The sequence below is a fragment of the Pseudomonas sp. UBA1879 genome, from assembly GCF_002338065.1.
Lineage (GTDB): Bacteria > Pseudomonadota > Gammaproteobacteria > Pseudomonadales > Pseudomonadaceae > Aquipseudomonas.
Genome location: NZ_DDHJ01000004.1, coordinates 259614 through 487912 on the forward strand (window position 1 = coordinate 259614; position 228299 = coordinate 487912).

Consider the following 228299-nt stretch of genomic DNA (forward strand, 5'->3'; position numbering starts at 1 on the left):
GTTTGCTGGGCGATCACCGGCAACGCATCTACCAAGACGGTCACGTTGACCTTCCAAGTTTAGTGCCTGCTGAATGGGCGACACCTGAATTGAAGATGAACCATCGCAGTCAGCGCCGAATTGTGACACTTATCAACAAAATATGGGGTGCGAAGCTTGAAGGGCGGACTCAGCCAGCAAATGGTGTAGAGCAGCAACATAGAAGTGAAAAGACTGGGGGGATCGTCCGGATTTTTGTTGGTGACACTTCGCGTTCTCCCGGAGATAAGGTGCTCGGAGAGAACTGGTGCGCAGAACGAATGCTGAAAGCCACTGGTGGGGAGGTTGCCTGGGGCCAAAACGGATATCAGATGCTTGCTTTGGAGCACAAGCTTGTCGCAACCCGGGGTTCGTTTTTGGATGTGTACGGTGCTATGGCTCTGCTGGATCCTAACGCAGCTGCGCCTACAGGAAGCGGCGAAAACAAAGGTCCTGCCGCCGTACAATTTCTATTCAATGAATTAGAGCAACTAGGCGCATGCATCGATGTTCATGGCGTAGTCGATGAATTTAAGGCCACTGAAGTTTTCCGGCGTTTTGGTCGACTTGACGAAATGCCCGAAAATTTCCAAGAGCGGGCAAGCCGAACAGACGAGATGTTGCAAGCTATTGAGAGTTTCGCCTCTATACGGGCTAACCCCTTGGCAACGATAGGGAACGTGCTTGAACCAGTACTGAGTGCGAATCTGTTTGACGTTGATCAGCGGCTCAAGGTGGCGCATGCGGACAAGTCGCCACCGCCTTCAGCCCCGGGCAGGGGGGAGGAAGAATCAAAGCATGATCGGATGCGTCGCGGCTGGTGTGCGCTGTTCGCTTGCCCCTGGAGTCAGCTGCAACAGTACAGTCACTATCTATCAGGGAACTCGTTGTTAGCTACTCACCAAGTCGTTAAAGGGTCTGAATTCTTGCACGTCATGGTGGTTATGGATGACAAGCTTGCTGGGAGTAACCAAATTTCATACGACAAGATTTTTGGTGGCATGGACCTCGGTAAGACTGATAGGGAAAACATAGAAAAAGGGAAGGAAACGACAATCGACCGTTCGCTACGCCTCCTTTACGTAACGTGTAGTCGAGCGCAGGAGTCACTGGCCTTGGTGCTTTGGTCCTCCGATCCTGATGCGGCTTTGGCCCGAATTGAGGCCAGCGGCTGGTTTGGGGAGGGGGAGTTTGAAGCGATTCAAATAAAGGCTAGCTGAAGACGCGACTGCCTTTGGGGTGAGTGCTTCAAAAAATAGGAGAGGAGCTGCTCTGACCACGCTTCAGATAGCTAGTCCTCTAGATGAATACTTTTACTGTAAATGCGAATAAGCCATTACACCTAAGGCAAGATAGAGCTGAGATGGCCGGATTTGCGGTCTTGAAGGTCCGCTTTCGACTGAAGATTCAACCGGTCGTCCCAAAGCCGGTGGCTCAACAATCACATCATGTCCTAGGCGCTATCTGGTAGATAGGGGGACAATAAAAGGGCCTTGGCAGGAAGAGGGAGGGAGTAATCTGCCAAGGCCGGAAACTTTGAGATGGGCTCAGCCCTTCGGGCAAAGCACCGACTCTATCTTGCTTATCGCAGGCATGAGTTCAGCGACGATTTCTTCAGCTCGGTCGGTCGGAACAATCCCCCATCGACACCGAGTGAATAGCGGATCTTCAAATTGACGACGAAGGCGCACGAGGGACGCGCTCACGGCGGGTTGACCGACCCGCAGCAACTTCGCTGTTCGTGAAACGTTGCGCTCTTGATAAAGCAGCATGAAGACCACGATCAGGTTCATATCGAAGTTGGCGAAGCGCTCTTCATTTATGCTCATGGCCCCCCCTTGCGAGCATGGATACTGCGTGGCTGGAGTGCTTGTTGAAGAAGCTATTGAACTCAATCCTTCGTACTGCTCGGCTGGCGAGCAGGTCCATGAATCGTCCCAGCGAGGGATCAGTGAAGTGCCTCTCCATCGCGGCGTATGTGGTCCAGTGGCTGGAGACCACCCACACGTCCAGATCGATCGTGCAGCGGGATACGAAATAGCTGACGCAGTCGGGATGGGCGCCAAAATCTTCGATAATGTTCTCAAGCCGCACGCCCAGCTCGTAATGGTGATCAGGCGCGGCCTGGATGTGGATCGTGCTAACCGCCTCTATAAACATGGGCGTGGTCCTCAGAATTATTTTTGGAATCGAACAGTCTTGATGCCGCTTAGCGCCTCTTCGGCGATGAAGGGCGTTCTCGTTCCTCGCGTAGATCACGCTGTTGTTCTCGCCGTGATGCCTGCTGCTTTTTGATTCTTCGGATGGCTCTGGTACGGGGCATAAAAAGCACTCCTGAATTTCAGCCGATCGCCGTCCCTGGCCAATCTGCCGAGAGCGGGTATTAGCGCTGAGAAGTCGTCACGCCGTTTTCCTTCCAGCCACCGCCAAGCGCCTTGTAAAGCTGCACTTGGCTATCGAGTTGCTGCAGACGATCGGTCAGCAATTGCTGGCGAGCCGAGAACAATTCACGCTGGGCGTCGAGCAACGTCAGGTAGTTGTCGACCCCTTCGTCATACCGTTGCTTGGCCATCTCGTAGTACTCCTGACTGGAGCGCACCAGATCACGCTGAGCCTGGAGCTGGCCGTCGTACGTGCCGAGCGCAGCCAGTCCATCCGCGACTTCTCTAAAGGCGGTCTGGATGCTTTTCTCGTACTTGGCGACACCGATATCTTTCTGGATTTCTGCGTAGTCCAGATTCGCGCGTAGCCGCCCCCCGTTGAAGATCGGAATGTTGATCTGCGGCGAAAAGCTCCAGCTACCTGATCCGCCTTTGAACAGCCCATCAAGTTCTGCACTTGTGGTTCCCGCTGTTGCAGTCAGGCTGATGCTCGGAAAGAACGCTGCTCGGGCTGCGCCGATGTTGGCATTGGCTGCCAGCAAGTCGTGCTCCGCTGCGCGGATGTCCGGCCGTTGTTGAAGAAGCGTGGCGGGCAAGCCTGCAGGGATATCGGCAAGGACGTCTCTGCCCAGCGGCGCATCAGTGCTGATCGAGGACGGGAGTTGGGCGCCCAACAGCAATTGCAAGGCGTTAGCGTCCTGGGCGACTTGGCGGGTGTACAAGAACATCTGTGCCCTTGCGCTATCCACAAGTGTTCGCGCCTGGCGGACGTCCAGTGCCGATGCCGTGCCGGCCAGATGGCTGGCATCAATCAGCGAGAGGCTGTTGCCATAGCTGTCTAGCGTGGCTTGCGTAACCTTCAGCAAAGCCTGATCTGTTCGCCAAGTGATGTAGGCCGTTGCGACGTCTGCAATCAAGCCAATCTGAACACTGCGCTGCGCCTCTTCTGTCGCCAGATAGTTTTCCAACGCACTGCGCTCAAGGCTGCGAACGCGGCCGAAGACATCCAGTTCATAAGAAGTAATCCCGACGTTCAGGCCATATTGGCTTTCGATGCCGGCCTTGCCAGTGGTGGAAAGGTCGGACGGTACGCGTTGCCGGGAGCTGTCAGCGTTCACATCCACCGAAGGGAACAACTCGGACCGCTGGATCCTGTACTGAGCACGGTAGGCCTGCACATTCAGTGCAGCCTGGCGCAAGTCCCTGTTGTTGATCAGCGCGGTCTCGATCAGTTGGCTCATTGCCGGGTCGCGAAAGAACTGCTTCCATCCCGGAACTCCGTTGATCTGCGCGGTGCTCCCCTTGGTCTGGTAAGCAGGACCTTGTGGCCATTGATCCTGTACAGGCGCCGCAGGTCGGATGTATTCAGGGATCAAAGAGCATCCCTGAAGCCCGAAGCCAACGATCAGCGCAAAGGTGAAGTGGTTCAGTCTCATGCTTGTTCTCCTTCAACCACTTCGCTTTTGCTCTTTTTGCTGAACAGCTTCATCACCACGACGTAGAACAGCGGGACAAAGAAGATGGCTAGGAAGGTTGCGGCCAGTGTGCCGCCAACGACGCCAGTACCGATCGAGTGCTGACTGCCGCTGCCGGGACCATGAGCTCGGGCCAGAGGCAGAACACCCATCACGAAAGCAATCGACGTCATGATGATCGGGCGCAACCGCAGGCGAGCAGCTTCGGTGGCGGCTTGAATCAGGGTGCGTCCTTGATGCTCGTAGAGGTCTTTGGCGAACTCGATGATGAGGATCGCGTTCTTGGCGGCGAGGCCCATGGTGGTGAGCATCCCCACCTGGAAAAACACGTCGTTTGATAGACCGCGCAACAGCGTTGCAGCGACTGCGCCGAGCACGCCCAGCGGTACGACCAACATCACCGAAACGGGGACCGTCCAACTCTCATAGAGAGCCGCCAGACACAGGAATACGATGAGCAGTGAGAGCACATACAGCGCAGGCGCCTGGGAGCCCGCCTGCCGCTCTTCGTAGGACAGCCCGGTGTAGGCCATGCCGACGCCTGCAGGCAGCTGAGCAGCAATACGCTCGACAGATCGCATTGCATCACCGGTGCTATAACCCGGCGCGGGTTGCCCAAGAATTTCGATCGATGGGATGCCGTTGTAGCGTTCGAGCTTGGGAGAACCGTAGATCCATCTGCCGGTCGCGAACGCCGAGAATGGAACCATCTTGCCCTTGGCGTTCCGCACGTACCATTTATCGAAGTCCTCAGGCGAGAGACGGGAGTCCTCGTTACCTTGAACGTAGACTTTTTTCACCCGGTCGCGATCGATGAAGTCGTTCACATAGGCAGAGCCCCACGCGACGGACATGGTTTGGTTGATGTCTGCGATCGACACTTCAAGGGCACGGGCCTTCTCGTTGTCGATGATGACCTGGTATTGGGCTTCATCATTCATGCCGTTAGGGCGGGTCATGGCAAGAACAGGGTCTTGTGCAGCGAGTTCGAGAAACTGGTTGCGCGCAGCCATGAGCGCGGTATGTCCAACCCCCGCGTTATCCTGCAGGAACATGTCGAAACCTGTGGCGTTACCCATCTCCAGAATGGCCGGCGGAACGACAGCAATGACGTTGCCTTCCTTGATGCTGGCGAATCGTTCCTGAGCACGTTTTGCGACGGCAAACACCGAGCGCTCAGGATCTCGACGCTCTTCGTACGGACGCATGTTGACGAAGACCAGGCCGGAGCTTTGTCCGCGTCCTGCGAAGTTGAAGCCATTGATGGTGAACGACGACGCAACGCTGTCCTTCTCATCCTTGGCCAGATAGTCACGAACCTCGGTCAGCACCTCTTCATTTCGCTCAGAGCTGGCGTTTGCCGGCAACTGAACCTGCACGACGAATACGCCTTGGTCTTCGTCCGGAAGGAACGAGCTCGGAACCTTGGTGAAGAGGAAGACCACCCCGCCAATCAAGACCAGATACACGACCATGAACAGCCCGCGCCGGCCAAGCATGGCGCCGACACCAGACTGATAACGCTGCGTGTTTCGCTCGAACGTGCGGTTGAACCAGCCAAAGAAACCCTTCTTCTCACCTGCACCCGCTTTGTGAGGCTTGAGCAGTGTTGCGCAGAGTGCCGGGGTAAAGATCAAGGCGATCAGTACCGAGAACCCCATCGCGGAGATGATTGTGATCGCGAACTGGCGGTAGATGATGCCGGCCGATCCACCAAAGAAGGCCATGGGTAGGAACACCGCGGAGATCACCAGCCCGATACCCACCAATGCGCCGGATATCTGATCCATTGACTTGCGCGTCGCCTCCTTGGGCGACAGATGCTCCTCAGCCATCAAGCGCTCAACGTTCTCCACCACAACGATCGCATCGTCCACCAGCAGACCGATCGCAAGCACCATGGCGAACATGGTCATCACGTTGATCGTGAAGCCACAGGCGAACAGAACCCCGAACGTCGCGAGCAAAACGACAGGGACTGCGAGCGCGGGAATCAAGGTGGCGCGAATGTTCTGCAGGAACAGGTACATCACCAGGAAGACCAGAATGATGGCTTCAAACAAGGTGTGAACCACAGATTCAATGGACGCTGCGACGACCGGCGAGGTGTCGTACGGATAGATGACCTCAACGCCTTTGGGCAGGTACGGCTTAATCCGGTCGACTGTCTCGTGAACACGATCAACAGTGTCCAGAAGGTTGGCGCCTGTTGCCAAACGCAGTGCAATGCCGGCCGATGGAGCCCCGTCGTACTTGTTGAAGATCGAGTAGTTTTCGCTACCGAGCGAGACTTCGGCGACATCCTGCAGGCGCACTTGGGAGCCGTCAGGATTCACCTTCACCAGGATCTGCTTGAACTCTTCGGCCGTACGCATGCGCACCTTGCCGATTACGGTCGCACTCAGTTGCACGCCTTTCTTGGCAGGCAAGCCGCCGATCAGGCCGGACGACACCTGGACGTTCTCCGAGCTCACGGCGTCGATGATGTCCTGCGGCACCAACTGGTAGCTGTTCAGCTTCGCTGGGTCGAGCCAGATGCGCATCGAGTTCTGCGCACCCAGCAACAGGAAGTCACCAACACCCTTGGTACGGGAAATGGGGTCTTGCAAGTTCGAGACGATCAGGTTGCCCAGATCGAAGCCGTTGAGGTGACCATCCGTGGAGACCAAACCCACGATCAACATGAAGTTGACCTGGTATTTCACCACCCGGATGCCTTGACGCTGGACTTCCTCAGGCAATGACGGCGTTGCCAATTGCAGCTTGTTTTGCACCTGTACCTGAGCGATATCGGGGTTTGTTCCCTGATCGAAGGTCACGATAATTTGCATGCTGCCGTCGGTGTTGCCGTTGGAGGTGATGTAACGCAGGCCCTCCATGCCGTTGAGCTGCTGCTCGATCACCTGAACAACGGTGTCTTGCACGGTCTGCGCAGACGCACCTGGGTAGGTGACGCTGATCTGCACCGCAGGTGGCGCGATGTTGGGGTATTGGTTGATCGGCAGTGAACGGATTGCCAGAGCACCGCCGAGCATGATCACGAGGGCTATTACCCACGCGAAGATCGGTCGATCAATGAAAAAGCGGGACATTCTGAAAGTATCCTTATTTGGCAGCGGTGCTGAAGGTTTCAACGAGGTTGGTGTTGCTCGCCTCGACCGCTTTCACCTTGCTGCCACTGCGCAGGCGCTGAATGCCTTTCGTTACAACCTTGTCCCCCGGTTCAATGCCATCGCTGACCAGCCATGTGTTACCCACCGTGCGGACGGTTTTCAGTTCGCGCAGTTCAACGCTGTCGTCCGGCTTGACGACCCAGACATTGGCCATGCCGCGACTGTCAAAAATCACGGCCGCTTGTGGCACCAGCTTCGCCTCTTGCTGAATGCCTTCTTTGAGCTGTGCATGCACAAACATGCCAGGCAACAGCTTGCGGTCAGGGTTAGGGAATTCCGCTCGCAACGTGACCGAGCCCGTGCCCTGGTCGACACTCACTTCCGAAAATTTGAGCGTTCCGGGGACGGCATAAGCGCTTCCGTCATCGAGGGTCAGGGTGACCTGTGCCTGATTCTTGCCCGCCATTTGCAGGCTGCCGGATTCCAATGCCCGCTGCAGGGCAAGGATTCGGGTGATGGGTTGGGTCACATCCACATAGATCGGATCAAGCTGGTTAACGGTTGCCAGCTCTTGGGACTGTCCGTTGGTGACCAGCGCGCCTTCAGTGACTGCGGATCTCCCAATCCGCCCCGTGATCGGCGAAAGCACCTTGGTGTATTGCACATCAATGCTTGCAACCTGAACGGCCGCCTCCGCCTGCTTCCAGGCGGCCAGTGCGTCGTCGTACTGCTGGCGACTCACGGCATTGGTTTTGGGCAGTCGGTCGTAGCGCTCGGCCAGATTCTGGGCGCTGGTCAGATTGGCCTCAGCCCGACCGAGCTCCGCTTTATAGGTCGCCGGATCGATCTGATAGAGCTGCTGCCCTTTCTTCACTTCGGTGCCTTCGCTAAACATACGTTGCTGCACGATCCCGCTGACCTGTGGGCGAACTTCTGCCACTCGGTACGCTGAAGTGCGACCTGGGAGGTCAGTGATGAGCGTCAGCGGCTGCGACTTGATGGTGTATACGCCGACCTCAGTGACCGGATTTTGCGCGACGGGTTGATCACTCTTTTGGCAGCCAGCGAGCAGCAACGCGGTGAGCGGAAGGATGTGTAAGGCACGTGTAGGCCAAAGGCAATTCACTCGTGTATCTCCTGAAAAGGATATTCAAAACAGAGACTTGGAATCCGTTCGAGAACCGTGCGAATTCAGGTCGACAGGCCAATGGCAGGCATTGACCAAACAGAGGATGAAGCGGAACAATGGATAGATCCTAACATCCTATGTTTACGTCGTCGATGAGAAAAGTTCTTAACTAGCCCTCCTCAAGGTGTGGTTATTTGCCGCATAGCTGTGGCGGGTGGGGCTTTGGAACCGGATATTTCGAAGAAAATTAAAGTGGGTAGATGATTGAAATGGCTAGAAAAAGTGCTGAGGACGCCGAGCTTACTCGCCAAAATCTGGTGGCTGCAGGGATTCAGTTTTTTGCGGAGCATGGCTACGCGGGGACTACCCTCGAAATGGTGTCACAGCGCGCAGGGGTGACGCGTGGCGCCGTGTATTGGCGCTTCAAGGGAAAGGACGCTTTGCTGCGCACGGTATTGGACGACTGCGTGTTACCGCTGGAGGATTTTCTCGACCAAGGCGCGAGCTTTGAGGAAGGAATGGCACAGTTGCGTGGAGCAATGAGCCGCACGCTTCATCATCAGCAATCTCGCCAGATCTGCGAGCTCATGCTTCAGAAGAGCGAGCGGGTCGACGATCTAAGTCCGATCGCGTTGAGGTTGCATGACGCCCAAGATCGCTTCCATGAGCAACTTAAGGCATTACTGGGGCGTGGCGTGAGCAGAGGGGAACTGGTCGCAAATCTGGATGTACGGGTTTCCAGCCAAATCCTGCAGGTCTGTTTCACCGGTTTGATCGTTGAGTGCCTGCGTCAGCCCTTGGAGAGCACACACCACCTGGAATCAACCCTGAACGCCCTATGTGTGATGTTCAAAGGGGCGTTCATTCCTACCTCTTGATTCTCAGGACCTCATCCACAGGCCGCTATTTATCTCCCTCTGTGCTAGTAGGCAAACGATGACTGCGGCTAAAAGCAGGATTACTTTCAAGCAAGAGTATGTTCCGCGCGTATCGGCGCATCTGTCCCGGATGTATCTTTAGTTTTCTAGGGCGCACACGAGAGAAGTTGGGATATGGACAGTGATCGGACGATTGAAAAATGGAATGCCCAATGGATGTTCGTCGCCGGGCGCGCTGTGTGCCGTGGGTGCTTGGAGAGCCAAGCGCTGGAGAATTGTGAGAGACCTTTTCCTCATGCCCTGCCATGCGAGCTTAGTGAGGGGAGCTCCGACCATCCGTGGGTTGCGCTGCATGACATCCTGGACCGCGCTCGGGGTTGAGTTGCCTGTAGTGCTTCGATGCGGATGCTCCTGAGACACTAGAGTGCTGGTTCGGTAGGCAGGCAACCCTTTACGAGTCGCTGCTATCAACCCTAAGCTGCCGGTCGCGACAGGCAGGATCGACTCGTGACTTTCGTTCGTTGGAGGGTTGCAACCGGCAGATCACTCCCTTGCGCAATCTCTGCAGTCAAATCGTCTGAATGTCCAGCGAAACACGCTATCATCCCTAACAATCGAGCTCATTCAGAAATGCCCCCACCCTGGATGTCTACATGACGCATCATTTTAAGTCTGAAGCTGTGAAATCTGCATGGAAGTACGTCTGCCAGCTTCGCTCGCAGTTTGCAAAGAATAAGGCAAGCCTGGTGTTAGGTGCTGGAGTATCACGTGATCTGAACCTTCCTATGTGGGAAGTTTTGGTCGGACGGATGAAGGCCTCCATGGCAAGTCGAGCTCCTGAGGTACATGGCGTCAACGACGCAGCTGGAAAGGCGGCGTTGGTGCTTTTTGAGATATTCAGCTCTTACAGAAAATACGACCTCACTCAAGAGGGGCGCTACACAAGCGATGCGCTTATTGAAAAGAAAATTCTTTCCGACTGGCGTGGGTTAATCCACAAAGCTTTATATCAAGATATCAATCCTGACGGACGACGCGCGACGATAGATACACACCCATATTTTAAAGAAATTATTGAATTTGCAAAGTGTTCAGAGTTGACCGTTACATACAATTTTGATGACTTTTTGGAATTTGGCCTGTCCTGCGCAGATTTGAATCCCACTAAGCATGAACGACCGTATCAAACTGTATGGTCACATCATACTCAGTTTACAAAAGACAAATGTGTGATATATCATCCGAATGGATTTTTGCCATTTGATCATAACAAGTTTCAAAGTGAAAATCTGATTTTTTCGGACGGGGCATTTGCGGATCAGTTGCTTGATGGCATAGGGGGAGGCTTATCTACACTTCTTCATGTTCTCACAAAGAAGACGAGCATTCTTGTTGGGCACTCGCTGACTGACTCCACCCTGCTTCATCTTCTGAGAAAAGCAGCTTCTATCAGTCCGGGAAATTATAATTACTTCATTAGATTCACAAGCGAAGAGCTTGATCCTCAGAATAAAACTGCAATATTTGAAGCAAATTTTAACAACTACAATCTTGTGACCTTGTTCTTCGATGGCGCCGATATTCAAGAATTTTTACGGGCCATCACTATGCCCGAGGTGGAGTTTCTCCAAGAGTCTGATTTTTTGGGTCTTCCAACTAAATATGTTTATTACATCGTAGGTTCCATTGGGATCGGGAAATCCACCGTGATTAGCCAATTTGGGAGCCTAGTTACGCTTGACGAATGGTTTGACGAACGGCCCCCGGAGATGGCCCGCTCTCCTGACGATCTTAGCACGAGCAAGACGATTACCATCGACGACTGGACTAACGAGCAGTTTGGAAAGAAGAATAACTACTTAGAAAGGAAAAAAGTTGGAGTTTTCCTAGTCGATAGATCTCCCCTTGATCCGTTGAGTTTCGTCGTCGGTGTACCTGAAAATGATCGCGCTAAATCAATGCTTGATCATGGAATTCGGCCAGGGTTATCAAAGAAGAAAATCGTCCCTGGCGAGATTATCCATATGGTTGGAGATGTCAATGAGATATGGTCGCGTTTAATTACAAAACGGAAAGAAAGCAGCTGGCCGCCTGCCAAAATTCATGCGCTGCAGGAAAAAAGTTTGACGATTTATGAAGGCTTGCGGCCTAAGAGAATACATTCAACTCAAAGAAAGGAGGTCGATGTTGTTCGTGACGTTGCAAAAGTAATATTTTCGTGCGGTTATTCTCCGTCAGATCTGGATCAGCGTATGAGTGATATCGCAAATGCTTAACAAACTTACAATTTACCTCGCTGCACCGCTTTTTAATGAAGCAGAGTTGGCATACAACAAATCGCTCAAAGCCAGACTTCAGTCTCACTTTGATATATTTCTGCCACAAGAGGATGGATTGCTGCTACGGGAGTTAGTCGCAAACGGTACATCGCCGGCGCTAGCCGAGAGGATGGTTTTCGACGCCGATATAGCTGCCATGAAGGACTCAAATCTTATCGTAGCTGTCCTAAACGGTGCTCACATTGATGAGGGGGTCGCATTCGAACTTGGTTTTTCTTTCGCACTCGGAAAACGATGCGTGGGGCTAAAGAGTGATATTCGACAATCATTGCCCACAGGTAATAATCCAATGATAAATCAAAGCTGCGAGAGAATCTTCAACTCTACAGATGCTCTTGTTTCCTGGCTTATCGGCACATACGCCAAGAAGCACAACTTTACCCATTTAAGTTAGCCCGGGTCTCTATGGGGTGATTCTGAAGGTAAAAACCAGTGGCATTATTATGAGGTCTGTTGTCGATATTCCGTCTCGATTAGCCGATATCTGATCCCGAAGCGTGAGCCCTTCGGGTAAGGCTTGATGCTGCGATAGCCCATGCCTTGTAGAAACACTGTGAGTGTCCGCTGCTGGCCGAAGCAGCCTTCCAGGGGTGCAGCTGACCATCACACCCGCTTCACTACCTTCGAATGAGGGTATGGTTCCGAGCGTATGAAAGCGGCTGTAGTGAATGTATCGTCAGCTCGTCAAAGCGCATGTGGAAGGAATCGGGATATGGAAAGCGAGCGAGGGATCGATAAATGGAATGCCAGGTGGATGATCGTTGCTGGGCGAGCGGTGTGCACTGGTTGCCTTGAAAGCCAAGCGCTGGAAGATTGCGAGAGCCCGTTTTCTCATACCCCTACATGCGAGGCTAGCGAACAAGCTCAGCATCCGTGGATTGCGTTGCACGACCTCATGGACTGCGCGAGAGGATGAGTTGCCTCTCAAGGCCCACGAGATCGGTCTTAATGTGGGGCCGGTCGGAGACAGGCACGTAAGGGCAGCTATCGACCCAAAGCGGACTCCCAGTTTCTGTGCAGGATTGCACCAGTCCTTGCAGCAGGAACGACAGGGGACTGGATAGGTAAGCAGTATCTTTTCTTGCTGTAGGCCTCACTCCTGCGCCCCATAATGGCGTGAACATTCCAGCGATTATCCTGGCGTCTAACAGGGCGTGGTGCGGCAGCACCGCCCCATCACTTATAGGCGAAAGTGTCGTAGCATCGGTTGGATAATTTCGGACGTTCCTGGGCCATCGTCCATTGTCGTAAGCGAGCTCGCAAAATAGCTCCCAATCGTAGATAGGGGCGTCTGTGATCACCTCAAGCTCTTCGTCGTAGGTTGCCAAGAACCGAAGGAGTGCCTTCCTGGCCTCGATTATCGGCATGGCGTACTCACCGCCCCAGAGCTGTGGCAGTACGATCTCTTTCACGAAATCACTGCAGTCGTCTGCTCGCCAACCATCGAGCAACTCAACGTACAATTCGCGACCGTTTTCAGAAACCAGTGCCAGCGATATCAGCTTCGCTGCAGGTGAGAGCTGGGTGAATTCGCAATCGAGAAAGAGCCTCATGCTGTTGAAACTCCGGAATGACTAGGGCCCGTCTAAATATGGCGCATGAAGGGCAACTGTGGGAGATGGCCCTCGAACATTTTGGCTCGGACGTACTGCTCCAGGGGGTTGTAGACATGAGTAGCCATCGCCTAGGCCAGTGGTGGCGCACCTGACGACCAAACAGGTGGGCCAGGATGTTCTGCCGGATGCTTCCCAAGCTTCTATCAGCTGCGGCCCCTACTCACTGATATTGTCGACATCCTGGCCTGCTTTGTCCCAGTGAAAATCCGCGATGGGGTGGCAATGCTCAATTGCGATCTCTGCCGTACGCTCAGGTGATGTCCAAAAATCTACCCACTTGTCACATGCTCATGTTGGGTGGGCCGCTTTTGCGGACGGCTGTCGTGAACCGAGCCTACGCGTTACCGCTGCGTCTCGGCCCTGCCGGGCTCCCATCCTCCCATCTACGGCCTGTCGGCCTGCGCGCTCCGCTTGCGTACGGCGAGGTCAGAGCACAGCCCCCGTCATCTGGGTTGCATTAACGAGCTGATGCAGCTTCCAATGACATCTTGGTTGTTTTGGACTTTGTCTAAATGTTCTTTGACGGCACTGGCCACAAACGTCGAGCCTTGAGCTTCGGCCCAAGCCGCGATCTCACCTAGGGCTCTAATGATCGCTGCTTGATTGCTGAGAATTGCATTGAGGAGAGTGGGGGTGACTTCAGATCGATCCATCGACTTCGCTCCTGCCAGGACGGCAAGCATAAAACTTGGCCAGATGGCTTCAGTTGGGCATGTCTCTGCATACCTAACGTTCTTATACAGAAGCCCGAAGCGCCGCCACAAGTGGAATTCGCCAAGCCTCTGTTGCCGAATGTTAGCTCTTAGATAGAGGTAGGCTTGAACACGCGTCTGGATGATCTAGCCTGTTCATTCAGATTGAATTCAGCAAGGAGTGCTGTGGTGATGCCTAATGGAGCGGTGAACGCGTGGACTGCCATGTGGAAATTGATCGAGCATGAAATTGTTTGTGTTGAATGCAAACGTCGCCAACACCTGGCCAAAAGTGAAGCCGAGTTTAAGCACTTCCCAGGATGTAACGCTGATTCGTTTGCTCGAAGCGATTCGGGTAGTCCAAGCCATGATGTGCGTTCAACTAGCCGAATGTAGTCTGCATACAGATAGCGAGCGCCTTGGCCGGGCCTCTACCTGAACGCCATTTCCAGTTTCAGTCTTTGTGGTCTGACGGTGAGGCAATGGGCTCAACTAATGCGGCCCCCGATTACGCACATTGCCCATATCTTTGCCCACCTTGTACCAACGAAATTCCGCAGTGGGGCCGGCAGTGCTCGATGGCGATCTTGTCGCACGCCCGGGTCACGTCTGAGAATCTGCCCATTGCCGCGTACTTTCGGGTGCAATCACCAAAGGCTTACATGCCCTGGTCGCTTGCTGCCGTGATGATGAAGAAGCCATTACGCACGTAGTGCTCAATGGTTGGTGTACCTCTGCCAGGCTAATGCTCGAACGGACATTTGACGACCATCAGTAATGCCTCTTCCACCAATTTGCGACAAACATAAGAGAGGCCAACCCGCTGATGCCGGGTTACTGTTTGGTTGGCCCCTTTCGCGGACGACTCTCGTAAACTGAGCCTACGTTTCCACCAGCCTTGACGCATGGTCAGCAGAGGGATGGTGAAGTGCTACTTTCGAACTCATAGGAGTTTCGCCATTAAGCTCTGGCAGCAGGCTTTAATCGAAAACTCACGCCCATGCGGTTGAAAGCGTTCATCGCAGCAATCGCTACTGTCAGGTCAACCAGATCCTTTTCCGCAAACACTGCCGAGGCGGCTGCGTACGCTTCGTCCGACACATGGGTCTCGCTTACCCGCGTGACCTCGTCTGCCCAAGCTAATGCCGAGCGCTCCTGATCCGAGAATAGGTGCTGTGCTTCATGCCATACCGGAACTAACACCAGCTTGTCCACCGACATGCCTTCTTTGATCAGATCTCGTGAATGCAGGTCAATACAGTGCGCGCAGCCGTTGATCTGCGACACCCTGAGAAACACCAGATGGATCAGTTGGGCTGGCAGATTGGTCGCAGTGGTCGCAAAGTGATGCAAACCTCCAAGCGACTTAGCCGCACCTGGTGAAGCTTCAAACCAATTGAGGCGATTCATGATTAACTCCTTTCTGTAGGGCGGTATTGAGGGTGGGACAGTGCGGTACGCCGCTGCCGAACCGGTCGAACGGATTTCCCGAAATCAAAAAGCTAGGCCCAGCTCCAGATATGGCTGGTGACCCTTGTACTTTGGCCACTTGGGACGCTGGCTTCAGGCAACTATTTCATGAGTTCTGGTTTCGACTTCCTCATGAAAGAACCGGTGCACATCGTCGTACCCAATTTTTTGCGCCGTTTTTAGCGCATCCGTCCCTTTTGCCGTGCCTTCGACGGTGAAGTAACGCACCTGATTGAGACCGATGGTTGTCAGCACTGCGGATAGGTAAGGGCGGAGGAAATCGGGTTGCCGTGCCCTCTCGCCGCTAATGTAGCCGCCGGTGGCGACGGCAACGTAGACGGGGCGCTCCAATAATGTTCCAACCTTGCCTTTGGATGTGCTCAGGAAAGTTTTTCCGACACGTACAACGTGGTCAATCCATGCCTTGAGCGGCGCTGGCACGCTGTAGTTATGCATGGGCGTAACAATTACCAGCACATCGCAGGCATTCAACTGGTTGATCAGTTGGTCGGAGCGACCTAATGCACCTTTCTCATCCACGGTTGCTATTTCGCTCGGATGGGCCAAGGCATGGGCATAAGGCGCATCGACTGGCGATAATTCGTTTAGGTCTATATCCGTCAGCTCAATCCCGCGTATGCCAGCGCGTCCTGTCAGCGCGTGCAGAATCCGCTGAGACAGTTTTAAGCTTTCAGAGGCATCACCGTTTGGGCTGGCAATCAGGCGAAGGATGCGCAAAGGAGCGAGGGGCTGCTGAGATGGGTTCATGATCTTGCCTCCTTTATGGGTGATGCGGTCATGGGGTATCGAACTGTTTTTGAAAACGCAGCGCGCCGGTATAAAGGCCTTCGCGGAAGTAGAAGCGTTGGGCCCGCGCGTTGGCCAAACCCGTGTCAAGCACCAGGCGCGCGCAACCGCTGGCACGCGCCAGTCGTTCCAGGGCTCGCAATAACCGTGAGCCCCACTGGCCCCCGCGCTGGGCTTCATCGGTGACAAGGTCATCGACATACAGGAATGGGCCATAAATCAGATTCTCCTGAAGGCGGTACCCTGCAAGCGCCACCAGTGCCCCTGACTCGAAGGCTCCAACCAGGCGATAGCCGCCAGCTCGCATTCGTTCAAGGCGAGTCAAGAAATCGGCCTCGCTTATCAGGTGGGGCCGCAACTGTTGCATCACCGGGAAAGCGATTTTCAGGTCTTGGCGGCTGTCTAGAGGACGCAGGGCGGTGTCGGCCAGGTCAAGCACGCTGGGCACGTATTCTTGAAGATTGAACGTCATGAGAGAGGCCTGGATGTGTTGTGATAGTCGTATCTTGAACTACCATTGCCGCACTTCACTGAACCAAGAAGTGAGATATGAACTAGGCCATGATGACTTCCTATTCGCACCCTTTCACCGCCCTGGATGGGCAACTGGGTTCCCCTCTGTACCGTCAGATATATGACCGAGTACTCGCCGCCATCGCCGCTGAAACGCTTTGCTCTGGTGACCGATTGCCCTCGGCCAGAGCCCTCGCCAAGGAGCTGGGTGTGGCTCGTGGCACCGTCGAGCTTGCCTATTCGCTGCTCACGAGCGAGGGCTACCTCTTGGCTCTGGGACAGAAAGGCACCGTGGTCAATCCCGAATTGCAGAAGCCACCGATGTCCGGCACCACTTTACCCGTCAGCAGCGAAGTGATTGAAAACTCACCTGACGCACTCTGGCGTCCACCGCACCTGTTGCCGTTTCAGATGGGGGTGCCTGCGCTGGATGAGTTTCCACGCAAGATCTGGGCGCGCTTAGGTGCCCGCTATTTGCGTGGCATGCGTTCAGGGGATCTGGACTATCCGTCTCCACACGGCCTGCCCGCATTACGCAGTGCCATCGCCTCGTATCTGCAAGTGTCACGAGGCATCGATTGCGGCGCCCATCAGGTGTTCATCACCAGCGGCTGGCGTAGTAGTCTGTCGCTGGTCGCACATACTTTGCTGCATGCAGGGGATCGAGCCTGGGTCGAAGATCCTGGCTACCCGACCACGCGTCAGGTACTTCGCCAGTTCGGTATGGCGCTTGAGGCCGTGCCAGTCGATGCCGAAGGTATGGATGTGGAGCAGGCCATTGCCTGGTCTCAGGGTGCACAGGTCGTCATGGTGACACCGGGGCACCAAAGCCCACTGTCTATGGCGCTGTCGTTGCCACGGCGACAATTGTTACTGGATTGGGCCGCGAGGAACGGTGCCTGGGTGGTCGAGGATGATTACGACGGCGAGTATCGCTATGTGAGTCGACCCTTGCCGGCGCTGGCCAGCCTGGATCGCAATGGACGTGTGCTGTACGCAGGGACTTTCAGCAAGGTGCTTTTTCCCGGTATCCGCCTTGCCTACCTGGTCGTGCCTCAGAGCCAAGTGGCAGCGTTTGAGCGGGTAGGCCGGGCGTTGTTTTCCGCAGGCTCGCCATCGATCACTCAAGCGCTGGTTGCAGAGTTCATTGCCGAGGGGCATTTCACTCGGCACATTCAGCGCATGCGACGGCTTTACAGCGAACGACGTGAGTTGACTATTGATGCCCTGGAGCGGAGCTTGCCCAAAGGAATGCGGGTTGAACGCTCGCCAGGTGGCATGCACCTGGTACTGCGTTTGCCGGAGGGAGTAAGCGACACAGCCCTGGCTGAACAGCTACTGACCCGAGGCATGGCCGTGCAACCCTTGTCGCGATGGAGCGTGTCGTCGCCGCGTCAATCCGGGCTGCTGCTGAGCTTCACCAACTGCGCCTCTGCTGCCCAAGGCGAGCAGCTTGGCGCGTTGATAAACCATGCGCTCAGTTGAGGTTGGCCTTGGTCAGGCCGAACACCTCATCCGACGAACCAGGGACTGCCTGAAAAGCCACATTAAGGCGATTCCAACCATTGATGGCGACGATCAGGAACGACAAGTCCGACAAATCCTGTTCTGAAAACTGCTCACGCACTTCCGCGTAGAGGCTTTCAGGAACACCATGGGATGGCAGGTGCGTTAGGGCTTCTGTCCAGGCGAGCGCCGCGCGCTCCACTGGCGAGAATAGCTGCGATTCACGCCAGACCGCAATGTGGTGGAGACGCAACTCGCGCTCGCCATGGATCTTGGCTTCCTTCACGTGCATATCCACGCAGAATGCACACCCATTGAGTTGAGATGCCCGCAGCATGATGAGGTGGGCAAGGTCAGCCAGCAGCGGCTTCTTGCTCAGCTGCATCGTCAGCTCCACCAGCTTATTGGAAGCCTGAGGGGACAGTTTGAAGTAATCAAGACGGTTGTTCATGGCGGTCACTCGCGGTGGGTTAGGTATGTTGGAGCCACTGTAGTCACGCGTGGTCTAGCCACACAGGGCCAAGAAAAGACCTTTCAACTAAGCCATGTAGTTCTGAGTCGCGATTAGCCGCTCGCCGATGTTGGCAAGCCGGTTGTCCGTGAACCTGCGGAATGCAACCCGAAGCCACTGTGCCCTATTCACGAGGAGGGATTGGAATTCCCTTTGAAGGAATTCGGTAAGGGTCGATTTTTATGCCCCGTGGGGCACTCGCAAATACCGCCACTACTGCGAGTCAAAAAAACTCTTTCCAGTCATTTTGACAAGAATTGTTTATGGTCAAATTGACTCCTGGTATCTTCAATAATCTGATTTAATTGATGTTTTAGGTTGGCATGAAATGTGTCAGTGATGGGTAGATCGTTTAATACCCAAGGAGCCGAAGCATGAAGAGTGAGTTTAACAATCGTGTGGCTGTGGTAACCGGCGCGAGTTCAGGCATCGGTCTGGCAGTCGTTCAACGGTTGCTCAGCCAGGAAGCGACAGTAGTGGCGATGTCCCGTAGCCGGGGAGGCCTGGCTGAACTCAAAGAGGTCCATGGTGATCGCCTTCATATTGTCAGGGGCGATGTAACGGTAAGTTCGGATCTTGAGCAGCTTGCACACTGCGCCTCCAGAATCGGGCCTGTGGATTTTCTCGTACCGAATGCTGGCGTCGCTGTGCTTGAAGACAGCCTGGAGAGTAAAGGATTCGAGCGAAACTGGGCCATCAACGGCGCTGGTGCGCTCAACACGCTTTCAGCTTTGCGAGCCCAATTGGCGAGACCCGCGTCAGTAGTCTTTGTGGGGACTTTCCTTTCTGCGTTAGCCTTTCCTGGTTTGGCCGGTTATATCGCGTCGAAAACAGCACTGACAGCGCATGCTCGAACTTTGGCCGTCGAACTGGCTGAGGCGGGAATTAGGGTGAACGTCGTATCGCCAGGGCCAACAGCTACGCCGATCTGGCGATCACTAGGTTTGGATAATGCGACGTTGTCCTCAGTCGCCGAAACCGTTAACCAGCGCTTGCTCGAGGGCAAGTTCCTTGAGCCGGAAGCGGTGGCAGATGTGATTCTTTTCCTGCTGTCCGAGCGAGCACGTAGCATTTACGGCCAGGATATTGTGGTAGATGGTGGGTATACCTTGCGATAGTCGCTAGAAACGCAGAGAGGTCGTGGAGACATGTATTGCGTGCGGATCGTGCACTCGGCCTCTCATTTGTTCTGCTCAGACGTTACGTCGATTGACGTGATCAACTCGGGCCCTTGATTTCGAACATTCCCCACATCCTTGCCCACCTTGTACCAGTGGAAATCTGCGACGGGACGGCAGTGCTCGACGGCAATCTCCGCCGCTCGCTCTGGTGAAGTCTCAGGGTCTACCCACTCCCTCGCATGCTCAGGTGCAAGCACCAGAGGCTTACGGTCATGGATATCGACCATGCCTTGGTCATTTGTTGCTGTGATGATGACGAAGCCATCGCGCTCGTCAGCTCACCGATATGCGAATTTGAGAGGAGGGATCCACTTTCCGATATTGACCACTGTTTGGTGGGCCGCGTTTGCGGACGGCTGTCGTGAACCGAGCCTTCGCGTACCGCTTTGTCTCGGCCCTGCCGGGCTTCCATCCTCCCACCTTCGGCCAAGGCCTGCGCGCTCCGCTTGCATTCGCCAATATCCCCAAATCGCCTGGTGGGTATTGGCACGGCTATTTCAACGTAGAGGTTGGAAATCTCTGGGGACTGATTTCAGGCGACTTTTTCCAGCTCTGTCCAGGGTGGGAATAGGTTGGGCTGAGGAGCGTGCTCATCGCGAGGTTGAGTGCTCCGCGTTTGGCATTTGCTCGTCCTGTGACGATGATTAGATAAAGGTTCATGCTGATTAGCGGGAGTTATGGATGTCCAGAGGCATGCGTTGGTGGCGCCAAGTCAAGGCAATTCCGAAGAATTGGCATCCGGTCAGCTAAGTGAAGGCGGTCGACGAAGGCATCAGCCCTTAGTTCAAGAGCGACGTCGCAGGCTCGTGGTGACCTTGGCTTGCTGGATAAAGTCGACCCAAAGCCCCACCTGGATCTGTCTATCGATAGCTGAGGGCTATCCACTCTATCCGCTCAACCTCGTCTCGGTTTGGCCGATAGCCTGTTACCAATCTCTCCGTAAATAAGTAGCGATGTCCCCCCATGCCTGAACACTTACCTTCCGTCGTTGGCTCTGGTCATAGACGCTCAAGCGTGAAGATCATTCGCACGTCACTGTTCAAATTCGTGGGCTTGCTGACGGGGGTATTTCTTCTTGCCGGTTATTTGATCCTTTATTTGGCTCACGACCTGGATCGCAACGAGGAAACCGAAAGCGCGTTCTATACAAACAAAGCCGTGCGGGCTTTAGAGAAGTCTATAAGCGTCACGGTCAAGGATTACGCATTTTGGGGCGATGCCTATAAGCACCTGCATGTGAAGGTAGACACCGATTGGGCGTACGTCCGGCAAAACGTTGGGCCAACGCTTTATAACGATTTTGGTTTCAAAGGTATATTTGTCGTCAACAGCGCCGATCAGACGGTGTATTCGGTAATCGAAGGTCAGTTGCAGCGGGTAGATGCTTCTACTTGGCTCAAGCAAGCGCTGCCGGATGTGTTGACCAAGGCTCGAGCCGGGGCCGATGCAGAAACACCTATCACCCACTTCGTAAATATCGGTGGGCGACCGGCGCTGGTCGGGGCTGCGGCGATTACCCCCGGTACAGACCCTACAGTGTCGCCGGACGACGGACTTCCCTCGGTCTTGATCTTCGTTGACATCCTCGACAACGTCAGGCTCGAGACACTTGGCAAAGATTACGGAGTAGATGCCTTGCGCATCGCCACCGCCGACGAACTTAATGGAGGTTCAGTCTTCGCCTTGGGTGAGAACGGTGTGGCCGGGAGCTTGCACTGGGAGCCACCGAAACCGGGTGAGCGCCTGCTTGGGTTGGGCTTGCCTTTGATCGGTTTCGCCGCGCTACTGGTGTGTCTAATGGCCTGGGCGATATTGCGTCGCACGACCGCCAGTGCTCAGGCACTTGATGCCAGTTACGACTCACTGCAGCTCAGCCAGACGGCGCTGGCCATCAGCGAGGCGCGCTTTCGGGACGTGGCCGAGGCGAGTTCCGATTGGATCTGGGAAATCGATAGCCAAGGGCGTTTTACCTATCTGTCTGAGCGATTTGAACGCGTCACGGGGCTGGCCAGACATGAATGGATCGGCGCGCGTATGGATCTGCTGCTATGCACCGAATTGGGAACAGTGAGCCAGTGGCTGAGTATTCCCAATCGTCGTCCGGATATCAGTGTCCAGTGCCGATATGTCGACCCCAAAGGCCATCAACACGTTACACGTCTGTCCGCCAGAGCCATCTCTGATCAAGGATTCAGGGGTACTGCGACAGACGTCACCGAGGAGGTCGAGTCGCGTCGACGGATCGAGTTTCTTTCCCAACATGATTCTCTGACTGGCTTGCCGAACCGCACCCGGCTCAGGGAGTTTCTTGATGGCAAACTCAAGGCGCAACCTACATCCGAGCGACCGCTGGTCATGCTTAGTCTCGACCTCGATCGATTCAAACCAGTCAATGATCTGTTGGGCCATGCCGCCGGTGATGCGGTATTGAACGAGATCTCCAGTCGTCTCGCCGATCGTGTTCGACATGGGGATCTGGTAGCGCGTATCGGCGGTGATGAGTTCGTCCTGATTCTGACTGACCTAAAAGGACAGGACGAAGTAGAAATGCTTTGCCAGCGCCTTATCGAATCGATTGAAAGGCCCATTCAGATCGGCGAGCAGGAGGTGTTCGTCAGTGCGAGCATCGGTATTGCGATGGCGCCCGCTGATGCCACCGAAGCCACTGAATTGCTTCGCTACGCAGATATCGCGCTGTATGAGGCCAAGTCGGGAGGGCGCAACACTTGGCGATTCTATGCGGGTGACATGAACTCGAAGATTGTGGAGCGCCGCCGCCTGGAAAGTGATCTGCGTTTTGCGATCAAGCATGGCGAACTCCGTTTGCATTTCCAGCCGCGCTTTCGCATCGCAGACGGCAAAATGGTGGGCGCTGAGGCGCTGGTACGCTGGCAGCACCCGGAGCGGGGGTTGATTTCCCCTGACACTTTCATTCCGATTGCTGAGGAGACGGGTCTGATCCTGGCGTTGAGCAATTGGGTCATGGAAACCGCTTTGCGCTACGCCGCCAGTTGGCCTGATCATCTGTTTGTATCCGTGAACCTTTCGCCGTCCGAGTTCAAGCGCGGCAATCTGGTTGAGCGTGTGCAGAGAGCGTTGCTCCAGTCGGGAGTCGAGCCCAGCAGGGTAGAGCTCGAGATTACGGAAAGTGTCATGCTGGAAGATGCGCCAGGGGCCCTGGAGATCATGCGAACGCTGAAACGCCTGGGGATCCGCATCGCCATGGATGATTTTGGTACCGGATATTCATCATTAAGCTACTTACGAACGTTTCCGTTCGATGGACTTAAGATTGACCGCAGCTTTCTCGATCGTTTGGGTGCTAATCACGAGGATCGATCGGTCATCGAAGCGATTATTGGCTTAGGTCACGCGCTATCGCTAACGGTAACCGCCGAGGGAATCGAATCACAGGAACACCTGGAGTTTTTGAGATCTGCGCTCTGTGATGAGGGCCAGGGTTACTTCCTTAGCCGTCCTTTGGATATAGATGGGTTCTGCGCTCTGCTTCGAGTGACTGTGAGTGCCGTTACGCCCGGCATCTCTTAACGAAAGATCCATCTGGGCCAGCCCGCAGCGATGACCACCTTTGCTATATGCATGGCTTACCTATGTCAGCTCTTGGCCGATAGCCGCCCTTCGTAATACTTAGCGCTGATTTCTGATATCTGAAATCAGTCCTACGGTTGCCTGCTCGGCTGCCTCGAATGAGGCCATTGCTGTGTACAACACATCAAATCCGCGAGAACGCTTCGCCATGTCTTCGGCGTTAGCCGCGCGCTCTTCGGCAGAGGGGACGATCGCGATCATGGCAGCGCACCGCCCGGGCAGAAGGTGGCGATGCTTCTTGAACCAGATGCCTCGCGTGCGAAAGTCCTCTGCGGTTTCGTTCAGCGCGTCTGGCTCGAATGCGACGACGAACGCGAGGTTGCTGTCCAGGAGGGCATCCATCTCTTTACCCCACTGTTCGGCATATCCGGGAGGACAGCGATCAGAGCGCAGTGCTACAAACGGAAATTCAGACACATCGTGCAGGTAGAAATCCATGATATCTCCCGAGGGGTATGCCCCTCGTAAAGTCGGCAGTGGATTGATCCTAACATCCTATCTTTGTCGAAGTAGATGAGATTTATTCTCAGTTGCTAGGTGGTCTCTTATTTCAGGTAGAAGCGCAGGAAAATGGCGACTGCCTGGTCCACGACCTTGTTGGTGTGAGCAACGCTCAGCTCCCGTGGATCGCCCATGATCCGGACCCACAGCACGGTCTCATCGATCATTCCCAGGAATTGCTGCGAGGCCAACTCCGGATCGTCGATGGCCAGCTTGCCACGACGACCGAGCTCCGCGATGTAGTTGCGCACTGCGCTGACCGCAGGTGTTTTACCGACTTCAAAAAAACGGCGGGTCAGCTCGGGAAATCGTGGGCCTTCAGCGATCACCATCCGCAAAAAAGCCACTGCCAGTGGTGGTGCCCAGAATGCTGCGACCCCTCGACCAATGGTCCGCAATCCTGCCTCGGGATTGGCCAATGCTTCCTCGTCGCTCGCAATGTCCATCACTGGGAACGCACGCCACATCCGTTCCGCAACCGCACCAAACAAAGCCTCCTTACCATCCGGGAAGCGGTTGTAGAGCGTTTGCCTGGCGACACCAGCCGCTTTGGCAATGAGCTCCATGCTGGTGCCTTCAAAGCCATGCTGGATGAAGACGCGACCTGCAGCTGCGAGGATCGCATCTTGTTTGGATGTGCTGTGCTCGGACGAAAGCATTTCATCGAACAGAGAGGGAGAAACGGCGGACATAGGCAAAAAGAATCTCTGAAAGAACTCGCTTGACTAGACTGGACAGTACAGTCTAGTTTTTAAAAACGCTCAATCAGAGGTTTTACTCATGTCTACTTCCAATGGCAACCCGTCCACTCTTCAGGCGCTGTATGCACAGGGAGCAGAGACCTTTGACTCATCCTTGAGTATCACCGCCGAACAGTTTGTGGCCAATGTCGAATCCCTCGCGCCAGGCTTTGGACGGCTGATCGTCGAGATGGAGTTCGGTGCGATCTATAACCGTCCCGGTCTGGATATCAAGACTCGCGAGCTGATCATCATCGCCTCCTGTGCAGCGTTGGGGGCTACAGGTCTGGGCGCGGTCAAAATGCATATCCCTGCTGCATTGCGTCATGGCGCAACGCGTGCGGAGATCGTTGAATCACTGGTTCAGGTGTCAATGGCTGCTGGCCTGCCAACCGCATTAGGGGCACTGCAAGCGGCCAGTGAAGTGTTTGCCGAGCTTGATGCCAACGCATCGTCCAACTGAGTCGGCGCATCATGTCCGCCTCGATCCCGATGAAAGACTGCCGTCCCGGCACATTGGCGATGCTGGCATTCGCCTGCGGGGTGATGGTTGCCAACATTTACCTGTGCCAGCCATTGCTCGCGGAGATAGCCCGCGCATTTGGCATTGCGGCAGATAGAGCGGCACTTGTGGCCGTAGCTACGCAGGTGGGCTATACGCTCGGAATTCTCTTTGTAGTTCCGCTCGCCGATGGTAGCGATCCGGTGAAGCTCATCCGGCGGATGATGGTACTGACCATCGTGGGGCTTATTGCGGCTGCACTGGCACCTGCACTGTCGGTGCTGTTGGTGGCCAGCGTCTCTATCGCGGCCACTTGCGTCGTCGCCCAGATCCTCATACCGCTGGCCACGACGCTGGCAGGCCCTGAGTTTCGTGGGCGAATCGTCAGCAAGCTCAGCACGGGGCTGATCCTGGGTATTCTTCTATCCCGGACGTTCTCGGGGTTGGCCGCTGAATATTTGGGATCGTGGCGGGCGCCGTTCCTGCTTGAAGCGTTGTTGGTCGCAGTACTTTTCTTCGTGCTGCCAAGGTTCTTGCCCGTCCGCAGCACTGCTGCGGGGATTGGTTACTGGAACCTCATCAAGTCGCTACCTCCATTATTGCGTCATCGCGAATTGCAGCTTTCCATGGCGTTGAGCCTGTGCTGCTTCGCAGGCTTTTCCGCGCTGTGGGCGACCCTTGCGTTTCACCTCTCCAGCGAAACATTCGGGCTAGGCCCGGCGGCCGCTGGCTTGTTCGGTTTATGGGGCGCGCCCGGTGCGCTGCTTGCGCCGATGGCAGGCAGGCTCGCCGATAGATGGGGGCCTGGGAGAGTCAATGCCTGCGCATTGGTCTCCATGGGGGCCTGTTTTCTCTTGGCCGCGACGCTGGGACAAACATCTGTTGTCGCATTGGTTGTCGCGATCAATCTTCTCGATTTCGGCATGCAGAGCGGCCAGGTAGCTAACCAGGCGCGGATCTTTGGGCTGAGTCCGGAGATACGCGGCCGTCTGAACACCCTGTACATGGGGGTCACATTCGGTGGGGGAGCGCTTGGCGCACTGGTTGGCGGGTGGGTCTGGTCTGTCGCTGGCTGGGTCGGGATCTGCTGGTTGGGGGGCTGGCTGGTCGTCATGGCCGCGCTTGTACTGGGTTGCGCTTCTGTTTTTGCCTCCGCTACTTCAAAGACGCCAGTTCGTTAAGCCTGGCCTCATTCTCAATCAAAGGAGTTCACTCAATGGACAGCCTCGAAAATAAGGTTGCATTGGTCACGGGCGCTTCGCGTGGGATTGGCCGGGAAACGGCGCTGAGTCTTGCGCGTGCGGGGTGCGATGTTGCGGTCAACTGCGTTAAATCGATCGATGAAGCCAATCAGGTCGTTGCTGAAATAGCAGCGCTGGGGCGTCGGGCATGCGTTGTCCTGGCTGATGTCACCCAGGCTGATCAGGTCGCGCAAATGGTGGAGCAGGTCCAGGAGACGCTGGGGGCCATCAGCATTCTGGTCAACAACGCCGGCATGACCCGTATCCAGCCCCTCGATCAGATCACTGAGGCAGACTGGAATCAGGTCATGACGGCAAATCTGACCTCGACGTTCCTGGTCAGTCAGGCGGTCCTTCCTGCCATGCGAAAGGCCAAATGGGGGCGCCTGATCATGCTGTCCTCGGTCGCTGCCCAGTTGGGTGGCGTAATAGGCCCTCATTACGCTGCGAGCAAGGCAGGCATGATCGGGCTGGTCCACAGCTACGCCCATATGCTCGCCAAAGAAGGCGTGACAGCGAACGCCGTCGCGCCCGCGCTGATCGAGACGGACATGATTCGCGGCAACCCGAATATTCGACCTGATCTTTTACCTGTGGGGCGCTTCGGTCAGGCAGATGAAGTCGCTGAGACAGTCGTCCTCCTCGCACGCAACGGCTATATGACGGGGCAAACCGTAAACATTAACGGCGGTTGGTACATGAGCTGAGGTGAGCAACATGAAGTACAGATCTTTGGGTAACAGTGATTTGGTCGTGCCTGTCCTGGCACTGGGGACTGCGACCTTCGGAGGCGGCAACGACTTCTTCAAAAAGTGGGGGCACACCGACGCCAAGGAAGCTACCGAGCTCGTGAGCGTTGCGCTGGAGGCAGGGTGTAACCTGTTCGACACCGCTGATGCCTACTCCAGCGGCCTGTCCGAAGAGATCCTCGGCAAAGCGATTGCAGGGAGACGTGACGAGCTCTTGTTGGCCACTAAGACCGGCTTGCGAATGGGTACCGGTGATGGCGATGTCGGCACCTCCGGCGAGCGAATCATCCGGGCGTGTGAGGCAAGCTTGCGCAGGCTGGGCACCGAGCACATCGACCTTTATCAACTGCATGCCTTCGACGCTCAGACACCTGTAGAGGAAATGCTCTGGGCGCTGCAGCGGCTCATCAGCGATGGCAAGGTCGGACAATACGGGGTTTCCAACTTTTCAGGCTGGCATCTGATGAAAATGCTGGGCCTTGCGGATCAGCACAATGTGCCCAAGCCTGTCTCTCATCAGGTTTACTACTCACTGGTGGACAGGGAGCTTGAGTGGGAACTGATGCCCCTCGCGCTGGACCAGAATGTCAGCAACCTGATCTGGAGCCCGCTGGCAGGCGCGAAATTGACCGGCAAGCTCGGGCGCTACAAGGCCGCCCCAGATGGCAGTCGTGCCGCAACGGATGCCAGCATGACAACGGATCCTGAACGTCTTTACACCATCACTGATGAGCTGGAAATGCTGTCCCGGGAAACAGGGCATTCGATTGCCCAGCTTTCTCTCGCGTGGCTTCTTGCCCGACCATCCGTGGGTAGCGTGGTAGTGGGAGCTCGGAATGCCGACCAATTGCGCGATAACCTGCTTGCAAGCTCAATCCGACTTGAAGCTGAACAGATCGCCCGTCTCGACGCAGCCAGCGCTCGTCGCCCAATTTACCCTTACTGGCACCAGTCGGCGGTGTACAGCGAAAGAAACCCTGCACCGATCACCGTGGCCTTGAGCTACTGATCCCTCACGGCCGACGTAGCCGCAACGCTATTCGTCGGCCAAACCAAATATTCCACTATTCAAGAATACCTCTCATTGCCGACCTAAACATAGGATGTTAGGATCATCCTCAATTAAACTCGTTCTCGGTGATGACCATGCAAGCTCTTCTTGCCAGTCCAGCAAAAAATCGTCGATGGATCGCCTCCACCATTGATGTCATCCGTGGCCTGATCGCCAACCAGACTCTGCGCACCGGTGATCGGTTACCGGCCGAAGCCGAGCTGCTTGAGCAAATCGGTGGCAGCCGTCATACCGTCCGCCAAGCACTGCAGACACTCCTGAACTGGCAGTTCCTGGAGTTCCGTCCGGGCGAAGGCATGTATGTCAGCCAGGCCAGCAAATCTGTTGATGAATGGCGTCAGCACAATCGTGCCGGCATCCGTGACCATCTGGAGATGCACTACGTGCTTGAGGTGGAAGCTGCCCGCTTGGCTGCGCGCCGCCGGAATATCGATGACATCCGCCGCCTGCGCGAACGCCTGGCGGCGAGAGGTGAATACAGCGCAGATGATGATCTGAACGACTTCATTTCGCGCGATCGCGAGCTCCACATGGCGATCGCCATTGCCTCCCACAACCTTGCGCTACAGGCGATGTATCGCTCTTTCAGCGTGTCGATCAGGAGCCATGTCCTGGCCATATTTGCTGATGGCCAGTTGCTTGATCCGGACCTCGATGCACACGTAAGGGTGGTCGAGTCGATCATCTACGGCGATGAGCAGGCCTCGGTTGCGGCCGTGAAGGCAATGCTGCTGCCGACTATTGCGCAGCTCAATCAATTTTTGGGCAGCGACAGCTGCGACATCTCCGTGGCAGACCGCCTCGGCTTATTGTGGGTATGAACATGGCCAGAATGATCTTTTCCATCAACCAGTGCTCGCCCATCGAACTGCGCCTTCTCAAGGCTCTCAGGGCGTTGAACTGGGAAGGGAACTGGCCTGCCCAGGCTGGCTTTTTCCTTGAAGAAATCGGTCTGAGCTCGGCGCAGACATTCGTGTTTGCAGATCTTGTCTCAGCCATTATCAAGGCCGATCCTGAGTTCTACCTGCTCGGGCCGACGTCTCCGTTCGTCTCTCGAGATGAGCTGAATCTACTCGCAGCCCTGGGCAACGCGTCGCGCAAATCCAGCAATACCTCGGAGCGGACCGACCCTCAAATGGCGCCGGTACTCAAAAGCCTGGTGGACAGCTGCGGGACCGCTCTGTGCAAGGCGCGGATCGCGATGAAGACCCGCTCGCCGCTGCAGACCGGGAGAAAGGTGCCGGGGGCCGCGTCTCAAGTCGTGCCTTTTCAGGACGACAGGACAATGCGCAACGTCAGAGTCGTGTCGGTTCATAAGCCGACCCCTCAGGTGCGCCGGATCGTTCTCGGTGGGCACTCGCTCAAGACTTTCGAGACTGATCTGCCGGCGCAGTGGGTAAAGATTTTTCTGCCTGACGGGACTGCGCAGCCCGTAGGCCGAGCATTCACCATCCATACCTTTGACACGATCAATAAAGAGCTGACCTTCGATATCGCGTTGCATGAAGGCGGCCCTATGTCCGACTGGGCTTTGACTGCAAAACCGGGTGACGAATTACAACTGGCAGGTCCTCGAGGCGGTTTTAAAGGCGTGACCCCGCGATCCTGGCTGTTGATGGCTGCTGATGAAACAGGCTTGCCGGCGATTGCTGCCATCGTCCGTCAATTGCCGGCGGACCTTGAAGTCCATTTGTTTGCCGAAGTGGCAGATGAGTCCGAACGACAATTCCTTGAGATCCAGCCGAAGGTTCGGGTGCGCTGGATTTATCGAAATGGCTCTGCTACCCAAGAGCCAGAGACCCTCAGCGAAGTGTTGCGATACAGCCCGCTTCCAACAACCGGCGGCGACGCCTGGATTGCTGCAGAAGCTTCAGTGATTCGAAGCATCCGTACGCAGTTGTTGCGCGATCGCGGCTTTGAGCTGGGCAGAGTCCACGCCGCTGGTTACTGGAAGCGCGGCGAGCAGGATCATCGCGACCTGGCTGCCGGTTAACAAACACAACACCCACAACCGCTCGGAAAAAAGACATGGAAAACCGGTGCACATTCATCGGCGGGGTTTCGTTCGCTCTCGTTTTGGGATTGAGTCCACGCGTACTCCTGGCAGAGGAACCCGGCAAAGCTGCGGCGTCTCAGCCAGATTCGGGTGCGATGGTGCTCGACGACATCCAGATCGACGCGCCCCAAGTCACGCAAAACAATGAAATAGAGGGTGTAGTCGCGCGGCAATCCACAGCCGGCACAAAGACCGATGCTGATATCGCTGAAGTCCCTCAATCGATATCGGTGGTTGGGCGTACCCAGATGGATCAGCAAAAAGCGCAGACCGTGGCTGAGGCCCTTAAGTACACACCGGGCGTCTTTGCCGATAGCCGTGCAGACGGTTTGTTCGACGGCCTGTTCATACGAGGATTCGGCGGGTTCGGCGGTTTGGCTAATTTTTCAAAGCTGTTGGATGGCCTGCCGCTCCAGTCGGGCCAGTACCTCGCGACTCCCGCTGTCGACTCATACCTGCTCGATCGCATCGATGTCCTCAAGGGGCCTTCGTCCGTTCTCTATGGGCAGGCAAGTCCGGGGGGGGTCGTCAACATGGTCAGTAAGCGGCCAACCGATGCGCCATTACATGAAGTCGAGGTGCAGACTGGCAGTCGAGGTCGTGAGCAAATCGCGACGGATCATTCTGGCCCGATCGATGATCAAGGTGTCTGGAGCTATCGCATCACGGCCCTGACCAAGAGAGCCGACACTCAGATCGATCACACTGAGGAGCAGCGTGTTGCAGTGGCTCCGAGCCTGACGTGGCGGCCGAACGATGACACCTCCCTGACGCTGCTGGCGAGCTATCAGAAAGACCCTTCGAGTTATTACACCGGCTGGGTGCCTGCGCAGGGATCGGTATCAGGCAGCGCCACTGGCAAGATCTCACGGCATTTCAATCCGGGCGAACCATCGGTCGATGCCTATGATCGCGAACAGACGCTGTTCGGATATGAGTTCAGCCACCGCTTCAATGACACATGGTCGTTCAGGCAAAACACCCGCTACATGGATCTGAATTCGGAATACAAAGGGTTCATGGTCAATTACGTGAATCCCTATTCATCGACCACGCCGGGCGAGCTAAACCGGCTGGCGGACCACAGCATCGAGAAGCAGCAAACCTTCAGCGTGGATAACCAGCTGGAGGCGAACTTTGATACTGGACCGTTCCAGCACAAGGCGCTCATAGGCCTTGAGTATGATCGGGCCCAATCGAGCATGCGCTTCGGTCGCTCATACGATGTGGCGGGTATCAACTATGTGAACCCCGTGTATGCCCAATCGGTCGCGTTACCCGCTCTGACCAGCCACACGGTGCAAAAGCCCGAGCAAACGGGGCTTTATCTGAAGGACCAGATCAAATGGGATAAATGGACATTCCTTGCCGGCTTGCGTCAGGACTGGGCGAAAACGCGGACTGAGGACAAAGTTGCCGATACCCACAGCCACCAATCCGATCAGGCACTGACCGGGCGTATCGGAGTGGTGTATGCCTTCGATAATGGCATCTCCCCTTATGCCAGCTTTTCGAACTCGTTCGAGCCAGTGGTTGGCACCGATGCCCAAGGCCAGGCGTTCAAGCCGACCAAGGGCGAGCAATACGAAGTCGGCATCAAATACCAGCCAGTGGGTTGGGACAGCTTCATCACGTTGTCGGCCTTCCAGATCAAGCAGGAAAACGTTCGTACCACGGATCCGGATAACGCCTTCTACTACTTACAGACCGGTGAGGTGCGTGTACGCGGCGCAGAGCTCGAAGGTCGGGCCAACCTGACGGACCAGATCAGCCTGTTGGCGGGCTACTCCATCCTCGACCCTGAGGTCACCAAGGACACGACAAAGTCCAACGAGGGTAATCGTCCGGTCTCGGTGCCCCTGAGTCAGGCATCGGCCTGGGTGGACTACGCCTTCAGAGGCACCTTCGACGGGCTGACCTCCGGAATCGGATTGCGTCACATCGGTAAATCCTACGGCGACACCAGCAACGATCTTTCGGTAGACGCCTACACGCTGGTGGACGCGGCAGTGCGTTATGACCTGAACAAAGCGTCCCCCGCTTTGAAGGGCTGGTCGGTAGCAGTCAACGTCAACAACCTCAACGACAAACACTACGTCGCATCCTGCTTCTCGGCCGGAGGCTGCTTCTACGGGGCCGAACGCACAACGCTGGCCAGCCTGAAATATTCATGGTGATGACGAAATGAATGCCTTGAATCACCCCCAGTCAGACGCGCAAGCACAAGAGCCTCATCGGGCATTCAGATCGTTCTGGGTGCTGTTTGCGGTAGGCCTGCTTTACGTTTCTTTCGGCGTTTGTTTCGGCCTGCTCGAATACGGCGTGCCACCGATTCTGATGTTCCGAGGTGTCGATCTGGCGTCGATGGGGCGCTTTACGTTCCATTTGGTCTGACCTTTCTGTGGGCTCCGTTGATTGATGGGAAACCTTTGCCCTGGCTGAGCTATCGGATCGGCTGGATTGCCCTGTCCCAATGCATCAGTTCGGCGCTTTTGGTCGTTATTGCATTCGCAGATGGGTATCCGGCCCAGGTTCTGTTCGCATTGGGGCTGGCGGTGTGTTTTGCCGTGGCAACAATGGATCTGGCCCTGGATGCGTTGGCTGTGGACATCATCGGCCCCAACTACAGAGCGATTGCGGCGGGCCTGAAAGTAGCTGCCCTGGCATTTGGCGGTCTGATCGGCGGTGGAGTGCTGGTCGGTTCTTTTGACCGCCTTGGATGGTCGGGCACGTTCCTGCTAACAGCGGGCTTACCGATCCTGACACTGTTTCCTGTGCTAGCCCTGACCCGCGCCGATCACCCGCGTGCCATTACGCGTGCTCGGCCCAGCCTTTGGATCACATTCAGTCGGCCGGGCGCTCTACGACAGATCGTCCTGCTTTCGCTCATCACCACCGCCACTATCTCGCTGATCTTTTTCAGCGACCGATCTTAGTTGAGATGGGGGTTCCGCTCAGTGATATCGGCTGGGGGCTGGGGACACTAGCACCGATTGCCAACACCTTGGCGGCGCTCGTTGTCGCGCCGTTTCTGTCGCGAATGGCCCCGGTGAAATCACTGGCGCTGCTGGTCGCAATTTCGGCCTTGGCAGCGGCCGGAACGGTGTTCAGCATTGCTGACAAGTCCTCTTCGGCAGTCATGCACTGGGCGCTTTTGCAGGGAATGGCCAGCAGCGCCCTGTCGGTGATCATCTACGCCCTGATCCTCAAGTGGTCCAGCAAAGCTCAATCTGCGACCGACTACGCCGTGTTGTGCGGCAGCAGCCGCTTGCTGACAACGGTAACCCTGATGGCGGTGCCTCCGGCTCTGACGTATCTGAGCTGGTCGGTGTTCTACGCGCTGTGCGTCGGCGTTTTGTTGGTGCTGTCTTTCCTGATTCGTCGTGAAGTCGCGTCACTGGGCGAGGTCAGACCGTGACCGAATGATTTACCCCATTCTATTTCTATTGGTCGTTGACCGAGCTGAGAGGCTGAACCATGAAAATCAAACAAGACGTCCTGGCTTTTGATGACGTGCTGCTCGTACCAGGTTATTCGGAAATCCTCCCGAAGGATGCCAACCTGACCAGCCAGCTGACGCGTACGATCAGCCTGAATATCCCGCTGACTGCGGCCGCCATGGATACGGTGACAGAGTCGCGCCTTGCGATTGCTCTAGCCCAGGAAGGTGGCATCGGTTTCATTCACAAAAACATGAGCGTTGCACTACAGGCTCTGGAAGTCGCCAAGGTCAAACGCTACGAGTCTGGCGTTGTTCGCGATCCCTTGACCGTTACCGCTGAGCAGCCTATCCGGACAGTTATCGCGTTAGCGGCCGAGTACCAGATTTCGGGTTTCCCGGTAGTCGATCAGGATCATCAGCTGGTGGGTGTGGTGACCAACAGGGACCTGCGTTTTGCTTCCGAGATTGATGGTCCGGTGTCATCGATCATGACCCCGAAGAGCAGGCTTGTGACTGTGACCGATGGGACCAGTGTTGCGATCGCCAAGGCACTCATGCATCAACATCGTCTGGAGCGGGTTCTCGTCGTGGATGACAGCTACACGCTGACGGGGCTGATTACAGTGAAAGATATCTTGAAGTCCACTGAGCACCCGATGGCATGTCGAGACGCTTTTGGGCGTTTGCGCGTTGGCGCAGCTGTTGGAGTGGGGGCAGATACTGACGAGCGTGTCGATGCACTGATCAAGGCAGGCGCTGATGCCATCGTGGTCGACACGGCTCATGGTCATTCGAAAGGGGTAATTGATCGCGTACGCTGGATCAAGACTCACTATCCCGATGCACAGGTCATTGCGGGAAATATCGCTACACCAGAAGCCGCGCTCGCCCTGGTTGAGGCTGGAGCGGATGCTGTGAAGGTCGGAATTGGGCCTGGCTCCATCTGCACCACTCGCGTGGTCACTGGAGTGGGTGTTTTGCAGATTTCGGCAGTAGCCAACATCGCTGAAGCGTTGGTCGGCTCAGGTGTGCCTCTCATTGCTGACGGGGGCATTCGTTTCTCGGGTGATATAGCCAAAGCACTGGCCGCAGGTGCTCATACGGTAATGCTCGGTGGGTTGTTCGCCGGCACGGAAGAAGCGCCTGGGGAGACCGAGTTGTTCCAGGGCCGCAGCTACAAGAGCTATCGAGGCATGGGGTCGCTTGGCGCAATGCAGCAAGGCTCCAAGGATCGCTACTTCCAGGACAGCACCCAGAACGCGGACAAGCTCGTGCCCGAAGGTATCGAGGGCCGTGTGCCTTACAAGGGCGCATTGTCGGCCATCGTCCATCAGCTGCTGGGTGGGCTGCGTTCATCCATGGGTTACACCGGCTGCGCATCGATTGCCCAGTTACATGAGAAGGCCGAGTTCGTGCGTATCACCGGTGCCGGGCTGCAGGAATCGCACGTGCATGACGTGCAGATCACCAAGCAGGCACCGAACTGTCTCGGGTGATAAATCGGGTCTAGTTGCGCCCGAAAAGGTTGCGCTGGACCTGAATCAAGTGAGCTTCGATCAGTTCACGTGAGAGCTTTTCATCGCGGTCACGTAGGGCATCGACGATTGAGCGGTGCTGCTCTTCGTACTGACTGCGCCGTTCCGGGGTCAATGAGTTCTTTTTCAGGCGACCCCATTCGCCTTCTTCGCGAATCTGCGTAGTGAGCTCAAGGATTTTCAGGAAAAAACTGTTATGGGTTGCTTCTGCGAAAGCCTGATGGAGGGCGCCGTCCCAATGCTCGAACTCCTCGATAGTGGAGGCCGCTTCAGATCGCGTAATGCACTCGTCCATCTTTTCGAAGTCAGCGCCCGTGGCATAGCGAACGATCAGGCTCGGCATCTGAGTTTCGATCAGAAGGCGCGCCTCCATCAGCTCGGCCGGGCTCGTCTGGACGGTCGAGGAGCGGTGTTCAACGACAGGCACAACAAGGCGCACGTTATCGGCGACGAACGTACCACTGCCTACCGTTTGAGTGATCAGCCCCATTTCCTTGAGGTTGGAAAGCACGCGCCTGACGGAGCCCCTGGACGCCTGAAAGGATTCGCTCAGCTCTCTTTCGGCAGGCAGCTTCTGGCCCGCCGCGAGCCGGCCGCTTTCGATCTCTTCGACTAGGTATTTGGCCAAGCTCCGTGCGCCATCTGCACGAACGGACTTTTGAGCCACTGCTTCACTCACGCTGAAAGCCTTTCTGTTGGGAGGGTTATGGGTGTATGAGAGTGAAAGGTATACCAATTGGTCTAATGCTGCAAAAAAATGGTTGCATTGGTTCTTTTGTGGTCCTATATTCGGTTTCAGTTGAACCAAAAATAGACCGTAAGAGGACCAATAACAATGAAACTCGCAACCATTCAAAACGCTGCCGGCGAACTGTCTGTTGTAGTCGTGAACAGCGAAACCGAACGCTTCTGGCCTGTTTCCGACCTGATTTCCGGCTTCTCGGGCGACATGAACCAATTGGTACTACAGTGGGATCAGCTGAAGTCTGACCTGGTGCCAAGCGGTGAAGGCCAATCCCTGGAAGACGTCACCCTCAAGGCGCCGCTGCTGCCGCGCCGCAACATGTTCTGTGTCGGCAAAAACTATCACGAGCATGCTGCAGAGTTCAGCAAGTCCGGTTTCGACCACAGCGCCAAAGACGGCGAGATCGCCCCTGAATTCCCGGTCGTCTTCACCAAGACCCCAGACACCGTCATTGCCACCAATGACAAAATCCCGCGTCACGCTGATGTCACCGACCAGCTCGACTACGAAGCTGAATTTGCCGTGATCATCGGCAAAGGTGGTCGTGGCATCTCCAAGGTCGATGCCTACGCGCATGTGTTCGGCTACACCATCGTCAACGACATGACCGCCCGCGACCTGCAGAAAAACCACCGTCAATGGTTCCTCGGCAAATCGCTCGATGGCTTCGCACCGATGGGCCCATGGATTGCCACTGCTGACGAAATCAACGTTGCTGATGCCACCATCCAGTGCTGGGTCAATGGCGAACTGCGTCAGAACTCCAACATCGGCCAGCTGATTTTCGGGATCCCTCACCTGATCGAGACCATCTCCGCTGGCATCGAACTCAAGCCAGGCGACGTGATCGTGACCGGTACTCCTATGGGTGTCGGCATTGGTTTCACGCCTCCACGCTTCCTGCAGTCGGGTGATGTGGTTCGTATCGAAGTTGCCGGTATCGGCGCTCTAGAGAATGAGGTGGCAGAGTGACTACCCAACTCCTGAACGGCATTGCCGTCGAGGTTTCAGGGGAGGGCACCCCACTGCTGTGTATTCATGGCTTGGGCGGCTCCTCTAATACCTGGACCTCTGTTCTGCCGGCCTTTGAAGGTTTCAAGGTCATTCGTTTCGACCTGCCGGGCAGCGGTCGCTCTGCTCTGGGCAATACGGCGCTTTCCATCGAGCTGTACGTGCAGACTGCCGAGCAGGTTTTGGAAGCCCTGGGTGTCGACAAGGTTCATGTGGTCGCGCACTCCATGGGCACCATCGTCGCGGCACACTTTGCTGCTCGGCATCCACAACGGGTCAGCAGTCTGGCGCTGTTCGGTCCGTTGCTGGCTCCGCCGGATGCGGGCCGCCCGGGCATCCAGGCCCGTGCCGACCTAGCCCGCAGCGGCGGTGTTGAAGCGATGCAGGAAATTGCCGATGCGATCGTCAAAGGCGCTACGGCACAGCAAACCAAAGACGGTCAGCCTGCCGTGGTCGCTTTGGTACGCGAATGCATCATGCGTCAACCCGCAGAGGGCTACAGTCAGAGTTGTGAGGCACTGTCGAAAGCCCAGCCGGCGGCCGTCGAAAAAATCACAGCACCTGTCCTTCTGGTGACTGGGGATCAAGATGGCGTCGCGCCTGTTGCAGCCGTGAAAGCGTTCACTGAGCGCCTATCCAACGGCCGCATGGTGACGTTTGACGCGTGCGGGCACTGGACGACCTTTGAAAAGCCCGTGCAGTGCATGGTCGAGCTCAAACAGTTCTATTCATCGATAGCGTGATCTTCATGGCGGCTGGGCTTCGCCTGAGCCTGACCGCCATTATTTAAGCAGGAGAGTTTCTACAGCCGCCAATCGCTTCGGCCCTGTGTAACCCTGATAAAGATTTCGGAGAATTCAGATGCATAACAATAAGATTGCATTCACGAATGTCACCATTTTCGACGCAAGCGGTGACAAGCCTTACAAAGGCAGCGTGCTGGTTGAGGACAATCGCATCAAACGTATTGTCCGGGGCACTGCCAAGCTTCACGACCTCGATGCCAAAACCATCGATGGTAAGGGTGCGTTTTTGATGCCCGGCATGACCGAGGCTCACACCCACTTTTCCTGGAATGACCAACCTTCGCTGGCAGCCATTCAGATGATGCCGCCGGAAGAGCACATCCTCTGGTGTGTTGGTGTCGCCAAGCGCTATCTCGATATGGGATGGACGTCGTGCATTGGTGCGGCAGCCGCCAAGGCCCGTCTTGATGTTGTTCTGCGTAACGCCATCAATGCGGGTCAGTTTCCAGGGCCGCGTTACCTCGCCGGTAGTCAGGAGGTCTCCACTATTGGCGCATTGGGCGATAACACGCTCCCGCACTTGCCATTCCCTGAGCTGAACTTCGGTTCTCTGTGCTGCGGTCCCGAGGAGATCCGCAAGACAGTTCGTACCTTCATCAAGTACGGGGTCGACCACCTGAAGATCAACCTCTCCGGCGAGTACATTGCCGGTATCGCTGCGGAGACTTCGCCGTTTTCCGAGGAAGAGATTGCCATGCTGGTTTCCGAAGCCAAGCGCTTCGGTAAGCGCGTCGCTGCACACGCGCGTTCGGCGGAGTCGGTCAAGCAATGCGTGCGTTACGGCATCGACATGATCTACCACGCAAGCTTCGCGGACGAAGAAGCGTTGGACATGCTCGAAGCCAACAAGGAAAAGCACTTCGTTGCGCCAGGCCTGGCCTGGTTGATTCGCACCACCTACAACGCATCCGAGTATGGGATCACCCCAGCGATCGCAGAAAAAATGGGCTATAAGCGCGAGCTGGAAGCCGCCTGTGAAACCCTGCAAAAGATGCACAAGCGTGGTATTCGAGTGCTGCCCGGTGGTGACTATGGATTTGCCTGGATGCCTCACGGCACCAACGCCATGGACCTCGAATATTTCACCACCTATCTGGGCATGACCAACATGGAGGCCTTGATTGCCGCTACCCGTTACGGTGGCCAGATCATGATGCAAGGTGGTGAGCTGGGCCAGATCAAGGAAGGTTTCCTCGCAGACTTGATGCTGGTTACCGGTAATCCGCTGGCAGACATCCGGGTCCTGCAGAACCCTGAAAAAATTGCGTTGGTCATGAAGGACGGCGCGATCCACAAGAGCTCTTTCGAGATCCAGCCTCCGAGAGCTGTCATCCACCGCATGCCTGCCCAGAAAACCTCAAGGGCAGCTGCGCACTCCTGATACGGGGCGCCTTCGGGCGCCTTGATTCAATCCGTCAGTTAAACCGGCACTGATCCCACGATCAGGGTCTTGAAACCCCTTTGCCCAAAGCTCGCTGATCTCGTCTGCGTGCGGCGTAGCTGTGTGTCTCCATAAAAACAACAATCGAGATAGACCATGAAAAAAGTAATCATCCCTGCTGCAGTGCTGTGCGGTTTCCCCGTTTCTTCGTACGCGGCTGACTATCCTGAATTCAATTTCAACGTGCTCAGTGTCATGGCCACGGGCAATTCAAAGGCTGACCCCATTCTCGGTACCGGTACGTCGGACAAGAACCTGACGACTTACCAGTTTGAGCACTTCAGTACTTTCAAGTACGGCGATATCTATCTGGACGCAGAGGTGTACAAAGGCGATGACGTCGGGGGCGAAGGCGCTGCTTCTGGCGGTTCGGGGAAAAGCTCTCAGAACCTGCTGGTGGCGAACCCGAGGCTGAGCCTGGGCAAGATGACGGGCAAATCGTTTGCATACGGACCGGTGACGGATGTGTCGCTGATCGCGCGCTGGGAAGATGCCAGCTATGCCGATTTCCGTTCAAGAAACTACGGCCTTTCGCTCAACTTCGATGTGCCTGGTTTCGTGTATTTCGAATCCGGTCTGCTGCGGCGTACCACCAACTACAACGACCCCAACTGGCTCTGGCGCTCCTATCTAATTTCAAAGCCATGGGAGATTGCGGGGCAGCAGTTCAACTTCACCTTGCTGTCATTAATCAACGGCACGGACCACAACGGCACGGAGTATTTCACGCGGCCTGAAGTGCTCTGGCATGTCGACAAGGCCGGGTCGTTTCAGTTGGGCGTCAGGGTGGAGACTCACCATTACGACATCGGAGGGGATCGCTACGAGCGCATCTCCCCCAACATCATCTTCAAATGGTTTATGTGATGGTCACTTCCAAAAGGTAGCGCCGATTCGGTTCATCCACTTGGCATTCCCCGGACGGGTGCCCAGCAACTCGTCGAGCTTCTCAATCAAGGGCGCAAGCATGTTGCGGGCTGACGAGGCAGCAGCTTCTTCGTCACCCGCAACGATCGCATCAAGAATGGCATGGTGATCGGCGAGACTTGGCTCTGGAAGGTCCGCGTCCGAGAAGATGCTTTTGGTATGACTGTGAATGGAGGCGTTGAAGTAGGCGTACAACGCTTGCAGGGCATCGTTGTGCGAAGCGGTTGCGATCGCGACATGGAAGTCGCGGTCCAGATCCAGAAACTCGTCGAGAATGCTTTCGCTCGTGTACTCACCGCGAACATCAAGGGCGGCTTTCAGACGAGCTATGTCTTCAGGGGTACGACGCCTTGCCGCGAATCGGGCAGCCTCGGACTCCAGCAGGCATTGCAGTTCAATGTGATCCCGCAACCCTGAGCGGTTCAGCTTGCTGACGGTTTGCGCAGGGTCCAGCTCCCGACGTACATACGTGCCATCGCCTTGGCGAACCTCCAGCATGCCCGAGTGCGAAAGCACGCGGATCGCTTCACGCACGGTATTTCGACCGACAGCGAATTGCTCAGCGAGCTCCGCTTCTTTAGGAATGCACTCACCTATCTTCCACACGCGCTGATCGATCAGCGAGCGGATGGTTTCAATGGTGGACTCAACCAGCGAGAGACGCGGGACGGGGGTTTGACCTAGTTTTGCCATGGTTTGGTTCATTCTCGACTAAAGCAATAGATCCTGAGATCCCATCTTTTTTATTATACACAGGCCGGTTTGTCGATCGCCGCGAGGTCAGTGTCACTGAGACGGATTCGGTGAACCTCAGCGCTAGCAGGTGTTCGACCTTGATCTTGGCGTACACAATCGCCTGGAATTCCATGACCTTCCCGAGCAGCTCCTGAGCTAACCGCTCCAGCAAAGCGAATCGCTCGTTTTCCACGTGAGGCATTAGTGCGTCCACGACCTTCTGATAGTCGACAGCCGCATCGATATCATTGTTCTCCATCGCCTCGATGGCGTCGTACATGAGGGTCAGACTGATCCGCAAATCTTGCTTGTAGAGCATTTCGTCCTCAAGCACGCCGATGTAGCCGCGCATGCTCAAGTTGTTGATTTCGATTCTGGCCAACCCTGACGTTACGTCGCTCACGATGTCAGCTCCTGCGGATCAACTGAAGAAATTCCTGGCGTACAACATCTGAAGCCCGAAAAGAGCCCAGCATGACTGAGGTCTGCATCATCGAGTTCTGCTTCTGAACACCACGCATCATCATGCACATGTGCTGAGCCTCGATCACGACACCTACGCCGTCTGCATCCGTCACTTCACGAATCGCATCCGCGATCTGGCGAGTGAGGTTTTCCTGAATTTGAAGGCGCCTTGCGAACATATCTACGATGCGGGCGACCTTGGACAGCCCAAGCACTTTCCCGGTGGGGATGTACGCAACGTGCGCTTTGCCGATGAAGGGCAGCAGGTGGTGTTCGCAGAGCGAGTACAACTCGATGTCGCGAACAATGACCATCTCGTCGGTTGTGGCGTTGAATAGCGCACCGTTGACGATCTCGTCCAGGGTCTGTTCGTAGCCATGGCAGAGATAACGCATGGCTTTTGCCGCGCGTTCAGGTGTGTCGAGCAATCCCTCGCGTTCCGGGTTCTCACCGAGAGCTTCCAGTACTCCACGGTAATGTTGCTGCATTGACTCGTTCACGAAGGGACCTTGAGGTGTCGGTAGCTGCAATAGATCCTAACATCCTATGTATCGGCTTTTCAATGAGAGCTGTTCTCGGTTATCGGCTTTTTACTGCAGGCGTTTCTGCAGGAAATCGGCTAGAGCACGCACCCGCTCCGGGATGTATCGAGTTGGGGGAAACACCAGGAAGAATTCAAATTCATCCTCGGACTGCCAATCGTCGAAGATCGGTATCAGATCCCCGCGTCGCACCTCAGCGTTACCGTAATAGCTCGGCACCTGAATGATCCCCAACCCACTCTGTGCAGCCGCCACGAGCGCCAATCCGTTATCACTGCCGATTCGGCCCCCAGGTTGCAGGTGATGGACGTTTTTGCCTTTTCGATAGCTCCAGCGCCGGCCGAGTAATGAGAGGCAGAGCGCTGGGGGCAGCTCTCCGGGATGTTTGCAACCAGACACTGATGGCAATAGGGAGGGGGCAATCAGCGTGCGCAGGGGAAAATTGATGAGTCGTCTGGCTATTAGATTCGAGTCGGCCAGCGGGCCTAGCCGAACGCTGATGTCGACGCCTTCGCTGACCAGATCGACATTGCGCGCCGTGACGTTGATGAATAGCTGAATGCCGGGGTACTCCAGCGCAAACTCTGCCAATAGCGGGGGGAGCGTGGTTTCAGCGAAATGCCCCGCCAGGCTGATTTTGATGTGCCCCTTGAGTTGTGAGCGACCCAGGCGAACTTCATCGTGGGCCTCTTCGATCCCATCCATCAGTCCTCGGCATTGCTTGTAAAAGGCTTGCCCGGCTTCGGTCGGCACGCAGCCGCGCGCAGTGCGCTGCAGCAGCTGTTGACCCAGGCTGCGCTCCAGCGCGCCTACCTTGCGACTGAGGTTCGCGACTGAAGAGTCCAGAATCTTCGCCGCTGCGCTGAAGCTGCCTCCTTCAACCGTGGCAACCAACTCTGGTATTCCATCAAGTATGTTTGGCTTTCCCATAGTGCAAAGCTGCTTCTCTTTTCTGGATCTACCTAGTCATTTTTCGTAAGCATACGCTGAGTCCCAATTAACGCTTGAGCTTTTTTAGCGGACGCATATCGCGGCGCAAAAAAGCCATGAGAAATGGGAGAACCCTGTATGTCATTCGAAGGCAAAAAAGTAGTCATTCTCGGTGGTGGTTCCGGCATGGGCCTGGCACTGGCCAAGAAGGTGATTTCCTCTGGTGGGAAAGTCGTCATCGGCGGTCGTAATGCCGCCAAGCTCGGCAACGTTGCAGTCACACTGGGTGATTCTGCGAGTTACAAAGCATTTGATCTTGGTGATGAAGCGGCAGTCAGAAGCGCATTCGAGGCCATTGGACCGTTTGATCACTTGGTCACAACGGCTGCGGAGCTGACGTTCGCGCCTGTTGCGGATCTCTCGACTGAGCAAGTGCAATCGATGCTCGTCTCCAAGTTTTGGGGGCCGTTCTACGCCTCGAAATACGCCGCTCCTCATATCGCCAAAAATGGCTCAATCACGTTCTTTTCCGGCTTGGCAGCTTACCGACCTGCGCCTGGGGCATCGATTGTTGCGGCGCTGAACGCAGCGCTTGAAGGTTTCGCCATGACGTTGGCACTGGAGATCAAACCGGTGCGGGTCAACGTCGTCTCGCCAGGCGTCGTCGACACCCCAACGTGGGATTTCCTGAGCAACGACGACCGTCGAGGCCTTCTCGAAAGCGTCGCGGATAGTCTTCCCGTCGGCCGGGTCGGCCAAGCTGATGATCTTGCAGACGCTGCTCTGTCATTGATGGGAAATGGCTTCATCAACGGCACCGTGCTCCACGTCGATGGTGGTGGTCGCATTGCCTGACGCCAAGCCTTTCCAGATCACCATGAGGATTTCGATATGAACGATAAGCACGTTGCACTCGTTGTGGGTTCCAGCGGAATCATTGGCAGCGCATTGGTCGAAACTCTGTTCAGCGCACCTGACTGGACTGTACGGGCATTGCGTAAAACGAATTTGCCGGGCGTCGAGGCGATCGATTGTGACCTGAGCGATGCAGACGCAACCCGACAAGCGCTCGAAGCTGCATCCGATACCACCCATGTGTTCTACGCGGCGTTGCAGACCGATCCTGATTTGGCGCGCGAGTCCGAAATCAACACTGTGATGCTCCGCAACGTACTGGATGGACTCAAGGCCAACGGTGCTCCGTTGCAGCGGGTTGTGCATTACCAGGGCGCCAAAGTCTATGGCGTTCACCTGGGAGCCAGCGTCGCACCTTTCTATGAAGACGACCCACGGCATGTGGCTGCCAACTTCTACTACGCCCAAGAGGATTTGCTCAGAGAAAGGCAGATCAGCGACGGCCTGGACTGGAGCATTCTCAGGCCCGATGTGGTGGTGGGCGACATCGCCGGCAACCCGATGAACATCGCAATGGTCATCGGTGTCTTCGCAGCGCTGAGCAAACAGGCAGGTGTGCCACTGCGTTTCCCTGGCTCCATGCGCACGTACCGAGAAGTCGTCGCTCAACTCACCGACGCGCATTGGCTGGCACGCGCGAGCTTGTGGGCCGCGCTCGCACCAACAGCCCGTAACGAAGCCTTCAACCTGGTAGGCGAGCCGTTTCGCTGGGAACGCATCTGGATCAAGATCGCCGAAGCGCTAAATATGGAGGTCGCTACGCCTCAGCCATTTTCCCTCGCCAAGCACATGCCCGGAAAAGCCAATGACTGGGAGCGACTGGCAACTGAGCATGAGCTAAACACATTGCCTTATGAAAAGCTGGTGGGGTGGCCGTTCGGTGACTTCATCTTCAATACCGAATTCGACATGATTTCGGACATGAACAAGATCCGTCGCGCGGGCTTCACCGAGGTCGTGAACAACGAAGAGATCATGGTTGATGCGTTGAAGTGGTTGGCAGAGAAGGGATTTCTGCCGAGTCATTGAGTTGGTTGCGGTGGTAGAGCACAAGACGGGAGATGTCTGCGGAGCACCGCAGGGGTAGCCAGTCTAGACGTAAATGCCGTACTCAAGCTGCCTCAAAAGCGTATCCACATGTTCATACCCCGACTGCGTTGAAAGCATGCGGCATGGCACTCGGTAGTCTAAACCACGTGCTGGGGTGATGAGCCAATGCTCTGCAGACTCGCGAGTCCCGAGCACACGCGTGGCTGTCACCAAAATTTGCTCGTGCCGTCCCTCAAAGCACCGGTGGGCTAGGCTCCAGCACTTGAGGAGCGAGTTAGGGCAAAAAGCTACAATCTGGAGTTCGTTCATTAGGTATGCCTCAGAGACGCATATTGAGTCCACCAATGTAGCTTCTTGCCTGACTCAAATTCACGCTTAGACTGTTGTTTAGACAGATCTCCGCTTCGCGGCAGCAGTGTGACCACCGCGTTATACCAGGATGACATTTGGAGATGAGGCCGCGCTAAGGATGCCACTTAGCCTGCCAGTCTGCCAACAGGCTCAGCCTCTCTGCCGCATCGTAGGGCAATGTCTAGCAGTCTTCCTTGTCTATCCGACCGGCTCCGAAGCAGATCGCGTGCCTCGGCTTCAAATTGAAATTTTAAAAGCCACTTGTGGCTTGGTGCCTTCCGCCGACCCTTCATCGCATTTCCTCGCAGACCATCCCAGGACGTTCAAATCGGACTCGTATTGTTTGGCTACCGGGCAGCATAGCCTGCCACAGCGTATTAGATAGTGCGACTGAAGAGCCAGAAGGATTCGTCGTTGCCAGTCACTGCGAGGGGGCAGATGCCCAGCCGGGCCAGTAGTATTAGTAGTCGATGGGCTGATTTGGGGTGCTTGGAACCTACTCAATTCCAGGATCTGTCTGGAATGTTCACGTACAGCTCCTCAGCTCGCCGGGCCTTCGCTGAGCTCGCTACGAATACGTTCGACTACTGAGTCCAGCGTGGCTCCATCCTCCATCAAAAGGTAGCATTGCATCAGAATTGTCAACGGATGAACGTCCATGGTCGAGGCGAGAGCATGAACCATTTCCAGAGTAGGACCTTTCCCCCCACCTTCTAATTGGCTCAGATAGGTCTGACTGCTGTTGCCACCGAAGGCTTCCTGGGTGAGATGACGTGACTTCCTCATCTGCCTTATTGCCTTGCCAAACGCCTGTTTCAGCTCCATTTTTTTTCATTCCTGCAAAAGGAATGATGAAGCCGTCTTGAACGTCACACCTCCATTAACTATTGTTAATATTTCGAGGGTTTTTCGATGTTCAAAACATATAGTCATGCCGAATCGGGGTCAGCGGACGTTTTCCGTGAAGCGGGTGCCCACCGGTGGAAATTTGTTGAGCTGGAGATGCACCATCCGTGGTTCTACATCGAACTGGTGCGAGATTATGGGGATGAGATCGTGGGCAGCATGCTGATGGTCCCAACGGTTCCGATACTTCAACAGATGCTTTTGGAGCTGAACGAGCGCTCATGGCTCGGCCAAGCGCACCTAATGTCGCCCGGCCATCTCAGAGGAGAGGAGGGTTGGCTGATGGAACGGCTCGTCGAGGTCAGTATTGTTGAGGATGAAACCGGGACGATGGAGGATTACGTCTATAAGGTTGAAGGTGGAGCGTCTTATGGGGTTTCGCGCCTGGAGGATCACAACGGACTCAAGGTGACTGAGGTTATTTTCTCAGCAGAGCGAGATTTACGTGTGTGAATCGGCCGAGACTTGCGGAGGAATCCGCCTACCCAAGAGTCTTTTTGGACGGTAAGTCCACCACCTTACTGTCGCTAGCCTTGGCCTTGAGCACCCGAATCTCATCCAGTAAGACTTCGTTGATGGACGCTAATGCAGCGACTTTGGCCCGCAGTTCCTCTATTTCTTGACGGTGTTCTGCGGACTTTTTGCGCTCGGCGATCAAATCCTGATGCTTAACATCACGGGCGGCTCGACTTGAGCGCCCCTGAGCTTCGCGGACGGCCTCTGCAATCTTTGGGTAATGATTGTGGATCAGTGCCGTAGATATTCCTGCTTCGCGAGCTACCGCCGCAATAGTTACTTTGGTTTCACCGGTATGAGCACGTCCCTTCTGGATACGATAGAGAGCTAGCCTCAAATCCTTTTCACGGGCTTCAGCGGATTTGTAGTTCGCAACCTTGTCCTTGGACTTCATGCGATCAGGGCCTCCGAATCTATCCCCAGTTTGACGAGTACTTCGCGATAGCGATCCATATCGCGCTGAACCCGTTGGCGGCCTGCCTCACCGATGTCAGTGCAGTTCTTCAACCCTTTCTGATCATCATAAAGTCGCTGGTAGATAGGCAGATGGATGCGACCGATGACTGCGTTGCTGCAGTTGTCGCCGCAACGGGAGCGTTCAAGTGTATTACCGATGCAACCATTGTCGTCTGCGGTGCACCAAGCATGGCCGTTGCTGCGAATCGCAGTGCTTTCGGCAATGGACTTCAGCATCGCAGCATGGTCTTTAAAAAGATTCAGATTCTGTGGTTCCCGCTGCCAGTGCTTGAGCGCGCTCCCATAACCACCAGCCAGAGCCTCGTCGTTCAGCCATTCACCGACGACACCAATTTTTATATTTTCCAGCTCCATCTCGATGTCGTCGTACAGCTCAAGATCCAGGTGTTTTCCCCAGCTATCATCCATGGCGTAGCCAAGGCTCATGTCCAACGTCCAGTGCGCGAAATGTTCTTTGAGGTAACGCAAGTCACCGAAGCGGCTGTGGGCAGCGTAGTTTGCAAATTTTCGGCGAAATTGGTGACTGTTAAGATTCCAGGTCAGTCCACAGTTTATAGCGAAGGATTTGAGGTTTGCTGCCCAAGTGAAACCGGTTAGGGTACGCACTTTACTGCCAGTCCCGAGAAACAACGCGCGACGATGTTTTTGCGCTTCTGTGATCTGGGGATCGTGTGGGTTGGCCCGACGCCTCAGCTCGATCTCGGCAGTGATTTTGGCTTGGTATGGAGCGCTCCACCGCTCCATCATCCGTAGGACTCGAACGCCAAGCTCGGGTATCATCCAGTCATGTTTCCCTGTATCCGTCTTGTCCGATCTTGAGCGCATCCAATGGTATATGGTGCCATCCTCGTCCTCCGTACGTAGGTGTGCGCCCGATTGCACGTTAGCGAGCTCATGGTTGCGACAGCCTGAGGTACTAGCCAGAATGATATAGCAGGCGGTTCGCAGCTCTTTCAACGCCGAGGTGTATGCAATCAAACCAGCCTCCCAACCAAGGTCTTTGAGATCGCGCTGCTTCTTTCGACTAATAGCAGTTTTACCCAAGCCCTTGAGCTGCCCCGTTTTTGCATTTAGCGCGTCGCGAAGGTCGAGCAAGCTATTTCCCTGCTCTACCAGCTGACAGGCTCGTTCAAAAAGGGTACAGAAGATATCGTCGGGTATGAGCGGTGTTTTGCCCGCCTGCGTGCGAGGAGCCCCGTTACCGACAAGCCCCGCCATTGCCATAGAGGACGTCTCGATCCAAGGATGCTGTGGCATTGAATCGTGAGTGTATTGGCTCAGCTCATGAATAGCTTCGACAGCTGTAAAGCGGTCCTGAAGTCCGCGTCCAGATAACGGTTTTCCCTTAGAGCGATACGGTTGCCGATACGCCTTGCACACATCGACATATGTCGCGCAAACCATGGGGGTTACCGAGCTCAAGCGGTCCACTTTTAATGTTTCTAAGTGATTCAAAAACAGCGCAGCTTGATACAGGAATTTTAATGCCATTTGGCCTTTAGGGCGTCCCTTCCCTCTACGTCCACGCCGTAGGTACCTGTACATCATCTCCTTCATAATCAATCGAAAGGCTGGAGGTATGATCTCAAACTTCAGGAGCTTCCGGCTTGCGCCCGCGTTGGTTGAAAAACCGTCTGTATGCCAGATATTGTCTTTGAATCGGCTGAGGATGATCCAATGACCGTCGACCTGAGTAGCCGAAATTACCAGCGCGTCGCGTTCGGCTTCGGATAGTACACGCACGTCACCAGGATGGGAGGTAACGTCAGGTGCAGATAGGGCGGTAGTAGCGCTGATCATGCAAAAATCTCCAGGCTATCGATCAGATCAGCCGACCAAAACGGATGTGGGGCAGTGCGTGCACGCTCACGGGCGGCCTCTACGTCCGCAACCTTGAAGGCGCCACGGCGTAGACCTTCAGCAACAATGTAGCCATCGATTAAACGAGGGATATGGGCGTAGTCGCGCTCCCAGCGCCGCTTTCCTATACGCGAGCGTTCGGTGAACACTCGCCAGTAAAAGCTGAAAAGCTTGTACAAATCCTTAGCAGTTACCGCGTAGTGCTTACAGCGCACACAGTTGATGAAATTCATGCAAAGGGCGCCCTCGCGCTTTGGTGCATATTGGCCGTTCACGGGTTCAGTGCAAAGGCCGGTGGGCGTATCCCAGTAGGTTGCACCTATGGTTCGGGTCAACAACTCCTCGACCAGTATCTCGCCCATAAATTGCCAGTTTCGGCGGGCATTCTCGCCGGGAGCTAGATAATGTTGATCGGCTACATGCAGCGTATTGCCCAGCGCAGCCGCTGTGATAGCTAAATCCCCGCCAGTCAGCTCGAAAATTCTGTTAGCAAAGGTCTTACGCAGGCGTGAGACGTTGATACGTAGAGGTTTCCCGTTGGCATCGGCCAGTTGGTACTCAGTTACGAGACGATTTGTCGCTGTAAACAACTGCTGTTTGTCCAGCGCCGTTGCGCGACCAGTATTGCCGTCGCGGTATAACCATACTCGGCCCTTTAACTCCTCCGGGATTTCTGCGTCCAGTGACGCTGTCAGTGCCATTACTCGACGGATTAGGCGCTCTACATTAGCTCTCACAGTCGGTGTTGATTCGAGAAGCCTATCGTCATCCGATAAGGTACGTAGTGCCACCTTGCTGGAGTTATGACCGCGTCGCTTCCATAAAACCAAGAAGGTCAGATTGTCCTTAGGGTGCCTGCGTAGGCAGTCGCGGGACATTTCCAACAACGGTGTAGTATTGCGGCCCGTGTGCAGCGCCACTACCAGTAGCGCGAGAGCTAGCAATTCTCCGGTGACAGGTGCGTCGTCAACCCAGAGTGGCTCGATCGCCTTACGGAGCGCCACCGTGAAAACTTTCCTCTCTCCCTGAGATAATGCAGTCTCACCTTTCGTCTTGCGGTTGCTATTGGGGAACGGATTATTCGGGAAGGTTGCCGCGTCGCCCGAAGATATTAGGGGGAAGAGCCCACGTCGACCAAGTGCTAGCAGTACAGGTTTCGTATGCGTGTAGCGGGATTTTTGAGTGGTCGTTTCTCCTCCCAAATTTCCCAGGTAGCTAAGGTAACCGTCAATCAAGTCCCGGTTAATATCAGCCATAGTCAGTTCACGCGCGAAAGCTGTCGAGCGTAGTACGCAGTACTCAAGAAAATTGCGCATCCCGTTGGTGCAATAACTGGTCACTGTGCTGACCTCGACTTGGCTATCCTGGTCAACGAGGAAGCGCTCAACCTGTCGCTGGCAGGCATAGGTAATAGAGTCGATACCGGCGTTATACCATCGGGAAAACTCGAAGCTCCGAGTGGCGGAGGCGCTACGCGCGAACTTGACCGCCGTATCTATCGGGGGGATGACATCAGGGAGAATAACGACATTTCCTTCGGTGTCATGATAATGCTCGACTTGAGGGATGCTGATGTCTGTCTTCGTAAATATCTTTCGCTTACCCATCAGGCCGCCTCCACCAGCTCGGTTAGTTCATCGTCGAATGCCAACACCGCTTCATCAGCCATTTCGTTAACAAGATGCAGGTAAACCATTGTTGTTTGAATTGAGCTGTGTCCAAGCTGCCGCTGCAGAAATACCAAAGGTTCCACCCCGCTTTCTGTGTTGCGCTGAAGGCTTACGAGGGTATGGGTGGCATAGGTATGTCGGAGCATGTGAGTGTGGACAGCGATTCCTGCCCGCTTGCCAGCATCACTGATAATACGGTTGAGTCCTTTGCCGCTGTCACGGTAGGGCTCCCCTGCCTTATTAAGGAACAGCGCCTGTTGCGGAGTCTTGCTGAGCGACGCACGCTCGCCGCGTACTTTCGTCACATAGCGATGGAGATCCCCCATGAACCGACGGCTGATGTAAAGAGTTCGCGGCTTGCTGCCCTTTGTCGCCATTCCGCTGCCGTCGAGCGGGTTGAGTAGAACGCGAAGATTGCGCTCGGTTCGTCCTGCCTTATCTGGGTCAAAAATACAGGTAATGGGGAAGGAGGCAATTTCCTCGCGACGTAGACCGGTATGAAGCGCCAGACGCATCATCATTAGGTGATGTGGATTGTTTGCTTGCTCCAAAAGCAGCTTAATCTCAGCTTTGCGCAGAAACTTGGGGGGCGCCCTATGTGCTCGTGGCAGAGCATCATTTGCTAGAGCCTTCCCGCCACTGGCATCGATATGCGCAAGGAAGCTTGCTTTGCGCTTTACGACGCGTTCTTCATAGGCGAAAGGCAAACGTGACACCCAACCTTGGTCCAGTGCATAGCTGTAAAACGCGCAGATGTAGATCAACCGCTGGCGTGTCGTGTTCGGTGCCAGCTTGCAGTCGTCTAGGCAATAGCCTCGATAGGCCGCGATAAGACTCTTGGCCTCACCTCGATCCACATCGCGCCAGTCAAGCTCCTGAGCTTGGAGAAAACTGAAGAAGTCGTAAAGCGCACGTCCGGTGCTGGGCCAAGACCGTTTGGATCTGATATCCCCTCGAATCAGATAGCAACGAAAGAACTGGTTGACTGGGGTGCAACTCTTCATTGAGTCCCAAAGCAAAATGGGAAACCCTGCATACGGTCGTCTTGCAATCAAAAAGTCATGGTTAGCCCAGACTAGCTCCATCTCCCTTCCCCCTGCGCTGAACAGACACTCAAGCAATGTGCTAGACGTCGCTGGGAAAGACTGAACGTCGACCCTGAACGCCCTAGCTGCTAACTGTCTGCTTTTAATAGCACAGGAATCTAACGATCCGAAAGCGTCAGATCATAAGGCATTCCTGAGGGTTTGCAGGTAGGCAACCTGACGGGTGAATTCGGGGCTGGACAGACGCTCTTCCACGTGCGGGCGCAATGCCTGTCCGATCAAACGGGTGGGCTGTTGGGTCATCCGCGCCAGCCATTGCCATTGTTCGGTGACGGGCAACGTTTCAAAGCCCGGATGGCGTTGTCGTGCCCGGCGCAGGATGTCCTGCTGCAAGGCGCGCAGTAAGGCATGCTGGCCTTTGCGCCGCAAAAGGAAATCGGCGCTGGCACTCAGGTGTTCACCAAGCTGGCGCCTGTCTCGATTCGGTTCAGGCAGGAGCGGACCCTGTCGCATACCGCAATGCCACAGCCCGGCGCCGATGCACAACGCAAGCGCGAGCAGCGCCTGCGGAAAATACTTCCACAGCAGACCAAACAGGTCGTCGTGATCCGTGCGTAACAGCAGGGTGACGGCGCTGTCCTGACTCAAGTACCACAGCAGCCAGGCGTTGTCGTATTGGCCAATGGCGCGGGTTTTCCACACGTCGGCGTCGGTCAGGACAGTGATCAGGCCGCTCCCGTACACCATCTGCAGCATATGCGTGGCATCGGCACTGTTAGCCCACGATTGTGCATGGTCCTGCGGGTCGTCCAGATGAAAGGCCGGATCGAAGCTCATGTAGGCGGGATCGCTTTCATTCTGTACGTAAAGCCGGGTCAGTTCGGGCCATGGCGTGTCCGGGGCCTTGATCTCTGGGGTGGTGAGTGGAATCACGGGTTTGATCTGCTCACGTTCGCGTCGTCGATCCTGCTCACGCACGTCGCGAGTCATGAACTGACGAATCTGCAACTGATCGAGCAACAGGTCGCCACTGCGTCCTTTCTGTTCATCCCACAGTTGCTCGGCGACGAACAGCAGCCGGCCACCCGACCGTACCCAGCCCAGCAACCGGGTCACTTCGGAGGGCGTCATCTTTTCACGGGTGTCCAGCAACATCAGGGTCTGCGCCTGCCCTTTCGTGTCGGGCAGGGCGTTAAGCGCCTGGGTGACGTTGACCGAAAGCCCGCGTTGGCGCAGGAACGTTTCGGCGGCCAGGTAAGGGTTGGCCCGCACCTCAGGGGATGGCCCCTGATCGACCACCTCCTCGTAGCGTTCAAGTTGCTTGAGGAACGGCATACTCGCTAGCGTGAGACCGAGTACTGCCACGGCAATGATCAGGACCCATACGCGTCGACTCATGAGTCTACCCCTCGGGCAAAGAGTCGTCGCCAATCGTCACAGAGGTTCTGCTGCACAGCATCGCCAGGTAGCTGATGGCCATAGGCGAGGTTCTGCCAATGACGCATGAGTTCCTGGCTATAGGCGTGCAAGGGGGGCTGATTCAGTGCTGCGACGCGCTCCAGAACCTGGCCTTCGGTGTCGGCGTTCTTCAGCGGCAGTTGATAGTCGTTGAGCAAGCGATTGAGCAGGGCGCGGTACAACAGGCTCAGCGCCTCGCGAGGCGATTGCGGCCAGAGTTTTTCCGCCGCTGCTGCGATATCGTCCGGCAGACTGTCGGCACTCACTTGCAGGCCAAACAGTTGCTGCGGCGCATCCTGTCGATGAGGCGACTTGCGTCGACCAGGGTTAACGAAGGTGCCAAACCACGCCCGATAGCGCCATATGACCCAGACGACAATCAAAGCGATCAGGGTCCATAGCAGCACCTCGAACACTGTCGACAGCGTTTTGCCGATGTTCAGCAGGTTCACCACCAGCTTCGCCAGCCACTGCGGTGTGTCGCCGGTTTTTCCGACTTTTGCGCCTTGCTTCTGATCGGCCAGGCGCCAGCCTGAAACCGCCTTGGGGTTCTTGAAGGGGGGGCTGTCGAGCACCGCCCTGATCGCGTTTTGAGACGCCTCGCTGGTTAAAGGCTGATTGAGCAGTCGCGCGGTGCCAGGCGCCGCGACCTGTTCTTCGGTTTGTGGCAAGTCCAGCGGTGGAAGGGGACAACTGTAATTCGAATCATCGGTGCGCTCGTCAGCCATGACTGACGAAGGTGAAAAACTGAGGCCTAACGCGACACTCAGCAACAGTGCGTAGGCACTGCCCACCACGCGTTGACGCAAGCGGCGGAAGGCCAGTTCCACGTCCCAGGACTCCAGCGTGGTCCGGCGGTTGAGGTAAAGAGTGAACCCGCACGAGACGTAAATCGGCCCCCATAGCACCAGAACCAAGGCGTAGAAGCCATTGGTCAAATGCTCCAGCCAATTCCAGTGGCCCTCGACGTCCAGCAGGCTGCGCCACGACCAGTCCAGTTCGATCTGCGGCGGGATGAGCGCATAGAACAGCAGCATCAGGCCGATCCAGAAGCACATTTCCAAGGTGCTGCCTATTGACGTCAGGCAGCGCACGACGCGCAGGTTCTGCCCTCCCAGCACCGTGATGCGCTGCGCGCGCGGCAGCCCGTCCAGCCCTTCCAGCTGCATAACCGGCAGATTGAAACTGCGGCTGAGGCTGAATCGCCGCCAGGTCAGGCTGGCCAGCAGCTGCGGTTTGAGCGCGCGCGGCCAGGCCTTGAGCGCTTCTTTGAGCGTGGGAGGCGAGCCGAACAGTGCTTGGGAAAGAATCAGCAGGGGGAGTCGTTCGTACGCCGGTTTCAACCACCAGAACAGCAGGACGGCCACGGTCGGGTAATCCCACAGCACGACAGTCAAGAGCGCGAAGAGTGGCAACGTGACGATGGCCCAACTGGTCATCAATAGTCGCTGATGCTGGCGCGCCAACAGAACGCCGAGGTCGACGGCTTCCCATGGATTGCGCGGGCGAATCGCCACGCGGGCTTCAGTCAGGCGCATGGGTGGTGCGTCCGGCGAAGATGAGGTAGGCGGTGACGAGCGTCCAGAGCGCAGCGCCCACCCAATACTTGATCGTGGGCTGTGGCCAGGTCATGGACGACCAGTACGCTTCTATAAAGGCAGCGATGAGCAAAAACAGCATGACGCCGCCCATCAGGCGCACGCTGACTTTGGCCGCCATGTGCAGGGCTTCGCCTCGGCGTCGCGCGCCCGGTGCCAGCAGCGCCCAGCCAAGCTTCAGCCCTGCCGCGCCTGCGAGGGCGATGGCGGTCAGTTCGAAAGCGCCATGGCCTACGACGAAGGGCCAGAAGGTTTCGCCAAAGCCCGCATCGGTGAGATGACCGGCGACCGCGCCGATCATCAGGCCATTGAAAAACAGGAAAAACAGGCTGCCCAGGCCGAACAGCAAACCGCTGGCGAAGGTCTGAAACGCGATGCCGATGTTATGCATGATGTAGTAGCCGAACATCAGCCAATCCGTGCTTGATGCACGTTCCGTGGCCTGACCGATGCGCCGGGCAGCCGGGTCATACATGCTTTCCATGTCGCTGACCTGCGTCGGACTCACCACGCTGTAAACGAGGTCCGGGTAGGCGTAAACGAGCGTCCCCATGATGATCAGACTGCCGAAGAACAGCGCGCCCGCCAGCGCCACCAGCCTCCATTCCGAACGCACCAGACGAGGGAAATCGGCCAGGACGAAACTCAGCAGCTGTGCCGCGAACTGACTGCGATGGCGATACAGCTGCTGATGCCCGCGCATCGCCAGCTGTTGCAAAGGGTCGATCAGGTAGCTGCTGTAACCTCGCTCTTGCGCCAGCGCCAGTTGGTGGCAGATGTGCCGGTAAGCCTCTGCGAAACCGTCTCCGGCCGCGTTTTTTCGCCGGCTTCGTTCCAGCGCATCCAGACGCTCCGCGAAGCGTTGCCATTCATCCTGATGACGCCGCTCGAACTGGCTCTGCTTCATGCCGAGCCCGCCAGGCCGCGGGCGATCCCGTTCAAATGCTGCACGGCCTGTTCAGGCGATACGTGCGCGGGCATTAGCGCGGGAATGAGTATGTCGGCCAGTTCCTGAGCGCGGGAGGGAGAAAGCCCTTCTTGCCTTTCCGCGAAGGACAGTACAGCGCGCTGCTCCTCAAGGCTCAGCGCTAAAGGTGCCGTCACGATGGGCGCATCCGGCAATGCAGGTCGGGTGGTGGCGGTGTCTCGATAGATGACCAGCGTGCCCGCAGCCAGATCGCCGAGGCGTTTGAACAGTGGGTGTTGAAGGCAGGCAAAGGCCCCCACGCTGTAGCCGAAGGGCAACATGTCGACGAATCGCAACAGGTTGCGCAGCAGTGAGGCGGACCAGCCGACCGGCGTGCCGTCATCATGAACCACCCGCAGGCCCATGAGCTGCTTGCCCGGTGTACGCCCCTGGTGCAGCACTTCGAACAGCACCATGTACCACCAGTTGATGAGAAACAGCGCCAGCACGAACAGCCCGGTGCCGAACTCGCCCAAGGCGTCCAGCATAAAGAACAGGCCTGTCAGCAGAACGCCGCGGATCAGCAGGTCAAAGGTGAACGCCAGTGATCGCGATAACAGCCCTGCAGGTCGCAATACCAGGTCAATCCCTTCCGGGGTTTCCATGCGGATGCGGGTGTCCAGTGGCGCAGGCTGCGCAGCATTCCTTGGCCAAGCGTGCGAAGAGGACATTGTCGGGGGGATACGCCAGAAATAAAGCCTGATGCTAGCCAGCACGGGAATGCTAAGCAACCGGATGATTCGGATCCGTTGTGTGGGAAATGTCTTTAAACACTTCCGGCTGCGACACAGGCAGGCGGGGCGTAGAGGTCGATCTGGTAGACTGCGCCGGTCTTCTGCTCAGGATCAGCCCGTGACTTCCAGCATTTTCTGGTACGACTACGAAACCACCGGAATCAACCCACGAAACGATCGGCCCCTTCAGGTGGCGGGCATTCGCACGGACGATCAGCTCAATGAGATCGGCGATCCGATCAATCTTTATTGCCAGCCCAGCGATGACATTCTTCCGCACCCGGCCGCGTGTCTGGTGACCGGCATCACCCCGGCACGTCTGGCGGAAAAGGGCCTGTGCGAAGCCGATTTCATGACCCGTGTGCACGCTGAACTGTCGCTGCCCGGCACGTGCGGTGCGGGCTATAACACGTTGCGATTCGATGACGAGATGACGCGCTACAGTCTTTACCGCAACTTCTTCGACCCCTATGGCCGGGAGTGGCAGGGTGGCAACAGCCGCTGGGACCTGATCGACGTGGTGCGCACGGCCTATGCGCTGCGCCCCGAAGGCATCGTCTGGCCTGAAGAGGAGGGGCGTGTCACCCTCAAACTCGAGCGACTGACGGCGGCGAATGGTATTGACCACGGACACGCGCACGATGCGTTGTCCGACGTCCGTGCAACCATCGCGCTGGCGCGGCTCATTCGCGATAAACAGCCCAAACTCTACGACTATCTTTTTCAATTGCGCAGTAAACACAAGGTTCAGGACCAGGTACGCCTGCTGCAACCCTTGGTGCATATATCCGGGCGTTTTTCCGGAGCCCGTAGTTACCTCGGCGTTGTACTTCCTCTGGCGTGGCATCCGACGAACCGCAACGCGCTGATTGTCTGTGATCTGTTTCACGACCACAGCCCACTACTGGACGAAGATGCGCAGACCTTGCGTCAGCGCTTATATACCCGACGAGAAGATCTGCTAGACGGCCAATTGCCGGTTCCGCTCAAACTCCTGCATATAAATAAGTGCCCGGTAGTCGCGCCCCTGAGTGTGCTACGCGAAGAGGATCGGCATCGGCTGCAGTTGGACCTGACCGTGTACAAAGAACGGGTTCGGGTGTTGGGCGAAGGGCAGGGCATCTGGGAGGAAAAGTTGAAGAACGTTTATGCCGGCGAGGAGTTCGCTGTCAGCGAGGACCCTGAACAACAGTTGTATGACGGGTTTATTAATGACAGGGACCGCCGGCTTTGTGAACAGGTTCGCATGGCGGAACCGCAACAATTAGCGAGCGATACATGGCCGTTCGATGATCCGCGTCTTCCGGAATTGTTATTTCGCTACCGCGCTCGTAACTTTGCCGAAACGCTCAATGTCGCGGACCAACAGCGCTGGTTGGGTTTTTGTCGGGAACGTCTCAGCGATCCCCGGGCGGGCGCCCCCAATACCCTGAAAGCCTTCACCAAAGCGTTGATAGAGCTGTCGTTGAAAGCGACTCCGGAGCAGCTCAAAGTGCTCTATCAATGGCAGGATTACTCACTGCAGCTGAAGCAGCGATTGGGAATATGAACGCATCCGAGGTCGAGTACAGGTCATAAAAAACGCCAGCATTTGCTGGCGTTTTTTATGAGTCGCACATCACTGCACAACGTGGCAGAACTGTGTGAGCGTTAGCCCAGCAGAGTTGCCCAGCTTTCAACCTCGTCGCCGCCCCACTTGGCTTTCCACTCTTTCAGCGTCTTGTGGTTGCCACCTTTGGTTTCGATGATTTCGCCGTTATGCGGGTTCTTGTATTGCTTGACCTTACGTGCACGTTTGGTGCCGGTAGTTTTGACTGCAGCGCCGCCACGCGGGGCTTTCAGTTTGGAGTCTGGATCCAGCAGGGCAATGATGTCGCGCAGGGATTTTTGATATTCGCCCATCAGGGTGCGCAGTTTGCCTTCGAACTCAAGTTCCTTTTGCAGTTTGTCGTCCTGTTGCAGGTTTTGCAGACGCGCTTGCAGTTCTTTGATGGCTTCTTCTGTGGCGCGGTATTCGTTGATCAGGGACATGTGGGCTACCTGTGTTGTGATGGGCAGGGTGTAATGACGCAATAATAGTCACAGTATTTGCGCAAGTAAACATTTAAGAAATGTTTTATCTGACGCATTTTGAAATAGCCGCTAGTCCTACGCCGTTTCGTGAAAAAAGTGTCATGCGCGTCCCGCGTAAATACCTACGCTATTTAGTAGGTTTATTGACGCCCTGTTTCGTGGCAGGGAGCGCAGCGCGAGAACAGCGATGCATTACCGCTGATCGAGGTCGATTTCGATGGCACTGAAATCAGTTCGAACAGCCTACTGCACGGTCGCGTGGTAACCGCTAGAATAGCCGCCTTTGCGAAGTTCTGGAGTTTCCCCCCATGCGCACTTTTCGTCTGGTGATTGCTTGCCCGGACCGTGTCGGCATCGTTGCCAAAGTCAGTAACTTTCTGGCGACCTACAACGGCTGGATTACCGAAGCGAGTCATCATTCCGACAGCCTCAGTGGCTGGTTTTTCATGCGTCATGAAATCCGTGCCGATACCCTCCCGTTTGACCTGGATGGCTTCCGTGAAGCGTTCACGCCGATTGCCGAAGAATTCGGAATGGATTGGCGCATCACCGATTCGGATCAGAAGAAGCGCGTAGTGCTCATGGCCAGCCGCGAGTCTCATTGTCTGGCGGATTTGCTGCACCGCTGGCACAGCGATGAACTGGACTGCGAGATTGCCTGCGTCATCTCCAACCACCAAGATCTGCGCAGCATGGTCGAGTGGCACAACATTCCCTATTACCATGTGCCCGTTGACCCGAAAGACAAGGAACCGGCGTTTGCCGAAGTGTCGCGTCTGGTCAAGCAACATGAAGCCGATGTCGTGGTGCTGGCCCGGTACATGCAGATCCTGCCGCCACAGCTTTGCCGTGAGTACGCGCATCAGGTGATCAACATCCATCACAGCTTCCTGCCCTCGTTCGTAGGCGCCAAGCCGTATCATCAAGCCTCGTTGCGAGGCGTGAAGCTGATTGGCGCGACGTGTCATTACGTCACCGAAGAACTGGACGCGGGCCCGATCATCGAGCAGGACGTCGTGCGTGTCACTCACCGCGACAGCATCGAGAACATGGTGCGTTTCGGCCGTGACGTGGAAAAAATGGTGCTGGCGCGCGGTTTGCGCGCTCACCTTGAAGACCGTGTGCTGGTGCACGACAACAAGACGGTCGTGTTCGACTGAGTGTCTTCCCTCAAGCTTGCCGCTGCGGGCGTGAATGGCGCCCTCAGCGAATGGCTTTCCAGCAGCATTGATTCCAAGCAGAGGATGTTGCAGACATGACCAACCCCCTCGACAAAGCCACCTCCAAAGCTCCGCCTACACTGGGAGAAGGCTGCCTCAGCCGGTACGACCCGGATGCGTTATCGCCCGATGATGGCACCGACTTCGAGGGCGCTGCTCAATTGTGGGATGCGCTCAAGCCTGTGGACGAGGACGAATCAGGTCTTGATCCGCAATAGCTTGATCAGCAGCGGTTTGCCCACCATCAGCAGAAAGACCGGGCCGCCTGCAACCAGGTAGAAGTAATAGGTCACGATGCGCCAGATCAGAATCGCCGCTGCTGCGGTCGATTTCCCCACCATTGGCGCCAGTAAGGCCGCCGATGTCAATTCCGCTGCGCCGGCGCCGCCAGGTGACAGGCTGAACTGTCCCGCGCTCAACGACAGCATCTGTACCAGAAACGTCTAGGCCCAATCGATGTTCACCCCAAGCCCGATCAGCGCCAGGTAGAGCACGCTGTAGCGTAGCCCCCAATGGACGCACGTCAGTAGGAAGACTTTGAACAGCACCCGATGGGGCATCTTCCAGGTTTCCGCCAGCGCGTCACGAAAATGCAGGAGCTTGCGCGCCCAGCGAAGGCGAGTGGTGTTTTTGCGTTTCAGGCGTTTGAGCAGCCGGCCATTGAAGAGGATGATCCGCCGATGGAAACGGGCGAAACCCGCGCACGCGCACAGCCCTGCGCCGATCAGCAAGGCGCTGGCGATCAGCATCCACTCGAGGTTTTCACTGAGTTTGTGAAACACCGCGTAAATCAAAATGCCGATCAGGGCGAGCAGAAAAAACACCAGGTCATTGAGCTGGTCAGTCGCGAACGCCGCGGTGCTTTTGGCCGGGCCGATCCCGCAGCGTGACAGCAATGCCACCAGCGTCAGCGGCGCACCACTGCCACCGGGCGTCGCGCTGTAGGCGAATTCGGTTGCCATGACCACACCCAGACTCTTGCGCATCCCCAAACCATTGGCGCTGTCCCCCAATAGCAGACGCAGGCGCATGGTGTTCGCACACCACCCCACCAGCACCATGCCGAACATCGCCAGAAACAGCGGCAGCGGAAAGTTACGCAGGCGATGAAACATGTCCATGCCCCCCATGAACAGGGGAATGAGCAATGCGAGCACCAGCAGTGCCACCAGCCAGAACAGTCGCTTCACGCGCAGAACCTGCGACGTCGATGCGCGGGCGCCTTGCTACGTCGGACGAGTCGATGAGGACGCGACGGGGCGTCGATTCGAGCAGAGATGGGCATCTGGAGAGTGTCCTGCAAATTTGCGTCCTTGATTGACCGCCATCAGGGGCGGGTGTTCGGCGAGCGCCTTTGGCCTCGTGATCATCGCGCTGGGTGAACTAGAGTGAAGGGGCCGACTCGGGTTGGCAATCTTCGATGCAGAAGAAGCGTAAGCGTTATCTCGATCTTGCTGCGTAAAACCAATGTGATCTGTGGGTGAAGACATGCCGGATTCTCAAGACATTCTTATCGGCGCCGGGCCGGACGGTCAGCCGATCGGTCAGGCGCTACGTCTGGCCAATCGTCACGGCCTGGTGGCGGGCGCGACGGGCACGGGGAAAACCGTGACATTGCAACGCTTGGCGGAAGCTTTCAGTGATGCCGGCGTTGCGGTATTTGCGGCCGATATCAAAGGTGATCTCTGCGGATTGGGCGCGCCGGGCAATCCACAAGGCAAGGTCGCCGAGCGCATCGCCAGCATGCCTTGGTTGAACCACACACCTCAGGGATATCCCGTCACCTTGTGGGATGTGCAAGGCCAGTCTGGCCATCCATTGCGCACGACCTTGTCGGAAATGGGACCGTTGCTGCTCGGTAGCCTCCTCGAACTCACCGACAGTCAACAGTCGGCGTTGTACGCAGCGTTCAAGGTGGCCGATCGCGAAGGGTTGTTGTTGCTGGATATCAAAGACCTCAAGGCGCTGCTCAGTTACCTGCGCGATCAGCCCGACGTGCTGGGTGAGGACAGCGCGTTGATGACCACCGGGTCGAGCCAGGCGCTGTTACGTCGCCTGGCAGTGCTTGAACAGCAAGGTGCCGAGGCGCTGTTTGGCGAACCTGCCTTGCAGCTGGAAGACCTGCTGCAGTTGGCACCGGATGGGCGAGGGCGTATTCATCTACTCGATGCCAGCCGCCTGGTTCACGAAGCGCCCAAGGTCTACGCGACGTTTCTGTTGTGGCTGCTGGCTGAACTGTTCGAGCAACTGCCGGAACGCGGCGACGCCGACAAACCCTTGCTCGCTTTATTCTTCGACGAGGCGCACCTGTTGTTCGCTGATACGCCCAAAGCGTTGCAAGACCGACTCGAACAAGTGGTGCGCCTGATTCGTTCCAAAGGGGTAGGCGTGTATTTCGTCACGCAGTCCCCGGGGGATCTGCCAGACGCCATTCTGGCGCAGCTCGGTTTGCGAATTCAGCATGGCCTCCGAGCATTCACCAGCAAAGAGCAGAAATCCCTCAAGGCGGTGGCGGCGGGCTTTCGGCCGAATCCGGAATTTGATGCGCTGACGGTGTTGACGGAGCTGGGCATCGGCGAGGCGCTGGTTGGCACGTTGCAGGAAAAAGGCACACCGGAAATGGTCAGGCGGGTATTCGTGGCCCCGCCGCAGTCGAGAATTGGTCCGCTGAGCGAGGCTGAGCGGGCGGGATTGATCGCCCAGTCGCCACTGGCGGGGCGCTATGACAAACCGGTGGACCGGGAATCTGCCTACGAAATGTTACTGGCACGCAAAGGGCCGGTGGTTGATAAGGCACATCCGCCTGCACCGGAAGGAAAAGCTGAAGGCGGCTTCGCGGACATGGCGGGCGGTTTCTTGGGTGGCTTGGCCGGCCAGGCGGTCAAGAGTGCAATGCGCCAGGCTGCGAATCAGATTGGACGGGAGCTGGTGCGGGGGCTGATGGGCTCACTATTGGGTGGAAGCAAAAAGCGGCGCTGAGCGAAGGGGCATCCCAGAAACGAAAATGCCCACTCAAGCAGTGGGCATTTTTTGTCTCAGGCTATCGACGCAGTCACGCCAGTGCTTTCGACGCCAGCCAGAACAGACCCGCCGACAGCGCGACGGTGGCAGGCAGGGTCAGCACCCAAGCCAGCAGGATGTTGCGAACGGTGCCACCTTGGAGGCCACTTTTGTTGGCGACCATGGTCCCGGCCACGCCAGATGACAGGATGTGGGTGGTCGAAACGGGCAGGCTGAACACGTTCGCCAGGGCGATGGCGCTGGCGGTGGTGATCTGCGCCGACATGCCCTGCGCATAGGTCATGCCCTGTTTGCCGATCTTCTCGCCGATGGTGAGTACCACGCGCTTCCAGCCAACCATGGTGCCGATACCCAGCGCCAGTGCCACCGCCAGAATCACCCAGAAAGGGGCGTATTCGGTGGTGGTGGTCAGATCTTTGCGCAGTTTGTCGAGATCGGACTTTTCCCGGGCGTCGAGAGCGGGCAGCTTCCCGACCTTGCGCGCGGTGTCGTCAAGGCAGAGCAGGTAGCGGCGAACTTCGATGCGGTGTTCGGGGGCCAGGCTGTGGTAATCCGTCACGCCTTTGAGGTTGTTCAGCAGCGCGTCGATGGTGGGTTCGGTCTGCTCAGGGTTGCAACTGAAACGCTCAGGCAGGTCGCCCGATGTCGATTTGCCCAATGCCAGGTATTCACCCAGTGTCGCGCTGTTGCGCTGATAGAACTGACTGAGGTGCTGGGTCGCATCACGGGTGCGCTCGATTTGATAGGTAGTGGTGCTCAGGTCCAGCACGAACTGGGCCGGAACGATGCCGATCAGCACCAGCATGATCAGGCCGATGCCCTTCTGGCCGTCGTTGGAACCGTGGACGAAGCTGACCGCCATCGCCGAAATCACCAGGACCAGGCGATTCCAGAACGGCGGATGCTTCTTGTCGTCGATGCTGCGGCGCTGTTCCGGCGTCTTGTGCATCTTCGACAACGGGCGCCAGGTTTTCAGCCCGATCAGCACCAACCCCGCGACGATGAAACCGGCCAATGGGGAAAACACCAGCGAGGCACCGATATCGATCGCCTTCTGCCAGTTCACCCCTTCACCCAGCGGAATGTGGTTGATCAGCGCGTTGGCCAGGCCTACGCCCAGAATGGAGCCGATCAGGGTGTGTGAGCTGGAGGCCGGAATGCCGAAATACCAGGTGCCGAGGTTCCAGGTGATCGCCGCAGCCAGCAGCGAGAAGACCATTGCCAGGCCATGACCGGTGTTGACGTTGATCAGCAATTCGACCGGTAGCAGATGGACGATGGCATAGGCCACGCCGACGCCGCCCAACAGCACCCCGAGAAAATTGAACACACCCGAGAAGAACACGGCCAGATGAGGCGGCATGGCCTTGGTGTAAATGACTGTCGCCACCGCGTTGGCGGTGTCATGAAAGCCGTTGATGAACTCGAAGGTGAGGACAAACGCGAGGGCGAGCAGCAGGCTCACAATCACCCAAGCATCCAGTCCGCTGAATAAATCGATCATGGAAGGTTTTCTGACCCGGTATTAAGGGGGCGGGATTATGACAGAAAAAAAACTAACCGATAGGCAAGCCGCCGATTGGTAATGACTTGCGACGAAATTCTTTTGCGCTACAGAAGGCCCTTCCTTGGCTGACCGAGGAATTTCGGAACCTTCCTACAGCTCGGCGCCACCCAGTCTGAGTTATTCCCACAGTTCAGGTGCCGATTCCGATGAATACCAACATCCCGCTGACCGCGCATCGCCCGCTTCCAAATACCGCGGGTGTTCAACATACGACGGCCGTGGCCGCTGTTTCGCCGCAAGAGACCAACCGGATTGCCATCGCCCATCATCTACGGCATCAGGTGTTTCATAATTTGCCGGACCCGGGTCGTGAAGAGTTGGTGCGCACTCGATCTGAGCGCCTTGCAGCAAAGGGCAAAACGGCTGCGGACGTGATAGACGTGCTGGCCAAGGGCAAGCAGGCGGATGACTATTCCACCATGTTGGTAGGCGGCATCCGTTCTTTACCTTTCACGGCGGCAGGAGCGCTGCTTACGGCGCTGCCGGAGATCATGACGTTGAATGGCAAAGACTCGCGAGTAAATACGCAAAACGTGTTGAGCGCAGCGCTCTTCGTGGCGACCAACTCGATTGCCGGAGGGGTGCTGAAACGGTCGACGAGCGATACGCAGTGGTTGTCTGCTGAAGGGAAACAGCTTGAAGACGCTGTTGCGGCCCACGCGGAAAGCCATCAAGCCAGTAATTTCAAGAAAGGCGTTGCCAGTGCCGTGACGGTCCAGACCTTTACCGGCAAAAACATCGGTGCATCGCTGATGAGCGCCGCGGGTAAAGGTGTTGCGAGTTCGCTGGGCAACGAGGGCTACGCCAAGGTTGCCGGTACGGTGAAAGGGGCGATCTCGTCAGGAGGTTCCGCGGCGGCGGGCGCGATGATGTCGCTGCTGCAGCTCATCTGGGACAGGAAAAACGAACGGGCCGGCCCTGAATACTTGATGGGCAGCCGTGACTGGGAACAGCAGTTCGACAAACTTGAGGCCTATAACTTCAAGGAGAAGTCCAAGAGCGTATTCTCCCGCGCCGCGCATTTGCCGCTGGACATCGCGCAAGACGCCAGCAAATCCATCCAGTCGCTTTTCACGCCGACGGGTATCGTTTCCGACCTGATGATCCTTGGAGGCGGGATCGCGGCCAACGAACTTCTTCGCGCAAAAGGCAAGCAGCTCGCATTGGCCAGTGGCGCATCCGAGACGGCGGCAACGCTGGCAGGCGACCTGCTCGCATCAGGTGGCGAGGCGGCTTACTTTGGCGCATGGGCGATGACGGCCTCAGTGACTGCCGACGTTGCCGCCTATGCCAACAAGATGATCGACAAACTTCGTACTCGGGGTGCGCTCGAAGAAGGCGATCTTGCGGAAGGACAGCGCCTGCTGGAGGACCCGAATAACCGGGCTTCCGATGCAGGGCAACCCACCATGCATGATCAAATCGTTCAGCAGGCTCAAGCCCAGGCCAGCGGTACGGAAGCGGAAGCGAGTGGATCGCGGGCGCGCCCCCGCACGTCTCTGACGCGTACAGAGATGAACGTCTGACTCAACGGTCACGCCGGTTTTTGCAGCTTTGGAGCGGATGCGTCGCATGCTGCAGCGTCCCGAATGCCCCCTCAGCCCACAGCCATTTCGCCAGGGCTGACGGGGGTTGGAAGCGATTCTGGCATCTGCGCGCTTTGCTGCAGACCCGCGAACGAGTACCCCGAGCAGAATGATCAGGGTTCTTCGTTGAGCTCGCTTTCCATCTTCTGAAGTTCCTGCTTGAACGCTTGATCCAGCAGGCTGGCACGCTTGCGCCAAGGCTTGCGTTCTGGCTCGGGCTGAGCGGCGTAGGTGGTCACTTCACCGCCGTATACTTCCTTGTAACGTTGTTCCTGGCGCTCTAGTTCTGCGCGCAGTTCATCTTTGGTCACGTTATTACCTGAGAGTGTCAAGTTGGGCCCCGGTGTTATCGCTGTGTACCGGAAGTACGAAATGATTCAATGACTGACCGCTGGAGCGCGAGCGGTGGCGATACGTCTTTGATGAAACTTTTCAGCACTAATTCCACAAGCGGCTACGCACACCAGAACGACAAAACTGTCGTAGCTACATTCGATTAATAGGTTGCCAGTAGGCAAACGAATTGACTTGGCTTTTGGCCCGACTATCGCCAGCGCTGCACTTGGCTAGTGCATGCGGTGCGTTGATTGGATCCACAGTCGGTGGGGCTGCACACGTCAATCACGCCTTGGCGCTCTAGTACGTCAATGTCCGGTACTATCTCCAAGACGATGACGAGAGTCAACTGTAGAGCGCAGTTCACTTGAATAAGTGAGGACAAATACTCTTTTCGTGTACGAAGGTTCCGAAGTTCGTGCCGGCAAAATTATGACGAAACTTTGTTAGTCATAACAATTGGCTCATCAGACAGATTTCTGACGACGGAATTCCATTGCAAGTGGCGGATATCGATTGAGGCAGTTGTATGAGGATGATTACAAGCAAAAGTGGGCGGGCGGCGTTGGGAGTAAAACGGCCTCGCGATTAGCAAGGCCGTGCCTGGGACTTCTCAGTGGGTACCTGACCAGTATTTCCAAGAAGCCACATGGTGGCGTGTGAAAGGTATAAGCATCGACGCTACGGGTCAATTGCGATTATCGGTCAGTCGTTCGATAATCGCCCAAATCACGCTTGCCGATCCCTAAAAAAGAAGCGAGAGTGGCGCAACAGAAGGCCTGCGTGGCAACGACGAACGGTGTGCAAATGAACGATCAACTGCGTAACTCCTTTGCTTCGCTGGCCCCTCCGATCGTGGCATCGCCGGCCAAACGGATCCAGGCCTTCACCGGTGATCCCGACTTCATGACCTCTCTGGCCCGTGGCTTGGCGGTGATTCATGCCTTTCAGGAACGCAAGCGTCATCTGACCATCGCGCAAATCAGCCATCGCACCGAAATTCCCCGTGCGGCTGTCAGACGATGCCTGCATACGCTGATCAAGCTTGGCTACGCGACCACCGATGGCCGAACCTATTCGCTGCTGCCGAAGGTGCTCACCCTGGGCCATGCTTATTTGTCATCCACGCCCTTGGCAGTGTCGTCTCAGCCTTACCTCGACAAAATGAGCAGCCAGTTACACGAGGCTTGCAACATGGCGACCCTCGAAGGCGACGACATTCTTTATATTGCCCGCTCGGCCACGACCCAACGCCTTATCTCTGTCGACCTCGCGGTTGGCGGGCGTTTGCCGGCGTACTGCACCTCCATGGGCAGAATTCTGCTGGCGGCGCTGGATGACGTTTCGCTCAAGGAATACCTCGATCACGCGGACCTGCAGCCCAAGACCAGCCGGACCCTGCACACCGCCGAAGCGTTGCTTGAATGCCTGCAACAAGTGCGTCAGCAGGGCTGGTGCATTGTCGATCAGGAATTGGAGCAGGGCCTGCGGTCGATTGCCGTGCCAGTCTATGACGCTTCCGGGCAAGTGCTGGCGGCGCTCAATGTCAGCACCAGCGCTGGCCGGGTGACGCGCAACGAGCTGGAGCAGAAGTTTCTCCCCATCATGCTCGACGCCAGCCGGGACCTCAGCACTCAACTTTTCACCTGATACCGCCGGCGTTTTAACCGTTCGATTATCGAACGGTTAGTCGATTATCGAATTGCCCCCTTGCAACACGCAGGCATAACCTGACGGTCACTTGCGCGCGGTGGTGCGCGCCTACCCCAGATGCATAGGGAGAAGCATGATGCGTGACGTATTTATCTGCGACGCGGTTCGTACGCCAATCGGCCGTTTCGGAGGCGCGTTGGCGACGGTCCGCGCCGATGATCTGGCGGCGTTGCCGATCAAGGCCCTGATGGAACGTAACCCGTCGGTGGACTGGCAGGCGCTCGATGAGGTCTTTCTTGGCTGCGCGAACCAGGCAGGCGAAGACAACCGCAACGTCGCGCGCATGGCGGCGCTGTTGGCAGGCTTGCCGGTTTCGGTACCGGGCGTCACATTGAACCGGTTGTGCGCTTCGGGCCTGGATGCCGTGGGTTCGGCGTTCAGAGCCATTGCCTGCGGAGAGATGGAGCTGGCGATTGCAGGCGGCGTCGAATCGATGTCCCGCGCCCCATTCGTGATGGGCAAGGCGGAAACGGCATTTGGCCGTGGACAGAAGCTCGAAGACACGACCCTTGGGTGGCGTTTCGTCAACTCGCAGCTGAAAGAAGCGTATGGCGTGGAAACCATGCCGCAGACCGGTGACAACGTCGCCGAAGACTACAACGTTTCTCGCGAAGATCAGGACGCCTTTGCATTGCGCAGTCAGCAACGCGCCGCAACGGCGCAGGCGAGCGGGTTTTTTGCCGAAGAGATTGTCCCGGTGCGTATTGCGCACAAGAAGGGCGAGATCCTCGTCGACCAGGACGAACACCCGCGTGCCGACACCAACCTCGAGGCCTTGAGCAAGCTGAAGCCCGTCAACGGCCCCGGAAAAACCGTCACGGCGGGGAATGCCGCAGGCCTGAACGACGGCGCTGTGGCGATGATTCTCGCCTCGGCCGAAGCGGTCAAGACCCATGGACTCACGCCTCGGGCTCGTGTCTTGGGCATGGCCAGCGCGGGCGTGGAGCCTCGCGTCATGGGCATCGGGCCGGTACCAGCGGTGCGCAAACTGGTTGAGCGGCTGGGGCTTGCGGTATCGGATTTCGACGTCATCGAACTCAATGAGGCCTTCGCCAGCCAAGGCCTGGCCGTTATGCGCGAGTTGGGCATTGCCGACGATTCGGCCCTGGTTAATCCGAACGGCGGGGCGATCTCCCTTGGCCATCCGTTGGGCATGAGCGGTGCGCGTCTAGTGCTGACAGCGTTGCATCATCTTGAGAAAACCGGCGGCCGCAAAGGGCTGGCAACCATGTGCGTCGGCGTGGGCCAAGGCCTGGCTCTGGCAATCGAACGATAAGCGAGACCATGAGACCCATCACCCGAGCCGTCGCGGCCTTCACAAAAGGTCGCTGACCGCTTGGGTGATTGTCTTTGTGATGTCTGAATGTTACTGATTAAGTCTAACTGTTTCAGGTTATGTCGTAGACTCACGTTTTACGCGGGTCCATATAAAAATTGGGGAAACAATAATGACAACGACTCACTACACCGGAGAAGAGAGGCGCAAGCGGATTTTCGCGATCGTGGGTGCCTCTTCGGGCAACCTGGTGGAATGGTTCGACTTCTATGTCTACGCCTTCTGCGCCATCTACTTCGCACCGGCTTTCTTCCCGTCCGATGATCCCACCGTTCAACTGTTGAACACCGCTGGCGTGTTCGCCGCGGGCTTCCTGATGCGTCCAATCGGAGGCTGGCTGTTTGGCCGGGTCGCCGACAAACACGGCCGCAAAAACTCGATGATGATCTCGGTCTTGATGATGTGCGGTGGCTCGCTGGTCATCGCCTGTCTGCCGACGTATGCCGCCATCGGCGCGTGGGCACCTTTTCTGTTGCTTGTCGCACGCCTGTTTCAAGGCCTGTCGGTGGGGGGCGAATACGGCACCACGGCGACCTACATGAGTGAGGTCGCGCTGCGGGGGCAGCGGGGCTTCTTTGGCTCGTTCCAGTACGTGACCTTGATCGGCGGGCAATTGCTGGCGGTGCTGACGGTCGTGATCCTGCAGCAATTCCTCAACGCCGACGAGCTGAAAGCCTACGGCTGGCGGATTCCATTCGTCGTGGGTGCCATTGCGGCGGTGATCTCGCTGCTGCTGCGCCGCTCGCTCAAGGAAACCACGACTGCGGAAGTGCGTCAGGACAAAGACGCCGGCAGCATGGCCGCGTTGTTCCGTAACCACACCCGCGCGTTCATCACCGTATTGGGTTATACCGCGGGCGGCTCGCTGATTTTCTACACCTTCACCACGTACATGCAGAAGTACCTGGTGAACACCATGCACATGGACGCCAAAACTGCCAGTTACATCATGACCTGCGCGCTGTTCTTCTATATGTGCATGCAGCCTCTGTTCGGCATGCTGGCGGACAAGATCGGTCGTCGTGCGTCGATGATGTGGTTCGGCGCGCTGGGCACACTGTGCACCGTGCCGATTCTGATGACCCTCAAGACAACCACCAGCCCGGTCGTGGCCTTTTTGCTGATCACTCTCGCCTTGGCCATCGTCAGTTTCTACACCTCCATCAGTGGCCTGGTGAAAGCCGAGATGTTCCCCGTGCATGTCCGTGCCTTGGGGGTGGGTCTGGCGTACGCCGTCGCCAATGCGATCTTTGGCGGCTCGGCGGAATTCGTGGCGCTGAGTTTCAAGAACATGGGCTCGGAAAACATCTTCTATTGGTACGTGACAGGCATGATGGCGATTGCGTTCTTCTTCAGCCTGCGTTTGCCGAAAAAGCCGGATTATCTGCACGAAGACCATTGATCGGATTGCGCGCGCCTGTCACCGGGCGCGCGTGTCCATATCCCTCGACGACTTTCTTGCCAAGTGCTCGATTAAGGAGATGTGATGGCATTCGTACAACTTCAAAGCGGTCAACTGCATTACGAGATTCAGGGTCCCGACGACGCTCCGGTGCTTGTTCTGTCCAATTCGCTGGGTACCGATCTGCACATGTGGGATGCCCAAGTCCCTGAGCTCAGCAAGTTTTTCCGGGTGTTGCGGTACGACACGCGAGGCCATGGTCAATCGGTGGTGAGCCACGGCCCCTACGCCATCGAGCAATTGGCTCGCGACGTGCTGGATTTGCTCGATGCTTTGAAGATAAAGCGCGCACATTTCTGTGGCCTCTCGATGGGCGGGTTGATTGGCCAGTGGTTGGGTATTCATGCCAGCGATCGGCTGCTTAAGTTGGTGTTGTGCAACACGGCTGCGAAGATTGGCGGTCCGGACACGTGGGGCCCCCGGATCGACACGGTGGAGAAGGGCGGCGAGCAAGCGATGAAAGACTTGCAGCCTGGCACCGTGCAGCGCTGGTTCACGCCGGATTTTGCCCGTGATCATGCGGACAGGGTAACGGCAGCGATAGACGTGCTCGCGGCGACTTCGCCGGTGGGCTATGCGGCGTGCTGTGCAGCGGTCCGCGATGCGGATTTCCGTAAAGAACTGGGATCGATCACGGTCAATACGCTGATCATCTGCGGCAGCCATGACCCGGTCACGACAGTGGCTGATGGGCATTTTCTGCAGAACCACATCAAGGGTTCACAGCTGTCGGACTACTATGCGGCGCATCTCTCCAACGTTGAATTGGGCGAAACGTTCACCTTGCGCGTGAAGGAATTTCTGCTGAGTTGAGCAGGTCGGCGAATCAAGGCCTGGGCTCAATGATGTTTTCTGTCGAAGATTCTATGTTGGCTGGCAAACTGCAATCGCCACCAAAGCCGCCTCCACGATGAAGACAGCGTCCAACCGTCAGATACGTTAAGCGTCAGCGCCTGCATGACAGGCCATAAAAAACCCACCGTACGGTGGGTTTTTTATGGGTGGGTGAATCAGAACATGCGCATTTGCGGCACATCGCCCGAGGTCGGCTTTTTCTGGCCGGTCGGGGTCTGTTCGTACCAGCCGCCACCCAGTGCGCGGTACAGATTGACTTCGCTGTTCAACTGCGCAAGACGATCGGTGATCAGCGACTGCTGCGCGCTGAACAACTGACGCTGAGCGTCGAGGAAGGTCAGGTTGCTGTCGATGCCGATACGGTAACGACGCTCTGCCAGGCGGTAGTAGTCCTGGTTAGCGTTCACGAAATCGTTCTGCGCCTTGAGTTGATCGGTGAAGGTCTTGCGTGCTGCCAAGCCGTCGGACACCTCCTGGAAGCCTGTCTGAATCGCCTTCTCGTAGTTGGCGACGCCGATGTCCTTCTGAATCTTCGAGTAGTCCAGGCTTGCCCGCAGGCTGCCCGCGTTAAAAATCGGCAGGTTGATCTGCGGCTGGAACAGCCAGGTGCCGGAGCCTCCTTTGAACAGACCGCTCAGGTCGCTACTTGCGGTTCCGGCACTGGCCGTCAGGCTGATGCTCGGAAAGAACGCGGCACGGGCAGCGCCAATATTGGCATTGGCCGCTTTCAGGTTGTGCTCGGCCTGAAGGATGTCCGGACGACGTTGCAGCAGTTCCGACGGCAAGCCCGGAGGCATCTCGTTGAGCATGTCAGCGCTCAACGGTTGCGGCGCTGGCAAGTCGGCGGGCAGACCCGTGCCAAGCAGCAGCACGAGATTGTTCTCGTCCTGCGCGACCAGACGTTGGTACTGCGCCAGCTTGACGCGCGCGCTTTCCACGGACGTCCTCGACTGCGCCAGATCGAGTGCCGAGGCGACGCCGACTTCGTTGCTGCGTGAGGTCAGGCGAAGGCTTTCTTCGAAGGCACCGAGGGTGTCTTGGGTCAGCTTCAGCAGTTCCTTGTCAGCCTGCCAGGTCAAATACGCGTTGGCGACGTTGGCCACCAGGCTGATCTGCGTGCTGCGACGGGCCTCTTCGCTGGCGAAGTAGGTTTCCAGCGCTTGCTCGCTCAGGCTGCGCACTCGACCGAACAGGTCCAGCTCATAGGCGCTGACGCCCAGGCCCACCGAGTACTGACTGGTGATGTTCGCTTGACCGGTCTGCGACAAGTCCCCCGGCACGCGTTGGCGGGTGCCGGACGCGTCGGCGGCCACCGCCGGGAACAGGTCCGCACGCTGGATGCGGTACTGCGCACGGTAGGCGTCGATGTTCAATGCAGCGACACGCAGGTCGCGGTTATTGCTCAGCGAGGTCTGGATCAGCTGTTGCAGTGCCGGGTCGCGGAAGAACTGGCGCCAGCCTTGTTCGGCGGCCGCCTGGTTGGCCGCTTCGGCCGGCGAATACGCCGGGCCTTGCGGATACTGGGCGGCCACCGGTGCAGCGGGCTGCGTGTAATCAGGGATCAACGAGCAGCCGCTCAGCACGAACGCGGCGACTGCCAGAGAGATCAGGGACTTGCTCATTGGCCAGCCTCATCGTGTGGGATGTGTTTCTGTTTGCTTTTGAACAACCCGGATACCGATACGAAGAACAGCGGCACCCAGAAGATCGCCAGAATGGTGGCGGTGATCATACCGCCAATCACCCCGGTACCGATCGAGTGCTGACTCCCCGAGCCTGCGCCGGTGGAGATCGTCAGCGGTACCACGCCGAGGATGAACGCCATGGACGTCATCACGATCGGACGCAGCCGCATCCGGCACGCTTCCACTGCCGCATCCATCAGCGACTTGCCCTGCTCATGCAGTTCCTTGGCGAACTCGACGATCAGAATGGCGTTTTTCGCCGCCAGCCCCACCGTCACCAACAGGCCCACCTGGAAGAACACGTCGTTCGACAGGCCGCGAAGGCTGGTGGCCATCAGCGCACCGATTACACCCAGCGGAACGACGAGCAGCACGGCGATCGGGATCGACCAACTCTCGTACAAGGCCGCCAGACACAGGAACACGACCAGCACCGAGATTGCATACAGCGCCGGAGCCTGTGAGCCGGAAAGGCGTTCTTCGAACGACAGCCCGGTCCAGGAATAGCCGATGCCTTGCGGCAGTTGCTGCGCGAGTTTCTCGATTTCCGCCATCGCCTGGCCGGTACTGTAGCCAGGGGCCGGTGTACCCAGGATTTCTTCGGCAGGTACACCGTTGTAACGCGACAGTTTCGGCGAACCGAACACCCACTCGCCACCCGCGAAGGCGTCGAACGGGACCATCTCGCCGCTGGCGTTACGCACGTACCACTTCTTCAGGTCCTCCGGGCTCATCCGCGATTTCGGATTACCCATGATGTACACCTTCTTCACCCGACCGCGGTCGATGAAGTCGTTGACGTAGTTACCGCCCATCGCCACCGACAGGGTGGTGTTGATGTCGGTTTGCGTCACGCCAAGGGCGCGGGCTTTCTCGTCATCGATCAGCAGCTGGTATTGCGGTTCGTCCGTCAGGCCATTGGGGCGCACACCTGCCAGGATCTTGCTTTGCGAAGCGAGGCCCAATAATTGGTTACGTGCCTGCATCAGCTTTTCATGGCCCAGACCGGCCTGATCCTGCAGATAAAGGTCGAAACCGGTGGCGTTACCCAGTTCCAGTACCGCAGGTGGAACCACGGCGAAGGACATCGCATCGCGGAAGCCGAAGAAGTGGCTCTGGGCCCGTTTCGCGACCTCGAACACGCTGTTGGACGTGTCGCGATCTTCCCACGGCTTGAGCAACACGAATGCCAGCCCCGAACTCTGACCACGACCTGCGAAGTTGAAGCCGTTGACCGAGAACACCGATTTCACGCCCGGGTCGGTCAACAGGTATTCGCGCATCTTGTCGAGGGTGTTTTGCGTCCGCTCGGCTGTAGAGCCCGGCGGCGTCTGTACCTGCGCGAAGATCACGCCCTGGTCTTCTTCCGGCAGGAATGCGGTTGGAATCCGCGTGAACATCCAGATCATGCCCGCGAAGATCGCGATGTAGACCAGGAACGCCGGAAACTTGTGCCGAATGATGTTACCGACGCCGCGCTCGTAGCTCAGAACGCCACGGTCGAACGTACGGTTGAACCAGCCAAAGAAGCCTTTGCGCGGCTGACCGTGCTTGTCGGCATCGATCGGCTTCAGCAGCGTGGCACAGAGTGCCGGGGTAAAGACCAATGCGACCAGTACCGACAGCGCCATGGCCGAGACCACGGTGATCGAGAACTGCCGGTAGATCACGCCTGTGGAGCCGCCGAAGAACGCCATGGGCAGCAGTACTGCCGAGAGCACCATCGCGATACCGACCAGTGCGCCCTGAATCTGCTCCATCGATTTGCGCGTGGCATCCCGTGGCGACAAATGCTCCTCAGCCATCACCCGCTCGACGTTCTCCACCACAACGATAGCGTCGTCCACCAGCAAGCCGATGGCCAAGACCATGCCGAACATGGTCAGGGTGTTGATGGTGAAGCCTGCGGCGGCAAGGATGCCAAACGTCCCGAGCAATACCACCGGCACCGTCAGCGTGGTAATGATCGTCGCGCGGAAGTTTTGCAGGAACAGGTACATCACCAGGAACACGAGAACGATCGCTTCACCCAGGGTGTGAACCACCCCGTTGATCGATTCCTTGACCACAGGCGTCGTGTCGTACGGATAAACGGCCTTCATGCCCGGCGGGAAGAACGGCTCCAGACGGCTCATGGTGTCGCGAATCGCCTTGGAGGTGTCCAGCGCGTTGGCACCGGTCGCCAGCTTGATTGCCAGACCAGAGGCCGGCTTGCCGTTGAACTGGGCGTCAACGCTGTAGTTCTCACCACCCAGACCGATGCTCGCGACATCTTTCAGGCGCACCTGAGAGCCGTCCTGATTGACCTTGAGCAGAATGTTGCCGAACTGCTCGGCAGTTTGCAGGCGGGTCTTGCCGATGATAGTGGCATTGAGCTGCTGACCTTTGACGGCTGGCAACCCGCCGATCTGGCCGGAGGAGACCTGGACGTTCTGCGCCGTGATCGCGGTTTTCACGTCTACCGGGGTCAGTTGGTAGTTGTTCAGCTTGTCCGGATCGAGCCAGATACGCATGGCGTACTGGGCGCCGAAGACCTGGAAGTCACCCACCCCAGGGGTCCGGGCGATCTGGTCCTGGATGTTGGAAACGATGTAGTTGGACAAGTCTTCCTTGGCCATGCTGCCGTCTTCCGACACCAGGCCGATCACCAGCAGGAAGTTTTTAACCGCTTTGGTGACGCGCAAACCTTGCTGCTGCACTTCTTGCGGCAGCAGCGGGGTCGCGAGGTTGAGCTTGTTCTGCACCTGAACCTGCGCGATGTCGGGGTTGGTGCCTTGGTTGAAGGTCACCGTGATGGTCATGCTGCCATCAGAGTTACTTTCCGACGAGATATAGCGCAGGTTGTCGATGCCGTTCATCTGCTGTTCGATCACCTGAACCACGGTGTCCTGCACGGTCTGTGCGGACGCACCTGGGTAGGTCACCTGAATGGCGATGGCCGGTGGCGCGATGGCCGGATACTGGTTGATCGGCAAGTTGAGGATCGAAAGTGCCCCGACCAGCATGATCACGAGGGCAATGACCCACGCGAAAATCGGTCGGTCGATGAAAAACTTCGACATGAATCATTTACTCCCTTGAGCGGGAGCCGGGGCGGCAGCTGGCTTGACGTTGGTCGCGTCCGCTACGGTGACTTGAGCGCCCGGCTTGACGTATTGCAGGCCTTCAGTGATGACGCGGTCGCCTGGGCTAAGGCCTTTATCGACCACCCAGTCGGTGCCACTGGTGCGGTTGGCGACGAGCGTGCGCTGTTCCACCTTGTTGTCCTGATTCACGATCAGAGCGGTTGGCGTGCCTTTCAGGTCACGGGTCACGCCTTGTTGCGGCACCAGAATCGCCTGCTCATTCACGCCCGATTGCAGACGCGCATGCACGAACATGCCCGGCAGCAGCGTGTGATTGGGGTTCGGGAACACCGCGCGCAAGGTGACGGAGCCAGTGGTCTGGTCAACCGACACTTCCGAGAATTCCAGCTTGCCCTCGATCGGGTACTGGCTGTTGTCTTCCAGTGTCAGCTTGACCTTCGCGGCATTGTCGCCAGCCTTCTGCAGCTTGCCGCTTTCAAGTTCACGACGCAGGCGAAGCATCTCGGCGGAGGACTGAATCACGTCGACGTAGATGGGGTCGAGTTGTTGAATGGTCGCCATCGCATCAGCCTGACCATTGCTCACCAGCGCGCCTTCGGTCACCAACGAACGGCCCACGCGACCGGAAATCGGCGCATAGACCTTGGTGTAACGCAGGTTGATTTCGGCGGTTTGCACAGCAGCTTGGGCTTCGCGCGCGTTGCCGACAGCGGTGTCGTATTCCTGACGGCTGACTGCCTGTTCATTGATCAGCTGTTTATAACGTCCTGCCAGAGAACTGGTGGCGTCATAGGTGGCCTTCGCGCTGTTCAGATTCGCTTCGTAGACCGCAGGATCGATCTGATACAGCTGTTGGCCGGCCTTGACGTCCGTACCTTCAGTGAATAGTCGCTTGAGAATGATGCCGTTGACCTGCGGGCGAACTTCCGCGACGCGATAGGCCGTGGTGCGTCCGGGCAGATCGGAAACCAGCGTATAGGGCTGGGTCTGGATGGTCACTACGCCGACCTGAGGGGGCGGTGGTGCAGCCGCAGCCGCGTCTTCTTTTTTACTACATCCGCTGAGCAGCGATGCCAGGGCGGCGGCAGTGACCAGTACGGTAACAGCTGGCTTGAATTGCATGAAGATCCTCGGGTCAGGAGCATGAGCTCATGAGAAGTGGAAAGGGCGTATAAAAAGTTTCCGGCTGGATAAGTAGCAAGCTAATGAATATACTTACGTTCACGGTTGTTTGTAAACACCCGCGGCTGCGACATGCGAACGCACCGAGGGCATCGATTGTAGGTCCGGGACAAGGCGATACAAGCGCCGCCCGGCGCACTGCTCAGGCCACTCGCAAAAAGAGCCTGAAGCACTTTCAATGAGGTCTTGCTGCCATGGTTCGTCGCACGAAAGAAGAAGCTCAGGAAACACGCAGACAAATTCTTGAGGCGGCCGAGCAGGCATTTTTCGAACGAGGCGTTGCGCGCACGACGTTGGCGGACATCGCGACGTTGGCAGGCGTCACGCGCGGGGCGATTTACTGGCATTTCAGCAACAAGGCCGACCTGGTCCAGGCGATGCTGGACAGCCTGCATGAACCGCTGGAAGAAATGGCCCGTGCCAGTGAAAGCGCGGATGAAGTGGACCCATTGGGGTGGACACGAAAGCTTCTGATTCATTTGTTTCAGCAAGTTGCAATAGATCCGAAGACCCGCCGCATCAATGAAATTCTGTTTCATAAGTTCGAATTCACCGATGAAATGTGCGACATGCGGCGCCAGCGGCAATTCGTCTGGCTCGACGCCAACGAACGCATCGCCCTTGCGCTGAGCAATGCATCTCGCCAGGGGCAATTGCCCGCCGATCTCAACCCTCGCCGAGGGGCTATCTGCCTGCATGCTTATATACACGGCATTCTGGGTCAGTGGTTACTGGTTCCCGACAGCTTTCCGTTGTTCCAGGACGCCGAACGTCTGGTGGATACCGTTCTGGACATGCTGCGCTACAGTCCCGCATTACGGGACACTGCCCTGCCACTGGCTTCCAGCCAGGGTTGAAGGCTCAGTGAACGCATGCCTTCGTGCAAGCCCGACCCGCCTTGGCGTCGGGCTCCGAATATAACCGTGTGGCGCTTCGCCTGCATCTATACATTTCTTCATGTCTGATGAACAGCCGTTCTACTCAGCCTTTATGTAAATCCACCCGCACATTTTGCTCGCCAACAGCGGGTCGATAACGCGCATAAATGCTTCCCCATTGCCATCACCGGTCTAAGCTTGCTCGCAGATCAATAAGAAAGGGATGCGCGCGATGCCAATCATTTCCAAACGTATAACGTGGAACCTTCTCATGGCGATGGCAGTGGCCTGTTTGGGCTTGGCCCAGGCCATGGCGGCGGATGACGCGCAGGAAGCGGCTGCCGCCAAGGCCTTGCTTGAAAAAGCCGTTGCCCACTATCGCCAGGTTGGCGACAAGGCGCTTGCCGAATTCAGCCGACAGGGCGAGTTCGTCGACGGTGAGCGCTATGTCTTCGTGACTGACACGAGCGGCGTGATGCTCGCCAGTGGCGGCCCTTCGGTAGCGCTGATCGGACGTGACATTTCATCCGTGCTTGATCCCGATTTGCAAAAAGCGTTCAAGGGCGTGCTGCAAACCCCGGAGAGCGCAGGCATTCAGCAAGCCGAATACCGTTGGCAGAACTGGCGCGACGGCAAGGTCGAGCGCAAACGTGTGTATTTCCAGCGTGTGGCGAATCGCATTCTCGCCGTCGGCTATTACCTGCCGCGCGCTGCACCGCAACAGGCCAGGGCGTTGCTGGACAAGGCGTCGAACGCGCTGGCGCAAGATCAGAGCAGCACCCTCGAAGCGATTAACAGCCTGAAGGGTGGCTTTCTGCAGGACGACCTTTACGTGTTCGTGGTCAACGTCAACACCAAACGCTATGTCGCTCATGGCACCAATCTGCGACTGGTGAACACCGATTTCAGCAAGATCAAAGACCCGGAAGGTAAGCCAGTCGGCCTGCCGATGCTGGAAATGATCAAGAAACAGCCCGAGGGCGAATACGAATACCGGTGGCGCAACCCGATGACCGGGGAAGTCGAGCACAAGCACGCGTACATGCGCAAAGTTGGCGATTTTCTGGTGGCGGTGGGGTATTACAGCGCGTGAGGCAGACCTGCCACTGCGGTTTTGGGTAAGGGCCGGCTCGCCGGCTCCCACCCTTTTTATATGCGCTGCAAGTGCGCCTTAGCGATCCTTGTCTTCCCGTCCTCTCAGCAGATGATTCGGCATCGCCAGTGCGGCGGCCAGCCCGAGGAGGGACACCCCCGCGCTGGCCATCAGCAGGTGCTGGAAGGTCATCGATAATTGTCCTCGCAACAACGCCAGCGCCGGGCCGCTGACCGCATGCAGGCTGTCCATCAACAGATTGCCCGAGCTGCCTTCGGCGGTCAGCGAGCCGTTGTCGACCCCGCCCAGCCCCGAGCCTGCCAACATGGCCAGCAATAGCGCCGACATACTGGCCACCCCCACGGCGCCGCCCAGGGAACGGAACAGGTTGGTAGTGCTGGTTGCCACGCCCATGTCTTTCATCTCTACCGAATTCTGCGTGCCCACCAACGACGTTGGAAATTGCAGGCCGCTGGCGATGCCCGTCAACACCATGAACAGGCCGGTCAGCCATACCGACTGCGCTGGTGTGAAGGCGATGCCAAGGATGGCCAACGGCATCAGCGCCGCGCCGGCGAGAATCATTGGCTGATAACGGCCGGTCAACGACGTGCGACGGCCTCCGAAGTAGGCGCCCATCGGCATGCCAATCGCCAGTGGCATCAGGTGCAACGCCGCGCTGTCGGCGCCGCCACCGGTCACGGTCTGAAAGCGCAACGGCAACAACACGATCAACGAAATGGCCTGAAAACTGGTGAAGAAAATTGTGCACCAGCACAGTACCGCGCTGCGGTTGGCGAACAGGTGCATGGGCAGGAGAGGCTCGCGAGCCCGACGTTCGTAGATCACGAAAATCACCAACGCCAGCAGTGCCACGCCCAGCTGTGTCAGCACGTGCTGGTCGCGCCAGCTATGGCCTTGGCCGATTTCGGTGATACCCAGCAGTAATGCAGTCAGGCCCACGATCATCAGGATCGTGCCTAAATAGTCGATAACAGGTTTGCGTTGCGGAACCGGCAGGCCGATGAGCGTCTGGCGTGCGACCCACCACGCGACGAGGCCCAAGGGCAAATTGATGAAGAATACCCAGCGCCAGGACAGGTATTCGGTCATGAAACCACCCAACACTGGGCCTGCCACGCTGGCGGCGGCGTACATGCCACTGAAATAACCCTGATAACGGCCGCGCTCGCGTGGGGGCACGATGTCGCCGATGATCGCCTGACTCACCGACACCATTCCGCCCGCGCCAATGCCCTGTAACACCCGCGCCAGCACCAGTTGCTCCATGCTTTGGGCCATGCCGCAGAACAACGAAGCCAGCGTGAAAAGCCCCAGTCCGAATAGCATCAGGCGACGACGGCCATACAGATCGCCGAGTTTGCCGTAGATCGGCACGGCGACGGTCAGGGCGACCATGTAGGCTGAGATCACCCAGGCGAGCAGGTCGAAATCCTTGAATTGCGCAGAAATGGCGGGCATCGAAACCGCCACGATGGTTTGGTCCAGGGCACTGAGGAACACTGCCATCATCAGCGCGAAGAGAATGCTGCGAATGTCCGGGCGTGTTTGATGGAGGCTGTTCACGGAAAAAGACTCGAACGGGCAGGGTGACCCGCCGAGGGCCCGGCGGGAGAGTGCGTCCAGTCTAATCCGTTAGCTTGCTAATCGATAGCTGCCTTAATCGATTCACTCACGCGTCGGATCGGGCTTTTCATGAGTATTAGCGCAGTGCGCTGAATGTCGCGTCTGTTGGCGAGCAATGGCCGAAGGTGCAAACCACCGCCATGCGCGGCGACTGCCGTAATTGCTCGATTCGATACGCGCCAGCGGCATAGATGCTCAGAACGGTGACGACAGCGACGACATAAACGCATTGTCTTTTCAGCGTGGTTCTCATGACGCGTACCTCGATCCGGTTGCATTTATTTTTGTCGGACAAGGTGAGTGTAGGCCGCTGTGCGCGCTGCCGCGGGCTCGCGGAAGATTGTATGTTTTTATCGGTCGCGCCCGGAGGCTGACGCTTTGGTTATGGAACGTTCCGGCGCGCTTGGGCCTGCGCCTGCAGCCAGTCCAGAAGCTCGCGAATGTACGGTTTCGCGGCAGAACGTGGTGGGTAGACGACGTAATACGCAGCTCCGGTTTTCACCTTGAGGTCAAATGGCGTCATCAGCCGGCCAGTGCTCAAGTCTTCACCGATCAGCGCCCAATCGCCCATCGCCAAGCCCGACCCTTGAGACGCAACGGTCATGGCCAGATCCATCGTGTCGAAGTGCTGCCCTTTGCCCACGTTGCTCAGGCGGGTGCCCGCGGCTTTCAGCCAGCGTTCCCAATCCTGCTCGTCGAGGGTCGGGTGCAGGAGCATGTGCTGTTCCAGGTCGCCGAATTGTTCGAGGGGGTGCGCGCCATTTAGAAGCGAGGGGGCACACACGGGCGTCAGTTGTTCTTCGAAGAGCGGGTGCACATGCCCCAGATCGTCGGGTTGCGCGCCGTACACGACCGCCGCGTCGAAACGTTCACGACGAAAATCCACGCCGTGGGCAATGGTCGTCGTCAACTCGACGGGCACGTCCGGCCGTTCTTTCTGCCACTGCAAAAGCCGGGGCAGCAGCCAGCGAGTGATGCAGGTCGGTGCTTTGAGCTGGAGCGGCTGCTGCTCGGCGCCCATTTGATCCACCGCTTCCTCGATCAGGCTGAACACTTGCTCGATGCGCGGCAAAAAAGCCCGGCCTTCTGCTGTCAGGCTCAGCCCCCGCGCTTCGCGGTGAAACAGGCGGTGCCCTAATTGATTTTCCAGCCCGGAGATCTGCCGACTGACGGCGCCCTGCGTGATGTGTAGCGCTTCCGCCGCCCGTGTGAAGTTGCAGCATCGGGCGGTGATGAGAAAGGAGTGAAGGGCGGGCAACGGCGGCAGGCGTTTCATGAAAAGAGGCAGCCATGATCTGAAAACATGGCTAAGCATGACATTTTTTGCGTTGTCATCGATATGCCCTCACGGTCCAATGACGTCTCAGTGCGGTCCGCGACTCAAGGCCAGACGCGCCGCTTCGTAAAACGATTCGAACAACGAATAAGGTCCTGACACATGGCGACGTGCGGCGAGGTATTGGTCAAGCTACTGGAGGGCTACGGTGTTGAGCAGGTGTTCGGCATCCCTGGCGTCCACACCGTTGAGCTGTATCGCGGATTGGCCGGCTCTTCGATCAACCATGTGACCCCGCGCCACGAGCAGGGCGCCGGGTTCATGGCCGATGGCTATGCGCGCATCCGTGGCAAACCGGGGGTGTGTTTCATTATTACGGGCCCCGGCATGACCAACATCACCACGGCCATGGGTCAGGCCTACGCCGACTCGATCCCGATGCTGGTGATTTCCAGTGTTCAGTCCCGCAGCCAATTGGGCGGCGGTCGCGGCAAGCTGCATGAGCTGCCGGCCCAAGGCGCGTTGGTCGCAGGCGTGGCGGCGTTTTCCCATACGCTGATGTCGGCGTCAGAGTTGCCATCGGTGTTGGCCCGCGCGTTCGCGCTGTTTCAAGCCGGCAGGCCGCGCCCGGTGCACATTGAAATCCCGTTGGACGTGCTGGTGGAAAATGCAGACCACGTGCTCGACAACCCACCGGTATCGGTCACGCGCGCAGGCCCGGCGCCCGCCGCGATCAAACAGATGGCAGGCCTGTTGGCCAACGCCCAGCGGCCCCTTATTCTTGCCGGCGGTGGCGCAATCGATGCTGCTGCTGCGCTGACCCGGCTGGCCGAAACCCTCGATGCGCCGGTGGCGCTGACCATCAATGCCAAAGGCATGCTGCCGTCCGATCACCCGCTGTTGATCGGCTCGACCCAATCCCTCGACCCAACCCGCGAAATCATCGAAGGCGCCGACGTTGTGCTCGCCATCGGCACCGAACTGGCCGAAACCGACTACGACATCACCTTTCAGGGCCGCTTCAAGATCCCGGGCACGTTGCTGCGTATCGATATCGATTCTGACCAGACCGTGCGTAATTTCCCTCCGAAGGTAGCGGTGGTGTCTGACGCACAAACCGCCGCCGAGGCCTTAGTTGCCGCGTTGAGCGATGAACGCTTGCCTGCCCGCAACAGCGAATGGGGGCAGGCCCGTGCTGCCGCATTGAAAACCACGCTAGAGGCCTCGTGGGACGATGCCACGCGAGGGCAGACGCAGTTCTTGAAAACGGTGCTTGAGGTGCTGCCCGAGCTCATCATCGTTGGCGACTCGACTCAGCCGGTCTACACCGGCAACTTGACCCTGGACCTGGACAAGCCGCGGCGTTGGTTCAACTCGTCCACTGGCTACGGCACGCTGGGTTATGCCCTGCCGGCGGCGGTCGGCGCCTGGTTGGGCAGTCAGGATGCAGGCGAGCGCAACCCGGTTGCCTGCCTGATCGGTGATGGCGGTTTGCAGTTCACCCTCTCGGAACTGGCCAGCGCCGTCGAGGCGCGCACGCCGATCATCGTCCTGCTGTGGAATAACCAAGGCTACGAAGAGATCAAGAAATACATGGTCAACCGCGCCATCGAGCCGGTCGGCGTGGACATCTACACCCCCGATTTCATTGGCGTGGCCAGGGCCTTGGGCTGTGCAGCCGAAGCAGTCAGCGGTGTTGAATCCTTGAAAGCGGCATTGCACGCGGCGAACGACCGTCAGGGTCCGACCGTCATCGAAATCGACCAGCGCGGCTGGATGAACGGGCTGAAAGCATCATGAGTGAGGCGACTGTGTTGAATCCGGTTTTGGCAGGGCTGTACATCGATGGCACATGGCGTGGGGGCAACGAACCCCTTACGGTGATCAATCCGTCAAATGAAGAGCGGCTGGCTATCGTCAGCGGCGGCGATGCCGAGGCGGTAAACGAAGCCGTTCACGCCGCGCAGGCGGCATTCGAGGCTTGGTCGAAAACCACCGGCGCGGCACGGGCGATGATTCTGCGCCAGATCGCCAGCGGTGTGGCGGCTCAGCGTGAACGCCTGATGCACCTGCAATCGAGCAATAACGGCAAGCCAGGGTTCGAAGCCGCCATCGATGTGGACGACGTGATCGCCACCTTCAATTACTACGCCGATTTGGCCGAGGCGTCGGACGGCCAGCAAAACCGGGTGATCGAGCTGCCGAGTGAAGATTTCACCGCGCGCTTGCGCCGCGAGGCCTGCGGCGTGGTGGCGTTGATCGTGCCGTGGAATTTTCCGATGGTGACCACGGCCTGGAAACTCGCCCCGGCGTTGGCGGCGGGCTGCTGCGTCGTGCTCAAACCTTCAGAGGTCACGCCCCTGGCCGAGCTTGAATTGGCGCAGATCATCGCTGCGAGTGGCGTGCCCACTGGCGTGTTCAATGTGGTCTGTGGCACCGGGCTGGCGGTCGGTGCGCCCCTGTCGGCGCATCCCGGCATCGCCAAAGTCTCGTTCACGGGCAGCAATGCAGCGGGTGTTCAGGTCATGCAGCGGGCGGCGGAAACCGTCAAGGGCGTCAGCCTGGAACTGGGCGGCAAATCATCGCTGCTGGTCATGGCGGACGCCGATCTGGATCTGGCGGTCGAGTTGGCCAGCGGCGGCAGTTATTTCAACGCCGGGCAGATGTGTTCCGCGACCAGTCGCGTTTTGGTAGCGCAAGAACTGCTGGCGCCGTTTCTTGAGCGCATCGTTGCCAAAGCCCGGTCGATCAAGGTGGGCGGCCCGCTGGAGGAGGGCGTCGAAATGGGGCCATTGGTCAATCAGGCGCAATACCAGCGGGTGACCCATCACATCGAAGCGGGCAAGGCCTGCGGGGCGCGTCTGTTGTGCGGTGGCCAACGTCCGACTGGACGGGCACGCGGTTATTTTCTGGAGCCTGCGGTGTTCGCTGACGTGCCGTTGGACAGCGCGCTGTGGCGCGAGGAGATTTTCGGCCCCGTGCTGTGCGTGCGCGGCTTCAGTTCAGAGGCCGAAGCGGTGGCGCTGGCCAATGACAGTCAGTTCGGGCTGGTGGCCAGCGTGGTCAGCGGTAATGGTGAAACAGCCGACCGGGTGGCCAATGCGCTCCATGCGGGGATGGTGTGGATCAATGCGCCGCAGGTGATCTTCCCGCAGACGTCTTGGGGCGGTTACAAGCAGAGCAGCCTGGGTCGAGAGCTGGGACCGTGGGGCATGCAAGCGTTTCAGGAAATCAAACACGTCGTACGCGCGGTCTGATCACACCGACTTGCGCAGGCGCGCCAGATCCCGCAATGGCGGCGCGCCGAACAGCCGGCTGTATTCGCGGCTGAACTGCGAGGGGCTTTCATACCCGACCCGGTATCCCGCCGCCGACGCTTCAAGCCCGCCGGCCAGCATCAGGCGCCGAGCTTCCTGCAATCTCAATTGCTTCTGGTACTGCAACGGACTCATCGCGGTCACGGCCTTGAAGCGGTGGTGCAGGGTCGAGACGCTGAGGTTCACTTCCCGCGCCAGTTCTTCGATACGCAACGGTTCATGAAAGTGATCGTTCAGCCAGGCGATGGCCTGGGAAACGCGGTGGGTCTGGCAGTTGGAAATCGCAATTTCGTACAGCCGGTAGCCTTCACTCCCACGCAGCAGGCGATACAGGATCTCCCGCGTGATCAGCGGCGCCAGCATCGGGATGTCTTTAGGCGTGTCCAACAGGCGAATCAGACGAATCACTGCGTCCAGCAGCTGTGAATCGATGCGCTCAACATACATCCCCCGACCGCTAGGGCGCGTCGGTACGCTCATCGGACCAGCTTGCGCAATCAGCGCGTTGATCTCCGCCGGGTCGATGTCCAGACGCATCGCGAGGTGCGGCTCTTCCGGCGTGGCATGAATGACCTTGCCGCTCACCGGCAGCGCGACCGAGAGCACCAGATAATTCAGCGGGTCGTAGGTGAACAGCTCGCCGCCGAGGGTCACGTCTTTGCGGCCTTGGGCCATGATGCACAACGCGGGTTGGACCAGACCTGGCACCGATTGCGTAGGCTGATCGTGGCGCACCATGAACAGTGACTTGATTACAGTTTCAAAATTGCCCTCACGGGGGGCGTGTCGACGGATCAGATCCGCAAGTTCGGCACGCTGTTGCTGCATCTGCGCGCTCAGCTCGGGCGCAGGCGGCGCGTCGGGCCGAAGGGCTGACAGTCGGGTCGCGGCAGCAGTGGGCAACATGAAGAAATCCTCCGGCGAAGGGTTGATGGAGCACAGCTTATTTTTGTGCAATCGCAAGCGTTAGACGGATTCTGCCTGATGATTGCCTGATTCTGCTCCGGGTGTACCGGCCCGGCGCTGAACCGCCCTGTTCATCGAAGTGAATTGCTTGAAAGTCCCGTCCCTTTCATAGACATGCAGGCACATGCATCGCCTGTTTCAATCTATCGCCGCGCAGAATCAGGCAATAACCGGGCAGTAATTGGCTAACGGCTGTTGCGTCGCGCCCCCTAATCTTGACTTCCAGCCTCGACGCCTTTTCCGATCGCGGCTGTTCCAAAGGAGCACAGACCATGCACAGCACTTCCGTCGTGAGCCATCTTGTATCCCTGCGCGCGAGTGCCGGAAACAGTGCGCAACTGGGCGCACGTCTGAGCGCGTTGATCGGCCCCACCGCCAGGACTCCGGGCTGCTTGCACTTCACCTTGCACCATTCGCTGACCGAGGCCGATGTGTGGGTGATCAGCGGCGTCTGGGCGGATCAATCCGCCATGAATGACTGGTTCTCCACCCCGGAACTGAGCATCTTTTCCGACCTGATGGTGGAAAAACTGGTCCGCAGCCTCGATTTCCAGACGTTCGCCAGCGTGACGGCCCCTCAAGCGCAACACGCGTATGGCGTGTCGGATGCCAGGTTGGCAGGGTAAATTTCTGACGCCCGGTCGGGTGCTTCAGGTTTAAAATCCCTGCCTTTCTCTTTTCAAGGCAGGGCTATCCTTCCATGGCACGCAAACAATTCCAGCACCACGAAGCCGTCTCCGCCGCCGTCCCGGGCGAAGGGGGCTACAGCGCCGCGATCGCCGTCAAAGGGCTCGGTGCAGGCGGCGCGCCGACGTTTCATCGGGTCCTGCAGGAGCAAAAATTCACCACCGCACTGGCCGCCGATCAAGCCGCTGTCGATGAACTGGAGCGTTTGATCGACGTGACGTCCGAGGGCGAACTGATGTTCGCTCAGGACTGATCAGGCTTTCGGCCGGTACATCGTGAACAGCGACGCCGGGCCCAGCTGGAAATAATCAGCAGGGCCACCTCCCCGCAAAATCGGCTCTCCGGCCAGCGTGTCGTACACGCCGTCTTTCAGCAGTCTCTTGGCAATGTGAATCGCCACCACTTCCCCCAGAATCAGCCAACTCGGCACGACCTCTTTGTCTGCCCGCTGCAGTTGGATGATCTGCGTCACTTTGCATTCGAACGCCACCGGCGTCTCCTTCACACGCGGCACTGAAACGATGCGCGAAGGCGAGGCCGTGAGGTGTGCCAGCTCGAATTCGTTGACGTCTGCCGCAACCGGTGCGCAGCTCTGGTTCATTTGCTCGGCGAGGGGGCGGGTCGCCAGGTTCCAGACGAATTCACCGGTCTGCTCGATGTTGTTCAAACTGTCTTTGCGGCCCACGCTGCAGAAGCCAATGATGGGTGGCACGTAATTGAAGGCGTTGAAGAAGCTATAGGGCGCAAGGTTGAGCTTGCCTTCTGCGTCCTGCGATGAAATCCAGCCGATGGGGCGCGGGCCGACGATGGCATTGAATGGGTCATGGCGCAGACCGTGGCCATTGGCAGGTTCGTAGAAATGAATGTCGTCTGACATGGCGCAATCCTGAGAAATGTATGAAGGCCGGGAAATGGGGCGACCGCCCGTTTGCGTCGAGTCGCCATAGTGCAAGGCATTGAATCGGGACGCCATCCCTGGCCTGACCACGGGCAAAAAAAAGCCCGACATCAGTCGGGCTACAAAGGGAGTTTCAGGAGGTGGAATGTAAAACTATGAAGCGGCTATCAGCTCACGCGGTTGGCACCTACGCGGTCGGCACCGTCCGAGGCGAGACGATTGGCACCGACGTGGTCGGAACCATCGGCGGCCTGGCGGTTGTTGCCCACGCGGTCAGCGCCGTCAGCGGCCAAGCGGTTGGCACCGACGTGGTCGGAACCATCAGCGGCCTGACGGTTGTTGCCGACGCGGTCGGCGCCGTCAGAGGCGAGGCGATTGGCACCGACGTGGTCGGAACCATCAGCGGCCTGACGGTTGTTGCCGACGCGGTCAGCACCGTCCGAGGCGAGACGATTGGCGCCGATGTGATCAGCGCCATCGGAGGCCTGACGATAAGTCCCGGTGTGCGACGCATTGGTGTGGGACGCGCCGCCTTCAGCGACAACAGTGCCCGTCAACGCAGTGTGCTGATCGGAAGAAACAGGCAGAGCGAATGCGCTCGATGCCAGGATAGAAAGACTAAGGCCAAAAATAAGGTTAGAAGTTTTCATGATGTTGACTCCACCGGAAAGTTCAAAATGTTTATCACTTGGGTATGGAGCTAATTCTACGCGCGCTTGCATTAACTAGAAGTTAACAAGGTTGCTAACGATCATCGTCAGAAATGATAGTTGGGCCAAACGCCCGGTTTTAAAGCGCTCCAGGGGTTTCTGAACCGCGATGGGGCAAATTTCTTCAAAACCTGCAGATTCTGAGCTTGACTGATGTAGAATTTTGTGAATTTGGTTTTTATTGAGATTCGCTTGCGCTCTTTGTCGATATCTGCATCCGTGATCGCAACCGCGGGACGTTTATCGGCAAAAAAAGGTGCCAAGTGCCCGGAGAGGCTTCTAGTACGAAGGTTTCAGCTTTTTTTGGGGGAGGCGAACGCATCAAGCCCGGCGATAGCCGGGCCAGGAAGGAATGATCGGAGGATCAGCTTACGCGGTTTGCACCGACACGATCTGCGCCGTCCGAAGCCAGACGATTTGCACCAACATGGTCAGCACCCTCCGCCGCGAGTCGATTTGCGCCTACGTTATCAGCGCCGTCAGCTGCGACACGGTTAGCCCCTACATGATCAGCGCCGTCAGTCGCGACGCGGTTGGCGCCTACACGGTCGGCACCGTCGGAGGCCAGGCGGTTGGCGCCGACATGGTCAGCACCATCAGCGGAAACACGACTCATGTTGGTGTGGGAGGAGCCGTTTTCGGCAACAACCGGTGCGCTGATTTGGTGAGTTGCTTCAATAACTGGAAGTGCAAAAGCGCTCGAAGCAAGAAGAGAGAAAGCCAGGCCGAAGATCAGTTTGTTAGTTGTCATGGTAGTTGCTCCAGATCGTTTCAATTCAGTGGTGACTCGGTATGGACTTAACTTTACTCGGCTCTGGATGAATAAGAAGTTAATAGCGTTAGTACCGATCATCGCTCAAATTGATACTGCGAAAACCCGCCGACGATTCAATCGCTTAGCTGTCTGGGGAGCTAAGAAGGGGCCGCCACTTGCGTGACCGCCCCTTGGGTGTGTACGGGAAGACGTATGGGCCAGCTGGCTACGTCGGTCGTCAGTCCGTCTCGATCCGCGAATGCTTGCGGGTGTCTTTCATGAACACGTACACCAGCAGCGAACAGGCAATGCACGCCGTGACGTACCAGTAGTAACCGGTTTCCATGCCGATGCTTTTGAACCACAGCGCGATGTATTCGGCCGTGCCGCCAAAGATCGAAACGGTCAACGCATACGGGAGGCCTACACCCAGCGCGCGGATCTCGGTCGGGAACAGCTCGGCTTTGACCACTGCGTTGATCGAGGTGTAGCCGCTGACGATGATCAGCGCGGCCATGATCAGGAAGAACGCGCCCCACCAGGTTTGAATGGTGTGCAACGTGCTGAGGATCGGCACCGTGCACAGCGTACCCAGCACACCAAAGGCGATCAGGATCGGCCGACGGCCTACTTTGTCAGACAGTGCGCCGATCACTGGCTGCAAAACCATGAACAGGAACAGTGTGGCAGCAGAAATGGTGGTCGAATCGGTGATGCTCATGCCCACCGTGTTCACCAGGTATTTCTGCATGTAGGTGGTGTAGGTATAGAACGCCAGGGTGCCGCCCATGGTCAGGCCGACAACCGTCATCAGCTCTTTCGGATGACGCATCAAGGTGCGCATCAGGCTTTCTTTCGGCTTGTCCTGCTTTTTAGTGAAGGATTCGGTTTCTTCCATACCTCGACGCAGAAACAACGCCACCACCGCGCACAGCGCGCCGATCGCGAACGGGATACGCCAGCCCCACGCGTTCAACTGCTCTGTGGTCAGGGTTTGCTGCAGCACGATCAACACACCCAGAGCGATGAGTTGGCCGGAAATCAGGGTCACGTACTGGAAGCTGGAATAGAAGCCACGGCTCTTTTTGGTCGCCATCTCGCTGAGGTAGGTAGCGGAAGTGCCATATTCGCCGCCGACCGACAGGCCCTGCAGCAGGCGCGCGAGTACCAGCAGGATCGGCGCGCCGACACCGATGGTTTCATAACCGGGGGTCAGGGCGATGATCAGCGAGCCGAAGCACATCAGCAGCACCGACGCCATCAGCGCCGCCTTGCGCCCTTTGCGGTCGGCATACAGGCCCATCAGCCAGCCGCCGATCGGGCGCATCAGGAAGCCGACGGCGAAGATCGCGGCGGTGTTGAGCAATTGTGCAGTGGTGTCGCCTTTGGGGAAGAAGACTTTGGCGAAATAAAGGGAGAAAGCGGCGTAGACGTACCAGTCATACCACTCGACCATGTTGCCGACCGACCCTGAAAAAATCGATTTCAGGCGGCTCGCGGTGGTCTTTTCGGTGGCGGGTAAGGCTGTAGCGCCATTTGCGGCGGTATTGGGAATGGCCATGGGGTTTCCTGCAAGTCATTGTTTTTAGAAGGAGCGCAGTGATGCGGTCTGAGGACAGTGATAGCAGGAGATGTGCCAAGGCCCTGAAGGGCCGATCTAGAGGGGGTGGCAGGGTTGTGATGAGCGGAAATCCGCTTACTTTGCGAGTGCAGATGAGCGGGAAGTCGCGCATCGCTGTAGGAGCGTGGCTCGTCTCGCGACCGGCGGGAAACCCGTCGCAAGACCTTTGAGCACGCTATATCTGATCCACGGCGTAGAGCGGGTCGCGACTGCTACGCAGCCGATCGCGGGACAAGCCACGCTCCTACAGTATTCGGCAGTTGTTCAGGAAGTATTCACCGCGGAACAGCCGCGCTCCTACAGTATTCGGCAGTTGTCCGGGAAGTAGTCACCGCGGAACAACGCGCTTCTGGGATATTCAGCTGTTGTCTGGAAGGTAGTCATCGCGCACCAGCCCATGCCGCTGCATCTTTTCATTCAGAGTCCGGCGGGGCAGTTGCAGTTCGTTCATGACGCCTTTGATGTCGCCCTTGTGCCGACTCAAGGCCGAGCGCAGGCAGTGGGCTTCGAACGCTTCCTGCTGTGCCACGAGCGACTGTCCCTCAGGCATATCGACCGAGACCGGGTTAGCCAGCCCAAGCACCTGCCGCTCGGCCGCATTGGCCAGTTCGCGCACATTGCCGGGCCAGTCATGGCTGAGCAGATGGCCTAACTGCCCACCGCTGAGCAGTGGTGCGTCGCGGCCTAGTCTTTCTGCCGCATGCCGGGAGAAATGTGCGAACAGCAGCGGGATGTCTTCGCGACGTTCCCGCAGAGGCGGCAGGCGCAGTTCGGCGATGTTCAGGCGATAGGCCAGGTCTTCGCGAAAACGCCCGGCGCGCGCCTCGTCCAGCAGATCGGGTTTGGTCGCGGCGATGATCCGCAGATTGACCTTGATGCTCTGATTTGAACCCAGTCGTTCGAAACGCCGTTCTTGAATCACCCGCAATAGCTTCACCTGCTGCGCCAACGGCATGCTTTCGATCTCGTCAAGAAACAGCGTGCCGCCGTCCGCGAATTCCAGCTTGCCGATGCGCTTGCCCTGAGCGCCCGTGAAGGCGCCGCTCTCGTGGCCAAACAATTCGGCCTCAAACAGCTGCTCGGGAATGGCCGCGCAATTGACCGCCACGAACGGTTTCTTCGCCCGGGGGCCGAAATCATGCAGGCAGCGAGCAACCATTTCCTTGCCGCTGCCGGTTTCGCCGCGAATCAGGACGTTGACCGGAAGTTGCGCCAGCTCCTGAACCTGACGTCGCAAAGTCTGCATCGCCGGGGCCAGGCCGAGTAGCGTGGCGTCGAGGCGGGTGCGGGTCTCGGCCTGTTCGTGCAACTGCCGGTTTTCCAGGACCAGCGCACGCTTTTCCAGCGCACGTCGCAGGCTGCTCAACAGTGTTTCAGGCGTAAACGGTTTTTCCAGAAAGTCGTAGGCGCCGTCGCGCATGGCTTCGACCGCCATGGGCACGTCGCCATGGCCTGTCAGCAAAATGAGCGGCAGATCGGCATCCCGGTTCTGTACGGCTGCCAGCAACTCCAGACCGCCCATACCCGGCATCCGCACGTCACTCAGAATCACACCCGGAAAGTGCGGAGGTAATTTCGCCAGGCAATCTTCGGCCCGGCTAAACAGCTGCACCTCGAAACCCGACAGCGACAGCCATTGTTCAACCGCTTCGCGAATGGGGGCCTCGTCATCGACCACGATCACCGAGTTCAACATGCGGGTTCGGCCTCCGGGGCCCGGGTCAGAGAAAAGAAAAACTGTGCGCCATTGTTAAGGTTTTCTGCGCTCAAGCGACCCCCAAGTTCGTGCACGATGGCGTAAGACACCGCCAGGCCCAGCCCCAGGCCGTCGCCTACCGGTTTGGTGGTGAAGAAGGGGTCGAACACGTTCGCCAGATGCTCATCGGCAATGCCGCCGCCGCTGTCAGCGATCGATAGGCGCCATTGCCCTTTGTCGTCGTCGATACGGATTTCCAGACGTTTGTGCGGTTTATCACGCATCGCGTCCAAGGCGTTGCGCAGCAGGTTGATCAGCACCTGTTCCAGACGAATCGCATCGCCGCGTACCCAGGCGGGACGGGTCAGGTCCAGCACGCAACTGACACGCTCATCACGGATCCGAGCGTCCAGCAACAGCAGTGCCTGATCCACCACACACGCCAGGTCCAGCCGTTCTCGCAGACCACTGGGACTTTTGCGGGCAAAGGTTTTGAGGTGGCCAGTGAGGGCGGCCATGCGCGTCAATTGCTGATCGAGCGGGGTCAGTGCCTTGTAAGCGTCGTCGACCCGCCCATGGTCGAGCAGCAAGCGCAGGGTAGCCAGTTGCATGCGTTGCGCAGTCAACGGCTGGTTGATTTCGTGCGCCAGCGCCGCCGACATCTGCCCTAGCGCGGCCAGTTTGGTCGACTGCACCAGGCCGTCTTGCGCCGTCTGCAGATCGCGGGTGCGCGCTTCCACCAGTTGTTCCAGTTCTTCGCGGCTGCGTTGCCGCATACGGGCCAGGCGCCAACGCTGGTAGAGAAACAGTCCCAAAAACACCAGCGTCAGCCAGATGCCTGCGGCCGCCAGCGCGGCGTTGCGCACGTCTTCTGCAGCGGGCTGGGGTTTGCGCAGCAGATGCAGGGTCCAGCCTTCTGCTTCGAGTGGCAGGGACTGCCAGAGGAAGTCCGATGCACCGCCCACGCCGTCGATCCGGCTCAGACGGCTGCTGTCGTTGAACGTGCGTAGCGGCTCGTGGACGAGGGGCATCAGCGGCTGTTTATCGTACTGGCGGGTACGGGTCAGTTCGGCGCGATCCTGATCGGACAATGGACGCAACGCCCGATAGCGCCAGCCCGGTTGATTGGCAATGAACACAATGCCCTTGGCGTCGCTCACCAGCAGCAGGTCGTCGCCTTGAGCCCACGTGTGTTCAAGGTCGGGGAATTCGAGTTTGACCACCATCGCGCCGATGAACTGGCCTGCGTCGTCGTACACCGCGCTGGAAAGGAAATAGCCGGGAATGCCGCTGGTCACGCCCACGGCATAGAAGCGTCCTACCCCATGGGCCTTGGTCTGGGTGAAATACGGGCGAAAGCCATAGTTGTGACCGACGTAACTGCTGGGCAATTGCCAGTTGCTGGCGGCGATGGCCAGACCGTGGCGATCGAGCAGTTCCAGTGTCGACGACTGCGCGGCGCCGTTGATCTGTTCCAGCTTGAGGTTGAGTGTCTGGGTGGTTTCAGGGCTGACCGGACCTTTCAATGCATCGCGCAGCTGTGGGTCGAGCGCCAGAACGGCAGGCAGTGCGCGATAGCGTTCGATCAACGTTTGCAGGGTGTTTGCGTAAAGGGACAGCTGGCCTTCGGCTCTGGCCGCGTCGTCCTCCAGGGAATGGCGCTGCGCCTGGTGCATCGCCAGCGTCGCGGCAATGGCTGTGCCTGCGAGGATCAGCAGGGTCGATAAGAGCAGACGGGCGGAGCGGGGCATGGTAAGTGGCCTGTCGACCTGAATGGGTTGACGTGTCGGGACCGTCGAAGGCGAACCCTGCTAGAGCGAATTCATTCGCAAACCTCTGTTTCAGACACGCCATAGGCATCGTCTGAAACAGCCGTTCGGACTCAATTCACGCCCGCAGAACCGGATTACTGCAGGGCGAAGCTGGCTTCCTTCACGTCTTCGGAGTCGAGGCCGATCATCAGTTTGAAATCTCCGGCTTCAGCTGCGTACTTGAGCGAAGGATTAAAGAACTTCAAGTCTTCCTCGGTCAGCGTGAACGTCACGGCTTTTTCTTCGCCTGGCTTCAGCATGATCTTCTGGAAGTTTTTCAGCTCTTTTACCGGGCGGCTCAGCGACGCGGCGATGTCTCGCAAGTACAGCTGAACCACGGTTTCACCCGCGACCTTGCCGGTGTTCTTCACCTGCACGGTGGCGGTCAGCTTGTCGTTGCGGGTCATCTTGTTGATCGACAGCACGATGTCCGAAACGCTGAACTGCGTATAGCTCAAGCCATAACCGAACGGGAACAGCGGGCTGGTCGGCTCTTCGAAGTAGTTCGACGTGTAGTTCGAATCGTTCGGGCGATACGGGCGGCCAGTGTTCAGGTGGTTGTAGTACGCAGGCACCTGGCCCACCGAGCGCGGGAAGGTCATCGGCAGCTTGCCGGACGGGTTGTAGTCGCCGAACAGCACATCTGCCAGCGCGTTACCGCCCTCGGTGCCGAGGAACCAGCTCTCGACCATCGCGTCGGCCTGTTTGTTTTCTTCACCCAACGCCAACGGACGACCGTTCATCAGGACGATGACCAGTGGTTTTCCGGTGGCCTTGAGCGCCTTGATCAGGTCGCGTTGACGGCCCGGCAGCACCAGATCGACACGGCTGGCGGCTTCGTGGGACATGTTGCGGGATTCGCCGACCACGGCAACGACCACGTCCGACTGCCCGGCGACCTTGACCGCTTCGTCGATCATGTCCTGCTCGGGACGGCCGTCGATGTGAATCTGGTCTTCCATCTTGTCCAGATAGGCGATGGCCTCTTGGTTATCAGTGATGTTGGTACCCGGCGCGTAGAGCAACCTGGCCTTGTCGCCGACGGCATTGGCCAGGCCGTCGTAGGCGCTGACGGTCTGGCGGGCGAGGCCTGCCGCCGACCAACTGCCGAGCATGTCCACCGAGCTTTTCGCCAACGGGCCGATGACAGCGATGGTGCCTTGCTTCTTCAGCGGCAGGGTGTCGTTTTCGTTCTTCAACAGCACCACGCTGCGGCGCGCAACGTCGCGAGCCTCTGCGCGGTGCAAGCGGTTTTCGGCGTTACGGTCGGCCGGGTCGTCCACCGCTGCACCGATGCGCAGGTACGGGTTGGCGAACAGGCCCATTTCCCATTTCGCGCCAAGGACTTCTCGCACGGCGTTGTCGACTTCCTGAACCGACACTTCGCCGCTCTTCACCAGCGCGGGCAATTCTTCGCCGTAGGCCTTGTCGTTCATGCTCAAGTCGACGCCGGCCTTGATCGCCAGCTTCGCGGCTTCGCGGAAGTCCTTGGCGACGCCGTGGTCAATGAGTTCCTTGATTGCACCGTGGTCGCTGACAGTCACGCCTTTGAAGCCCCAATCCCTGCGCAGCACGTCTTGCAAGAGCCACGCGTTGGAGGTCGATGGCACCCCGTTGATGGCGTTCAGCGCAACCATCACGCCCCCGGCGCCGGCGTCGATGGCCGCGCGGTAAGGCGGCAGGTAATCCTGTTGCATGCGCACCGGGCTCATGTCCACGGTGTTGTAGTCACGACCGCCCTCGACAGCGCCATACAGCGCGAAGTGTTTGACTGCCGCCATGATGCTGTTAGGCGCTTGCGTGCTGGTGCCCTGAAAAGCGCGGGTCATGGTGGCCGAGAGGCGCGAGACGAGGTAGGTGTCTTCGCCGAATCCTTCGGAACTGCGGCCCCAGCGGGCGTCACGGGTGATGTCGACCATCGGCGCGAAGGTCATGTCCACGCCATCGGCGGCGGCTTCGATGGCCGACACACGACCGGCGCGGGTCACGGCGTTCATGTCCCAAGTCGATGCCAGACCCAGGCTGATCGGGAAAATGGTGCGTTGGCCGTGGACCACGTCGTAGGCGAAGAACATTGGAATTTTGGTGCGGCTTTGTTTGACGGCAGCGTCCTGCATGGCGCGGTTGTCAGGCAGCAGGACCGAGTTGAACGTGCCGCCGATCCGGCCAGCCGCGATTTCCTTGACGATTTCCGATTTCGGCATCTCGGGGCCGATGCTGATGAGGCGCAGTTGACCGATCTTCTCGTCGAGGGTCATCTGCTTCATCAAGTTAGCGATGAAAGCATTCTTGGCTTGCAGCGTGGAGGCATTACTGGCGGGTTTGACGGCGGTTTCAGCCCAGGCGGACTGACTGACCAGACCAATGACAAAACTCAGTAAACACAGCTTATTCATGAATGATTTTCTCAAGGCGTGGACCGGCAACTCGCGCGAAATACCCGGTGGCCTTAGTTTTGAAGTGAAACCTTTGGTTTTTATTGTCATCAGGACGAGGCGGTCGCTGAACTCCTGACGCATCCGGGCATCAGTAGCGCAACGAGTTTTATCCGATCGCAGCCCGGCAATCCAGAGCCTGACGACGTAATGGGCCGAGATTATGCCGGGGATCGTCTGATTTGGCTAAAGTCATGTCTGACGGGAAGACAAACCACGAATCACCAAGGAGCACGCAGGCCATGCAAATAGAGCGTTATGGGCACATTCGGGGCAGTCGTTACAATTTGTCACTGACACTGCTGATGCTGCTGAGCACGTTGCTGGCCGGGTGCGGCATCAACAACATTCCGACCTACGACGAACAGGTCAAATCGGCCTGGGCGCAAGTGCAGAACCAGTACCAGCGTCGGGCAGACCTCATTCCGAATCTGGTGGAGACCGTGAAGGGCTACGCCAAACAGGAGCAGGACACGCTGACCGCGGTCATTGAGGCGCGCGCCAAGGCCACGTCTATTCAGGTGGACGCCAGCACCCTGAACGACCCCGCCAAACTCAAGCAATTCCAGGATGCGCAGGGCCAACTCACGGGCGCCCTGAGCCGACTGATGGTGGTGTCCGAGCGCTACCCGGATCTTAAATCCAACCAGAATTTCCTGGCCTTGCAGTCGCAACTCGAGGGCACGGAAAACCGCATCGCCGTCGCCCGCCGCGATTTCATCGCCGCAGTCGAAAAATACAACACTGAAATCCGCACCTTCCCTGGCCGCCTCTGGCATTCGGTGATGTACAGCGACCTGCCCGTTCGCCCCAATTTCGAAGCCACTGCCGCGGACGCCGATAAAGCGCCGCAAGTGAAATTCTGATGCGGTGGGCGCGGGCGGGCGCCACAGTCGCGGTTCTGGCGCTGCTGTTGGGCGTGTTTGCAGGGCAGAGCTTCGCTCAAATCACGTTTCCGCCGCTGAGTGGGAGGGTGGTCGATGCGGCTGGCATGATCGACGACCCGAGCCGAGAGCATCTGTCGCAGATGCTACGGGCTCACGAAGAGCTGACCACCGAACAGGTTGTGGTGGTGACCGTGCCCAATCTGCAAGGCAGCACGATCGAGGACTACGGCTATCAGCTCGGGCGTTACTGGGGCATCGGCCAGCAGGGCAAGGACAACGGTGCGCTGCTGATTGTCGCCAAGGACGAGCGCAAGGTACGCATCGAGGTTGGGTACGGCCTTGAGGATCGTCTGACCGATGCGCAGTCATCGGTGATCATCAATCAGATCATTACACCGGCGTTCAAGCAGGGCGATTTCGTCGGGGGCATCAATAAAGGCACGGAGGCCATCGTTCAGGTCCTGGGCGGCGATCCATTGGCCGAGCCGGTGGTCGGTGCGACGGGCGGGGACGACGTGACCGATTGGCGCATGACCCTGTTGTTCTTCGTCCTGTTCGTGATGGCAGCCTATATCAGCGCCCGTTGGGGCGGGGGACTCGGCTACATCGGTTCGGGCGGTTCGGGCGGCTTTGGGTCGGGTGGTTCCCGCGGATCGAGCTCCGGTGGCATGAGCGGCGGCGGGGGCAGTTTTGGTGGGGGCGGCGCCTCTGGCGGCTGGTAGTCGATGGCTATTGATAAGGCAGGACTGGACCCATGGCATTACTGACGGAAGACGAACAACGACAAGTCGCAAGGGCGATTGAAGCGGTCGAGCGCGATACGGATGCCGAACTGGTCACGGTGTTGGCCGCCAGCGCCGACGATTACGCGTATGCACCGCTGATCTGGGCAGGATTGATCGCACTGCTGCTGCCCGGGCTGATCAACTTTTACCCTGGTTGGCTCAATGCCAATGAGCTGCTGTTGACTCAGATTGCGACGTTCATCGTCGTCGCGCTCTTGTGCCGATTGCCTTCGATCACCACGCGCCTGGTGCCGGCATCTGTTCGCCACTGGCGAGCCGGGAGCCTGGCCCGGCGGCAATTTCTGGAACAAAACCTTCATGCGACGGCCAGCGGCACCGGGGTGCTGATTTTCGTCAGTGAGGCCGAGCGCTATGTCGAGATCATCGTTGACGACGGCATCGCCCGGAAAGTGGACGACATGGTGTGGCGTTCGATGGTCGATGTGTTCACCCGACAGGTGAGCGAAGGCCGAATTCTCGACGGGTTTTTGGGCTGCATACACGCCTGTGGTCAGGTATTGAGCGATCAGGTGCCGGTGACGCAGGCACGCAATGAGTTGCCGAATCGCTTGGTGGTGCTGGAGTAGCCTAATCCGATCTGCGGACCTGAGGTGGTAAATATTTATATCCACCTCATCGCTGTACCCGCCTAAAATACCGGCCTCGCATTTTCCGCTTACCGAGGCTTCACCCGATGTCCGCTACCGCACCTGCCGTCTTGCCTGTTCAGGATCACCGCGCCCAGTTCTTGAGCCTGCTGGACACCTGCCTGACGCAGAGCTCGCTGGTCAAGCTCGTGCTGGCTAAATACGTCGGCAGCGAAGCGGAATTGCAGCGGATCATCATCAAGCCGACAACCCTCAAGGATCAGGCCTGCCTGTCCTTCGTTTATCGGTACAAGACCCGGGATATCACCAAGAATTACCCACTGGTCGATGCGCAGGCGCTAATCGCCAGTCTGCTGCCCGAGTCCTTCAAGAATGCCCATATGCTGTCTCTCACTGACGAAGTGCAACTGGAGTTCAGCAAGAAGGGCAAAAGCATGCTGTTCCGCAATACTTCACAACAGCAGCGGGCAGCACCCTCTGCCGAGCATGATCGCGAGAAGAAGCGTTACCTTGAGCTGAGCCGTCCGTTCCTCACCGACCTGGGCGTGACGAACAAGCAACATGAGCTGATTCCGGCCATGTCGCGCAAATGGAAGCAGATCAACAAGTTCATTGAAGTGTTCTCCCACGCTCTAAGCACCTCGCCCATCACTCTCGACAAGCCGGTGACGGTCGCCGATTTCGGTTCGGGCAAAGGCTACCTGACCTTCGCTATTCACGATTACCTGCGCAACACGTTGCAGGTGGAGGGGGAAGTGACGGGGGTTGAGCTACGCGAGGACATGGTCACTCTGTGCAACAACGCCGCGGAGCGGCTGGAGCATCCGGGTCTGGTGTTCAAATGCGGTGACGTGCGCTCTGTGGTGCCAGGCGCACTGGACGTGATGATTGCGCTGCATGCCTGCGACATCGCCACCGACTATGCGATCCACACCGGGATTCGCTCGGGCGCGTCGATCATCATGTGTTCGCCGTGCTGTCACAAACAGGTCCGCTTGCAGATCCAAAGCCCAACCCTGCTCAAGCCGATGCTGCAATACGGTTTGCACATGGGGCAGCAGGCAGAGATGGTCACCGATGCGTTGCGCGCGCTGCTGCTGGAAGCGTGTGGCTATGAAACCAAGGTATTCGAGTTTATTTCGTTGGAGCACACCAACAAGAACAAGATGATCCTGGCGGTCAAGCGCTCGACGTCAGTTGACCCCGCTGACCTGCTGGTGAGAATCCAGGAATTGAAAGCGTTCTACAACATTCAGGAGCAATGCCTGGAGACGCTGCTCCAGGCGGATGGTTTGCTGGGTTAAACCCGAGTGGCGACAACAGGCTTGGGTGCGATCACAGCAGTTTTGCGCCCGATGGCCAAGGTGACTACGACGCCGGCGGCGAAGATCCAGGTGATCGGGTCGATGTGTTCCCCGAAAAACAGCGCTGAAAACGCCATGGTGAAAAACAACTGCACCAGTTGGATCTGACTGACCCGGGCAATCCCGCCCATCGCCAATCCCGCGTACCAGGCGAAAAAGCCGATGAACTGCGAGAACAGCGACACATAGCCGAACGCCCACCATGCGCCCATGGAAATAGGGCCTTGGTGTTGAGACGCCAGATAGCCGACAGGGATGATCAGCACCGGGATTGAAATCACCAACGCCCAGCAGATGACTTGCCAGCCGCCCATTTGCTTCGCCAGTCGGCCGCCTTCGGCATAACCCAGGCCGCCGACGGCGACTGCACCGACCATCAGCAGATCCCCGGCTTGCAGATTGCCGGCCCCGCTGATCAGCGCGTACCCCAGCACGATAACGCTGCCCATCGCGGCGCATGCCCAGAAAGCGCGGGACGGACGCTCGTGAGACAGCCACGCTGCATAAATGGCAACCAATAACGGTTGGAGCCCGTTCACCAGAGCACCGTGGGAGGCGGGCAAGGTCTTCATCGCCCAGGCCGACAGCACCGGAAAGCCGATGATCACACCCAGCGCGACGACCAGCAGTGCCTTGAATTGCGCAAACGTCGGCAGTTTTTCCCGACGCCACAGCAAAAGAACCGCTGCCGGAATCGCCGCGACCAGCGCTCGACCCAGACCGTTGAGTAGCGGGTGGATTTCCTGAACGACAATCCGGGTCATGGGCAGGGTAAGACTGAAGATCACCACCCCGACCAACCCGAGGATCATGCCGGTGTTTTCGCGAGACGCCATGCTGAATCTTGCCTTGTTCTTATAGGTGAAAAGAAGGCATTCATTCAGCCACAGATCTCAGGTTTTTCCCCTTAACAGCTAGCAACAGAATCAACCGTACACTTCGGCGCAAAAGGGAAAACGCCGTTTATAAGGATTTTCAAACGGCGGTTACCTGAACGTGGATCTTGGTGCAGAAATTGAATGCCATCTTCCTGCAACAGTTTGAGGGTCAAATTGCTGCCATCAATCATCAGCCAGGAGAACCATCGTGTCGGTCATTGGAAAGTGGGCGTTGCAAGGTGTCGCGGTGTTTGTAGTCGCCTGGATGGCGACCGTAGCGGCTCAGTGGTCAGCGAGCGTCGTCAAGTCGACGAGCAGCGACCGGCTTGCCGCTCTGAGCAGTGTTCGGTTATCCACCGAATCGATGGCCGCCAGCGTGGGGAAAAAGGCGAAGGGCGATGCCGTCGCCCTGGGGACAGTGTCGGAAGGTAACGAGTAGTTCGTGATGCCGGGTTGGCACCCTCTTGCGCTCTTGAACGAGGTCATTCGCGGGTTAACCCTTCGTTAACCCGACTGTCTCTTTCAACCGAGCCACGGGCACCGACAATGCCGGTTTCCCCAGCGGATGGCTCGTGGCGTCGAAAAACTTCAACTCGATGTTCTGTCCTTCGAACAGTGCGGTGTAATGCCGCTTGCGGTGCTGAATGAACGCTTCGCTGCGCGGCAGAACCGAGATCGCCACAAGGTTTGGTCGCGCTTGTAGCACGGCGTCGAGAATGTGCCGATCCTGTTTACCCAACGTATGGCCGAAGATGCACAACGCGCCCTGGTGCTGTGAAAGTTGGGCGTGACAGTAAGACAGGTAATCCGAGCCACGGATGATTTTCATTTTGTCTGCGCTGCGCCCTTCGCAGACGAACAGCGGCACGTCCTCCAGCGCGTTGACGGCGAAACTGCCCAAAAGCGTGCTTTCGGATGACTGCAGTTTGCGCGCGGTGCCGTCGAAGTTTTTCACCAAGTGCATCCCACCGTGCAGGTACAGGATGCGGGTGGCATGGCTGTCGGTACGGTGCAGGTTGAACTGGGCGTCTTCGTCGAACAGATCATCGAACGGCTGCGCGCCGTGCATGACCGCCCAGTAAGCCAGCAAGTCGTAGTTGGTCGAATAAACCGTCGCGTACTCGCTCAGGGCCTGGCTGATGTGGGCAATGGTGGAAGGCTCCATCAGGCGCCACGGAATGTGCGCCGAGCGTATGCCGTGAATCAACGCTTCCTTGATCGCAAAGTAGCGATTGCGCGGCGACGATGATCCGATGGTCAGGGCTGCGTTCACTCGCATCGCGACCTTCAGGCCGCTGAGGACGGGCTCGAAGTTTTCAGTCTCCATCGACTTGAACAGCGCCAGTTCAGTTGGGCTCAGAGGCTTGTTGCGCGTGGTCTGAGCCAATTCGAACAGCGAGTCGTAGGCAAAGTTTTTCCATACGGCGAGGCTTGCACCATTGCCCAGCAGCAACCCCGAGCAGGGATGGTCTGTCTTCAGCTGGTTCCAGTCTGCCAATCCGGCATCAAAATCGGTGGATTCCATCATCTCGCTTCGCTGTCAGGTGAGCAGGTCATGAGCAGGTGCAGGTACCGACCAGGCTCAGAACGGAGTGGACTTATAGGAACACCGGCCGAGCTTGTCAACGGCGCATGCGTCATCCACCGCTCGGCAGAAAGTTCGAACCGGTGGGATATCGATTTCTCTAACGCCATGAACCCACATCCGCTTCGCTGAGAGGTGCATATGACAACCGATCCAGTGAATACACCCGCCGCGCAGAGCCCCGGCCCCAATCCCAATCCCATGGAAACCCCGCATGACACTGGGCCAGACGCACAGGCGCGCGAGTTCGAACGTTTAGAAAGCTTGGACGACGAAGTGCGCGAGACGCCGCCACCCCAGACCTGGAAACACCCCGATGACGGCAAAAGCCTTTCCGAAAAAGACGAAGAGCGCCCGTTGAAGCCCTGACCGGCTTGCGGACTCACACCACACTCTCTGAACGAGAGGGAGGCACCCATGCAAAGCACAGTGCTCAAAACGCATCTCAATGGTTATGAGGTCATCAACGTGAACCACGGACCCTGGCGCGTCTGCACCCAGAGCGACCGACTTGGATCGTTTGATACGCGAGAGGAGGCGATGGCGTTCGCAGCGTCGTTGCCAGCGTATAAGCAGCGAGCAGCCGTCAATGCCGACAGCAATGATGCCGCTGTGAAGCCGATCCCCGACGCAGAAGGACAGACCAAGCATTGAACATCCCCTACACACACTAAAGCCCCGGTTCATCAGGGGCTTTTCTTTTATCAGCAGTCGGCCTGCGACAGCTGCATTTCTTGTCAACGACGCTCATCGCGCCTAATCTCGAAAGCCAATGGCCTATCGGCCCAGTTAGTACTTTTTGAGATAGCAGGTGAGCTTCGTGGATGTCATCGATTTGAAGGTGGTCGACGCGGTTGCGCGACACGGCAGCATGAACAAGGCAGCTGTGGAACTGAACACCGTCCAGTCGAATGTCTCGTCAAGGATTCGCTCGCTGGAGGAGGAGCTGGGGGTTTCGCTGTTTCAGCGCAGTGCCAAGGGCGTGCAGATCACGCCGGCAGGAAGACGCGTTCTGCCCTACGCCGCACGGCTCGCCAAACTGCTTTCCGACGCTGCCGCTGCTGCCCGCGACGACGGCCAGCCCAGCGGATTGCTGGAAGTTGGCACGCTGGAGACCACCCTTGCACTTCGCCTCCCCCTGTTGATCGCACGTTTCGCCAAGGCTTGGCCTGACGTTCGCCCGGTGGTACGCACGGGCACCACCGGCAGTCTCATTCAAGATGTCGTCGAGTGTAAGCTCGAAGGCGCGTTCGTGGCGGGCCCGGTGAGCCACCCTGATTTACAGGCCGAAACTGTATCCAACGAAGAACTGGTGCTGGTGACGTCCCGCTCGGTTCGTACCCTTGACGCGCTAACGGCGATGTCCCATTTGAAGACCGTGGTGTTTCGCGTGGGGTGTTCCTACCGGCAACGCCTGGATGCATTGCTGGCGAGTATGGGCATCGTCGCACCAGAGCCGCTGGAGTTCGGATCCATCGATGCGATCCTGGCCTGCGTCTCGGCGGGAGTCGGCGTCACGCTGCTGCCGAGAGGGGTGGCCGCCAGTGCCTGGGAAGACGGTCTAGTGGCCGTTCATGACATCCCTGCGGCGTTCGCCCACGTCGAGACGGTATTTATACGACGCACAGATGGCCATGTTTCCAGCGCGTTGGCGACCTTTCTCGACAGCGTGCGTCAGGAAGGGCAGGCCCGCCCTTCGCCGATTCGACAGCGTGCGTAGACGTCAATGAGGGGGGGCGGTCGGCAGACGCGCTGCGACTAGATCAATCAGCAAAGCCAGGGCAATGGCTGCGGTGCCAATCAAGAATAGCAGCGCGTAATGGCCCCCGCTGTACGCGAACAGGTACGAAAATCCATAGGCCCCCACTGCCTGAAACAACGCGAAACCTACGGTTGCTGTGCGCCAGGCTGCTCCTTGTTGCGCAGGGTGATAGGCGAGCAACTCATGCACCCGGCCCAGCACCAATGGCACGGTACCGGTGACGAAGGCGCCGACCACCACGCTTGACGTCATCAGCCACGGCGCGTCGAGCCCAAGCGCCGGGATGCACACGCATACCCCCTCCAAAATAAACGACAAACGCAACGCCAGACCGAAGCCCACACGATCCGCCAGCGCTCCCGCCAACAATGGCCCCACAGTGGCGCCGACGCCAAACAGCACCCAATACTGCGCGCCGACGTCGAGCCCTTTGCCCAGGCCGTGCGCGACGTACGCCACCAGGAAAATCATGTGCGGGACCCAGCCCGCGGCATTGAGGGCGTACTCCGCGTACAGAGCGTTAAGCCTTTTGTTATTTGATTGACGAGGGTGACGGGTCGCGTGGGCGGGCGCCGTTTCATGCGTCGGCCAACCTTTCCAGGCGAGCGCAGTGAACACCAGGCTGATCACGCCCAGGCCTATCCACGTCTGTCTCAAGCCTTGCTGCAACAGCAATGGCACCAACGTACCCGACGCCGCGATGCCGACACCGACACCCATGAAAATGACGCCGCCTGCCAGCCCTCTCTTGGCAGGCGTCACGTGGGCCAACACCGCAGGCGCCGCCAACACCATCAAGGCCCCTCCGGAGATCCCCGACAGCAGTCGCCAGCCGAAAAACCATAGGTAGGACACCGGAAACGCACACGCCAGAAATGCAGCGCTGGCCAGCAACATCATGGCTCGCAGCGTGAAGGCCGTTGATGATCTGTCCGCCATTACCCTGCCGCTCAGCGCGCCGACCAGATAACCCGCAAGATTGGCCGCGCCTAAATAAGCGGCCTTGGACGCGTCGAACCAACCTGCATCGATGATCGCGGGCAACAGTGGTGTGTAGGCAAATCGCGCCAGCCCGATCCCGACAAGCGTTGCGAGGAAACCTGCGGCCACGCCCCATTTGGCATTGCGGGCCTGATCAGTTGCAGAGGGGGAGCGCGTGTGGGCCTTGTCCATCGTCATCGCCTATTGAATTCGGATAGCCCACCCTACGCGCGCATCGGGTATCTGCAAAAGCGAATAAAACGGATCAGGGGTAGCTGAATGACAGATAGCTCTGTCGTGCTGATTCACCCATCAGCTGAAGCTCCGGTTTGGCAAAGAACATCCGAGCCGCAACAAACATCGGCGATAGCGAAATCGTTCCGGATGATCAGCACGAAGAAAGGGATGTGGATCGGGGGAGGGGACTTGAGAGACTGGAGCGGGTAGAGGGAATCGAACCCTCAACTAAAGCTTGGGAAGCTTTCGTTTTGCCACTAAACTATACCCGCTGTTTTTGTGCGTCTATTGCTCATTCGGCAGGTGATTCTTCCTGACCTTCGTATGAACATCCACGGAAACCGTGCCGTTTGACGACATCCGCTACCGACGCTTTCAGCGGCTGACTTTGTACCAGAAGCGGGCAGTGAAATGAAGCGTTAAATGCCGTGCAGGGGAAAATCAACTGCATGCTTCAAGGTTTGGAGTTGGTTCGCGCCTCGCGTTGGATGGTTGATCGCGAATGAGTCCATCCGCAATACCTCCCCCGGTCAGAGCGCAAATGCAGGGTTTGGCTGCACCTGTCGATGACGCAGGCGAACGGGTTCGGGAGACGGGGTCAGAAAGCTCATCAGCGCGTTCCGGGATTGCAGGCAGGCTGCCTTGTTCTCCATGTCCAGGAAATGTCCCGCGTGGTTGATGGTGATGAACTGGCAATCCCGGATGTGGTTGGCAAACAGTTGCGCATCCGGTGCCGCCGTGTATTCGTCCCATTCACCATTGATGAACAACACCGGCACGTTGATGCGTTTGGCGGCTTTGATCTGGCCGTGCGTGGTGGTGTCCAGCACATGGTTGATGTGGTGATGCATCTGCGCGTATTCGTGCAGGTCCAGCGAGCTGAGATGCCGATAGTTGAAACGCTTGAACAGCGACGGCAAGTGTTTGCCAATGGTGCTGTTGATCAGCGTGCCGACTTCGTACCGGTCGCAGGCGCCCAAGTGCTGCTGGCCGCGCGTCAGGTAATCGTGCATGGGTTCGTTGATGACCGGCGAGAAAGAACTGATGACGGCTTTTTCGACCCGCTTGGGGCGATGCGCCAACGCGACCAGCGCTGCCGCGCCACCCCACGAGAACGACAGGATGTGTTCGGCGTTGAAATGGTCGATCAGCTCCAGCAGGATTTGACCTTCGACTTCTTTGGTCAGCGGTTTTTCGTGCAGGTTGTGCGGCTTGGATTTACCCGCGTAAGGCTGGTCGTAAAGGACTACATTGAACTGCGGATGCAGGTTGCGCACGGTCTGGGCGAACGATGCTGTCGTGGCCAGTGAGCCGTTAACCATGACGATGGTCTTTTCCGCGGCGTCTGCGCGGTAGAACTCTGTGTAAACCCGAAACTGGCCCTGGATATCAAGCACAGCGATTTCTGGATTCATATCCATGTCTCCTGACGTTAAAACAGGTGTGCACGCAATCACGTTGCACGTGTTTCGTGACAGGTAGGCAGTGCCTGGAAAGGGGGGGCATGTCGGCCGGATCAGATCGTCCGACAGCGGCTGTTATTAGCGGGCGCTCTACCGAACCGCGGCCCGAAGATAAGGCGCGGTAACGACGGAGTTTTTATTGAAAAAGGCCTGTGACTGATCGGTCATATGTGGACCGACGCTCGGATTCAAGCAGTCCGCTCAGGAATCTGCAAGCGCGGCGGGCGAATTGTCTTGCGCAATCTGCCGGGCGGTCGAAAGACCATCAAATCAGGCGAATCTCCTCAGCCGTGAGTGCGCGGTAATGGCCAGGCTGTAGCGCTGAATCGAGCACCAGTGGACCCATGCTTTCGCGGTGCAGGCCCACAACCTTGTTATTGAAGAAGCCGAACATGCGTTTCACCTGATGGTAGCGGCCTTCCATGATGCTCAATCGGGCATGGTGGGGGTCAAGGATGATCAGTTCGGCAGGCAAGGTCGTCAGGTCTTCGAAGGCGAAGTAGAACCCCTCGGCGAACTTCTTCACATAGTGCTGACCGATTTCCTGCTCGGTTTCAACGTTGTAGACCTTTAGCAGTCGAGTGGTGGGTTGGGTCAGACGGCGGGACCATTGCCCATCATTAGTGATCAGCATCAGACCTGAAGTATTGAAATCCAGGCGTCCGGCGATGTGCAGGTCGTGCTTTTCTGGCTCGTGAAGCAGATCCAGAACGGTAGCGTGCTGCGGATCGGTCGTCGCGCTGACGCAACCGGTGGGCTTGTGCAGCATGAAATAGCGGGCGGGTTTGCCGGATTGCAGCGTTTCATCGTCGAGCCTCACCTCATTGAATTCTCGTACCTCGTGTAATGGGTTCTTCACGATCAACCCATCTACCTTGACCCGACTGGCGAGCAAGGCCAGGCGCACGTCTTTGCGGCTGAAGCGGGGAAGGTTGCTGAGAAAACGGTCGAGACGCATGGTAGGTCGGCATGTGGTAAAGGGTGGCATGTTAGGGCAAGCCCGCCCGACGCTGAACTGGCGGGAGCCCATTTATTCAATTTCGACCCCCAGATCTTTAACGGTTGAACCAACGTCTCTCCAATGAATTCGTTCCCACTGCTGAACGCGCGGGCGGGGATCAACGTCAGGTAGGCGTGGTTTCCTCGACTAAGCCGGCGCAGCGCGGACACAGGCACGCCCTGTCCCGAACGTCTTCAGGTAACGCCGCCAGTACCGCGGGGTCGATTGTTTCCGTGAAGCACCAACAGGCCTGATCCGCCGTTCGCGGGTCCGCCAGGGTGCAGCGATTGCTCTGGCCGCAGACAGGGCAGGTGTCAGCGACGGCGGGAACAGCGGTCATGCCGGTTCTACCTGTTCGGTGCAGACCCGATTGCGTCCGCCTTGCTTGGCGCTGTAAAGCGCTTGGTCGGCGCGTGCGATCAGGCTTTGCAAAGTGTCGTTGGGGTGCAGCTCGGTCAAGCCCAGACTGACCGTGACTTGCAGAGCAGCATCTGTGAACACATAGGTATGCTGTTCCGCCAGCAGACGAATTTTCTCGGCAACGCGTCGGGCACCGCTGGTGCTGGTGTCCTTGAGCAGAATGATGAACTCTTCGCCGCCCCATCGGCAAATGATGTCGCTGTCACGCAGGCAGCGCCTGACATCGTCGGCAAAACCCACCAACACTTCGTCGCCGGCCAAGTGGCCGTGGGTATCGTTGAGCCGCTTGAAATGGTCGAGGTCCAACAACATCGCCGAAAGTGCCTTGTGATCACGACGGCATTCGGCAATGGCGTTCATGGCGATCCGGTCGAACCCTCGGCGATTGGGCAGGCCCGTCAGGCTGTCAAGCATCGCCTGGGTTTCGATACGCAATTGAAAACGGCGCAATACCCGGTTGAGCAACACCAATACCACCATCATCACGGCCAGGCAGATCAGCAGATTGACGTACAACGACTGCCGAATGTCGCTCAACGCGCCGTCCTCGCGCTTGTCGACGAACAGGTACCAGTTCAGTTCCGGGATGTAGCGCACATTGAGGAAATGCGCGTCGCCATTGGCATCGTATTGATAGCTGCCGCTCAGTGGCTTTGGCATTTGGTCCAGCAGATTCTCCAGGCCAGGAAGCTCGCGCAGTATCTGCCCGATCTTCGCGCCCTGTGGCCCGCCGCCTGCACCGGTCAGCACCAGGCGTCCGAAGGTGTCGACAAAGTACACGCTGCGTTGATAGCGCTCCTGATAGCGATCCATCAGCTTGATCACCGCGTCCACGGTCAGGCCGACACCGGTGGCGCCGATGAAATTGTCGCTGTAATCGAAGACTTTGTAGTTGATGAAAAAGGTCAGGTTGTCCTTGTTCGCGAGGTCCGGGTCGACATTGATCTCATACGGCTCGGCCATGTCGCGCACTCGGTAATACCACGCATCGCGGGGTTCATCCGGGCGGATTTTTTTCAGCACGCCTTTGGCCTGGTAGTAGGTCAGGCTGTGATTGGAGACGAAGAACGAGGTGTACGCGCCGTAGTGATCCATTACCTCCTTGAGGTAGCGAGTCATCTGCTCGGGGTCTTTCTCCCCGGCCACCACCCAGTCACGCACAAAGGTGTCGCGGGCCATCATCGACGAGATCAGCACCGGACGAACCAGGTCTTTCTGAATCTCGGAGTACACCGTGTCCGACGTCAACGGGAGCTCGGTGTTAACGATGCTGTCGCGAATGGCATTTCGCGAAGCGAAGTAGCTGAGCAGCGATGTCGCCAGAAAGCTGCTCCCCAGGAGAATCACCAACGTCAACAGCAAGGAGCGTTGTGAGTGGAGCGTGGAACGAAGGGGCATGACCAGTCCGATTGAATGAAGAATCCATTTGAGCGAGACATGCTAGCCTGAGGCCACACTGTTGCGCCATCGGCGGCGACAGTTTGCGCGCAATCGGGTATGTGCCACATGACCTTTGGCGCAAATCGGCCTGCACCGAGGCGGTGCGCCGTCTGGCAGTTGGCGAAGAGGCTAGGGCACTCGATGAGGAATTGGCAGTCAGATGTTGCGTTCTCGGCAGTTAAGGGAACGCCGACCAGCGCCGCTGGTTTGAGCTCTATCGCGGTCCAGGAGGCCGCTATGTATCGACGAAGCTTGCTTACCGTGTTGATGACGTTGTCGCTCGCAGGTTGCTACGGAGGCTATTACGAGTCAGAGACTTACACCCAACCCGTTTACAGCAGCGGGTATGTGTATGAGAGCTACCAGCCCGGCGTGCCGAGCGGGTATTCGGGCGGCTACGGCCCTTCTATTTATTACTCACCGCGGTATTACTCGGCGCCGCGTTATTACTCGCCACCGCGTTATTACGCACCACCGCCGCGCTACTACGGACCAGGCCCGGGTTACGGCGGACGTCCTGGCTATGGCGGGCGTCCCGGGTATGGCGGCGGTCACTGGAACGGTGGCGGAGGCGGCTATCACGGCGGCGGTTCCGGTTATCGCCCACCGCCGCCGCCTCCCGGGCCAAGACCCGGCGGCGGTGGCTGGAACGGCAACCACGGTGGGGGAGGCGGTCCTGCGCCGGGGAGGCCGTCGGGGGGGAACTTCCGCCAGGACGGCAATTTCGGCCGTGGCGGGCACGGGGGCCCAGGCGGCGGGAATCGCTAAAACAAATGACAACGGCGCTCTCGGGAGCGCCGTTTTTTCTGATTGAATCCATGCACTGTGGGTGCGCTAGTCTGCAAGGACAACCTAGCGATCCCAAACTCAGGGTCTGACGTCCCACCGTGGCGGGCCAGCACGCTCCCGGAAATGTCCTCAGTACGCTGACAAATCTGCCAGTGGATGCCTTCCTTCCCACGCCTTTTCGAAATGCGCATCCACCACCGCCAGCGGAATGCTAGCGATGTCCGGCCAGTGCCAGCGCGGCGCGTGATCCTTGTCGATCAGTCGCGCCCGTACCCCTTCTGCGAACTCTGGATGTCGGCAGCAATTGAGGCTCATGCTGTATTCCATCTGAAAGACTTCAGCCAACGAGAGGTGTCGAGCCCGTTGAATCTGCTCCCACACCAACAGCGCCGTCATCGGACAACCTTCGGTCAGGCTCTTGGCCGCTTTGGCCAGCAGTGCATCCTGGGCATGCAGCTGATGTTTCAGGGCATTCCACGCACAAATGGCGTCACCGACGTCCAGCAGCTCGTCGATCTGCTGACGACGGGGCAACCATTGCGCGACAGGCAGGTGATCCAGGGCTTCTCGCTGCAGCGCCTTGAACAGGCTGTTGAGCTGAACGGCGGTCTGTTCCTGCCAGTTCAGTTGCAGGAGTCGGTCAATCATTTCTTCCTGTTGGTCTTCCAGCAGGTAACGATCGGCGAGATCGAGGTCCAGTGCGTCACGCCCGTTAATGTGCGACCCCGTCAGGCCTAGAAACAGACCGAGTTTTCCGGGCAGACGCGACAGAAACCAGCTGGCGCCGACGTCCGGGTACAGGCCGATATTGATCTCGGGCATCGCCAGGCGACTGCTCGGCGTGACCACACGGATGCTGGCGCTTTGCAATAAGCCCATCCCGCCGCCCAGCACATAGCCGTGTCCCCAGCAAATCACCGGTTTCGGGTAGGTGTGCAGCGCGTAGTCCAGGCGGTATTCAGCGGCGAAAAACTGCGCTGCCAGAGGTGGGACTGTTCCTGGTTTGCCGTGCGCCGCTTCCACCAGGGCACGCACGTCGCCTCCTGCGCAAAAGGCTTTTGTACCGTTGCCGCGCAGCAAGACGCAGACGATTTGCGGGTCGCTGGCCCAGGCGTCGAGCCGGTCCTGCAGCGCCAGAATCATCGGCAGAGACAGCGCATTCAGTGATTTCTCCGCATCCAGCGTGGCGATGCCCAAGCGGGCACCGTCGGTTCCGGTGAGCTCTTCGAATTGCAGATTCATCGTGACCTCGTGTTCGTGGGACAGGCGTCCATCAAGGCTGTGAGTTCGCCGCAAGGGGGGAAGTTGCACAGGGTCGATGCAGTGCAGTGTAGGAAATGCCCGATGCACTGCGCTGGAAATAATTGGCCACAGCCCCTAAAGTCCGCGCATTGTTTTTCCGGATATCAAGATGACTGACGACGATCGCATCAAGCTGGAACCCAGCTGGAAACAGGCCCTTCGCGAGGAATTCGAAAAGCCGTACATGGGCCAGCTGCGTGAATTTCTGCGCCAGGAGCATGCGGCCGGCAAACAGATCTACCCGCCGGGTCCGTTGATCTTCAACGCGTTGAATTCGACGCCGCTGGACAACGTGAAGGTGGTCATCCTTGGGCAGGACCCGTACCACGGCCCGAATCAGGCCCACGGCCTGTGTTTCTCGGTCCAGCCCGGCGTGCCCGCACCGCCGTCGCTGGTCAACATCTACAAAGAGCTGAAGCGCGACCTGAACATCGACATTCCCAATCACGGCTATCTGCAATCGTGGGCGGACCAAGGCGTGCTGATGCTCAACACCACACTGACCGTCGAACGCGCCAATGCGGCATCTCATGCGGGCAAGGGCTGGCAGCACTTCACGGACAAAATCATCGAAACCGTCAGCGCCCATCAACCGCATCTGGTGTTCCTGCTGTGGGGCTCCCACGCGCAGAGCAAGAAAAAACTGATCGATGCGTCGAAGCACTTGATCCTCACCGCCGTCCACCCTTCGCCGCTGTCTGCCTATAAGGGCTTCATCGGTTGTGGGCATTTCGGCATGGCCAACAAGTATTTGCAGCAGAACGGGCTCGCGCCGATTGAGTGGCGGTTGCCGGCGCAGGTTTGATCCACCCCAGAACACCTGTCACACCGCATACTCACTGTGGGAGCCGGCTTGCTGGCGAACGCGGTGGTTTAGATACAAACAAGTTGTCTGACACACCGCCTTCGTCGGATCGCCGCCCGCAGCAAGCCAGCTCCCACAAGGGATAGGGCGTTTCTTCAGGGAGTCGGCTGTTTGTTCCAATACCGAAACAGCGGCTCCGCCAAGAACAGCACAAACAGCAGCCGCATCACCTGCATCGCTGTGACCAGCGGCACCGACAGCTGCAACACCTCTGCGGTCAGGCTCATTTCCGCGATCCCGCCGGGCATCATGCCGAGGGTCAGCGAGCGTAGGTCCAGGTGCGTGGCTGCACTGAGCATCCACGCGCAGAGAGCGGCGATGCTCATGGTCAGCGCCGTTCCGATCAGTGTGCGGCCCAGGAACGAGGGCGCGCGACGAAAGAACGCGCGGTTGAAGTGACACCCTAGTCCGCTGCCGATGAGCCATTGGCCGATTTGACTGCCGCCATTGGGCAGGCTGATGTGCAGGTCGAAGCTGATGCTAATCACCGCGCTGACCAGCAGCGGCCCGAACAGCCACGGGTTGGGCTGCTTCAAGCGCTGCCAGCCCCAGGCCACCAACGCGCCGAGCGGGAACAGCAGCGCCAGCCAGGTCCAGTCCACCACCGTTGCGTGTGCGGAGGGTCCGCCGCTGCCCATCAAGTATTTGAAGATCGCGGGTACGCACAGCACTACGGTCAGCACCCGCAGGCTCTGACCGGCGGCCACATTGCTGAGAATGGCGCCGTTGCGTGCGCCAAGATTGACCATCTCGCCGGAACCTCCCGGCATGCTGGAAAAGAACGCCGTGGCGCGGTCTTCCCCGGTGCGCAGCATCAGCCACACGCCGACCACGCTGGACACGCTAGTGATCAGGGCGCCGACGAAGATCAGGCCAAAATGCGAAAGGACTTGTTCGATGACGACCGGGGTGAAGTGCAGGCCGATGCCAATGCCCACCACCCATTGGCCGCACTTGCGGCCGCCGGGGATTTCAGCCAGCTGCCACGGGGTGAGGCAACGGACCAGGATGATCGCCAGCAGCGAGCCGACCATCCAGGGCAACGGCCAGCCGACCTGGCTGGCGAGAAATCCCCCCAGCAGGCCGACCAGCGGTGTGCCCCACCACGTCTTGAAGGGCCGATCAGACATCGGCCAGCGCGCGGCGCTGAATGCTGCGCTTGCGCCAGATGCGAATCAGCGGCAGCACCAGCATGAACGCGGTCACCACCCACACACCGAGGGTGATCGGGCTCGACCACAGAATGTCCAGCGAACCGTTGGAGATCGACAGCGCACGACGCAGGTTCTGTTCCATCAGTCCGCCGAGGATGAAGCCCAGCAGGATCGGCGACAGCGGGAAATCCAGCTTGCGCAAGATGTAACCGAAGATGCCGATACCGACCATCAGAAACAGGTCGAAGGTGGTGGCGTGAACGGCGTAGACACCGATCCCGGTGATGATCGCGATGACCGGCACCAGCGCCCAGTTCGGCACCGCAAGGATGCGGGTGAAGATGCGGATCATCGGAATGTTGAGGATCACCAGCATGATGTTGGCGATGAACAACGACGCGATCAGGCCCCAGACAATGTCCGGTTGCTGTTGGAACAGCAGTGGGCCGGGCGTGATGTTGTACAGCGACAGAGCGCCGATCATCACCGCCGTGGTGCCCGAACCCGGAACGCCCAGGGTCAGCATCGGCACCAATGCGCCGCACGCCGTGGCGCCGATCGCAGTTTCAGGGGCTGCCAGACCGCGCATGTCGCCTTGTCCGAATTTTCCGCTCGCGCCGGCGATGCGTTTCTCGGTCATGTAGGTTACGGCGCTGGCGAGTGTAGCGCCGGCGCCGGGCAACACGCCCATGATGAAGCCCATCAGGCCGCAGCGAATGTTCACGGTGAACACCGATGCCGCTTCCTTGAAGTTGAACATCATGCGCCCGGTGGCTTTGACAGCCTCTTGGCCACGATGGGTCTTCTCCAGCAACAGCAGGATTTCGCTGATCGAGAACAGGCCCAATACCAGCACCACGAACTGAATCCCGTCGGCCAGGTGGATGTTGTCGCCCGTGAAACGGTACACGCCGCTGTTGGCGTCGATGCCGATACTCGACAAGAACAGGCCGATCAACGCAGCAACGAAGGTTTTCAGCGGTCGATCCCCCGCCATGCCGCCCAGGCAGACAATCGCAAAGACCATCAGCACGAAATATTCCGCCGGTCCAAAGGCAATCGCCCATTTGGCCAGCAACGGGGCAAACATCACCATGCCGCAGGTGGCGATGAGCGCGCCGATGAAGGAACTCCAGGCGGACAGTGACAGTGCTACACCGGCCAAGCCCTGACGGGCCATCGGGTAGCCGTCCAGTGCGGTCATCACAGTAGAGGCTTCGCCTGGAATGTTGAGCAGGATCGAGCTGATGCGCCCGCCGTATTCGCAGCCCAGATAAACCGCGGCCAGCAGGATCAATGCCGACTCAGGTGGCAGGCCGAGGGCGAACGCGATGGGAATCAGCAGCGCTACGCCGTTGATCGGGCCGAGGCCTGGCAGCAGGCCGACGATGGTGCCGATCAGGGTGCCGGAAAGGGCAGTGACCAGGTTGTACGGGGTCAGCGCGACGCCGAAGCCTTGGCCGAGGTAGCCGAGAGTGTCCATATCAATTCTCCAGAACGTCGAGCAGGCCGAGGGGCAGAGGCACATCCATCACTTTGTCGAACAGCACATAAAGCAGGATGCTCATCAGCGTGGTGATGACGATGCTTGGCAGCCAGCGACCGCCGTACAGCCGGGCCATCGGAATGCCGATCAGGATGCTGCTCAGGACGAAGCCCAACGGCTCGAACAATCCTGCGAATACCAGCAGCAGCACAACGCAGATCGCGATTTTGATCAGGGTCGGACGGTCCAGCGGCGGCTCGTCTTCGGTGTGCTTGATCGGCGTAGGACGAATCAGCATGTACAGCAGCGAAACCCCCATCAGCCCCAGCATCAGCAGCGGGAAGGCACGCGGGCCAACGGGTTCGTAGGAAAAAGGGGCCTGATAAGGCCAGGCCATCAGTGCCAGGCCAATACAGACCAGCAGCAGCACGAAGGCAAACAGTCGTTGCAAGACCATAGGAAGCTCCTGGTCGCGCCACCGCGCAGGCGGCGCGACGCTTAGTCAGTCAATGGAGAACCAGTCGTGGGGTTCAATCACTGAATCAGGCCGAATTCCTTGGCCAGCGTTTTGTACTCAGCGACCTGTTTCTTCACGTAGGTGTCCAGTTCAGGACCGGTCATGGCAAAGGGGAACAGCTCACGCTGATCGCGCAATTTGGCGAAGTCTTCCGAGGCCAGCAGTTTGTCGAACGAGGCTTTCCACCAGTTGTATTCCTCGTCGGTCACTTTTGGCCCGAGGTAGAAGCCGCGCACCACGGGCCAGACGATGTCGTAGCCTTGCTCCTTGGCAGTCGGGATGTTCTTCATTTCCGGCTCGTCCAGACGCTGTTCGGAGAACACCGCCAGCAGGCGCATGTCGCCGCTGAGAATGTGTGGCATGGAGTCGGAAATGTCAGTGGAGCCCACCTGGATGTGGCCGCCGAGCAAAGCCGTAGCGATTTCACCGCCGCCTTCCAGTGCCACGTAGCGCAGGTCGCGAGGGTTGATGCCAGCGGCCTTTGCGATCAGCGCGGTCTGCATCCAGTCCTGGCTGCCGACGGTGCCGCCGGAGCCGATCACCACTTTGCTCGGGTCGGTTTTCAGGGCTTTGACCAGGTCGTCGAGGCTCTTGTAAGGCGAATCGGCTTTCACCGCGATGGCGCCGTAGCTGGTGCCGACGGCCGCGAGCCAGCGCACCGCGTTTTCGTCGAAACGGCCGAACTTGCCTTGCGCCAGGTTCAGCAACGAACCGCTGGACCACGCCACCAGCGTGCCGGCATCTGCAGGGCGTTGGGCGACCACGGCGTTGTACGCCACTGCGCCCACACCGCCCGGCATGTAGGTCACGCGCATTGGCTTGCTGAGCAGCTTCTCGTTGACCAGCGCGCTTTGCGCCAGCTTGCAGGTCAGGTCGAAGCCACCGCCTGGCGAGGCAGGCGCGATGCATTCAGGGCGGTTCGGCTCGGCGGCCCACAATTGAGTGGCCACCAGCATGCAACTGGCGGCAACGCTGATACGGCGCAGGGATAAGTTCATGGTCAGTCTCCGATGGAGTTGTTGTTTTTGGGTATGGATCGATCAGGCAATGGCGTCGCAGCGTGAAGCGCCTGCGAATATCAAAAACGGGGACGTGACGACGCACTGCGCCAAGCGGCGAAGCGTGCGAAAAACGGAACGGGGTTCAGACGGCGCAATGGCCGAGATGTGCAGTGAGGGCATCACCGAGGACTCCGATATTGTTTTTATTGTTGAAAACGCATCAAGGCGTTTTTCGTCACGACCCGGCGTCACGAAGGCTGCACGGGGCGCAATCGTAACGAGTCGTGACCGGATCCTAATCAGTGAAGCTTTCAGCAACCTTTCAACTACCTTTCACGAAGCGCGCGATTTTGCGTTTCGACTTTTACCGGCGATGTTTCAGATATTTCCCACCTCCACATGGAGCGCTGCCCCTGTAAACTCCGCCCCCATCAAACGTCCCAAGGGAAGACATCCATGCGTGTCCTGCTCGTCGAAGACCATCTGCAGCTGGCTGAAAGCGTCGCACTGGCGCTCAAGGGCAGCGGGCTGACCGTGGATGTCCTGCACGACGGCGTGGCCGCTGATCTGGCCCTGAGCAGCGAAGAATACGCGGTGGCGATTCTTGACGTGGGGCTGCCGCGCATGGACGGCTTCGAAGTGCTGGCCAAGCTGCGCGGACGGGGCAAGAACACCCCGGTGCTGATGCTGACGGCCCGAAGCGACGTGAAGGACCGGGTGCACGGGTTGAATCTGGGGGCCGACGATTACCTGGCCAAACCGTTCGAATTGTCCGAACTGGAGGCGCGGGTCAAGGCGCTGCTGCGACGTAGCGTCCTCGGCGGCGAACGCCAGCAGCGCTGCGGCGTGCTGGTTTACGATCTGGACACCCGCCGGTTTACCTTGGGTGACGAGACACTGACATTGACCTCCCGGGAACAATCGGTGCTCGAAGCGTTGATCGCCCGCCCGGGTCGTGTCATGAGCAAGGAACAGCTGGCCGCGCACGTGTTCGGGCTGGATGAAGAGGCGAGTGCCGACGCCATCGAGATCTACGTGCATCGCCTGCGCAAGAAACTGGACGGACATCCTGTCGCCATCGTTACCTTCCGAGGCCTCGGCTACCTGCTGGAAAGCCGCGATGCTTAATCCGTTTCCCTCAGCGGAGAACAGCCTGCGCTGGCGCCTGCTGTGGAACCTGGGACTGCTGCTGGTCGTGCTGATGATCGCCAGCGGCATGAGCGCTTACTGGAACGGGCGGGAAGCGGCAGACACCGCCTACGACCGGACCTTGCTGGCCTCGGCGCGGACCATCGCCGCGGGCTTGTCCGAGCGCGATGGGACCCTAAGCGCTGACGTGCCCTACGTCGCCCTCGATACCTTCGCCTACGACAGCGCGGGCCGGATTTACTACCAGGTCAACGACATCAACCAGAAGCTGATTTCCGGCTACGAAAACCTGCCCGCGCCGCCCCCTGGCACGCCGCGAACTGACGACTATCCCGCTCTCGCCAAGTTTTACAGCGCGCGATATCAGGGGCAGGACGTGCGAGTGGTCAGCCTGCTCAAGGCCGTCAGCGAGCCCAACATGAACGGGATCGCCGAGATCCGCGTGGCCGAGACCGAGGAGCAACGCGTGAACATGGCCCGCAGTCTGATGGCCGACACCTTGTTGCGTCTTGGCATGCTCGGCAGCGGCGCGCTGTTGCTGGTGTGGTTCACGGTGAGCGCCGCGTTACGGCCGCTGGATCGCCTGCGCACGGCAGTGGAAGAGCGCCAGCCCGATGACCTGCGTTCGTTGCCGCTGGTGCAAGTGCAGCACGAATTGCGCCCGCTGGTAAGTTCGCTCAATCATTTCACTGAGCGGCTGCGCATGCAGTTTGAGCGCCAGGCGCAATTCATTGCCGATGCCGCCCATGAATTGCGCACGCCGCTGGCCGCTCTCAAGGCGCGTGTTGAGCTGGGGCTACGGGATCAAGACCCTGCCACCTGGCGCAGCACGTTGGAAAGCGCCGCAACCGGCACCGACAAGCTCACCCATCTGGCGAACCAGTTGCTGTCACTGGCGCGGATTGAAAATGGCGCCCGTGCCATCGCTGAAGGCGGCGCCGAGTTACTCGACCTTAGCCAACTGGCCCGAGAACTGGGCATGGCGCTGGCCCCTTTGGCCCATAAGCGGGGGATCGCACTGGCATTGGAAGCCGACCAGCCGATCTGGATGAAGGGCGAACCCACCTTGCTTAACGAGCTGCTGAGTAACCTCGTCGACAACGCGATCGCCCACACGCCGCCGGGAGGCAATGTCGTACTGCGCGTGCATGCGCCCTGCGTGCTGGAAGTCGAAGACGAAGGCTCCGGCATCCCTTTGCATGAGCGTGATCGGGTGTTCGAGCGTTTTTATCGACGCAATCAGCAAAGCACCGGATCAGGGCTGGGACTGGCCATCGTTGGCGAAATCTGCCGCGCGCATCTGGCCGAGATCACGCTGCACGACGGCGCTGAGCGGGGTTTGAAGGTGCGCGTGACGTTCGCGGCGTCTGAGATTGAAACACGATAGGTTTGCGGGGGCTGTAGGAAGTGCACCCATGAACCCTGGATACGGGATCTGTAGGAGTGAGCTTGCTCACGAAATGGCAATTACAGGCGCTGCACATCAGCGATTATGATGCCTTCGTAAGCAAGCTCACTCCCACAGAGTGGGTTCGGCGCGCTATTGGGCAACGGCTCAATACAACAGCGTCATCGCGTCGTTCATCTGCCCGATCAACCCGCCATCGGCCATGTTCAGCCCCAACTGTTTAACGGCTGGCATGTTCTGCACATCGAGATTGGGGTAGGGGCGGCCGGTCGCTTCATGCACCTGCACGGTCGCGACCTGAACCAGGTCCACATAGTCAGCCTGTTCAGAGACCCGGCTGAAGTTTTGGAACTGACGGGGCACGATGGCCAGCGCATCGGGGAAATCCCATGAGCGCAGCAGCCGCTCACCTATGATCGGGTGAATGCGCTCGATCACATGGTTGAGGCTGACGGCGTCGGCCAGCAGCTCAAAATTGTCCTCTGCGTAGGTCAGAATGGGCAGCACGCCAATCAGGTGGATCAGGCCGGCAAGCGTCGCCTTGTCAGCTTTCAAGTGACCGCGCTGTTGGCTCAACAGATTACAGACCCCTGCGACTTGCAAGCTCAGCTTCCAGATGTCTCGCATCTTGGTTTCGATGACGTGGGATTTGGCGTGAAACATCTGCTCTACCACCAAGCCGATCGCCAGGTTGCAGCTGTAGTTGACGCCCAAACGACGCACTGCTGTCAGAACGTCACTGACCTCGAAGTTAGGCCGTAGCAGCGGGCTGTTCACGACTTTGATCAAGCGAGCAGAGAGAGCGGTATCGCTACCGATGACTCTGCTCAGGGCGATGATACTGATTTCCGAGTCTTCGGCGGCAAGGCGAATTCTCATTGCAACTTCGGGGAGTGTCGGCAGAAACAGGGCGTCTTTGTCGATCGCCTTGATCAGATCCCTCTGCACCTCGTCAGCCATACTACTCATATTGGATCTCTGGATAATGCATTCCGGTCAACACCCTGATTGCACGGCGGCATGGGGCGGACGACGACGGCTCAACGCTCTGTCTCGAGTTTGGCATCCAAAGTGTACGGGAGTTCGCCGAGTTGCAAGGCAATACCATCGGGCGCACCAAGGCGAATGTTGCCGTCTTCCACCGCATCGCCCTGCAACACCGCCAGCAACTCGATACCTGAGCCCGATCGGGCCGCTACCACCACGTTGCCGACTGCACTGGCATGCACTGGAGAAAACAGCGCGACACCAGGTTCCGGTACTTCACTGCCTTCAAAGCGCAGGTGATATTGGCGGCGTTTCAGCTTGCCCAGATACTGCATTCGCGCCACGATTTCTTGCCCGGTGTAGCAGCCTTTCTTGAAACTGACGCCACCTACGGCCTGTAGATTGATCATCTGCGGGATGAATTCTTCGCGGGTCTGCGCAAAGACTTGTCCGATCCCGGCGCGAATCTGCCCGAGCAGCCAATCGTTGAGCGTGCCTTCCGGCAGCTGTGCAGCCAGTCGATCATGCACTTCCGAGCCCTGATCGGCCCGGACCCAGAGTTCGGCACGGGCAGGGGAGACGCGGATGGCGATCAGGTCATGGGCACGAACCACCGAGTCTGCTTCTTGAGGCAGGTCCAGGCCCAGGCTGGCGAGCGCGCTGTCGGCATGGCTGAGGCCGAAACGAACCCAGGCGGCGTTTTCGTCAGTCAATTTGGACTTGGAGAAAACGGCGTATTTTCTCAAATCCAGTAATTGCGGCTCGATCAGCTCGGTGGCCATGGCCAGTAGTACGCCATCGCCCTCCAGCAGGATACGGAAGCTGGATTGCATGCGCCCTTTTTGCGTGCAGCGGGCGCCAAGGGTGGCTTTGGCCTCGCTTTGATAGTCCATGTTGCAGGTCAATTGACCTTGCAGGAACTTGCTGGCGTCCACGCCGCGAACGGCCAGTACACCTTCGTGGGAGAGTGGGCAGAAAAAAGCGGAGTCGGCCATGGGTCATCGCAGGGGTAGAAGTCTGGGGCACCATCATAGTGCCCTGCCTCGTTTATGGGTATATGCAATGCATTGCGACCAAACGCGGGTTCGCCCCTCACAGCCTCCCCTGTATACTCGCCGCCAAATTCGAGGAGCGCTCCATGGTCGAAGAAATTGAACTCAACCGCCTCTTTTGGCACAGCCGCCGCGGTATGCTCGAGCTGGATGTTCTGCTGGTGCCGTTTGTCAGAGAGGTTTACCCATCGCTGAACGACGTTGATCGCGCGCTCTATGTTCGCCTCCTGACTTGCGAAGATCAGGACATGTTCGTCTGGTTCATGCAGCGCGGCGAATCGGAAGACCCGGAGTTACAGCGGATGGTTCGCATGATCCTGGACCGTGTCCAGCCGAAGTGATCATTTCGAATGCCGGTGGCAGCGCTCGCGGGCGTTGCTGTTGGCGTACCTCAGCGCGCAGTTGCTGGCGCTGATCAGCCTCTACTGCTTGAACATTCCAGCCTCGGCTGCGTCGCTCGGCGTTCTTGTGTGCCTGCTCCATGGGTTTCACTGCTTGCCAAAATCGGTGCTGCTGAATGATGACCGTGCTTTTACCCAGTTGCGTCGTGACGATGGCGGCTGGCAGTTATGGAACCATGAGCAAGGCTGGCAGCCGGTACAGCTGCGCCCGGACAGCCTGGCACTGCCTCACATGGTAGTGCTCAGGTTTCGTCTGATGAAGGGTGGCTGGTGGGGACGGCGGTGGGTCAGAAGTCTCTGCATTCCAAGCGATAGCATGGCGCCGGATGCCCATCGACGCCTGCGGCTGCGCCTGAAGTTCACTCGGCGAAGGTGGGCGGCACCAGAATAGTGTCCACGGCCTCGGGCAGCATTTCCGGATAATCCAGCGTGTAGTGCAGCCCGCGGCTCTCCTTGCGGGCCATGGCCGAGGCAATCATCAATTCCGCCACCTGGGCCAGGTTGCGCAACTCGATCAGGTCGCGGCTGACCTTGTAATTGCTATAGAACTCGTCGATTTCGTCCAGCAGTAGGCGTACCCGATGCTGAGCGCGTTGTAAGCGCTTGTCAGTGCGCACGATGCCCACGTAGTCCCACATGAAACGCCGCAGTTCGTCCCAGTTGTGGGCAATGATGACGTCTTCGTCAGAGTCCGTCACCTGACTGGCGTCCCAGAACGGCAAGTTCTTGGGCTGTTCGATGACGGCCAGCTGCGTGACGATATCGGCCGCCGCTGAGCGGGCATAGACAAAACATTCCAGCAGCGAGTTGCTGGCCATCCTGTTCGCGCCGTGCAATCCGGTGAAGCTGGTTTCGCCGATGGCATAGAGGCCCGGCACGTCGGTGCGGCCGCGCTGGTCAACCACAACGCCGCCGCAGGTGTAATGTGCGGCAGGCACGACAGGAATGGGCTGGCGAGTGATGTCGATACCGAATTCAAGGCACCGCTCATACACCGTCGGGAAATGGGTTTTGACGAATGCTTCCGGCTTGTGGCTGATGTCGAGGTAAACGCAATCGATCCCCAGGCGTTTCATTTCGTGATCGATCGCGCGAGCCACGACGTCACGCGGGGCCAGTTCGGCGCGTTCATCAAAACGTTGCATGAAGCGCTCGCCATCCGGCAGCGTCAAATACGCGCCTTCGCCGCGCAGCGCCTCGGTCACCAAAAAACTCTTGGCCTGTGGGTGATACAGGCAAGTCGGATGAAACTGATTGAATTCCAGATTGCCCACCCGGCAGCCCGAGCGCCACGCCATGGCAATGCCGTCGCCGCAGGCGCCGTCCGGGTTGCTGGTGTAGAGATAAACTTTAGCCGCGCCGCCTGAAGCCAGAATCGTGAACCGCGCGCTGTGCGTATCGACTTCACCGGTCGCGCGATCCAGCACGTAGGCGCCCAGGCACCGGTCGCCGGTCTGGCCGAGCCTGCGCTCTGTGATCAGATCGACCGCCACCCGTTGTTCCAGCAATTCAATGTTCGAACGCGCTTGGGCTTTGGTCAGCAGGGTGCGGAAAATCGCCGCACCGGTGGCGTCAGCTGCGTGAATGATGCGGCGATGGCTATGACCGCCTTCGCGCGTCAGGTGAAACTCGAACCCACCATCGACCACCGCCGACTGATCATCGCGCGTAAATGGCACGCCCATGTCGATCAACCATTGGATGGCTTCACGGCTGTGTTCGACCGTGAAGCGCACCGCATCTTCATTGCAGAGGCCGCCACCGGCGTTGAGCGTGTCTTCGACGTGGGATTGAACGGTATCCGCGTTGTCCAGCACCGCCGCGACGCCGCCCTGCGCCCAGAAGGTCGAGCCATTGGCCAGGTCGCCTTTGCTCAAGACCGCGATGCGCAGATGGTCGGGCAGCGTCAACGCCAGGCTTAACCCGGCGGCACCGCTGCCGATGACCAAGACGTCGTGTTGAAAGTGTCGGCTCATGCTTCTTATCTCGGCTTCTATATGGCCACTAGTATGTAAGGAGTGGTAACGGCACAATGGCCGGGATTTATGGCCATTGTGAACCACAGCGGGGGCCGATTGTGCGCTACTCCGCAGCACCGTGCATACCATTTGAAGGGCACTCCATATCGGGGCAGCACTCGAATTGGATCCTACAAACTTCACGGTGGTGTCTTACAGCCTCCAACGAAATATGGGAACTTTTCATAAAGCCCTACGTTCAATAGAGGGTTGCCGATAAAGGGACAGCGTCGGCGCATTGCCAAGGGGGTTCGCCCTGTTAAGCACGCGCTTTTGACGACAAGATTATTCACGCAGCCGACTTGGTTCGAGCTGCGTTTTTCGTGCGGGCCACCGACGCTCGCCGGAAACTTGCTTGAAGGGGGGAGAACTTTTGCGAAAAGCCCGAGTCTATGTTTGCAAGCCTGTGAAGCAGCCTCTGCGACACTCCTTTGAGCTCTATGAGGAGTGTTCATGCTAACCCAGGAAGAGGATCAGCAACTGGTCGAACGCGTACAGCGCGGCGACAAGCGAGCCTTTGATCTGCTAGTGGTGAAATATCAGCACAAGATCCTTGGGTTGATCGTGCGGTTTGTCCACGACACCCACGAAGCCCAGGATGTCGCGCAAGAGGCTTTTATCAAGGCTTACCGTGCGCTTGGGAATTTCCGCGGCGACAGTGCGTTTTATACGTGGCTGTACCGCATCGCCATTAACACGGCGAAAAACTATCTGGTGTCGCGAGGTCGGCGGCCGCCGGACAGCGATGTCAGATCTGAAGACGCGGAGTTCTACGACGGCGATCATGGCCTCAAGGACATCGAGTCGCCGGAGCGTGCATTGTTAAGGGATGAGATCGAAGGCACCGTCCATCGGACCATCCAGCTACTGCCTGAAGATTTGCGTACAGCGTTAACTTTGCGCGAGTTTGACGGTCTGAGTTACGAAGACATTGCGAGTGTTATGCAATGTCCGGTTGGTACCGTGCGCTCTCGCATTTTTCGCGCTCGGGAAGCCATTGATAAAGCCCTGCAGCCTTTGTTGCAGGAAACCTGAGACAGCGGCGACAGCCATATGAGAGGAACCGCCATGAGTCGTGAAGCCCTGCAGGAATCGCTGTCCGCGGTGATGGATAACGAAGCGGACGAATTGGAACTACGTCGGGTGCTCAACGCCATCGACGATGCGGATACACGTGCCACATGGTCGCGTTATCAAATTGCTCGTGCAGCAATGCATAAAGAACTGCTGATGCCACACCTGGACATTTCGGCTGCGGTCGCTGCTGCGATTGCCGACGAAGTGAGCCCGCTCAAGGCGGGTCGTGGTCCTTGGCGTACTCTGGGTCGCCTCGCGGTGGCTGCCTCCGTCACCGTCGCGGTGCTGGCAGGCGTGCGTCTCTACAATCAGGATGATATCGCGGGTGCTCAGCTGGCCCAGCAGTCGGTCCAGCCAACTAACATTGCCATGCCTCAAGTGAAAGGTCCGGCAGTGCTGGCGGGCTACACTGAAAGTGAGCAAGCCCCGGGCCCTATGGCCAGCGGTGTGTTGCAGAATCAGGCTGGCTGGCACGATCAGCGTTTGCCTGGCTACTTGCGCCAACATGCTCAGCAAGCTGCGTTGAAAGGGACTGAAAGTGCGCTGCCATACGCCCGTGCTGCCAGCCTGGAAAACCGTTAAGGAGGATCATGCGCGCCATCCCTCTAGTGCCGCTTTTGCTGGGTGGGTGGCTTGTCCTCCCTGTTCATGCCAACGATGCGCAAGACCAGCTTAAACGTCTTGCGCAGGCAGAACAGCAGCAAAGCTTTCAAGGCACCTTCGTCTACGAACGTAATGGTAGCTTCTCCACTCACCGGATCTGGCATCGCGTTGCCGATGGCAAGGTCAGTGAGCATCTGCTCCAGCTTGATGGATCTGCTCAAGAAGTGCTGCGCGTAAATGGGGTCACCCAATGCGTCAGCGGTACGCTTGAGGCGGGTGTTGCGAACCTTCCTGATTCCCCCTCACATGCCTTCGACGCTGCCAAGCTCGCGGCATGGTATGACATGAGTGTCGCTGGAAGTTCCCGCGTGGCTGGACGTCCGGCAACGGTCGTTATGCTGGCGCCGCGGGATCAGCACCGCTACGGCGTCGAGCTGCATTTGGATAATCAAACCGGCTTGCCGCTGAAATCGCTGCTGTTGAGCGACAAAGGTCAGCTGCTGGAACGCTTCCAGTTCACCGAGCTGAATACCGCAGATCAACTGACTGAGTCGATGCTTCAACCGAGCGCAGACTGCAAGGCGGTTACCGTTGCGAAGTCCAAGTCAGAGCCTTCAAAACTGCCTGTGACATGGCGGTCTGACTGGTTACCTCCAGGATTCGAGCTGAGCAGCGCGGCTGCGCGCAAGGATCCTGATTCCAAGACGCTGGTGACCAACCTCATGTATGACGACGGCTTGGCTCGCTTCTCGGTGTTCATCGAGCCTATAAGCGGTGCTGCTGCCACTGACATTCGTACTCAGTTAGGGCCGACCGTGGCGGTGTCCCGTCGCCTGACCACGCCCAAAGGTGATGCGATGGTAACCGTTGTCGGCGAGATCCCGATCGGCACTGCCGAGCGTATCGCGCTGTCCATGCGCACTGATCCGGCACCGTCTTCGACGGGCAATAAAGCGCCCGGAGCCACCAGTAAAAATTGATCTGACGAACCGGCGAATACCCTGTATGAAAAAGGTTTCATGCAGGGCGCTACCGACCCAAGCCGCGCAAATGCTGGCCTTGATGAGACGCTGAAATGTTTGGTCAGCTTTGCGGGTTGCAAACACCCTCTTTTTTTTCTATAGGTCACAGCTTCTTGGCTCTGGCCTTTTGTCGTTTCAGCTTTCTGAAAGCTGAAAGGGTGTAAAACTGGCTGAGAGTGACGCACTGAGCAACACTGCCAACTGCAGATGCTCCTCGAACCGCTCGGTTCGTACCGCTTAACCATGCTCGTTGTGAACGGGAGCCGTATGTCGATACCACGCTTGAAAACTTATTTGTCCTGGATGGCCGCCGTGCTGATGCTCGGCCAGGTCCTCACTGCGCAGGCTGAAGCCCTGCCGGACTTCACGTCACTGGTGGAGCAGGCGTCGCCTGCCGTCGTCAACATCAGTACGCGTCAAAAACTGCCGGACCGCTCAGTAGCGCGCGGGCAAATGCCTGACCTCGAAGGCCTGCCGCCCATGCTGCGAGAGTTTCTCGAGCGCAGCATGCCACCCGGATCACGTCCACCGGGATCCGGCCCAGGCAAGGGGGATCGTCAACGGGAGGCGCAATCCTTGGGTTCGGGCTTCATCATTTCCGCTGACGGTTTCATCCTGACCAACAACCACGTCATCGACGGGGCTGACGAGATTCTGGTACGCCTTTCCGACCGTAGCGAAATGAAAGCCAAGCTGATTGGCACCGACCCACGCACTGACGTGGCGGTCCTGAAGATTGACGGCAAAGACTTGCCGACGGTCAAGCTGGGCAATTCGGACAAGTTGAAAGTGGGCGAGTGGGTGTTGGCCATCGGGTCGCCGTTCGGATTCGATCACTCGGTTACCAAAGGCATTGTCAGCGCAAAGGGTCGTAGCCTGCCGAACGACACCTACGTGCCGTTCATTCAAACCGACGTGGCCATCAACCCTGGCAACTCGGGCGGTCCGCTGTTCAACATGGCCGGCGAGGTCGTGGGTATCAACTCGCAGATTTTCACCCGTTCTGGCGGTTTCATGGGCCTGTCGTTCGCCATTCCGATCGACGTGGCGATGGATGTCGCGAACCAACTGAAGGCCAATGGCAAAGTCAACCGTGGTTGGCTGGGGGTGGTGATTCAGGAAGTGAACAAAGACCTGGCCGAGTCGTTCGGTCTGGACAAGCCTGCCGGCGCTCTGGTGGCGCAGGTACTGGACGACGGCCCGGCGGCCAAGGCCGGTTTGCAGGTGGGTGACGTGATCCTCAGCGCCAACGGCACGCCGATCATCATGTCCGCTGATTTGCCGCATCTGATTGGCAATCTGAAGGACGGCAGCAAGGCCGAGCTGGAAGTCATTCGGGACGGCAAGCGTCAGAAACTGGCCGTGACAGTCGGCGCGCTTCCCGCGGAAGGGGAAGAAATGGGCGCCTCGAACGAAGGCGTCGAGCGCAGCAGCAATCGCATGGGCGTTTCGGTCACCGACTTGACGGCTGAGCAGATGAAGTCGATGGACCTCAAGGGCGGCGTCGTCATCAAGGACGTTCAGGATGGCCCCGCTTCGCTGATTGGTCTGCAGCCAGGTGACGTCATCACCCATCTGAACAATCAGGCGATCACGTCGGCCAAGCAATTCACGGAAGTTGCCAAAGGGTTGCCGAAGAATCGTTCGGTGTCGATGCGGGTGTTGCGCCAGGGTCGCGCGACATTCATCACATTCAAACTGGCGGAATAATCGGCCAGACGGAGAAGAGGAGCGGCCTGGCCGCTCCTTTTTTGTATCTGGCTGACGGCAGGCTGTCTGTCCTCACGTGCGAACGTGACGCCTCAACCTTCCTTCAGGTACAATTCCCGGCTATTTTTCGGCGGGCAGTCTGCCTGCAACCTTTTTCGAGTGTTGATCCGTGAGTGATTTGAGTCATATCCGCAATTTCTCCATCATCGCCCACATTGACCATGGCAAGTCGACGCTGGCTGATCGTTTCATTCAAATGTGCGGTGGCCTCACCGAACGTGAGATGGAAGCCCAAGTGCTCGATTCCATGGATCTGGAGCGTGAGCGCGGCATCACGATCAAGGCCCACAGCGTCACCCTTTATTACAAGGCGCAGGACGGCATCACCTACCAACTGAACTTCATCGACACCCCCGGCCACGTCGATTTCACCTACGAAGTCAGCCGCTCGCTGGCCGCCTGTGAGGGTGCGCTGCTGGTGGTCGATGCTGGACAGGGTGTGGAGGCGCAGTCCGTCGCCAACTGCTACACCGCCATTGAGCAGGGCCTGGAAGTCATGCCGGTCCTGAACAAGATGGACTTGCCGCAGGCCGACCCGGACCGCGTCAAGGACGAAATCGAGAAGATCATCGGCATCGATGCCACCGACGCCGTGGCCTGTAGCGCCAAGAGCGGCATGGGCGTCGATGAAGTGCTGGAGCGTCTGGTGAAGACGATTCCGGCGCCGACTGGCAACATCGAAGACCCGCTGCAAGCGCTGATCATTGACTCTTGGTTCGACAACTATCTGGGCGTCGTCTCCCTGGTGCGTGTCCGTCACGGTCGCGTCAAGAAGGGCGACAAGATCCTCGTCAAATCCACCGGCAAGGTCCATCTGGTCGACAGCGTGGGCGTTTTCAACCCGAAACACACCGCCACTGCCGACCTGAAAGCCGGTGAAGTAGGCTTCATCATTGCCGGCATCAAAGACATTCACGGTGCGCCGGTAGGTGACACCCTGACCCTGAGCTCGACGCCGGACGTTGAAGTCCTGCCAGGCTTCAAGCGGATTCAGCCGCAGGTTTATGCGGGTCTGTTCCCGGTCAGCTCCGACGATTTCGAAGATTTCCGTGAAGCCCTGCAGAAGCTGACGCTGAACGACTCGTCGCTGCAGTACACTCCTGAAAGCTCCGACGCACTGGGTTTCGGCTTCCGTTGCGGCTTCCTTGGCATGTTGCACATGGAGATTATCCAGGAGCGCCTGGAGCGCGAGTACGACCTGGACCTGATCACCACGGCGCCCACCGTAATCTTCGAACTGCTGCTCAAGACCGGTGAAACCATTTACGTCGACAACCCGTCGAAGCTGCCAGACCTCTCCAGCATCGAAGACATGCGCGAGCCGATCGTGCGGGCGAACATCCTTGTGCCTCAAGAGCACCTGGGCAACGTCATCACACTGTGCATCGAGAAACGTGGCGTTCAGCACGACATGCTGTTCCTCGGTACGCAGGTGCAAGTGACCTACGATTTGCCGATGAACGAAGTGGTGTTGGACTTCTTCGACCGTCTGAAGTCCACCAGTCGCGGTTATGCATCGCTGGACTATCATTTCGACCGCTATCAATCGGCGAGCCTGGTGAAGCTGGATGTACTGATCAACGGTGACAAGGTCGACGCTTTGGCGCTGATCGTGCACCGGGACAATGCTGCCTATAAAGGTCGGGCGTTGACTGAAAAGATGAAAGAACTGATTCCTCGTCAGATGTTCGACGTGGCAATTCAGGCTGCCATCGGTGGCCAGATTATCGCGCGTACAACCGTCAAGGCGCTCAGAAAGAACGTACTGGCCAAGTGTTACGGTGGTGACGTGAGCCGTAAGAAAAAACTGCTTGAAAAGCAGAAGGCCGGTAAAAAACGCATGAAGCAGGTCGGTAACGTGGAGATTCCACAGGAAGCCTTCCTTGCAGTGCTCAGGTTGGAATAGTCAGGCCCTATGTCACTAAATTTCCCGCTGTTGTTGGTCATTGCCGTATTCGTTTGCGGTCTGCTGGCCTTGTTCGATCTGATCATACTGGCGCCGCGTCGGCGGACGGCGATAGCGAATTATCAGGGCAGCGTCAGCCAGCCGGATGTCGCTGTCGTCGAGCAGTTGAACAAGGAGCCATTGCTCGTCGAGTACGGCAAGTCGTTCTTTCCAGTGCTGTTCATCGTGCTGGTGCTGCGATCGTTTCTGGTCGAGCCCTTCCAGATTCCCTCGGGCTCGATGAAACCGACGCTGGACGTGGGCGATTTCATTCTGGTCAACAAGTTCTCCTACGGCATCCGCCTGCCGGTGATCGACCTCAAGGTGATTCCTGTCAGCGACCCGCAGCGCGGCGACGTGATGGTGTTCCGTTATCCGAGCGACCCCAACGTGAACTACATCAAGCGCGTCATCGGCCTGCCAGGCGATGTGATTCGCTACACCAACGACAAGCAATTGTTCATCAACGGGCAGTTGGTGGCCAAGCAGCTTGTCGGTTCGGAGCCAGGCACCTTGGGCAGCGCCGAGCTTTACAACGAGAAGCTGGGCGAGGTCGAGCACCAGATCCGTCAGGAAATGAGCCGCTACCGTGCGCCGCCCGACCATGAGTGGACAGTGCCCGCAGGTCACTACTTCATGATGGGCGACAACCGCGACAACTCCAACGACAGCCGCTACTGGGATGACCCCAATATTCCCAAGGATGAGCTGGGTATGGTTCCCGACAAGAATATCGTCGGTAAGGCATTCGCTGTCTGGATGAGCTGGCCGGAGCCTAAACTGAGCCACTTCCCGAACTTCTCGCGGGTCGGCTTGATCAAGTGACACCGATGCGGCGCTGTCTGACACAGCGCCGTATGTCATTTCGGCAGGCTATGCTGCAAAGCTCAGCTTGCAGACAGCAGTGACGGACTATTCTTGAGGGCAAACATGACTTCCGCCGGTTCGCAAAAAGGCTTGTCGTTCATTGGGTGGCTGGTCCTGCTAGCCCTCGTTGCATTTGCCGCGAGCACCGCAGCCAAGGTCGTGCCGCATTACCTCGATTACATGTCGCTGAAGAAAATCATCGAGGCCGCGGGAACCGACAAGACTGCGGATGTCAGCAACAGCAATGAGTTCTATGACTATGTGGCCAAAGGCATGCAGGTCAATAACATTCGGGATGTGGATTTGAACAAGGCGTTAAGCGTGACGACGGAGAACAACAGGTTCCTCGCCCATTTGAAATACGAACAACGTGAGCCACTGATCCAGAACATCGATCTGGTGGTCAAGTTCGACCACGAATTCAGTGTGGGTAAACCGTGAGCGTGTCATTGAGTCGCCTGGAGCGTCAGCTCGGCTATACCTTCAAGGACCAGGAATTGATGGTTCTGGCGTTGACCCACCGCAGTTTTGCCGGTCGTAATAACGAGCGTCTGGAATTTCTCGGTGATGCCATTCTCAACTTCGTGGCCGGCGAGGCGCTGTTCGAACGCTTTCCTCAGGCCCGCGAAGGCCAGCTATCCCGTTTACGCGCACGTCTGGTGAAGGGCGAAACCCTCGCCTTGCTGGCGCGCGGTTTCGATCTGGGTGAATACCTGCGACTGGGTTCCGGTGAATTGAAAAGCGGTGGCTTCCGTCGCGAGTCGATTCTGGCCGATGCCCTTGAAGCGCTGATTGGCGCGATCTATCTGGATTCGGGCATGGACATGGCGCGCGAACGCGTGCTGTCCTGGCTGGCCAGCGAGTTCGACAGCCTGACGCTGGTGGACACCAACAAAGACCCGAAAACCCGGCTGCAGGAATTCCTTCAGTCGCGTGCCTGTGAGTTGCCGCGCTACGAAGTGGTGGACATTCAGGGCGAGCCGCATTGCCGAACGTTTTTCGTCGAATGCGAGATCACCTTACTGAACGAAAAAAGCCGGGGACAAGGGGTCAGCCGTCGCATTGCCGAACAGGTAGCCGCGGCCGCAGCCCTTATCGCCCTGGGTGTGGAGAACGGCAATGACTGATTCAACTGCAACACGCTGTGGCTATGTCGCCATCGTTGGCCGGCCAAACGTGGGCAAGTCGACGCTGCTCAACCACATCCTCGGCCAGAAACTGGCGATCACCTCGCGCAAGCCGCAGACCACACGCCACAACATGCTGGGTATCAAGACCGAAGGCGCCGTGCAGGCGATTTACGTCGACACCCCTGGCATGCACAAGAACAGCGACAAAGCGCTGAACCGCTACATGAACAAAACCGCGTCGGCCGCGTTGAAAGACGTCGATGTGGTGATCTTCGTGGTGGACCGCACCAAATGGACCGAAGAGGACCAGATGGTGCTGGAGCGTGTGCAGTACGTAACCGGGCCGCTGATCGTCGCGTTGAACAAGACTGACCGTATCGAGGACAAGGCCGAGCTGATGCCGCACCTGTCCTGGCTGCAGGAACAGCTGCCCAATGCACAGATCATCCCGATTTCCGCGCAGCAAGGGCATAACCTCGAAGCGCTGGAAAAGGTGATCGCCGAACACCTGCCGGAAAATGATCATTTCTTCCCGGAAGACCAGATCACGGACCGCAGCAGCCGTTTCCTTGCTGCCGAGCTGGTGCGTGAGAAGATCATGCGTCAGTTGGGTGCCGAGCTGCCGTACCAGATCACGGTCGAGATTGAAGAGTTCAAACAACAGGGCAAGACCCTGCACATTCACGCCCTGATTCTAGTCGAGCGTGATGGCCAGAAGAAAATCATCATTGGCGACAAGGGCGAACGCATCAAGCGCATTGGCTCCGATGCCCGCCGCGACATGGAAGTGTTGTTCGACTCCAAGGTGATGCTCAACCTGTGGGTCAAGGTCAAAGGCGGCTGGTCCGATGACGAACGCGCGTTGCGCTCGTTGGGTTACGGCGACCTCTAAGCATTTATTGCTTCACTTGTGGGAGCGAGCTTGCTCGCGAAGAGGGTGTAACGTTCAACATCGATGTTGACTGGCGCACCGCGTTCGCGAGCAAGCTCGCTCCCACAGTGGTTTCAGTTGACCATGAATTCATGTTCGCTCATCGAGAAGTGCATGTCCCCAAACGCTCCCGCCAGCCAACTCGCCTATGTGCTCCACAGCCGGCCCTACCGTGAAAACAGCGCGTTGGTGGACTTCGTTACGCCTCAGGGTCGTCTACGTGCCGTGTTGCGTAGCGCCAAAGGCAAAGCGGGTTCGCTGGCGCGGCCGTTCGTGCCGCTGGAAGTCGAATTTCGTGGGCGCGGCGAGCTGAAGAACGTGGGACGCATGGAAGGCGCCGGTATCGCGGCCTGGCTGGAAGGCGATGCGCTGTTCAGCGGCCTTTACCTCAATGAACTGTTGATTCGCCTGTTGCCTGCCGAGGATCCACATCCGGGCGTGTTCGAACACTACGCCGCGACGCTGGCCGCGCTGGCTGAAGGTCGAGCGCTGGAACCTTTGTTGCGATCTTTCGAGTGGCGCCTGCTGGACGACTTGGGTTACGGTTTTGCCCTCGACGCGGACGTTAACGGCGATCCACTTGCCACAGACGGCATGTACCGCCTGCAAGTCGACGCCGGCCTTGAGCGGGTGTATCTGTTTCAGCCGGGTCTGTTTCAGGGGGCAGAGCTGCTGGCCATGTCCGAGGCGGACTGGAGCGCGCCGGGTGCGTTGTCAGCGGCCAAGCGGCTGATGCGTCAGGCGCTCGCCGTGCATCTGGGTGGGCGTCCCTTGGTGAGTCGAGAGCTGTTTCGCAAGCCCTAGCGACACGATTTTTTAAATCAGCGACAGGCCGATGGCCTGTTCAGATCACGTTTCAGGAGACCACAGTGACCCACAGCACCCGCATTCTGCTCGGCGTGAACATCGACCACGTGGCGACGTTGCGCCAGGCACGTGGCACCCGTTATCCCGACCCGGTGAAAGCCGCGCTGGACGCTGAGGAAGCCGGGGCCGACGGCATCACCGTTCACCTGCGTGAAGACCGCCGGCACATTCAGGAGCGCGATGTGCTGCTGCTCAAGGACGTGCTGCAGACCCGCATGAATTTCGAGATGGGCGTCACCGAAGAGATGATGGCGTTCGCCGAGCGCATTCGTCCCGCGCACATTTGTCTGGTGCCGGAGACCCGCCAGGAGTTGACCACTGAAGGCGGTCTTGATGTCGCCGGTCAGGAAGCGCGGATCAGGGCGGCGGTGGAGCGTCTGTCGGCCATCGGCAGCGAGGTGTCGCTGTTCATCGATGCCGATGAGCGTCAGATCGAGGCGTCAGCGCGTATCGGTGCGCCCGCCATCGAGTTGCACACCGGGCGTTACGCCGATGCAGAAACGCCAAGCGAAGTGGCTGAAGAGCTTCAGCGCATCGCCGATGGCGTGGCCTTTGGCATCCAGCAAGGCCTGATCGTCAATGCGGGCCATGGCCTGCATTACCACAACGTCGAAGCGGTGGCCGCGATCAAGGGCATAAACGAGTTGAACATCGGGCACGCGTTGGTGGCCCATGCGCTGTTCGTGGGGTTCAAGTCGGCAGTGTCGGAAATGAAGGCGTTGATCCTGGCGGCTGCGGCCAAGGCCTGATTCGCTAGCCGATTGCGCTGGCGCACCTAGGACCTCTAGGAGCCGGCTTGCTGGCAAAAGCGGTGGGTCAGTTACAGATGCTTGGACTGACACGCCGTCTTCGCCAGCAAGCCGGCTCCCACGGGGTTTGCGGTGTTCGACGGAGCGGCCCTTAGGCCTTGCGCCCCACGATCACTGCCCGGCGTGGCGCAGGCAACCCTTCCACGGTTTTGCTCGGATCAGTCGGATCGAGGAAGTCGCTGAGGGACTGGTATTTCATCCATTCGGTGCTGCGTTGTTCTTCGACCGTGGTGGTGCTGACGTCCACACAGCGCACGTCGACGAACCCGGCTCGGCGCAGCCACAGTTCCAGCGCCGGCACTGACGGCAGGAACCACACGTTACGCATCTGCGAGTAACGGTCTTCCGGCACCAGCACCTGATGCACGTCGCCTTCGACGACCATGGTCTCCAGCACCAGCTCGCCACCCTTCACCAGGCAATCTTTCAACGCCAGCAAATGGTCGATGGGCGATTTGCGGTGATACAGCACGCCCATGGAAAACACCGTGTCGAAGCCTTCCAGCCGCGCAGGCAGGTCTTCCAGGGCGAACGGCAGATGCCAGGCAGGCAGGTCAGGCAAATAGCGCTGCATCGCCTGAAACTGGCAGAAGAACAGCCAGTTCGGGTCGACACCGATGACGCTGTCGGCGCCCGCGCCGAGCATGCGCCATTGGTAATAGCCGTTGCCGCAGCCCACGTCCAGCACGCGCTTGCCCACCAGGTCCAGATGCGGCGACACCCGCGACCACTTCCAGTCCGAGCGCCATTCGGTGTCAATGTGAACACCAAACACGTCGAACGGTCCTTTCCGCCAGGGCGACAGGCCCATCAATGCTGCACGCGTTTGTTCGCGGGTGGCGTCGTCACAATCGGCGTCGAGAATGAAGTCGTCCTTGAGTTCGACTCGGCTCGGCGTCAGGTCAGGCAGCGCGTTAAGGGCGCCTTGCCACCGCTCCAGATCGCCGTGGCCTTTTTCCATCTTCGCGTCGAGCTGCGCTTGCAGGCTTTGAGCCCAAGGGTACAAAGGCGTGCCCGCCAGACGGCGGACGAGGGGGGTGAGATCGATCATGGCAGGGCAATCAATGAGGCGAAATTAAGGCACTGGAACCAAGGCACGACTTTGGAGAATCCTGCAGCGAGCAGGCGTTCGCGGTGTTGTTCAAGGCTGTCGGGTTTCATCACGTTTTCAATCGCTGAGCGTTTTTGGGCGATTTCCAGTTCGCTGTAGCCGTTGGCGCGCTTGAACGCCACGTGCAGGTCAGTGAGCAGCGCCTGTTCTTCGGGGTCGTCGAAACGCAGCTTTTCCGAGAGGATCAGCGCACCGCCCGGCAACAAGGCCTGACGAATGCGAGCGAGTAATTCCAGACGCTGCTCAGGGGCGATGAACTGCAAGGTGAAGTTCAGCGCGACGACTGAAGCAGGCTGGAAGTCGAGCGCCAGAATGTCGCCCTCGATCACTTCGACCGGCAGCAACTCCTGAAACATCGAGTCTTGCGCGTTGAGGTATTCGCGGCAGCGCTCGACCATCGCCGTGGAGTTGTCGATGGCGATCACCCGGCAATCGTCGGTGCGGACATGGCGGCGCAGCGCTTGAGTGACGGCGCCCAGCGAACTGCCCAGGTCATAGAGCACGCTGTGGGGTTGCGCGAACTGCGCGGCGAGCACGCCAAGGTTCTCGACGATGGTCGGATAGCCCGGCACCGAGCGCTTGATCATGTCGGGGAACACCCGCACCACGTCCTCATTGAAGGCGAAGTCGGGCACCTGTGGCAGGGGCTGGGCGAACAGGCGGTCGGGTTCTTGGCTCACGGCGGTTCCGATGGGTATGGCGAAAAGTCGGGCATTTTAGCGATTGTCTGACCCCGCCGAAACCTCAACTCATCGTGCGGGCCGGGGTTTTCACTTCACCGTGATCGCGCAATCGAAGGTGCGCTCAGGCCGCACTTCCGGTGCCCATGGCTGTTGGTAGACCATCATCAAATGCCCTGTTCCGGCATTGGCGGCTTTGTAACGCCAGACCGACTGCCCGGAGGTCCCGACCACGCCGACGTCTTCCGGGGTGTTGAACACTTCAGGGCCGAGGGCGTTGAGGATGTCGGGAGCAGGATTCTGCATCAGCCAGCGATGGCCGGTGGTGGGGTTGCTCGGGAGCATGAGCAGCAGGGTCTGGCCGGTTTTGAGCGTGATCGGGCAGTCTTTCTGGTCGTCGAGGGAGACGACCTGTTTCGGTGACTGGGCGCAAGCGGCCAGCAGAGCGAGGCTGAACGGGACGAGCAAGCGGGCAGGGGTCATGAGAGCTCCGGTCGTGGGCGACATGGGGCCGAGCATAACTGATGAGGACGACATTGAAACCTTGTAGGAGTGAGCTTGCTCGCGAAGGGGCGTGTCAGTGGCTGTCGAGGAGACTGACCAATCGCTATCGCGAGCAAGCTCACTCCTACAGGTCTGGCCTTTCGCGAGCAAGCTCAATCCTACAGGTCCTGCGTTTAAGGCTGTGGGAGCGGAGGCATCTTTGCTTAGAACAACACCTTCGCCACGTCCGAAAAGCGTTTGGCGAAGTGTACGGTGATGCCTTCTTTCAGGTAGTCCGGCAGTTCTTCGAAGTTGCCGCGGTTGGCTTCCGGGAGGATGAGTTCGAAGATTTTTTGCCGACGCGCTGCGATGACTTTTTCGCGCACCCCGCCGATGGGCAGGACGTGGCCGGTGAGGGTCAGTTCGCCAGTCATGGCCACGCCTTTCTTTGGCGCCTGATTGCGTGCCAGGGAGAGCAGGGCGCTGGCCATGGTGACGCCGGCGCTCGGGCCATCTTTTGGCGTGGCGCCTTCTGGCACGTGCAGGTGCACGAACGCCTCGTCGAAGAAGCCCTTGTCGCCGCCAAACTTGGCCAGATTGGAGCTGACATAGCTGTAGGCAATTTCCGCGGACTCTTTCATCACGTCGCCCAATTGCCCGGTGAGCTTGAAGCCGCGGTTATGGGTGTGGATGCGGGTCGCTTCGATGGGCAGGGTCGCGCCGCCCATGCTGGTCCAGGCCAGGCCAGTAATCACACCGGTGCCTGACAGCACTTGCTCGTTGCGGAAGACTGCCATGCCGAGGGAGGCTTCGAGGTCTTTCGGGCCGATCTTGACGACGGTGTTCGGGTTGTCCAGCAGCTTGACCACGGCCTTGCGCACCAGCTTGCCGAGCTGTTTTTCCAGCTGCCGCACACCGGCTTCGCGGGCGTAGCCATCGATCACGGCGCGCAGGGCGCTGTCGCTGATGCTCAGGCTGTTTTTCGATACCCCGGCTTTCTCCAACTGTTTGGGCCACAGGTGGCGTTTGGCAATCGCAAGTTTTTCTTCGGTGATGTAGCCGGACAGACGAATCACTTCCATGCGGTCCAGCAGCGGGCCGGGGATCGAATCCAAGGTGTTCGCGGTGCAGACGAACAGCACTTTCGACAGGTCCAGACGCAGGTCGAGGTAGTGGTCTAGGAATTCGACATTCTGTTCCGGGTCTAGGGTTTCCAGCAGCGCCGAGGCCGGATCGCCCTGATAGCTTTGGCCCATCTTGTCGATTTCATCGAGCATGATGACCGGGTTCATCACCTCCATATCCTTCAAGGCCTGCACCAGCTTGCCCGGTTGAGCGCCGATGTAGGTGCGGCGGTGGCCCTTGATTTCAGCCTCGTCGCGCATGCCGCCAACGCTGAATCGGTAGAACGGACGGCCCAAGGATTCGGCAATCGACTTGCCGACGCTGGTTTTACCGACGCCCGGCGGGCCGACCAGCAACACGATGGAGCCTGCGATTTCGCCTTTGTAGGCGCCGACCGCGAGGAATTCGAGGATGCGGCTCTTGATGTCGTCGAGCCCGGCATGGTGCTGATCGAGCACCTTGCGCGCGTGTTTCAGGTCCAGCTTGTCTTCGCCGTACAAACCCCACGGCACCGAACTGGCCCAGTCGAGGTAATTGCGGGTGACAGCGTACTCCGGTGAGCCGGTTTCCAGCACCGAGAGTTTGTTGAGTTCTTCGTCGATGCGTTTACGCGCCTGAGGCGGCAGCGTCTTGCCTTCCAGGCGTTGCTCGAACTGTTCGATGTCGGCGCTGCGGTCGTCTTTGGTCAGCCCCAGTTCTTGCTGGATGACCTTGAGCTGTTCTTTCAGGAAGAACTCGCGCTGATGCTCGCCAATCTTGCGGTTCACTTCGGCAGAGATTTCTTTCTGCAAGCGCGCCACTTCGACTTCCTTGCGCAGCATCGGCAGGACTTTTTCCATGCGTTTGAGCACAGGCACGCAGTCCAGCACTTCCTGCAACTCGACGCCGGTGGCGGAGGTCAGGGCGGCGGCAAAGTCCGTGAGCGGCGAAGGATCATTGGGGCTGAAGCGGTTGAGGTAGTTCTTCAGCTCTTCGCTGTACAGCGGATTGAGCGGCAGCAGTTCCTTGATCGCGTTGATCAGCGCCATCCCGTAAGCCTTGACCTCGTCGGTCGGCTCATTGGGTTGATGCGGGTACTCGACTTCCACCAGAAACGGCGGGCGGTGATGCTTGAGCCAAGTCTTGATGCGCACGCGGCTCAGGCCTTGGGCAACGAATTGCAGCTTGCCGTTTTCGCGGCTGGCGTGATGGACCTTCACCAGCGTGCCGTACTCGGGCAGGGCCTTGGTGTCGAAATGCCGCGGGTCTTCGGGCGGCGTGTCCATGAAAAACAGCGCCAGAGAGTGGTGATCGGATTTGCTCACCAGCTCCAGGGTTTCAGCCCAAGGTTCTTCGTTGACGATGACCGGCAACACTTGAGCCGGGAAGAATGGGCGGTTGTGAATCGGGATGATGTAGACCTGATCCGGGAGGTTCTGGCCAGGGAGGGCAAGACTTTTGCGATCTGAGCCGATGACTTCGTGTTCGTGGTCGTCATCGGACGAATGGGTATTGTCTGTTTGCTGGTCGCTCATGGGGCACCTGCATGAATGGAGATGAGGCTTAGATGGGGCAGTCGGGCTCAGGTTTCAATAGCGGCGGTCGATAGCAATGAATATGGGCTTCGAACGAAAAATCTGTGGGTGCTGTGCCTTTCCGTGTCGAGCCGTATATGATGGCGTTGTGCCTGCTTTTAACGCGTGATCATCCGACATTCGCCGGTGAATCTCGTGGGGACGTTGCAATTCATTGCCAGGGCCGGCGCTTTTTTTCACCGACCAAGCCGCTCTGGACCTGCGTATGAATTTTGTTGCCTCTTGCTTTCTGGTCATTGCCTGCGTGCTGTTGGGCGCTGCCGCCAATGCCGCCACCCTCATCGCCGAGTTTGTCGATGGGCAAGGCAAGCCGTTGAAGGATGCAGTGTTGACGCTCCAGGGGCCTGCTGGCAAAGCTGATCCTTCGCCCAAGGCTGACATGGATCAGCGTAACCAAATATTTGCCCCTCACGTGCTGGCCGTGCGCACCGGCACCCAGATCAAATTCCCCAACAGCGACAACATCCGCCATCAGGTCTATTCCTTTTCGCCGGCCAAACGTTTCGAATTGCGTCTGTACGGCGGCACGCCTTCCGAGCCTGTGTTGTTTGACAAACCGGGTGTCGTCGTCCTCGGCTGCAACATTCACGACTGGATGTTGGGCTATGTGTACGTGACGGACGATCCCTGGTTCGGCGTGAGCAATGACCAAGGCTCGCTGACCCTCGATCAGATGCCCGCGGGCCATTACGTGGCGACCCTGTGGCACCCTCAGGCGCCCGACATGCAGCCTGTGTCAGGCGGCGAAATCAACATTCCGGCCGCGGGCCTGCACACGCGCTTCAGTATTGCTGTGCAGCCCAAGGGTGATGACACGCCCGCAGTGCCAGCGCCCAGTGCGTTCGGCGATGCCTTTCACAAAGCCGCCCACGAATGAAACGACGCATTAGTTTCCAGGCGCGCATCGCAGGCGTGCTGATCCTGCTGTTGCTGATCGTGATCGGCGCGCTGGCCGTGGCCGTCAAGGCGGCGACGCAAGACGCTGTGCGCAAACAGGCGCAGGCACAACTCGACGTGGGGACGCGGGTGTTCGAGGGCCTGCTGGAGATGCGCGGCAAACGCTTGCGCGACGCGGTGCAGTTGCTCTCCAGCGACTTCGGTTTCCGCGATGCGGTGGCCTCGGCGGACTCGGCGACGATTCGCTCGGTCCTGCAAAACCATGGGGCGCGAATCAACGCCAATGACATGTTCCTGCTGGGCATGGACGGCACGGTCCTCTCGAGCACCGTGGCGCAGATCCCGGAAGGGACGGCGTTTCCTTATACCCAGGCGCTGCGCGACCTGAAAGCCCACAATCAGTCGATGCTGATCGTGCCGTTGCAGGGCAAACCGCATTTGCTGGTCGAAAGCACGGTATTGGCGCCGCTGCCCATCGCACGGGTGGTCATGGGCTTCAGCATGGACGACGACCTTGCTCAGGAGTTGCGTTCGCTCAGCGGTCTGCAGGTGTCGTTTCTCTCGGTGGTGCATCAGTTGCCGGGTCAGATCATCAGCACCCAGCCACAGCCGCTGTACGACAGCTTGCGGGGCGTGATGCTCAGCAAAGGTCAAGACGAGATGCTGATGACCGAGCACGCCAATCAGACGTTCCTCAGCAAGCGCCTTGAATTGGGCAACACCGGCGACAGCAATGGCGATCAGGTCGTGGCGCTGCTGCAAAGCCCGCTCGATCAAGCCATGCTGGCCTTCGCGCCGCTGGATGAAAAGCTGTTCTGGATCACCCTCGCCGCGTTGGCGGGGTCGTTGATCGGCGCCTTGTTGCTGGCGCGAAGCGTCTCGCAGCCGGTGCGGGCACTGGCACTGGCGGCGGAGCGTATCGGCGAGGGCGATTACGGCACGCCGGTCAACCTTGAGCGCAGCGATGAGCTGGGCCTGTTGGCGGGGGCGATCAATTTGATGCAAAGCGGCATCGCTGAGCGCGAGCAGCAATTGGCGCACAACGCCCTGCACGATGGCTTGACCGGCCTGCCCAATCGGGCGCTGGTGATGGAGCGCCTGGGCAGCGCTATCGCAGCCGAACGCGCCGTAGCGCTGTTGTACCTGGGGATCGAGAATTTCCGCGCGATCAACGACAGCATCGGCCCGGAAGGCGTGGAGCACCTGCTGCGAGTCATCGGTGAGCAGTTGCAACTGCCATTGCGCCCGGGCGACACCGTCGCGCGCCTGTCGGGCAATGAATTTCTCTTGCTGGTGCACAACGCCGAGATCGACAGTGCCGTCGCCGTTGCCGACCGTCTGCAACGCCTGCTGCTCAGGCCTCAGCGCATCAACGATCACGACATTTCCATGGACGCCTGCATCGGCATTGCGGCGTATCCCGCCAACGGCAACTCGCCCTCAGAGCTGGTCAGCCGAGCCTCGATTGCGCGGCAAGACGCCACTCAACTGCCCGGCCGCTTGCAGGTTTACGAAGATGGCCGCGACTTGGCGCACCAGCGTCAGATCAGCCTGATTCGCGACTTGCGGCACGCTGCGCGCAATGGCGAGCTGATGCTGCATTACCAGCCCAAACTGGACATCCGCAATCATCGCGCGCGCCAGGCCGAGGCGCTGTTGCGCTGGCAGCATCCGCAGTTCGGGAACGTTTCTCCAGCGGAGTTCATCGTGCTCGCCGAACGCACCGGGAGCATTCAGCTGCTCACCCATTGGGTGATCGAAGAAGCCTTGCGCCAATTGGCAGAATGGGGCCGCCGAGGTTTGCAGGTGCAGTTGTCGGTGAACATTTCTGCCGACGACTTGCTCAGTGGCGATCTCGCGGACCGCGTATCGGATCTGCTCAAGCTGTATCGGGTGCCCGCCGAACAGCTGATCTTCGAGATCACCGAAAGCGCGGTGATGCGCGAACCTGAGCGAGCGTTGCTGGTGCTCAATCGTCTGCGCGAATGCGGTATCAGCCTTTCGGTGGATGACTTCGGCACCGGCTACTCTTCACTGGCACACCTTAAGCGCTTGCCGGTGCAGGAGTTGAAGATCGACCAGTCGTTCGTGCGCAATCTCGATGAAACCAGCGAAGACGCGGTGATCGTGCGCTCGACCATCGAAATGAGCCACAACCTGGGACTGAAGGTGGTGGCCGAGGGCGTCGAGTACGCCCACAGTCTGAAGCTGTTGGAGCGCTGGCACTGTGACACGGCGCAAGGGTATTTGATCAGTCGGCCGCTCAGCGCGGCGGCATTCGAAGCCTGGATTGCCAAGGCGCACAGTTCACCCGGCATGATGATTCATTGAATTGGTTAAAGGTTATGACACGTAGTCTCTCGGCTGTTATCAGCCCGGTGGTGTTAGCAGGGGTGGTGGGTGGTGCCGTCGGCATGAATGCGCCGTGGGTCGAAGCCGATCAGGGGCGTCTGATCGCGACCGGGGGTGCGAGCAGCATCGAAGGCGCGGCCGGCGGCGGGATCATCCCCTGGGCGGTGCTCGCCAACTATGACGAAAAAGGCGAGTGGGGTGCGAACCTGTTCGGCACCCACGTCAACCTTCCGGACTACACGCTTGACGTTGCGGGGATGGCAGCGTCCTACGGCAACCGCGTGGAAGTGTCCTACGCCCATCAACGATTCGACCTCGGCTCGCTGGTCCACAAACTGAGCCTGCCGGAAGACAACCTCACGCAAGACATTTTCGGGGTCAAGGTGCGCCTGTTCGGCGACCTGATCTATGACCAGCTGCCGCAGGTGTCGCTGGGCGTCCAGTACAAGCATCAGAACGATTTCCTGATTCCCCGTCTGGTGGGCGCGAAACGCGACGCCGACGTCGAAGGCTATCTGACGGCCAGCCGTTTGTTCATGGGCGCGGCGTTTGGCTACAACGTGGTGGTCAACGGTGGCGTACGTTACAGCCGGGCCAACGAAACCGGGCTTTTGGGCTTTGGTGGCGATCGGCGAGACACCCGCAGCGTATTGAAAGAAGGCTCTGTGGCGCTGCTGTTCAATCCCCGTTGGGCCGTGGGCGTGGAATACCGCGAGAAGCCCGACAACCTGTCGTTCGCGGGCGAAAGCGATTGGGCAGATGCTTTCGTCGGATGGTTTCCGAACAAGCATGTGTCGGTGGTGTTGGCCTACGCGCGTCTGGGCGAAATCGCTACGCTGGACAACCAGAACGGCACCTACCTGTCTGTGCAGGGGAGCTTCTGATGATCCGAGTCTTGCAGTGGATCGGTGCGCTGAGCCTGGCCTTGTTGGCCGGCTGCGCCCAACAGCCGCCCAAGGATGACAGCCTGTATCAGGCGTTGGGCGAGCGCGCGGGGATTCAGAAGATCGTCGAGGGCATGCTGTTGCACATCGCCAAGGACGACCGGATTTACAAGTACTTCGCCAAGGTCGACATCGTTCGCGTCCGCGACAAATTGGTGGAGAAATTCTGCGTGGAAGCGGGTGGGCCGTGTACCTACACCGGCGACACGTTGGCTGAGGCGCACAAAGGAATGAACATCAGCCGGGGCGATTTCAATGCGCTGGTGGAGAACCTGATCGATTCCATGGACGACCAACACATCCCGGTGCCGACGCAGAATCGGTTGATCGCCCGGTTGGCGCCGCAGCGTGGGGACGTGATCGAGAAGTAGAGTGGCGACGGCTTCAACGTGGATCAGCCATTGATGACCTGCTTGACCCTCCGCCGTTGTCCGATCGCGGTTCGGGCCGTCCCACTGCACCGGTTGCTGCCCCAGCTACGGCGCCCGGGTTGAGTGTCGTACCCGAATGAAAAAGGCGGTCACCTCTCGATGACCGCCTTTTTCACTTCCAGCTCAAGACCGGACCAGCGAATCACTCCGGCAGTTTGTACGCAATGATGTAGTCGCCCATCCGTGTGCCCAGGGAGCCGTGGCCGCCTGCAACGATCAGCACATATTGCTTGCCGTCCTTGCCGGTGTAGGTCATCGGAGTCGCTTGGCCACCTGCTGGCAGACGTCCGGCGAACAGTTCCTTGCCGGTCTTCACGTCGTAGGCACGCAGGTACTGGTCGAGGGTCCCGGCCAGGAACCCGACGCCGCCTGCCGTCACCATCGAGCCGCCCATGCTTGGCACGCCCACTGGCAGGCCGATCGGCACAGGGGTGTTGTCGCGGCTGGTGCCGTTTTTGTGTTTCCACACCACTTGATTGGTGGTCAGGTCGACAGCAGCGACGTTGCCCCACGAAGGCGCCTGGCACGGCATGCCGAGCTGCGACAACAGCGGGTGCATGATCACCGCGTACGGCGCGCCGGTGTTCGGCTGCACGCCACTGGTTTCGCTTTCGCGCTTGCTGTTGGCATCGACCTTGGCGCGAGGTACCAGTTTGGAGACGAAGGCCATGTAGTTCGGGCTGGTGAACATCAACTGACGCACCGGATCTACCGACACCGCGCCCCAGTTGAACACACCGACGTTACCCGGGTAGACGATGCTGCCTTGCTCGGATGGCGGCGTGTACTGACCTTCGTAACGCAACTCCTTGAACTGGATGCGGCACAGCATCTGGTCGAAGGCGGTGGCGCCCCACATGGCTTTTTCGGTCAGCTCAGGTGGCAGCATGTTCAGTTGCGAACGGGCCTGGGTCGGCGACGTGTGATCGCCCTGCGCAGCGCCCGTCGGGGCCGGGACTTCGTCGATCGGCACGATCGGGGTGCCGTCGCGGCGATCCAGCACGTACAGGCTGCCTTGCTTGGTCGGCTGAATCACTGCCGGCTTCACGCCGTCCTTGGTTTTCAGGTTGATCAGCGTCGGCTGGCTCGGGACATCCATGTCCCACAGGTCGTGGTGAGTGAACTGGTAGTTCCAGCGCACTTTGCCGGTGTTGACGTCCAGCGCGACCAGGCCAGCGCTGTATTTCTCGGCGCCGGGGGTGCGGTCGCCGCCGTATTGGTCAGGCATTTGGTTGCCCAGCGGCAGATAGACCAGGCCCAGTTTTTCGTCGACGCTGGCCAGCGACCACATGTTCGGCGCGTTGCGCGAGTAGAACTGATCGGCTGCGATCGGCGCTGTGGCGTCCGGGTTGTTCGGGTCCCAGTTCCACACCAGCTTGCCGTCGTGCACGTCGTAGGCGCGAATCACCCCGGATGGCTCGTCGGTCGACTCGTTGTCGGTGACGTGGCCGCCGATGATGATCAGGTTGCGCGTGATCGCGGCCGGCGAGGTGGCGTAGTAGCCACCGGCGGTGAACGGGCCGATGTTGGCGCGCAGGTCGATGGCCCCTTTGTTGGCGAAGTCTTCGCAGACTTTACCGGTGTCGGCGTTCAGCGCGATCAAGCGCGCGTCGGCCGTTGGCAGGTACAGGCGACGCGGGCAGGACGTCGCGATCGCAGTGCCTGCAGCTGACAGTGCTGCAGCGGGAGCGCCAACGTCGGATTTGGCATAGGCCGCTTCGTCATAGTACGAGACGCCACGGCAGGTCATGTGCGCCCAGCCGGTGAAGTTTTTCGCGCCTTCTTTGGAAATCTGCGGATCGTACGACCAGATCGTCTTGCCGGTGTCAGGGTCCAGCGCCAGCACTTTGCTGTGCGGGGTGCAGGCATAGAGCATGCCGTTGACCTTGAGCGGGGTGTTCTCGTTGGTCAGCTCGACCGGGTCTTCTGCGCTCGGCAGATCGCCCGTGCGAATGCGCCAGGCTTCTTGCAGCTTGCCGACGTTCTCCGGGGTGATTTGCTTCAGCGGCGAGTAGCGGTTGCCGTGTTCGGAGCGACCATAGGCCTGCCAGTCGCCGTCAGGCATGGGTTGCGGATCGTACGCTACGCCCGCGTCATCACGGTCCAGCGTGCCTTTGATCTCACCCGGGCTGGTGAACTGACTGGCGATGGCCGTCAGGCCGGCCAGCACAACAGCGATGCTCAACGCCGCAGTCGGCAGGCCACCAGGCTGACCGCGCAGCACCGGACGGCGGAACCACGGCAGCAGCATGACGATGCCGAGCACGAACCACAGCGACAGACGTGGCACCAACTGCCACCAATCCAGGCCGACTTCCCACAAGGCCCAGACCGTACTCAAAAACAGCACCAGCGCGAACACACCCAGTGCCGCACGGCGGCCCTGAATCAGCAAGATGCCAGTGATGATGAAGCCGATCCCGGCCAGCAGGTAATACAGCGATCCGCCCAGTGTCAGCAGCTTGATACCCCCGGCCAATAAGGCCAGGCCCATGATGAGAATCACCAGCCCGAGCAAGCTCGGCAACCGGCGACCCTTACCGAAAGCACCGTCAGTGCTCATAGTGTCGTACTCCGTAACGATTGATTGGTTGACGCTAAATCCTTTGTCGCGTTGTGGCTTGGAAGCCATGGCCTTAACGCTAGTTCCTCAAGGGCAATACAGAAAGGTGAATCACACCGATCAGCTTGACCGTCGACGCGTTGGACGGCCTCACTGAGTCGTCAGCGACGATCAATGGGATCTGATGCCAAGTCGTTTCGTGCAGCGTCGATGAGGTCTAGGGCTGTACAAGAGGGAACGTCGGATTAAACGTTTCAGCAGATTGAGACCGGCAATGATAGGGGCCTAACGAATTTTAAAAAAGACGAGTTTGCGACATGGACAGTTACGGGGTGCGCAACAGTCACCCAGAGTAGGTAGGGATGTCTCTCAGGAAAGGGTCTCAGCTGCATAACCACGCGCGTGTGGCTGGGAGGGCGGTCAGCGTTGCGGCGTATGTATAAATGTGGCTTGCGCGGCGGGATCTGCGGGGCCGGCTTGCTGGCGAACAGGGGGCGTCAGTCCGGGATCTGACATCGACTCCCCTGCGCGCCAGCAGGCTGATTCTTACAACGTTTCGCCCTTCTGCCAAAAGCAGGACGCTGCCATCAGAATGTCGTGCGCAACCCCACTTCAATGCTGCGACCTTGCGCGGGGGCAATGTCACGGAGGATCGAGCTGGCGTAGCGCACTGTCTGATTGGTCAGGTTCTCGCCATTGACGAACGCCAGCCACTGACTGCTGCCAACGTTGAATTTATAGCCAGCGCTTGCGCCGAGGGTGGTGTAGCCGTCGGTGCCGCTTTCGTTATCGGGCACGCGACCTTGGGACGCCGCGTGTTCGACGTCGATGCGCGCCTGCCATTTGTCCAATTCCCACAACAGGCCGCTGTTAAGGCGCAGAGGGGCGATGCGCGGAAGGGCTTCCCCGGTGTCGAGGTTTTTGGCGCGCGTGTAGTCCCCTGACAGCTCCAGCGCGAATTTTCCGTAACGGTTTTCGCCCAGTTTCCAGTGGTCTTGCGCCTCGAATCCTGCAAAGCGCGCCCGCACGCCTTCGTAGGTGTATTCCGGGATGCCGTCGGGGTCGTCTTCTCCATCGTCGTTTAGCGTACGACCCGTTCCCAGCAAGCCGATGTAATTGGAGAAACGGCTGTAGAAAACGCCAACGCTGCCTTTGTGGGTGCCATTGTCGAAGCGCAGCGCCAAGTCGCTGGACACCGCTTTTTCCTTGGACAGATCGGCATCGCCCACTTCATAAGTGCCGGTCGCGACGTGGGCGCCATTGGCGTATAGCTCATAAAACGTCGGCGCGCGTTCGGTGTAGCCGAGGGTCGCGGCCAACGACCAGATCGGTGTCAGTGTGTACACCGCGCCCGACGACATGCTGCCCGCCGTGAAGCTGCTAGAGCGGTCGGCATTGGCGAAGCGCTCGTTGCCCTTGCCATCCGGGTCGACGGTGGTGTGTTCCAGACGACCGCCCAGGCTCAGTTTCAAGCGGTCGGTAGCCTGCAGTTCTTCCAGAATGAACAGCGCGCCGGCATCAGTATCGGTCTGAGGTACGAACGCCTCTTCGCCTAATGCCGAGAATTCACTACGCGTCACTTGTGCGCCAACCACGCCGTTCAGCGGGCCAATGGGCTGATGACGGGCTTCGACTCGGGCTTCGTATCCCTTGTTCTTGAACGTGGTGCCGACTTCACCGTCCTCGATTTCCATGTGCTTGTATTCGGTGTACCCCGCGTCAAGCTTCACCGAACTGAACGGGCCTGACAGGTTGCGGATTTCCGAGGCGAACGCGTAGTGATCCTGCTTCATGCGGATGCGCACGTCTTGCTCGGCGGGCGATCCGTAATTCGAGTCGTAATTGCTGTAGGAAAGCCCGGCGTAACCGTCGTCCCAGGTGTAGGAACCGCCGACAGCGCCGCCGTCCTGACGCCCGTCGCTGTTGCCCAAGCGATGTTTCTTGTCTTCACCATCCGCGTCGCGGGCGCGCTCATCGGCGGTGCGGGCGTAACCGGGGATTTTCAGGTCGTTGAATTCGCGGGCGTTGGCGTCCAGATGCAAAGCGAACGTGCCGTTGCCCGCTTCCAACTTGCCTGCGCTGCTGCGCGTGGTGTCGGCGCCGCCGTAGCGCAGTTCGCCCGCACCTTGAATGCCTTCGATGGCTTCAGTGGGGATGCGATTGTCGAAGGTATTGACCACGCCGCCGATGGCGCTGCCGCCGTACAGCAGGGCCGCAGGGCCGCGCACGATTTCGATACGATCAACGTTGACCGGATCCAGGGGCACTGCGTGGTCATACGACAGCGACGACGCATCCAGCGCACCCACGCCATTGCGCAGCAGGCGAATCCGGTCGCCATCCAGCCCGCGGATGATCGGTCGACTGGCGCCTGGCCCGAAATACGACGACGACACTCCCGGCTGTTTATTCAGCGTTTCGCCGAGACTGCCTTTCTGTTGCAGCGTGAGGTCGTCGCCGGTCAGCACCGTGCTCGGCGACGCCAGTTGATCGCTACCCAGCGGATTGGCAGTGATGGTCTGTTGTTCAAGCTCGATGGCGTAAACGGGAGAGGCGATGAGCAGCGAGGTGGCCAGCGGCGTCAGTCGCCAGAGCGGGGATTTGCAGGAGCGGGGCATGCAGCATTTTCCTTGGCAGGGTGAATCTCGGGAGTTCAGCCTGCTAGTGTTATAACATAACAATAAAAATGCAATCGTTTTGGGATTGATCGTGACTCGCGACGTTGAAGTTCCAGGTGCACTCGCCTGCGAACAGCGGTGTAAAAGGCTTGACTGGGCGGCTGATACATCGCAATCGCGGGCAAGCGCGCTCCTACAGGTTCTACAATCGCTTCACACCGATTCCCCGCTCCGCTAAGGTGCGCACCTCGCGAACACGTCTCCTTCATCGATTGCACATAGGCCTGCCATGACCACATCCCACGACAACCCACTGCACGGTGTGACGCTGGAGCAGATCCTCAACCGGTTGGTCGAGCATTACGAGTGGTCGGGGTTGGCTGAGCGAATTGACATTCGTTGTTTCAAAAGCGACCCGAGCATCAAGTCGAGCCTGACGTTTTTGCGCAAGACACCATGGGCGCGGGAAAAGGTCGAAGCCTTGTACGTGAAACTGGCGCGCACCAAACGGTGGTGAAAGCGCGTTTTACCCCAAGGATTGAACAAAAAATGCACAGCCCAACGTTGCCCCTGACGCCCGGTCAGCGTCGATACGCGACCGTTGCCGCGCTGCTCGGCTGGTTTGCGCTGGCAGTGCAGCTGTACCTGATTCTCTGGGGCCGTTGGACCGATCAGGCGAGTCTGATAGGGGGCCTGGTGCGGTTTTTCAGCTTCTTCACGGTGCTGACGAATACGCTGGTGGCCACCGCGCTGACCTGCGCGCTCACCGATCGCCATTCGGCTGGGCACCGATTCTTCCGCTCCCCGGTGGTCTGCGCCGGAATCACCACCAGCATTTTGTTGGTGGGCATTGCCTACAACCTGTTGCTGCGGCATTTGTGGAGCCCGGAAGGTTGGCAGCGGCTCGCCGACGAATTACTGCACGACATCATGCCGCTGGCGTTTCTCGGCTACTGGTGGCTGTTCGTGCGCAAAGGGCTGCTGCGCCTGAAGCATGTGCTGATGTGGATGCTGTACCCCACGCTGTATTTCGGCTATCTGCTGTTTCGCGGCAACACGTTCGGCGATTACCTGTACCCGTTTCTGGACATCGGCACGCTGGGTATCGAGCGCGCCTTGCTCAATGCGCTCGGAGTCTTGGCGGGGTTTGTGGGGATCGCGCTGGTGATTTGGTTGATCGACCGTGTAAGGCCAGACTGACCGACATTGTGTGAGCCGGCTTGCAGCCAGCCGGCTCCCACACATCTGTGGTGTTTACTCTTCCTCTGAACCTGCAATACGCCAATATCCGGCGGCCTTGACTGATCCTTCGTCGAGCTTGAACTCATCCAGCAACACCCGCCGAAGTTTGCGCGACAACGCCGCTTCCGTTGCCACCCATGCGTACAGCTCACCGCCGGGCAACTGCAAGTGGCGGGTGACCTCAAGCACATCCTGCTCGCCGCGCACTACCCAAATCACCTCGACCTGCGCCTGACTCGTGAGCGTCTGACGCTCGGCGCTATTGTCGATCTCGACCACCACCAACGCCCGACGATGGCTTGGCAGTGCTTCAAGGCGCCGTCCGATCGCAGGCAGGGCGGTTTCATCGCCGATCAGCAGATAGCTGTCGAAGATGTCCGGCACGACCAGCGAACCCCGCGGCCCGGCGATGTACAGGAATTGCCCCGGCTCAGCCTGCGCGGCCCAGCTGGCGGCAGGGCCGTCGCCGTGCAGCACGAAATCAATGTCCAGCTCGCCCGATGCGGCATCGTAGCGACGCGGCGTGTAGTCGCGCATGGCAGGGCGCGGACCGTCAGGCGCATTTGGGCTCGGTACGAAATTGTCCACGGCGGCCTGTTCTTCAGGGGTCGTCGCGAACAACAGCTTCACGTGGTCATCAGTGCCCAGGCTGATGAAACCGGCAAGTTCCGGACCCTGCAGGGTGACCCTTCGCATGCGAGGGGTGATGTCGGTGACGCGCAGCACCTCGAGTTTGCGGCGCTTGATCTCGTGGCTGACGCGATGAATCGATTGCGGTGCATTCATACGGACGTCTCCGAAGCGGAATGAGGACCTTCGGCGACGGCCTTGGCAGTCTCGTTCAAAAGATCGCGCACCCGGATGACTTCTTCCGGGGTCCAGCGCCCATGGTGCATTTGCAAGGCGTGGCGCAGGTTGTGGACCGCCTCGTGAATTTCCGGCGGTCGGTCGTGGCCGCGTAGTGAGCGTTTGCTGACTTGAATGCGCATCTTCACGCCGTCGAGGGCAACCGCTTGCTCCACCAGAAATTGCTGACCCGCGTCGGTGATCCGATAGCGCTTTTTGCCGCCCTCGGCATCGCCCGTGATCAGCTCGCTTTCTTCAAGAAAGGTCAGCGTGGGATAGATCACGCCAGGGCTTGGGCTGTAGGCGCCGTCGAACAGGCCTTCGATCTGGCGAATCAGGTCGTAGCCGTGGCAGGGCTGATCGGCAATCAGCGCCAGAAGCAATAATTTCAGATCGCCCGGGGCAAACACGCGGGGCCCACGCCCGCCACGCTCACGGCCTGTGCGTTTTTCAAAACCATCGCGGCCATCGCCGTGATCACCGAAGTGAGGGCGGTGGTGATGGGGGTGATCGTGTGAGTGGTCTCTCATCTTTCTCATCTCTCGTTACAAGTTAGATATACCTTAAGATATATCTTTATGTTTCGACAAGAGGCGTCAAGACGAACGGTTCTCATCTGGCGCACAGAGCACTGCGATTGAATTGGAGCTAGGCATCAAACCTTCGGAAGTAAGCTCGTTCGCGAACAGGCCAGCAAACACCCTGCAAATGCTGAGGCTGAACATCGAACCTGTAGGAGTGAGCTTGCTCGCGATGAGGTCCGCAAACACGCTGCAAATGCTGAGGCTGAACATCGAACCTGTAGGAGTGAGCTTGCTCGCGATGACGCCCGCAAACACGCTGCAAATGATGGGGCTGAACATTAGTCTTCCTGAGCAAGCTCACACCCACACAGTGTTCAACGCTTGGCGCATCTTGCGGGGGATCAACGCGCACTCGCCACCTGCGCCGCAGCAGGTGCCTTGCACTGGGTGTACGTTCCAGGCTCCAGGTAGCGATTGAGAATTGGAGCCATGCCCTTGAGGACTTGCACGGGCAACGCGGAGGTGAACTTGAAGGCTTCGGCCGCGCGCCCCGGCACATAGGCGGTCAGCGTGCCGAAGTGGTTATCGCCGATGTAGAACACGAACGTGGCGGTCCGGTTGATCGCTTTGGAAGCGAGGATACGCCCCCCAGAACCGAAACTTTCAATGCGGTTGTCACCCGTCCCGGTCTTGCCGCCCATGGCCAGCGCCATGCCGCTCTCGGTCTTGAAACTGCCCGAGACACGGCGCGCTGTCCCGGCATCTACCACCTGCGACAATGCCTCGCGCATGGCAGTGGCCACGGCCGAAGGCAAGACGCGTTTGCCCAGTTCGGGGCTGTTGTTGACCAAGGTGTCGTAGGGGGTATCCGCCGCGAAGTGCAGGCTGTCGATGCGCAATACGGGGAGGCGAACCCCGTCGTTCTGAATGATGCCGATCAACTCCGCCAACGCCGCCGGGCGATCCCCCGAGCTGCCAATGGCGGTGGCCAACGACGGCACCAGATGGTCGAACGGGTAGCCCAGTTTCTGCCAGCGCTGGTGAATGTCGAGAAACGCTTCGATCTCCAGCATCGTGCGGATGCGGCTGTCGCGGGCACTTTTGTGACGGCTCTTGAACAACCAGCTATAGACCTCTTGTCGCTCGAAGCGGCTGGCCGCCACGGCGTCCTTGAACTTCGCTTCGGGGTTTTGCAACAGATACCCCACCAGCCACAGGTCGAGCGGGTGAACGCGGGCGATGTAACCCTGATCCGGCAGGTCGAACTTGCCCGGTCCGTAGGCGTAATACAGCTCGTCGAGACGTTTTTCGGTCACCGGCGGCTGGCGCTTGTCGGCCACCGTATGGGCGCGAACGAAGGCGTTGAACGCGCTCTGACTGGCATCCGGCAGCAAGTAGCGATGCACGGCAGCCATGCGACTGGCCGACGGGTGCACGCCGTCGAGGAACGTGTCGAGGCGGTCTTGGGTGGTTTTGTTCTTGTAGCGTTTCCAGAATCGCAGCAAAAAAGACGTGCCTTCGCGGTCGGCGAATTCCGCCAGGTATTCCTGACGCCGGGGGTCGCTGTCATCCTTCATCAGCACTGCGCTGTTGTTCGGCCCCTGATAGGTGACATAGCGCACCAGATCACGCATCAATCGAATGAACGGCAGGTTGATCGACTCTCTCAACGCCTCACGCAGCGTCGGGTTGCGCTCATTGTCTTCGCGCCGAAAATTATTGAAATGATGCATGCCGCCACCGGTGAAAAAGTTCTCGCCGGGGCTCGCCGAGTATTTGCGATCGAGGGCGGCGGCGAGCATTTTCGACAGGTCGCGATCCGCGTTTTGCATCAGGTAATCCAGCCCCCAGCGGCTTAGGCGGTCAGGCTCTTCGACCGGGACTTTCTTCAGCTCGGCGTTGCTCATCGCAGCGTATTTGTCGTGTATCTCCGAGATGATTTGCAGGTACGTGGTCAGCACGCGCATTTTCGCAGTCGAGCCCAATTCCAGCTTGCTACCCTCGTTGATGTCGAACGGCTGATCGGTGCTGTCGGTCTGCACCCGCACCCGAGAACCGTCCACGTCGCGCTCGAACAACGTGAAGCTGTAGCGCACGGCTTGGGTGCTGGTCGGCGTCAACAGATGCTCACCGAGCAGGCCGAGTTTCGCTGCGTATTCCGGGTTGGCGAGCTCACGCAAGTACTGGCCGACGTTGGCTTGCAGGTCATTTTGCAACGTGCTGGTGGCAGACAGATCGAGGCGGTCGAGATCGTACAGCGGGCGATTGAGCATGTTGGACAGACGTGTGCGCGCTACGGTGATGCCTTTGTTGGTTTCGATGGGTTGCACGGTCGGCTGCTGCACCCAGTCGCGATAGGTCACCGTCGCGTTGAGCGCCGCGTCGGCAAGGGGTTGATCGATGACCTTGTTCTGCGCCAGCAGGCGAACGTGGCTGTCAGTCAGGTCAGCCAGTTCCTTGCGCCCCTTGGCCAGATAATGCGACGGCCTGCGTTGTGCGATCACCAGCGACAACACCTCGCGCAATGCCAACCCTTGAGCAGCGAGGGTCTTTGCATCTTTTGCCGCAGACGCCAGCAGCTGATTGGTGCGATCGAAATCGGCGCCGTACCAGACCCGCAGCCCTTCGGCCATACCATGCACTTCGCCATGGCCGGGCACTGCTGACAACGGCACGCTGTTGAGGTAATCGCGCACGACGCGTTGGCGGGCTTCCAATGTCTGCGAACCTGGCTGATAGGCGCGCACACTGGCGGAAATCATCTGACGAATCTTTTCGCTGCCTGACTGAGTCAAGCCGTCCGGCGAGTGGCGATATTTTTCCAGTTGAGTGGCGAGGGTACTGCCGCCCGCCGATTGGCCCGGGATCCCCACGATTTTCGCCACTTGCGACACTGCGGCCTTCAGAAAGCGCGGCCAGTCCACCGCGGGGTTGGCCAACGGCTGGCGAGCGTCCAGAAGGTCGCGGTTTTCGATGAACAGCAGGCTGTTGACCACCACCGGCGGAATCGACGCGAAGGTCGGATAGAGTTGCTGAGGATAGGTGAACTGATACAGCGGCTCGCCCCTGCAATCGGCAATGGTCAGGCCCGATTGGCTTTTCTCTTCATAGGGCACGAAAAATCCACGCTGGACGTAGGCAAGCAGGTCCGGGGAGAAGCGTGATTGCTCGGTGATGCGGTAGTCGCGTTTGAGCAGCCTTGGCAGAAATTCGCCTAGCGAGGAATAGCCCAGACGTTTGTCGAACGGGCCGTCGCCGGGGTAAAGAATCGCATCGCTGGCCCCAGGCTCCATGGTATAGGTGAGGTCGCGGGCCAACCGGGTGAATTCACGGGCCTGGAGCTTCGAACTGCGGACCTCCGACCATGCGGCAAATCCCAGGGTCACCAGTCCCGCCAGCAGCAAAAGCAGCAGCACTCGCCACACATAACGCCAATGGCTCGGGCGTGCCGCTTCTGGAACGTCCCCCTGACTGTCAGCCGTGACCGCAGCCTTCTTCGCATCGGAATGCCACAAAGCGCCCATATCGCTGGCCCGGTTAAACCCGTTAATCGCACCTGACTACAAGCTTAGACGCTGGGCGGGGAGGGGGAAAAATTTGTGAAGGCGAGGACGTTTCAGAGGAGCGACGTGTTTGCGTTTCACACTCCACGGTAGCAGCCAGGCTTGCCGTCGGCAGCGTTAAGAAGGCGCCCCTGCCGGTATCTGTAGGACGTTTCAGAAACACGCTGTTGACTCTTGACGACCCTGAAGTGGGTTGATTACGTCGTTTTAGCGCTCAGAAAGAGATGCCAATCAAAATGACGGGACGTTCAACGATGAAAAAAAAATTATACAAGCTCAATAGTGGGTGTTTCATTGGCGTTGGCTATGAGTACGGCATCAGCTGTTTATCATGATGAAAATTTGATCTCTGACAATCAGCCAATATCAGCGCCTGTCGAGGTCAGTGCTGATAAAGGGGTTGCAAAAAAACTGAGTGATGAACTCCACACCAAAACAGCCACTCTAGAGACCGAAAATACAGTTCACTTCAACAGCTTTGTAGCCGCTCGCGGGCAGAAAATTTTGCTCGCGAATCCAATAAATAGCAATGTACCTCTTCATTGGGAAGTTGAGTATTTCGAAATGGACGAGTGGAAGAAGCTTATCGGCGATTTTAAGGTGTTTGAGGGACTTGAGCCTGGAGCCGAGGTCAAGGCCCGTATTTCTCATAAAAAAGATCAGCCTTACTCAATGCTGCCGTATACATTAGTGTTTGGCTCTCTTCCTGTGCTGAAAGGGTACCGTTTGGATGATCAGGTTGGCATGAAGCGGATTCCGAGCGGCTTTACCCAACCGTCTTTCTTGCCGGTTCAGGGCGTAACCACGGCCCGGCTTGAGGCAAGTTTCACAGATTCTGAGGGGGTGCCATTGAAGGGCGCGGTCGGACGATTTGAATTGAACCTTAGAGAATCTCGGATACGTCCTATCGTTGAATGGCTGGTGAGTGACGTAGCAGGTCAGGTTTCAAAAACTATCAGCTTTGATCGGTGCTATGGCGGGCAGGAGAGTGGAGAAATCAATTATTTCTACGGTCCTGGTACTTGGCGTAGTTATTACTACGTTGGTACGTATCGCTTTGATAACGTGTATTCAGATTCCGTGGTTGAAGCTCCAGTCCAACCAGATCAGGTCTTCGGACATGTGTGCCACCACAGAAAAGTGCGCCGATAAGGAACTGAGGAAATGAACTATATTGTCAGGCAATCGTTGTCGGCCGCCTGGCAATATTGAAACTTTAAACTGTCTCTGAAATGGCGGGCAGAGCGTTGCCCAAGGAGGTGGTTACCTGCTTTTTAAATTCGACCATAGCGTCACCGCTGTTCAGGATTTTACCGAAGTCAATCAACGAACCGATGGAACGGTCCGTTGAATTTAGTGGGCCTGATGCATTTCCCCGCTCTTCCCTCACCAATTGCTTCATGCTGCTTACAAGGTCACTGATCGAAGCGCCAAATCCGTTATATGCACTAAGCAGGTTCGCCAATTCAGATTTTTGTTGGTCTGATAGCTTTCCCGCATTATCAATAATTTCGATTTGCCCGTTTTGGTCTAATCCAAAATCAAAGTGGACGCTGGCAAGCTCTGGATGTGTATTTTTCAGCGCTTCCCTAAAAATTTGAAATTGTAGCCTTAGGCTACTGAGTTCTAGACTCGCCGACGCCTCTTCAGGTGAAAAAGCGAAATACATGGCGCCGTCCATGTCATCTATCTCGGCGTTTGGGGTGAGCCTTTCAGGAGTGGCAACTTCATTTCTCGCCTCCTGGATCAGTTGTTCAGATCCGGCTTGCGCTTTTGGTCCACTGTTCATCGCCTTCCAATCGGGTCGCGTCGAGACGCTTACCATCATTGTCGAAATTTCCATCGTCATTCCCTCGCTGGTTTATCCATACTCCTCGCATAACGGCCGCATGCGAAAAAACTTTGCCTGATAAACCAGTAGGAAATTTCCGAAGCTTTCCCTCGTTGAGAACCCGTTCTCAAACCGGCGCCACCCGCGCCGCTTTCGGAGTGCCCAAACGCTTGTTCAGCTCCAGCCAGTTGGACAACAGCAGCATCAGCCCCAACCCCACCCACGCTGTGATCACGCGCATCTGCCAGGCGTCACCGGCCAAGGCGTTGACGCCGTCGGCCAGCGGCGCGAGCAGTACGCCGAGGCAGAAGATTTCCAGGGAGTAACGGCCCATGCGGCAGGTCTGTTGCGCAGGCCAGTTGTTCAGCCAAGCCTGGGAGGACGGCAGCAGTTTGGCGACGACGTAGACCAGCGCTACGAAATGCAGCAAACGCAAGGGGGACAGGTCGGTCTTGCTGATCGGGTAGATCAGGTCGGTGAAGAATGTGGGCAGCAGGGCGTCGTGAATGGCCGGGAATTTCCACAGAAAGGTGATGGTGCCGGCGATCAGCATGTACACCGCTGCGATCAGGAACAGCGGCTGCTGCCAGACCGGACGAGGGCACGCGGCTGGCACCGTTGGCCGCTGGGTGTACATGGCGAACGCACCGCCGAGCACGAAGATCAATTGCCACGCCACCGGGTTGAAATACCAGTAGCCGCCGCCTTCGTAGGCGCGCAAGTTCCAGCCGAACAGCGGGACCATCATGTACAGGGCGATCGACAGCGCCACCGCGACCGCCGCGTTGCGCAGCATGATCGGCAGGATCAGCGGCAGTGCGCCCATCAGCAGGATGTACAGCGGCAGCGGGTCGGTCAGGTTGGGCTTGAAGCGCAGCAGCAATTCATCCGCCAGGGCTTGCTGAGGATTGCCGACAAAATACTCGAGGCCCATTTCACGGACCATGTCCCGGGTGTCGACGTGATTGTTGGCGACGAACACGATGCCCATCAGCAGCGTCAGCAGAAAAATATGCGCAACGTACAACACCCAGGTGCGACGCAAGATGCGAATGCACGCGACCAGGTAACCGTCACGCTGAGCGACTTTGCCGTAGGCGAGCACAGCGGCGTAACCCGCCAGAAAGACGAAGACTTCCGCTGCATCGCTGAAGCCGAAATTGCGCAGGGTCAGCTGCGCGAAAGGGTTTTCCGGTACGTGATCCCAAAAAATGAAGATCAGCGCCAAGCCTCGAAAGAAGTCGATTCGATGGTCGCGTCCGTTCGTCATGACGGTGAACTCTTGAAAGTCTGTTTAAAGAAGAGGGCCACACCTGGCCTTGGTTCCGCGCCGCCAGAGGGGGCTGATCGGCGGCGCGCAGGGTGGCGGTTTCGGTCATGAATTGCAAAAGGTGGGTATTACAGAATGTCTCCGAAGCAGGGTTGATCACAGGCCCAAACCGCCAGGCAGTGGCACCGCACCCGACAACCGGTCGTGCAATGGGCTGCGGCAGAAGCTTCACTTGAGGGAACGGAGGTTCATGACCTGCCTCGATGTAGGTCTGCAGTGGCCCGTAACGTATCGAACAAGGATGGTCGATCATGACAGCACTGCATGCCATTGCGCGCTACTGCCTGGTGGGGTTGGTCAACACGGGCGTCAATGCATCGGTCTTCTTGCTCTGTCATCTCCTATGGGGCATGTCTCAGGCCGCCAGCAACCTGGTCGGCTTTATCGCAGCGGTCTCGCTGTCCTTCTACCTTAACGCGCGGTTTACCTTCGATAGCTACCGGAGCTGGCGCCGTTATTGGCTGTATTGCGGATTCATGGGGGTCGTCAGCCTGAGCGTCGGGGTGGTGGGCGATGCGCTGAACTGGCAGCCGCTTGTGACCCTCGTGGTTTTCGCGGCGATCAGTCTGGTGCTGGGATACACCTTCGCTCGCCGCGTGGTGTTTCAGGAGCGTGCGCCGTGAAAGTCTCGCTGGTGGTGCCGCTTTACAACGAAGAACGGGCGGTGGGTGTGTTTTATCGGGCCATTCGCAGTGACGCGCAATTGCAGCGGTGGCCTCTCGAAATCGTCTTTGTCGACGACGGCAGTCACGACGCCACCAACCCTATCGTCAAGGGCATCGCCCAGACTGACCCCGACGTCACGCTACTGACCCTCTCGCGAAACTTTGGCAAAGAGGCGGCGCTGTTCGCCGGCCTCGAATACGCAACGGGCGACGCCGTCATTCCAGTGGACGTGGACCTTCAAGACCCGATCAGCGTCATCGCACAACTCATCGAGGCGTGGCGCGACGGTGCGGAGATCGTGTTGGCCAAGCGCCGATATCGTGGCGAGGACAGCCTGTTCAAGCGCTGGTCGGCGGCGCTCTTCTACAAAGTGCTGCGGCGGATTTCAGCGACGCGGATTGACGAGAACGTCGGGGATTTCCGACTGCTGGACCGCAAGGTCGTGGAGGTCATCAAGGGCATGCCCGAGCAGCAAATGTTTATGAAAGGCCTGTTGTCGTGGGCCGGCTTCGACACTGTGACCATCGAATACGACCGCGCTCCCAGGGCGGCTGGCGCTAGCAAATTCAACCTCTGGAAACTGTGGAACCTGGCGCTGGACGGCATTACATCGTTCAGCACGTTGCCGCTGCGGGTGTGGACTTACGTAGGCGCCGTCATTTCCGTGATTGCCCTGATGTATGCGATGTACCTGATGCTCAACTACGCCTTCAACGGCAACCTTGTGCCGGGATATTCATCGTTGATGGTGTCCATGTTGTTCCTGGGGGGAACACAACTGATCGGCATCGGCATCCTCGGCGAGTACATCGGCAGGATTTACCTGGAGAGCAAACATCGTCCGCGGTACGTGATCAAGCACATTTCGAAGCAGCAGTCCTCAGCGCAGGGGCCTGCCTACGACGCATCGGGAGAATCAGATGCGGTTATCTGACATATTCCTCCGAACTCTCAGCCCTCGGGAGCAGCTCAAGGTTTTCGCCATCGCGGTCGCGCTTTTCGTCTTCCCGATCATTCAGGCCGATTACAGCTACTACGACGATGCCGCACGGACGCTGTTTCTTGGCGAGCACCTCTGGCGCTCACAAGGGCGCCTGTTCATGGAACTGGTCCAGACCCTCGTCAGCTTCAACCCGCACCCGATCGATGTGTTCCCATTACCGCTGCTGCTCGTATTGCCGGTGCTGGTCGCCGCACTGGCGTCGCTAAGCAGGCATTACTTCGCACAACCGACCCCGCTGGACACGCTGGTGGTCATGCCGCTGCTGTACACCCCGTTCATCCTCGGCATCCTCAATTACCAGTACGACGGCCCGATGGTCCTCCTGGGGGTGTGTTGCGTGGTGTTTGCGCTGACTTTCGACGCCAAGCATGTGTGGATGAAGTGGGGCGTCATTAGCGTGCTGCTCGCAGCGGCGGCGGGCTTGTACCAGACCACCGTGCAGATGTTCGTCTGCCTCTGCTGCATCGACTGCGTGCGGGCCGCCAATGAAGGCACTTCGCTGAGGAAGCTGGTGCGTGAATTGGCTGCGCGTGTCGGCCAGCTTGCGTCAGGGTTGCTGCTGTACGGCGTCACGGCTTTTCAGTTGTACACCAGCCTTCGGGGAGCTGTCGCCCAACCGGAGGCGGGGTGGGGTGTGTTGCTGCGATGGCGGGCCGAGCATCTGCTTGGCGCCTTTGGCACGTTCGTGAACGATAGCAATCGATGGCTGTTCATCGCTGCGGGGGTTCTGATACTGGCCGGCGTCCTTCAGGTGATCCGGTCGATCGCTTCGGCCAGGGGCCGGCTCGCAGAACGATGGGGGCGGGTGCTGCTCGTTGCGGCGGCGTTGATCGTTGTGTTGATGGCGGTGCCCGGGCCGCTGCTGTTCATTGAAGATTTTTCCCTCGGGCCGCGCACGTTGATCGCTTTTTCGTGCGTCACGGTCCTGGTGTTCTATCTCGCCCGCAACGTGCTTAGGGCCATGCATCCGCTGCTGACCGGCCTGCTGATCATCCCGCTGTTCGGCATGCTGTCCTTCTCATACGCCTACGGCCGGGTGCTGGTCGCGCAAAAGGCCTTCGAGACGTCGGTCGTGTACAGCATCAGCCACGACATCGCGTCCACGCCGGAACTGCGCGCAGTCGAGGATTTCTATCTGCTGCCGTCCAGACCTTACACCTTGTGGGTACCGGGCTCGACGGCCGCGGCCATGGACGCCATGCCGGCGCTCAAATTCATGCTGACCGTTCCGCAAATCACCACCGCCGAGCGCTTGGCGATGACCGGCATCACCAATGTGGCCAGCGCGGCGTGGAAGGAATTTCCGGCGCTGACGCACGGCAACGCCCCGGAACCCGTGATCAACAACCGCTTCTACGACATTGTCCGGGTTGGCAATGTCGGGTTCATTGCGTTGAAAGCCCCTGAAGGCAGCGCGCGGTACAAATACCGTGAGTTCCGGGTGATTGACTGACCCGCCGCCGATCACCCCGCACCGCCTCAGATCTCGTTCGCCTCAAAGCTGTCGGCCCGCGCCATGCGCCACATGCGCGAATAGAAGCTGTCGTCCACGATGCCGTTGAGCAACTGGCCTGGTTTGAGGAAAACGTGGGATTCCGAGAACAGCTTCACCTCCGTGGCGGACTGGCGACGTACCAGATGCTTCGCCTCCAGTTGCGATGGCGAGTCCAGGCCTGCGGCGGCAATCATTTCGGCTAAAGCATGCAGGGTGCTGCGGTGGAAGTTGTACACGCGCTGGGCTTTGTCTGGCACGACCAGGGCTCGCTGGCGCAGCGGATCTTGAGTGGCCACTCCGGTCGGGCATTTGTTGGTGTGGCAGCTCTGGGACTGGATGCAGCCGATGGCGAACATGAAGCCTCGCGCCGAGTTGGCCCAGTCGGCACCGATGGACAATACGCTGGCGATGTCGAACGCGCTGACGATCTTGCCGCTGGCGCCGAGCTTGATCTTGTCGCGCAGGTTTAGGCCCACCAGCGTGTTGTGCACGAACAGCAAACCTTCGCGCATCGGTACGCCCATGTGGTCGGTGAACTCCACCGGCGCCGCGCCAGTGCCGCCTTCGGTGCCGTCGACGACGATGAAGTCGGGCAGGATCCCGGTGTCCATCATGGCCTTGGCGATGCCCATGAATTCCCATGGATGCCCCAGGCAGAATTTGAAGCCCACCGGCTTGCCGCCCGACAGCTCACGTAATTGGGCGATGAACTGCATCAGTTCGAACGGGGTGGAAAACGCGCTGTGACGCGACGGGGAAATGCAGTCTTCGCCCATCGGGATGCCGCGCGTCTCGGCGATTTCTCGGGTGACTTTGTGCTTGGGCAAGATGCCGCCGTGGCCCGGTTTCGCGCCTTGGCTCATCTTGATTTCGATCATCCGCACCTGCGGATCCCGGGCCTGTCTGGCGAATTTTTCAGGATCGAAACGGCCGTCATCGGTGCGGCAACCGAAATAGCCGCTGCCCAATTCCCACGTCAGGTCGCCGCCGTGTTCGCGGTGGTAGGGGCTGATGCTGCCTTCGCCGGTGTCGTGGGCGAAATTGCCCAGCTTGGCGCCCTTGTTCAGCGCGCGAATGGCGTTGGCGCTCAGGGAGCCGAAGCTCATGGCTGAAATATTGAAAATCGACGCCGAGTACGGTTGCGTGCACTGTGGTCCGCCCACCGTCACGCGAAATTGATTCGGGTCGGATAACGGTGCGGGGCGCATCGAGTGGCTGATGAACTCGAACCCTGGCTGATACACATCGATCAATGTGCCAAAGGGCTTATCGGCCGACTCATTCTTGGCGCGGGCGTAAACCAGCGAGCGTTGCGCGCGGGAAAAGGGCAGGGCGTCGCTGTCGGACTCCAGCAAATACTGGCGAATTTCCGGGCGGATGGTTTCCACGGCGTAGCGGATGTTGCCCAGAATCGGGTAATTGCGCCGCACTGAGTGGGGCACCTGAATCAGGTCGAAAATTCCGATCAGGCTGAGCAGGGCGGTGACGAGGGTAAAGGGCCACAGCCATTCGTGGTGCAGAAACGGGAGACTCAAGAGGGTGAACAGCACACAGCCGACAAAGAAAGCGTAACGGCTGAGAAGGGACAGGCTCATGGGCGATCCTTTAGGTCTTTACACGGTGATTGAGGTAGCGCTGTGCCGCGCTTTTTTTTCGGCAAGACGTGCCTCAAGCGCTTTGGGCTTGAAGAAAAATCGAAAACAGCTCGGACTGCGATTTGATCCCCAGTTTGCTGTAGATATGTTTCTTGTGTACGCGCACGGTCTCGGCGGAAATCTCCAATTTGCGTGCAATCTCTTTGCTGGAGCAGCCGCTGAGCATCAGCCGCCCCACGTCCAGTTCCCGCGCTGTCAGTTGCGCACCTCGGCTTTGTTGGACCGACGCTTCCAACTGCGTGCGCCAGTCAGTGGCCGGGAGTTGAGCTGGCTGTGGTGCTTGATCGGACGCGGGTTCAGCCAATTCCAAGGGCAGCCGCTGACGCAACAACGCAATCACCCAAGGCTGAATCATCGACAGCAACGCGATCTGCTCGGCGCTGAAACGCTGTTTCGAACCGAGCGACAGGCACAAAGTGCGATCGCCATCGAGTTGGCAATTGAACTGGATCTCGTCGGCCACGACATTCAGCCGAAAATAGCGCTGGTAGTACTCGGTCAGCTCGAAGTGTTCCGGCGCCACTTCCGCCAGGCGAAACAAGCCGCTTTGCGAGCGCTCGCGGCTGGCGATATAGAACGGGTCGAGCAAGTACAGGCCTTTCAGGTAGTCCTGAAACAGTTGATCGGGGCTGCCGTCCTCGCCGGGGGATTCGGCGAACACCAGCGGACGCTGGCCAGCGCTGAATTGCAGCACCACCCAGCTATCGAAGCTGACGTATTGGTCGAGCAGCCGCACCAGTTGTGCCCAGAAATTCGGCCGGTCCAGCGCTTCGATCAACTGCGCGACCGAGCGATGCCAGGCGATGTCCTGAAGTGCGATGGTCATTGAACTACCCCTATTGGGTTACTACAGCTGCGTAATACCCCGTTACACGTGCTGATGCGCATACTGCCCGCAGAGCCAATGGTCAGGCCAGCATTTTTCGCCGGATCGGCAACGTGACTCGATAGGAGAACCCATGAAGGTCGAATTCGCCCAATTGTCGGGCCAGGACAATGGCACACGCCATAACCTGAACAACGCGCTGAATGCGATTGCCGCCTGCGCGAGCGACACCGCGCTGATCGTATTTCCGGAAACGCACCTGATGGGCTTTCCTTCTTCGGACACCGTTGCCCAGGTCGCCGAGCCGCTGGATGGCCCGACCGTACATGCCGTGCACCAGGCGGCTCGCGAGCGCAACGTTTCGGTGGTCATCGGCATGGCCGAGAACGACGCAGGTCGCTTCTATAACACCACACTGTTGATCACCCCCGAAGGCATCGCCCTGCGATACCGCAAGACTCACCTGTGGGCCTCCGATCGTGGCGTGTTTGCAGCCGGCGACCGATACACCACGTGCCTTTGGAACGGGCTGCGCGTCGGGATGCTGATCTGCTACGACATTGAGTTTCCGGAGTCGGCCCGCGCCCTGGCTCAACTGGGCGCCGAGTTGATCATCGTCACCAACGGCAACATGGACCCTTACGGTCCGACCCACCGCACCGCCATCATGGCCCGCGCCCAGGAAAACCAGGCATTCGCGGTGATGGTCAACCGCGTGGGTGAGGGCGACGACGGCCTGGTGTTCGCCGGGGGCAGCGCATTGGTGGACCCCTTTGGGACCCTGCTGACGGAAGCGGGGCGTGAGGAATGCCAGTTCAGCGCGGAACTTGACCTGACCCGATTGCAGGCGGCCCGTCGTGACTACCAATACCTGAACGATCAACGCCTGCGCTTGCCGGGTGAAGTGGTCCAGCACGCCAGCGGTGTGCGCGAGCTGTTGATTCCTGATCGTTCATAAAAAGCAGCACCTGTCGCGCGCACGTCGCGGTCTGCGCCCGACCCTCCCAACTAAAAGAAACGCCTTTGTTCTGCCGAACTTTTCTCTGCCATAAAACCTATAAATTCGGAGTAGTCGCTCATGGCTCGTTTGCAACGCACCCTTTCATTAGGGTCGGTGGTGCTGTTTGGCATCGCCTACATGACCCCCATCATCGTGCTCGGGACTTTCGGCATCCTCGCCCAGTCCACAGGCGGCATGGTCCCGGCCTCTTACTTCGCGGCATTGGTTGCAATGTTCTTCACCGCCATGAGTTACGCCCGGATGGCGGCGGCGTTTCCCGTTGCAGGTTCGGCCTACAGCTACGTGCGTAAGGCGATCAGCCCCAAGCTGGGTTTCATCGCCGGTTGGGCGGTGTTGCTCGATTACCTGTTCCTGCCGATGGCCATCTGGCTGATCGGGGCGGCGTATCTAGGTTCTGCCTTTCCCTCCGTGCCGCAGCCCATCTGGGTACTGGCGTTCATCGTCATCACCAGCCTGATCAACATCGTGGGCCTGAAACTGGCAAACACCGTCAATGCCTTGCTGATGATCGTGCAGTTTCTGGTGTTGGCGGCATTCGTGGTGCTGTGCATCCACTACATTGGCGGTGACGCCAGCAAACCGCTGTGGAGCCTTACGCCGTTCCTCAACGGTGATATGCAACTGCCGCTGATCATGAGCGGTGCAGCAATCGCCTGCTACTCCTTCCTCGGCTTCGATGCGGTCAGCACATTGACCGAAGAGACCCGGGACCCACGCCGAACCATTCCCAAGGCGATCATGCTTATCACCCTGATCGGTGGCCTGATTTTCGTGGGTGTGTCGTACTTCGTGCAGCTGGCACACCCGTCGGCGCAGTTCGAGAACGTGGACGCTGCGGCTTATGAGATTGCCCGTAACATCGGGGGCGACGTGTTCGTGAGCCTCTTCCTCATCGGCCTGATTGTCGGCCAGTTCGCGTCGGGCCTGTCAGCCCAGGCCAGCGGATCGCGTCTGCTCTATGCCATGGGGCGTGACGGAGTCTTGCCGAAGTCGTTCTTCGCCGGTCTGAGCGAGCGCTTCGGTACGCCGGTCAACAGCATTCTGTTGTGCGCTGTCGTTGCGCTGCTGGCGTTGAAGCTGGACGTGACCACGTCGACCTCCTTCATCAACTTCGGCGCATTCCTGGCATTCAGCCTGGTCAACCTGTCGGTGATCTTCCATTACTGGGTCGCAGGCGAGAAACGCGGCCTGCGGGAGATCGTGCTGTTTCTGGTCTGCCCATTGATCGGTCTGGTGGCCGACCTCTGGCTGATGATCAGTCTGGACAAACTGGCGATCATGCTGGGCGTGAGCTGGTTGGCGCTGGGATGTCTCTACTTGGCCTGGCTGACCGGTGGATTCCGTCGTCAGCCGCCGGAGATGGACTTTCAAGAAGCGGCATGATGAAAAGCGAGGCGCGCTGCAATGGCGCGCCTCCTTGTTTTTGAAGTCTCCTTATCTGGTCGATCGCCGTGATTCATGGTGCGGCCTGCCTCTTAGCCTTCGTCGGGGAGATACTTGCGCGACCGGATGTCTCGGATCGCGGCGTAGATCTCATCTTTTCCTTCATCGGTGCAGCCACGAATGTAGTGCAAGTATTCGTGTTCCTTGCGCGACAGGTTGATATAGCCGAGCTCGCCACACTTGCGCGCAAACGCATCCTGGCCGTTTACCGGCCGTGTCGCGTCGGATGCATCGTGAAGCGCTTCCACCAGAGGCTCCAGCTCTTCAACCAAGACCTTGGTGTCGATCGGGCCGTCAGCATCGTGAATGAAACGCTCCAGATGATTCAGTGCGCTTCGTGCGTCGATTAGCCGCATGTGGCCGGGAAGCGAGAGCTCGTAGCGGTCGATGATGGGCATTGCATAACCTCCTGGTGATTGTGTATTCCATTCCCCGGGGTTGATCGGGGGCGGTGCTTTTGACAGCGGCGCGAACCTTAGCGGCACCGGCAGCCCGGGCAAAGACCAAAGTTGTAACGGTTACAAAAAAATGGCGATTGAACTTTTTGCGATTGTTACTGTATAACGTATTACATGATTTCTTACATTTGGAGAGCGCCATGAAGCCCGATATCCATCCTGAATACCGCCAAGTCCTGTTCCACGACACCGCCGCCGACGTGTTTTTCCTGATTGGTTCAACAGTCGACACTGACCGCACGCAGAAGCACAGCGATGGCAACACCTACCCTTATGTCGCCCTCGACGTGTCCAGCGCTTCGCACCCGATGTACACCGGGCAGCAGCGCAAAACCACGACCGAAGGCCGTATTGCAGGCTTCAACAAGCGCTTTGCTACATTCGGCTCCGGCGCGAAAAAAGATTGATGGCTGCGCACTTTTCGTACGTCGGGCGTCGACTTATCTGACGTTCGACATGCGGAGTTTCTTCAGCTTACGCATCCGCAACATCGGATAGGGCCGTCCCAGCCCGTCCACCTCCGAACGCCCCACCACCTCGAATCCCTGCTTCTCGTAGAACCCCAGCGCCTGAGGGTTTTGTTCGTTGACGTCGAGCTCAGTGACCTGAAAGTGCTCGATGGCATACTCGAGAAGTTTCTTACCCAGCCCCATCCCCCGATACGCCGGGGCGATGAACAGCATCTCCAGTTTGCCCGGCGTGGTGCCACCAAAACCGGTGATCTGCAGCTGGGAGTCGCGTGTGCAGAACAGATTCACGGCGTCCAGGTACTGGGTCTCCAGCAGATTCCTGAGCAACGAGATGTAGTCTTCTGGCAAAAAGTCATGGGTGGCGCGAACTGAGGCTTCCCACACACGGGTCAGTTCGGCGTAGTCGTGCTGTTTAGGCAGATAAATGACCGATTGGTGGGTCATGTCGCCTCGTCTCCTGTTCTTTTCGTTTTCCTGATGTGGAGACGATAGCCAGAAAAAACAAACCCCGCCGTTTGAAGGGCGGGGTTGTCCAGGGAGAGCTTGCGGCTGGATGCCATTCCTGGCGGGAGCTGGCTTGCTGGCGAATGAGGTGTGTCAGTCAACGAATCCGTCACTGATCTACCGCTTTCGCGAGCAAACATACAACACGCACATCTGGCCGTCCGGAATGTCAGACAGGCTCGGCCCAGAGGTCGTACTCGTCGGCATCGATCACACGGCACAGGACCTTGTCGCCTGGCTTGAGATCGCGATCGCTTTCCACGAACACATTGCCGTCGATTTCAGGTGCATCGAAAAACGAGCGGCCGACGAAGCCCTGTTCGTCCACTTCGTCGATCAACACTTCGATTTCCTTGCCGATCTTCATTTGCAGGCGTGCGGCGCTGATGGCCTGCTGGTGCGCCATGAAACGGTCCCAGCGGTCCTGCTTGACGTCCTCCGGCACGATCGGGGCGTCCAGCAAATTGGCAGGCGCACCTTCGACCGGCGAGTACTGGAAGCAGCCCACGCGGTCCAGCTGCGCTTCGGTCAGCCAGTCCAGCAGGTATTGGAAGTCTTCTTCGGTTTCGCCCGGGAAGCCGACGATGAACGTCGAACGGATGATCAGATCCGGGCACTGTTCGCGCCAGTTCTTGATCCGCGCCAGCGTCTTGTCTTCGAAGGCCGGGCGTTTCATCAGCTTGAGGATCTTCGGGCTGGCGTGCTGGAACGGAATGTCCAGGTACGGCAGGATCTTGCCCGCCGCCATCAGCGGAATGATCTCGTCCACGTGCGGGTACGGGTAGACATAGTGCATGCGCACCCAGACGCCCAGCGAGCTCAGGGCTACACACAGTTCGGTCATGCGCGTCTTGACCGGCTGGCCGTTCCAGAAACCGGTGCGGTATTTGACATCGACGCCATAGGCGCTGGTGTCCTGAGAGATGACCAGCAGCTCTTTCACCCCGGCCTTGACCAGACGCTGCGCTTCATCGAGCACATCGCCCACCGGGCGGCTGACCAGCTTGCCGCGCATCGACGGGATGATGCAGAAACTGCAGCTGTGGTTGCAGCCTTCGGAAATTTTCAGGTACGCGTAATGGCGCGGCGTCAACTTGATGCCTTGTGGCGGCACCAAGTCGATCAGCGGGTTGTGGTCGAGCTTGGGCGGCGCGGCGTCATGCACGGCATTGACCACTTGCTCGTATTGCTGCGGACCGGTCACGGCCAGCACGCTCGGGTGTACGTTGCGGATGACGCTCTCGTCCACGCCCATGCAGCCGGTGACGATCACTTTGCCGTTTTCCGCCAGGGCTTCACCGATGGTGTCGAGGGACTCGGCCTTGGCGCTGTCGATGAAGCCGCAGGTGTTGACCACTACGACGTCGGCATCCTCGTAGGTGGGAACGACTTGATAGCCTTCCATCCGCAGCTGAGTGAGGATGCGTTCGGAATCGACCAAAGCCTTCGGGCAACCGAGGCTGACAAAGCCGACCTTGGGGGCGGCAGGCGTGGTGACGATGGACATTGACTAACCTCGGCGTGGATATGCCTGGGCGACTGGCCGAGGCATCGACTGGGCGCTTGGCGCGCCTCTGATCAAAAAGTGCGCAATTCTAGCGATCAGTCCCGCGATTGACCAGCGTTATACCGAGAATTACGACGAGTGCTGCGCTATGCTTCGCGGCGTTGAACCCGGTGGCCCTTGTCGGCCGGGAGAATCGGAATTTACCGGTGCGCGGTGGGTCAATCGGACAGCAGCGTGCCGCGGTGCTCGAGTCATGGTTTCAGGAGTGGTAAATGGGTCACGCAACGAGTCAGGCAGAGGCTGGGCAATCATCGGTCAAACCGTTGAGTTTGCTGGTGGGAGCGGTGGGGGTGGCGTACGGCGATATCGGTACGAGCCCGTTGTACACGATCAAGGAAGTCTTTGTTGGCGGTTATGGCGTGCAGGCGAGCCACGATTCGGTGCTGGGTATTCTCTCGCTGATTTTCTGGGCGCTGGTGTGGGTCGTGTCGTTCAAGTACATGGCCCTGGTACTGCGCGCCGATAACGACGGCGAAGGCGGCATCATGGCCCTGACGGCACTGGCTCGCCGGGCGTCGGCGAAATTCCCGAAGTTGCAGGCGACGATGATTGTCTTCGGCCTGTTCGGCGCGGCGCTGTTTTACGGCGACAGCATGATCACCCCGGCGATCTCGGTATTGTCAGCCGTCGAAGGGATGGAGCTGGCGTTCGACGGCCTGGATCATTGGGTCGTGCCGATTGCCTTGATCGTGCTGGTGGGGCTGTTTCTCATCCAGCGTCACGGCACCGCGCGAATCGGCGTAATGTTCGGGCCGATCATGGTCCTGTGGTTCGTGACACTTGGGGTGCTGGGCATTCATGGCATCGTCCAACAGCCTGAAGTGCTGCACGCGGTCAATCCGGTGTGGGCCGTGCAATTCTTCATTGATCACCCCGGCATCGGCGTTACCGTACTGGGCGCCGTGGTGCTGGCGTTGACCGGTGCGGAAGCCCTGTACGCCGACATGGGCCACTTTGGTCGCAAACCGATCTCCCGTGCCTGGTTTGGCCTGGTACTCCCTGCGCTGGTGCTCAACTATTTCGGCCAGGGCGCGCTGGTGATCGAAGACCCCGAGGCCGTGCGCAACCCCTTTTATCTGTTGGCACCGAGCTGGGCGTTGCTGCCGCTGATCGGCCTGTCGACGCTGGCAACCATTATCGCGTCGCAGGCGGTAATCTCCGGCGCGTTCTCCATGACGCTCCAGGCCATCCAGCTCGGCTACATTCCGCGCATGTACATTCAACACACCTCCAGCGACGCCCAGGGCCAGATCTACATCGGCGCGGTGAACTGGTCGCTGATGGTGGGCGTGATCCTGCTGGTGCTGGGTTTCGAATCCTCCGGCGCATTGGCCTCGGCGTACGGCGTGGCTGTGACTGGCACCATGTTGTGCACGACCATTCTGGTGGCCTCGGTCATGCTTTTGGGCTGGAAATGGCCACCGTTGCTGGCGGTGCCGATCCTGGTGGGTTGCCTGTTCGTCGATGGCCTGTTCTTCGCCGCCAACGTGCCGAAAGTGGTGCAGGGCGGGGCTTTCCCGTTCTTGGCCGGTATCGCGCTGTTCATCCTGATGACCACCTGGAAGCGCGGCAAACAGCTGTTGGTCGACCGCATCGACGAAGGCGGTCTGCCCTTGCCGATCTTCATCAGCAGTATCCGTGTGCAGCCGCCCCATCGTGTGCAGGGCACCGCCGTGTTCCTGACTGCGCGTCCGGACGCAGTGCCTCACGCCTTGCTGCACAACCTGCTGCACAACCAGGTGCTGCACGAACAAGTGGTCCTGTTGACGGTGGTCTATGAAGACGCCCCCAGGGTTCCGGCCGCACAGCGTTTCGAGGTCGAGGCGTACGGCGAAGGCTTCTTCCGCGTGATTCTGCACTTCGGCTTCATCGACGAGCCGGACGTACCGGCAGCGTTGAAGCTGTGCCATCTGCCCGATCTGGACTTCAGCCCGATGCGCACCACGTACTTCCTCAGCCGAGAGACCGTGGTGTCGACCAAACTGGCCGGGATGGCCCGCTGGCGCGAAGGTTTGTTCGCCTTCATGCTGAAAAACGCCAATGGCAACCTGCGCTTCTTCAAGCTGCCGTACAACCGGGTGATTGAGTTAGGGACGCAGGTGGAGATGTAAATCGCGAACGAGGCGCTGCGCTTTTGATTCTGGCCGGAGACCGTAGGCGCGCAGCGTGCTCGCGATCGGCGACGCAGTCGTGTCGTAAAACCATGCGGCACCGAGACGCCTGACACAGCGTATCCACCGATTGACTGGCGCCTCGCAACAGATCGCCCGATCGCGGTCCGCAGCAAGCTGGAAACCTACGCCCTCCGGGCAGAAGCTCACAGGGATAAAAAATCCCCGCAATCTTACGAGTGCGGGGATTTTTTGTGGCCAGAGATTCAGTCGGCGTTAGCTGACTCGGGTGCTTCCTTGCCTTTCCACTTGTCGATGACCGCGATCAGGCGTTTGGCGAGGGAAGGGTAGTTCTCGTCGAAGTGGTGGCCGCCGGGGAGCTGTATTTTCTCGCCTGGGGCAGTGGCTTCGGTACAGCCGCTTTCGTCTTTTTCTTCCACGCCGTAGACACACAGCACCTTGTCACCCGGCAACTTGGCCATTTCCGGGCCGGTGGCGGCTTCTTTGCCGGAGGCGCCGAGCCAGCCTTCGACGGCAATTTCGAAGCTGCCGCTGCGGGCGAAGGCGAGGAGGATGATGCCATCCACGCGTGCTCGGTCGTCTTCCGGCAGACGGTTGTAGATGGCGGGCAGCACGTCGGCGCCGAACGAATAGCCGGCGAGCACGAAATGCTTGGCGCCCCACTTCTGCCGATAGTGGGCCATTAGCTCACTCAAGTCAGTGGCGGTCTGCTCAGGGGATTTGTGTTCCCAGTAGTAGCGCAACGTGTCGATACCGACCACCGGGTAGCCGCCCGACTTGGCCATGTCCCCTGCAACGTCCTTGTCCAGGTCACGCCAGCCACCGTCCCCCGAGAGGAACAGCGTGACCGTGTCGGAAGGCTGGCTCGACGGTACTTCGACCACGGGGATGTTCAGGCCGCCGCTGGCGTCGTCGGCAATCAGCAGATGGCGGACTTCGGTGTTCAGGATCTGCGGGTATTTGATGTCGTAGTCACTGATTTTGGTTTCCGCATTCGGTGTGTCGCGAACGAACACTGCGGTTTCGTCGTCAGGGCCATCGTTCCACGCCACGGTCCACTTGCCGTGGGCAGCGGCTTTTGGCGGCGGGACTTTGCAATCAGGCTGATTGAGCACGAAGTTCACCGAGATGGCCTGGGCCTTGTCGTTGTTCTGGTGGGCCAGCCAGTCCCAGGCCACTGAACCCCCGGCGCTGATCCCGGCGACGACGTCCGGTGCGCCGTCGAGCTTCTGCAGCGCGGCGTTGAAGGCCTTCTCCTGCAGCTGGCAATCGTCTTTGGGCAGAACGACCTGAATGACCTGAGCCGAGGCGTCGTAGCTCAGGGCGAGGACCTGTTTCTCAGTCATCGCGTCTTCAGTGGTCACGGCCAGGGCAACGCGGGTTTTGACCTTGGTGGACGGCGTCGCGCGAATCAATGCCGAACCATCGTCGAGTGTGATGCGTTCCAAGGTCGGTTGAGCCGGGGGGCGGTTCCATAGCCAGAAACCCAATGCCACCACCAGAATTACCAGGGCTGCGAGCAAAAAGCGCCAGTAGCGTTGAATCATCAGCGTTTCACCAATCCAGTCAGGCCACCCGCGATGAGGGCAGCGGTGTCTGCCAGTGCCACCAAAGGATCAAGTCCCGCGGGCACTGCCATATAACGAGGTTCCCAGTCAGGCTGGAATTTGTCTTTGAAACGACGCAGGCCCTGGAAGTTGTAGAGCTGCTCGCCTCGACTGAACACCATCGAACCCAGACGCTGGGTCAGCGGTGCGCCACGTCGTGGCTGCAGACCTGACAACGGCACCATCCCCAGGCTGAAGCGGGCGTAGCCTTCCTTCTTATAATGCAGAATCAGCCCGACCATCATGAACTCCATGGTCAACTTGGGAGCGTCTGGGTGCGAGCGCATCAGATCCAGACTCGCCAGATCATGCCGTGACGTTTCCAGCAGGTTCGAAAACGCGACCGGTTTGCCCTGGAAATGAACGATGGCGATGCGGAAGTGCTTGAGGTAATCCAGACTGAAACGCCCCAGTGAGAAGCCTTTCTCACGCACGTTCTTACCGGTCAGCCAGGCATCGGAAATCACTCTCAGCTCGTCCATCGGCGCCTGACCGACTTCGTAGATTTCCAGTGACAGACCGTCGCGACCACCCCGGTTCCAGGTGTAGCGCAGGTCTTTCATCTCCTTGCCTTTGGCTTCGATGTCAAACGCGTGCAGGTTGACGCGCGCCTCTTCCCCCAGCTTGATCGCGGTCAAACCGATATCCATGTAGAACGGCAGGTTTTCGGCGCGCACCTGATAGAACACTGGGCGGGCGTGGTGCACGTCGCACAGGTCGCGGAATTGCCAGATCAGCTCGGCGCGTTGTTGGGTCGGACCGATGGGGTCGTACAAGGCGACCAGACTGCGGCCGCGGTGGGCGTACATCAGAAATGCATTGCCGTCAGGGTGCAGCAGCACAGCCTTGTCGCCCGTCAGGACCAAACCGCCGTCCGGCTGATTGGACGCTTTGATGATCTCGGCAGCCTTGGCCAGTTGTGCTTCATCCGGCAGCACGATCTGTGGACGCGCCGTGCGCAGCAGCCATGTCAGCGAGACGATCACCAGCAACACGGCGCTGCCAAGCGCCGAACGCAAGCCCCGCGGGGCGTCGGCGTCCAGTGTGAACTGCCACCACAATTGATGGCTGTAAGGCACGTCCTGATAGGCGAACAGCAACAGCCAGAACGAGGCGCCCAGGACACAGATGCTGGCGACCAGATACAGGGGCGAGAACGGCAACTCAAACAGTCGGCTCGGGCGGTAAAACGAGCGACGGAAAATGGCCAGCAGGCATGCAGTGAGCAGCAGCAGGCTAGCCTCTTCCCAGTCAAACCCCTTGAGAATCGAGAGAATAGAGCCGACGAACAGCAAAATGGTGGTCAGCATCCAGGCCGCCGACAGACGTCGCCGCAGACCTTGCGCAAGCAACAGGCAGAGCACGCCGATCAGACTGGCGCCAAAGTGAGAGGCATCGATCAGCCGATGTGGAATCAGAAAGCCCAGGCTCTCAAGGCGCGTGTCGATTTCCGGCGTAGCCCCTGAAAACAGCAGCACGACGCCAGAAAGAAATACCAGCAATGCCAGGATCGGCGCGCCAAGACCCGACGCAACCCGCATGGCCTGACGCGCGAACAGAAAGCGCTTGGCTTCGCTGAACAGCAACACCAGACACGCCACCAATAGCGGCAAGACCACGTAGATCAGCCGATAAAGCAACAGCGCAGCCGCGAGCGGAGCCGCGCCCAGTTCATCGGCGAAGGCGGTGAGCAGAATGGCTTCGAAAACACCCACACCTCCTGGAACGTGGCTGAGCACGCCGGCGGCCAGAGCCAGCAGGTAAACCAGCAAAAAGGCACCGAAAGGCGGCGCGGACGGCAGCAGCAAATAAAGCACTGCGGCCGCTGCAGCAACGTCCAGCGCCGTGATCACCAGTTGCATCAGCGTCAGACGCAAACCCGGTAAGCGCAGGGTCCGGCGACCGGCGCGGACCAGCAGATTGTGCGGAATCGTCTGCTCAGGCAGCCGACGGCGATACACCGCAAAGCCGATGATCAGGCTCAGTGCCAAGACCGCCACGGCAATGGTCGCCAGCACCGGAACCGACAAATGCAGCGCGAGCGATGCAGCGGGTAAATCGCTTAGGGTTGCCAGGGCCGCCAACGGGGGAAGGGCGCATCCCAATGAAAGGCTGGCGAACAGCGTCATGTGGGCCACTTCGCCTGCGCCCAGGCCTAGCCGGGAATACAGGCGATAGCGCACGGAGCCGCCGGACAACATCGACAGGCCGACTGCGTTGCCAATCGCAAACGCGCAGAAGCCTCCCATCACCAAGGACTTGGGCGGCAGTTCAACGTTAGCGTATTTGCTGGCTGACCATTCGTAGCCCAGCAGGATGGTGAAACCTATTACCGTGGCCAGAACCGCACCCGCCAAGGAAGGCATAGGCACGCTCAGAAGCGAGTCTTGCAGAGCGTAGATATCGAGTTCGGTCAGCATGTGCCGACAGGCAATCAGCGCAAGGGCGAACAGAAGAATGGTGGCGGCCAACCCAATAGGCTGACGATATTTGCTCACCATTTCGCGTACACGCAGTCGGGCAGGAGGAGCCTGAGGGGTTTCCGGAACTGCTTCGTTTGAGTCGGACGGGTTGGCGCGCATCAATCACTCCTTGGATCGTGCGCGACAGAATGGGGGTATACAGCCAAGTTACCAATCCCTACGCAAAAAATAATTCAGGATGTTAGCGCTTCAACGTCTAACGGGCGAATACGGCAGCTGTGTCTCGAGACCCATGGGGCTCGTTTCGGTTTGTCCGACTATGTATCGGCAACGCCTGCGAAATCTGTCGCGGATCGAAACATACGGTAGCAACTCGGCAGTGACCCATGGGCGGTGACAACGGCATGTGACAAGCAATTATCCAGGCTGTTCGGGGCTTTTCGTCAGGGCAAAAAAAAGGCCACTCTTTCGAGTAGCCTTCTTTAAACGTTGGTTGCGGGAGCCGGATTTGAACCGACGACCTTCGGGTTATGAGCCCGACGAGCTACCAGACTGCTCCATCCCGCGTCTGTGAGGCGGCATTCTACAGCCGAACGGCAAGGTGTCAACCTTTAAACCTAAGGATCGACAAAATAACCACGTTCCTGTCGCTGGTTTGCCTAAGTCGCAGTCGGACAAGGCTTTTCTCGACAGCGCTGCGCGGCAGGGGCCATCCTTCATGAAAGATGTTTCACTTAGATGAAAATGCATTCCGTTTTCTGACGCGCACAAAAAAGCCACTCTGTTGAGTGGCTTTTTCGATGTTTGGTTGCGGGAGCCGGATTTGAACCGACGACCTTCGGGTTATGAGCCCGACGAGCTACCAGACTGCTCCATCCCGCGTCTGTGAGGCGGCATTCTACAGAGACACGGGAAAGTGTCAAGCTTATGACGGAAAAAAGTGCTTTTTCTTCAGGCGCTTAGGCACTGCGCGCCCCTCAGTCGCTCATGCAAGGGCAGGCCAGACGCGCTTATCAGCCTGATTGCCACGCCATTTCTTCTGACCCGAATTCTGTTCATTGGAACCGTCGGGCGTGTCAGACGGTGACGCGAGTGAGATACTGCGACACCGTTTTCCTACGACCGCACGACATGCCGCAGCGCAAAATCATCCATATCGACTGTGACTGCTTCTATGCCGCCATAGAGATGCGCGACGATCCCAATCTCGCAGGCAAACCGCTGGCCGTGGGTGGTTCGGCGGACCGGCGCGGCGTCATCGCGACCTGTAACTACGAGGCGCGGGCGTATGGTGTGCGTTCTGCCATGTCGTCACGTCACGCCGTGTCGCTGTGCCCGGACCTGACCATCGTCAAGCCGCGCATGGAAGCTTATAAAGAAGCCTCCAAGGAAATCCATACGATCTTTCGCGACTACACCGATCTGATCGAGCCTTTGTCGCTGGACGAGGCCTATCTGGATGTTTCCGACTGCAGCCACTTTGCGGGCAGTGCGACCCGGATAGCCCAAGACATTCGCCGGCGCGTCTCCAATCAATTGCACATCACCGTTTCTGCAGGCGTCGCGCCCAACAAGTTCTTGGCCAAAATTGCCAGCGATTGGCGTAAGCCCAACGGGCTGTTCGTGATCACGCCGGATCAGGTCGAGGATTTCGTCGCTGAGCTGCCGGTGTCCAAGCTGCATGGCGTCGGCAAGGTCACCGCGGACAAGCTGGGGCGGCAGGGGATTGTCAGCTGCGCAGACCTGCGAGGCTGGAGCAAGCTGGCACTGGCCCGTGAGTTCGGCTCGTTCGGCGAACGTCTGTGGAACCTGGCCCATGGCATCGACGAGCGTCCGGTGCAGAATGACAGTCGTCGTCAATCAGTCAGTGTGGAAAACACCTACGACACCGATCTGCCAGATCTGGCCAGTTGCCTGGAAAAACTCCCGGCATTGCTGGAAACCCTCGATGGGCGCATCGCGCGGATGGATACGCTGTATCGGCCCGGCAAGCCCTTCGTGAAAGTGAAGTTCCACGACTTCACCCAGACGACCCTTGAGCAGGCGGGGGCGGGCAGGGACCTGGGAAGTTACGAGCAATTGCTCGCCTTGGCATTCGCCCGTGGAGGAAAGCCCGTGCGACTACTCGGAATAGGCGTGCGCCTGCATGATCTGCGCGGCGCTCATGAACAGCTTCAGCTATTTAGCTGAAGGGTCGTTCAGTCGCTACCCGCGGGCACCGCGACCAGCCGCCCGGCGTCTCTGGCCAGCGCGCGCAGAAACTCATGCTGCAGCTGCGGATCGTTACGGGTCATCTCGATCAATGACTGCTCAAGATCGCTGGCCTCTTCTTCCAGGCCCAGTTCCGACAGGCGCTTGACCCGATGTACCCACTGGCTCACTTCGTCGTCTTCCAGGTCGTCGTAGATCAGGCCATGGGCTTCGATGAGTTTGCCGCGCAACGATTTGCTCAAAGGGAGAACGGCAACGGCTTGCACGTTTGACGGGTCGTCCTGAACCTTCAGCCCCAGCTGAGTCACACGACTGAGGTCCTGCTCGGCAAACGGACTGTCCAGCAGATTGATACGCAGCACGCCGTTCCGGTCCGTGGTCAGTTCGTTGGTATCTTTCCCCGACTTGATCTCTACCGGACTCTCGCTCCAGGGCAAGCTGGTGTGTTCGACCCGATGATCACGCTGAACCTCGTCGATGCCCGCCAGATTTTGTTGGGCTCGCCCGTGGGAGGGCGCATTCATGAACGGGTTGATGCCGGCGATGCCGTAACTGAGCCAGTCTTTCGTCACGCTGTCTGGAAGGCTGCCAAATGTCAGGACGTTCACGACGTTCGCGCCCACTCCCGCAACGACTGCTACAGCCCCCAGCGGAATTTCATAGATTTCACGCCAAGGCTGATAGGGGGTATAGCGGTCGTAATGACGGGTGACGTCATATTCGGTGATATCGAAGGTTTTCAGCTCGTAAATGCGGATGCGACGCTGCGGCAAGTCGAGAATCTTGGGTTCACCCACGTCGATCTGAAAGCTGTGATCGAGGAGTTTTCGGTCGATGCGCTCTTCGTGTTCGCTGCGTTGAGACAGATGGTTGGCGCAACCGCTGACGAGCAGGCTGCCGCACAAAGCAGCGCCCGCGAGGCGTGTGGAACTTCGCTTGAACATGAGATCTCTTGGTGCAGTGAGGCGTTACTGATGAGCGAAGGCGCGCCCGGGGATGCGGGCGCGCCTGGCACTCAGCGGTTGATCCGCCCTTTGATGTAGGACAGCACGTCAGCAACTGGCAAGGCCTGGGCTTCAGACTCGGTTCGGCTCTTGTATTCCAGATTGCCTTCAGCCAGGCCGCGGTCACTGACCACAATGCGATGCGGAATGCCGATCAATTCCATGTCCGCGAACTTGATGCCGGGGCTGGTTTTCTTGTCACGGTCATCCAGCAAGACGTCAAAGCCCGCCGCCGTCAATTCGCCGTACAGCTTGTCGGTGGCTTCGCGAACCGCATCGGTTTCGTAACGCAATGGCACCAGTGCGATCTGGAAAGGCGCCAAGGCGTCACTCCAGATAATGCCGTTCTCGTCGTTGTTCTGCTCGATGGCGGCAGCCACCACGCGAGACACACCAATGCCGTAGCAACCCATGGCCAGTGTCACAGGCTTGCCGTTTTCTCCCAGCACCTGGCACTTCATCGCTTCGCTGTACTTCGTGCCCAGCTGGAAAATGTGTCCGACTTCGATGCCGCGTTTGATGATCAGCGTGCCTTTACCATCAGGGCTCGGATCGCCTTCGACGACATTGCGCAGGTCGGCCACTTCCGGAACAGGCAGATCACGCTCCCAGTTGACGCCGAAATAGTGTTTGTCATCGATGTTCGCGCCGATGCCGAAATCGCTCATCAGCTCGACCGAGCGGTCGATGATGCAAGGCAGTGGCAGGTTCAACGGGCCGAGCGAGCCAGCCCCCGCGCCGATGGCATCACGCAATTCAGCCTCGCTGGCCATGACCAGCGGGTTGGCCACGAGCGGATGGTTCGCGGCCTTGATCTCGTTGAGTTCGTGGTCGCCACGGACGATCAGCGCAATCAGTTTGCCTTCTTCAGCTGCATGAACCACCAGCGTCTTCACGGTTTTTTCGATGGCCAGGCCGAATTGCTCGACCAGCGCAGCGATGGTCTTTGCGTTCGGTGTGTCAACCAGACGCAGTTCCTCAGTAGCGGCCCCTCGGGATGTTTCCCGTGGAATAGCCTCGGCCTTCTCGATGTTGGCCGCATAGTCGGAACTGTCGCTGAACACGATGTCGTCTTCACCGGACTCTGCAAGTACATGGAACTCATGCGAACCGGCGCCGCCGATCGAGCCGTTGTCGGCGACCACGGGGCGGAATTTCAAACCCAGGCGGGTGAACACGTTGCTGTACGCCTGGTGCATGCGATCGTAGGTTTCCTGCAGGGAATCCTGAGTCGCATGGAACGAATAGGCGTCTTTCATGATGAACTCGCGGCCGCGCATCAAACCGAAGCGTGGGCGGATTTCATCACGGAATTTGGTCTGGATCTGGTACATGTTGATCGGCAGCTGTTTATAGCTACTCAACTCGTTGCGCGCCAGATCGGTGATGACTTCTTCGTGGGTCGGCCCTGCGCAGAAATCCCGGTCGTGACGGTCTTTCAGGCGCAGCAGCTCGGGGCCGTATTGCTCCCAACGGCCGGATTCCTGCCACAGTTCGGCTGGCTGGATGCCGGGCATGAGGACTTCCAGCGCTCCGGCGGCGTTCATTTCTTCACGAACGACTGTCTCAACTTTGCGCAATACACGCAGACCCATGGGCAGCCAGGTGTAGAGACCCGAGGCAAGCTTGCGAATCATGCCTGCACGAAGCATCAGCTGATGGCTGATCACAACCGCATCGTTCGGCGTTTCTTTTTGAGTTGCGAGCAAATATTGACTGGTACGCATGGTCGTCCGTTGTCGGTTGCTGTGACTGGGAAATGACCTGGCATTGTACGGGGCGGATACGGTCGAGTACAGGGCGGGGAGGGCAGCAAGGCGGGTAGGATCTGGGCTTTCATTAAAATGAAAAAGCCCGGCGCTAGGCCGGGCTTTCATACAGCGACTGTCAGACAGTTCTATTACAGAACCGAAATCGGGTAGTCGACGATCAGACGGAACTCGTTGACATCGCCTTCGCCCTCGTCCGTGTTGGCGCGGTGGAACGCTTGACGGATGCGGAACGACAGGTCTTTGGCCGGGCCGGTCTGTACGACGTACTTGGCCTCGACGTTGGTCTCGTGGTGGCTACCGTCAGCACCGTACAGACCCGTGTAGGTGCTGTTCGATGGAGTGTGAGTGCCATCAATGTCAGTACCGCTGACGTAACGCGCCATGAAGCTCAGGCCTGGCACACCGTATGGTGCCATGTTCAGGTCGTAGCGAGCTTGCCAGGATTTTTCACCTGGGGCGTTGAAGTCAGAGTATTGAATCGAGTTCGCCAGGAAGATCGAGTCGCCACCGCGGTTGTTGTCGCCGATACCGATGTAGTCGAATGGGGTATCGCCGTTAACTTTCTGGAAGGCCAGAGTCAAGGTATGTGCAGCCAGGAACGAGTAAGCCGCAGACAGCGAGTAGGCGTTGTTGCTGATGTCGCCTGCTTTTTTGCTGCCAGTGTCCTGGGTGTTGTAGTAGTTGAAGTCGAAGGCCAGGGATTGGTCATCGGTCAACGGCAGTGCGTAGTTCACGTTGCCGTAGTACTGATTCCACACGTCTTCCAGTTTGTTGTAGTAGAAACCAACGCCCAGGTTGTCGGTGACAGCATACTTACCGCCGCCGTAAGTGGCGGATTTGGAAGTGACGCCGGCATAAGTCGCCCAGATTTCACCATCACGGTTGGTTTCGTCCTGGCTGGTGCCGGAGTAGAAACGACCTGCTTCAACGTCGAGACCTTTGATCTCACTGCTCTGCAAGGTGATACCGCTTGCAGTTTGTGGCAACAGGCGAGAACCGCCTACTGCGAACACAGGGTTCTGCGGCTGCATGTCGCCGATTTTCAGTTCGGTTTTCGAGACGCGGAATTTAACCGCTGCACCGGCTTTGCCGAAGCTGTCTTCGTTGCGACCCTGGCTGTCAGTCACCAGGTTGCCCGAACCGGAGTACTTGTCGGAGCCGTCCAGCTTGAAGCCAGCGTAACCGAATGCATCGATACCCACACCGATCAGACCTTGGGTGTAACCGGAGCTGAAGTTGCCCCAGAAACCTTGAGTCCAGTCCTTGTCGTCAACAGCACCATTCATTTTGTCGCGGTTGTAGTAGTAGTTGCGGGCTTTGACGTCCAGCTTGCTACCTTCTACAAAACCAGTGGCTTCAGACTGGTCGCTTACGAATGCCGCAGCCGATGCCAATTGGGTGCTGGCCGCAGTAACTGCCAGTGCGATTGCGCTCCACTTCATCACTCTCATCGTGACTTTGCTCCTTTGGTTTTAAGAAGAGTACTGCCGTCCACCTGTTTTTTTATCTGGGCGGCTCTTTCTTTTTGGTGTCGGCGAAACTTATAGCACGCTGACATTATTGGCGATAGTTACCGACCTATCCTTTCAATTTCTTTACGGCCATGTCGCAAAACAGCTCTGTCCATGTCGCTACTGAACAGCTCCTTATCTCTAAGACGTACAACTACTGCGGTACTTTCCGATGGTCGGGTTACGTATCCGTTGCGACCTTCACCCCCCTCATCCAAGCCCCCAGAAGCCTGTTCGCCATTTTTTCCTTGACCGCTGAAGCGCGTGTTGAACGCTAGATTTTTGGTCCTGTGGGTGACAAAGCAACAACCGTGCTCAAAGTTCCGCACAACGTGAAAAAAACGTTGAGAGAACCCTGGTTACCTTCGAAATGCGTCCTAAGTCCATGTTTCTAAACGCTAAAAAAATTCTGAAAATTTCCGCTTGTGCGGCGCAAGTACATGAGGTTAGCGCTTCTAAATGTCACTGACGTTACCTGTTACCGCCAGAATGTGGGTAAACGGCGGATAGGGCTGTCAGAAAAATCCGCGCGGTGAGTCGTTTTGGTGCATGTCAGGTGTTTTTTGCCTGTGTTTGGTACGGTCGTCTGCAAAGCGTAGGGTTGCTTGACCAGGACGTTAAGACCCCAAGCGAGGCTAGTTAGTCAAGCGATTGAATTGCAAGGTCTGGCCGATCGTCGCTCAAGCCTGCATAGGCTGTGTTTTCGTCGTGAAAACCGCATCATCCCGGTGCGGGTCAGTGTAAGTCGTTCGATTCTGGTGCGTGTAGCAAAGGGCGCTGTTGCTGACTCTGAATCAACAGTACATGCGCAAAATGGCGCGTATGCTCACGCTGGCGTGATTCCGCGGTTATTCCCGAGTATCCTGCTTAGCATTGACGAGTCGTATCACTTGTTACCCTTTAGTTCGACAGCCAAATCGGCCATCAGGAGTTCAAGCGTGTTTGTTCTGGATCAACGTTTATTGCAGGACACATTGCCCGTAGGGGATTTTCCCCTGTGTCGGCTGCTTCTGTCGAACGATTCGCAATATCCCTGGTTCATACTGGTGCCGCGCAAGGCTGATGTTAGTGAAGTCTTTCAGTTGTCGGATGACGAACAGTTGCAGTTGTGGAAAGAGACCACCTCGTTATCCCGGACGCTTCAGCAGGTGTTCGAGGCTGACAAAATGAATGTCGCTGCGCTGGGGAACGTCGTCAGCCAGCTGCATATGCACGTCATCGTTCGCCGCAGGGGCGACATCGCATGGCCTGCGCCTGTCTGGGGCAAGCACCCCGCAGTCGCGTATACGGCCGACGAGGCGCTCGACGTAATCGGTCGGTTAAAAGCCGCGCTCGCAACTGATCTTACTTTTGTGGAGGTGGCGAATGACGCTTGAAGACCGGGTAACGGATCTTGAGACACGCCTGGCTTTTCAGGACGACACCATTCAGGCCCTCAACGATGTGCTGGTCGCCCAGCAGCGGAGTCTGGAACGCATGCAGCTGCAAATGGCGGCGTTGATCAAGCGGCAAGAGGAGATGGGTGGGCAGTTCGAGGCATTCGAAGAAGAATCACCACCCCCTCATTATTAAGCGAAAAAAAACCGCGCCCTGGAGCGCGGTTTTTTTTGGGGGGGACTAACGGCGGGGCAGCGCAGCGATGACGTCTTCTGCTTGCAAGCCTTTGTCGCGGTTCATCACCGAAAACTCCACGCGCTGACCCTCGACCAGTACGCGATGGCCTTCACCGCGGATGGCTCGAAAATGCACGAAAATATCGTCGCCAGAGTCACGGGAGATGAAGCCGAAGCCTTTGGAGGTGTTGAACCACTTAACCGTGCCGGTATCACGCTGGCCCAGTTCATGTGGCTGTGGCGATGCAGACGGTGAGGACTTATAGAAGCTGACCCCAAGGTGGATGGCGACTGCAACGACCAGTGCCAGAAGGCTGACCAGCACGGCCGGTTGCCCTGCGATGGTTTCCAGCGGAACAAGCAACGTCAGGATTTGCAGCACCACCGCCAGCACCAGCAATGCGCTGACCAGATTTTGCAGTTGATGACGTGGACCTTTGTTCCAGTAGGGGATCACCGGCGCGACGATGAGGTTGATCAAGCCAAACAGGGCCAGGTACAACGCTTCGGGATGGGACAGGTAAGAAGACAACGCTTCACTACGCAGGCTAGGTATGAATGAAAGCAGCAGGGCAGCTGCGCCCGTTAGCAAGTGGACTATTTTCAACATTTTGATGACTCACATTTAAGAAGGATCACGATAAGAGGCTGTTGACTGTCGGTACGCTTCGGAGAAAAAGGAGGCGTGATGCACGAAGGCCAACTCAGCCTGTGCGCTACAGCCTGATGGCTTGTCAGTAGCGGCACCTCCGTATTTAACAGCAAAGCGCAGAGCTACTCAAATCAAGCGCTTAGCGCCGCTGATCGCGGAAGATGATGGCTATTTGTCTCCGAATCGCCGTCGCAGGTCAGAGGCCCGATTCAGAGGCGTCTACAGCGGCGGATGCGGTCGTTCAGCGATTCACCCACTTGGGCTAGCCGTGTTGCGCCGATAAGGCTGCGCCGTTGCTCGGGTCTTGTTAGAGTGGTCGACAGGTTTTTTGAAGCGATCATCATATAAAGAGGACGTAGCATGGCAATCGATATTGGCATCAGTGAAGAAGACCGCAAGTCCATTGTGGACGGTCTTTCCCGCCTGCTGGCAGATACCTATGTGCTGTATCTGAAAACCCATAACTTCCACTGGAACGTCACCGGTCCAATGTTTCGCACCCTGCACCTGATGTTCGAGGAGCAGTACAACGAGCTGGCGCTGGCGGTGGACCTGATCGCAGAACGCATTCGTGCGCTGGGCTTTCCTGCACCAGGCACCTATTCGACGTATGCCCGCCTGTCCTCGATCAAAGAGGAAGAAGGTGTGCCTTCTGCGGAGGACATGATTCGCTCATTGGTAAGCGGTCAAGAAGCCGTTACGCGCACTGCTCGTGGGATCTTTCCGCTTTTGGACAAGGTAAGCGATGAGCCTACCGCCGATTTGCTGACCCAGCGTATGCAAGTGCACGAAAAAACTGCGTGGATGCTGCGTGCAATGCTCGACGAAAAATAACTGCAGTGATTCATGAGCGGCGTATCTTGCCGCTCATGCCCTCCTCAGCCTTTTAGTCCCCCAATCAATTGACGGTTTTGAACCTGCAAATATCTGCGTGAGTGTATATGCGGATGATTTTGCAGCTGAAACGTTTAAGTTATTCTTGACTCGCTATTTTTCAGGAATTTTACGGAAGTGCTATGACGTCCTCGGCGTCGTTAAAAAATACATATGTAACACCTAATTTCTTGCGAGCTGTTTCCTGAGTTTTGACCTCCAATTTTCTCCTTCTATTTGTGGTGATCTCCTACGTTTCCTGAGTGCTCCTTCTGCTGGCGAACCCCCCGTGAATAGGGCTTGATAGGCACGTCATTTATTTGAGTTCAAATGTTTCTATCGTTGCGCTCGAAACTGCATCAAGGGGAAATCCATGAGTCAAAATGCCGCAAGGGAGGTACACGATGTCTACCGATGTTTTAAAATTCCAAACGATCCTTTCGTCGAGGATTTCAATATGGATCTGGCGCAGCCGCAGTCTCGCTCCGTGAGGCTTAACGGTCTTGCCACCTGTTTGCGTCTGGAGGGGGTGTACTGGAATATCTTGTCTGAGATTGCCCACTGCAACAGCTGCTCGATCAATGCCGTGTTGTCACATGTCGATCGGGAAGTTCATCTGCGATACGGCGGCGTGAAGAATTTCAGTGGATTGATTCGCGTGGTGTGTGTGACGCATCTGTTGAAGGCCGAAGGCCTCCAGTTGTCGTCTGCCTGACGTACAGGGCACTCATTCTCCGCAGCCGCGCACTTGATGGGTGCGCCGGTTGCGACGGTCGTCCGGAGGCAGGAATAAACGTGCCCCGGACGACTTCTTGGTCTCTATCGGCCGGCGCGGCTGCACAGCCTTGATTAACCCTATATAATCCCCCGCCTCACTATGGAAGGCAGAGACAGACCGTCAGGTTGTACTGCATGCCAACGCTCCTGCACCATTGCCCATTGGCGACGGGCGAGAGCTCCACCGAATTCCGAATGACGAGAAGTGAATACACGATCATGATGCGCAGCCATTATTGCGGCCAACTGAACGAAAGCCTGGAAGGCCAGGAAATTACCCTTTGTGGATGGGTTCACCGTCGCCGTGACCACGGGGGGGTGATTTTCCTCGACATCCGCGATCGTGAAGGTCTGGCTCAAGTGGTCTTCGATCCTGATCGCGCTGATACCTTCGCTATCGCCGATCGCGTTCGCAGCGAATACGTCGTCAAGCTGACCGGCAAGGTCCGGGCCCGGCCAGCGGGTGCGGTCAACCCGAACATGGCCTCCGGCGCCATCGAAGTCCTGGGTTACGAGCTGGAAGTTCTGAACGAATCGGAAACCCCGCCGTTCCCGCTGAACGAGTACTCCGACGTCGGCGAAGAAACCCGTCTGCGTTATCGCTTCATCGATCTGCGTCGCCCCGAGATGGCCGAGAAGCTGCGCCTGCGCTCTCGCATCACCTCCAGCATTCGCGGCTTTCTGGACAGCAACGGCTTCCTGGACGTCGAAACCCCGATCCTGACCCGCGCCACGCCTGAAGGCGCGCGCGATTATCTGGTACCGAGCCGTACCCACGCGGGCAGTTTCTTCGCCCTGCCGCAGTCGCCTCAGTTGTTCAAGCAACTGCTGATGGTCGCTGGATTTGATCGCTACTACCAGATCGCCAAATGCTTCCGTGACGAAGACCTGCGTGCCGACCGTCAGCCTGAGTTCACTCAGATCGACATCGAAACCAGCTTCCTCAACGAAGCCGACATCATGGGCCTCACTGAGAGCATGATTCGCAAGCTGTTCAAAGAAGTGCTGGATCTTGAGTTCGGCGACTTCCCGCACATGACCTTCGAAGAGGCTATGCGCCGCTACGGCTCCGACAAACCTGACCTGCGCAACCCGCTGGAACTGGTGGACGTTGCCGATCAACTCAAAGATGTCGAATTCAAAGTCTTCAGCGGCCCTGCGAACGATCCGAAATGCCGCGTGACCGCACTGCGCGTTCCCGGTGCGGCGAGCATGCCGCGCAGCAAGATCGACGAGTACACCAAGTTCGTAGGCATCTACGGTGCCAAAGGCCTGGCGTACATCAAGGTCAACGAGCGAGCGAAGGGTGTTGAAGGCCTGCAATCGCCGATCGTTAAAAACATTCCTGAAGCCAACCTGAACGTGATTCTGGATCGCGTTGGCGCGGTCGATGGTGACATCGTGTTCTTCGGCGCCGACAAATTCAAAATCGTCAGCGAAGCGTTGGGTGCGCTGCGTATCAAGCTGGGTCACGACCTGAATCTGCTGACCTGCGAGTGGGCGCCGATGTGGGTCGTTGATTTCCCGATGTTCGAAGAGAACGAAGACGGCAGCTTCACTGCGTTGCATCACCCATTCACTGCGCCGAAATGCTCGCCTGAAGAGCTGGAAGCCAACCCGGCGACCGCGCTTTCCCGCGCGTATGACATGGTGCTCAATGGTACCGAGTTGGGCGGCGGTTCGATCCGTATCCACCGCAAGGAAATGCAGCAAGCGGTCTTCCGTCTGCTGGGCATCTCCGAAGACGAGCAGCAGGAGAAGTTCGGCTTCCTGCTCGACGCATTGAAATACGGTGCGCCGCCTCACGGTGGTCTGGCCTTCGGCCTGGACCGTCTGGTGATGCTGATGACCGGCGCTCAGTCGATTCGTGAAGTCATCGCCTTCCCGAAAACACAGAGTGCTGCAGACGTCATGACCCAGGCACCAGGCGTCGTCGATGCCAAGGCCTTGCGCGAGCTGCACATTCGTTTGCGCGAAACACCCAAGGCGGAATAAGCGAAAGGGCAGGGCGGATCGTATCCGTTTCGCCCTGAAGCCCTGGCCCTTGATGGGCACAGAATCGAGTAAAGCGCTGCCGTTCGGGTAATCGAGCGGCAGCGTGCGTTTTCAAGGTTTGGAGCGTGTTATGGCTGGTCATTCCAAGTGGGCGAACATCAAGCACCGCAAAGAGCGTCAGGATGCCAAAAGAGGCAAGATCTTCACTAAGTGGATTCGTGAACTGACCGTTGCGGCCCGCCAGGGCGGTGGTGAGCCGGGTTCCAATCCGCGTCTGCGTCTGGCCCTGGACAAGGCGCTGAGCGCCAACATGAGCCGTGACATCATTGACCGCGCAATTGCGCGGGGTGCTGGCGCGACTGAAGCGGACAATGTCGAAGAGTTGACCTATGAAGGTTACGGGCCGGGCGGCGTCGCGGTGATGGTCGAGTGCATGACTGACAACCGCAATCGTACCGCCGCTGCCGTGCGTCACGCGTTCAGCAAGTGTGGCGGTAACCTGGGGACCGACGGTTCGGTGGCGTATCTGTTCGAGCGCAAGGGCCAGATCAGTTTCGCGCCAGGTGTCGACGAGGACGCTTTGACCGAAGCAGCCCTGGAAGCCGATGCCGATGATGTCGTGAGCCATGACGACGGCTCGATTGACGTGTTCACTTCGTTTACAGGCTTTTATGCCGTGCGCAACGCCTTGGAAGCTGCGGGCTTCAAGGGCGACGATGCGGAAATCGTCATGCAGCCAACGACCAGTGCAGAACTCGACTTGGACGGCGCCGAGAAAGTCCTCAAGATGATCGATATGCTCGAGGATCTGGACGACGTCCAGAACGTCTACTCCAACGCGGATATCCCGAACGAGGTAATGGAGCAGCTTGGCTGAGCCTCACCTTCGTCGGGTCATGAGGCCGGAGGCACGAAGCGTTGACTCGATCATCGCTATCGGCCTCCGGTTTCTGCCTTTATGCTGCGTTCAATCGTGCGCATCACTCCTCAAGCAGCAGGCGTTATGACTCTCATTTTAGGTATCGACCCCGGTTCGCGAATCACCGGCTTCGGTGTGGTGCGCGATACAGGCCGTGGCTGTGAATACGTGGCCTCCGGGTGTATTCGTACCGGCAGTGGTCTGCTGTATGAACGGCTTCAAATTGTTTACCGGGGTGTACGCGAGGTGATCCAGACGTACGGTCCCGTCACCATGGGCATCGAGAAGGTCTTCATGGCTCGCAATGCCGATTCGGCGCTCAAACTCGGGCAGGCTCGGGGCGCGGCGATTGTTGCGGCGGCTGAGGAGACGCTGGAGATCGCCGAGTACACCGCCACGCAAGTCAAGCAGGCCGTGGCAGGGACGGGTGGAGCGAACAAAGACCAAGTGATGATGATGGTCATGCATTTGCTGAAACTGACGCAAAAACCCCAGGTGGACGCTTCGGACGCGCTGGCCATCGCCCTATGCCATGCGCACACCCGCTCCAGCCTGATTCCACATGGTCTGAATACCGCGCGCAGTCGGGGTGGTCGTCTGCGTCTCTGATAGCATCATTCGCTTATATATTTTCACTTGCAGCTCACGTGAGTCCTGCAAACATGGCGACCGGGGTTTTCCCCGTTCCTCGTAGTGTCGGGCGACTGGAAAGGATTTGAAACGTGATTGGACGTTTGCGCGGTGCGTTGGTTGAAAAGCAGCCTCCGCACCTGCTACTCGATGTCGGCGGGGTGGGCTACGAAGTCGAAGTCCCGATGACGACCCTTTATCGCTTGCCGCACTTGGGCGAGACCGTGACGCTGCACACGCATCTGGTGGTCAGGGAAGATGCCCACTTGCTGTTCGGCTTTTACGAAAAGCGCGACCGCGAGATGTTTCGCGAGCTGATTCGTTTGAACGGGGTGGGCCCTAAGCTGGCGTTGGCCTTGATGTCGACGCTGGAGGTCGATGAACTGGTACGTTGCGTCCAGGCTCAGGACACCTCGGCGTTGACCCGCGTACCCGGGGTCGGCAAAAAGACCGCAGAGCGGCTGCTCGTTGAACTCAAAGACCGCTTCAAGGCTTGGGATGCATTGCCGGGCACGTTCGCGCTGGTGTCCGAAGGTCCGGGAGCTCCGCCTGTCGTGGCCACTGCCGAGTCGGACGCCATCAGTGCTCTGGTGTCGCTGGGCTACAAACCTCAAGAAGCCAGCAAAGCGATAACCGCCATCAAAGACAAGAATCTGAGCAGTGAAGACCTGATTCGCCGCGCACTCAAGGGGATGCTGTAAGTGATCGAAGCCGACCGCCTGATCGCCGCCACTGGCCGCGACCGTGACGAGCAACTGGATCGCGCCATCCGGCCACTCAGCCTGGCCGATTACATTGGTCAGCCCACCGTGCGCGAGCAAATGGAACTGTTCATTCAAGCAGCCCGGGGGCGTAATGAAGCGCTGGACCATACGCTGATCTTTGGCCCCCCTGGTCTGGGTAAAACCACGCTGGCCAATATCATCGCCCAGGAAATGTCGGTCTCGATCAAAAGCACATCGGGCCCGGTCCTCGAAAGGCCGGGCGACCTCGCGGCGATCCTCACCAACCTCGAACCTCATGACGTGCTGTTCATCGACGAAATCCACCGTCTCTCACCCATCGTCGAAGAGGTGTTGTACCCGGCGATGGAAGATTTTCAGCTGGACATCATGATCGGGGAAGGTCCCGCAGCGCGATCGATCAAGCTTGATCTCCCACCTTTCACCCTGGTTGGTGCAACGACCCGCGCAGGCATGCTGACCAATCCGCTGCGTGACCGTTTCGGGATCGTGCAGCGCCTTGAGTTCTACAGCACGGCAGACCTGGCTACGATCGTCTCGCGCTCGGCCGGTATCCTTGGTCTGCACATCGAAGACGAAGGGGCGTTCGAAATCGCTCGTCGTGCCCGGGGGACGCCTCGCATCGCTAACCGACTGCTGCGCCGGGTCCGGGATTTCGCCGAAGTGCGTGCTCAAGGGCAAATCACAAAGGCCATCGCCGATCTCGCGTTGAACCTGCTGGACGTCGATGAGCGTGGTTTCGATCATCAGGACCGGCGTCTGCTACTTACCATGATCGAGAAATTCGATGGGGGACCCGTCGGCGTCGACAACCTTGCCGCCGCCATCAGCGAAGAAAGACACACTATCGAGGATGTGCTGGAGCCCTATTTGATTCAGCAAGGCTATATGATGCGCACGCCTCGCGGTCGCATGGTCACTCGACACGCCTATCTGCACTTTGGCCTGAACATCCCTTCGAGAATGGGTGAGCGGTCAATTCCCGACGAGCTGGCTGACGATGTCGACGAATAAATGCGCTACCGACCGATTTATTCCGGTATTTGGTGGTCAGACGGGCAGTCGCGGCAATGTGCCTTGTGTCTGCTGATGAAAATCGATGAAAAACAGTTGCCTGGCCGGATTGGCAACCCAGGGAGTAAGCACTAGAGTATGCGCGCGCAAAACGGGGGGCAGTCGTTCGCACATCGCTGTCGCGTTTATTACGAGGACACCGACGCGGGTGGCATCGTTTACTACGTCAACTACCTGAAATTCATGGAACGGGCTCGAACCGAGCGGTTGCGGGCATTGGGCTTTGCCCAGTCTGCGATGGCAGGTGACGAGAACCTGTTGTTTGTCGTGCATTCCAGTGAGGCGCGTTATCACAAACCCGCCCGGCTGGACGACGAACTCCTGGTCAGCGCCGAAGTGATCGAATTGAACCGTGCCAGCCTGCGCTTTCACCAGCATGTCAGGCGGGCTGCGGATGATGTGCTGCTCTGCGAAGGGCAGTTTTTAGTGGCGTGTGTACGCGCCGATAGTTTGAGACCCCGGGCCATTCCCGAAACTCTGCGCGCGGCCTTCGCCGGTCAGAGCGGCGCGGGCACACATTCAGAGCAGGAGATACAGCGTGGAAGCTAACGTCGTCGACCATACCTCCATGTGGAGTTTGGTCAGCAATGCCAGCGTGGTCGTTCAGTTGGTGATGCTGATCCTGGTGGCTGCATCGGTCACTTCGTGGATCATGATTTTTCAACGCAGCTCCATGCTGCGCGCGGGGCGTCGTGCGCTTGACAGCTTCGAGGAACGTTTCTGGTCAGGCATCGACCTGTCCAAGTTATACCGTCAGGCGGGTAGCAACCCTGATCCTGATTCGGGCGTCGAGCAAATCTTCCGCGCTGGTTTCAAAGAATTCTCGCGCTTGCGCCAACAGCCTGGCGTCGATCCTGATGCCGTGATGGAAGGTGTGGCCCGTGCCATGCGCGTCGCGATTTCCCGTGAAGAAGAAAAACTCGAGCAGAGCCTGCCATTCCTGGCGACCGTGGGCTCTACCAGCCCGTATGTCGGTCTCTTCGGCACCGTCTGGGGGATCATGAACTCCTTCCGCGGCTTGGCCACTGCACAGCAAGCCACTCTGGCCACCGTCGCGCCGGGTATTGCCGAAGCGCTGATCGCGACTGCCATTGGCCTTTTCGCGGCAATTCCTGCAGTAATCGCCTACAACCGTTTCGCCGCTCGCGGCGAGAACCTGATCGGCCGTTACTACACATTCGCCGACGAGTTCCAGGCCATCCTGCACCGTAAAGTGCACACCAGCGAAGACTAAGCAGGTATTACACAATGGCTTTAATCGCTCGCGGTCGACGCAGCAAACGCAGGCCGGTCGCCGAAATGAACGTGGTGCCCTACATCGACGTGATGTTGGTACTGCTGGTCATTTTCATGGTGACGGCTCCAATGATTAACCAGGGCGTGAAAGTCGATCTGCCCAAGGTCTCCAGCGAGGCCTTGCCGCAGGACAACAACAATCAGGTCCTGACCATTTCGATCAAGGCTGACAAGACCTATTACTGGAACCTTGGCAGCGAAGTCGATACCGACAAGCAGATGGACAAGGCCATGACCTTGCCGCAATTGACCAGCGCCGTGACCAAGATCATTGCGGCGGGTCGTGACGCTGGCAAGCAAACCCAAGTCTTCATCCGCGGCGACAAATCCGTCGACTACGGTGCTGTCATGGGCACGATGGGCGGGCTGCAGAAAGCCGGTGTCGGGAACGTTGGTCTGATTACCGAGGCGCCCTGATGCAGCCAATTCGAGAGCCGACAGCCTCGGAAAGCTACTTCTGGCCCTCAGTCTGGGCTGTGGCGCTGCACGTCCTGATTTTTGGTCTGTTGTTCGTCAGCTTCGCGATGACGCCGGAGTTGCCTGAAGCGAAACCCATCGTTCAGGCCACGCTGTATCAGCTCAAGTCGAAAAGTCAGGCCACGACCCAGACCAACCAGAAGCTTGCTGGCGAGGCGAAGAAGTCCGCTGCGCGACAAACTGAAGTCGAGCAGATGGAGCAGAAAAAAGTTGAGCAAGAGGCGATAAAGGCGGCGGAACAAAAGAAAGCCGATGCCGCTCAAAAAGCCGAAGAACAAAAGGCTGAGGAAGCGAAGAAAGCGGAAGAGGCCAAAAAAGCCGATGACGCGAAGAAAGCCGAAGCCAAAAAAGCGGACGATGCGAAGAAAGCAGCTGAAGAGAAACAATTGGCTGATATAGCCAAGAAAAAAGCTGAAGACGACGCGAAGAAGAAAGCAGAGGAAGACGCCAAGCGCGCGGCCGCGGAAGAAGCCAAGAAACAGGCTGCCGAGGACGCGAAGAAGCAGGCAGCTGAGGATGCGAAGAAAAAGGCCGCCGAAGACGCGAAGAAAAAAGCGGCTGAGGATGCCAAAAAGAAAGCTGCTGACGACGCGAAGAAGAAGGCCCAGGACGCTGCCCGTAAATCAGCGGAAGAGAAGAAGGCGCAAGCATTGGCTGACTTGCTCTCCGACAAGCCGGAGCGCCAACAGGCGCTGGCCGATGAGAAGGGTGATGAAGTCGCTGGGAGCTTCGATGACTTGATCCGTTCGCGAGCTGCCGAAGGTTGGGCACGTCCACCTTCAGCGCGCAAGGGCATGACAGTCGTGTTGCAGATCGCCATGCTGCCGGACGGTACGATCACCTCGGTGACCGTGAGTAAGTCCAGCGGCGACGGTCCCTTCGACAGCTCGGCAGTAGCAGCGGTCAAGAACATTGGTCGTTTGACAGAGATGCAGGGGCTGAAACCTTCGGATTTCGCGCCTTACCGTTCATTCAAGATGACATTCACACCTGAGGATCTAGCCTTGTGATTAACCTTCTTCGAGGATTGCTTGTCGTGCTTTGCTGCGCAGCAGGTTTCGCCGCTGCCGACGAAAAGAACATTCTGGTTACAAGCGGCAGTGACCGCGCTACACCTATTGCGGTCGTGCCTTTTGGCCTGCAGGGCGGCAGCGTTTTGCCTGAAGACATGGCTCAGATCATCAGCAATGACTTGCTGAATTCGGGCTATTACTCGCCCATTCCAAAGGAAAACATGATCAGCCAGCCGAGCCAGGCAAGCGAAGTCATCTTCCGGGACTGGAAGGCTCTGGGCGCTCAGTACGTCATGGTCGGCAGCATTTCGCCTGCCGGCGGCCGTCTGCAGGTCCAGTACGCGCTGTTCAACGTTGCGACCGAGCAACAGGTGCTTACCGGTAATGTGTCGGGCACGACTGATCAGCTCCGTGACATGGCGCATTACATTTCCGATCAGTCATTCGAAAAACTGACCGGCATCAAGGGCGCGTTTTCGACCCGCATGCTGTACGTCACGGCCGAGCGTTTCGCGGCTAACAATACCCGCTACACGCTGCAACGCTCGGACTACGACGGCGCCCGTGCAGTGACGTTGCTGCAGTCCCGTGAGCCGATCCTGTCGCCGCGCTTCGCGCCGGATGGCAAGCGTATCGCCTACGTGTCGTTCGAGCAGAAGCGCCCGCGCATCTTCGTTCAACACATCGACACCGGCCGCCGTGAGCAGATCACAAACTTCGAAGGTCTGAACGGCGCACCTGCATGGTCCCCGGATGGCAGCAAGCTTGCGATGGTGTTGTCGAAAGACGGTAACCCCGAAATCTATGTGATGAATCTGGCGTCTCGTCAGCTTTCGCGTGTCACCAATGATTCGTCCATCGATACCGAACCTTTCTTTGGTAAAGACGGCTCTACTCTTTATTTCACGTCCGATCGCGGCGGCAAGCCACAGATCTATAAAACGAGCATTAATGGCGGTGGCGCAGAACGCGTTACTTTCATCGGCAACTACAACGCTAACCCTAAATTGTCGGCCGATGAGAAAACGCTGGTCATGATCCATCGTCAAGATGGTTTCACTAACTTCAAGGTAGCGGCTCAGGATTTGCAGCGCGGTAGCGTAAAAATCCTCACAGACAGCAACCTTGATGAGTCGCCTACTGTTGCGCCCAACGGCACCATGGTAATCTACGCCACCCGCCAGCAGGGCCGGGGAGTCTTGATGCTCGTGTCCATCAATGGACGCGTAAGGCTCCCGCTTCCTACCGCACAAGGCGAAGTCAGAGAACCTTCCTGGTCCCCTTACCTGAACTGACGCGGCGCTTTACGTTTTACTTAACACACTGGGGTTCATTAGGAGTTTCACGATGGAAATGCTGAAGTTTGGTAAATTTGCTGCACTGGCTCTGGCCATGGCTGTAGCTGTAGGTTGCTCGTCCAAAGGCGGCGACAATGCCGGTCAAGGCGCTGCTGTAGATCCAAACGCTGGCTACGGCGCTAACACTGGTGCTGTTGACGGCAGCCTGAGCGAAGAAGCTGCTCTGCGCGCGATCACCACTTTCTACTTCGAATACGACAGTTCTGACCTGAAACCAGAAGCCATGCGCGCTCTGGACGTTCACGCGAAGGACCTGAAAGCTAACGGCGCTCGCGTTGTTCTGGAAGGTAATACTGACGAACGCGGTACTCGCGAATACAACCTGGCACTGGGCGAGCGTCGTGCGAAAGCCGTTCAACGCTACCTGGTTCTGCAAGGCGTATCGCCAGCACAGCTGGAAATCGTGTCCTACGGTGAAGAGCGTCCAGTTGCTACCGGCAACGACGAGCAATCCTGGGCTCAAAACCGTCGCGTCGAACTGCGTAAGTAATTTGACATGCGAACGTGCCGCCGTGCTTTAACCGTTTTGGCTCTCACCCTCCCTCTTACAGCGATGGGTGCGGTTCCTGTGGTCGATGACAACTCTGGCTCTGCTGGTAGCAGTTATCCGCCATCGGGTTATGGTACGGCGGGCGCCTACGCCGGAGGTGGGGCCACGGCCCAGCCTTCGGCGCAAGGTCAGCTGTTCATGCAGTTGCAACAAATGCAGGATGAAATATCGCGCTTGCGCGGAATCGTCGAAGTCCAGCAAAACGACATTCAGCAGATGAAGCAAGAAGCGCTGGATCGTTACAAGGATCTCGACTCTCGTATCGGAGCTGGCGGCGCACCTGCTGCTCCAGCTGCCAATAATTCAGCTTCCGACGGTGGCGTTAACGCCGGCGGAGCCTCCGCTGCCTCTGCTGGTGCAGCTGCTGCCCAGGCATCTCAGACCAGCACGGAACCGGGTGATCCCGCGAAAGAAAAGCTCTACTACGATGCTGCTTTCGATCTGATCAAGGCTAAAGATTTCGATAAGGCCAGCCAGGCGTTCGCTGCTTTTTTGCGTAAATACCCCAACAGTCAATACGCGGGCAACGCTCAGTATTGGTTGGGAGAAGTGAATCTGGCCAAAGGTGATCTACAAGGTGCTGGTCAGGCTTTCGCCAAAGTCAGTCAGCTTTATCCGAAGCATGCCAAGGTGCCTGATTCTCTCTACAAGCTCGCTGATGTAGAGCGCCGCCTCGGTCATACCGATAAGGTCAAAGGTATTCTCCAGCAGGTTGTCGCTCAGTACCCTGGGACATCCGCTGCGCAATTGGCTCAGCGCGATCTTCAACGCCTCTGATACCCAATGCTTGACCTTGTATTCAAGAAAGCCGCGCGTTGCGCGGCTTTTTTCGTTAGAATCTCGCACCCGAAATTCCGGTATTGATTACGCTTCTGTGGATTCTGCTAGCGCAGGGTGTACGGAAGTGCCTGACGGAGGCGGATGGCCTGTTTAGCCGTTACGCCCGTGGCCCCTATGCAAGACACATTACGCATCACCGAAGTTTTTTACTCGTTGCAGGGTGAAACGCGCACGGCAGGCTTGCCTACCGTTTTTGTGCGCCTCACCGGATGTCCCCTTCGTTGTGGCTATTGCGACAGCGAATACGCCTTCAGCGGCGGCACGATCCAGACTCTTGATTCGCTCATGGACCAGGTTGCCAGCTACCGTCCGCGCTACGTCTGCGTGACCGGGGGCGAGCCGTTGGCGCAACCCAATGCCATCCCGCTTCTTCAGCGGTTGTGCGACGCCGGTTATGAGGTTTCTCTGGAAACCAGCGGCGCCCTGGACATCTCCAAGGTGGACCCTCGCGTCAGCCGCGTGGTCGATCTGAAAACGCCCGGCTCGAAAGAAGTCGCGCGCAACCGTTACGAAAACATCGCGCTCTTGACGCCTAATGACCAGATCAAATTCGTCATCTGCTCGCGGGAAGACTACGACTGGGCGGTCTCGAAGATCATCCAATACGGTCTCGAGCGCCGCGCCGGGGAAGTGCTGTTTTCTCCGGTGCACCGCGACTTGAACGTCCGAGACCTGGCCGACTGGATCGTCGCCGATAACCTACCAGTGCGCCTGCAATTGCAGCTTCACAAAATTCTCTGGGACGATGAGCCGGGACGCTGACATGAGTGAACACACAATGACTGAAAAACGAGCGGTGATTCTGCTGTCGGGTGGCCTGGATTCGGCCACGGTGGTTGCGATGGCAAAGGCCGACGGTTTTACCTGTTACACCATGAGTTTCGATTACGGCCAGCGCCACCGCGCCGAGCTCCAAGCGGCGGAGCGTGTCGCCAAAGATCTGGGTGTGGTCGAACACAAGGTGATCGGCCTTGACTTGAATGGCATTGGCGGCTCGGCCCTTACCGACAGCAGCATCGCAGTGCCGGAAACACCGGGCCAAGGCATCCCGGTCACCTACGTACCTGCGCGCAACACGGTGTTTCTGTCGTTGGCGTTGGGCTGGGCTGAAGTGCTGGGCGCGCGCGACATCTTCATTGGCGTCAACGCGGTCGACTACTCAGGCTATCCTGATTGCCGCCCTGAGTTCGTCGAGTCCTTTGAACGCATGGCCAACCTCGCGACCAAGGCTGGCGTAGAAGGCCAGGGCTTCACGATTCAGGCGCCGTTGCAGATGCTGAGCAAGGCCGACATCGTGAAAGCCGGAACACGCTTGGGCGTCGACTATGGGCTGACTGTTTCCTGTTATCAGGCCGACGATCAAGGCCGTGCTTGCGGCAAATGCGACAGCTGCCGCCTGCGCGCTGAAGGCTTCGCGGCAGCTGGCGTTGCCGATCCCACGCGTTATTTTTAATTTTTTTGATGGAGGGTGTTGAATTACTGAGAAAAATCAGTAATATACGCGCCACCACGAAGCGGGTCGTTAGCTCAGTTGGTAGAGCAGTTGGCTTTTAACCAATTGGTCGTAGGTTCGAATCCTACACGACCCACCATCTTCAAAACCCGAGAGGTCCACGTAAGTGTGAATTCTCGGGTTTTTTTTCGCCTGAACGAAAGTGGGGCTAAGGTCTGGAGGCAGATTGAAGCATTCGCCGAGGTGCAGACATGCAGCCGTCTGAGGCGAACCTTAGTTTCACGATGTCGTGATGTCAATATTGATCAGGCGGCTCACTCGGACGAACACGCAGCTCTTTGTCAACGAAAGTGGCCGGTTCGGGGCGAAAAATTGGTAAGGCTGGGCTAGACGAAATGTTCTGCAAGCCCGGACCGGAGGCGTTGGTGATTTGCTTACTGTCTTGCAGGCGCTGCGTCAGCGCCTGAGATTCGGGATGATTTGCTGACGTGTTTTCTCAGTCACCAGCTATACGACTTTATCCCGACCCGAGTGACCATCAGCGTCAAGAGCAACGAATGCTCGGACATCTCACCTTCAGGTGATGCCGGTGGTATTCCAAGTTCTTCCCACCAGGTCCCTGGACCGTCCCATGTTAACTCATGGCTCAAACCTGTTCCGGCCGGTTGCAGCGCCTGTTCAAGGCTGTAGCGCTCTGAGTTAAGGCTTTCTACGTGCGTCAGTAATTTGGATTCTGTACCAACCGCCCCAGTAGCCGCGATCGCTGTTGGGCCATGTTGAATCGGCGCCTGGTCCACTATTGGGGGGACTGCTACGGGCTCAGGCAACGCAATCATTGCAGCTGCTGGGGGAAGCGACGGCTCCGGCGTAGGAGGGGGGGATATCGAGACAGATTCATCGACGCGCCGCTCAAAAGTGATAGCGCCCTGCGTCATGCTCCTGTCGTGAAGAACCGACCGCATGTGTTCGTAGTCCACCTCGATGTAGCTAAGCGTAGTGGCGATGTTGGAGTGATTGAGCAGGCTCTTGGTCAGGTGAATGTTTCGCTCCGGCTGCCTCATCAGGTCCGTGGCAAGGGTGTGCCGGAAGCGATGTGGCGTCATGCGGATGCCAAGGTGTTGAGTGATCTTCTTGTACATGCCCTCGACCTGATCGGTATTCATGACCACGGAGCGGTAATGCCTGGAAAACCGATTCACGTTGAATAACTGATCATCCGATTCGAACCCCAACGCTTCAGCAGCATCCAGTAAGCGTCGAATATGCGGCTCCAGCCCCGGCATGATAGGGATCGAAAACTGCCGATGGGTCTTTTCGGTATCAGCCTCGACCATGATCATTCGGCTGTCCCAGTCAACGTCCTTGACGCGGATGCTGAGCAGTGCGTTGAGCCGGACGCCGGTGTAGTAGAACATCTCAAAGACGGCGAGCCAGAACCAGGCGGGGGTAATCCTGCTGCGCCTACCCGTCCGACGCTCTTCAGCCACCAGCGTTTTCAGCCACTCGCGAGCATGGCGGATGCCGTCGCGCACGATGGTTTTGCTAGGGCGTCTCGGTGGGATCACCGCTGTTTTTCGAAAAGGGGTTGATGGTGCTGTGTGCCAGCGTTCCCTGCTCGATGGCATACCCCCAAACCGTGCGCAGGTGGTTCGAATAGGTGTTCCAGCTTTGTTTGGCGAGCCCTCGATCGAGCTCCTGGCGGCGCCATTCCAGGATGGCTCGGTGGTTGATGGATTCAACCGTGCAGTCCTCTCCGAAATGCCTGAGCAACGCTCGGGTGGCAGAAAGGTAGGTGCCCGCCGAGGCCTGCCTTAGCACATGCGTAAAGATATAGTCCTTGGCGAGTTCCATCGGAGTGTTCATCAGACTTTCTCCGATACGGGCATTTCCACGCTAAGGCTGGGGTTGTCGAAAGGAACGTCGACAAAGATCGTAAGTGGGTCCTTGAGCAAATAGCCTTTAAGCTGTTTGGTGCTTCTGGGACCCGTGACGGTGCACGTCCAAATGTTCAAGCTCTTCTCCGTTTTGAGGTGCAATTTTTGTTTTTCGAAGGCTCGTTGTACTAACTGCCAAGCATGGATGTTTCGCGCTTTTGCCTGCGCTTCCAGTGCTGGAAACTCCTGCACGAAACGTTTGAAGATTCCCGGCGTGACCAGCATCGCGGTGCCAGCCACGGTGTGCACCAAAGCCTTGGTGTCATTGATGATGATTCTGCGGGAAGCGAGCCCTGTTCTGAGCCAGTCCACGAACCCTTGACCTAGATCGACGGTCTGCGTCGACGGCGCTTCACCGAGCTGTTCTGCAGATGCATCGGCGGTTGCCGCGTCGCCAGCGTCAGTGGCAGTGGCATTTTCTTGAGTGGTCGACTCAGCCTTGGCTTGCAAAGCATTGTCGTCTGGTGATGTGGTTGGCGTGTCTATGCCGTCGAGAAGGCCGAGCAAGGCTGCGATCTCATCTGGATCAACACAGGTTCCCGCCCGAGGTAGCTCTGAATGATTTGTCGAATCGGACGTATCCGCTTGGGGATATTCAGTCGAGGGTGTTGGCTGTTTTGATCGAGAGCTGACGTTCTCCTCCGTGGTTTCGGTCGCGGTGGCCGTTTCCACAGTCAATGTTCCAAAGTAAGCAGGAGGGCGATCGCCGGGATCGTTCCAGATCAGCGCAGGTGAGAGCTTGAGCAGGGTGAAGGTGTTCTTCCAGCCTTTGCCATTATCGATGGCCACCTTCCAGATCGCTTTGTCCTGAGCATTGGTCTGTATGACCCCTTGATCTTGCAGCATGTTGAAGAAGGGGGCGTTGGAGCTCGGCACATTCTCTATTCCCTGGGTGAGCAAATAGGCGCGGAGCTGGTCGGCGATCGGCTTGCTCACCAGCCATAACGCATCGTCCGTAAGCCAGCCGTCCGAGGGGCCGTCGGGCTGGTTCAGCTTGAGTCGGTCTCGCACCAGATGACGCAGACCCTCTGCGAGTTGCCGCTGTAGCGACTGTTTGGGGGCTGCCAATGCGCGCGAAGGATTGCCGCCGAGCTCCTGCGCGACCGACGCCTGATCTGCGCGAATGACGATCTCGCCGAGAATCCCGGCTCTTTCGTACTGTCCGGCCAGAACGAAGATCAGTTGCGACCAGGCTTCGGCGAAACCGCTTAGCCAGTCCAGGATGTCTGTCGACAGAATCTGCGTGTAGATGAGCGCCGCGGCCGCTCCATGCAGGTGGTAGTCACGACCCTTCACATAGCGAAAACGGTAGGGCGTTCTGAGCGGGCCGTGCCACGGGTGCCAAGCGCTACCGTCTTGACGTTCGACCTGGATATCCGTGACGAGCTTCCCTACATCATGCAGAAGCGCGCCATAGGCGGCTGCGGCAGTCCACGCTTCCGCCTGTGCCGATTGAGACTCAGGCGGAGCTCCAATCGGCAGCAGGTATGACTGGCGAATCTTCAAGGCGTAAGCAACGATTTCCAGTCCGTGATCGAGCATCCCACCAAGATGCGCATGGTGATGGTTCTCGGAGGCAGGAAGCTGCTGGACCAGATCGGCATAGCGGTGCAAAGGCATGCGATACAACGTCTGGAATTGCTGCCGAGACAGCGATGCGCGCTGCCAGATGTTTTCCAACAGCGCCTGCCTACGTGGGTAAGCCAACAAGACATGACTCTCTTGCGGGGGCAGGAACCCGTGAGTCGACACTATGTCGTCAGGCGCTGCCTTGTTTCGGCGAAAGAGAGAAAACATGCCCTGCTCCAAAAGTATTTACAGGGCAGGCTTTTCCTCTATCCAAGAAGGTGCGTTCAACGGGAAAACATTACTTGCTCCGTCACCTATTTCGAGGGGCACTGCCCATTCAATCGATTTTGGAGCCCTGGAAATGCAAACGTATAGAGGATGATTCCGGGTCTTTCGTACGCAACTTCCTACAGGGTAGGTCGGCTTAATTCCGCGCTTCCTACGCGGGGGTGAGCTATTTTCTGTAGCGTGTCTGGGCGGGCGTGTCAGATCGTGAGGGAAGAGGGCCTTTTGCGAAGCAAGCCCTTTCAGGTAGGGCTTTTACCCTTGGCGTACCGTTCCCTTCGCTTGGAAACCCTTTGTTGGTGGGCCTTTTGGCTGGTCAGGCCTCCGGCAGATGAAGCCTGGCTTCCATCGCGTCATGCAGGATTCGTACGACTTCGATCACTTGGTCATCCGCGATGCGGTAAAAGAGAATGTGTCGCGGATTTTGCACCAACCTCTGCGCGCCCGAGGCACGCTTTCGGGAGTAAGTGAGGTGAAAACTTCGAAGGCCGGGGGCGATTTCATCACGCATGCTGCTGCCGATCCGACTTGGCGTTCGCGCTACGTCCTCCATCGCTGTCTGCAGCAGTGTCTGATAACGGAGCCTCGCTTCAGTACCAAACTGCACTTGGGAATGTCGCAAAATATCCGTGATGTCTGATAAAGCGGCCTGAGAAATGCGGTATCGCGGATTGCTCAATCCTCGTCTCCAACCGAGCCAGAGACCTGGTTACCGATGTCGTCCAGTAGTCCGCCGAGCTCATCGCCACTTATCTCGACGAAACGGCCAGTCTCCAGATCCATCAATCCCAACGACGTAGCGTGTCTAAGCGCCTCGAGCTTGGCGGCTTCTTCTGCTTCACGTTTCTCCAGAAGCCGCAGGCCTTCGCGAAGCACTTCACTTGCATTCTGGTACCGGCCAGAAAGGACCAAGTCATTCACAACCTTCTCAAGGTGGTCGGTGAGAACGACGTTTCGGGTGGCCATGGTGCACTCCGCAGATAAGAGAGATCGAGTTGGCATAATATGCCATACGACTTGCAGGAGCGTCATTCTCGACGTATACATACTCGAAACGCTTCCAAGGAATGGAGTGGTCGAGAGTTGGGAAACCGAAAAAGCCAAGCGCTTTGCAAAAATTGTGATCACCTCATGGTACCCAGAGTAGTGTTCCGGGACGGTGAGCCTTCTCATTCAATTTGTCCTTTCTGTGGCGCGCCTTACAAAAATTTTTGCTCCAGCGAACACGCTTTCGCATTTGGAGAGTTCCTAGGTGGGCTTTGGAAGATGCCAGCCGTCGAACAGGGCTTCCTGGCAACTGTTACCCAAAGTGGAATTTCTGAGTCTTCCGCAAAATCCATCTTCAAATTGCTCAAGCTCGGCGTTGTAGTCGTGCTCGTCTATCTAGTGAATTAACGAGGTTTCGGTATGACCACAAAACCTGTTTCCGGCGTAGCCGAAGCACTGGGCAAAGTTTTGGGCTCGGTGGTGGTGTTTTTCTTGAGAGATAACAACCTCGTCTATCGATGGGTTAAGCGATCCGCCTTGATCGTTCTGGTCGTGATTTTTCTTCTCCATAGCTGGCGAGGGCTCGCACAAATGCTTGTAACGCTAGGGGTTGTGGGGATTGTTGTGCTGGCACTGGCTGCTCGGGACTCTGTAGGCCGGGGTGCATCAACGAGCGGACAAACTTTCTTCGATGAGAATCCGGAAGCCGAGGATGCATCTCAGGACAATGATCCTCACTCTCAAGCGAATATCCATAACTCCCTATTTCATGAGAGTGATTTCAACTGGCGTAAAGATGAATGAGGAGCGGTTCTCCGCTCCTCAAGGTCGTTAGTCTTTCCCAGAGGAGACCGATTTAATCCCTCGTTGGGCAAGTCCGCCTGCTGCTGCGCCCGCTTGCTGTACGGACCTGCTTCCGTCCGACAGTCCGGACAGCAGATTCCCGGCATTGACTCCCGCCCATCCGAGCGCAGTGATCCATAGCATGGGGAAAATGATAAACATCGAGGCCATAACGAAATTCAAGATTGCGTCCTGAGTCGCGGTGTTCAGCCCCATCACCGGATCAAGACTCAAATGTGGCGAGCCCACGCCATACAGCGCCTCCAAGATCGTGGTATCAACCCATCGCGCCAGTTGAAACCAGAAGTCCACGAAGATCAGAGAGAAGAAGACCACCGTCATTGTCATGGCTGTTTTGAGCTGGTAGGCCCCTACGACCAAAACCAACGGCATGCTGATGACCATCGCCATCTTCAAGAATGCCATCACCATAGGCAGGGCCTGGCGCACCATGTCCATCGCAGGGAAGTAGCCGAGCGATCCCAGCGCGACGCCTAAGGTACCTCCCACACGTGCCAATCCATTCCAGACGGTGCCTCCAACCTGGCCACCGTAGTCTGAATACACGTCCCCTTGAATCTGCTTCGACGGCGAGGCAATTTCCCGTATCAAGGACTCTGTGACTTCGTCTCTGGATAGCCATTTTGCCCAACCCAGAAAACGCGTTGTGAGGTCCGGATCAATCTGCTCCTGGATCCTGTCTTTCAATCCGATCCCACTGTCGGACCACCATTGCTTACACGTGGGGTATCCGCCGCCTCCGGTAACTTCAGGCAGCCCAACATCGCGGCGTTCGTCATAGGGCCATGGCGAACGTGGTGTTTTCGAATAGTCGGTATCGTAATAGCCCGACGTATTCAGGAATGTATGAGAGCCGATCCAATTCAGGTCCTTAAGCATGATGTTGTGATTCGCAGCGGAGCCGAGGTCGGGCTGTCGCATGAAAAGCCGAGCGCGCGATGGGCCGTAGCAATCGTGAGTGAAGTCGGCGATTTCCTGGGCAAGAAGGGGATTGCTGATGCGCGATGCATCGACATCCATCCGCATCTGCCTAAGGTCTGTTCCGCACGGAATTGAGGCGACCGCGCCATTGGTAAGGCCCTTGGACAGTGCGTGCATGAAGGCCCACCAAACCGGCATCTGGGCGCTCTTGCCAGCGAGACTACTGAAAGACGTGTTCCAGCCCGTTTCGGTGGGAGAGGGCAGTTGATACTGACACTGCTGCGCTCGGGCCTGGTCAAACTGTAGCGTGTCGAAACTGACCCGCACCGCCGGGACGCCGCAAAGCGCGACAACGACGTAGCCCACGTAAATGCTGGTCTCGATTCGCGCCAGAGAGAGAACACCTTTGTTCCCTTCATCAGCGCCTTCTCCACGCGCTTTGAGCCATTCCCTGAGCACGATGACGCAAAAGGGCACAGCGAACAGACCTGTATCCTGGATCATCTCCCAAATGCCGTTGTTGATCAGCCAGCCGACCAGCGTCAGGTAATACTCCAGGTAATCATTGGTATAAAGCGTCACTGAAGGCCTCCCGGTTGAACTCCTACCTTGCTGAACTCAATCAGCAGCACCAAAAGGACCACGAGTATTTCGATCCGGCGCAGAGGTCGGTTTCGAGTGCCTGACCCCTGTGCTCTTAGGCTTGTCCTCAACTTGCACCATGCGTAGATGAGGCCTGCGTAGATAGTGATGCGCCAGGCGAACAGTTGCCAATAATGGTCCACTCTCCAGCTCTGCCAGCCTTCAACACCCCCAAACAGCCGAAGCAACAGCGCGTAGAGCAGGATGGTCGCGAGTGAGATAAGTAACAGGCACAGCACTGGCCTCACCGCTCTGCCAACGAGCATGGGTATTTTCAGAAGACGAGTCAGGAGCGGGGCTTTGTGATCGACCATGGCTTCGCCCTTAGTCCCCGGATTTGGGCGATTGAAGCTGGTTCAACCGGTTCGTGTTCGGATCACCTTGCATCACGCCGCGAGAGTTTTCAGATCGCGTTCTGCTTCGCTCGATGATCTTCATCGGCGAGTTCTGAGCGAGTTGCTGGCGCATATCGAGCTCGATTTTCAGGTTGCCGATTTCCTGCTGCAACGCTGAGTTCTGCTGACTAACGGCTTGAACGGCGAGGTCATTGGAGGCGACATTGGGCTCCTTGCTTCCAGCCATCATCGTACGCTGCAGCGCCAGTGCTTTTTCGAGCACGTCGGAGAGGGCGACCTCGGATGCGAGTCGGCGTGCCAGCAGATCCTGATCGCGCTCATCCTTCAACGCGGCGATGACGCCGCGAGTGATCGGCAGCGAGTTGCTGCTGGCGGCCTGCAGGTTGTCGGGTGACAGGGATTTACTGCCGGTGAGTAGATCCTGCAGCGCTTTCAGTTTGGTGTCGTAGGTTTCCTGGATCAGCGGTGTGAGCCCCACTCCGGGCGCGGTCACGGTTTTGGCGCAGTCTTCACAGGTCTGCTGTTGTTGCTCTCCCAGCACTCGGTTGGCAAACGTGGTGGCCTCTTCCGGGGACGACCAGACATTGCAGATCAGGCCGTTATTGCAACTGTCTTTGCTGATTGAAGAGCTGTCTCCGGCCGATCGTTTATTCAGCAGGTTATAGCCAGCTTTGGCAACGTCTCCGACGATCTTGATAGGCTTTTGGCCTGAACCACCCGCGCGGTTGCCACCGACCCACGTGACACCGTCGTTGCCACCTTTCTTTTCGACCTGCTCGACTGCTGACACTGCATCGGTATTGGTCGCGAGGGTCTGAGTCATCGCCTGACCTTCGGCAAGCTTGCCCCAGCCCATCTGGTTGCCGGCAACATCCGCCATCTTGTCCGCAATGGCTCGGCAGGTTGACTTGGACCTGTCAAAGGCGAGCCTGGCTTGCAGAATTCCGTTCGTGAGCAAGTTATACAACGCCGGGTTGGCGCGCTGTAGCACCAGCGCCGGCAACGAGCCGACAGCACCTGTCGCATTGGAAACGACCGAACTCATGATGTTCTGAAACCCGGCAGTTGCACCATTCAACTGATTTTCGAGGGTCGTGCTGAGGTTCATGTTTCCGCAGATCGGATTGGCACTCCAACCGCCTCCGACCGAAATGCTATCCATATTGCCAGCGCTGCCCATGGTGACCGCGCTGCCACCTCCGATGCTGTACAGCACGTCATCGCCGATGACACTGCCGGAAGACGAGGCATTGATCGGGTCAGCCGAAATCGCTGTTGCACTGGCAAGGCAACACGCGAGGCCAATCGCCAAAGAACTCCGTTTCATATCTTTCTCCTGTGATTAGAGGGTCAAAGGCCGGTACTGCCGAGAAACGTTTGTCCTCTGCGCTGACAGCATGAATACGGGCGCCACAGCGCCCAGGCGTAACCGCCATCATGGGATTCGACATTCGGAGTGATGCTCGGAAACACTGCGCAACCCGGGCTGAGCACTGGGGTCAGCTCCTGCCACCTACCGGTTGACGGGTTGCTCTCCAGCACTGGACCAGCCGGCCAATAACCCGGCCTCGGCAATGCCAACAGGGGGAAATAAACGTGTAGCTGGGCGGGGCGGGTCGTGATGTCCGCTGCTCGCTGAGCGACAAGGGCTCCGGCCTTGTAGTCATCGATCTGAGGAACAAAGCCGCTACGGGGGTAAACGTTGCCCCACTGATTGGCAATCAGGCTGCTGCCCACCTCACGCAGGCCAGGGGTCAAGGCTTCGGGATACGCTGCCTCGGGCACGCCATACCGCCAGCCGATCGTGTCGCGAGCACTTAGGAAATAAGGCACCAGCGGTAATGACGCGCCACTGCACGCGTACCCTGAAGCGCTGGCAAACTTCATGAACGTCGCCCCACCAGGGTGGCCAATGACGTCGGCCTCCTTGAACTTAATGACGTTGTTCTCGTTTTGATGGTTTGTCGTACCGTCGCCGCCTGCTTGAGCGTCAGCGTTGGCAGCGCCGAGCCCTGACATCTCAACCCAGGGGCTTGCGCCCGTGTTGGAATAAGCTGCCACCACGGCATCGGGGACGTAGTGACGAACCTTGGTCGAGGTTTTGATCTTGCAACCCAAGGGCGTGCACAGCAGCCAGTAGCAGATACCGACGACTTTGTATTCCAGGCATTGCGGGGACAGGGTAGAGCTGATGATTGCCGCTGAGGTGATGGCGGCCGATGCAGAGAACGAGGCGCTCATCGTCACAAGCAAAGCCACTGGACGCAGTCGGGCTCTTATCGGCCTCATGGCTGCGCGTTCCGGAATCGCTCGATCTTCTCCACGGCAGCTTTCACATCTGCTTCGCCGTAAACGACGAATCGACGATCCACGATGACGGCGGGGATCTTCTCGATACCGAGGCTCCATGCGTCTGTGGTGCCTTGTTGGGCCTGCGTCAGATCATGCTGAAAATTAATTCCAGCTGAGCTAGATAGGTAAGACTGGATCGTTTCTGGCGCCTGAGACAGATTAGATGGCAACTGCTGAGTCAGTTGCTCTTCAAGCCGCTCCTGCTCATCCAGGAAAATCACACGAACTCCGTTAGAGTCGGTGATGGGGTGTGCCCGATCGGTAACAACCCAGGTTTCGCCCAAAGCGTGCGCGCATGCGCCGAGCAACATGATCCCGAGTGCTCGACGTGGCTTGGAAGCAGGGGGATGTTGAGAATGGAACATTACGGCTTACCTGAATGGAGTCAGGTACAGCAAACCGCAACGGGCATTTGCATACAGCAGAAAATAGGAACCTGAGCGCTGCGCGATTTTCTCTTCGATAGCTGCCGCGACGATGACTGCACCTCCGCGGTCATCCGGATCATTTCGGAAGATCAAAGACCTAACCTTGGGATGATGCTTAGTCCTCTAAGCGCTTAAGCACTTCGGCTCAGCTGCGTTTCTTCTATCTATTTGTTGTTGATGAGGTACTCCAACCGGTGCCGGCTCTAATTTTCGGTGAACATCACACCGGGCCTACTGATAACCTTGTCGGGATGCCCCGGCCTGACTCTCTCCAGATCCAGCACAATTTTCGTGAAATACTGACAGAGAGGTCCTATGACCACTTGCCGCGCTACTTCCCTTCGTCTTGGCCAGTTCAAACCTCTGATCTGCGTTGCATCCGTCACCGGCAGGCAGCCAGAGAGCGACGTGGTGCTGTTATGGGTGACGTACGCCACCGGCATTCGCGTGACCGAGCAGCCTTGCTTGAAATTGGTGACGTGCTGTATCCCAGCGGAGCACTCAAGCCCGAGGTGTACTTGCGCGCAGACATCACCAAGGGTTGCCGACCGCGCAATGTGTACCTGACCCATGCCCGCTGCCTCGCAGCGCTCGATGCGTGGCTTGCCGTGCGCTTACAACGCCGCTGGGGCTTCTCCGGCGCCGATGAGTATCGTGGGCTACGCCCAAGGATCAAAACTGGTGCAACAGGACGATCCTGTTGAGAATCTGGATTCAGCCGAATCACACTCCGCAGCGCTTGCCCGCAACTGATCAGGACAACCCGTTATGCGCGCGTTTAAATCCAACGATCAGGCCGGTCTCGAAGCCCTCACAATGGTCAACTTGCCCGATCCGGGTATACCGGGCCCGGGGGAAATCGATGATGAGCATCGAGCAGGGAGGCGTAGAAGGCTTTGAACTGGTGTGCAGCGTTCAGGTGGACGGGAACCGATTACTTAAACTGCTGGTTAACGATGTTGTTTTAGGGGATTGCGTTTGGCAGGTGACAAATGCTAGTGGCCAGGTCCTGGAGCGCTCTGAGATTTACCAGGATCTAGCGCATTGTCTGCGTGACGGTCTGAACAAAGCGTTGAAATAAGGAAAACTGCCGAGAATGTGCGCCGATTCATAAGCATTTCTGATTACCTCTCTTAGCTTGGATTAGTGCCGCCTTCAATGATGCAGGCGGACGCTTTGTCACTTGTATGCTTAGGCTGGTTGGCACATCGGCATCCCTTGGAGCGGAGACTAACTCGTGCCCTTTCCAGGCGCCGAGCAAGTGCGCAAGAACCAGTCCAAGTGTTTTGCTGCCAATGGGCTTACGACAAAGACGATGAGGCTTACTGTAATAGGCGTTAGAACCAGTGTTCGATGCCACACCGCCCAGTTGTCAGTCAGCGGACTTAATGCGTAAAGCAGAAGTGTCACGATGGGGTACACGAATACCGTCATGACGATTGCCATCCTGATTTTGGATGGCTTGATCGGAACGCAGGCAGGGCCGTCGCTTGCTCGCAGACGCTTTAAATCGCGGGTCATGGCCTTGGGTATGTTCAAGTCACTGACTCCTAGTACTCGGCGCTAGGCCGCTGGCGGAAACTCTTGTACCAGGCATCAAGGCGCGGATGATCGGCGCCGAAGGCCAGGTCGAACCTCTCCCGGCATGTTTGAAAAATTGAAAACACTGTGCAGTCAGCGATTGTGGGGTTACCTCCTGCCAGAAACTCTTTGTCTCCGATCTTCGTCTCCAGGACATCCAATATTTCGGTGACGTACTCGAAGAGCTTGTTAGCCACCTCCACGGTCGGAGATGGCTCCTTGGCAGGAAAGGATTGGGTGACATTCCACAGCCAAAGCTGAGACCGGACCACCAGATCAGTGCCCAGGCGTTCAAGCGACCGTATCTGTGATCGGGAAGTGGCATTCGTCCCAATCATTGGCGTGTCGGGATACAGCTCCTCGAGATACTCGACAATGGCGGCGGAGTCAGTAATCGGCACCCCCTCATCCGTGACAAGTGTCGGGGCTCGCCCGCTGGGATTCAGTGCGAGGTACTCGCGTGACTTGTGCGCTCCTCCCGCGTAATCAAGTTCATATCGCGGAACGTCAATCCCCTTTTCGTTCAGATAGATGATAACGCGCCGCGGATTCGTCCCCTTTTTAAATTGGTACAAGAGCATCAATCCAACCTTCCGAAGTAGCATTTCAATCAGTTGCCCCGGAGGTTACGCTCTATAAATCCTGTTACAATGGGGTTTTTATGCTGTTACTAAAGTGATGCTTTTGAGAGGTGCAAAGTGACCTCCGATCGATTAACGCGCGCGCCAGCAAAACAAGCGTTGTCAGACTTCATCCGCTACTGTCGCGAGCGTACGTCTCCAGAATCGCTTGGCCTACCGCAGGGACGCCGTCGTCGAACCACAGGCCTACGTCGTGAGGAAGTCGCCGCGTTGGCTGGTGTCGGCTTGACCTGGTACACCTGGTTTGAGCAGGGACGCGACATAGCGGTATCGGACGACTTCCTCCAGCGGTTGGCGCGAGGGCTTCGGCTTGATCGAGCCGAACGGGAGCACCTTTTTGCACTGGCTGGACGTGAGACATTCGCGGATGGGACTGAAGGCGCCGGGCTACCTCAATCCCTGGTAACGATGATTGATGCTCTCGATCAAGCCGCCTACATAATGGACAGCTCTTGGGACCTGCTGGCCTATAACGAAGCGGCAAGGATCCTGTTTGAAGACTTTACGTTGCCGCGACCCAATTTGCTGCGCATCGTCTTCTTCTCTGAACACTACCGGCAGAAGATTCAAGACTGGCAGTTTGCAGCGAGGCTTGTACTGCTCAAGGCGCGCCATGACTATCTGACTGGCGGGAAGAGCCCTATTCTAAAGTCCATCCTCAACGAGGTTCTTCACGCCGTCCCTCAGGCGATGGAATGGTGGGATGATCCCGAAATACTTCCGATCGGCGATACGGACATCACGCTGCGCGACGGACAGGGCTGCTGGCGAAGATATCGCATCAATATTCTTATTTCTAAGGACAGGCCTGGCCTTCGTATCGCCTTCTACGATGAAAAAAAATAAAACGGTCGGCTCTTCCTTCACCACTCTACGAACCGGGTGAACGCCGAGTTGGTTCACCTGAGACGTTATAAGTAGTTGGGGCAGGGCTCTTCGACAGGACGCGCGTGGCGACATTAATGGAAGCCATAGTGACCCTAACCGGTTAACGGAAATGCGGCTACCGCGCTCAAGGGCTTGCTGGCTGATGCCATCCAGGGCGACAAGTCACCCCATCCATCACCAGCTCCACGAACAACGGAAAACAGGACAGTCTATGGCAAGACGATATCCACCAGGACATTGCCCAGATGAATGCTCTGGCGGTCACATCGACCGACAAATGATTGTGAACACAGGGTTGATGGTTCAGCTCCCCGAAAGCGTGCAAGCAGAAATCACAGCGCACGGCGGTGCGAAACGCTGCAGCTACTGCGGGCTGGTTTATCTTTCGCCAATGCTTCAGTACGGATCACGGCTCGGCTTTTGGGACTCCGGTGTGCGGGTGCAAGGCTGGACCTCATAGGAATTGCCGTTATGAGTAAACTGAAAAAATCTGCGTTGATTATGGCTCTGCAATCTGCTGACTGGTCAGGAGTGAGTCTCGGTAACAAAGCTCTGATCCAAGCCGCAATCGATGAGTTGACTGGCATCGCTACAACGAATTCAGAATCGATGATCGACATTGCCAAGGTCGAACAAATGGCAGCGTATTACGAAGCGCCGGAGGCTTTTTTTGACTGGCTTGATTTGATGCGGAACATCCAAACGGAAAGAGCCGGCGATTGGTCCCGGTAGTCGAGGAAAAGACGATGGCCATCTACGAAGAAATGCGGGCACAGCTCCAGGAGCTGGTAGACCTGGTGAAGCAGGACGAACAGTATGCCGCAGCAGTTGCCTACGGCGCGATTGAGGCCGATCAGGGCACCGCCCAGGCTCACCAGCAGCGTGCATTCGCATCGTTAACTGAAGCGTAACTACGGGCTCAAGTGAATCCTCACAGCCACCACGGAAAACGCGGCGGATCTGCCGCCCAAGTACGCTCAAGCCCCGCCGTCAAAACGTGGGGCCGAGGACGTAGAGGGGCATGATGATCGCGCCCAGGATCGAGCAGGAAAAAACAGTATGGATGAGGTCGACTGGTGGTCGCGTATACCGGCTTATGCAGGACTAGGCTTATCGGTCTTTGCTGTATTCCGCGGGCGCACCTATCTGCAAGTCTCGCTGGGTAATCAGTATGACCACGAGGAGATCTTCGTTTCGAATATGAGCCCGCACGAGGTTGAGGTCATTTCGTTAGGGGCTATCAACGCTGACGGCAGTCTTTCGGATTGGACCGATGGTCCTCAACCTTGGCGAAGCCTCCCAAAGCGCATACCTGCACGTGGTCATTTAACGATTTCTCTCGATGCTGATATCGCGCCCGCAAACCTTTGTCACGCGTACAACCTAGGTCGTGGTGGCTGTTTTGTCCGCATCACTGGGGGCAAGGTATTCTCCAATCCGGGTCTGATTAAAAGGAAATGGTGGAAGGTGCGGAGCTTGTTCAGACCAAAGTTTAGCGACCCTCTTGAGTAGATCGAGGAAAAAATATGGCCGTTACCATTACTCAGCAGTTGACCGAAGGTGATATCGGACAAGCGATCACGCTCGCCCGTGCGAACTATGTCGAGCTAATCAATAAATTCGTGAAGCCAGCTATGACAACGCGCTTGAATGGCTGGTATCGACTTTGGATCGTGCTTTGCGTGCCGCTGCTGGTGTTTGCGGTCCTGACGGTCAAAGAAAACTGGCGGTTGTCGCCTAAAGAGCGTCTAGAGATCTTCGCTGAATTCGGACTCATTCCTTGCCTGTTGTTGTATGCACTGGGATGGTCGGTGGTATGGATCATCCGGGGTTTCAATAAGCACTCACACTGAGTGACACGCTAGGGCGCGGCTTGGGCAGAGGCCGACAAACACCCTCAATTGGCCGGTTCCTGTTCTTCTTCAAAGGCCGCTTCTGGCCGTTAGCTGACACTTGTAGCCCATACCAAACCCGCCAAGGGATGAGATGGATTTGCTAACAAAAAGCCACCCGAAGGTGGCTTAAATTCATACTGCAATAATCTGCCTAGCCAACACCATCTCCACCGAATCCCCATCCTGATTCAACGAATCCAGCCCCGACTCAGGCACGTCTCTCGATATGCTTTGAGCCGCGGCTATCTTCTTGGCCATCAGTTGCAGACAGGTGATTTGCGATGTGTCGGCATAGCCGAAGAACACCACTCGCACCGGATGCTTCTGTCCGATCCTCTATGACCGCCGTTCTGCCTGCTGCAGGGTGTACATGTTGTACCCCGTTTGCAGGAACGCGATGGTCGGGAAGTCGAGCAGATCCAGACCAGTCTTTACCAGCTCCGGGTTGGTGATGAGAACGTCGATGCCGCGATCAACCTGGTCGAGAATCCAGTCCTCGCGCCGGGCTGTGTCGACGGAGGCTTTGAGAACCGCCACCTTCAGGGATGGTGGATCTCTCGGAACCTCAGGGGGCATGCTCGACAAGGCTCCTCAGGCGCCGCCCATAGGCCTCAGATTTCCCCTAATAGGCTCCAATGAGCTCCGAGAAGTGATCTCCTCACTGCAGCCGAAGCAGATAAGCTAAATGAAGAACCGGTGCGCCTGGCTCAGGAATTCGCATTCGGCTGAGCAAGCTATAGACCTCGGAAAACCCCGGTGCCGCTCAGCCCAGCTATCAAGCGTGGCGTGAGTTGCCGCAATTCAGTAGAAAAAAGACCGACTGATTATGCGGAAACTGCCACAATTCTCATGACTGGATTGTTGGTGAGATCGCCAACCATTACTATCAGCCTTACGCTTGTTTGCTGGTCGAGCGTAACGCTAGGGGTATGAGTGAGAATCCGATCTCATCAGAATCAACTATAAATAGTTCGCATGTAAAAAAGGGACAGTCGATGCGCAAGATTAATGGTTTTAGGGCTTCAGTACTTTTACTACTGGTAATTAATTTGTCAGCGTGCGAGACAATGGCGAATGCTGTCCCGACCATCCCAGACTTGATCTACAGTAATAAGTTTAAAGGGGGCAGCGTCCAGGCGGTTTATGATAAATTTGGAAGACCCGACAAAGTCATCAAAACTGCCGATGGCCAATCTTCGGCAAGCTGGTTCATGGAGAAACAGTATTCCTTGACAGATACGGCGAACACCGCAAGCGCGGGTCCTGCAGGTGGGGTAACACTCACGCCAACATCTAATACCAAATATTATGATAAGAAGTGTACGATCATAGTGACGTTCGATAGTAAAAACATAGTCACTGATTATAAAACTATAAAAAACTCACCTGGCAGTTGTACCCAGTTCGGGGTATAGACTTGTCAGAAACACCAGAACAGTTTGGCCATGGTGAACATCTGAGCCGCTGCAACGTCGAGCGCGGCCCAAGCCGATCAGCCGAAGCAACAAATTGTGCGACGGATACTGTTGGTGGGGGCGTCAGGGAGATGTGCTTGGCTGCAAAGCGTGTCAAATGGCAAGTCGAGAACGACTACAGCGGCGCAAAAGTTTGGGTCGCTGTAGACCCTGACGCGCCATAGGAACAGTGCGTGAATGTGCCGAGCCGATTTGGAGCGTTGGTATAGCTCGACACATTACGGTTGCATCCACCGCCCTGGGGCCGCAGTGGATGCGCCGGGTTCCATCACTCGCTTTTTGGCGCGCCTTGCTCGACCAGGGCTCGCCAGGTTTGATAGCTAGGGCGCTTTTGCATGTTGTCATGCCATGCTCTTAACGCGACGCACTCTTCAGGTACCGGCAGTTTCACCAAAGCGGCGAAGATCAGACCGCCCAGGACAGCGATGTCCGCCATCGAAAACGTGTTGCCGGCAACGAATGGCTGACCTTTGAGCAGATTGTCGAAATAACGCATACCTCGGATAGCTTTCTCACCCATTTTTGCGCCCCACTCGGCGTTCTGATACAGCTCGACCTTTGGCCCCAAGCCTGGCGTGGCATGGTGAAAATAGACGCTCACGGCATCGAGCAACTCGATTTCAGCGCGCTTGGTCATCATATGGATTAACCCCTTCTCCAGAGGCGTTTCGCCTGTAAGCACCGGGTTACCGTCCAGGCTGTCCAGGTACTGGGTAATCGCGGTGCATTCCGCAATTAACGTCCCATCTTGCAGCTCAAGTACAGGAAGTGTGCCGGAGTAATTGATGGCAAGGAACTCAGGCTCCTTGTGCTCGCCGGTCCACAGGTTTACCGAAACGAATTTTATTTTCGGCAATAGCCCTTTTTCGGCAAGAGCGATGCGTACCCGGGCTGGGTATGGGCCATCGAACCAATCATAGATTTTCATCGAGGAAAGAGAGGAAGCGTCAACGGATGGATGTTGAGTAGTCATGCCAATTTACCTGCCTGTCAAATGGTAGGTAAAGGTTGATCCGGATTTGGCGCGCTGTCAATACCCTACCTGTCAATTGGCAGGTGACCTCACGGCGGGTAGAATGTGCGCTAAACCGACTATGTATCCAGGGTGAGGATGACGACATGAGTGAAAACGCCCGAGAGGCCATCCTGGCTGCGGCGAGATCTGCAGCACAGCTACATGGCTACAGCGGTATCAATTTCCGGAGCATTGCCGAAGAGGTCGGGATCAAAAACGCAAGCATTTACTACCACTTTGCGAGCAAGGCAGATTTAGGCGCTGCCGTCGCAGAACGCTATTGGCAGGACACGCTGGCAGTGCTTGATGAGATACGGGCCTCTAACACTGATCCACTACAGTGTTTACAGCTGTATCCCTCCATCTTTCGTAGATCTTTGAAAGACCATAACCGGCTCTGCCTGTCTAGCTTCATGGCCGCAGAATACGAGGATCTGCCTGACCAGGTCTCTAAGGAGATAAAGACTTATGCGGACGTTAATGTGAAATGGCTGGCCGAAGTGCTAGTAGATGCGGGCTGGGACGTTGAGTATGCCTGCGAGCGCCGTGCACGCGCCATCTACACCGCTGTTGCGGGTGCGCAGCTTATTGCGCGCACCTCAGCAGACATCAGTCTGTTCGACGACTTGATGTTGAGTTATATAGAAGCCGGGTTGATTCCCGCCTGATGCTTGACGGCAAAGTCATCTGCGATCCTCGCTTTGATCTTGAAAAAGTCCAGGACCAGCATTTCCATAGAACGGGCCGCGCGACACGAAGTGCGCCAACTACGGCGCCACTCATCATGGAGCGCCGCGCAGTGGGACTATTTTTAGAACGCTACGAAAATAAAATTGGGCGCAACTTATTCCTTGGGTAGGGTTGCACCCAGGCGATTGACACGCTAGCTCACACCATTAGGCCCTTCGAGAACCAGTCGAACTTTTTTTGCCAGATCAGTGGGTATGTAGGGCTTGGAGATCACGTCGAATTCGTTGCCTCCGGCATCGGTGCGCTCCAAGGAGTTCTCCGAATAGCCTGTGGTCAAGAGCACTCGGAGTTTGGGATACAAGCGCTTTGCCTCACGGGCGAGCATGACGCCATTGATGCCACCGGGCATGATCAGGTCGGTGAACAGCAGATCGAATGATTCACCTTTCAAAAATGACAAGGCTTCTCTACCGCTATAGGCTACCTCGCACGAATAGCCGTACTCCTCAAGTACCATTCTGGCGAGCTCCGCCACGTCAGGCCTGTCTTCCACGATCAAAACCCGTTCATGCCCCGTCTGTTCTGAGGTACTTTCTGTCGCTGTAAGTTTGTGAGGCTGGCTGTCGTCTGCAGGAAAATACATCCGGATCGTTGTACCGATGCCTTCTTCTGAATAAATCCTGGCCGTGCCCCCCGACTGCTTCATGAATCCGTAGACCATGGAAAGTCCCAAGCCAGATCCCTTGCCTTCTTCTTTGGTGGTAAAGAAGGGGTCCATCACCCGGCTCACGATCGCCGCGGGCATACCTGCTCCGTTGTCAGTAATCGCCAGGCTCACATAGCGACCTGGCATAAGCCCGTCATACGAAGTGGAGCTGAGGTTTTCGATTCTGACGTTTTTCGTTTCCATGGTCAGGTGACGCTGCTTGTTGTGCTCCATGGCATCACGCGCATTGATGAAGATGTTCAGCAGCGCGACTTCGGTTTGCGTAGGATCGACACGGCAATTCCACAGGTCATCAGCGAGAACCACCCGCAGTTCGGTGTCGATCAGCGTTCGCTCAGCCATCTCCTGGGAAGAAGTGACAATCGAATTCAAGTTGACCACGCGCCCTTGCAGCTTCTGCTTACGTGAGAAGGCCAATAGCTGCTGCGTGAGGGTTTTTGCCCGTTCAGCGGCATCGCGTGCGTTCGAAGCGCTGCGCAGGATGCGCTGTTGGTCATAGTGAGGTTTGTCAGCAGTGCGCTGGATCATGTCCAGGTAGCCGATCATTACCTGAAGCAGGTTATTGAAATCATGGGCGATGCCGCCAGTGAGCTGCCCCAGGGCCTCCATTTTCTGTGCTTGGCGCAGTCCGTCCTCAGCATCGCGGCGGCGGCTAACGTCCAGCTGAGAGGCAAAGAAATAGATCAAATCGCCTGAGTCGTTGTAAACCGGTGAAATGAATAAAGCATTCCAGAAACTCGATCCGTCTTTTTTGTAATTCACAATTTCGACGGCTACTTCGGATCTGGCCTCGATGGCCTCTCGCACTTGCCGCACGGCGTTAGGATCAGTTTCAGGCCCCTGCAAAAACCTGCAGTTGGTACCCACGATCTCCTCGCGGCTGTAGCCCGTCATGTCAATGAAGGCGTTGTTGGCAAAGATGATGGGGTTATCGGGCCGCTTGGGATCTGTAACGATCATGGGCATGCGAGTGGTTTCGACTGCGGCAAAAAAGATGTTGTGATCCGAACCGCTGATGTCGCCAGTGGAGCTGTCGTTTACACGTGTTGGGTGATTCGCCATTGCTGCTCCGGCCAATGAAAATAACAGCCGCCCCCGCTGAGCGACTTGATAATGTGACCAGCTTTCGTGGCGGTGGTGCAAGCTTTTCGCAAATGGCGTGTAACTGGTCGATGCTGAACCGCTTGGGCAGCCAATAGACGCTAGTGTCATTCAGCAGCCCGGGTCACCGGGATAGCCGCAAGCAACCAATGTTGCCGGTTGCCGCTTGCAGAACAAATCGGGGCAGGGACGATGATTGATGTGCTCCATGGTGGGTTCACCAAGGACTTCGACAGCCTGAGCGAGTTTTGCAACCAGCCTCACACGGTTCAAAGCGAATGCATGAGGGGCTTGAGGGCCGGGCTTCGCCGTTCGGTAGCTATCTACTTTCAGCTATCGGATAATGCCGGGATGTTTCGCTTTCGACGTTCAGTCAGTCGCCAAGGAGAGTCAACGATGGTCAAAACGCGTCCGCGCCCAGCGGTTAACGGCGTGGCATCTGCCGATCGGGTGCTTACCGTTCTGTCCGCATTTCGGATCGGCGATACCGCTTTGAGTCTCGTCGAGCTGGTAGAGCGTACCGGGCTGATCAAGAGCACGATCATGCGGTTGATGGTCTCGCTGGAGACGCATGGTTTTGTCAATCGGATGGCTGACGGCCGCTATATGCTTGCCAGCGAAGTGATGCGTCTGAATGCGGTGTATCAGGAAGCGCTGGATCTGGAGCGCCATGTCGTGCCAAGGCTGCACCAGTTGACCGACGAAACGGGCGAAACGGCTTCTTTCTACGTACGTCACGGCGCCTATCGTCTTTGCCAGTATCGGGTCAATTCACCGCATCGCCTGCGTTTGCACCTGCAGCAAGGTGATATGCGGCCCATGGATGGCGCTGCGGGCGCCGAGGCGCTACGCACGCCATTCAGCCGTGCCAAAGACGGGCTTGAGCCTTTTTATTCCAGTGGTGCCACCGACCCTCACGCGGCCTCGATGGCATTGCCAATCTACGGCGCGTTACAGGAAGTCGTGGGTGCGTTGGTGCTTTCCGGCCCGGCGGCTCGATTGACCAACGACTATGCGAAGTCCATCCGAGACGTATTTGTTGCAGTGGCTGAGGACCTGACCCGCAGCCTGGGCGGTAAATCCACCCGTGAAGAAAAGGGCGCCCATAGCGCCCCTGTCCCGGAAGGTATCAACTGAAGCCGTACAGGCTGACCGGGTTGTCCCGCAGGATAAGCGTTCGGTCGTGTTCCGATGGCGCCCATTGGTAGAGCAGGTCGAGAATGTCGGCGTCGTTGGGTTTGTTTTCCGTCGCCGTGGGGTGGGGCCAATCGCTGCCATACAGCATTCTTTCCGGGTTGATCTTCACCAGCGCCTGCGCCACCTGACTGACGTCGCTGTAGGTGGGAGCGCCAATTTTGGATCGAATGTAGGGGCCTGACAGCTTGACCCACGTGCGCTGATTGTTCAGCAATCGAGTGATGGCAGCGAATGCGGCGGACTTCACGCCTTCTGGCTGAGGCACATGGCCCATGTGATCGATGACCAGCCGGGAAGGTAGCTTCGCCAGGCGGCTTTCCAGATCAGTCAATTGCGTGCCCGGCGCGACGACCTGCACGTTCCACCCCAGTTCATTGATACGCGCCGCGAGTGTTTCGAGGTCGTCGAGGTTGGCGCCACCGTAGCTCAGGTTGAAGCGTATGCCACGGACACCTGCTGCGTGGAGTGCTTCCAGTTCCTTGTCTGCAATCGAAGCCGCGACCACTGCAACGCCGCGAGCGTCGCCGTGTGCGTTGGCCAGGCCATTGAGCATGACCCGGTTATCGGTGCCATAGGTGGACGGCGTGACAATGACCATGCGCCTCACGTGAAGGCGTTGCTGCACCTGACGATACTCTTCCAGCGAGGCATTGGGGGGCAGTAACGCTGCCCCGGCGGCGGCCGGAAAATGATCATCGTACAGGTGCATGTGGCAATCCACGCTGCCCGCCGGCGGCACCAGCATCGAACTGTTCTCGCCGCTGGAATAGCGGAAACCTGCGAAGGCGTTGAGCGACAGGAGCGCCCCGAGTGAAACGCCACCCTGGACGAAATGACGACGGCTTAAGGTCATGCTGAAGTTCTCATTATTCTTGTGGAGTTCGAGGAAAAAGTGCTCGAGTCTGGATCGAGCAGCGTGTCGCATTGCACCCTGACGATAGGGTAGGGGTGTAGGACCAGCGAACGCCGCGGCCCTCTTGCTATTGGGCAATGTCGGGCCAAAGCTTGCAGCTTTGACCCGTTTGCAGGTTCAGCTCGCTTTGATCGAGTCAGGCTCTCCAAAGGACGCGCGTTTGTGCTTGCGGCCCATCAACAGCACCGCAATCCCGCCCGCAGCGCACAGGGCCGCCAATGGCAGCATTGCCAGTGCATAGCTTCCGGTCGCTTCATGGATGGCGCCGTAGACGTTGACCATCAACCCGCCACCAATCAGGTTCGCCAAAGCCCCGACCGCTGCCAGACCCGCTGCGGCCGTGCTGCTGGATAGCCATGTCGACACCAGTGCCCAGAACGGGCCTTTCATCGAGTAGGCACCGACCAGAACCATGGTGAGCAACATCACAGTGGCCGGCAGCGAGGATGTCACCAACGCCAACAGCAGGCCGACGGCAATCAGCAGCAGCGTGAGTGACGTATGCCAGCGACGTTCGCCGGTGCGGTCAGAACTGCGCCCCCAGATGATCATGGCGACAGAGGCGATGCCGTATGGAATGGCGTTGGTGAAGCCGATTTCCAGGTTGGACAGTCCGAAGGTTTTGAGCAATTGAGGCGCCCAGACGCTCATCGTGCTGCCCGCTGCGGATGCCCCTGAGTAGATCAGCGCAAGGACCCAGATGTCCTTGTGCTTGAGCAGCTTCCATAGCGACATGTGACCGATATTGGTTTTGCGCTGCTTCTCTTCTTCAAGTTGGTTGACCAGCCAGTTGCGCTGCTCGTTACTCAGCCACTTCGCCTGTGCCGGACGATCGGTAAGCACGAACAGGCATGCGATCCCGAGCAACACGGCAGGGATGCCTTCAAGGATGAACAGCCAATGCCAGCCGCGCATCCCCATCCAGCCGTCGAGCGTCAGCAGGAAACCCGACAGAGGCGAGCCCAGGAAGTTGGCACCGGGGATGGCCACCATGAAGATCGCCACCATGCGCGCCCGGTACGCCGACGGCAGCCAATAGGTCATGTACAGCAGCACACCCGGGAAGAACCCAGCCTCTGCAGCGCCCAACAAAAAGCGCATGACGTACAGCGAGTTGGCACCCTGGACGAACGCGGTGCCTGCGGAGACGATGCCCCAAGTGATCATGATTCGGGCGATCCAGATTCGTGCGCCGAATTTCTGCAATGCAAGGTTGCTGGGTACTTCGATCAGAAAGTAGGAAACGAAAAACAGGCTGCTGGCAAAACCGAAGATAGCGGGCGTCAGGCCCAGGTCATGGTTCATTTGCAGGGAGGCCATTCCGATGTTGCCCCGATCGATAATTGCGATCAGGTAACAGAGGATCAGAAACGGCAGCAGACGCCAGGCAACGCGATGCATCGTGGTACGTTCGAGTTCGCTGACGGGGGCGGGGGTAGGCTTTACGGCCATTGTGCTCTCCTGTGTTTATTTTTTTGGAGAAACGGTTCGGAACGGATTCGCGCCGCTGCGCAGCGGCACGCATTCGCTCGTGAGGTCAGTTATTGATCAAATGACGATTGACGACACACCTGGGGTCCAAGGCTTCGCCTTCCCAGACCTTGATGACCTGTTGCAGGGCCAGCAGACCGACACGGTCGCGGGCTTCGCTGGTGTTGGCGCCGACGTGAGGGGTCGCCACCAAGTTAGGCAGGCTCCACAACGCGCTGTCCGCCGGTGGCGGCTCAGGGTGGAATGTGTCCAGACCCGCCCCTGCGATCTGTCCGCTGCGCAATGCTTCGACCAGCGCTGGGGTGTCGATCAATTCGCCGCGCGCAGTGTTGATCAAAATGCTGCTTGGGCGCATGCGCTCGAACTGGGCGGTGCTGAACAGGTTGCGATTCTGATCGGTAAGCGGGCAATGCAGACTGATGATGTCGCTGCTCTCGATCAGCCTGTCAAAATCATCTTCACGCTCTACATGGGCGCGATCAGGCAGGGCTTTCAGGAAAGGATCGTAGACTCTGACCTTCATCTGCAGTGGCGCCACCAAGTCCATCAAAATCCCGCCAATCGAACCCAGACCGATCAAGCCTAGGGTCTTGCCGAAGAGCTCGGTGCCATTGGCGGTGGATTTGTCCCAATGACCTGCACGCAGCCTTGCGTCCTGGTAGGCCGTCTGGCGTGAAACGCTGAACAGCAAAGCGAACGCGTGTTCGGCGACGGACTGTGCGTTAGCGCCCACAGCAATAGTGACCGGTACGCCTCGCGCTGCCGCCGCCTGAATATCGATGGAGTCGTAGCCCACGCCGTGCTTGGCGACCACTGTCAGATTGGCTGAAGCCTCTATCATCGCCGCCGTGAGCTTGCCTTGGCGGACGATGATCGCATCCGGCTGTTCGTCACGAATGATGGCGGTCAGTTCTTCCGCGGGCAGATAGGGCGTGGTGGGAACGATCTGTATGCCCAGGCTGGCGGCTTGGTTCATGGCATCGGCTGTCAGGGCCGGGCCTGTCAGCAAGATTTTGCGAGTCATGGATATCTACCTTGTTTTTATCGTGAATACCGACCCACGAGGTCGTCGTGTGCTAAGAATTAACCTACCACAATGGAATGCCATTTCAATAAGGAAATGAAAAACGCGATGGAGGGTAGCGAATCTTGAGTTGAAAACTGTTGAATGCTGGAAAACGAAATGAGATTCTAATATTTCAGTCGGGTCGCTTCCCGTCGGCACACCACAATTTCAAGAGAGAGCTGCCATGTCTATCGGATTCCGAGTTCTGAATGCCACCCGTAAAGTCAGCGCCGAGTGGATTTCACGCTATCGCGAAGTTCCCGTCGCCAACGTAAGCGATTCAATGAATCGTATGACGGCGGGAGGAGCCCGCCTGCGGCCCATGCACCGTGGTGGCGTGCTGGCAGGCGCCGCACTCACGGTCAAGGCGCGGCCGGGTGACAATCTGATGCTGCATTACGCAATCGACATCGCCCAGCCAGGTGATGTGATCGTGGTTGATGCCGGCGGCGATCTGAGCAACGCGTTGATCGGCGAGATGATGGTTGCTTACGCCGTCAAGCGTGGCGTCGCCGGGATCGTGATCAACGGCGCCATCCGTGATGCCGGCAGCATCGGCGCGGGTGATTTCCCCGTGTTCGCAGCAGGCATTTCCCATCGCGGTCCTTACAAAGACGGTCCAGGTGAGATCAACGTGCCTATTGCTATCGACGGCATGGTTATCGAGCCGGGCGATCTGGTGATCGGAGATGAAGATGGTCTGCTTTGCGTGCCCTATGATCATGTGGCTGAGGTATACGAGCGTGCCAGCGCCAAGCATCATGCAGAGTTGAAGCAGCTGGATCAGATTGCTAAGGGCGAAAACGACCGCAGCTGGGTCATCGACGCATTGAAAAAGAAAGGCTGTCAGCTGCCGGAGTGATTCGGCTCACCCTGCACCACCTTGTGCGAGCTGCCTGCTTCCTATCCAGAGCAGGCGGCCTGAGGCCCGCGATCGAGGCCTGAATGACGTTCCAATAATGCATCCCGTAAGTAGTGGCCGAGCCCCGTCCGGGCGTTCGCTCAGCCTGATTTCCAGGCGTATTTTTTCGGTCAGGCGGTTTCCAATCATGGCAAATGGGTGCAGCAGGTTGCGTTGACCTGGCTGGCCATGTCGTGTGGTCGCGTTCTTCCTCTACATGCGCTTCGGTTTCGAAGCGATTGGCGGTCTTCTCGCAGGGTTAGTGTCGGTCGTCTGGGGAGCCCCGGCGACGACGGGAGCCGCCGGGGTATCGCTGCCTGGCTACACGCCGCCGGCTAGCACTCAGTAGCAGGCTCTGAAACGGTGTCGGGCTTCTCCTGTTGCCTGGCTGGATCGCCTAGCCACAGCATCAGACAGGTCCCTAGCGCCAGGATGGATGCCACGGCGTAGAAGGGGCCGGAGTAGGACTGCGTGGCATCCTTGATCAGCCCGATCATGAAGGGGCCAACGAACCCGCCGAGGTTACCAATCGAGACGATCAGTGCCAGACCGCCCGCCGCCGCACGACCGGTCAGGAACGACGACGGGATCGCCCAGAACGTCGCCTGGAACGATAGAATGCCAGCAACGGCCAGCGCCAGACTGGCAATTTTCAATGCCGGTTGATCGATCAACGCGGCCGCGACCAGTGAAATCGCCGCTAACGCCAAAGCGCCCACCACGTACGGCAGACGGTGCCGACTGCCGCTCGCCAGTCGAGCCCAGAGCGTCATGGACACCGCCCCCAGCACATAAGGCAAGGCCGCAACCAGTCCGACAGTGCTGTTCTCCATGCCCAGGCTCTTGATGATCTGAGGCATCCAGATGCCGATGCCGATCGAGCCGACGATGCAGCAGAAATTGATGGCCGCCAGCACGAAGACCTTTGGATTGGTCAATGCACCGCGCAGGGTGTTGCCATGGGTGGCACTGATCGATGCCTGCTCGCTGCTCAACTTGTTTTGCAGCCAGGCCTTTTCCCGCTCACTCAGCCAGCGCGCCTTGGCTGGGGTGTCCACCATGACGAACAAGCAGGCAATGCCCAGCAGGACAGCAGGGATGGCTTCTGCGACTAGCAAGAATTGCCAGTTTTTCAGCCCTAGGATGCCGTGCATGTCCAGCAGCCATCCCGAAAGCGGGGATCCGAAGATATTGGCAGTGGGGATGCCCAACAGGAACGTTGCTGTGGCTTTCGCCCGCCATTTGCCGGGAAACCAGTAGGTGAAATACAGGTAAACCCCCGGTGTGAAGCCCGCTTCGGCAAGCCCCAGCAGGAAACGCATGATGCTGAAGCTGACCGGGCCGGTGGCGAATGCCGTTCCGACCGAAATCAGCCCCCAGGTGATCATGATCCGCGCGATCCAGATGCGTGCGCCGAAACGCTGCATCAGTAGATTGCTAGGGATTTCGAAAATGAAGTACCCGAAGAAGAACAGACCCGCCGCCCAACCAAACAGGGTTGCTGTCAGGCCCAGGTCTTTGTTCATACTGATGGCAGCGAAGCCGACGTTGGTTCTGTCGAGATAGCTGATCACGTAACAAACGAAGATGAACGGCACGATGCGCAGCAGAATGCGGCGCAGCAGTTGTTCACCTTCAGCATCGGAAAGCGGGGTGGTGGTCGTTGTATGCGCAGTCATGGCATCACTTCTTTTATCGTTGTTGTTAGAAGGCTTGTGTAGGGCTTCGCAGCCGCTTAGCTATGTGAATACATCTGCAGACCTTTCACTGGCGTTCTAACCTGCAGGATGGAGCCCGTTTCCGACTCGGTGATGAACAGCGTGCGGCCGTCGTCACCCCCGAACGCGAGGTTGGTGTTGCTGATGCCTTCGCAGGACACATAACGCTGAGTAGGTTCGCCGACCCTGGAGAGTCGCCAGACCGACCCAAAGCCCGTATGGGCGATATACAGATTGCTCTCGTCATCCAGCGCCAGCCCGTCCGGGCCGCCGAGCCCCCCGTGCAACTGTGCGAAGACGCCGACCTTGCTGATGATTGAGCCGTTACCGAGGGGGATGCGCCAAATCTGTTGCGCGCGGGTCACCGCAATCAGCAGGTGATTGAGATGGGGGTCGTACACAATCCCGTTCGGGCTGGGGATGGTATTGATCAGGCAACTGAGGTTGCCTGCGGCATCCAGCTTATAGACCCGTCCGGTCGGGTCCTGCAGGCCAGTCTGCCCCTGATCGGTAAAGTACAGATCCCCCGAAGGCGAGAACACCAGATCGTTCACCCCTTTGAAACCTTCCGAGCCGGCTGACTCCAGGATCGGCTCGATCGTCCCGCTTTGCGGGTCAAGCAACAGGATGCCGCGTTTGTAGTCGGTGATAAAAATCCGACCGTCCTGGTGAATCTTCAGCCCATTGGGCCAACCGTCATATTCACAGACCAGCGTCCATTCTCCAGCGGGCGAGATCTTGAAGATGCGACCGTAGGGGATGTCGGTGACGTAGAGGTTGCCGTCCCTGTCGAAAGACGGACCTTCCAGAAATGAATCGA

General features: G+C 58.0%; 206 protein-coding genes, 4 tRNA genes and 6 pseudogenes (2 of these 216 cut by a window edge). 110 read left to right on the top strand and 106 right to left on the bottom strand.

The window, feature by feature from the left end:
• Positions 1-1238, top strand: partial view of a UvrD-helicase domain-containing protein gene (locus tag B3N48_RS04300; protein WP_296179912.1) — the 3' portion only. It extends 727 nt beyond the left edge of the window; only the last 1238 of its 1965 coding nucleotides appear in the window; its start codon lies off the left edge, out of view; it ends in the stop codon at positions 1236-1238.
• A gap of 327 nt (positions 1239-1565) precedes the next feature.
• Here B3N48_RS04300 and B3N48_RS04305 read toward each other — a convergent pair whose 3' ends face one another.
• The 5 genes from B3N48_RS04305 to B3N48_RS04325 all read right to left on the bottom strand — a co-directional run bounded on the left by B3N48_RS04305 (position 1566) and on the right by B3N48_RS04325 (position 8113).
• Entirely contained in the window at positions 1566-1847 is a 282-nt protein-coding gene (locus B3N48_RS04305) for a LysR family transcriptional regulator (RefSeq protein ID WP_296179916.1), read from the bottom strand.
• Positions 1834-2178, bottom strand: a complete 345-nt coding sequence (locus B3N48_RS04310; RefSeq protein ID WP_296179917.1) for a putative quinol monooxygenase — start codon at positions 2176-2178, stop codon at positions 1834-1836. The genes B3N48_RS04305 and B3N48_RS04310 overlap by 14 nt, the downstream gene beginning before the upstream one ends.
• Before the next feature lie 223 nt (positions 2179-2401).
• Entirely contained in the window at positions 2402-3835 is a 1434-nt protein-coding gene (locus B3N48_RS04315; protein ID WP_296179919.1) for an efflux transporter outer membrane subunit, read from the bottom strand.
• Positions 3832-6966: an efflux RND transporter permease subunit gene (locus B3N48_RS04320; RefSeq protein WP_296179922.1), complete on the bottom strand. Its 3135-nt coding sequence runs from the start codon at positions 6964-6966 to the stop codon at positions 3832-3834. The genes B3N48_RS04315 and B3N48_RS04320 overlap by 4 nt, the downstream gene beginning before the upstream one ends.
• Before the next feature lie 13 nt (positions 6967-6979).
• A complete protein-coding gene (locus tag B3N48_RS04325; RefSeq protein WP_296179926.1) occupies positions 6980-8113 on the bottom strand; it encodes an efflux RND transporter periplasmic adaptor subunit in 1134 nt (377 codons plus the stop codon).
• Between the two features lie 263 nt (positions 8114-8376).
• Between B3N48_RS04325 and B3N48_RS04330 the strand changes: the two genes are divergently transcribed.
• From B3N48_RS04330 to B3N48_RS04340, 3 genes are all read left to right on the top strand, one after another.
• Positions 8377-8994 carry a TetR family transcriptional regulator gene (locus B3N48_RS04330; RefSeq protein WP_296179929.1) on the top strand — a complete coding sequence of 206 codons (618 nt, stop codon included), beginning with the start codon at positions 8377-8379 and terminating at the stop codon, positions 8992-8994.
• Between the two features lie 653 nt (positions 8995-9647).
• The gene (locus B3N48_RS04335) at positions 9648-11270 is read left to right on the top strand and encodes an SIR2 family protein (RefSeq protein ID WP_296179931.1); all 1623 of its coding nucleotides are present in this window, start codon (positions 9648-9650) and stop codon (positions 11268-11270) included.
• A complete protein-coding gene (locus B3N48_RS04340; protein WP_296179933.1) occupies positions 11263-11727 on the top strand; it encodes a nucleoside 2-deoxyribosyltransferase in 465 nt (154 codons plus the stop codon). Before B3N48_RS04335 ends, B3N48_RS04340 begins: the two co-directional genes overlap by 8 nt.
• Positions 11728-12451: 724 nt before the next feature.
• Here the strand turns inward: B3N48_RS04340 and B3N48_RS04345 are convergent.
• The 5 genes and pseudogenes from B3N48_RS04345 to B3N48_RS04365 form a co-directional block, all read right to left on the bottom strand.
• Positions 12452-12886 (bottom strand): annotated as a pseudogene (locus B3N48_RS04345) (hypothetical protein); the annotation flags it as partial.
• A 506-nt stretch (positions 12887-13392) separates the two neighbouring features.
• Positions 13393-13602 carry a hypothetical protein gene (locus B3N48_RS04350; RefSeq protein WP_296179936.1) on the bottom strand — a complete coding sequence of 70 codons (210 nt, stop codon included), beginning with the start codon at positions 13600-13602 and terminating at the stop codon, positions 13393-13395.
• 999 nt (positions 13603-14601) lie between these two features.
• Entirely contained in the window at positions 14602-15051 is a 450-nt protein-coding gene (locus tag B3N48_RS04355; protein WP_296179938.1) for a carboxymuconolactone decarboxylase family protein, read from the bottom strand.
• A gap of 153 nt (positions 15052-15204) precedes the next feature.
• Positions 15205-15879: an FMN-dependent NADH-azoreductase gene (locus B3N48_RS04360; RefSeq protein ID WP_296179940.1), complete on the bottom strand. Its 675-nt coding sequence runs from the start codon at positions 15877-15879 to the stop codon at positions 15205-15207.
• A 28-nt stretch (positions 15880-15907) separates the two neighbouring features.
• Positions 15908-16390 (bottom strand): GNAT family N-acetyltransferase, encoded by a 483-nt coding sequence (locus B3N48_RS04365; protein WP_296179943.1) that lies wholly within the window; start codon positions 16388-16390, stop codon positions 15908-15910.
• Positions 16391-16479: 89 nt separating this feature from the next.
• On the opposite strand from B3N48_RS04365, the gene B3N48_RS04370 reads away from it, so the two are divergent.
• Positions 16480-17916, top strand: coding sequence for a PLP-dependent aminotransferase family protein (locus tag B3N48_RS04370; protein WP_296179945.1), 1437 nt, complete (start codon positions 16480-16482; stop codon positions 17914-17916).
• Here B3N48_RS04370 and B3N48_RS04375 read toward each other — a convergent pair.
• The gene (locus B3N48_RS04375) at positions 17909-18388 is read right to left on the bottom strand and encodes a carboxymuconolactone decarboxylase family protein (RefSeq protein WP_296179948.1); all 480 of its coding nucleotides are present in this window, start codon (positions 18386-18388) and stop codon (positions 17909-17911) included. The two genes, B3N48_RS04370 and B3N48_RS04375, sit on opposite strands and share 8 nt — an antisense overlap.
• 434 nt (positions 18389-18822) lie before the next feature.
• Here B3N48_RS04375 and B3N48_RS04380 point away from each other — a divergent pair, with 434 nt between their 5' ends.
• The gene (locus B3N48_RS04380) at positions 18823-19566 is read left to right on the top strand and encodes an SDR family NAD(P)-dependent oxidoreductase (protein ID WP_296179951.1); all 744 of its coding nucleotides are present in this window, start codon (positions 18823-18825) and stop codon (positions 19564-19566) included.
• A 62-nt stretch (positions 19567-19628) separates the two neighbouring features.
• On the opposite strand, the pseudogene B3N48_RS04385 reads toward B3N48_RS04380, so the two are convergent.
• Positions 19629-19904, bottom strand: a pseudogene (locus B3N48_RS04385) (SOS response-associated peptidase family protein); the annotation flags it as partial.
• A gap of 688 nt (positions 19905-20592) precedes the next feature.
• Here B3N48_RS04385 and B3N48_RS04390 point away from each other — a divergent pair.
• Positions 20593-23178, top strand: coding sequence for a bifunctional diguanylate cyclase/phosphodiesterase (locus tag B3N48_RS04390; protein WP_296179954.1), 2586 nt, complete (start codon positions 20593-20595; stop codon positions 23176-23178).
• 99 nt (positions 23179-23277) lie between these two features.
• Here B3N48_RS04390 and B3N48_RS04395 read toward each other — a convergent pair whose 3' ends face one another.
• Together B3N48_RS04395 and B3N48_RS04400 are read right to left on the bottom strand one after the other, a co-directional pair.
• Positions 23278-23676: a hypothetical protein gene (locus tag B3N48_RS04395; protein ID WP_296179957.1), complete on the bottom strand. Its 399-nt coding sequence runs from the start codon at positions 23674-23676 to the stop codon at positions 23278-23280.
• A 107-nt stretch (positions 23677-23783) separates the two neighbouring features.
• Complete coding sequence (locus tag B3N48_RS04400; protein WP_296179959.1) at positions 23784-24431, bottom strand: TetR/AcrR family transcriptional regulator; 648 nt, start codon at positions 24429-24431, stop codon at positions 23784-23786.
• Positions 24432-24519: 88 nt separating this feature from the next.
• Between B3N48_RS04400 and B3N48_RS04405 the strand changes: the two genes are divergently transcribed.
• The 11 genes from B3N48_RS04405 to guaB all read left to right on the top strand — a co-directional run bounded on the left by B3N48_RS04405 (position 24520) and on the right by guaB (position 35037).
• Entirely contained in the window at positions 24520-24942 is a 423-nt protein-coding gene (locus B3N48_RS04405) for a carboxymuconolactone decarboxylase family protein (RefSeq protein ID WP_296179961.1), read from the top strand.
• A gap of 11 nt (positions 24943-24953) precedes the next feature.
• On the top strand, positions 24954-26162 hold the full coding sequence (locus B3N48_RS04410; RefSeq protein WP_296179964.1) for an MFS transporter: 1209 nt from the start codon (positions 24954-24956) through the stop codon (positions 26160-26162).
• 35 nt (positions 26163-26197) lie between these two features.
• Positions 26198-26929 (top strand): 3-oxoacyl-ACP reductase family protein, encoded by a 732-nt coding sequence (locus tag B3N48_RS04415; protein WP_296179967.1) that lies wholly within the window; start codon positions 26198-26200, stop codon positions 26927-26929.
• 10 nt (positions 26930-26939) lie between these two features.
• A complete protein-coding gene (locus B3N48_RS04420; RefSeq protein ID WP_296181583.1) occupies positions 26940-27980 on the top strand; it encodes an aldo/keto reductase in 1041 nt (346 codons plus the stop codon).
• Positions 27981-28117: 137 nt separating this feature from the next.
• Entirely contained in the window at positions 28118-28864 is a 747-nt protein-coding gene (locus tag B3N48_RS04425) for a FadR/GntR family transcriptional regulator (protein ID WP_296179970.1), read from the top strand.
• Between the two features lie 2 nt (positions 28865-28866).
• Positions 28867-30036, top strand: a complete 1170-nt coding sequence (locus tag B3N48_RS04430; RefSeq protein WP_296179972.1) for a siderophore-interacting protein — start codon at positions 28867-28869, stop codon at positions 30034-30036.
• 35 nt (positions 30037-30071) lie between these two features.
• Complete coding sequence (locus B3N48_RS04435; protein ID WP_296179973.1) at positions 30072-32276, top strand: TonB-dependent siderophore receptor; 2205 nt, start codon at positions 30072-30074, stop codon at positions 32274-32276.
• Positions 32277-32283: 7 nt separating this feature from the next.
• Positions 32284-32493: a hypothetical protein gene (locus tag B3N48_RS04440; RefSeq protein WP_296179976.1), complete on the top strand. Its 210-nt coding sequence runs from the start codon at positions 32284-32286 to the stop codon at positions 32491-32493.
• A gap of 17 nt (positions 32494-32510) precedes the next feature.
• Positions 32511-33035 carry a hypothetical protein gene (locus tag B3N48_RS04445; protein ID WP_296179979.1) on the top strand — a complete coding sequence of 175 codons (525 nt, stop codon included), beginning with the start codon at positions 32511-32513 and terminating at the stop codon, positions 33033-33035.
• Between the two features lie 5 nt (positions 33036-33040).
• On the top strand, positions 33041-33517 hold the full coding sequence (locus B3N48_RS04450) for an MFS transporter (protein ID WP_296179980.1): 477 nt from the start codon (positions 33041-33043) through the stop codon (positions 33515-33517).
• A 59-nt stretch (positions 33518-33576) separates the two neighbouring features.
• Complete coding sequence (gene guaB, locus B3N48_RS04455; RefSeq protein WP_296179982.1) at positions 33577-35037, top strand: IMP dehydrogenase; 1461 nt, start codon at positions 33577-33579, stop codon at positions 35035-35037.
• 10 nt (positions 35038-35047) lie between these two features.
• Here the strand turns inward: guaB and B3N48_RS04460 are convergent, their stop codons facing one another.
• Positions 35048-35884 carry a FadR/GntR family transcriptional regulator gene (locus B3N48_RS04460; RefSeq protein WP_296179984.1) on the bottom strand — a complete coding sequence of 279 codons (837 nt, stop codon included), beginning with the start codon at positions 35882-35884 and terminating at the stop codon, positions 35048-35050.
• Between the two features lie 27 nt (positions 35885-35911).
• On the opposite strand from B3N48_RS04460, the gene B3N48_RS04465 reads away from it, so the two are divergent.
• The 4 genes from B3N48_RS04465 (at position 35912) to B3N48_RS04480 (ending at position 39946) form a co-directional block, all read left to right on the top strand.
• Positions 35912-36793 carry a fumarylacetoacetate hydrolase family protein gene (locus B3N48_RS04465; protein ID WP_296179986.1) on the top strand — a complete coding sequence of 294 codons (882 nt, stop codon included), beginning with the start codon at positions 35912-35914 and terminating at the stop codon, positions 36791-36793.
• A complete protein-coding gene (locus tag B3N48_RS04470; RefSeq protein ID WP_296179989.1) occupies positions 36790-37575 on the top strand; it encodes an alpha/beta fold hydrolase in 786 nt (261 codons plus the stop codon). Before B3N48_RS04465 ends, B3N48_RS04470 begins: the two co-directional genes overlap by 4 nt.
• Before the next feature lie 118 nt (positions 37576-37693).
• Complete coding sequence (locus tag B3N48_RS04475) at positions 37694-39019, top strand: metal-dependent hydrolase family protein (RefSeq protein ID WP_248097946.1); 1326 nt, start codon at positions 37694-37696, stop codon at positions 39017-39019.
• 156 nt (positions 39020-39175) lie between these two features.
• Entirely contained in the window at positions 39176-39946 is a 771-nt protein-coding gene (locus B3N48_RS04480) for a hypothetical protein (protein WP_296179994.1), read from the top strand.
• Positions 39947-39949: 3 nt separating this feature from the next.
• On the opposite strand, the gene B3N48_RS04485 is transcribed toward B3N48_RS04480, so the two are convergent.
• From B3N48_RS04485 to B3N48_RS04500, 4 genes are all read right to left on the bottom strand, one after another.
• The gene (locus B3N48_RS04485; protein WP_296179995.1) at positions 39950-40699 is read right to left on the bottom strand and encodes a FadR/GntR family transcriptional regulator; all 750 of its coding nucleotides are present in this window, start codon (positions 40697-40699) and stop codon (positions 39950-39952) included.
• The gene (locus tag B3N48_RS04490; protein WP_349677019.1) at positions 40653-41144 is read right to left on the bottom strand and encodes a FolB domain-containing protein; all 492 of its coding nucleotides are present in this window, start codon (positions 41142-41144) and stop codon (positions 40653-40655) included. Before B3N48_RS04490 ends, B3N48_RS04485 begins: the two co-directional genes overlap by 47 nt.
• Positions 41145-41148: 4 nt before the next feature.
• Positions 41149-41694: a GTP cyclohydrolase I FolE gene (folE, locus tag B3N48_RS04495; RefSeq protein WP_414704204.1), complete on the bottom strand. Its 546-nt coding sequence runs from the start codon at positions 41692-41694 to the stop codon at positions 41149-41151.
• 102 nt (positions 41695-41796) lie between these two features.
• Positions 41797-42642 (bottom strand): LysR family transcriptional regulator, encoded by an 846-nt coding sequence (locus B3N48_RS04500; protein WP_296179997.1) that lies wholly within the window; start codon positions 42640-42642, stop codon positions 41797-41799.
• A gap of 174 nt (positions 42643-42816) precedes the next feature.
• Here B3N48_RS04500 and B3N48_RS04505 point away from each other — a divergent pair, with 174 nt between their 5' ends.
• On the top strand, positions 42817-43533 hold the full coding sequence (locus tag B3N48_RS04505) for an SDR family oxidoreductase (RefSeq protein ID WP_296179998.1): 717 nt from the start codon (positions 42817-42819) through the stop codon (positions 43531-43533).
• A 36-nt stretch (positions 43534-43569) separates the two neighbouring features.
• Positions 43570-44622 (top strand): SDR family oxidoreductase, encoded by a 1053-nt coding sequence (locus B3N48_RS04510; protein ID WP_296179999.1) that lies wholly within the window; start codon positions 43570-43572, stop codon positions 44620-44622.
• A gap of 63 nt (positions 44623-44685) precedes the next feature.
• Here B3N48_RS04510 and B3N48_RS26800 read toward each other — a convergent pair whose 3' ends face one another.
• Positions 44686-44952 (bottom strand): antitoxin Xre/MbcA/ParS toxin-binding domain-containing protein, encoded by a 267-nt coding sequence (locus B3N48_RS26800; protein ID WP_414704194.1) that lies wholly within the window; start codon positions 44950-44952, stop codon positions 44686-44688.
• 582 nt (positions 44953-45534) lie between these two features.
• Positions 45535-45819, bottom strand: coding sequence for a helix-turn-helix domain-containing protein (locus tag B3N48_RS04515; RefSeq protein WP_296180000.1), 285 nt, complete (start codon positions 45817-45819; stop codon positions 45535-45537).
• An 87-nt stretch (positions 45820-45906) separates the two neighbouring features.
• On the opposite strand from B3N48_RS04515, the gene B3N48_RS04520 reads away from it, so the two are divergent.
• Positions 45907-46353, top strand: coding sequence for a hypothetical protein (locus B3N48_RS04520; RefSeq protein WP_296180001.1), 447 nt, complete (start codon positions 45907-45909; stop codon positions 46351-46353).
• A 28-nt stretch (positions 46354-46381) separates the two neighbouring features.
• Here B3N48_RS04520 and B3N48_RS04525 read toward each other — a convergent pair whose 3' ends face one another.
• The 8 genes from B3N48_RS04525 to B3N48_RS04560 form a co-directional block, all read right to left on the bottom strand.
• The gene (locus B3N48_RS04525) at positions 46382-46810 is read right to left on the bottom strand and encodes a TetR family transcriptional regulator (RefSeq protein WP_296180002.1); all 429 of its coding nucleotides are present in this window, start codon (positions 46808-46810) and stop codon (positions 46382-46384) included.
• Positions 46807-48693 (bottom strand): integrase, encoded by a 1887-nt coding sequence (locus tag B3N48_RS04530; RefSeq protein WP_296180003.1) that lies wholly within the window; start codon positions 48691-48693, stop codon positions 46807-46809. The genes B3N48_RS04525 and B3N48_RS04530 overlap by 4 nt, the downstream gene beginning before the upstream one ends.
• Positions 48690-50360: a hypothetical protein gene (locus B3N48_RS04535; RefSeq protein ID WP_296180004.1), complete on the bottom strand. Its 1671-nt coding sequence runs from the start codon at positions 50358-50360 to the stop codon at positions 48690-48692. The genes B3N48_RS04530 and B3N48_RS04535 overlap by 4 nt, the downstream gene beginning before the upstream one ends.
• Entirely contained in the window at positions 50360-51508 is a 1149-nt protein-coding gene (locus tag B3N48_RS04540) for a tyrosine-type recombinase/integrase (RefSeq protein WP_296180005.1), read from the bottom strand. The genes B3N48_RS04535 and B3N48_RS04540 overlap by 1 nt, the downstream gene beginning before the upstream one ends.
• Positions 51509-51649: 141 nt before the next feature.
• Complete coding sequence (locus B3N48_RS04545) at positions 51650-52867, bottom strand: DUF4350 domain-containing protein (protein ID WP_296180007.1); 1218 nt, start codon at positions 52865-52867, stop codon at positions 51650-51652.
• Entirely contained in the window at positions 52864-54465 is a 1602-nt protein-coding gene (locus B3N48_RS04550; protein ID WP_296180008.1) for a DUF4129 domain-containing protein, read from the bottom strand. Before B3N48_RS04550 ends, B3N48_RS04545 begins: the two co-directional genes overlap by 4 nt.
• The gene (locus B3N48_RS04555; RefSeq protein WP_296180010.1) at positions 54452-55432 is read right to left on the bottom strand and encodes a stage II sporulation protein M; all 981 of its coding nucleotides are present in this window, start codon (positions 55430-55432) and stop codon (positions 54452-54454) included. The genes B3N48_RS04550 and B3N48_RS04555 overlap by 14 nt, the downstream gene beginning before the upstream one ends.
• A complete protein-coding gene (locus tag B3N48_RS04560; RefSeq protein ID WP_296180012.1) occupies positions 55429-56163 on the bottom strand; it encodes an RDD family protein in 735 nt (244 codons plus the stop codon). The genes B3N48_RS04555 and B3N48_RS04560 overlap by 4 nt, the downstream gene beginning before the upstream one ends.
• Before the next feature lie 181 nt (positions 56164-56344).
• On the opposite strand from B3N48_RS04560, the gene sbcB reads away from it, so the two are divergent.
• Positions 56345-57775 carry an exodeoxyribonuclease I gene (gene sbcB / locus B3N48_RS04565; RefSeq protein WP_296181587.1) on the top strand — a complete coding sequence of 477 codons (1431 nt, stop codon included), beginning with the start codon at positions 56345-56347 and terminating at the stop codon, positions 57773-57775.
• A 101-nt stretch (positions 57776-57876) separates the two neighbouring features.
• Here sbcB and mvaT read toward each other — a convergent pair whose 3' ends face one another.
• Positions 57877-58257 carry a histone-like nucleoid-structuring protein MvaT gene (gene mvaT, locus B3N48_RS04570; RefSeq protein ID WP_296180015.1) on the bottom strand — a complete coding sequence of 127 codons (381 nt, stop codon included), beginning with the start codon at positions 58255-58257 and terminating at the stop codon, positions 57877-57879.
• A 350-nt stretch (positions 58258-58607) separates the two neighbouring features.
• On the opposite strand from mvaT, the gene purU reads away from it, so the two are divergent.
• The gene (gene purU, locus B3N48_RS04575) at positions 58608-59459 is read left to right on the top strand and encodes a formyltetrahydrofolate deformylase (protein WP_296180017.1); all 852 of its coding nucleotides are present in this window, start codon (positions 58608-58610) and stop codon (positions 59457-59459) included.
• A 95-nt stretch (positions 59460-59554) separates the two neighbouring features.
• Positions 59555-59737 carry a hypothetical protein gene (locus B3N48_RS04580; protein ID WP_296180018.1) on the top strand — a complete coding sequence of 61 codons (183 nt, stop codon included), beginning with the start codon at positions 59555-59557 and terminating at the stop codon, positions 59735-59737.
• Here B3N48_RS04580 and B3N48_RS04585 read toward each other — a convergent pair.
• Positions 59717-60709, bottom strand: a pseudogene (locus tag B3N48_RS04585) (lysylphosphatidylglycerol synthase transmembrane domain-containing protein). The gene B3N48_RS04580 and the pseudogene B3N48_RS04585 overlap by 21 nt on opposite strands.
• Positions 60710-61007: 298 nt before the next feature.
• Here B3N48_RS04585 and B3N48_RS04590 point away from each other — a divergent pair.
• Positions 61008-62498 (top strand): helicase HerA-like domain-containing protein, encoded by a 1491-nt coding sequence (locus B3N48_RS04590; protein ID WP_296180019.1) that lies wholly within the window; start codon positions 61008-61010, stop codon positions 62496-62498.
• A gap of 73 nt (positions 62499-62571) precedes the next feature.
• On the opposite strand, the gene B3N48_RS04595 is transcribed toward B3N48_RS04590, so the two are convergent.
• Positions 62572-64044 carry an inorganic phosphate transporter gene (locus B3N48_RS04595; RefSeq protein WP_296180021.1) on the bottom strand — a complete coding sequence of 491 codons (1473 nt, stop codon included), beginning with the start codon at positions 64042-64044 and terminating at the stop codon, positions 62572-62574.
• Between the two features lie 209 nt (positions 64045-64253).
• Between B3N48_RS04595 and B3N48_RS04600 the strand changes: the two genes are divergently transcribed.
• The gene (locus tag B3N48_RS04600) at positions 64254-65633 is read left to right on the top strand and encodes a hypothetical protein (RefSeq protein WP_296180022.1); all 1380 of its coding nucleotides are present in this window, start codon (positions 64254-64256) and stop codon (positions 65631-65633) included.
• A gap of 173 nt (positions 65634-65806) precedes the next feature.
• On the opposite strand, the gene B3N48_RS04605 is transcribed toward B3N48_RS04600, so the two are convergent.
• Positions 65807-66004, bottom strand: coding sequence for a hypothetical protein (locus B3N48_RS04605; protein WP_296180024.1), 198 nt, complete (start codon positions 66002-66004; stop codon positions 65807-65809).
• 832 nt (positions 66005-66836) lie between these two features.
• On the opposite strand from B3N48_RS04605, the gene pcaR reads away from it, so the two are divergent.
• From pcaR to pcaD, 4 genes are all read left to right on the top strand, one after another.
• Positions 66837-67679, top strand: coding sequence for a pca regulon transcriptional regulator PcaR (gene pcaR / locus B3N48_RS04610; protein WP_296180026.1), 843 nt, complete (start codon positions 66837-66839; stop codon positions 67677-67679).
• A gap of 136 nt (positions 67680-67815) precedes the next feature.
• Complete coding sequence (gene pcaF / locus B3N48_RS04615) at positions 67816-69018, top strand: 3-oxoadipyl-CoA thiolase (protein WP_296180028.1); 1203 nt, start codon at positions 67816-67818, stop codon at positions 69016-69018.
• A gap of 172 nt (positions 69019-69190) precedes the next feature.
• Complete coding sequence (locus B3N48_RS04620; protein WP_296180031.1) at positions 69191-70480, top strand: MFS family transporter; 1290 nt, start codon at positions 69191-69193, stop codon at positions 70478-70480.
• 84 nt (positions 70481-70564) lie between these two features.
• Complete coding sequence (gene pcaD / locus B3N48_RS04625; protein WP_296180034.1) at positions 70565-71353, top strand: 3-oxoadipate enol-lactonase; 789 nt, start codon at positions 70565-70567, stop codon at positions 71351-71353.
• Positions 71354-71550: 197 nt separating this feature from the next.
• On the opposite strand, the gene B3N48_RS04630 is transcribed toward pcaD, so the two are convergent.
• The 3 genes from B3N48_RS04630 to B3N48_RS04640 are packed head-to-tail and all read right to left on the bottom strand — an operon-like array spanning position 71551 to position 77288.
• On the bottom strand, positions 71551-73017 hold the full coding sequence (locus tag B3N48_RS04630) for an AdeC/AdeK/OprM family multidrug efflux complex outer membrane factor (RefSeq protein ID WP_296180038.1): 1467 nt from the start codon (positions 73015-73017) through the stop codon (positions 71551-71553).
• Positions 73014-76142, bottom strand: coding sequence for an efflux RND transporter permease subunit (locus B3N48_RS04635; RefSeq protein ID WP_296180040.1), 3129 nt, complete (start codon positions 76140-76142; stop codon positions 73014-73016). Before B3N48_RS04635 ends, B3N48_RS04630 begins: the two co-directional genes overlap by 4 nt.
• Positions 76143-76145: 3 nt before the next feature.
• On the bottom strand, positions 76146-77288 hold the full coding sequence (locus B3N48_RS04640) for an efflux RND transporter periplasmic adaptor subunit (protein WP_296180042.1): 1143 nt from the start codon (positions 77286-77288) through the stop codon (positions 76146-76148).
• 254 nt (positions 77289-77542) lie between these two features.
• Here B3N48_RS04640 and B3N48_RS04645 point away from each other — a divergent pair, with 254 nt between their 5' ends.
• Together B3N48_RS04645 and B3N48_RS04650 are read left to right on the top strand one after the other, a co-directional pair.
• A complete protein-coding gene (locus B3N48_RS04645) occupies positions 77543-78205 on the top strand; it encodes a TetR family transcriptional regulator (RefSeq protein ID WP_296180044.1) in 663 nt (220 codons plus the stop codon).
• Between the two features lie 292 nt (positions 78206-78497).
• Entirely contained in the window at positions 78498-79319 is an 822-nt protein-coding gene (locus tag B3N48_RS04650) for a cache domain-containing protein (RefSeq protein ID WP_414704195.1), read from the top strand.
• 78 nt (positions 79320-79397) lie between these two features.
• Here the strand turns inward: B3N48_RS04650 and B3N48_RS04655 are convergent, their stop codons facing one another.
• From B3N48_RS04655 to B3N48_RS04665, 3 genes are all read right to left on the bottom strand, one after another.
• Positions 79398-80852: an MDR family MFS transporter gene (locus tag B3N48_RS04655; RefSeq protein WP_414704205.1), complete on the bottom strand. Its 1455-nt coding sequence runs from the start codon at positions 80850-80852 to the stop codon at positions 79398-79400.
• Positions 80853-81042: 190 nt separating this feature from the next.
• A complete protein-coding gene (locus B3N48_RS04660) occupies positions 81043-81219 on the bottom strand; it encodes a hypothetical protein (protein WP_296180053.1) in 177 nt (58 codons plus the stop codon).
• A gap of 129 nt (positions 81220-81348) precedes the next feature.
• A complete protein-coding gene (locus B3N48_RS04665) occupies positions 81349-82242 on the bottom strand; it encodes a LysR substrate-binding domain-containing protein (RefSeq protein ID WP_296180055.1) in 894 nt (297 codons plus the stop codon).
• Positions 82243-82404: 162 nt separating this feature from the next.
• Between B3N48_RS04665 and B3N48_RS04670 the strand changes: the two genes are divergently transcribed.
• Both B3N48_RS04670 and B3N48_RS04675 read left to right on the top strand, forming a co-directional pair.
• The gene (locus B3N48_RS04670) at positions 82405-84042 is read left to right on the top strand and encodes a 5-guanidino-2-oxopentanoate decarboxylase (RefSeq protein WP_296180058.1); all 1638 of its coding nucleotides are present in this window, start codon (positions 82405-82407) and stop codon (positions 84040-84042) included.
• Complete coding sequence (locus B3N48_RS04675; RefSeq protein ID WP_296180061.1) at positions 84039-85499, top strand: aldehyde dehydrogenase family protein; 1461 nt, start codon at positions 84039-84041, stop codon at positions 85497-85499. Before B3N48_RS04670 ends, B3N48_RS04675 begins: the two co-directional genes overlap by 4 nt.
• On the opposite strand, the gene B3N48_RS04680 is transcribed toward B3N48_RS04675, so the two are convergent.
• Positions 85500-86387 carry an AraC family transcriptional regulator gene (locus B3N48_RS04680; RefSeq protein WP_296181590.1) on the bottom strand — a complete coding sequence of 296 codons (888 nt, stop codon included), beginning with the start codon at positions 86385-86387 and terminating at the stop codon, positions 85500-85502.
• 410 nt (positions 86388-86797) lie between these two features.
• Between B3N48_RS04680 and B3N48_RS04685 the strand changes: the two genes are divergently transcribed.
• Together B3N48_RS04685 and B3N48_RS04690 are read left to right on the top strand one after the other, a co-directional pair.
• Complete coding sequence (locus tag B3N48_RS04685) at positions 86798-87151, top strand: antibiotic biosynthesis monooxygenase family protein (protein ID WP_296180063.1); 354 nt, start codon at positions 86798-86800, stop codon at positions 87149-87151.
• A 74-nt stretch (positions 87152-87225) separates the two neighbouring features.
• Positions 87226-87465 carry a hypothetical protein gene (locus B3N48_RS04690; RefSeq protein ID WP_296180066.1) on the top strand — a complete coding sequence of 80 codons (240 nt, stop codon included), beginning with the start codon at positions 87226-87228 and terminating at the stop codon, positions 87463-87465.
• Here B3N48_RS04690 and B3N48_RS04695 read toward each other — a convergent pair whose 3' ends face one another.
• The 7 genes from B3N48_RS04695 to bglX form a co-directional block, all read right to left on the bottom strand.
• A complete protein-coding gene (locus B3N48_RS04695; protein ID WP_296180069.1) occupies positions 87466-88089 on the bottom strand; it encodes a flavin reductase family protein in 624 nt (207 codons plus the stop codon).
• 188 nt (positions 88090-88277) lie between these two features.
• Positions 88278-88760: a hypothetical protein gene (locus B3N48_RS04700; RefSeq protein WP_296180070.1), complete on the bottom strand. Its 483-nt coding sequence runs from the start codon at positions 88758-88760 to the stop codon at positions 88278-88280.
• Positions 88761-89184: 424 nt separating this feature from the next.
• A complete protein-coding gene (locus tag B3N48_RS04705) occupies positions 89185-89571 on the bottom strand; it encodes a hypothetical protein (protein WP_296180075.1) in 387 nt (128 codons plus the stop codon).
• Positions 89572-89812: 241 nt separating this feature from the next.
• A complete protein-coding gene (locus tag B3N48_RS04710) occupies positions 89813-91135 on the bottom strand; it encodes an MFS transporter (protein ID WP_296180077.1) in 1323 nt (440 codons plus the stop codon).
• A gap of 418 nt (positions 91136-91553) precedes the next feature.
• Complete coding sequence (locus B3N48_RS04715; protein ID WP_296180080.1) at positions 91554-92891, bottom strand: sigma-54-dependent transcriptional regulator; 1338 nt, start codon at positions 92889-92891, stop codon at positions 91554-91556.
• The gene (locus B3N48_RS04720; RefSeq protein ID WP_296180082.1) at positions 92885-94642 is read right to left on the bottom strand and encodes a sensor histidine kinase; all 1758 of its coding nucleotides are present in this window, start codon (positions 94640-94642) and stop codon (positions 92885-92887) included. The genes B3N48_RS04715 and B3N48_RS04720 overlap by 7 nt, the downstream gene beginning before the upstream one ends.
• 155 nt (positions 94643-94797) lie before the next feature.
• Positions 94798-97098, bottom strand: coding sequence for a beta-glucosidase BglX (gene bglX / locus B3N48_RS04725; RefSeq protein ID WP_296180084.1), 2301 nt, complete (start codon positions 97096-97098; stop codon positions 94798-94800).
• 281 nt (positions 97099-97379) lie between these two features.
• Between bglX and B3N48_RS04730 the strand changes: the two genes are divergently transcribed.
• From B3N48_RS04730 to B3N48_RS04745, 4 genes are all read left to right on the top strand, one after another.
• Positions 97380-98003, top strand: a complete 624-nt coding sequence (locus tag B3N48_RS04730) for a LemA family protein (protein WP_296180086.1) — start codon at positions 97380-97382, stop codon at positions 98001-98003.
• Positions 98003-98746, top strand: coding sequence for a TPM domain-containing protein (locus B3N48_RS04735; RefSeq protein ID WP_296180089.1), 744 nt, complete (start codon positions 98003-98005; stop codon positions 98744-98746). Before B3N48_RS04730 ends, B3N48_RS04735 begins: the two co-directional genes overlap by 1 nt.
• Positions 98747-98778: 32 nt before the next feature.
• Positions 98779-99396, top strand: coding sequence for a TPM domain-containing protein (locus B3N48_RS04740; RefSeq protein WP_296180092.1), 618 nt, complete (start codon positions 98779-98781; stop codon positions 99394-99396).
• 107 nt (positions 99397-99503) lie between these two features.
• Positions 99504-100721 (top strand): class I SAM-dependent methyltransferase, encoded by a 1218-nt coding sequence (locus B3N48_RS04745; RefSeq protein ID WP_296180095.1) that lies wholly within the window; start codon positions 99504-99506, stop codon positions 100719-100721.
• Here the strand turns inward: B3N48_RS04745 and B3N48_RS04750 are convergent.
• The gene (locus B3N48_RS04750) at positions 100718-101617 is read right to left on the bottom strand and encodes a DMT family transporter (RefSeq protein ID WP_296180097.1); all 900 of its coding nucleotides are present in this window, start codon (positions 101615-101617) and stop codon (positions 100718-100720) included. The two genes, B3N48_RS04745 and B3N48_RS04750, sit on opposite strands and share 4 nt — an antisense overlap.
• Before the next feature lie 250 nt (positions 101618-101867).
• Between B3N48_RS04750 and B3N48_RS04755 the strand changes: the two genes are divergently transcribed.
• Positions 101868-102098: a hypothetical protein gene (locus B3N48_RS04755; RefSeq protein WP_296180100.1), complete on the top strand. Its 231-nt coding sequence runs from the start codon at positions 101868-101870 to the stop codon at positions 102096-102098.
• A 54-nt stretch (positions 102099-102152) separates the two neighbouring features.
• Here the strand turns inward: B3N48_RS04755 and B3N48_RS04760 are convergent, their stop codons facing one another.
• The gene (locus B3N48_RS04760) at positions 102153-103187 is read right to left on the bottom strand and encodes a DUF4917 family protein (RefSeq protein WP_296180102.1); all 1035 of its coding nucleotides are present in this window, start codon (positions 103185-103187) and stop codon (positions 102153-102155) included.
• Between the two features lie 198 nt (positions 103188-103385).
• Here B3N48_RS04760 and B3N48_RS04765 point away from each other — a divergent pair, with 198 nt between their 5' ends.
• The 3 genes from B3N48_RS04765 to B3N48_RS04775 all read left to right on the top strand — a co-directional run bounded on the left by B3N48_RS04765 (position 103386) and on the right by B3N48_RS04775 (position 104964).
• Complete coding sequence (locus B3N48_RS04765) at positions 103386-103613, top strand: hypothetical protein (RefSeq protein ID WP_296181676.1); 228 nt, start codon at positions 103386-103388, stop codon at positions 103611-103613.
• Between the two features lie 48 nt (positions 103614-103661).
• Complete coding sequence (locus B3N48_RS04770) at positions 103662-103898, top strand: DUF2188 domain-containing protein (RefSeq protein WP_296180105.1); 237 nt, start codon at positions 103662-103664, stop codon at positions 103896-103898.
• A 166-nt stretch (positions 103899-104064) separates the two neighbouring features.
• The gene (locus tag B3N48_RS04775) at positions 104065-104964 is read left to right on the top strand and encodes a LysR family transcriptional regulator (protein ID WP_296180107.1); all 900 of its coding nucleotides are present in this window, start codon (positions 104065-104067) and stop codon (positions 104962-104964) included.
• 3 nt (positions 104965-104967) lie between these two features.
• On the opposite strand, the gene B3N48_RS04780 is transcribed toward B3N48_RS04775, so the two are convergent.
• From B3N48_RS04780 to B3N48_RS04805, 6 genes are all read right to left on the bottom strand, one after another.
• Positions 104968-106179, bottom strand: a complete 1212-nt coding sequence (locus B3N48_RS04780; RefSeq protein WP_296180109.1) for a YbfB/YjiJ family MFS transporter — start codon at positions 106177-106179, stop codon at positions 104968-104970.
• A 243-nt stretch (positions 106180-106422) separates the two neighbouring features.
• Positions 106423-106496: transfer RNA gene (locus tag B3N48_RS04785), tRNA-Gly, on the bottom strand.
• Between the two features lie 258 nt (positions 106497-106754).
• Complete coding sequence (locus B3N48_RS04790) at positions 106755-107639, bottom strand: alpha/beta fold hydrolase (protein WP_296180113.1); 885 nt, start codon at positions 107637-107639, stop codon at positions 106755-106757.
• A 313-nt stretch (positions 107640-107952) separates the two neighbouring features.
• Entirely contained in the window at positions 107953-108645 is a 693-nt protein-coding gene (locus B3N48_RS04795; protein WP_296180114.1) for a pseudouridine synthase, read from the bottom strand.
• Positions 108646-108811: 166 nt separating this feature from the next.
• Positions 108812-109027, bottom strand: a complete 216-nt coding sequence (locus B3N48_RS04800) for a cysteine-rich CWC family protein (RefSeq protein WP_296180116.1) — start codon at positions 109025-109027, stop codon at positions 108812-108814.
• Positions 109024-110505: a sensor domain-containing diguanylate cyclase gene (locus B3N48_RS04805; RefSeq protein ID WP_296180118.1), complete on the bottom strand. Its 1482-nt coding sequence runs from the start codon at positions 110503-110505 to the stop codon at positions 109024-109026. The genes B3N48_RS04800 and B3N48_RS04805 overlap by 4 nt, the downstream gene beginning before the upstream one ends.
• A 279-nt stretch (positions 110506-110784) precedes the next feature.
• Here B3N48_RS04805 and B3N48_RS04810 point away from each other — a divergent pair, with 279 nt between their 5' ends.
• Entirely contained in the window at positions 110785-111315 is a 531-nt protein-coding gene (locus tag B3N48_RS04810; RefSeq protein ID WP_296180120.1) for a hypothetical protein, read from the top strand.
• A gap of 150 nt (positions 111316-111465) precedes the next feature.
• On the opposite strand, the gene B3N48_RS04815 is transcribed toward B3N48_RS04810, so the two are convergent.
• Positions 111466-112578: an enoyl-CoA hydratase/isomerase family protein gene (locus B3N48_RS04815; RefSeq protein WP_296180122.1), complete on the bottom strand. Its 1113-nt coding sequence runs from the start codon at positions 112576-112578 to the stop codon at positions 111466-111468.
• Between the two features lie 169 nt (positions 112579-112747).
• Here B3N48_RS04815 and ung point away from each other — a divergent pair, with 169 nt between their 5' ends.
• On the top strand, positions 112748-113443 hold the full coding sequence (ung, locus tag B3N48_RS04820) for a uracil-DNA glycosylase (RefSeq protein WP_296180124.1): 696 nt from the start codon (positions 112748-112750) through the stop codon (positions 113441-113443).
• A 155-nt stretch (positions 113444-113598) separates the two neighbouring features.
• On the opposite strand, the gene B3N48_RS04825 is transcribed toward ung, so the two are convergent.
• The 4 genes from B3N48_RS04825 to B3N48_RS04840 form a co-directional block, all read right to left on the bottom strand.
• The gene (locus B3N48_RS04825; RefSeq protein WP_296180127.1) at positions 113599-114633 is read right to left on the bottom strand and encodes an AbrB family transcriptional regulator; all 1035 of its coding nucleotides are present in this window, start codon (positions 114631-114633) and stop codon (positions 113599-113601) included.
• Positions 114626-116140, bottom strand: a complete 1515-nt coding sequence (locus B3N48_RS04830; RefSeq protein ID WP_296180129.1) for a tripartite tricarboxylate transporter permease — start codon at positions 116138-116140, stop codon at positions 114626-114628. Before B3N48_RS04830 ends, B3N48_RS04825 begins: the two co-directional genes overlap by 8 nt.
• 1 nt (position 116141) lies before the next feature.
• Positions 116142-116600 (bottom strand): tripartite tricarboxylate transporter TctB family protein, encoded by a 459-nt coding sequence (locus B3N48_RS04835; RefSeq protein ID WP_296180133.1) that lies wholly within the window; start codon positions 116598-116600, stop codon positions 116142-116144.
• Positions 116601-116677: 77 nt separating this feature from the next.
• Positions 116678-117664, bottom strand: a complete 987-nt coding sequence (locus B3N48_RS04840) for a Bug family tripartite tricarboxylate transporter substrate binding protein (RefSeq protein ID WP_296181592.1) — start codon at positions 117662-117664, stop codon at positions 116678-116680.
• Positions 117665-118117: 453 nt separating this feature from the next.
• Here B3N48_RS04840 and B3N48_RS04845 point away from each other — a divergent pair, with 453 nt between their 5' ends.
• Positions 118118-118789, top strand: a complete 672-nt coding sequence (locus B3N48_RS04845) for a response regulator (protein WP_296180135.1) — start codon at positions 118118-118120, stop codon at positions 118787-118789.
• Complete coding sequence (locus tag B3N48_RS04850; protein WP_296180139.1) at positions 118782-120197, top strand: sensor histidine kinase; 1416 nt, start codon at positions 118782-118784, stop codon at positions 120195-120197. The genes B3N48_RS04845 and B3N48_RS04850 overlap by 8 nt, the downstream gene beginning before the upstream one ends.
• A gap of 168 nt (positions 120198-120365) precedes the next feature.
• Here B3N48_RS04850 and B3N48_RS04855 read toward each other — a convergent pair whose 3' ends face one another.
• Together B3N48_RS04855 and B3N48_RS04860 are read right to left on the bottom strand one after the other, a co-directional pair.
• Positions 120366-121187, bottom strand: coding sequence for an HDOD domain-containing protein (locus tag B3N48_RS04855; RefSeq protein WP_296180141.1), 822 nt, complete (start codon positions 121185-121187; stop codon positions 120366-120368).
• Positions 121188-121258: 71 nt separating this feature from the next.
• Positions 121259-122200, bottom strand: coding sequence for a YgfZ/GcvT domain-containing protein (locus B3N48_RS04860; RefSeq protein WP_296180144.1), 942 nt, complete (start codon positions 122198-122200; stop codon positions 121259-121261).
• A 143-nt stretch (positions 122201-122343) separates the two neighbouring features.
• Here B3N48_RS04860 and B3N48_RS04865 point away from each other — a divergent pair, with 143 nt between their 5' ends.
• A complete protein-coding gene (locus B3N48_RS04865) occupies positions 122344-122598 on the top strand; it encodes a succinate dehydrogenase assembly factor 2 (protein WP_110950141.1) in 255 nt (84 codons plus the stop codon).
• Entirely contained in the window at positions 122582-123049 is a 468-nt protein-coding gene (locus tag B3N48_RS04870) for a protein YgfX (protein WP_296180149.1), read from the top strand. The genes B3N48_RS04865 and B3N48_RS04870 overlap by 17 nt, the downstream gene beginning before the upstream one ends.
• Here B3N48_RS04870 and nadB read toward each other — a convergent pair.
• Positions 123018-124634, bottom strand: coding sequence for an L-aspartate oxidase (nadB, locus tag B3N48_RS04875; RefSeq protein WP_296180152.1), 1617 nt, complete (start codon positions 124632-124634; stop codon positions 123018-123020). The genes B3N48_RS04870 and nadB overlap by 32 nt on opposite strands.
• Positions 124635-125129: 495 nt before the next feature.
• Between nadB and rpoE the strand changes: the two genes are divergently transcribed.
• From rpoE to pdxJ, 11 genes are all read left to right on the top strand, one after another.
• Positions 125130-125711 carry an RNA polymerase sigma factor RpoE gene (rpoE, locus tag B3N48_RS04880; protein WP_037014368.1) on the top strand — a complete coding sequence of 194 codons (582 nt, stop codon included), beginning with the start codon at positions 125130-125132 and terminating at the stop codon, positions 125709-125711.
• 33 nt (positions 125712-125744) lie between these two features.
• Complete coding sequence (locus tag B3N48_RS04885) at positions 125745-126335, top strand: sigma-E factor negative regulatory protein (RefSeq protein WP_296180164.1); 591 nt, start codon at positions 125745-125747, stop codon at positions 126333-126335.
• An 8-nt stretch (positions 126336-126343) separates the two neighbouring features.
• Positions 126344-127336, top strand: a complete 993-nt coding sequence (locus tag B3N48_RS04890; protein ID WP_296180167.1) for a MucB/RseB C-terminal domain-containing protein — start codon at positions 126344-126346, stop codon at positions 127334-127336.
• 309 nt (positions 127337-127645) lie between these two features.
• Positions 127646-129088, top strand: a complete 1443-nt coding sequence (locus B3N48_RS04895; RefSeq protein WP_414704196.1) for a DegQ family serine endoprotease — start codon at positions 127646-127648, stop codon at positions 129086-129088.
• 169 nt (positions 129089-129257) lie between these two features.
• Complete coding sequence (gene lepA / locus B3N48_RS04900) at positions 129258-131054, top strand: translation elongation factor 4 (protein ID WP_296180170.1); 1797 nt, start codon at positions 129258-129260, stop codon at positions 131052-131054.
• 9 nt (positions 131055-131063) lie between these two features.
• On the top strand, positions 131064-131918 hold the full coding sequence (lepB, locus tag B3N48_RS04905) for a signal peptidase I (protein WP_296180172.1): 855 nt from the start codon (positions 131064-131066) through the stop codon (positions 131916-131918).
• 105 nt (positions 131919-132023) lie between these two features.
• Positions 132024-132401, top strand: a complete 378-nt coding sequence (locus B3N48_RS04910) for a DUF4845 domain-containing protein (RefSeq protein ID WP_296180176.1) — start codon at positions 132024-132026, stop codon at positions 132399-132401.
• Positions 132398-133087 carry a ribonuclease III gene (gene rnc, locus B3N48_RS04915; RefSeq protein ID WP_166596215.1) on the top strand — a complete coding sequence of 230 codons (690 nt, stop codon included), beginning with the start codon at positions 132398-132400 and terminating at the stop codon, positions 133085-133087. Before B3N48_RS04910 ends, rnc begins: the two co-directional genes overlap by 4 nt.
• On the top strand, positions 133080-133982 hold the full coding sequence (era, locus tag B3N48_RS04920; RefSeq protein WP_296180181.1) for a GTPase Era: 903 nt from the start codon (positions 133080-133082) through the stop codon (positions 133980-133982). Before rnc ends, era begins: the two co-directional genes overlap by 8 nt.
• Positions 133983-134135: 153 nt before the next feature.
• Positions 134136-134825, top strand: coding sequence for a DNA repair protein RecO (gene recO / locus B3N48_RS04925; RefSeq protein ID WP_296180184.1), 690 nt, complete (start codon positions 134136-134138; stop codon positions 134823-134825).
• Between the two features lie 65 nt (positions 134826-134890).
• A complete protein-coding gene (gene pdxJ / locus B3N48_RS04930; RefSeq protein ID WP_296180186.1) occupies positions 134891-135637 on the top strand; it encodes a pyridoxine 5'-phosphate synthase in 747 nt (248 codons plus the stop codon).
• Between the two features lie 151 nt (positions 135638-135788).
• Here the strand turns inward: pdxJ and cmoB are convergent, their stop codons facing one another.
• From cmoB to lon, 4 genes are all read right to left on the bottom strand, one after another.
• On the bottom strand, positions 135789-136748 hold the full coding sequence (cmoB, locus tag B3N48_RS04935; protein ID WP_296180187.1) for a tRNA 5-methoxyuridine(34)/uridine 5-oxyacetic acid(34) synthase CmoB: 960 nt from the start codon (positions 136746-136748) through the stop codon (positions 135789-135791).
• Positions 136745-137488 carry a carboxy-S-adenosyl-L-methionine synthase CmoA gene (gene cmoA, locus B3N48_RS04940; RefSeq protein WP_296180190.1) on the bottom strand — a complete coding sequence of 248 codons (744 nt, stop codon included), beginning with the start codon at positions 137486-137488 and terminating at the stop codon, positions 136745-136747. The genes cmoB and cmoA overlap by 4 nt, the downstream gene beginning before the upstream one ends.
• A 90-nt stretch (positions 137489-137578) precedes the next feature.
• Positions 137579-137971, bottom strand: coding sequence for a protease inhibitor I42 family protein (locus B3N48_RS04945; protein ID WP_296180192.1), 393 nt, complete (start codon positions 137969-137971; stop codon positions 137579-137581).
• Between the two features lie 224 nt (positions 137972-138195).
• Positions 138196-140610 carry an endopeptidase La gene (gene lon / locus B3N48_RS04950; RefSeq protein ID WP_296180194.1) on the bottom strand — a complete coding sequence of 805 codons (2415 nt, stop codon included), beginning with the start codon at positions 140608-140610 and terminating at the stop codon, positions 138196-138198.
• Positions 140611-140875: 265 nt separating this feature from the next.
• Here lon and B3N48_RS04955 point away from each other — a divergent pair, with 265 nt between their 5' ends.
• The 4 genes from B3N48_RS04955 (at position 140876) to B3N48_RS04970 (ending at position 145234) form a co-directional block, all read left to right on the top strand.
• A complete protein-coding gene (locus B3N48_RS04955; protein ID WP_296180196.1) occupies positions 140876-141547 on the top strand; it encodes a methylamine utilization protein in 672 nt (223 codons plus the stop codon).
• Positions 141544-143898 (top strand): bifunctional diguanylate cyclase/phosphodiesterase, encoded by a 2355-nt coding sequence (locus B3N48_RS04960; protein WP_296180198.1) that lies wholly within the window; start codon positions 141544-141546, stop codon positions 143896-143898. The genes B3N48_RS04955 and B3N48_RS04960 overlap by 4 nt, the downstream gene beginning before the upstream one ends.
• Before the next feature lie 83 nt (positions 143899-143981).
• Positions 143982-144803 carry a DUF3034 family protein gene (locus tag B3N48_RS04965; protein ID WP_296181596.1) on the top strand — a complete coding sequence of 274 codons (822 nt, stop codon included), beginning with the start codon at positions 143982-143984 and terminating at the stop codon, positions 144801-144803.
• On the top strand, positions 144803-145234 hold the full coding sequence (locus B3N48_RS04970) for a group 1 truncated hemoglobin (RefSeq protein ID WP_296180200.1): 432 nt from the start codon (positions 144803-144805) through the stop codon (positions 145232-145234). The genes B3N48_RS04965 and B3N48_RS04970 overlap by 1 nt, the downstream gene beginning before the upstream one ends.
• 202 nt (positions 145235-145436) lie before the next feature.
• On the opposite strand, the gene B3N48_RS04975 is transcribed toward B3N48_RS04970, so the two are convergent.
• Together B3N48_RS04975 and B3N48_RS04980 are read right to left on the bottom strand one after the other, a co-directional pair.
• Positions 145437-147857 (bottom strand): glucose/quinate/shikimate family membrane-bound PQQ-dependent dehydrogenase, encoded by a 2421-nt coding sequence (locus B3N48_RS04975; protein WP_296180202.1) that lies wholly within the window; start codon positions 147855-147857, stop codon positions 145437-145439.
• A 587-nt stretch (positions 147858-148444) separates the two neighbouring features.
• The gene (locus B3N48_RS04980; RefSeq protein ID WP_296180206.1) at positions 148445-150475 is read right to left on the bottom strand and encodes a TonB-dependent receptor; all 2031 of its coding nucleotides are present in this window, start codon (positions 150473-150475) and stop codon (positions 148445-148447) included.
• Positions 150476-150764: 289 nt separating this feature from the next.
• Between B3N48_RS04980 and B3N48_RS04985 the strand changes: the two genes are divergently transcribed.
• Together B3N48_RS04985 and B3N48_RS04990 are read left to right on the top strand one after the other, a co-directional pair.
• Positions 150765-150992 (top strand): VF530 family protein, encoded by a 228-nt coding sequence (locus tag B3N48_RS04985; protein WP_296180209.1) that lies wholly within the window; start codon positions 150765-150767, stop codon positions 150990-150992.
• Positions 150993-151024: 32 nt separating this feature from the next.
• Complete coding sequence (locus tag B3N48_RS04990; RefSeq protein WP_296180211.1) at positions 151025-151675, top strand: Pr6Pr family membrane protein; 651 nt, start codon at positions 151025-151027, stop codon at positions 151673-151675.
• A 54-nt stretch (positions 151676-151729) separates the two neighbouring features.
• Here the strand turns inward: B3N48_RS04990 and B3N48_RS04995 are convergent, their stop codons facing one another.
• The 4 genes from B3N48_RS04995 to B3N48_RS05010 form a co-directional block, all read right to left on the bottom strand.
• Positions 151730-152503, bottom strand: a complete 774-nt coding sequence (locus tag B3N48_RS04995) for a siderophore-interacting protein (RefSeq protein WP_296180215.1) — start codon at positions 152501-152503, stop codon at positions 151730-151732.
• Positions 152500-153093, bottom strand: coding sequence for a PadR family transcriptional regulator (locus B3N48_RS05000; protein WP_296180219.1), 594 nt, complete (start codon positions 153091-153093; stop codon positions 152500-152502). The genes B3N48_RS04995 and B3N48_RS05000 overlap by 4 nt, the downstream gene beginning before the upstream one ends.
• Positions 153094-153159: 66 nt before the next feature.
• Positions 153160-153426 (bottom strand): hypothetical protein, encoded by a 267-nt coding sequence (locus B3N48_RS05005; protein ID WP_296180222.1) that lies wholly within the window; start codon positions 153424-153426, stop codon positions 153160-153162.
• Positions 153427-153488: 62 nt separating this feature from the next.
• Positions 153489-156611 carry a transglycosylase domain-containing protein gene (locus B3N48_RS05010; protein ID WP_296180225.1) on the bottom strand — a complete coding sequence of 1041 codons (3123 nt, stop codon included), beginning with the start codon at positions 156609-156611 and terminating at the stop codon, positions 153489-153491.
• Between the two features lie 345 nt (positions 156612-156956).
• On the opposite strand from B3N48_RS05010, the gene B3N48_RS05015 reads away from it, so the two are divergent.
• The gene (locus B3N48_RS05015; protein ID WP_296180228.1) at positions 156957-157802 is read left to right on the top strand and encodes a hypothetical protein; all 846 of its coding nucleotides are present in this window, start codon (positions 156957-156959) and stop codon (positions 157800-157802) included.
• Between the two features lie 64 nt (positions 157803-157866).
• On the opposite strand, the gene B3N48_RS05020 is transcribed toward B3N48_RS05015, so the two are convergent.
• Entirely contained in the window at positions 157867-158493 is a 627-nt protein-coding gene (locus B3N48_RS05020; RefSeq protein WP_296180229.1) for a hypothetical protein, read from the bottom strand.
• Positions 158494-158608: 115 nt separating this feature from the next.
• The gene (locus tag B3N48_RS05025) at positions 158609-159751 is read right to left on the bottom strand and encodes an OpgC domain-containing protein (protein WP_296180231.1); all 1143 of its coding nucleotides are present in this window, start codon (positions 159749-159751) and stop codon (positions 158609-158611) included.
• A gap of 311 nt (positions 159752-160062) precedes the next feature.
• Between B3N48_RS05025 and B3N48_RS05030 the strand changes: the two genes are divergently transcribed.
• The 3 genes from B3N48_RS05030 to B3N48_RS05040 are packed head-to-tail and all read left to right on the top strand — an operon-like array spanning position 160063 to position 162933.
• Complete coding sequence (locus B3N48_RS05030) at positions 160063-160434, top strand: GtrA family protein (protein ID WP_296180232.1); 372 nt, start codon at positions 160063-160065, stop codon at positions 160432-160434.
• Positions 160431-161411 (top strand): glycosyltransferase family 2 protein, encoded by a 981-nt coding sequence (locus B3N48_RS05035; protein ID WP_296180234.1) that lies wholly within the window; start codon positions 160431-160433, stop codon positions 161409-161411. Before B3N48_RS05030 ends, B3N48_RS05035 begins: the two co-directional genes overlap by 4 nt.
• A complete protein-coding gene (locus B3N48_RS05040) occupies positions 161398-162933 on the top strand; it encodes a glucosyltransferase domain-containing protein (RefSeq protein WP_296180237.1) in 1536 nt (511 codons plus the stop codon). The genes B3N48_RS05035 and B3N48_RS05040 overlap by 14 nt, the downstream gene beginning before the upstream one ends.
• A 26-nt stretch (positions 162934-162959) precedes the next feature.
• Here B3N48_RS05040 and B3N48_RS05045 read toward each other — a convergent pair whose 3' ends face one another.
• Together B3N48_RS05045 and B3N48_RS05050 are read right to left on the bottom strand one after the other, a co-directional pair.
• Positions 162960-164570, bottom strand: a complete 1611-nt coding sequence (locus tag B3N48_RS05045; RefSeq protein ID WP_296180239.1) for an FMN-binding glutamate synthase family protein — start codon at positions 164568-164570, stop codon at positions 162960-162962.
• A gap of 73 nt (positions 164571-164643) precedes the next feature.
• Positions 164644-165456, bottom strand: coding sequence for a helix-turn-helix transcriptional regulator (locus B3N48_RS05050; RefSeq protein ID WP_296180240.1), 813 nt, complete (start codon positions 165454-165456; stop codon positions 164644-164646).
• A gap of 133 nt (positions 165457-165589) precedes the next feature.
• On the opposite strand from B3N48_RS05050, the gene B3N48_RS05055 reads away from it, so the two are divergent.
• On the top strand, positions 165590-166414 hold the full coding sequence (locus tag B3N48_RS05055) for a carbon-nitrogen hydrolase family protein (RefSeq protein ID WP_296180243.1): 825 nt from the start codon (positions 165590-165592) through the stop codon (positions 166412-166414).
• Positions 166415-166534: 120 nt separating this feature from the next.
• Positions 166535-167860: an APC family permease gene (locus B3N48_RS05060; protein ID WP_296180245.1), complete on the top strand. Its 1326-nt coding sequence runs from the start codon at positions 166535-166537 to the stop codon at positions 167858-167860.
• A gap of 92 nt (positions 167861-167952) precedes the next feature.
• Here B3N48_RS05060 and B3N48_RS05065 read toward each other — a convergent pair whose 3' ends face one another.
• The gene (locus B3N48_RS05065) at positions 167953-168318 is read right to left on the bottom strand and encodes a hypothetical protein (protein ID WP_296180246.1); all 366 of its coding nucleotides are present in this window, start codon (positions 168316-168318) and stop codon (positions 167953-167955) included.
• A gap of 200 nt (positions 168319-168518) precedes the next feature.
• Here B3N48_RS05065 and B3N48_RS05070 point away from each other — a divergent pair, with 200 nt between their 5' ends.
• On the top strand, positions 168519-168785 hold the full coding sequence (locus B3N48_RS05070) for a type B 50S ribosomal protein L31 (RefSeq protein ID WP_296180248.1): 267 nt from the start codon (positions 168519-168521) through the stop codon (positions 168783-168785).
• Positions 168786-168818: 33 nt separating this feature from the next.
• Here the strand turns inward: B3N48_RS05070 and B3N48_RS05075 are convergent, their stop codons facing one another.
• Both B3N48_RS05075 and rimO read right to left on the bottom strand, forming a co-directional pair.
• Positions 168819-169292 carry a GNAT family N-acetyltransferase gene (locus B3N48_RS05075; RefSeq protein WP_296180251.1) on the bottom strand — a complete coding sequence of 158 codons (474 nt, stop codon included), beginning with the start codon at positions 169290-169292 and terminating at the stop codon, positions 168819-168821.
• Between the two features lie 229 nt (positions 169293-169521).
• The gene (rimO, locus tag B3N48_RS05080; RefSeq protein WP_296180254.1) at positions 169522-170859 is read right to left on the bottom strand and encodes a 30S ribosomal protein S12 methylthiotransferase RimO; all 1338 of its coding nucleotides are present in this window, start codon (positions 170857-170859) and stop codon (positions 169522-169524) included.
• A gap of 272 nt (positions 170860-171131) precedes the next feature.
• On the opposite strand from rimO, the gene B3N48_RS05085 reads away from it, so the two are divergent.
• Positions 171132-173030, top strand: a complete 1899-nt coding sequence (locus B3N48_RS05085; protein WP_296180258.1) for a potassium transporter Kup — start codon at positions 171132-171134, stop codon at positions 173028-173030.
• A gap of 266 nt (positions 173031-173296) precedes the next feature.
• On the opposite strand, the gene B3N48_RS05090 is transcribed toward B3N48_RS05085, so the two are convergent.
• From B3N48_RS05090 to B3N48_RS05105, 4 genes are all read right to left on the bottom strand, one after another.
• Entirely contained in the window at positions 173297-174598 is a 1302-nt protein-coding gene (locus tag B3N48_RS05090) for a virulence factor family protein (protein ID WP_296180261.1), read from the bottom strand.
• Positions 174598-177240: a bifunctional lysylphosphatidylglycerol flippase/synthetase MprF gene (gene mprF / locus B3N48_RS05095; protein ID WP_296180266.1), complete on the bottom strand. Its 2643-nt coding sequence runs from the start codon at positions 177238-177240 to the stop codon at positions 174598-174600. Before mprF ends, B3N48_RS05090 begins: the two co-directional genes overlap by 1 nt.
• Positions 177241-177571: 331 nt before the next feature.
• A tRNA-Met gene (locus B3N48_RS05100) sits at positions 177572-177648 on the bottom strand.
• Between the two features lie 238 nt (positions 177649-177886).
• Positions 177887-177963 (bottom strand) — tRNA-Met (locus tag B3N48_RS05105).
• Between the two features lie 249 nt (positions 177964-178212).
• On the opposite strand from B3N48_RS05105, the gene dinB reads away from it, so the two are divergent.
• Complete coding sequence (gene dinB / locus B3N48_RS05110; RefSeq protein WP_296180269.1) at positions 178213-179271, top strand: DNA polymerase IV; 1059 nt, start codon at positions 178213-178215, stop codon at positions 179269-179271.
• 8 nt (positions 179272-179279) lie between these two features.
• Here dinB and B3N48_RS05115 read toward each other — a convergent pair whose 3' ends face one another.
• The 3 genes from B3N48_RS05115 to B3N48_RS05125 form a co-directional block, all read right to left on the bottom strand.
• Positions 179280-180236, bottom strand: coding sequence for a hypothetical protein (locus B3N48_RS05115; protein WP_296180271.1), 957 nt, complete (start codon positions 180234-180236; stop codon positions 179280-179282).
• A gap of 71 nt (positions 180237-180307) precedes the next feature.
• A complete protein-coding gene (locus B3N48_RS05120) occupies positions 180308-182023 on the bottom strand; it encodes a proline--tRNA ligase (RefSeq protein WP_296180274.1) in 1716 nt (571 codons plus the stop codon).
• Positions 182024-182196: 173 nt separating this feature from the next.
• A complete protein-coding gene (locus B3N48_RS05125) occupies positions 182197-183519 on the bottom strand; it encodes an OprD family porin (protein WP_296180276.1) in 1323 nt (440 codons plus the stop codon).
• A 998-nt stretch (positions 183520-184517) separates the two neighbouring features.
• Here B3N48_RS05125 and B3N48_RS05130 point away from each other — a divergent pair.
• Both B3N48_RS05130 and B3N48_RS05135 read left to right on the top strand, forming a co-directional pair.
• Complete coding sequence (locus B3N48_RS05130) at positions 184518-184955, top strand: HIT family protein (RefSeq protein ID WP_296180278.1); 438 nt, start codon at positions 184518-184520, stop codon at positions 184953-184955.
• A complete protein-coding gene (locus B3N48_RS05135; RefSeq protein ID WP_296180280.1) occupies positions 184945-185151 on the top strand; it encodes a SlyX family protein in 207 nt (68 codons plus the stop codon). The genes B3N48_RS05130 and B3N48_RS05135 overlap by 11 nt, the downstream gene beginning before the upstream one ends.
• Before the next feature lie 45 nt (positions 185152-185196).
• Here the strand turns inward: B3N48_RS05135 and B3N48_RS26805 are convergent, their stop codons facing one another.
• Complete coding sequence (locus tag B3N48_RS26805) at positions 185197-185418, bottom strand: cold shock domain-containing protein (RefSeq protein WP_218568412.1); 222 nt, start codon at positions 185416-185418, stop codon at positions 185197-185199.
• A gap of 108 nt (positions 185419-185526) precedes the next feature.
• Positions 185527-185802 (bottom strand): annotated as a pseudogene (locus tag B3N48_RS26810) (cold shock domain-containing protein membrane protein); the annotation flags it as partial.
• Between the two features lie 402 nt (positions 185803-186204).
• Here B3N48_RS26810 and B3N48_RS05145 point away from each other — a divergent pair.
• The 17 genes from B3N48_RS05145 (at position 186205) to B3N48_RS05225 (ending at position 199981) form a co-directional block, all read left to right on the top strand.
• Complete coding sequence (locus tag B3N48_RS05145) at positions 186205-186678, top strand: Dps family protein (RefSeq protein ID WP_296180284.1); 474 nt, start codon at positions 186205-186207, stop codon at positions 186676-186678.
• A 412-nt stretch (positions 186679-187090) separates the two neighbouring features.
• A complete protein-coding gene (locus tag B3N48_RS05150; RefSeq protein WP_296180286.1) occupies positions 187091-187432 on the top strand; it encodes a ribbon-helix-helix domain-containing protein in 342 nt (113 codons plus the stop codon).
• A gap of 281 nt (positions 187433-187713) precedes the next feature.
• On the top strand, positions 187714-189489 hold the full coding sequence (gene aspS, locus B3N48_RS05155) for an aspartate--tRNA ligase (RefSeq protein WP_296181599.1): 1776 nt from the start codon (positions 187714-187716) through the stop codon (positions 189487-189489).
• Between the two features lie 130 nt (positions 189490-189619).
• Positions 189620-190366: a YebC/PmpR family DNA-binding transcriptional regulator gene (locus tag B3N48_RS05160; protein ID WP_296180287.1), complete on the top strand. Its 747-nt coding sequence runs from the start codon at positions 189620-189622 to the stop codon at positions 190364-190366.
• 126 nt (positions 190367-190492) lie between these two features.
• Positions 190493-191017 carry a crossover junction endodeoxyribonuclease RuvC gene (ruvC, locus tag B3N48_RS05165; protein WP_296180289.1) on the top strand — a complete coding sequence of 175 codons (525 nt, stop codon included), beginning with the start codon at positions 190493-190495 and terminating at the stop codon, positions 191015-191017.
• 113 nt (positions 191018-191130) lie between these two features.
• Positions 191131-191739, top strand: a complete 609-nt coding sequence (gene ruvA / locus B3N48_RS05170; RefSeq protein ID WP_296180291.1) for a Holliday junction branch migration protein RuvA — start codon at positions 191131-191133, stop codon at positions 191737-191739.
• Positions 191740-192795 carry a Holliday junction branch migration DNA helicase RuvB gene (gene ruvB, locus B3N48_RS05175; protein WP_296180292.1) on the top strand — a complete coding sequence of 352 codons (1056 nt, stop codon included), beginning with the start codon at positions 191740-191742 and terminating at the stop codon, positions 192793-192795.
• Between the two features lie 138 nt (positions 192796-192933).
• On the top strand, positions 192934-193404 hold the full coding sequence (gene ybgC / locus B3N48_RS05180) for a tol-pal system-associated acyl-CoA thioesterase (protein ID WP_296180295.1): 471 nt from the start codon (positions 192934-192936) through the stop codon (positions 193402-193404).
• Positions 193394-194089 carry a protein TolQ gene (gene tolQ / locus B3N48_RS05185; protein WP_110947339.1) on the top strand — a complete coding sequence of 232 codons (696 nt, stop codon included), beginning with the start codon at positions 193394-193396 and terminating at the stop codon, positions 194087-194089. Before ybgC ends, tolQ begins: the two co-directional genes overlap by 11 nt.
• 14 nt (positions 194090-194103) lie before the next feature.
• Positions 194104-194568 (top strand): protein TolR, encoded by a 465-nt coding sequence (gene tolR / locus B3N48_RS05190; protein WP_414704197.1) that lies wholly within the window; start codon positions 194104-194106, stop codon positions 194566-194568.
• Positions 194568-195638, top strand: a complete 1071-nt coding sequence (gene tolA / locus B3N48_RS05195; protein ID WP_296180303.1) for a cell envelope integrity protein TolA — start codon at positions 194568-194570, stop codon at positions 195636-195638. Before tolR ends, tolA begins: the two co-directional genes overlap by 1 nt.
• Positions 195635-196936 (top strand): Tol-Pal system beta propeller repeat protein TolB, encoded by a 1302-nt coding sequence (gene tolB, locus B3N48_RS05200; protein ID WP_296180305.1) that lies wholly within the window; start codon positions 195635-195637, stop codon positions 196934-196936. The genes tolA and tolB overlap by 4 nt, the downstream gene beginning before the upstream one ends.
• 52 nt (positions 196937-196988) lie before the next feature.
• Entirely contained in the window at positions 196989-197489 is a 501-nt protein-coding gene (pal, locus tag B3N48_RS05205) for a peptidoglycan-associated lipoprotein Pal (RefSeq protein WP_296180307.1), read from the top strand.
• A gap of 6 nt (positions 197490-197495) precedes the next feature.
• Positions 197496-198326: a tol-pal system protein YbgF gene (ybgF, locus tag B3N48_RS05210; RefSeq protein WP_296180309.1), complete on the top strand. Its 831-nt coding sequence runs from the start codon at positions 197496-197498 to the stop codon at positions 198324-198326.
• 177 nt (positions 198327-198503) lie between these two features.
• Positions 198504-199151 (top strand): 7-carboxy-7-deazaguanine synthase QueE, encoded by a 648-nt coding sequence (gene queE, locus B3N48_RS05215; protein ID WP_296180312.1) that lies wholly within the window; start codon positions 198504-198506, stop codon positions 199149-199151.
• Between the two features lie 16 nt (positions 199152-199167).
• The gene (gene queC / locus B3N48_RS05220; protein ID WP_296181604.1) at positions 199168-199842 is read left to right on the top strand and encodes a 7-cyano-7-deazaguanine synthase QueC; all 675 of its coding nucleotides are present in this window, start codon (positions 199168-199170) and stop codon (positions 199840-199842) included.
• Positions 199843-199905: 63 nt separating this feature from the next.
• Positions 199906-199981 (top strand) — tRNA-Lys (locus tag B3N48_RS05225).
• A gap of 361 nt (positions 199982-200342) precedes the next feature.
• Here the strand turns inward: B3N48_RS05225 and B3N48_RS05230 are convergent.
• The 4 genes and pseudogenes from B3N48_RS05230 to B3N48_RS05245 form a co-directional block, all read right to left on the bottom strand.
• Positions 200343-201705, bottom strand: a pseudogene (locus B3N48_RS05230) (site-specific integrase).
• A complete protein-coding gene (gene mobH, locus B3N48_RS05235; protein ID WP_296180314.1) occupies positions 201705-203573 on the bottom strand; it encodes a MobH family relaxase in 1869 nt (622 codons plus the stop codon). The pseudogene B3N48_RS05230 and the gene mobH overlap by 1 nt, the downstream one beginning before the upstream one ends.
• A gap of 373 nt (positions 203574-203946) precedes the next feature.
• The gene (locus tag B3N48_RS05240) at positions 203947-204309 is read right to left on the bottom strand and encodes a type II toxin-antitoxin system RelE/ParE family toxin (RefSeq protein WP_296180317.1); all 363 of its coding nucleotides are present in this window, start codon (positions 204307-204309) and stop codon (positions 203947-203949) included.
• Positions 204306-204596: a type II toxin-antitoxin system ParD family antitoxin gene (locus B3N48_RS05245; RefSeq protein WP_296180319.1), complete on the bottom strand. Its 291-nt coding sequence runs from the start codon at positions 204594-204596 to the stop codon at positions 204306-204308. Before B3N48_RS05245 ends, B3N48_RS05240 begins: the two co-directional genes overlap by 4 nt.
• A gap of 441 nt (positions 204597-205037) precedes the next feature.
• On the opposite strand from B3N48_RS05245, the gene B3N48_RS05250 reads away from it, so the two are divergent.
• Complete coding sequence (locus B3N48_RS05250; RefSeq protein WP_296180321.1) at positions 205038-205421, top strand: hypothetical protein; 384 nt, start codon at positions 205038-205040, stop codon at positions 205419-205421.
• 27 nt (positions 205422-205448) lie between these two features.
• Here the strand turns inward: B3N48_RS05250 and B3N48_RS05255 are convergent, their stop codons facing one another.
• The 4 genes from B3N48_RS05255 to B3N48_RS05270 all read right to left on the bottom strand — a co-directional run bounded on the left by B3N48_RS05255 (position 205449) and on the right by B3N48_RS05270 (position 210117).
• Positions 205449-206984 (bottom strand): conjugal transfer protein TraG N-terminal domain-containing protein, encoded by a 1536-nt coding sequence (locus B3N48_RS05255; RefSeq protein ID WP_296180322.1) that lies wholly within the window; start codon positions 206982-206984, stop codon positions 205449-205451.
• A 384-nt stretch (positions 206985-207368) separates the two neighbouring features.
• Entirely contained in the window at positions 207369-208727 is a 1359-nt protein-coding gene (locus B3N48_RS05260) for an integrating conjugative element protein (RefSeq protein ID WP_296180324.1), read from the bottom strand.
• Positions 208728-208750: 23 nt separating this feature from the next.
• Positions 208751-209689 carry a TIGR03756 family integrating conjugative element protein gene (locus tag B3N48_RS05265; RefSeq protein WP_296180326.1) on the bottom strand — a complete coding sequence of 313 codons (939 nt, stop codon included), beginning with the start codon at positions 209687-209689 and terminating at the stop codon, positions 208751-208753.
• Positions 209686-210117 carry a TIGR03757 family integrating conjugative element protein gene (locus B3N48_RS05270; RefSeq protein WP_296180328.1) on the bottom strand — a complete coding sequence of 144 codons (432 nt, stop codon included), beginning with the start codon at positions 210115-210117 and terminating at the stop codon, positions 209686-209688. The genes B3N48_RS05265 and B3N48_RS05270 overlap by 4 nt, the downstream gene beginning before the upstream one ends.
• 925 nt (positions 210118-211042) lie before the next feature.
• Between B3N48_RS05270 and B3N48_RS05275 the strand changes: the two genes are divergently transcribed.
• Positions 211043-211261, top strand: a complete 219-nt coding sequence (locus B3N48_RS05275; RefSeq protein ID WP_296180330.1) for a hypothetical protein — start codon at positions 211043-211045, stop codon at positions 211259-211261.
• 469 nt (positions 211262-211730) lie between these two features.
• Here B3N48_RS05275 and B3N48_RS05280 read toward each other — a convergent pair whose 3' ends face one another.
• The gene (locus B3N48_RS05280) at positions 211731-212342 is read right to left on the bottom strand and encodes a glutathione S-transferase family protein (RefSeq protein ID WP_296180333.1); all 612 of its coding nucleotides are present in this window, start codon (positions 212340-212342) and stop codon (positions 211731-211733) included.
• 117 nt (positions 212343-212459) lie between these two features.
• Here B3N48_RS05280 and B3N48_RS05285 point away from each other — a divergent pair, with 117 nt between their 5' ends.
• The 5 genes from B3N48_RS05285 (at position 212460) to B3N48_RS05305 (ending at position 215143) form a co-directional block, all read left to right on the top strand.
• Positions 212460-213248, top strand: coding sequence for a helix-turn-helix domain-containing protein (locus B3N48_RS05285; protein WP_296180334.1), 789 nt, complete (start codon positions 212460-212462; stop codon positions 213246-213248).
• Between the two features lie 513 nt (positions 213249-213761).
• Positions 213762-214022: a hypothetical protein gene (locus B3N48_RS05290; RefSeq protein ID WP_296180336.1), complete on the top strand. Its 261-nt coding sequence runs from the start codon at positions 213762-213764 to the stop codon at positions 214020-214022.
• Between the two features lie 14 nt (positions 214023-214036).
• Positions 214037-214201 (top strand): hypothetical protein, encoded by a 165-nt coding sequence (locus B3N48_RS05295; RefSeq protein ID WP_296180339.1) that lies wholly within the window; start codon positions 214037-214039, stop codon positions 214199-214201.
• Positions 214202-214349: 148 nt separating this feature from the next.
• Positions 214350-214802: a hypothetical protein gene (locus tag B3N48_RS05300; protein ID WP_296180344.1), complete on the top strand. Its 453-nt coding sequence runs from the start codon at positions 214350-214352 to the stop codon at positions 214800-214802.
• 14 nt (positions 214803-214816) lie between these two features.
• Positions 214817-215143, top strand: coding sequence for a hypothetical protein (locus B3N48_RS05305; RefSeq protein ID WP_296180347.1), 327 nt, complete (start codon positions 214817-214819; stop codon positions 215141-215143).
• A 174-nt stretch (positions 215144-215317) separates the two neighbouring features.
• Here the strand turns inward: B3N48_RS05305 and B3N48_RS05310 are convergent.
• Positions 215318-215728 (bottom strand): annotated as a pseudogene (locus B3N48_RS05310) (DEAD/DEAH box helicase); the annotation flags it as partial.
• Between the two features lie 452 nt (positions 215729-216180).
• Here B3N48_RS05310 and B3N48_RS05315 point away from each other — a divergent pair.
• A complete protein-coding gene (locus B3N48_RS05315) occupies positions 216181-216600 on the top strand; it encodes a hypothetical protein (protein WP_296180351.1) in 420 nt (139 codons plus the stop codon).
• A gap of 328 nt (positions 216601-216928) precedes the next feature.
• On the opposite strand, the gene B3N48_RS05320 is transcribed toward B3N48_RS05315, so the two are convergent.
• Positions 216929-217588 (bottom strand): glutathione S-transferase, encoded by a 660-nt coding sequence (locus tag B3N48_RS05320; protein WP_296181607.1) that lies wholly within the window; start codon positions 217586-217588, stop codon positions 216929-216931.
• Between the two features lie 191 nt (positions 217589-217779).
• Here B3N48_RS05320 and B3N48_RS05325 point away from each other — a divergent pair, with 191 nt between their 5' ends.
• Complete coding sequence (locus tag B3N48_RS05325; RefSeq protein ID WP_296180355.1) at positions 217780-218343, top strand: TetR/AcrR family transcriptional regulator; 564 nt, start codon at positions 217780-217782, stop codon at positions 218341-218343.
• Positions 218344-218558: 215 nt separating this feature from the next.
• Here B3N48_RS05325 and B3N48_RS05330 read toward each other — a convergent pair whose 3' ends face one another.
• Positions 218559-220154, bottom strand: coding sequence for a histidine kinase famiy protein (locus B3N48_RS05330; protein ID WP_296180357.1), 1596 nt, complete (start codon positions 220152-220154; stop codon positions 218559-218561).
• Positions 220155-220589: 435 nt separating this feature from the next.
• Here B3N48_RS05330 and B3N48_RS05335 point away from each other — a divergent pair, with 435 nt between their 5' ends.
• Positions 220590-221330, top strand: coding sequence for an IclR family transcriptional regulator (locus B3N48_RS05335; RefSeq protein ID WP_296181609.1), 741 nt, complete (start codon positions 220590-220592; stop codon positions 221328-221330).
• Here the strand turns inward: B3N48_RS05335 and B3N48_RS05340 are convergent.
• The 3 genes from B3N48_RS05340 to B3N48_RS05350 form a co-directional block, all read right to left on the bottom strand.
• Positions 221323-222243 (bottom strand): amidohydrolase family protein, encoded by a 921-nt coding sequence (locus B3N48_RS05340; protein WP_296180361.1) that lies wholly within the window; start codon positions 222241-222243, stop codon positions 221323-221325. The two genes, B3N48_RS05335 and B3N48_RS05340, sit on opposite strands and share 8 nt — an antisense overlap.
• A gap of 177 nt (positions 222244-222420) precedes the next feature.
• Positions 222421-223755 carry an MFS transporter gene (locus tag B3N48_RS05345; RefSeq protein ID WP_296180365.1) on the bottom strand — a complete coding sequence of 445 codons (1335 nt, stop codon included), beginning with the start codon at positions 223753-223755 and terminating at the stop codon, positions 222421-222423.
• 85 nt (positions 223756-223840) lie between these two features.
• Positions 223841-224818 carry a hydroxyacid dehydrogenase gene (locus B3N48_RS05350; protein ID WP_296180368.1) on the bottom strand — a complete coding sequence of 326 codons (978 nt, stop codon included), beginning with the start codon at positions 224816-224818 and terminating at the stop codon, positions 223841-223843.
• Between the two features lie 226 nt (positions 224819-225044).
• Between B3N48_RS05350 and B3N48_RS05355 the strand changes: the two genes are divergently transcribed.
• Positions 225045-225722 (top strand): RraA family protein, encoded by a 678-nt coding sequence (locus B3N48_RS05355; protein WP_296180371.1) that lies wholly within the window; start codon positions 225045-225047, stop codon positions 225720-225722.
• 374 nt (positions 225723-226096) lie between these two features.
• On the opposite strand, the gene B3N48_RS05360 is transcribed toward B3N48_RS05355, so the two are convergent.
• Both B3N48_RS05360 and B3N48_RS05365 read right to left on the bottom strand, forming a co-directional pair.
• Positions 226097-227440: an MFS transporter gene (locus tag B3N48_RS05360; protein ID WP_296180373.1), complete on the bottom strand. Its 1344-nt coding sequence runs from the start codon at positions 227438-227440 to the stop codon at positions 226097-226099.
• Between the two features lie 56 nt (positions 227441-227496).
• Positions 227497-228299: the 3' portion of an SMP-30/gluconolactonase/LRE family protein gene (locus B3N48_RS05365; protein ID WP_296180375.1), read on the bottom strand. The gene runs 118 nt beyond the window's last position; 803 of the gene's 921 nt are visible here — the last part of the coding sequence; the start codon falls outside the window, past its right edge — the gene reads right to left on this strand; its stop codon occupies positions 227497-227499.

What these genes read in the sequence shown, in the direction of transcription:
- B3N48_RS05295 (WP_296180339.1), top strand. Translation starts at nt 214,037, where the DNA reads ATGGCCATCTACGAAGAAATGCGGGCACAGCTCCAGGAGCTGGTAGAC.
- B3N48_RS04685 (WP_296180063.1), top strand. Translation starts at nt 86,798, where the DNA reads ATGCACAGCACTTCCGTCGTGAGCCATCTTGTATCCCTGCGCGCGAGT.
- B3N48_RS04680 (WP_296181590.1), bottom strand. Translation starts at nt 86,387, where the DNA reads ATGCAGCAACAGCGTGCCGAACTTGCGGATCTGATCCGTCGACACGCC.
- B3N48_RS04545 (WP_296180007.1), bottom strand. Translation starts at nt 52,867, where the DNA reads ATGAGTCGACGCGTATGGGTCCTGATCATTGCCGTGGCAGTACTCGGT.
- B3N48_RS04595 (WP_296180021.1), bottom strand. Translation starts at nt 64,044, where the DNA reads ATGATCGATTTATTCAGCGGACTGGATGCTTGGGTGATTGTGAGCCTG.
- B3N48_RS04975 (WP_296180202.1), bottom strand. Translation starts at nt 147,857, where the DNA reads ATGAGCACTGACGGTGCTTTCGGTAAGGGTCGCCGGTTGCCGAGCTTG.
- B3N48_RS05340 (WP_296180361.1), bottom strand. Translation starts at nt 222,243, where the DNA reads ATGACCTTAAGCCGTCGTCATTTCGTCCAGGGTGGCGTTTCACTCGGG.
- B3N48_RS04795 (WP_296180114.1), bottom strand. Translation starts at nt 108,645, where the DNA reads ATGCGTCTCGACCGTTTTCTCAGCAACCTTCCCCGCTTCAGCCGCAAA.
- B3N48_RS04700 (WP_296180070.1), bottom strand. Translation starts at nt 88,760, where the DNA reads ATGAAAACTTCTAACCTTATTTTTGGCCTTAGTCTTTCTATCCTGGCA.
- B3N48_RS04560 (WP_296180012.1), bottom strand. Translation starts at nt 56,163, where the DNA reads ATGTCCTCTTCGCACGCTTGGCCAAGGAATGCTGCGCAGCCTGCGCCA.
- B3N48_RS04465 (WP_296179986.1), top strand. Translation starts at nt 35,912, where the DNA reads ATGAAACTCGCAACCATTCAAAACGCTGCCGGCGAACTGTCTGTTGTA.
- B3N48_RS04510 (WP_296179999.1), top strand. Translation starts at nt 43,570, where the DNA reads ATGAACGATAAGCACGTTGCACTCGTTGTGGGTTCCAGCGGAATCATT.
- B3N48_RS04370 (WP_296179945.1), top strand. Translation starts at nt 16,480, where the DNA reads ATGATGACTTCCTATTCGCACCCTTTCACCGCCCTGGATGGGCAACTG.
- B3N48_RS04690 (WP_296180066.1), top strand. Translation starts at nt 87,226, where the DNA reads ATGGCACGCAAACAATTCCAGCACCACGAAGCCGTCTCCGCCGCCGTC.
- queC (WP_296181604.1), top strand. Translation starts at nt 199,168, where the DNA reads ATGACTGAAAAACGAGCGGTGATTCTGCTGTCGGGTGGCCTGGATTCG.
- B3N48_RS05030 (WP_296180232.1), top strand. Translation starts at nt 160,063, where the DNA reads ATGACAGCACTGCATGCCATTGCGCGCTACTGCCTGGTGGGGTTGGTC.
- B3N48_RS04365 (WP_296179943.1), bottom strand. Translation starts at nt 16,390, where the DNA reads ATGACGTTCAATCTTCAAGAATACGTGCCCAGCGTGCTTGACCTGGCC.
- pcaD (WP_296180034.1), top strand. Translation starts at nt 70,565, where the DNA reads ATGGCATTCGTACAACTTCAAAGCGGTCAACTGCATTACGAGATTCAG.
- B3N48_RS05045 (WP_296180239.1), bottom strand. Translation starts at nt 164,570, where the DNA reads ATGAGCCTGTCCCTTCTCAGCCGTTACGCTTTCTTTGTCGGCTGTGTG.
- B3N48_RS04440 (WP_296179976.1), top strand. Translation starts at nt 32,284, where the DNA reads ATGAATGCCTTGAATCACCCCCAGTCAGACGCGCAAGCACAAGAGCCT.
- B3N48_RS04380 (WP_296179951.1), top strand. Translation starts at nt 18,823, where the DNA reads ATGAAGAGTGAGTTTAACAATCGTGTGGCTGTGGTAACCGGCGCGAGT.
- B3N48_RS04750 (WP_296180097.1), bottom strand. Translation starts at nt 101,617, where the DNA reads ATGGCGTCTCGCGAAAACACCGGCATGATCCTCGGGTTGGTCGGGGTG.
- B3N48_RS04960 (WP_296180198.1), top strand. Translation starts at nt 141,544, where the DNA reads ATGAAACGACGCATTAGTTTCCAGGCGCGCATCGCAGGCGTGCTGATC.
- ybgC (WP_296180295.1), top strand. Translation starts at nt 192,934, where the DNA reads ATGCGCGCGCAAAACGGGGGGCAGTCGTTCGCACATCGCTGTCGCGTT.
- ruvC (WP_296180289.1), top strand. Translation starts at nt 190,493, where the DNA reads ATGACTCTCATTTTAGGTATCGACCCCGGTTCGCGAATCACCGGCTTC.
- B3N48_RS04435 (WP_296179973.1), top strand. Translation starts at nt 30,072, where the DNA reads ATGGAAAACCGGTGCACATTCATCGGCGGGGTTTCGTTCGCTCTCGTT.
- rimO (WP_296180254.1), bottom strand. Translation starts at nt 170,859, where the DNA reads ATGTCCATCGTCACCACGCCTGCCGCCCCCAAGGTCGGCTTTGTCAGC.
- ung (WP_296180124.1), top strand. Translation starts at nt 112,748, where the DNA reads ATGACTGACGACGATCGCATCAAGCTGGAACCCAGCTGGAAACAGGCC.
- B3N48_RS04735 (WP_296180089.1), top strand. Translation starts at nt 98,003, where the DNA reads ATGCGGTGGGCGCGGGCGGGCGCCACAGTCGCGGTTCTGGCGCTGCTG.
- queE (WP_296180312.1), top strand. Translation starts at nt 198,504, where the DNA reads ATGCAAGACACATTACGCATCACCGAAGTTTTTTACTCGTTGCAGGGT.
- B3N48_RS04810 (WP_296180120.1), top strand. Translation starts at nt 110,785, where the DNA reads ATGTATCGACGAAGCTTGCTTACCGTGTTGATGACGTTGTCGCTCGCA.
- B3N48_RS04780 (WP_296180109.1), bottom strand. Translation starts at nt 106,179, where the DNA reads ATGGACAAGGCCCACACGCGCTCCCCCTCTGCAACTGATCAGGCCCGC.
- nadB (WP_296180152.1), bottom strand. Translation starts at nt 124,634, where the DNA reads ATGAGCCGACACTTTCAACACGACGTCTTGGTCATCGGCAGCGGTGCC.
- B3N48_RS05260 (WP_296180324.1), bottom strand. Translation starts at nt 208,727, where the DNA reads ATGAAACGGAGTTCTTTGGCGATTGGCCTCGCGTGTTGCCTTGCCAGT.
- B3N48_RS04310 (WP_296179917.1), bottom strand. Translation starts at nt 2,178, where the DNA reads ATGTTTATAGAGGCGGTTAGCACGATCCACATCCAGGCCGCGCCTGAT.
- B3N48_RS05005 (WP_296180222.1), bottom strand. Translation starts at nt 153,426, where the DNA reads ATGTTCAGCCCCATCATTTGCAGCGTGTTTGCGGGCGTCATCGCGAGC.
- B3N48_RS04430 (WP_296179972.1), top strand. Translation starts at nt 28,867, where the DNA reads ATGGCCAGAATGATCTTTTCCATCAACCAGTGCTCGCCCATCGAACTG.
- B3N48_RS05350 (WP_296180368.1), bottom strand. Translation starts at nt 224,818, where the DNA reads ATGACTCGCAAAATCTTGCTGACAGGCCCGGCCCTGACAGCCGATGCC.
- B3N48_RS04555 (WP_296180010.1), bottom strand. Translation starts at nt 55,432, where the DNA reads ATGAAGCAGAGCCAGTTCGAGCGGCGTCATCAGGATGAATGGCAACGC.
- bglX (WP_296180084.1), bottom strand. Translation starts at nt 97,098, where the DNA reads ATGAATAAGCTGTGTTTACTGAGTTTTGTCATTGGTCTGGTCAGTCAG.
- B3N48_RS04865 (WP_110950141.1), top strand. Translation starts at nt 122,344, where the DNA reads ATGGTCGAAGAAATTGAACTCAACCGCCTCTTTTGGCACAGCCGCCGC.
- B3N48_RS05090 (WP_296180261.1), bottom strand. Translation starts at nt 174,598, where the DNA reads ATGATTCAACGCTACTGGCGCTTTTTGCTCGCAGCCCTGGTAATTCTG.
- B3N48_RS26800 (WP_414704194.1), bottom strand. Translation starts at nt 44,952, where the DNA reads ATGAACGAACTCCAGATTGTAGCTTTTTGCCCTAACTCGCTCCTCAAG.
- lon (WP_296180194.1), bottom strand. Translation starts at nt 140,610, where the DNA reads ATGAGCGACCAGCAAACAGACAATACCCATTCGTCCGATGACGACCAC.
- B3N48_RS04705 (WP_296180075.1), bottom strand. Translation starts at nt 89,571, where the DNA reads ATGACAACTAACAAACTGATCTTCGGCCTGGCTTTCTCTCTTCTTGCT.
- B3N48_RS04815 (WP_296180122.1), bottom strand. Translation starts at nt 112,578, where the DNA reads ATGAATCTGCAATTCGAAGAGCTCACCGGAACCGACGGTGCCCGCTTG.
- pal (WP_296180307.1), top strand. Translation starts at nt 196,989, where the DNA reads ATGGAAATGCTGAAGTTTGGTAAATTTGCTGCACTGGCTCTGGCCATG.
- folE (WP_414704204.1), bottom strand. Translation starts at nt 41,694, where the DNA reads ATGCAGCAACATTACCGTGGAGTACTGGAAGCTCTCGGTGAGAACCCG.
- B3N48_RS04640 (WP_296180042.1), bottom strand. Translation starts at nt 77,288, where the DNA reads ATGCAATTCAAGCCAGCTGTTACCGTACTGGTCACTGCCGCCGCCCTG.
- B3N48_RS04740 (WP_296180092.1), top strand. Translation starts at nt 98,779, where the DNA reads ATGGCATTACTGACGGAAGACGAACAACGACAAGTCGCAAGGGCGATT.
- pcaF (WP_296180028.1), top strand. Translation starts at nt 67,816, where the DNA reads ATGATGCGTGACGTATTTATCTGCGACGCGGTTCGTACGCCAATCGGC.
- B3N48_RS04620 (WP_296180031.1), top strand. Translation starts at nt 69,191, where the DNA reads ATGACAACGACTCACTACACCGGAGAAGAGAGGCGCAAGCGGATTTTC.
- B3N48_RS04550 (WP_296180008.1), bottom strand. Translation starts at nt 54,465, where the DNA reads ATGCGCCTGACTGAAGCCCGCGTGGCGATTCGCCCGCGCAATCCATGG.
- B3N48_RS04400 (WP_296179959.1), bottom strand. Translation starts at nt 24,431, where the DNA reads ATGTCCGCCGTTTCTCCCTCTCTGTTCGATGAAATGCTTTCGTCCGAG.
- B3N48_RS04350 (WP_296179936.1), bottom strand. Translation starts at nt 13,602, where the DNA reads ATGGATCGATCTGAAGTCACCCCCACTCTCCTCAATGCAATTCTCAGC.
- B3N48_RS05150 (WP_296180286.1), top strand. Translation starts at nt 187,091, where the DNA reads ATGAGTCAAAATGCCGCAAGGGAGGTACACGATGTCTACCGATGTTTT.
- B3N48_RS04330 (WP_296179929.1), top strand. Translation starts at nt 8,377, where the DNA reads ATGATTGAAATGGCTAGAAAAAGTGCTGAGGACGCCGAGCTTACTCGC.
- B3N48_RS05050 (WP_296180240.1), bottom strand. Translation starts at nt 165,456, where the DNA reads ATGACCATCGCACTTCAGGACATCGCCTGGCATCGCTCGGTCGCGCAG.
- B3N48_RS04790 (WP_296180113.1), bottom strand. Translation starts at nt 107,639, where the DNA reads ATGAATCCAGAAATCGCTGTGCTTGATATCCAGGGCCAGTTTCGGGTT.
- B3N48_RS04515 (WP_296180000.1), bottom strand. Translation starts at nt 45,819, where the DNA reads ATGGAGCTGAAACAGGCGTTTGGCAAGGCAATAAGGCAGATGAGGAAG.
- B3N48_RS04670 (WP_296180058.1), top strand. Translation starts at nt 82,405, where the DNA reads ATGGCGACGTGCGGCGAGGTATTGGTCAAGCTACTGGAGGGCTACGGT.
- pcaR (WP_296180026.1), top strand. Translation starts at nt 66,837, where the DNA reads ATGAACGATCAACTGCGTAACTCCTTTGCTTCGCTGGCCCCTCCGATC.
- B3N48_RS04710 (WP_296180077.1), bottom strand. Translation starts at nt 91,135, where the DNA reads ATGGCCATTCCCAATACCGCCGCAAATGGCGCTACAGCCTTACCCGCC.
- B3N48_RS05070 (WP_296180248.1), top strand. Translation starts at nt 168,519, where the DNA reads ATGAAGCCCGATATCCATCCTGAATACCGCCAAGTCCTGTTCCACGAC.
- B3N48_RS04530 (WP_296180003.1), bottom strand. Translation starts at nt 48,693, where the DNA reads ATGATCAGCGCTACTACCGCCCTATCTGCACCTGACGTTACCTCCCAT.
- B3N48_RS04480 (WP_296179994.1), top strand. Translation starts at nt 39,176, where the DNA reads ATGAAAAAAGTAATCATCCCTGCTGCAGTGCTGTGCGGTTTCCCCGTT.
- B3N48_RS04360 (WP_296179940.1), bottom strand. Translation starts at nt 15,879, where the DNA reads ATGAACCCATCTCAGCAGCCCCTCGCTCCTTTGCGCATCCTTCGCCTG.
- B3N48_RS05360 (WP_296180373.1), bottom strand. Translation starts at nt 227,440, where the DNA reads ATGACTGCGCATACAACGACCACCACCCCGCTTTCCGATGCTGAAGGT.
- B3N48_RS05020 (WP_296180229.1), bottom strand. Translation starts at nt 158,493, where the DNA reads ATGGAAATTTCGACAATGATGGTAAGCGTCTCGACGCGACCCGATTGG.
- B3N48_RS04995 (WP_296180215.1), bottom strand. Translation starts at nt 152,503, where the DNA reads ATGAATGCACCGCAATCGATTCATCGCGTCAGCCACGAGATCAAGCGC.
- B3N48_RS05335 (WP_296181609.1), top strand. Translation starts at nt 220,590, where the DNA reads ATGGTCAAAACGCGTCCGCGCCCAGCGGTTAACGGCGTGGCATCTGCC.
- B3N48_RS04675 (WP_296180061.1), top strand. Translation starts at nt 84,039, where the DNA reads ATGAGTGAGGCGACTGTGTTGAATCCGGTTTTGGCAGGGCTGTACATC.
- B3N48_RS04665 (WP_296180055.1), bottom strand. Translation starts at nt 82,242, where the DNA reads ATGAAACGCCTGCCGCCGTTGCCCGCCCTTCACTCCTTTCTCATCACC.
- B3N48_RS04315 (WP_296179919.1), bottom strand. Translation starts at nt 3,835, where the DNA reads ATGAGACTGAACCACTTCACCTTTGCGCTGATCGTTGGCTTCGGGCTT.
- B3N48_RS04320 (WP_296179922.1), bottom strand. Translation starts at nt 6,966, where the DNA reads ATGTCCCGCTTTTTCATTGATCGACCGATCTTCGCGTGGGTAATAGCC.
- purU (WP_296180017.1), top strand. Translation starts at nt 58,608, where the DNA reads ATGCGCACTTTTCGTCTGGTGATTGCTTGCCCGGACCGTGTCGGCATC.
- B3N48_RS05265 (WP_296180326.1), bottom strand. Translation starts at nt 209,689, where the DNA reads ATGAGGCCGATAAGAGCCCGACTGCGTCCAGTGGCTTTGCTTGTGACG.
- B3N48_RS04660 (WP_296180053.1), bottom strand. Translation starts at nt 81,219, where the DNA reads ATGAGAACCACGCTGAAAAGACAATGCGTTTATGTCGTCGCTGTCGTC.
- B3N48_RS04375 (WP_296179948.1), bottom strand. Translation starts at nt 18,388, where the DNA reads ATGAACAACCGTCTTGATTACTTCAAACTGTCCCCTCAGGCTTCCAAT.
- B3N48_RS04885 (WP_296180164.1), top strand. Translation starts at nt 125,745, where the DNA reads ATGAGTCGTGAAGCCCTGCAGGAATCGCTGTCCGCGGTGATGGATAAC.
- B3N48_RS04965 (WP_296181596.1), top strand. Translation starts at nt 143,982, where the DNA reads ATGAATGCGCCGTGGGTCGAAGCCGATCAGGGGCGTCTGATCGCGACC.
- B3N48_RS04405 (WP_296179961.1), top strand. Translation starts at nt 24,520, where the DNA reads ATGTCTACTTCCAATGGCAACCCGTCCACTCTTCAGGCGCTGTATGCA.
- B3N48_RS04890 (WP_296180167.1), top strand. Translation starts at nt 126,344, where the DNA reads ATGCGCGCCATCCCTCTAGTGCCGCTTTTGCTGGGTGGGTGGCTTGTC.
- B3N48_RS04410 (WP_296179964.1), top strand. Translation starts at nt 24,954, where the DNA reads ATGTCCGCCTCGATCCCGATGAAAGACTGCCGTCCCGGCACATTGGCG.
- B3N48_RS05060 (WP_296180245.1), top strand. Translation starts at nt 166,535, where the DNA reads ATGGCTCGTTTGCAACGCACCCTTTCATTAGGGTCGGTGGTGCTGTTT.
- aspS (WP_296181599.1), top strand. Translation starts at nt 187,714, where the DNA reads ATGATGCGCAGCCATTATTGCGGCCAACTGAACGAAAGCCTGGAAGGC.
- B3N48_RS04505 (WP_296179998.1), top strand. Translation starts at nt 42,817, where the DNA reads ATGTCATTCGAAGGCAAAAAAGTAGTCATTCTCGGTGGTGGTTCCGGC.
- B3N48_RS05040 (WP_296180237.1), top strand. Translation starts at nt 161,398, where the DNA reads ATGCGGTTATCTGACATATTCCTCCGAACTCTCAGCCCTCGGGAGCAG.
- cmoB (WP_296180187.1), bottom strand. Translation starts at nt 136,748, where the DNA reads ATGATCGATCTCACCCCCCTCGTCCGCCGTCTGGCGGGCACGCCTTTG.
- B3N48_RS04630 (WP_296180038.1), bottom strand. Translation starts at nt 73,017, where the DNA reads ATGAGCAAGTCCCTGATCTCTCTGGCAGTCGCCGCGTTCGTGCTGAGC.
- B3N48_RS04715 (WP_296180080.1), bottom strand. Translation starts at nt 92,891, where the DNA reads ATGTTGAACTCGGTGATCGTGGTCGATGACGAGGCCCCCATTCGCGAA.
- B3N48_RS04860 (WP_296180144.1), bottom strand. Translation starts at nt 122,200, where the DNA reads ATGGCCGACTCCGCTTTTTTCTGCCCACTCTCCCACGAAGGTGTACTG.
- B3N48_RS05010 (WP_296180225.1), bottom strand. Translation starts at nt 156,611, where the DNA reads ATGGGCGCTTTGTGGCATTCCGATGCGAAGAAGGCTGCGGTCACGGCT.
- B3N48_RS05315 (WP_296180351.1), top strand. Translation starts at nt 216,181, where the DNA reads ATGCGCAAGATTAATGGTTTTAGGGCTTCAGTACTTTTACTACTGGTA.
- B3N48_RS05275 (WP_296180330.1), top strand. Translation starts at nt 211,043, where the DNA reads ATGATGAGCATCGAGCAGGGAGGCGTAGAAGGCTTTGAACTGGTGTGC.
- B3N48_RS04305 (WP_296179916.1), bottom strand. Translation starts at nt 1,847, where the DNA reads ATGAGCATAAATGAAGAGCGCTTCGCCAACTTCGATATGAACCTGATC.
- B3N48_RS04760 (WP_296180102.1), bottom strand. Translation starts at nt 103,187, where the DNA reads ATGATGGAATCCACCGATTTTGATGCCGGATTGGCAGACTGGAACCAG.
- B3N48_RS05055 (WP_296180243.1), top strand. Translation starts at nt 165,590, where the DNA reads ATGAAGGTCGAATTCGCCCAATTGTCGGGCCAGGACAATGGCACACGC.
- B3N48_RS04580 (WP_296180018.1), top strand. Translation starts at nt 59,555, where the DNA reads ATGACCAACCCCCTCGACAAAGCCACCTCCAAAGCTCCGCCTACACTG.
- B3N48_RS04340 (WP_296179933.1), top strand. Translation starts at nt 11,263, where the DNA reads ATGCTTAACAAACTTACAATTTACCTCGCTGCACCGCTTTTTAATGAA.
- B3N48_RS05135 (WP_296180280.1), top strand. Translation starts at nt 184,945, where the DNA reads ATGACGCTTGAAGACCGGGTAACGGATCTTGAGACACGCCTGGCTTTT.
- lepB (WP_296180172.1), top strand. Translation starts at nt 131,064, where the DNA reads ATGTCACTAAATTTCCCGCTGTTGTTGGTCATTGCCGTATTCGTTTGC.
- B3N48_RS04830 (WP_296180129.1), bottom strand. Translation starts at nt 116,140, where the DNA reads ATGGACACTCTCGGCTACCTCGGCCAAGGCTTCGGCGTCGCGCTGACC.
- B3N48_RS05025 (WP_296180231.1), bottom strand. Translation starts at nt 159,751, where the DNA reads ATGACGAACGGACGCGACCATCGAATCGACTTCTTTCGAGGCTTGGCG.
- era (WP_296180181.1), top strand. Translation starts at nt 133,080, where the DNA reads ATGACTGATTCAACTGCAACACGCTGTGGCTATGTCGCCATCGTTGGC.
- B3N48_RS04980 (WP_296180206.1), bottom strand. Translation starts at nt 150,475, where the DNA reads ATGCCCCGCTCCTGCAAATCCCCGCTCTGGCGACTGACGCCGCTGGCC.
- B3N48_RS04825 (WP_296180127.1), bottom strand. Translation starts at nt 114,633, where the DNA reads ATGTCTGATCGGCCCTTCAAGACGTGGTGGGGCACACCGCTGGTCGGC.
- B3N48_RS04945 (WP_296180192.1), bottom strand. Translation starts at nt 137,971, where the DNA reads ATGACCCCTGCCCGCTTGCTCGTCCCGTTCAGCCTCGCTCTGCTGGCC.
- ybgF (WP_296180309.1), top strand. Translation starts at nt 197,496, where the DNA reads ATGCGAACGTGCCGCCGTGCTTTAACCGTTTTGGCTCTCACCCTCCCT.
- B3N48_RS05245 (WP_296180319.1), bottom strand. Translation starts at nt 204,596, where the DNA reads ATGGCCACCCGAAACGTCGTTCTCACCGACCACCTTGAGAAGGTTGTG.
- B3N48_RS05345 (WP_296180365.1), bottom strand. Translation starts at nt 223,755, where the DNA reads ATGGCCGTAAAGCCTACCCCCGCCCCCGTCAGCGAACTCGAACGTACC.
- mobH (WP_296180314.1), bottom strand. Translation starts at nt 203,573, where the DNA reads ATGTTTTCTCTCTTTCGCCGAAACAAGGCAGCGCCTGACGACATAGTG.
- tolA (WP_296180303.1), top strand. Translation starts at nt 194,568, where the DNA reads ATGCAGCCAATTCGAGAGCCGACAGCCTCGGAAAGCTACTTCTGGCCC.
- B3N48_RS05280 (WP_296180333.1), bottom strand. Translation starts at nt 212,342, where the DNA reads ATGCTCTTGTACCAATTTAAAAAGGGGACGAATCCGCGGCGCGTTATC.
- B3N48_RS04645 (WP_296180044.1), top strand. Translation starts at nt 77,543, where the DNA reads ATGGTTCGTCGCACGAAAGAAGAAGCTCAGGAAACACGCAGACAAATT.
- B3N48_RS05085 (WP_296180258.1), top strand. Translation starts at nt 171,132, where the DNA reads ATGGGTCACGCAACGAGTCAGGCAGAGGCTGGGCAATCATCGGTCAAA.
- tolR (WP_414704197.1), top strand. Translation starts at nt 194,104, where the DNA reads ATGGCTTTAATCGCTCGCGGTCGACGCAGCAAACGCAGGCCGGTCGCC.
- B3N48_RS05075 (WP_296180251.1), bottom strand. Translation starts at nt 169,292, where the DNA reads ATGACCCACCAATCGGTCATTTATCTGCCTAAACAGCACGACTACGCC.
- B3N48_RS05355 (WP_296180371.1), top strand. Translation starts at nt 225,045, where the DNA reads ATGTCTATCGGATTCCGAGTTCTGAATGCCACCCGTAAAGTCAGCGCC.
- B3N48_RS05015 (WP_296180228.1), top strand. Translation starts at nt 156,957, where the DNA reads ATGAGTACGGCATCAGCTGTTTATCATGATGAAAATTTGATCTCTGAC.
- B3N48_RS04745 (WP_296180095.1), top strand. Translation starts at nt 99,504, where the DNA reads ATGTCCGCTACCGCACCTGCCGTCTTGCCTGTTCAGGATCACCGCGCC.
- B3N48_RS04450 (WP_296179980.1), top strand. Translation starts at nt 33,041, where the DNA reads ATGGGGGTTCCGCTCAGTGATATCGGCTGGGGGCTGGGGACACTAGCA.
- B3N48_RS04720 (WP_296180082.1), bottom strand. Translation starts at nt 94,642, where the DNA reads ATGCCCCGCTCCGCCCGTCTGCTCTTATCGACCCTGCTGATCCTCGCA.
- B3N48_RS04525 (WP_296180002.1), bottom strand. Translation starts at nt 46,810, where the DNA reads ATGAAGTCCAAGGACAAGGTTGCGAACTACAAATCCGCTGAAGCCCGT.
- B3N48_RS04770 (WP_296180105.1), top strand. Translation starts at nt 103,662, where the DNA reads ATGCAAAGCACAGTGCTCAAAACGCATCTCAATGGTTATGAGGTCATC.
- B3N48_RS04695 (WP_296180069.1), bottom strand. Translation starts at nt 88,089, where the DNA reads ATGTCAGACGACATTCATTTCTACGAACCTGCCAATGGCCACGGTCTG.
- B3N48_RS04990 (WP_296180211.1), top strand. Translation starts at nt 151,025, where the DNA reads ATGCACAGCCCAACGTTGCCCCTGACGCCCGGTCAGCGTCGATACGCG.
- B3N48_RS04520 (WP_296180001.1), top strand. Translation starts at nt 45,907, where the DNA reads ATGTTCAAAACATATAGTCATGCCGAATCGGGGTCAGCGGACGTTTTC.
- B3N48_RS04425 (WP_296179970.1), top strand. Translation starts at nt 28,118, where the DNA reads ATGCAAGCTCTTCTTGCCAGTCCAGCAAAAAATCGTCGATGGATCGCC.
- B3N48_RS04985 (WP_296180209.1), top strand. Translation starts at nt 150,765, where the DNA reads ATGACCACATCCCACGACAACCCACTGCACGGTGTGACGCTGGAGCAG.
- B3N48_RS04895 (WP_414704196.1), top strand. Translation starts at nt 127,646, where the DNA reads ATGTCGATACCACGCTTGAAAACTTATTTGTCCTGGATGGCCGCCGTG.
- B3N48_RS05000 (WP_296180219.1), bottom strand. Translation starts at nt 153,093, where the DNA reads ATGAGAGACCACTCACACGATCACCCCCATCACCACCGCCCTCACTTC.
- B3N48_RS04540 (WP_296180005.1), bottom strand. Translation starts at nt 51,508, where the DNA reads ATGGAGCTAGTCTGGGCTAACCATGACTTTTTGATTGCAAGACGACCG.
- B3N48_RS04730 (WP_296180086.1), top strand. Translation starts at nt 97,380, where the DNA reads ATGCAAATAGAGCGTTATGGGCACATTCGGGGCAGTCGTTACAATTTG.
- B3N48_RS04635 (WP_296180040.1), bottom strand. Translation starts at nt 76,142, where the DNA reads ATGTCGAAGTTTTTCATCGACCGACCGATTTTCGCGTGGGTCATTGCC.
- B3N48_RS05325 (WP_296180355.1), top strand. Translation starts at nt 217,780, where the DNA reads ATGAGTGAAAACGCCCGAGAGGCCATCCTGGCTGCGGCGAGATCTGCA.
- B3N48_RS04970 (WP_296180200.1), top strand. Translation starts at nt 144,803, where the DNA reads ATGATCCGAGTCTTGCAGTGGATCGGTGCGCTGAGCCTGGCCTTGTTG.
- rpoE (WP_037014368.1), top strand. Translation starts at nt 125,130, where the DNA reads ATGCTAACCCAGGAAGAGGATCAGCAACTGGTCGAACGCGTACAGCGC.
- guaB (WP_296179982.1), top strand. Translation starts at nt 33,577, where the DNA reads ATGAAAATCAAACAAGACGTCCTGGCTTTTGATGACGTGCTGCTCGTA.
- B3N48_RS04765 (WP_296181676.1), top strand. Translation starts at nt 103,386, where the DNA reads ATGACAACCGATCCAGTGAATACACCCGCCGCGCAGAGCCCCGGCCCC.
- B3N48_RS05145 (WP_296180284.1), top strand. Translation starts at nt 186,205, where the DNA reads ATGGCAATCGATATTGGCATCAGTGAAGAAGACCGCAAGTCCATTGTG.
- B3N48_RS04955 (WP_296180196.1), top strand. Translation starts at nt 140,876, where the DNA reads ATGAATTTTGTTGCCTCTTGCTTTCTGGTCATTGCCTGCGTGCTGTTG.
- B3N48_RS04655 (WP_414704205.1), bottom strand. Translation starts at nt 80,852, where the DNA reads ATGATGGCAGTGTTCCTCAGTGCCCTGGACCAAACCATCGTGGCGGTT.
- B3N48_RS04845 (WP_296180135.1), top strand. Translation starts at nt 118,118, where the DNA reads ATGCGTGTCCTGCTCGTCGAAGACCATCTGCAGCTGGCTGAAAGCGTC.
- B3N48_RS04390 (WP_296179954.1), top strand. Translation starts at nt 20,593, where the DNA reads ATGCCTGAACACTTACCTTCCGTCGTTGGCTCTGGTCATAGACGCTCA.
- B3N48_RS04850 (WP_296180139.1), top strand. Translation starts at nt 118,782, where the DNA reads ATGCTTAATCCGTTTCCCTCAGCGGAGAACAGCCTGCGCTGGCGCCTG.
- recO (WP_296180184.1), top strand. Translation starts at nt 134,136, where the DNA reads ATGTCCCCAAACGCTCCCGCCAGCCAACTCGCCTATGTGCTCCACAGC.
- mprF (WP_296180266.1), bottom strand. Translation starts at nt 177,240, where the DNA reads ATGCGCGCCAACCCGTCCGACTCAAACGAAGCAGTTCCGGAAACCCCT.
- B3N48_RS05300 (WP_296180344.1), top strand. Translation starts at nt 214,350, where the DNA reads ATGGATGAGGTCGACTGGTGGTCGCGTATACCGGCTTATGCAGGACTA.
- B3N48_RS05290 (WP_296180336.1), top strand. Translation starts at nt 213,762, where the DNA reads ATGAGTAAACTGAAAAAATCTGCGTTGATTATGGCTCTGCAATCTGCT.
- B3N48_RS04910 (WP_296180176.1), top strand. Translation starts at nt 132,024, where the DNA reads ATGACTTCCGCCGGTTCGCAAAAAGGCTTGTCGTTCATTGGGTGGCTG.
- B3N48_RS05120 (WP_296180274.1), bottom strand. Translation starts at nt 182,023, where the DNA reads ATGCGTACCAGTCAATATTTGCTCGCAACTCAAAAAGAAACGCCGAAC.
- B3N48_RS04590 (WP_296180019.1), top strand. Translation starts at nt 61,008, where the DNA reads ATGCCGGATTCTCAAGACATTCTTATCGGCGCCGGGCCGGACGGTCAG.
- B3N48_RS04355 (WP_296179938.1), bottom strand. Translation starts at nt 15,051, where the DNA reads ATGAATCGCCTCAATTGGTTTGAAGCTTCACCAGGTGCGGCTAAGTCG.
- B3N48_RS04420 (WP_296181583.1), top strand. Translation starts at nt 26,940, where the DNA reads ATGAAGTACAGATCTTTGGGTAACAGTGATTTGGTCGTGCCTGTCCTG.
- B3N48_RS04800 (WP_296180116.1), bottom strand. Translation starts at nt 109,027, where the DNA reads ATGACCGCTGTTCCCGCCGTCGCTGACACCTGCCCTGTCTGCGGCCAG.
- B3N48_RS05320 (WP_296181607.1), bottom strand. Translation starts at nt 217,588, where the DNA reads ATGAAAATCTATGATTGGTTCGATGGCCCATACCCAGCCCGGGTACGC.
- B3N48_RS05305 (WP_296180347.1), top strand. Translation starts at nt 214,817, where the DNA reads ATGGCCGTTACCATTACTCAGCAGTTGACCGAAGGTGATATCGGACAA.
- mvaT (WP_296180015.1), bottom strand. Translation starts at nt 58,257, where the DNA reads ATGTCCCTGATCAACGAATACCGCGCCACAGAAGAAGCCATCAAAGAA.
- B3N48_RS04395 (WP_296179957.1), bottom strand. Translation starts at nt 23,676, where the DNA reads ATGGATTTCTACCTGCACGATGTGTCTGAATTTCCGTTTGTAGCACTG.
- B3N48_RS04415 (WP_296179967.1), top strand. Translation starts at nt 26,198, where the DNA reads ATGGACAGCCTCGAAAATAAGGTTGCATTGGTCACGGGCGCTTCGCGT.
- B3N48_RS05125 (WP_296180276.1), bottom strand. Translation starts at nt 183,519, where the DNA reads ATGAGAGTGATGAAGTGGAGCGCAATCGCACTGGCAGTTACTGCGGCC.
- dinB (WP_296180269.1), top strand. Translation starts at nt 178,213, where the DNA reads ATGCCGCAGCGCAAAATCATCCATATCGACTGTGACTGCTTCTATGCC.
- B3N48_RS04335 (WP_296179931.1), top strand. Translation starts at nt 9,648, where the DNA reads ATGACGCATCATTTTAAGTCTGAAGCTGTGAAATCTGCATGGAAGTAC.
- B3N48_RS04805 (WP_296180118.1), bottom strand. Translation starts at nt 110,505, where the DNA reads ATGCCCCTTCGTTCCACGCTCCACTCACAACGCTCCTTGCTGTTGACG.
- B3N48_RS04475 (WP_248097946.1), top strand. Translation starts at nt 37,694, where the DNA reads ATGCATAACAATAAGATTGCATTCACGAATGTCACCATTTTCGACGCA.
- B3N48_RS05250 (WP_296180321.1), top strand. Translation starts at nt 205,038, where the DNA reads ATGACCACAAAACCTGTTTCCGGCGTAGCCGAAGCACTGGGCAAAGTT.
- B3N48_RS04485 (WP_296179995.1), bottom strand. Translation starts at nt 40,699, where the DNA reads ATGGCAAAACTAGGTCAAACCCCCGTCCCGCGTCTCTCGCTGGTTGAG.
- B3N48_RS04835 (WP_296180133.1), bottom strand. Translation starts at nt 116,600, where the DNA reads ATGGTCTTGCAACGACTGTTTGCCTTCGTGCTGCTGCTGGTCTGTATT.
- B3N48_RS04855 (WP_296180141.1), bottom strand. Translation starts at nt 121,187, where the DNA reads ATGAGTAGTATGGCTGACGAGGTGCAGAGGGATCTGATCAAGGCGATC.
- B3N48_RS05270 (WP_296180328.1), bottom strand. Translation starts at nt 210,117, where the DNA reads ATGTTCCATTCTCAACATCCCCCTGCTTCCAAGCCACGTCGAGCACTC.
- B3N48_RS04535 (WP_296180004.1), bottom strand. Translation starts at nt 50,360, where the DNA reads ATGGGTAAGCGAAAGATATTTACGAAGACAGACATCAGCATCCCTCAA.
- B3N48_RS05065 (WP_296180246.1), bottom strand. Translation starts at nt 168,318, where the DNA reads ATGCCCATCATCGACCGCTACGAGCTCTCGCTTCCCGGCCACATGCGG.
- B3N48_RS05115 (WP_296180271.1), bottom strand. Translation starts at nt 180,236, where the DNA reads ATGTTCAAGCGAAGTTCCACACGCCTCGCGGGCGCTGCTTTGTGCGGC.
- B3N48_RS04600 (WP_296180022.1), top strand. Translation starts at nt 64,254, where the DNA reads ATGAATACCAACATCCCGCTGACCGCGCATCGCCCGCTTCCAAATACC.
- B3N48_RS04650 (WP_414704195.1), top strand. Translation starts at nt 78,498, where the DNA reads ATGGCGATGGCAGTGGCCTGTTTGGGCTTGGCCCAGGCCATGGCGGCG.
- B3N48_RS05160 (WP_296180287.1), top strand. Translation starts at nt 189,620, where the DNA reads ATGGCTGGTCATTCCAAGTGGGCGAACATCAAGCACCGCAAAGAGCGT.
- B3N48_RS05330 (WP_296180357.1), bottom strand. Translation starts at nt 220,154, where the DNA reads ATGGCGAATCACCCAACACGTGTAAACGACAGCTCCACTGGCGACATC.